The 230,686-nt window shown below is 58.4% G+C and carries 206 protein-coding genes, 1 tRNA gene and 4 pseudogenes (1 of these 211 cut by a window edge); 112 read left to right on the forward strand and 99 right to left on the reverse strand.

All coding sequences use genetic code 11. The features are described from left to right. Positions 1–278: 278 nt before the first annotated feature. A complete protein-coding gene (gene tyrS / locus ICA16_RS09430; RefSeq protein WP_210700463.1) occupies positions 279–1,478 on the reverse strand; it encodes a tyrosine--tRNA ligase in 1,200 nt (399 codons plus the stop codon). 212 nt (positions 1,479–1,690) lie between these two features. Here tyrS and ICA16_RS09435 point away from each other — a divergent pair, with 212 nt between their 5' ends. Further along, positions 1,691–3,115: a peptidoglycan DD-metalloendopeptidase family protein gene (locus tag ICA16_RS09435; protein WP_150617717.1), complete on the forward strand. Its 1,425-nt coding sequence runs from the start codon at positions 1,691–1,693 to the stop codon at positions 3,113–3,115. Positions 3,116–3,118: 3 nt separating this feature from the next. After that, entirely contained in the window at positions 3,119–4,210 is a 1,092-nt protein-coding gene (locus ICA16_RS09440) for an anhydro-N-acetylmuramic acid kinase (RefSeq protein ID WP_210700464.1), read from the forward strand. Between the two features lie 75 nt (positions 4,211–4,285). Here ICA16_RS09440 and erpA read toward each other — a convergent pair whose 3' ends face one another. Together erpA and argC are read right to left on the reverse strand one after the other, a co-directional pair. After that, positions 4,286–4,636 (reverse strand): iron-sulfur cluster insertion protein ErpA, encoded by a 351-nt coding sequence (gene erpA / locus ICA16_RS09445; RefSeq protein WP_042561358.1) that lies wholly within the window; start codon positions 4,634–4,636, stop codon positions 4,286–4,288. A 168-nt stretch (positions 4,637–4,804) separates the two neighbouring features. Beyond that, on the reverse strand, positions 4,805–5,839 hold the full coding sequence (gene argC, locus ICA16_RS09450) for an N-acetyl-gamma-glutamyl-phosphate reductase (protein ID WP_210700465.1): 1,035 nt from the start codon (positions 5,837–5,839) through the stop codon (positions 4,805–4,807). 135 nt (positions 5,840–5,974) lie between these two features. Here argC and hemJ point away from each other — a divergent pair, with 135 nt between their 5' ends. The 6 genes from hemJ to coq7 all read left to right on the forward strand — a co-directional run bounded on the left by hemJ (position 5,975) and on the right by coq7 (position 10,501). After that, positions 5,975–6,403, forward strand: a complete 429-nt coding sequence (gene hemJ / locus ICA16_RS09455; RefSeq protein WP_150601813.1) for a protoporphyrinogen oxidase HemJ — start codon at positions 5,975–5,977, stop codon at positions 6,401–6,403. 33 nt (positions 6,404–6,436) lie between these two features. Then, a complete protein-coding gene (locus ICA16_RS09460; protein WP_210700466.1) occupies positions 6,437–7,405 on the forward strand; it encodes an NAD(P)H-dependent flavin oxidoreductase in 969 nt (322 codons plus the stop codon). Between the two features lie 79 nt (positions 7,406–7,484). Next, complete coding sequence (locus ICA16_RS09465) at positions 7,485–8,435, forward strand: DUF805 domain-containing protein (protein WP_210553558.1); 951 nt, start codon at positions 7,485–7,487, stop codon at positions 8,433–8,435. 61 nt (positions 8,436–8,496) lie between these two features. Next, positions 8,497–9,285: an SDR family NAD(P)-dependent oxidoreductase gene (locus ICA16_RS09470; RefSeq protein ID WP_210553557.1), complete on the forward strand. Its 789-nt coding sequence runs from the start codon at positions 8,497–8,499 to the stop codon at positions 9,283–9,285. 80 nt (positions 9,286–9,365) lie between these two features. Further along, positions 9,366–9,704, forward strand: coding sequence for a histidine triad nucleotide-binding protein (locus ICA16_RS09475; protein ID WP_122594836.1), 339 nt, complete (start codon positions 9,366–9,368; stop codon positions 9,702–9,704). A gap of 149 nt (positions 9,705–9,853) precedes the next feature. Then, entirely contained in the window at positions 9,854–10,501 is a 648-nt protein-coding gene (gene coq7, locus ICA16_RS09480) for a 2-polyprenyl-3-methyl-6-methoxy-1,4-benzoquinone monooxygenase (RefSeq protein WP_047303750.1), read from the forward strand. A 111-nt stretch (positions 10,502–10,612) separates the two neighbouring features. On the opposite strand, the gene speD is transcribed toward coq7, so the two are convergent. Next, positions 10,613–11,407 carry an adenosylmethionine decarboxylase gene (gene speD, locus ICA16_RS09485; RefSeq protein ID WP_210700467.1) on the reverse strand — a complete coding sequence of 265 codons (795 nt, stop codon included), beginning with the start codon at positions 11,405–11,407 and terminating at the stop codon, positions 10,613–10,615. A 237-nt stretch (positions 11,408–11,644) separates the two neighbouring features. Further along, on the reverse strand, positions 11,645–12,067 hold the full coding sequence (locus ICA16_RS09490) for an OsmC family protein (RefSeq protein ID WP_003228794.1): 423 nt from the start codon (positions 12,065–12,067) through the stop codon (positions 11,645–11,647). Between the two features lie 236 nt (positions 12,068–12,303). On the opposite strand from ICA16_RS09490, the gene crp reads away from it, so the two are divergent. Beyond that, positions 12,304–12,948: a cAMP-activated global transcriptional regulator CRP gene (gene crp, locus ICA16_RS09495; protein ID WP_150601818.1), complete on the forward strand. Its 645-nt coding sequence runs from the start codon at positions 12,304–12,306 to the stop codon at positions 12,946–12,948. Positions 12,949–12,957: 9 nt separating this feature from the next. Here crp and ICA16_RS09500 read toward each other — a convergent pair whose 3' ends face one another. The 4 genes from ICA16_RS09500 to ICA16_RS09515 all read right to left on the reverse strand — a co-directional run bounded on the left by ICA16_RS09500 (position 12,958) and on the right by ICA16_RS09515 (position 16,278). Continuing rightward, complete coding sequence (locus tag ICA16_RS09500; RefSeq protein ID WP_414704737.1) at positions 12,958–13,656, reverse strand: lipoate--protein ligase family protein; 699 nt, start codon at positions 13,654–13,656, stop codon at positions 12,958–12,960. A 136-nt stretch (positions 13,657–13,792) separates the two neighbouring features. Beyond that, on the reverse strand, positions 13,793–14,629 hold the full coding sequence (gene trpC, locus ICA16_RS09505; protein ID WP_210700469.1) for an indole-3-glycerol phosphate synthase TrpC: 837 nt from the start codon (positions 14,627–14,629) through the stop codon (positions 13,793–13,795). Continuing rightward, a complete protein-coding gene (gene trpD, locus ICA16_RS09510; RefSeq protein WP_150601821.1) occupies positions 14,626–15,675 on the reverse strand; it encodes an anthranilate phosphoribosyltransferase in 1,050 nt (349 codons plus the stop codon). Before trpD ends, trpC begins: the two co-directional genes overlap by 4 nt. A 9-nt stretch (positions 15,676–15,684) precedes the next feature. Beyond that, a complete protein-coding gene (locus tag ICA16_RS09515; protein ID WP_150593733.1) occupies positions 15,685–16,278 on the reverse strand; it encodes an aminodeoxychorismate/anthranilate synthase component II in 594 nt (197 codons plus the stop codon). A 408-nt stretch (positions 16,279–16,686) separates the two neighbouring features. Here ICA16_RS09515 and estP point away from each other — a divergent pair, with 408 nt between their 5' ends. After that, positions 16,687–18,597: an esterase EstP gene (gene estP / locus ICA16_RS09520; RefSeq protein ID WP_210700470.1), complete on the forward strand. Its 1,911-nt coding sequence runs from the start codon at positions 16,687–16,689 to the stop codon at positions 18,595–18,597. 172 nt (positions 18,598–18,769) lie between these two features. Here the strand turns inward: estP and trpE are convergent, their stop codons facing one another. The 10 genes from trpE to ICA16_RS09570 all read right to left on the reverse strand — a co-directional run bounded on the left by trpE (position 18,770) and on the right by ICA16_RS09570 (position 31,435). Beyond that, positions 18,770–20,251 carry an anthranilate synthase component I gene (gene trpE / locus ICA16_RS09525; protein WP_150601823.1) on the reverse strand — a complete coding sequence of 494 codons (1,482 nt, stop codon included), beginning with the start codon at positions 20,249–20,251 and terminating at the stop codon, positions 18,770–18,772. A gap of 70 nt (positions 20,252–20,321) precedes the next feature. Continuing rightward, positions 20,322–21,140, reverse strand: coding sequence for a phosphoglycolate phosphatase (locus ICA16_RS09530; RefSeq protein ID WP_210700471.1), 819 nt, complete (start codon positions 21,138–21,140; stop codon positions 20,322–20,324). Beyond that, positions 21,137–21,811, reverse strand: coding sequence for a ribulose-phosphate 3-epimerase (rpe, locus tag ICA16_RS09535; RefSeq protein ID WP_150601825.1), 675 nt, complete (start codon positions 21,809–21,811; stop codon positions 21,137–21,139). The genes ICA16_RS09530 and rpe overlap by 4 nt, the downstream gene beginning before the upstream one ends. 114 nt (positions 21,812–21,925) lie before the next feature. Beyond that, complete coding sequence (locus ICA16_RS09540; protein WP_210700472.1) at positions 21,926–23,074, reverse strand: iron-containing alcohol dehydrogenase; 1,149 nt, start codon at positions 23,072–23,074, stop codon at positions 21,926–21,928. Between the two features lie 235 nt (positions 23,075–23,309). Next, entirely contained in the window at positions 23,310–24,134 is an 825-nt protein-coding gene (locus tag ICA16_RS09545; RefSeq protein WP_008084123.1) for an ABC transporter permease, read from the reverse strand. A 12-nt stretch (positions 24,135–24,146) separates the two neighbouring features. Further along, complete coding sequence (locus ICA16_RS09550) at positions 24,147–25,394, reverse strand: ABC transporter permease (RefSeq protein WP_210700473.1); 1,248 nt, start codon at positions 25,392–25,394, stop codon at positions 24,147–24,149. Positions 25,395–25,780: 386 nt separating this feature from the next. After that, positions 25,781–26,824 carry an ABC transporter substrate-binding protein gene (locus tag ICA16_RS09555; RefSeq protein ID WP_042561375.1) on the reverse strand — a complete coding sequence of 348 codons (1,044 nt, stop codon included), beginning with the start codon at positions 26,822–26,824 and terminating at the stop codon, positions 25,781–25,783. A gap of 47 nt (positions 26,825–26,871) precedes the next feature. Continuing rightward, positions 26,872–27,996: an ABC transporter ATP-binding protein gene (locus ICA16_RS09560; RefSeq protein WP_150601827.1), complete on the reverse strand. Its 1,125-nt coding sequence runs from the start codon at positions 27,994–27,996 to the stop codon at positions 26,872–26,874. Between the two features lie 329 nt (positions 27,997–28,325). Further along, positions 28,326–28,955 (reverse strand): response regulator, encoded by a 630-nt coding sequence (locus ICA16_RS09565; protein ID WP_003210977.1) that lies wholly within the window; start codon positions 28,953–28,955, stop codon positions 28,326–28,328. Between the two features lie 86 nt (positions 28,956–29,041). Beyond that, a complete protein-coding gene (locus tag ICA16_RS09570; protein WP_210700474.1) occupies positions 29,042–31,435 on the reverse strand; it encodes a PAS domain-containing sensor histidine kinase in 2,394 nt (797 codons plus the stop codon). A 73-nt stretch (positions 31,436–31,508) separates the two neighbouring features. Between ICA16_RS09570 and ICA16_RS09575 the strand changes: the two genes are divergently transcribed. Continuing rightward, positions 31,509–32,498: an alpha/beta hydrolase family protein gene (locus tag ICA16_RS09575; protein ID WP_210700475.1), complete on the forward strand. Its 990-nt coding sequence runs from the start codon at positions 31,509–31,511 to the stop codon at positions 32,496–32,498. 111 nt (positions 32,499–32,609) lie between these two features. Here ICA16_RS09575 and ICA16_RS09580 read toward each other — a convergent pair whose 3' ends face one another. From ICA16_RS09580 to ICA16_RS09590, 3 genes are read right to left on the reverse strand one after another with little or no spacing between them, the layout of a single operon-like run. Next, a complete protein-coding gene (locus ICA16_RS09580; RefSeq protein ID WP_210553548.1) occupies positions 32,610–33,377 on the reverse strand; it encodes a TerB family tellurite resistance protein in 768 nt (255 codons plus the stop codon). Position 33,378: 1 nt separating this feature from the next. Next, positions 33,379–34,050: an N-acetylmuramate alpha-1-phosphate uridylyltransferase MurU gene (murU, locus tag ICA16_RS09585; protein WP_150617730.1), complete on the reverse strand. Its 672-nt coding sequence runs from the start codon at positions 34,048–34,050 to the stop codon at positions 33,379–33,381. Beyond that, the gene (locus ICA16_RS09590; RefSeq protein ID WP_150617731.1) at positions 34,047–35,066 is read right to left on the reverse strand and encodes an aminoglycoside phosphotransferase family protein; all 1,020 of its coding nucleotides are present in this window, start codon (positions 35,064–35,066) and stop codon (positions 34,047–34,049) included. The genes murU and ICA16_RS09590 overlap by 4 nt, the downstream gene beginning before the upstream one ends. Positions 35,067–35,197: 131 nt before the next feature. Here ICA16_RS09590 and ICA16_RS09595 point away from each other — a divergent pair, with 131 nt between their 5' ends. From ICA16_RS09595 to ICA16_RS09645, 11 genes are all read left to right on the forward strand, one after another. Continuing rightward, the gene (locus tag ICA16_RS09595) at positions 35,198–38,014 is read left to right on the forward strand and encodes an LPS-assembly protein LptD (protein ID WP_210700476.1); all 2,817 of its coding nucleotides are present in this window, start codon (positions 35,198–35,200) and stop codon (positions 38,012–38,014) included. Continuing rightward, positions 37,989–39,311: a peptidylprolyl isomerase SurA gene (gene surA / locus ICA16_RS09600; RefSeq protein WP_210700477.1), complete on the forward strand. Its 1,323-nt coding sequence runs from the start codon at positions 37,989–37,991 to the stop codon at positions 39,309–39,311. Before ICA16_RS09595 ends, surA begins: the two co-directional genes overlap by 26 nt. After that, the gene (gene pdxA / locus ICA16_RS09605; protein WP_210700478.1) at positions 39,308–40,297 is read left to right on the forward strand and encodes a 4-hydroxythreonine-4-phosphate dehydrogenase PdxA; all 990 of its coding nucleotides are present in this window, start codon (positions 39,308–39,310) and stop codon (positions 40,295–40,297) included. Before surA ends, pdxA begins: the two co-directional genes overlap by 4 nt. After that, positions 40,294–41,112: a 16S rRNA (adenine(1518)-N(6)/adenine(1519)-N(6))-dimethyltransferase RsmA gene (gene rsmA / locus ICA16_RS09610; protein ID WP_150601836.1), complete on the forward strand. Its 819-nt coding sequence runs from the start codon at positions 40,294–40,296 to the stop codon at positions 41,110–41,112. Before pdxA ends, rsmA begins: the two co-directional genes overlap by 4 nt. 113 nt (positions 41,113–41,225) lie before the next feature. Beyond that, positions 41,226–41,606 (forward strand): Co2+/Mg2+ efflux protein ApaG, encoded by a 381-nt coding sequence (apaG, locus tag ICA16_RS09615; protein WP_042561385.1) that lies wholly within the window; start codon positions 41,226–41,228, stop codon positions 41,604–41,606. Then, complete coding sequence (locus ICA16_RS09620) at positions 41,606–42,487, forward strand: symmetrical bis(5'-nucleosyl)-tetraphosphatase (RefSeq protein WP_150617735.1); 882 nt, start codon at positions 41,606–41,608, stop codon at positions 42,485–42,487. Before apaG ends, ICA16_RS09620 begins: the two co-directional genes overlap by 1 nt. Before the next feature lie 33 nt (positions 42,488–42,520). Beyond that, complete coding sequence (gene glpE / locus ICA16_RS09625) at positions 42,521–42,850, forward strand: thiosulfate sulfurtransferase GlpE (protein ID WP_210553544.1); 330 nt, start codon at positions 42,521–42,523, stop codon at positions 42,848–42,850. A gap of 294 nt (positions 42,851–43,144) precedes the next feature. After that, complete coding sequence (locus ICA16_RS09630; protein ID WP_042561388.1) at positions 43,145–45,067, forward strand: PrkA family serine protein kinase; 1,923 nt, start codon at positions 43,145–43,147, stop codon at positions 45,065–45,067. A 121-nt stretch (positions 45,068–45,188) separates the two neighbouring features. Beyond that, positions 45,189–46,460 (forward strand): YeaH/YhbH family protein, encoded by a 1,272-nt coding sequence (locus ICA16_RS09635; protein ID WP_150601838.1) that lies wholly within the window; start codon positions 45,189–45,191, stop codon positions 46,458–46,460. Next, entirely contained in the window at positions 46,457–48,019 is a 1,563-nt protein-coding gene (locus ICA16_RS09640; protein ID WP_150601839.1) for a SpoVR family protein, read from the forward strand. Before ICA16_RS09635 ends, ICA16_RS09640 begins: the two co-directional genes overlap by 4 nt. Positions 48,020–48,082: 63 nt before the next feature. Further along, the gene (locus tag ICA16_RS09645; protein WP_210700479.1) at positions 48,083–49,306 is read left to right on the forward strand and encodes a multifunctional CCA addition/repair protein; all 1,224 of its coding nucleotides are present in this window, start codon (positions 48,083–48,085) and stop codon (positions 49,304–49,306) included. Positions 49,307–49,396: 90 nt separating this feature from the next. Here ICA16_RS09645 and folK read toward each other — a convergent pair whose 3' ends face one another. Then, positions 49,397–49,912: a 2-amino-4-hydroxy-6-hydroxymethyldihydropteridine diphosphokinase gene (folK, locus tag ICA16_RS09650; RefSeq protein ID WP_210700480.1), complete on the reverse strand. Its 516-nt coding sequence runs from the start codon at positions 49,910–49,912 to the stop codon at positions 49,397–49,399. Further along, complete coding sequence (gene folB / locus ICA16_RS09655) at positions 49,903–50,259, reverse strand: dihydroneopterin aldolase (protein ID WP_210700481.1); 357 nt, start codon at positions 50,257–50,259, stop codon at positions 49,903–49,905. The genes folK and folB overlap by 10 nt, the downstream gene beginning before the upstream one ends. 74 nt (positions 50,260–50,333) lie before the next feature. Here folB and plsY point away from each other — a divergent pair, with 74 nt between their 5' ends. After that, a complete protein-coding gene (plsY, locus tag ICA16_RS09660) occupies positions 50,334–50,903 on the forward strand; it encodes a glycerol-3-phosphate 1-O-acyltransferase PlsY (RefSeq protein ID WP_150617739.1) in 570 nt (189 codons plus the stop codon). Between the two features lie 23 nt (positions 50,904–50,926). Here plsY and tsaD read toward each other — a convergent pair whose 3' ends face one another. Next, positions 50,927–51,952: a tRNA (adenosine(37)-N6)-threonylcarbamoyltransferase complex transferase subunit TsaD gene (gene tsaD, locus ICA16_RS09665; RefSeq protein WP_210700482.1), complete on the reverse strand. Its 1,026-nt coding sequence runs from the start codon at positions 51,950–51,952 to the stop codon at positions 50,927–50,929. A 202-nt stretch (positions 51,953–52,154) separates the two neighbouring features. On the opposite strand from tsaD, the gene rpsU reads away from it, so the two are divergent. The 18 genes from rpsU to ICA16_RS09755 all read left to right on the forward strand — a co-directional run bounded on the left by rpsU (position 52,155) and on the right by ICA16_RS09755 (position 74,100). Then, complete coding sequence (gene rpsU, locus ICA16_RS09670) at positions 52,155–52,370, forward strand: 30S ribosomal protein S21 (RefSeq protein ID WP_002551877.1); 216 nt, start codon at positions 52,155–52,157, stop codon at positions 52,368–52,370. A 483-nt stretch (positions 52,371–52,853) separates the two neighbouring features. Continuing rightward, positions 52,854–54,818, forward strand: a complete 1,965-nt coding sequence (dnaG, locus tag ICA16_RS09675) for a DNA primase (RefSeq protein ID WP_210700483.1) — start codon at positions 52,854–52,856, stop codon at positions 54,816–54,818. 67 nt (positions 54,819–54,885) lie between these two features. Further along, on the forward strand, positions 54,886–56,733 hold the full coding sequence (rpoD, locus tag ICA16_RS09680; protein WP_150601844.1) for an RNA polymerase sigma factor RpoD: 1,848 nt from the start codon (positions 54,886–54,888) through the stop codon (positions 56,731–56,733). A 126-nt stretch (positions 56,734–56,859) separates the two neighbouring features. Continuing rightward, positions 56,860–60,606 carry a bifunctional diguanylate cyclase/phosphodiesterase gene (locus ICA16_RS09685; RefSeq protein ID WP_150617742.1) on the forward strand — a complete coding sequence of 1,249 codons (3,747 nt, stop codon included), beginning with the start codon at positions 56,860–56,862 and terminating at the stop codon, positions 60,604–60,606. 15 nt (positions 60,607–60,621) lie between these two features. Next, positions 60,622–60,698: transfer RNA gene (locus ICA16_RS09690), tRNA-Ile, on the forward strand. 397 nt (positions 60,699–61,095) lie between these two features. Then, a complete protein-coding gene (locus ICA16_RS09695) occupies positions 61,096–61,362 on the forward strand; it encodes a DUF3077 domain-containing protein (protein WP_210553577.1) in 267 nt (88 codons plus the stop codon). A 156-nt stretch (positions 61,363–61,518) separates the two neighbouring features. Further along, complete coding sequence (locus tag ICA16_RS09700) at positions 61,519–62,262, forward strand: HipA family kinase (protein ID WP_210553539.1); 744 nt, start codon at positions 61,519–61,521, stop codon at positions 62,260–62,262. Next, positions 62,259–63,065: a DUF3037 domain-containing protein gene (locus tag ICA16_RS09705; RefSeq protein WP_210700484.1), complete on the forward strand. Its 807-nt coding sequence runs from the start codon at positions 62,259–62,261 to the stop codon at positions 63,063–63,065. Before ICA16_RS09700 ends, ICA16_RS09705 begins: the two co-directional genes overlap by 4 nt. A 127-nt stretch (positions 63,066–63,192) precedes the next feature. Next, entirely contained in the window at positions 63,193–63,654 is a 462-nt protein-coding gene (locus ICA16_RS09710; protein ID WP_007910086.1) for an Lrp/AsnC family transcriptional regulator, read from the forward strand. A 221-nt stretch (positions 63,655–63,875) separates the two neighbouring features. Beyond that, positions 63,876–65,558 carry a flavin monoamine oxidase family protein gene (locus tag ICA16_RS09715; RefSeq protein ID WP_150617744.1) on the forward strand — a complete coding sequence of 561 codons (1,683 nt, stop codon included), beginning with the start codon at positions 63,876–63,878 and terminating at the stop codon, positions 65,556–65,558. A gap of 12 nt (positions 65,559–65,570) precedes the next feature. Further along, on the forward strand, positions 65,571–66,365 hold the full coding sequence (locus ICA16_RS09720; protein WP_210700485.1) for a carbon-nitrogen hydrolase family protein: 795 nt from the start codon (positions 65,571–65,573) through the stop codon (positions 66,363–66,365). Between the two features lie 38 nt (positions 66,366–66,403). Next, positions 66,404–68,809, forward strand: a complete 2,406-nt coding sequence (gene pqqF / locus ICA16_RS09725; protein ID WP_210700486.1) for a pyrroloquinoline quinone biosynthesis protein PqqF — start codon at positions 66,404–66,406, stop codon at positions 68,807–68,809. Between the two features lie 158 nt (positions 68,810–68,967). After that, positions 68,968–69,042, forward strand: coding sequence for a pyrroloquinoline quinone precursor peptide PqqA (gene pqqA / locus ICA16_RS09730; protein ID WP_003422658.1), 75 nt, complete (start codon positions 68,968–68,970; stop codon positions 69,040–69,042). An 81-nt stretch (positions 69,043–69,123) separates the two neighbouring features. Continuing rightward, a complete protein-coding gene (gene pqqB / locus ICA16_RS09735; protein WP_210700487.1) occupies positions 69,124–70,035 on the forward strand; it encodes a pyrroloquinoline quinone biosynthesis protein PqqB in 912 nt (303 codons plus the stop codon). A gap of 134 nt (positions 70,036–70,169) precedes the next feature. Further along, positions 70,170–70,922 (forward strand): pyrroloquinoline-quinone synthase PqqC, encoded by a 753-nt coding sequence (pqqC, locus tag ICA16_RS09740; protein ID WP_210553535.1) that lies wholly within the window; start codon positions 70,170–70,172, stop codon positions 70,920–70,922. After that, a complete protein-coding gene (pqqD, locus tag ICA16_RS09745) occupies positions 70,919–71,194 on the forward strand; it encodes a pyrroloquinoline quinone biosynthesis peptide chaperone PqqD (RefSeq protein ID WP_042561406.1) in 276 nt (91 codons plus the stop codon). Before pqqC ends, pqqD begins: the two co-directional genes overlap by 4 nt. Then, positions 71,166–72,326, forward strand: a complete 1,161-nt coding sequence (pqqE, locus tag ICA16_RS09750; protein WP_414704738.1) for a pyrroloquinoline quinone biosynthesis protein PqqE — start codon at positions 71,166–71,168, stop codon at positions 72,324–72,326. The genes pqqD and pqqE overlap by 29 nt, the downstream gene beginning before the upstream one ends. Further along, a complete protein-coding gene (locus ICA16_RS09755; protein ID WP_210700488.1) occupies positions 72,292–74,100 on the forward strand; it encodes a S9 family peptidase in 1,809 nt (602 codons plus the stop codon). The genes pqqE and ICA16_RS09755 overlap by 35 nt, the downstream gene beginning before the upstream one ends. 136 nt (positions 74,101–74,236) lie before the next feature. Here the strand turns inward: ICA16_RS09755 and ICA16_RS09760 are convergent, their stop codons facing one another. From ICA16_RS09760 to ICA16_RS09775, 4 genes are all read right to left on the reverse strand, one after another. Next, positions 74,237–74,395, reverse strand: coding sequence for a YqaE/Pmp3 family membrane protein (locus tag ICA16_RS09760; RefSeq protein ID WP_003228885.1), 159 nt, complete (start codon positions 74,393–74,395; stop codon positions 74,237–74,239). 108 nt (positions 74,396–74,503) lie between these two features. Further along, positions 74,504–74,824: a helix-turn-helix domain-containing protein gene (locus tag ICA16_RS09765; protein ID WP_150617752.1), complete on the reverse strand. Its 321-nt coding sequence runs from the start codon at positions 74,822–74,824 to the stop codon at positions 74,504–74,506. After that, positions 74,817–75,173, reverse strand: coding sequence for a type II toxin-antitoxin system RelE/ParE family toxin (locus ICA16_RS09770; RefSeq protein WP_210700489.1), 357 nt, complete (start codon positions 75,171–75,173; stop codon positions 74,817–74,819). The genes ICA16_RS09765 and ICA16_RS09770 overlap by 8 nt, the downstream gene beginning before the upstream one ends. A gap of 250 nt (positions 75,174–75,423) precedes the next feature. After that, positions 75,424–76,707 (reverse strand): aspartate aminotransferase family protein, encoded by a 1,284-nt coding sequence (locus ICA16_RS09775; protein WP_210700490.1) that lies wholly within the window; start codon positions 76,705–76,707, stop codon positions 75,424–75,426. 169 nt (positions 76,708–76,876) lie between these two features. Between ICA16_RS09775 and ICA16_RS09780 the strand changes: the two genes are divergently transcribed. Further along, complete coding sequence (locus ICA16_RS09780; RefSeq protein ID WP_210553530.1) at positions 76,877–77,806, forward strand: LysR family transcriptional regulator; 930 nt, start codon at positions 76,877–76,879, stop codon at positions 77,804–77,806. A 227-nt stretch (positions 77,807–78,033) separates the two neighbouring features. On the opposite strand, the gene ICA16_RS09785 is transcribed toward ICA16_RS09780, so the two are convergent. The 10 genes from ICA16_RS09785 to bioB form a co-directional block, all read right to left on the reverse strand. Then, positions 78,034–79,812: an acyl-CoA dehydrogenase C-terminal domain-containing protein gene (locus ICA16_RS09785; protein ID WP_210700491.1), complete on the reverse strand. Its 1,779-nt coding sequence runs from the start codon at positions 79,810–79,812 to the stop codon at positions 78,034–78,036. A gap of 213 nt (positions 79,813–80,025) precedes the next feature. Continuing rightward, positions 80,026–81,822: an acyl-CoA dehydrogenase C-terminal domain-containing protein gene (locus ICA16_RS09790; protein ID WP_210700492.1), complete on the reverse strand. Its 1,797-nt coding sequence runs from the start codon at positions 81,820–81,822 to the stop codon at positions 80,026–80,028. A gap of 91 nt (positions 81,823–81,913) precedes the next feature. Next, complete coding sequence (locus ICA16_RS09795) at positions 81,914–83,203, reverse strand: GGDEF domain-containing protein (protein WP_150601857.1); 1,290 nt, start codon at positions 83,201–83,203, stop codon at positions 81,914–81,916. Positions 83,204–83,501: 298 nt separating this feature from the next. Then, on the reverse strand, positions 83,502–85,307 hold the full coding sequence (locus ICA16_RS09800) for an acyl-CoA dehydrogenase C-terminal domain-containing protein (protein ID WP_210553527.1): 1,806 nt from the start codon (positions 85,305–85,307) through the stop codon (positions 83,502–83,504). A gap of 277 nt (positions 85,308–85,584) precedes the next feature. Beyond that, on the reverse strand, positions 85,585–85,881 hold the full coding sequence (locus ICA16_RS09805; protein ID WP_150601859.1) for a pyrroloquinoline quinone biosynthesis protein PqqE: 297 nt from the start codon (positions 85,879–85,881) through the stop codon (positions 85,585–85,587). A 108-nt stretch (positions 85,882–85,989) separates the two neighbouring features. Beyond that, positions 85,990–86,670, reverse strand: coding sequence for a dethiobiotin synthase (bioD, locus tag ICA16_RS09810; protein ID WP_150617758.1), 681 nt, complete (start codon positions 86,668–86,670; stop codon positions 85,990–85,992). Then, entirely contained in the window at positions 86,667–87,479 is an 813-nt protein-coding gene (gene bioC / locus ICA16_RS09815; protein ID WP_210700493.1) for a malonyl-ACP O-methyltransferase BioC, read from the reverse strand. Before bioC ends, bioD begins: the two co-directional genes overlap by 4 nt. Continuing rightward, entirely contained in the window at positions 87,472–88,203 is a 732-nt protein-coding gene (locus ICA16_RS09820) for an alpha/beta fold hydrolase (RefSeq protein ID WP_210700494.1), read from the reverse strand. The genes bioC and ICA16_RS09820 overlap by 8 nt, the downstream gene beginning before the upstream one ends. Further along, positions 88,196–89,374, reverse strand: a complete 1,179-nt coding sequence (gene bioF / locus ICA16_RS09825; RefSeq protein WP_210700495.1) for an 8-amino-7-oxononanoate synthase — start codon at positions 89,372–89,374, stop codon at positions 88,196–88,198. The genes ICA16_RS09820 and bioF overlap by 8 nt, the downstream gene beginning before the upstream one ends. 139 nt (positions 89,375–89,513) lie before the next feature. Further along, positions 89,514–90,569, reverse strand: coding sequence for a biotin synthase BioB (bioB, locus tag ICA16_RS09830; protein ID WP_150601864.1), 1,056 nt, complete (start codon positions 90,567–90,569; stop codon positions 89,514–89,516). Positions 90,570–90,660: 91 nt separating this feature from the next. Between bioB and ICA16_RS09835 the strand changes: the two are divergent. The 5 genes and pseudogenes from ICA16_RS09835 (at position 90,661) to rarD (ending at position 96,549) form a co-directional block, all read left to right on the forward strand. Then, positions 90,661–91,395: pseudogene (locus ICA16_RS09835) on the forward strand (phosphoribosyltransferase family protein). 219 nt (positions 91,396–91,614) lie between these two features. Then, positions 91,615–92,379, forward strand: coding sequence for a TOBE domain-containing protein (locus ICA16_RS09840; protein WP_210700496.1), 765 nt, complete (start codon positions 91,615–91,617; stop codon positions 92,377–92,379). A gap of 70 nt (positions 92,380–92,449) precedes the next feature. Beyond that, positions 92,450–94,351: a PhoX family protein gene (locus tag ICA16_RS09845; protein WP_210700497.1), complete on the forward strand. Its 1,902-nt coding sequence runs from the start codon at positions 92,450–92,452 to the stop codon at positions 94,349–94,351. A 167-nt stretch (positions 94,352–94,518) separates the two neighbouring features. Then, positions 94,519–95,493 (forward strand): serine/threonine protein kinase, encoded by a 975-nt coding sequence (locus tag ICA16_RS09850; protein ID WP_042561424.1) that lies wholly within the window; start codon positions 94,519–94,521, stop codon positions 95,491–95,493. Between the two features lie 168 nt (positions 95,494–95,661). Next, on the forward strand, positions 95,662–96,549 hold the full coding sequence (gene rarD, locus ICA16_RS09855) for an EamA family transporter RarD (RefSeq protein ID WP_210700498.1): 888 nt from the start codon (positions 95,662–95,664) through the stop codon (positions 96,547–96,549). 222 nt (positions 96,550–96,771) lie between these two features. On the opposite strand, the gene ICA16_RS09860 is transcribed toward rarD, so the two are convergent. Further along, entirely contained in the window at positions 96,772–97,290 is a 519-nt protein-coding gene (locus ICA16_RS09860) for a glycine cleavage system transcriptional repressor (RefSeq protein ID WP_042561426.1), read from the reverse strand. A gap of 622 nt (positions 97,291–97,912) precedes the next feature. On the opposite strand from ICA16_RS09860, the gene ICA16_RS09865 reads away from it, so the two are divergent. Further along, positions 97,913–100,090, forward strand: a complete 2,178-nt coding sequence (locus ICA16_RS09865) for a malate synthase G (protein ID WP_210700499.1) — start codon at positions 97,913–97,915, stop codon at positions 100,088–100,090. A gap of 199 nt (positions 100,091–100,289) precedes the next feature. Here the strand turns inward: ICA16_RS09865 and ICA16_RS09870 are convergent, their stop codons facing one another. Next, the gene (locus ICA16_RS09870; protein ID WP_150593683.1) at positions 100,290–100,736 is read right to left on the reverse strand and encodes a response regulator; all 447 of its coding nucleotides are present in this window, start codon (positions 100,734–100,736) and stop codon (positions 100,290–100,292) included. A 253-nt stretch (positions 100,737–100,989) separates the two neighbouring features. Between ICA16_RS09870 and ICA16_RS09875 the strand changes: the two genes are divergently transcribed. The 8 genes from ICA16_RS09875 to ICA16_RS09910 all read left to right on the forward strand — a co-directional run bounded on the left by ICA16_RS09875 (position 100,990) and on the right by ICA16_RS09910 (position 110,148). Next, the gene (locus ICA16_RS09875; protein ID WP_210700500.1) at positions 100,990–102,930 is read left to right on the forward strand and encodes a putative nucleotidyltransferase substrate binding domain-containing protein; all 1,941 of its coding nucleotides are present in this window, start codon (positions 100,990–100,992) and stop codon (positions 102,928–102,930) included. Further along, positions 102,927–103,634 (forward strand): 3'-5' exonuclease, encoded by a 708-nt coding sequence (locus ICA16_RS09880; RefSeq protein WP_150617768.1) that lies wholly within the window; start codon positions 102,927–102,929, stop codon positions 103,632–103,634. The genes ICA16_RS09875 and ICA16_RS09880 overlap by 4 nt, the downstream gene beginning before the upstream one ends. A 202-nt stretch (positions 103,635–103,836) precedes the next feature. Beyond that, positions 103,837–104,355, forward strand: a complete 519-nt coding sequence (locus ICA16_RS09885) for an RNA polymerase sigma factor (RefSeq protein ID WP_210700501.1) — start codon at positions 103,837–103,839, stop codon at positions 104,353–104,355. After that, positions 104,352–105,323 carry a FecR domain-containing protein gene (locus ICA16_RS09890; RefSeq protein WP_150617769.1) on the forward strand — a complete coding sequence of 324 codons (972 nt, stop codon included), beginning with the start codon at positions 104,352–104,354 and terminating at the stop codon, positions 105,321–105,323. The genes ICA16_RS09885 and ICA16_RS09890 overlap by 4 nt, the downstream gene beginning before the upstream one ends. Before the next feature lie 246 nt (positions 105,324–105,569). Then, a complete protein-coding gene (locus tag ICA16_RS09895; RefSeq protein ID WP_210553516.1) occupies positions 105,570–108,005 on the forward strand; it encodes a TonB-dependent siderophore receptor in 2,436 nt (811 codons plus the stop codon). Between the two features lie 74 nt (positions 108,006–108,079). Next, positions 108,080–109,210, forward strand: coding sequence for a PepSY-associated TM helix domain-containing protein (locus ICA16_RS09900; RefSeq protein ID WP_210700502.1), 1,131 nt, complete (start codon positions 108,080–108,082; stop codon positions 109,208–109,210). After that, positions 109,207–109,386 carry a hypothetical protein gene (locus tag ICA16_RS09905; RefSeq protein WP_150617771.1) on the forward strand — a complete coding sequence of 60 codons (180 nt, stop codon included), beginning with the start codon at positions 109,207–109,209 and terminating at the stop codon, positions 109,384–109,386. The genes ICA16_RS09900 and ICA16_RS09905 overlap by 4 nt, the downstream gene beginning before the upstream one ends. A 132-nt stretch (positions 109,387–109,518) precedes the next feature. Beyond that, positions 109,519–110,148, forward strand: a complete 630-nt coding sequence (locus ICA16_RS09910; protein ID WP_210700503.1) for a glutathione S-transferase — start codon at positions 109,519–109,521, stop codon at positions 110,146–110,148. A gap of 244 nt (positions 110,149–110,392) precedes the next feature. Here the strand turns inward: ICA16_RS09910 and creD are convergent, their stop codons facing one another. Then, positions 110,393–111,763, reverse strand: a complete 1,371-nt coding sequence (creD, locus tag ICA16_RS09915; protein WP_210700504.1) for a cell envelope integrity protein CreD — start codon at positions 111,761–111,763, stop codon at positions 110,393–110,395. A 169-nt stretch (positions 111,764–111,932) separates the two neighbouring features. On the opposite strand from creD, the gene ICA16_RS09920 reads away from it, so the two are divergent. Then, on the forward strand, positions 111,933–112,937 hold the full coding sequence (locus ICA16_RS09920) for an acyltransferase family protein (protein WP_210553513.1): 1,005 nt from the start codon (positions 111,933–111,935) through the stop codon (positions 112,935–112,937). A gap of 21 nt (positions 112,938–112,958) precedes the next feature. Here ICA16_RS09920 and creC read toward each other — a convergent pair whose 3' ends face one another. The 3 genes from creC to rloA2 all read right to left on the reverse strand — a co-directional run bounded on the left by creC (position 112,959) and on the right by rloA2 (position 115,632). Continuing rightward, the gene (gene creC, locus ICA16_RS09925; RefSeq protein WP_210700505.1) at positions 112,959–114,377 is read right to left on the reverse strand and encodes a two-component system sensor histidine kinase CreC; all 1,419 of its coding nucleotides are present in this window, start codon (positions 114,375–114,377) and stop codon (positions 112,959–112,961) included. Next, the gene (gene creB, locus ICA16_RS09930) at positions 114,377–115,057 is read right to left on the reverse strand and encodes a two-component system response regulator CreB (RefSeq protein ID WP_210700506.1); all 681 of its coding nucleotides are present in this window, start codon (positions 115,055–115,057) and stop codon (positions 114,377–114,379) included. Before creB ends, creC begins: the two co-directional genes overlap by 1 nt. A gap of 68 nt (positions 115,058–115,125) precedes the next feature. Next, positions 115,126–115,632: a retropepsin-like aspartic peptidase RloA2 gene (gene rloA2, locus ICA16_RS09935; protein WP_150593669.1), complete on the reverse strand. Its 507-nt coding sequence runs from the start codon at positions 115,630–115,632 to the stop codon at positions 115,126–115,128. A 247-nt stretch (positions 115,633–115,879) separates the two neighbouring features. Here rloA2 and ICA16_RS09940 point away from each other — a divergent pair, with 247 nt between their 5' ends. After that, complete coding sequence (locus tag ICA16_RS09940) at positions 115,880–116,767, forward strand: acyltransferase (RefSeq protein WP_210700507.1); 888 nt, start codon at positions 115,880–115,882, stop codon at positions 116,765–116,767. A 1-nt stretch (position 116,768) separates the two neighbouring features. On the opposite strand, the gene ICA16_RS09945 is transcribed toward ICA16_RS09940, so the two are convergent. The 9 genes from ICA16_RS09945 to ICA16_RS09985 form a co-directional block, all read right to left on the reverse strand. After that, positions 116,769–117,326 (reverse strand): DUF2780 domain-containing protein, encoded by a 558-nt coding sequence (locus tag ICA16_RS09945; RefSeq protein ID WP_150601882.1) that lies wholly within the window; start codon positions 117,324–117,326, stop codon positions 116,769–116,771. A 209-nt stretch (positions 117,327–117,535) separates the two neighbouring features. Then, positions 117,536–118,735 carry a formaldehyde dehydrogenase, glutathione-independent gene (gene fdhA / locus ICA16_RS09950; RefSeq protein ID WP_042561444.1) on the reverse strand — a complete coding sequence of 400 codons (1,200 nt, stop codon included), beginning with the start codon at positions 118,733–118,735 and terminating at the stop codon, positions 117,536–117,538. A 207-nt stretch (positions 118,736–118,942) separates the two neighbouring features. Further along, complete coding sequence (gene purU / locus ICA16_RS09955) at positions 118,943–119,800, reverse strand: formyltetrahydrofolate deformylase (protein ID WP_042561445.1); 858 nt, start codon at positions 119,798–119,800, stop codon at positions 118,943–118,945. A 234-nt stretch (positions 119,801–120,034) separates the two neighbouring features. Further along, positions 120,035–120,667 (reverse strand): sarcosine oxidase subunit gamma, encoded by a 633-nt coding sequence (locus ICA16_RS09960; RefSeq protein ID WP_210700508.1) that lies wholly within the window; start codon positions 120,665–120,667, stop codon positions 120,035–120,037. A 160-nt stretch (positions 120,668–120,827) separates the two neighbouring features. Further along, positions 120,828–123,845 (reverse strand): sarcosine oxidase subunit alpha, encoded by a 3,018-nt coding sequence (locus ICA16_RS09965; protein WP_210700509.1) that lies wholly within the window; start codon positions 123,843–123,845, stop codon positions 120,828–120,830. After that, a complete protein-coding gene (locus tag ICA16_RS09970) occupies positions 123,842–124,171 on the reverse strand; it encodes a sarcosine oxidase subunit delta (RefSeq protein ID WP_150601885.1) in 330 nt (109 codons plus the stop codon). The genes ICA16_RS09965 and ICA16_RS09970 overlap by 4 nt, the downstream gene beginning before the upstream one ends. Positions 124,172–124,185: 14 nt before the next feature. Then, positions 124,186–125,436: a sarcosine oxidase subunit beta gene (locus ICA16_RS09975; RefSeq protein ID WP_047303829.1), complete on the reverse strand. Its 1,251-nt coding sequence runs from the start codon at positions 125,434–125,436 to the stop codon at positions 124,186–124,188. A gap of 20 nt (positions 125,437–125,456) precedes the next feature. Next, a complete protein-coding gene (glyA, locus tag ICA16_RS09980) occupies positions 125,457–126,710 on the reverse strand; it encodes a serine hydroxymethyltransferase (protein ID WP_150601887.1) in 1,254 nt (417 codons plus the stop codon). Positions 126,711–126,969: 259 nt separating this feature from the next. Further along, positions 126,970–127,680: a TraX family protein gene (locus ICA16_RS09985; RefSeq protein ID WP_210553507.1), complete on the reverse strand. Its 711-nt coding sequence runs from the start codon at positions 127,678–127,680 to the stop codon at positions 126,970–126,972. A gap of 127 nt (positions 127,681–127,807) precedes the next feature. Between ICA16_RS09985 and ICA16_RS09990 the strand changes: the two genes are divergently transcribed. Continuing rightward, complete coding sequence (locus ICA16_RS09990; protein ID WP_210700510.1) at positions 127,808–128,848, forward strand: threonine aldolase family protein; 1,041 nt, start codon at positions 127,808–127,810, stop codon at positions 128,846–128,848. Positions 128,849–129,041: 193 nt separating this feature from the next. Then, a complete protein-coding gene (locus tag ICA16_RS09995; protein ID WP_210553506.1) occupies positions 129,042–129,866 on the forward strand; it encodes an SDR family oxidoreductase in 825 nt (274 codons plus the stop codon). A gap of 105 nt (positions 129,867–129,971) precedes the next feature. Here ICA16_RS09995 and gbcB read toward each other — a convergent pair whose 3' ends face one another. Further along, complete coding sequence (gene gbcB, locus ICA16_RS10000) at positions 129,972–131,072, reverse strand: glycine-betaine demethylase subunit GbcB (RefSeq protein ID WP_150601891.1); 1,101 nt, start codon at positions 131,070–131,072, stop codon at positions 129,972–129,974. 297 nt (positions 131,073–131,369) lie between these two features. Here gbcB and gbcA point away from each other — a divergent pair, with 297 nt between their 5' ends. Further along, positions 131,370–132,665, forward strand: a complete 1,296-nt coding sequence (gene gbcA, locus ICA16_RS10005) for a glycine-betaine demethylase subunit GbcA (RefSeq protein ID WP_150617784.1) — start codon at positions 131,370–131,372, stop codon at positions 132,663–132,665. On the opposite strand, the gene ICA16_RS10010 is transcribed toward gbcA, so the two are convergent. From ICA16_RS10010 to ICA16_RS10040, 7 genes are all read right to left on the reverse strand, one after another. Continuing rightward, positions 132,662–132,874, reverse strand: coding sequence for a hypothetical protein (locus ICA16_RS10010; protein WP_150617785.1), 213 nt, complete (start codon positions 132,872–132,874; stop codon positions 132,662–132,664). The genes gbcA and ICA16_RS10010 overlap by 4 nt on opposite strands. Before the next feature lie 677 nt (positions 132,875–133,551). Then, the gene (gene etfB / locus ICA16_RS10015) at positions 133,552–134,322 is read right to left on the reverse strand and encodes an electron transfer flavoprotein subunit beta (RefSeq protein ID WP_150601893.1); all 771 of its coding nucleotides are present in this window, start codon (positions 134,320–134,322) and stop codon (positions 133,552–133,554) included. Positions 134,323–134,331: 9 nt separating this feature from the next. Next, complete coding sequence (gene etfA, locus ICA16_RS10020; protein WP_210700511.1) at positions 134,332–135,552, reverse strand: electron transfer flavoprotein subunit alpha; 1,221 nt, start codon at positions 135,550–135,552, stop codon at positions 134,332–134,334. Then, entirely contained in the window at positions 135,552–137,501 is a 1,950-nt protein-coding gene (dgcB, locus tag ICA16_RS10025; RefSeq protein WP_150617787.1) for a dimethylglycine demethylation protein DgcB, read from the reverse strand. The genes etfA and dgcB overlap by 1 nt, the downstream gene beginning before the upstream one ends. A gap of 132 nt (positions 137,502–137,633) precedes the next feature. Further along, positions 137,634–139,694: an NADH:flavin oxidoreductase gene (gene dgcA / locus ICA16_RS10030; RefSeq protein WP_210553504.1), complete on the reverse strand. Its 2,061-nt coding sequence runs from the start codon at positions 139,692–139,694 to the stop codon at positions 137,634–137,636. Between the two features lie 15 nt (positions 139,695–139,709). Further along, complete coding sequence (locus ICA16_RS10035) at positions 139,710–140,240, reverse strand: DUF5943 domain-containing protein (protein WP_008083165.1); 531 nt, start codon at positions 140,238–140,240, stop codon at positions 139,710–139,712. 105 nt (positions 140,241–140,345) lie between these two features. After that, positions 140,346–141,323 (reverse strand): dipeptidase, encoded by a 978-nt coding sequence (locus tag ICA16_RS10040; protein ID WP_034153590.1) that lies wholly within the window; start codon positions 141,321–141,323, stop codon positions 140,346–140,348. Positions 141,324–141,556: 233 nt separating this feature from the next. On the opposite strand from ICA16_RS10040, the gene ICA16_RS10045 reads away from it, so the two are divergent. From ICA16_RS10045 to ICA16_RS10055, 3 genes are all read left to right on the forward strand, one after another. Beyond that, positions 141,557–141,958: a lysozyme inhibitor LprI family protein gene (locus ICA16_RS10045; protein ID WP_210553503.1), complete on the forward strand. Its 402-nt coding sequence runs from the start codon at positions 141,557–141,559 to the stop codon at positions 141,956–141,958. 102 nt (positions 141,959–142,060) lie between these two features. Beyond that, positions 142,061–142,384 carry a helix-turn-helix domain-containing protein gene (locus tag ICA16_RS10050; protein WP_210700512.1) on the forward strand — a complete coding sequence of 108 codons (324 nt, stop codon included), beginning with the start codon at positions 142,061–142,063 and terminating at the stop codon, positions 142,382–142,384. 28 nt (positions 142,385–142,412) lie between these two features. After that, positions 142,413–142,829: a DUF3010 family protein gene (locus ICA16_RS10055; protein WP_150593657.1), complete on the forward strand. Its 417-nt coding sequence runs from the start codon at positions 142,413–142,415 to the stop codon at positions 142,827–142,829. A 90-nt stretch (positions 142,830–142,919) separates the two neighbouring features. Here ICA16_RS10055 and ICA16_RS10060 read toward each other — a convergent pair whose 3' ends face one another. Continuing rightward, complete coding sequence (locus tag ICA16_RS10060; RefSeq protein WP_210700513.1) at positions 142,920–143,864, reverse strand: GlxA family transcriptional regulator; 945 nt, start codon at positions 143,862–143,864, stop codon at positions 142,920–142,922. Positions 143,865–144,056: 192 nt separating this feature from the next. On the opposite strand from ICA16_RS10060, the gene ICA16_RS10065 reads away from it, so the two are divergent. The 5 genes from ICA16_RS10065 (at position 144,057) to ICA16_RS10085 (ending at position 148,439) form a co-directional block, all read left to right on the forward strand. Next, the gene (locus ICA16_RS10065; protein WP_150601903.1) at positions 144,057–145,001 is read left to right on the forward strand and encodes a choline ABC transporter substrate-binding protein; all 945 of its coding nucleotides are present in this window, start codon (positions 144,057–144,059) and stop codon (positions 144,999–145,001) included. Positions 145,002–145,076: 75 nt separating this feature from the next. Beyond that, positions 145,077–145,964, forward strand: a complete 888-nt coding sequence (cdhC, locus tag ICA16_RS10070; RefSeq protein WP_210700514.1) for a 3-dehydrocarnitine:acetyl-CoA trimethylamine transferase CdhC — start codon at positions 145,077–145,079, stop codon at positions 145,962–145,964. A gap of 132 nt (positions 145,965–146,096) precedes the next feature. Then, positions 146,097–147,062 carry an L-carnitine dehydrogenase gene (locus tag ICA16_RS10075; RefSeq protein WP_115147146.1) on the forward strand — a complete coding sequence of 322 codons (966 nt, stop codon included), beginning with the start codon at positions 146,097–146,099 and terminating at the stop codon, positions 147,060–147,062. A gap of 241 nt (positions 147,063–147,303) precedes the next feature. After that, the gene (locus ICA16_RS10080; RefSeq protein WP_210700515.1) at positions 147,304–147,780 is read left to right on the forward strand and encodes a thioesterase family protein; all 477 of its coding nucleotides are present in this window, start codon (positions 147,304–147,306) and stop codon (positions 147,778–147,780) included. A 395-nt stretch (positions 147,781–148,175) separates the two neighbouring features. After that, positions 148,176–148,439, forward strand: a complete 264-nt coding sequence (locus ICA16_RS10085) for a hypothetical protein (protein ID WP_042561469.1) — start codon at positions 148,176–148,178, stop codon at positions 148,437–148,439. Between the two features lie 112 nt (positions 148,440–148,551). Here the strand turns inward: ICA16_RS10085 and gbdR are convergent, their stop codons facing one another. Both gbdR and ICA16_RS10095 read right to left on the reverse strand, forming a co-directional pair. Beyond that, entirely contained in the window at positions 148,552–149,655 is a 1,104-nt protein-coding gene (gene gbdR, locus ICA16_RS10090; RefSeq protein WP_007949927.1) for a choline metabolism transcriptional regulator GbdR, read from the reverse strand. A gap of 855 nt (positions 149,656–150,510) precedes the next feature. Then, positions 150,511–151,887, reverse strand: coding sequence for an L-serine ammonia-lyase (locus tag ICA16_RS10095; RefSeq protein WP_150601907.1), 1,377 nt, complete (start codon positions 151,885–151,887; stop codon positions 150,511–150,513). A gap of 434 nt (positions 151,888–152,321) precedes the next feature. Here ICA16_RS10095 and ICA16_RS10100 point away from each other — a divergent pair, with 434 nt between their 5' ends. The 3 genes from ICA16_RS10100 (at position 152,322) to choV (ending at position 155,356) form a co-directional block, all read left to right on the forward strand. After that, positions 152,322–153,269 carry a choline ABC transporter substrate-binding protein gene (locus ICA16_RS10100; protein ID WP_150617795.1) on the forward strand — a complete coding sequence of 316 codons (948 nt, stop codon included), beginning with the start codon at positions 152,322–152,324 and terminating at the stop codon, positions 153,267–153,269. Between the two features lie 66 nt (positions 153,270–153,335). Then, positions 153,336–154,181 (forward strand): choline ABC transporter permease subunit, encoded by an 846-nt coding sequence (choW, locus tag ICA16_RS10105; RefSeq protein ID WP_042561472.1) that lies wholly within the window; start codon positions 153,336–153,338, stop codon positions 154,179–154,181. Further along, positions 154,178–155,356 (forward strand): choline ABC transporter ATP-binding protein, encoded by a 1,179-nt coding sequence (gene choV, locus ICA16_RS10110; protein WP_042561473.1) that lies wholly within the window; start codon positions 154,178–154,180, stop codon positions 155,354–155,356. Before choW ends, choV begins: the two co-directional genes overlap by 4 nt. A gap of 183 nt (positions 155,357–155,539) precedes the next feature. Here choV and betT read toward each other — a convergent pair whose 3' ends face one another. Next, on the reverse strand, positions 155,540–157,537 hold the full coding sequence (betT, locus tag ICA16_RS10115) for a choline BCCT transporter BetT (protein WP_150617796.1): 1,998 nt from the start codon (positions 157,535–157,537) through the stop codon (positions 155,540–155,542). A gap of 429 nt (positions 157,538–157,966) precedes the next feature. Here betT and betI point away from each other — a divergent pair, with 429 nt between their 5' ends. The 9 genes from betI to yccS all read left to right on the forward strand — a co-directional run bounded on the left by betI (position 157,967) and on the right by yccS (position 172,341). Next, positions 157,967–158,560, forward strand: a complete 594-nt coding sequence (gene betI, locus ICA16_RS10120; RefSeq protein WP_042561476.1) for a transcriptional regulator BetI — start codon at positions 157,967–157,969, stop codon at positions 158,558–158,560. A gap of 108 nt (positions 158,561–158,668) precedes the next feature. Next, positions 158,669–160,141 (forward strand): betaine-aldehyde dehydrogenase, encoded by a 1,473-nt coding sequence (betB, locus tag ICA16_RS10125; protein WP_150617797.1) that lies wholly within the window; start codon positions 158,669–158,671, stop codon positions 160,139–160,141. Between the two features lie 238 nt (positions 160,142–160,379). Beyond that, the gene (gene betA / locus ICA16_RS10130) at positions 160,380–162,083 is read left to right on the forward strand and encodes a choline dehydrogenase (protein ID WP_210700516.1); all 1,704 of its coding nucleotides are present in this window, start codon (positions 160,380–160,382) and stop codon (positions 162,081–162,083) included. Between the two features lie 380 nt (positions 162,084–162,463). Further along, the gene (locus ICA16_RS10135) at positions 162,464–163,906 is read left to right on the forward strand and encodes a TldD/PmbA family protein (protein WP_210700517.1); all 1,443 of its coding nucleotides are present in this window, start codon (positions 162,464–162,466) and stop codon (positions 163,904–163,906) included. Continuing rightward, positions 163,906–165,243, forward strand: a complete 1,338-nt coding sequence (locus tag ICA16_RS10140) for a TldD/PmbA family protein (protein ID WP_210700518.1) — start codon at positions 163,906–163,908, stop codon at positions 165,241–165,243. The genes ICA16_RS10135 and ICA16_RS10140 overlap by 1 nt, the downstream gene beginning before the upstream one ends. 199 nt (positions 165,244–165,442) lie before the next feature. After that, positions 165,443–166,870 (forward strand): multidrug transporter subunit MdtD, encoded by a 1,428-nt coding sequence (mdtD, locus tag ICA16_RS10145; RefSeq protein ID WP_150617801.1) that lies wholly within the window; start codon positions 165,443–165,445, stop codon positions 166,868–166,870. A 314-nt stretch (positions 166,871–167,184) separates the two neighbouring features. After that, on the forward strand, positions 167,185–168,570 hold the full coding sequence (dbpA, locus tag ICA16_RS10150) for an ATP-dependent RNA helicase DbpA (RefSeq protein WP_210700519.1): 1,386 nt from the start codon (positions 167,185–167,187) through the stop codon (positions 168,568–168,570). 145 nt (positions 168,571–168,715) lie between these two features. Continuing rightward, positions 168,716–169,894 carry a BaiN/RdsA family NAD(P)/FAD-dependent oxidoreductase gene (locus tag ICA16_RS10155; RefSeq protein ID WP_210553496.1) on the forward strand — a complete coding sequence of 393 codons (1,179 nt, stop codon included), beginning with the start codon at positions 168,716–168,718 and terminating at the stop codon, positions 169,892–169,894. 263 nt (positions 169,895–170,157) lie between these two features. Then, on the forward strand, positions 170,158–172,341 hold the full coding sequence (gene yccS, locus ICA16_RS10160; protein WP_210700520.1) for a YccS family putative transporter: 2,184 nt from the start codon (positions 170,158–170,160) through the stop codon (positions 172,339–172,341). 148 nt (positions 172,342–172,489) lie between these two features. Here yccS and ICA16_RS10165 read toward each other — a convergent pair whose 3' ends face one another. Then, positions 172,490–173,227, reverse strand: a complete 738-nt coding sequence (locus tag ICA16_RS10165; protein ID WP_150601918.1) for a substrate-binding periplasmic protein — start codon at positions 173,225–173,227, stop codon at positions 172,490–172,492. A gap of 254 nt (positions 173,228–173,481) precedes the next feature. Between ICA16_RS10165 and ICA16_RS10170 the strand changes: the two genes are divergently transcribed. Next, positions 173,482–173,934, forward strand: a complete 453-nt coding sequence (locus ICA16_RS10170; protein ID WP_210700521.1) for a GNAT family N-acetyltransferase — start codon at positions 173,482–173,484, stop codon at positions 173,932–173,934. A gap of 123 nt (positions 173,935–174,057) precedes the next feature. Here ICA16_RS10170 and ICA16_RS10175 read toward each other — a convergent pair whose 3' ends face one another. The 3 genes from ICA16_RS10175 to ICA16_RS10185 all read right to left on the reverse strand — a co-directional run bounded on the left by ICA16_RS10175 (position 174,058) and on the right by ICA16_RS10185 (position 177,132). Next, a complete protein-coding gene (locus ICA16_RS10175; protein ID WP_027610630.1) occupies positions 174,058–174,354 on the reverse strand; it encodes a winged helix-turn-helix domain-containing protein in 297 nt (98 codons plus the stop codon). Between the two features lie 118 nt (positions 174,355–174,472). Further along, positions 174,473–174,964 carry a M48 metallopeptidase family protein gene (locus ICA16_RS10180; protein ID WP_210700522.1) on the reverse strand — a complete coding sequence of 164 codons (492 nt, stop codon included), beginning with the start codon at positions 174,962–174,964 and terminating at the stop codon, positions 174,473–174,475. A gap of 44 nt (positions 174,965–175,008) precedes the next feature. Further along, the gene (locus ICA16_RS10185) at positions 175,009–177,132 is read right to left on the reverse strand and encodes a putative bifunctional diguanylate cyclase/phosphodiesterase (RefSeq protein WP_210700523.1); all 2,124 of its coding nucleotides are present in this window, start codon (positions 177,130–177,132) and stop codon (positions 175,009–175,011) included. Between the two features lie 319 nt (positions 177,133–177,451). Between ICA16_RS10185 and ICA16_RS10190 the strand changes: the two genes are divergently transcribed. Further along, on the forward strand, positions 177,452–178,120 hold the full coding sequence (locus tag ICA16_RS10190; protein ID WP_150601922.1) for a polysaccharide lyase family 7 protein: 669 nt from the start codon (positions 177,452–177,454) through the stop codon (positions 178,118–178,120). A 447-nt stretch (positions 178,121–178,567) separates the two neighbouring features. Beyond that, positions 178,568–178,930, forward strand: a complete 363-nt coding sequence (locus ICA16_RS10195) for a DUF6124 family protein (protein ID WP_150617807.1) — start codon at positions 178,568–178,570, stop codon at positions 178,928–178,930. Positions 178,931–178,990: 60 nt separating this feature from the next. Here the strand turns inward: ICA16_RS10195 and fba are convergent, their stop codons facing one another. The 6 genes from fba to tkt all read right to left on the reverse strand — a co-directional run bounded on the left by fba (position 178,991) and on the right by tkt (position 185,337). Continuing rightward, complete coding sequence (gene fba, locus ICA16_RS10200; protein ID WP_007913760.1) at positions 178,991–180,055, reverse strand: class II fructose-bisphosphate aldolase; 1,065 nt, start codon at positions 180,053–180,055, stop codon at positions 178,991–178,993. Between the two features lie 251 nt (positions 180,056–180,306). Then, complete coding sequence (locus ICA16_RS10205) at positions 180,307–180,639, reverse strand: MliC family protein (RefSeq protein ID WP_203419808.1); 333 nt, start codon at positions 180,637–180,639, stop codon at positions 180,307–180,309. A gap of 57 nt (positions 180,640–180,696) precedes the next feature. Then, on the reverse strand, positions 180,697–180,918 hold the full coding sequence (locus ICA16_RS10210) for a hypothetical protein (protein ID WP_150601927.1): 222 nt from the start codon (positions 180,916–180,918) through the stop codon (positions 180,697–180,699). A gap of 34 nt (positions 180,919–180,952) precedes the next feature. Then, complete coding sequence (locus ICA16_RS10215) at positions 180,953–182,116, reverse strand: phosphoglycerate kinase (RefSeq protein ID WP_210700524.1); 1,164 nt, start codon at positions 182,114–182,116, stop codon at positions 180,953–180,955. A 12-nt stretch (positions 182,117–182,128) separates the two neighbouring features. After that, positions 182,129–183,181, reverse strand: coding sequence for an erythrose-4-phosphate dehydrogenase (gene epd, locus ICA16_RS10220; RefSeq protein WP_150617808.1), 1,053 nt, complete (start codon positions 183,179–183,181; stop codon positions 182,129–182,131). Between the two features lie 158 nt (positions 183,182–183,339). Continuing rightward, on the reverse strand, positions 183,340–185,337 hold the full coding sequence (gene tkt, locus ICA16_RS10225; RefSeq protein ID WP_042561494.1) for a transketolase: 1,998 nt from the start codon (positions 185,335–185,337) through the stop codon (positions 183,340–183,342). Positions 185,338–185,595: 258 nt separating this feature from the next. Here tkt and ICA16_RS10230 point away from each other — a divergent pair, with 258 nt between their 5' ends. The 4 genes from ICA16_RS10230 to ICA16_RS10245 all read left to right on the forward strand — a co-directional run bounded on the left by ICA16_RS10230 (position 185,596) and on the right by ICA16_RS10245 (position 190,203). Further along, complete coding sequence (locus ICA16_RS10230) at positions 185,596–186,591, forward strand: ArsR/SmtB family transcription factor (RefSeq protein ID WP_210700525.1); 996 nt, start codon at positions 185,596–185,598, stop codon at positions 186,589–186,591. 18 nt (positions 186,592–186,609) lie between these two features. Then, positions 186,610–187,800, forward strand: coding sequence for a methionine adenosyltransferase (gene metK / locus ICA16_RS10235; RefSeq protein WP_150601932.1), 1,191 nt, complete (start codon positions 186,610–186,612; stop codon positions 187,798–187,800). A 243-nt stretch (positions 187,801–188,043) separates the two neighbouring features. After that, entirely contained in the window at positions 188,044–189,711 is a 1,668-nt protein-coding gene (ligB, locus tag ICA16_RS10240; protein WP_210700526.1) for an NAD-dependent DNA ligase LigB, read from the forward strand. Between the two features lie 96 nt (positions 189,712–189,807). Further along, positions 189,808–190,203 carry a DUF1090 domain-containing protein gene (locus tag ICA16_RS10245; RefSeq protein ID WP_042561498.1) on the forward strand — a complete coding sequence of 132 codons (396 nt, stop codon included), beginning with the start codon at positions 189,808–189,810 and terminating at the stop codon, positions 190,201–190,203. A gap of 137 nt (positions 190,204–190,340) precedes the next feature. On the opposite strand, the gene ICA16_RS10250 is transcribed toward ICA16_RS10245, so the two are convergent. Next, entirely contained in the window at positions 190,341–190,790 is a 450-nt protein-coding gene (locus ICA16_RS10250) for a c-type cytochrome (protein ID WP_210553489.1), read from the reverse strand. A gap of 128 nt (positions 190,791–190,918) precedes the next feature. Here ICA16_RS10250 and mltA point away from each other — a divergent pair, with 128 nt between their 5' ends. Then, the gene (gene mltA / locus ICA16_RS10255) at positions 190,919–192,091 is read left to right on the forward strand and encodes a murein transglycosylase A (RefSeq protein ID WP_210700527.1); all 1,173 of its coding nucleotides are present in this window, start codon (positions 190,919–190,921) and stop codon (positions 192,089–192,091) included. Positions 192,092–192,186: 95 nt separating this feature from the next. Here the strand turns inward: mltA and ICA16_RS10260 are convergent, their stop codons facing one another. Together ICA16_RS10260 and ICA16_RS10265 are read right to left on the reverse strand one after the other, a co-directional pair. Next, positions 192,187–192,570 (reverse strand): MAPEG family protein, encoded by a 384-nt coding sequence (locus ICA16_RS10260; RefSeq protein WP_150601937.1) that lies wholly within the window; start codon positions 192,568–192,570, stop codon positions 192,187–192,189. Between the two features lie 39 nt (positions 192,571–192,609). Next, positions 192,610–193,443: an EamA family transporter gene (locus ICA16_RS10265; protein ID WP_210700528.1), complete on the reverse strand. Its 834-nt coding sequence runs from the start codon at positions 193,441–193,443 to the stop codon at positions 192,610–192,612. Positions 193,444–193,762: 319 nt separating this feature from the next. Between ICA16_RS10265 and ICA16_RS10270 the strand changes: the two genes are divergently transcribed. Further along, positions 193,763–194,932, forward strand: coding sequence for an MFS transporter (locus tag ICA16_RS10270; RefSeq protein WP_150601939.1), 1,170 nt, complete (start codon positions 193,763–193,765; stop codon positions 194,930–194,932). Between the two features lie 290 nt (positions 194,933–195,222). Beyond that, positions 195,223–195,735 (forward strand): annotated as a pseudogene (locus ICA16_RS10275) (cation:proton antiporter domain-containing protein); the annotation flags it as partial. Positions 195,736–196,302: 567 nt separating this feature from the next. Here the strand turns inward: ICA16_RS10275 and ICA16_RS10280 are convergent. The 3 genes from ICA16_RS10280 to ICA16_RS28590 all read right to left on the reverse strand — a co-directional run bounded on the left by ICA16_RS10280 (position 196,303) and on the right by ICA16_RS28590 (position 198,509). Next, positions 196,303–197,430 carry a nucleotidyltransferase-like protein gene (locus ICA16_RS10280; RefSeq protein WP_210700530.1) on the reverse strand — a complete coding sequence of 376 codons (1,128 nt, stop codon included), beginning with the start codon at positions 197,428–197,430 and terminating at the stop codon, positions 196,303–196,305. After that, on the reverse strand, positions 197,414–198,058 hold the full coding sequence (locus ICA16_RS10285) for a Cap15 family cyclic dinucleotide receptor domain-containing protein (protein ID WP_210700531.1): 645 nt from the start codon (positions 198,056–198,058) through the stop codon (positions 197,414–197,416). Before ICA16_RS10285 ends, ICA16_RS10280 begins: the two co-directional genes overlap by 17 nt. A 304-nt stretch (positions 198,059–198,362) precedes the next feature. Beyond that, entirely contained in the window at positions 198,363–198,509 is a 147-nt protein-coding gene (locus ICA16_RS28590; RefSeq protein WP_479687563.1) for a hypothetical protein, read from the reverse strand. 815 nt (positions 198,510–199,324) lie between these two features. Here ICA16_RS28590 and ICA16_RS10295 point away from each other — a divergent pair. After that, positions 199,325–200,146 (forward strand): hypothetical protein, encoded by an 822-nt coding sequence (locus ICA16_RS10295; protein WP_210700533.1) that lies wholly within the window; start codon positions 199,325–199,327, stop codon positions 200,144–200,146. Between the two features lie 81 nt (positions 200,147–200,227). Here ICA16_RS10295 and ICA16_RS10300 read toward each other — a convergent pair whose 3' ends face one another. Then, positions 200,228–201,298: a UvrD-helicase domain-containing protein gene (locus ICA16_RS10300; protein ID WP_210700534.1), complete on the reverse strand. Its 1,071-nt coding sequence runs from the start codon at positions 201,296–201,298 to the stop codon at positions 200,228–200,230. After that, the gene (locus ICA16_RS10305; RefSeq protein ID WP_228734159.1) at positions 201,291–202,898 is read right to left on the reverse strand and encodes an ATP-dependent nuclease; all 1,608 of its coding nucleotides are present in this window, start codon (positions 202,896–202,898) and stop codon (positions 201,291–201,293) included. The genes ICA16_RS10300 and ICA16_RS10305 overlap by 8 nt, the downstream gene beginning before the upstream one ends. 203 nt (positions 202,899–203,101) lie before the next feature. Here ICA16_RS10305 and ICA16_RS10310 point away from each other — a divergent pair, with 203 nt between their 5' ends. Continuing rightward, positions 203,102–204,034 (forward strand): hypothetical protein, encoded by a 933-nt coding sequence (locus tag ICA16_RS10310; protein ID WP_210700536.1) that lies wholly within the window; start codon positions 203,102–203,104, stop codon positions 204,032–204,034. 504 nt (positions 204,035–204,538) lie between these two features. Here ICA16_RS10310 and ICA16_RS10315 read toward each other — a convergent pair. Beyond that, positions 204,539–204,907, reverse strand: a complete 369-nt coding sequence (locus ICA16_RS10315) for a hypothetical protein (RefSeq protein ID WP_210700537.1) — start codon at positions 204,905–204,907, stop codon at positions 204,539–204,541. Positions 204,908–205,994: 1,087 nt separating this feature from the next. Here ICA16_RS10315 and ICA16_RS28330 point away from each other — a divergent pair. From ICA16_RS28330 to ICA16_RS10340, 5 genes and pseudogenes are all read left to right on the forward strand, one after another. Then, a pseudogene (locus ICA16_RS28330) lies at positions 205,995–206,081 on the forward strand (arsenate reductase); the annotation flags it as partial. Positions 206,082–206,366: 285 nt separating this feature from the next. Next, on the forward strand, positions 206,367–206,642 hold the full coding sequence (locus ICA16_RS10325; RefSeq protein ID WP_080725266.1) for a metal/formaldehyde-sensitive transcriptional repressor: 276 nt from the start codon (positions 206,367–206,369) through the stop codon (positions 206,640–206,642). Positions 206,643–206,661: 19 nt separating this feature from the next. Continuing rightward, positions 206,662–207,576 (forward strand): CDF family Co(II)/Ni(II) efflux transporter DmeF, encoded by a 915-nt coding sequence (dmeF, locus tag ICA16_RS10330; RefSeq protein ID WP_210700538.1) that lies wholly within the window; start codon positions 206,662–206,664, stop codon positions 207,574–207,576. A 39-nt stretch (positions 207,577–207,615) separates the two neighbouring features. Beyond that, positions 207,616–207,987 carry a hypothetical protein gene (locus ICA16_RS10335; protein WP_210700539.1) on the forward strand — a complete coding sequence of 124 codons (372 nt, stop codon included), beginning with the start codon at positions 207,616–207,618 and terminating at the stop codon, positions 207,985–207,987. A 2-nt stretch (positions 207,988–207,989) separates the two neighbouring features. Beyond that, positions 207,990–208,172: a DUF1289 domain-containing protein gene (locus ICA16_RS10340; RefSeq protein ID WP_210700540.1), complete on the forward strand. Its 183-nt coding sequence runs from the start codon at positions 207,990–207,992 to the stop codon at positions 208,170–208,172. A gap of 94 nt (positions 208,173–208,266) precedes the next feature. Here ICA16_RS10340 and ICA16_RS10345 read toward each other — a convergent pair whose 3' ends face one another. Both ICA16_RS10345 and ICA16_RS10350 read right to left on the reverse strand, forming a co-directional pair. Then, positions 208,267–208,818, reverse strand: coding sequence for an arsinothricin resistance N-acetyltransferase ArsN1 family B (locus ICA16_RS10345; protein ID WP_210700541.1), 552 nt, complete (start codon positions 208,816–208,818; stop codon positions 208,267–208,269). A gap of 117 nt (positions 208,819–208,935) precedes the next feature. Further along, positions 208,936–209,271: a hypothetical protein gene (locus ICA16_RS10350; RefSeq protein WP_210700542.1), complete on the reverse strand. Its 336-nt coding sequence runs from the start codon at positions 209,269–209,271 to the stop codon at positions 208,936–208,938. 466 nt (positions 209,272–209,737) lie between these two features. Here ICA16_RS10350 and ICA16_RS10355 point away from each other — a divergent pair, with 466 nt between their 5' ends. After that, the gene (locus ICA16_RS10355) at positions 209,738–210,199 is read left to right on the forward strand and encodes a 3'-5' exonuclease family protein (protein WP_210700543.1); all 462 of its coding nucleotides are present in this window, start codon (positions 209,738–209,740) and stop codon (positions 210,197–210,199) included. Between the two features lie 90 nt (positions 210,200–210,289). Here the strand turns inward: ICA16_RS10355 and ICA16_RS10360 are convergent, their stop codons facing one another. Beyond that, positions 210,290–210,769 carry a helix-turn-helix domain-containing protein gene (locus tag ICA16_RS10360; RefSeq protein ID WP_210700544.1) on the reverse strand — a complete coding sequence of 160 codons (480 nt, stop codon included), beginning with the start codon at positions 210,767–210,769 and terminating at the stop codon, positions 210,290–210,292. A 227-nt stretch (positions 210,770–210,996) separates the two neighbouring features. Here ICA16_RS10360 and ICA16_RS10365 point away from each other — a divergent pair, with 227 nt between their 5' ends. From ICA16_RS10365 to ICA16_RS10380, 4 genes are all read left to right on the forward strand, one after another. After that, positions 210,997–211,389, forward strand: coding sequence for a DUF6957 family protein (locus ICA16_RS10365; RefSeq protein ID WP_228734161.1), 393 nt, complete (start codon positions 210,997–210,999; stop codon positions 211,387–211,389). A 42-nt stretch (positions 211,390–211,431) separates the two neighbouring features. Continuing rightward, positions 211,432–211,878, forward strand: a complete 447-nt coding sequence (locus tag ICA16_RS10370; RefSeq protein WP_210700546.1) for a hypothetical protein — start codon at positions 211,432–211,434, stop codon at positions 211,876–211,878. 90 nt (positions 211,879–211,968) lie between these two features. Next, a complete protein-coding gene (locus ICA16_RS10375; RefSeq protein ID WP_210700547.1) occupies positions 211,969–212,352 on the forward strand; it encodes a hypothetical protein in 384 nt (127 codons plus the stop codon). Between the two features lie 55 nt (positions 212,353–212,407). Then, positions 212,408–212,686, forward strand: a complete 279-nt coding sequence (locus ICA16_RS10380; RefSeq protein WP_095023249.1) for a hypothetical protein — start codon at positions 212,408–212,410, stop codon at positions 212,684–212,686. Between the two features lie 61 nt (positions 212,687–212,747). Here the strand turns inward: ICA16_RS10380 and ICA16_RS10385 are convergent. The 6 genes and pseudogenes from ICA16_RS10385 to ICA16_RS10405 all read right to left on the reverse strand — a co-directional run. Next, a pseudogene (locus tag ICA16_RS10385) lies at positions 212,748–212,861 on the reverse strand (DUF411 domain-containing protein); the annotation flags it as partial. Between the two features lie 27 nt (positions 212,862–212,888). Continuing rightward, the gene (locus tag ICA16_RS10390; protein ID WP_210700548.1) at positions 212,889–213,161 is read right to left on the reverse strand and encodes a heavy-metal-associated domain-containing protein; all 273 of its coding nucleotides are present in this window, start codon (positions 213,159–213,161) and stop codon (positions 212,889–212,891) included. 114 nt (positions 213,162–213,275) lie between these two features. After that, positions 213,276–215,546, reverse strand: a complete 2,271-nt coding sequence (locus tag ICA16_RS10395; protein WP_228734162.1) for a heavy metal translocating P-type ATPase — start codon at positions 215,544–215,546, stop codon at positions 213,276–213,278. 90 nt (positions 215,547–215,636) lie between these two features. After that, a complete protein-coding gene (locus ICA16_RS28170) occupies positions 215,637–215,888 on the reverse strand; it encodes a DUF2933 domain-containing protein (RefSeq protein WP_228734163.1) in 252 nt (83 codons plus the stop codon). Between the two features lie 125 nt (positions 215,889–216,013). Further along, the gene (locus ICA16_RS10400; RefSeq protein WP_210700549.1) at positions 216,014–216,409 is read right to left on the reverse strand and encodes a hypothetical protein; all 396 of its coding nucleotides are present in this window, start codon (positions 216,407–216,409) and stop codon (positions 216,014–216,016) included. Positions 216,410–216,508: 99 nt separating this feature from the next. Continuing rightward, on the reverse strand, positions 216,509–216,904 hold the full coding sequence (locus ICA16_RS10405; RefSeq protein ID WP_210700550.1) for a hypothetical protein: 396 nt from the start codon (positions 216,902–216,904) through the stop codon (positions 216,509–216,511). 285 nt (positions 216,905–217,189) lie between these two features. Here ICA16_RS10405 and ICA16_RS10410 point away from each other — a divergent pair, with 285 nt between their 5' ends. From ICA16_RS10410 to copD, 5 genes are all read left to right on the forward strand, one after another. Beyond that, positions 217,190–217,399 (forward strand): co-regulatory protein PtrA N-terminal domain-containing protein, encoded by a 210-nt coding sequence (locus ICA16_RS10410; RefSeq protein ID WP_210700551.1) that lies wholly within the window; start codon positions 217,190–217,192, stop codon positions 217,397–217,399. 150 nt (positions 217,400–217,549) lie between these two features. Further along, positions 217,550–219,406, forward strand: a complete 1,857-nt coding sequence (locus ICA16_RS10415) for a copper resistance system multicopper oxidase (protein WP_210700552.1) — start codon at positions 217,550–217,552, stop codon at positions 219,404–219,406. Positions 219,407–219,416: 10 nt separating this feature from the next. Further along, the gene (locus ICA16_RS10420) at positions 219,417–220,406 is read left to right on the forward strand and encodes a copper resistance protein B (RefSeq protein WP_210700553.1); all 990 of its coding nucleotides are present in this window, start codon (positions 219,417–219,419) and stop codon (positions 220,404–220,406) included. 68 nt (positions 220,407–220,474) lie between these two features. Further along, a complete protein-coding gene (gene copC, locus ICA16_RS10425) occupies positions 220,475–220,858 on the forward strand; it encodes a copper homeostasis periplasmic binding protein CopC (RefSeq protein WP_210700554.1) in 384 nt (127 codons plus the stop codon). Positions 220,859–220,860: 2 nt separating this feature from the next. After that, positions 220,861–221,796 (forward strand): copper homeostasis membrane protein CopD, encoded by a 936-nt coding sequence (gene copD / locus ICA16_RS10430; RefSeq protein WP_210700555.1) that lies wholly within the window; start codon positions 220,861–220,863, stop codon positions 221,794–221,796. 47 nt (positions 221,797–221,843) lie between these two features. Here copD and ICA16_RS10435 read toward each other — a convergent pair whose 3' ends face one another. After that, entirely contained in the window at positions 221,844–222,290 is a 447-nt protein-coding gene (locus tag ICA16_RS10435) for a DUF411 domain-containing protein (protein ID WP_210700556.1), read from the reverse strand. A 276-nt stretch (positions 222,291–222,566) separates the two neighbouring features. Here ICA16_RS10435 and ICA16_RS10440 point away from each other — a divergent pair, with 276 nt between their 5' ends. Both ICA16_RS10440 and ICA16_RS10445 read left to right on the forward strand, forming a co-directional pair. Further along, on the forward strand, positions 222,567–223,250 hold the full coding sequence (locus ICA16_RS10440; protein ID WP_210700557.1) for a heavy metal response regulator transcription factor: 684 nt from the start codon (positions 222,567–222,569) through the stop codon (positions 223,248–223,250). Continuing rightward, entirely contained in the window at positions 223,247–224,629 is a 1,383-nt protein-coding gene (locus ICA16_RS10445; RefSeq protein ID WP_210700558.1) for a heavy metal sensor histidine kinase, read from the forward strand. Before ICA16_RS10440 ends, ICA16_RS10445 begins: the two co-directional genes overlap by 4 nt. Positions 224,630–225,106: 477 nt before the next feature. On the opposite strand, the gene ICA16_RS10450 is transcribed toward ICA16_RS10445, so the two are convergent. The 3 genes from ICA16_RS10450 to ICA16_RS10460 form a co-directional block, all read right to left on the reverse strand. After that, a complete protein-coding gene (locus ICA16_RS10450; protein ID WP_210700559.1) occupies positions 225,107–225,799 on the reverse strand; it encodes a DUF421 domain-containing protein in 693 nt (230 codons plus the stop codon). Between the two features lie 153 nt (positions 225,800–225,952). Then, complete coding sequence (locus tag ICA16_RS10455; RefSeq protein ID WP_210700560.1) at positions 225,953–226,180, reverse strand: DUF6555 family protein; 228 nt, start codon at positions 226,178–226,180, stop codon at positions 225,953–225,955. Positions 226,181–226,344: 164 nt separating this feature from the next. Next, on the reverse strand, positions 226,345–226,755 hold the full coding sequence (locus ICA16_RS10460) for a response regulator (RefSeq protein WP_210700561.1): 411 nt from the start codon (positions 226,753–226,755) through the stop codon (positions 226,345–226,347). A 595-nt stretch (positions 226,756–227,350) separates the two neighbouring features. Here ICA16_RS10460 and ICA16_RS10465 point away from each other — a divergent pair. After that, complete coding sequence (locus tag ICA16_RS10465; protein WP_210700562.1) at positions 227,351–228,862, forward strand: sensor domain-containing diguanylate cyclase; 1,512 nt, start codon at positions 227,351–227,353, stop codon at positions 228,860–228,862. 48 nt (positions 228,863–228,910) lie between these two features. On the opposite strand, the gene ICA16_RS10470 is transcribed toward ICA16_RS10465, so the two are convergent. Then, a complete protein-coding gene (locus tag ICA16_RS10470) occupies positions 228,911–229,231 on the reverse strand; it encodes a DUF1652 domain-containing protein (RefSeq protein WP_210700563.1) in 321 nt (106 codons plus the stop codon). A gap of 383 nt (positions 229,232–229,614) precedes the next feature. Between ICA16_RS10470 and ICA16_RS10475 the strand changes: the two genes are divergently transcribed. Then, positions 229,615–230,686 carry the 5' portion of a potassium transporter Kup gene (locus tag ICA16_RS10475; RefSeq protein WP_210700564.1) on the forward strand. 830 nt of this gene lie beyond the right edge of the window, so 1,072 of the gene's 1,902 nt are visible here — the first part of the coding sequence; its start codon is at positions 229,615–229,617; its stop codon lies off the right edge, out of view.

Consider the following 230,686-nt stretch of genomic DNA (forward strand, 5'->3'; position numbering starts at 1 on the left):
TGCGCTTCCGATCTCTCGTTAGCGGGAGGCGAATTCTACAGCGTTACTCGCTGTTGTCAACACCTCTTTTTCTCCGCTTTCGACCGAGAAGATCGAACCGTTAAAAGAGCCAAACATCACCGCTCTTCCAACTCCTTCCAGGCTTCGATGAACTGAAGCGCCCCGCTCTCGAAACCTACTTAACTCATTGAATCTCAAGGAGTTTTCCGTTTCGGCTGCGCCGGAAGTGGGGCGAATTATAGACGTCTGGAATCTGCCGTCAACCGCTATTTTCGATTTTATTCAGATTTCAGCGTGATACGTGCAAAAGCCTTCTTGCCAGCCTGGCAAACGTGGGTCGCACCCACTACATATATAAAGGAGCGATCAACGACCTCACCATCTATGCGTACACCGCCGGACGCCAGAAGATCACGCGCCGCCGCCGAGTTCTTCACCAGACCAGCCTTATTAAGGACGGCGGCAATCGGCATATCTTCAGCAGAAGCCAGCTCGATCTCCGGCAGATCATCCGGGAGATCGCCATCCTTCATACGATTACCCGCCGCGCGGTGAGCGTTCGCTGCAGCCTCTTCGCCATGGAAGCGCGCAACGATCTCTTCAGCCAGCTTGATTTTCACATCACGCGGATTGACGCCTGCTTCTACATCAGCACGCAACGCATTGATCTCGTCCATCGAGCGGAAGCTGAGCAATTCGAAGTAACGCCACATCAACGCATCCGGAATCGATACGAGCTTGCTGTACATGACGCCCGGCGCTTCCTGAATACCGACGTAGTTACCCAGTGACTTGGACATCTTCTTCACGCCATCGAGGCCTTCGAGCAGAGGCATCGTCAGAATGCACTGAGCTTCCTGACCATAACCACGCTGCAGCTCACGCCCCATCAGCAAGTTGAACTTCTGATCGGTACCGCCCAACTCGACGTCCGCACGCAGAGCGACCGAGTCATACCCCTGAACCAGCGGATAGAGAAACTCGTGAATAGCGATTGGCTGGTTGGTGGTGTAACGCTTGTCGAAGTCATCGCGCTCAAGCATGCGCGCGACGGTGTACTGCGAAGTCAGACGAATGAAGTCCGCCGGCCCCATCTGATCCATCCAGGTGGAGTTGAAAGCAACTTCGGTTTTCGCCGGATCGAGAATTTTGAACACCTGAGTTTTATAAGTCTCGGCGTTTTCCAGGACCTGCTCACGGGTCAACGGCGGACGAGTGGCGCTCTTGCCGCTCGGATCACCGATCATCCCGGTGAAGTCCCCTATAAGGAAGATCACCTGATGCCCCAGCTCCTGGAACTGACGCAGCTTATTAATAAGCACGGTATGACCCAAGTGCAGATCCGGAGCGGTTGGATCAAAACCAGCCTTGATACGCAGCGGTTGGCCGCGCTTGAGCTTCTCGATCAGCTCGGACTCGACCAACAGTTCTTCCGCACCACGTTTTATCAGCGCTAGCTGCTCTTCAACCGACTTCATAACAGACCCGCAAGGCTCAGATTCAAAGGGAACCAACCATACAAGATCGCGCACCAATTACAAGTTTTGCCCGGCGCACGGACACCAATCCACAGACGCGATGTCTGTAGACTTGCTTCAGAGATGATTTGGTTATATTTTATACAGTTATTTCATCTTCATCATGTCATTCATCTTTTCCAATTCATCACTTTTCAAAGTCAAAATTACCTATGACCACCGAACCGTCTAAAGCGCCGCCGCTTTACCCGAAGACCCACCTGCTCGCTGCAAGTGGAATCGCCGCCCTTCTCAGCCTGGCGCTCCTGGTATTTCCCTCCAGTGATGTAGAAGCCAAAAAGACAACCCTGAGCCTTGAACTGGAAAGTCCTGCTGAACAACTGACACAAGATCAAGACGCTGCAGACGCCGCTCAAGCCACAAATGAGCCTGTAGCCTCGCCGTTCGCCCAAATCGAAAACAGTGAAGAAAACACACCACAAACCGCTGAAGCCGCGCCCGCCCCGGCTCCGATCGCTGAAAAACCACAAGCCCCTGGCCATCGAGAAGTAGTTGTCGCAAAAGGCGATACGCTATCGACCCTGTTCGAAAAGGTCGGTTTGCCTGCAACCGCTGTGCATGACGTTCTGGCCAGCGACAAACAAGCCAAACAGTTCAGCCAGCTCAAGCGCGGCCAGAAACTCGAGTTCGAACTCAATCCTGAAGGTCAACTGACAAGCCTGCACAGCAAAGTCAACGACGTTGAAACCATCACCCTGACCAAGAATGACAAGGGCTTCACCTTCAACCGAATTACTACAAAACCTACCGTTCGCACCGCCTACGCTCACGGTGTAATCAACAGTTCGCTATCGCAATCCGCCGCTCGCGCCGGGCTTTCCCATAGCCTGACCATGGATATGGCCAGTGTCTTCGGCTACGACGTTGACTTCGCTCAGGACATTCGCCAGGGCGATGAATTCGATGTGATCTACGAACAGAAAGTGGTCAACGGTAAAGCTGTCGGCACCGGCCCCATCCTGTCAGCACGCTTCACCAACCGCGGCAAGACTTACACCGCTGTGCGTTACACCAACAAACAGGGTAATAGCAGCTACTACACTGCCGATGGCAACAGCATGCGCAAGGCGTTCATCCGCACTCCGGTGGACTTCGCCCGCATCAGTTCCAAGTTCTCCATGGGCCGCAAGCACCCAATCCTTAACAAGATCCGCGCCCACAAAGGCGTCGACTACGCAGCCCCGCGCGGCACGCCGATCAAGGCTGCCGGTGACGGCAAAGTGCTGCTGGCCGGCCGCCGCGGTGGCTACGGCAACACTGTAATCATTCAACACGGCAATACTTACCGTACGCTTTACGGCCACATGCAAGGCTTCGCCAAAGGTGTGAAGACCGGCGGCAGCGTCAAGCAGGGCCAAGTGATCGGCTATATCGGCACGACCGGCCTGTCGACCGGCCCGCACTTGCACTATGAGTTCCAGGTCAATGGCGTTCACGTCGACCCACTGGGCCAGAAGCTGCCAATGGCCGATCCAATCGCCAAAGCCGAACGCGCCCGTTTCCTGGCGCAGAGCCAGCCACTGATGGCGCGCATGAACCAAGAGAAGGCCACCATGCTGGCTTCGAGCAAGCGTTAAGCCATGCCTCTCTATATTGGTGTGATGTCCGGAACCAGTCTCGACGGGCTGGACATCGCCCTGATCGAGCAAACCTCGGCGATCAAACTGATCGCCACGCACTACATTCCCATGCCTGAATCCCTGCGCGCCGAGCTGCTTGGCTTGTGCGCAAGCGGCCCCGACGAGATCGCTCGCTCGGCGATTGCCCAGCAAAAATGGGTAAGGCTCGCGGCACAGGGCATCCATGCCCTCCTCGGCCAGCAACAACTCAAACCTGAAGCTATCCGTGCGATCGGCAGCCATGGCCAGACTATTCGCCACGAGCCAGCGCGCGGTTTCACCGTACAGATTGGTAACCCTGCCCTGCTGACAGAGCTGACGGGTATCACGGTGGTCAGTGACTTCCGCAGCCGCGATGTCGCTGCCGGCGGTCAAGGCGCGCCTCTGGTGCCAGCCTTCCATGAAGCTTTGTTCGAAGAGCGTACCGGTAATCAGGCTGTCTTGAATGTCGGCGGTTTCAGCAATCTGAGTCTGATTGAGCCGACCAAGCCTGTAGCCGGTTTCGACTGCGGGCCTGGGAATGTGCTGATGGACGCCTGGATTCAGCAGCAGCGTGGCGAAAATTACGACCGTAACGGCGATTGGGCAGCCTCCGGATCTGTTGAGCCAACCCTATTGAAAGCATTGCTCAGCGATCCGTTCTTCGTGACCAAAGGCCCGAAAAGTACTGGCCGGGAAGTGTTCAACCTGCCCTGGCTGGAACAACACCTTGCAAGCCTGCAGGCGTACCCAGCTGAAAACGTACAGGCAACGTTACTCGAACTGACTGCGCTGACCATTATTGAGTCGCTGAAAAGCGCTCAATCGGATACCCGCGAACTGCTGGTCTGCGGTGGCGGCGCACACAACGCGACACTGATGAATCGTCTTGCCGAGTTGCTGCCAAACGCGAAAGTCGCCAGCACCGCCACTCATGGCGTAGATCCTGACTGGGTAGAAGCCATGGCTTTCGCCTGGCTGGCTCATTGCTGCCTCGAAGGCATTGCCACCAACCGCCCGAGCGTCACCGGCGCCAAAGGCCTGCGTGTACTTGGTGCCATCTACCCAAACTGAGCAAAACGTCGGCAATAAAAAACGCCGCAGAACCGTAAGGCTCTGCGGCGTTTTATCGTGTGCAGCGAAGTACGATCAGATCGAAAACGACGAGCCGCAACCACACGTCGTGGAAGCATTCGGGTTCTTGATCACGAAGCGAGAACCTTCCAGACCTTCCTGGTAGTCCACCTCCGCACCGGCCAAGTACTGGAAGCTCATCGGATCAACCACCAGACTTACGCCTTCGCGCTCGACAATGGTGTCGTCCTCGGCAACATCTTCATCGAAGGTGAAACCGTATTGAAACCCTGAACAACCGCCGCCCGTAACGAATACGCGCAGCTTCAAGCGATCATTCCCCTCTTCATCGACCAGGCTCTTCACCTTGTGCGCAGCACCTTGGGTGAATTGCAAAGCCGTGGGGGTGAAGGATTCGACGCTCATGCTGACTATCTCCCGGCGTTACGCCGCCATAATGCGTGATGACGCGCATTATCCGCTTGTCCGAGAAAATCGGTCAACTATTGTTACGGTATATCAATAAAGCCGACGAGCTGTTCAGAATGCAAAAAGGCCCGTTCAACGGGCCTTTTTGCTGTGCGACTTAAAGTGTTACGGCAGCATACCGGCGTGAGACAAGCCGAAACGCTCATCCAGCCCGAACAGGATGTTCATGTTCTGTACCGCCTGCCCCGAGGCGCCTTTGACCAGATTGTCGATCACCGACAACACCACCACCAGATCGCCATCCTGTGGACGGTGAACCGCGATGCGGCAGACGTTGGCGCCACGCACGCTGCGGGTCTCCGGATGGCTGCCAGCCGGCATGACATCGACGAACGGTTCGTTGGCATAACGCTTTTCAAACAGCGCCTGCAGATCAACCGAGCGATCAACCACTGTCGCGTAAAGCGTGGAGTGAATCCCACGGATCATCGGAGTCAGGTGAGGCACGAAGGTCAGACCAACATCCTTGCCCACCGCACGACGCAAACCCTGGCGAATTTCCGGCAGATGACGGTGACCTTTCACCGCATAAGCCTTCATGCTTTCCGACGTCTCGGAGTACAACGAGCCTACAGCCGCGCCGCGACCGGCACCGCTGACACCGGATTTGCAGTCGGCAATCAAACGCGAGGTGTCGGCCAGACCTGCTTCAAGCAGCGGCAGAAAACCCAATTGCGTAGCCGTCGGATAGCACCCTGGCACTGCGATCAAACGGGCTTTCCTGATTTGCTCACGATTGACTTCCGGCAGACCGTAGACCGCCTCATCCAGCAACTCTGGTGCGCCGTGCGGCTGACCGTACCACTTGGCCCATTCCTCAGCGTCTTGCAGACGGAAGTCTGCCGACAGATCGATGACCTTCGTACCTGCCGCCAGCAGCTCACCCGCCAGAGCGTGAGCGACACCGTGCGGCGTGGCGAAGAACACCACGTCGCAAGCGCCGAGGGTTTTGATGTCCGGCACGCTGAAGGCCAAGCCGTCGTAATGACCGCGCAGGTTCGGGTACATATCAGCCACGGCCAGACCGGCCTCGGATCGGGAAGTGATGACTGCCACTTCTGCCTGCGGATGCTGTGCCAACAGACGCAGCAGTTCGACACCGGTGTAACCCGTGCCGCCGACGATACCGACCTTGACCATAAACCTGCCCTCAACGAACCCACTGGAAAGCCGTCGATAATAGGGGCCGCGCGCGCCTGCGACAACCGTCAAGGTGACGTGCGGACGCTCAAGCCTCTACTATCCAGGCTACCGTGAACCTGGGAATAACTAAAAATGCTCTATCTGTGGATCAAAGCGTTTCATATCGTCAGCCTCGTGTGCTGGTTTGCCGGGCTGTTCTACCTGCCGCGGCTGTTCGTTTATCACGCACAGAGTGAAGACACGATCAGCAAAGAACGCTTCAGCGTCATGGAGCGCAAGCTCTATCGCGGCATCATGGGCCCGGCGATGATCGCCACGCTGATCTTCGGTGGCTGGCTGATCTACCTCAACCCGAGCATTTTCAGCATGGGCGGCTGGATTCACGCCAAGCTGACCCTTGTCGTCTTGCTGATCGGCTACCACCACATGTGCGGCGCGCAGGTAAAACGTTTTGCCCGTGGCGAGAACACCCGCAGCCATGTCTTTTATCGCTGGTTCAATGAAGTGCCGGTTCTGATATTGCTGGCTATCGTAATTCTGGTGGTGGTCAAGCCGTTCTAACTTCAACCAGTACAAATCTTTGGGGTGTTCCTAATGTCGCTGCCCGTTCTGCTCGAACAACGTCTGCGCTTGCCTGTAGTGGTGGCGCCGATGTTCCTGATTTCCAACCCGGAACTGGTACTGGCCTGCTGCCGTAATGGCGTGGTCGGCAGCTTCCCGGCGCTGAACCAGCGCGAAAGCAGCGGGTTCAAAGCCTGGCTGGAGCAGATCGAGGCGGGCCTGGCGACACTGGACAATCCGGCGCCGTATGCGGTGAACCTGATCGTTCACAACAGCAACCCGCGCTTGCAGGCGGACCTGGCTATTTGCGTCGAACATAAAGTGCCGATCGTCATCACCAGCCTCGGCGCGGTGAAAGATTTAGTCGACGCGGTGCACAGTTATGGAGGCTTGGTCTTCCATGATGTAACCACTCGCCGCCATGCCGAGAAAGCCGCCGAGGCTGGCGTCGATGGTTTGATTGCCGTCGCAGCCGGCGCCGGGGGCCATGCAGGTACGTGGAGTCCATTTGCGCTGATCGCCGAGATCCGTCAGTTCTTCGACAAAACGCTATTGCTTGCAGGATGTTTGAACCATGGCCATGAGATTCTGGCCGCTCAATTGCTCGGTGCGGATTTGGCCTACTTCGGTACGCGATTTATCGGCACCACCGAAAGTCATGCGCCTGACGCCTACAAGGAGATGCTGCTGACAGCCAAAGCAGCCGACATCATTCATACTCCAGCGGTGTCGGGGGTGCCGGCCAGCTTCATGCGCCAAAGCCTCGAGGCTGCGGGTTTCGACCTGGCGGCGCTGCAAGGCAAAGGCGAAGTCAATTTCGGTGACAAGCTCAAGCCGATCAGCGATGAAGCCAAAGCCTGGAAGACTGTCTGGTCTGCCGGTCAGGGTGTCGGGCAGATTGATGATCTGCCCAGCGTGGATCAGTTGATCACCCGCCTCGACACTGAATACCGGCAGGCTCAGGAACGTGCCGCGCAGTTGCCGCAACGCTGGCCGCGCTAAGAAAAAATCAGGCCAGTCGCTAGCGGACTGGCTTTACACTGACGACCTTTCAATCTATCGCGACAAGGATGCCTCGGCCATGAGCGACCCCCGTTACAAGATCGTTTTCGATGGAGCTCTACAGCCCGGTGTCGATATCACCACCGCCAAGCTTAATCTCGCAGATCTATTCAAAAGCGAAGTGGCCAGCATTGAGCGGCTGTTCAACGGCAGCACCGTGGCACTCAAGCGCGATCTGTCTCACAGCGAAGCGCAGACCTATCTGCAAGCATTGAACAAAACCGGGATCGACGCCCGGATCGAAGCCGAAACAGCCATCGAGCTGAACCTCTCGGACGTACGCGAACAATCCGCTGCCGTGGCAGAGCCCATTTCGCCTTATGCGCCACCGCGGGCCAGCGTCGGTGAAACCTTCGCAGGGTTTGCACCGCTCAAACCGCTTGGTGTGGAAGGCCGGATCGGTCGTTTGCGCTTCTTGGCCTGGACGATGGTCGTGACATTGGTAAGCCTGCCGATCATCAGCATTTTCGCGCTGATTGCCGTGGGACTGGTCAGCACAGAATCCACCAGCGGACTGATCATCGGCGGCATCGTCGCGCTCTTTCTGGGTTTGGCGCTTATCGTCATCAGCATTTTCTTCACCGTGCAACGCCTGCACGATATCGGTTGGTCCGGCTGGCTGTGGTTGCTGACCCTGGTCCCATTCGTGGGCAGCATCTTTCCTTTTGTACTCATGGTCGTGCCGGGCAATACCGGTGCCAACCGATACGGGCCACCACCTCCGCCCAACAACACAGCAGTCAAGGTTTTGAGTGCACTGTGGATCGTCTTTATCGGGTTGTTTTTCTTGGGCGGGATACTCGGCGGGATTTCGGCCATCCAGCAGGAATACGAAACCAGCCTCGAAAGCAGCTACGACAGCGGCTCGATGACCACCGATGAAGTTGAAGTAGAGGTCGAACCGGCAGCGAATTCCAGCGACGAAGCAGCCGAAGCGGCGCAGGCCCCTGTAGACTCTGCGGAAGAATGAACAGCGCTCCCCGCCGTGACACCCGCGTCGCTGGCGCGGAGCTGTTGCGATGGAGAACTGCATGACCCGTTACGCTCTGATCACTGGCGCCTCCAGCGGCATCGGCCTGGCCATGGCCGAAGCGCTGGCCCGGCGCGGCCGCAGCCTGATTCTGGTGGCACGACAGCGTGATCAGCTGGAAAGTATTGCAATCGAACTGACCCAGCGCTTCGGCGTCGAGGTCCTGTTCCGTGCCTGCGATCTGGGCGAACCGCTGCGCCTGTCCGGCTTCTTGCTGGAGCTGGAAGAAGGTGACCGGCAAATCGACCTGTTGGTGAACTGCGCCGGCATCGGTACTTGCGGCCCTTTCCTGGCTCAGGACTGGATGACCGAGCAGGACCTGATCGAAGTAAACATCCTCGCCCTCACCCGCCTGTGCCATGCGATTGGCAACAGCATGGCGCTGCAGGGTGGCGGACAGATTCTCAACGTTGCCTCCGTGGCGGCGTTCAATCCTGGCCCGTGGATGAGCACCTATTACGCCAGCAAGGCTTATGTGCTGCACTTCTCCGAAGCATTGCGAGTTGAGCTCAAGCAAAGCGCGGTGAAAGTTTCGGTGCTCTGCCCAGGCCCGACCCGCACGGCTTTTTTCAGCACTGCGCAGTTGAACAGTGACAAACTCAAAGACAGCAAAATGCTGATGAGCCCCGAAGAAGTCGCGCTCTATACCGTTCGCGCGCTGGAGAAAAATCGCGCGATCATCATTCCGGGTCGGCGCAACCGCTGGGTCGCGTTTTTACCGCGACTGGGTTCGCGCTGGCTGAACCGCACCATCGTCGGCATGGTCAACAAGGCCTACTGCCCGCGCTGATCTGTCCTACGGCAAAACACTGGGCGGGTTCAGTCCCCATGAGTACACTCAGACCAGCCCAAACAACGGAGAAAACAGCAGTGGATACTCTGTTCACCAAGATCATCAACCGGGAAATCCCGGCCAACATCATCTACGAGGACGACCAGGTTCTGGCCTTCCACGATATCGCCCCTCAGGCACCGGTGCATTTTCTGGTGATCCCAAAAAAACCGGTGCGCACCCTCAATGACCTGACCGAAGACGACAAGGCACTGGCCGGGCATATCCTGTTTACCGCGCAACGTCTGGCACTGGAACTGGGCTGTGAAGAGGGTTTCCGGGTCGTCATGAACTGCAATGAAAAGGGTGGGCAGACCGTCTACCACATTCATATGCACGTACTCGGACAACGCCAGATGAACTGGCCGCCGGGCTGATCCAGCGCGACCTGTGTAGGAGCTGCCGAAGGCTCGGGCCGCTCCTACATGAAGCGTCATCAAGCATGAACAGCCACAAATGACCCAGCGCAAACCTTCTCCGGCCGATTCGGTTAAACTGGCCGCCGAGATTCTTCCCGGAGGTCAGCATGACTACCCAACGTCACTACTCGCCGATTGACCGTCTTCTGCTGCAAGCCGATGCCGCGATGCGTACCTTGCTGCCCTTCAGCGGCCAGCCGTACCGTCCATCACCGGCGATTCTGCAGCCGGAAACCCAGATGAGCGACGAAGACACCCGCCACGTCGCCGGGCTGATGCGCATCAACCACACCGGCGAAGTCTGTGCCCAGGCGCTGTATCAGGGACAGGCGCTGACCGCCAAGCTGCCACAAGTGCGCAAGGCCATGGAGCACGCAGCCGAAGAAGAGATTGACCATCTGGTCTGGTGCGAACAGCGTATTCACCAGTTGGGCAGTCATACCAGCGTGCTCAATCCGCTGTTCTATGGCATGTCGTTCGGGATTGGCGCTGTGGCCGGTCTGATCAGCGACAAGGTCAGCCTCGGGTTTGTTGCGGCGACCGAGCATCAGGTATGCAAGCACTTGAACGAGCACCTGGAGCAACTGCCAGTCGAGGACGAAAAGTCCCGGGCGATCCTTGAACAGATGCGCATTGATGAAGAGCATCATGCCGAGAGTGCGCTGGACGCGGGTGGTTTCCGGTTTCCGGCGCCGGTGAAGTTCGGGATGAGTCTGTTGGCCAAGGTGATGACCAAGAGTACTTATCGGATCTAAAGTTTGCATCGTCAGACAGGGACTTATCGCTGGCAAGCCAGCTCCCACAGGGTCCTGTAGCGAAACAAAAAAAAGGCGACCGAAAGGTCGCCTTTTTTGTGCCTGAAACTCTTACGTCGGCATGTTGCGCGCGTAGAAGATTTCCAGCATCTCGTGTTTCACACGATCAGTCACCTGGGCACGTTGCTCAGACGACAGATTGCTGGTGGCGTCGCCGAACAGGTAGTTGTCCAGTTCGAAGTTCTTCAGCAGCATTTTGGTGTGGAACAGGTTTTCCTGGTACACGTTCACGTCGGTCATCTGATACGCGTCGCGAGTGTCTTGGGAAAGGTAGTTCTGGATCGAATTGATCTCGTGGTCGATGAAGTGCTTGTTGCCCTCAACGTCACGGGTGAAGCCGCGCACACGGTAATCCACGGTCACGATGTCCGAATCGAACTGGTGAATGAGGAAATTGAGCGCTTTAAGCGGTGAAATGACACCACAGGTCGACACATCGATGTCTACACGGAAAGTCGCAATACCGGCGTCCGGATGGATTTCCGGATAGGTATGCACCGTGATGTGACTCTTGTCGAGGTGGGCCAGGATAATTTCGGGCAACGGACCTGGCGATTCTTCGATCTGGCTTTCAGTCGGGGTCACCGGCTCTTCCGAGATCAGAATTGTGACACTGGCACCCTGAGGCTCATAGTTCTGACTCGCAATGTTCAGAATGTTGGCACCAATGATTTCTACAACTTCCGTGAGGATCTGCGTCAGACGTTCGGCGTTGTACTCTTGATTGATGTACTCGACGTACGCCTGCTGGTCTTGCGGGGTTTCCGCGTAGCAGATGTCATAGATGTTGAAGCTCAAGGTCTTTGTCAGGTTATTGAACCCGTGGAGCTTGAGTTTGCTTTTCACCGTTAAAAACTCTCTATGTATGCGGCACAGCCGCGTGATCAAGCATGCCCGTCAAATGCGAACAACGCACCTGCGTAGGACCGTTAACACCTCTTCGCTATGGCGATTTTGGTTATCTGTTCAGGCGGATGACCTGTCGGCTGACCGGTCACTGCCCTGAAAAAAGTGGCGCATTATGCAGACGTCAGTGGGGGATCGCCAGAGTCTGCACTGCCTTTATGATAGTTGAATGTCGCTTCAACCGAGTTCGACGATTTCGTAATCGTGGGTGATCGCCACGCCAGCCGCGCCAAGCATGATCGAAGCCGAGCAATACTTCTCGGCAGACAGTTCGATGGCGCGTTTGACCTGGGCTTCTTTTAGCCCACGGCCCTTGACCACAAAGTGCATGTGGATCTTGGTGAACACCTTCGGGTCTTCGGTCGCACGCTCGGCTTCGAGGAAGGCTTCACAGCTTTCAACGGCCTGGCGGGACTTCTTCAGAATGCTGACCACGTCGAAGTTGCTGCAACCGCCGACACCCAGCAGGAGCATTTCCATCGGGCGGACACCCAGATTACGACCACCGGCGTCCGGCGGACCGTCCATGACCACGACATGACCGCTACCGGATTCGCCGAGGAACATGGCTTCGCCAGCCCATTGGATGCGTGCCTTCATCGCCCAGACTCCACTGTAAAAAAAGGGTCGCCAGCTTAGCACAGGGGATTGCCCTGACAGCGAGCAGCATTCCTAGGACGAATGCTCCAACTGTGTAGGTAATTTCTCGAATTTGCGACGAAGTGTCTGGTAAGCTGGCGCCAATTCGCTGGCGCCCATGCCAGCTGTGTAGCGACCGCCTTCAGCGCCTCATAAAAAAATCAAACATCACCGTGCAGTCTTTTCGGGATACAACCATGGTTGCTATTACCCCCACACCCAAAATCAAGAACCTCGACAAGCTGCTGATGCATTGTCAGCGTCGTCGTCATGCAGCCAAGAGCAACATCATCTGCGCCGGCGACCGTTCGGATACGTTGTACTTCATCATCAAGGGTTCGGTGACGATCCTGATCGAAGACGACGACGGTCGCGAGATGATCATCGCTTACCTCAACGCCGGGGACTTCTTCGGTGAATTGGGCCTGTTCGAACAGGCTGGCCAGGAACAGCAACGCAGCGCCTGGGTGCGGGCCAAGGTCGAATGCGAAGTTGCGGAAATCAGTTACGTGAAATTCCGTGAATTGTCGCAGCAGGATCCAGACATTCTTTACGTGCTCAGCGGACAAATCGCACAACGCTTGCGCAACACCACGCGCAAGGTCGGCGATCTGGCGTTCTTCGACGTGACCGGTCGTGTCGCCCGTTGCCTGCTGGAACTGTGCAAACAGCCGGACGCGATGACCCATCCCGACGGCATGCAGATCAAGGTGACGCGTCAGGAAATCGGGCGAATTGTCGGCTGCTCGCGAGAGATGGTCGGTCGCGTGCTCAAGGATCTTGAGGAACGCAACCTGGTCGACGTGAAAGGCAAGACCATGGTGGTCTTCGGTACGCGGTAAGCTCGAAACTCAGGCGCTGTACATCTGCGCCAGCATCAATCGAAACAGCTCATCAAGACGCGCCAATGCCTGTGGCGCGTTGAATTTTTCATGCAGGGCAATGTGGCTTTGCGCGCGTACCCGATGCTCGAGGCCACAAGCTTCGTTGAAGCGATTGACCGCCGCCACCATCGATTCGCGCTCGTCATCCATCAACATCGCACCGTGCACCAGACCCACCGGACGCTGCCCCCCCTGACTCTGACGCCAGCGTTGGGCGGTGCCGACCATTTTGCGGCCGTCGAGATTGACGTTGAAGCGACCGTCGCAGAACGCCCCGTCAATTTCACCCAGTGACGACGTACCGCCCAACTCATCCAGCAACTGACAAATCGGATCGCAAAGACGCCGGTAGCCCGTTTCGATGCGATTCAGATCGCCTTCGCTGCGCGGTGGTGCGTAGACCAGCGCGATGTTGATGGTCGAGGCTGATTGCGGAACAGGTTCACCGCCCGTTTCGCGAAGGAGCACTGGCCAGCCGGCGGCGGCGGAAACTTCGCAGGCGTGATCGAAACCGGGTAGACGATTGAGGCGGCGAGGCATGACCAGGGCGCGGTCATTGGGCTGCCAGAATAGAAGGCCGAACTCTGAGTCGCCGGCACAGACTGAGGCGAGCAAGTCTTGTTCGGCCTGGAGGCCCGCTTCGATGGGGAGGGAGGTTGGAGTCATCAAGTTATCCGCCAGACAGTTCAATCTGTAGAGTTTCTAATGACGCCATCGCGAGCAGGCTCACTCCTACAGGGGAACGCATTCCAAGTGTAGGAGTGAGCCTGCTCGCGATGCCGTCAACTCGGTCTAACGGTAGTCAGACGAGGGTCGAACCGCTGATTGCGACACCGCGCTCTGGGAAGAACAGACGCTGCAATTCAGTGCCCGGGCTTTCCGCACGCATAAATGCCTCGCCCACCAGGAACGCATACACGTCGCTGATTTCCATCAACTCGACATCGGCACGATTGAGGATGCCGCTCTCGGTGATCACCAGACGATCGCGCGGAATACGCGGCAACAGATCGAGGGTGGTTTCCAGGCTGACGTCGAAGGTATGCAGGTTGCGGTTGTTGACGCCGACCAGTGGCGTGTCGAGTGTTTTCAACGCGCGCTCCAGTTCATCACCGTCGTGCACTTCCACCAGCACATCGAGACCGACGCCTTTGGCCACCGCAGCCAGTTCGGCCATTTTCACATCGTCCAGCGCGGAGACGATCAGCAGCACACAGTCGGCGCCCAGCGCACGGGCTTCGACGATCTGGTACGGATCGATCATGAAGTCCTTGCGGATCACCGGCAACTTGCACGCGGCGCGCGCCTGTTGCAGATAAGCGTCGGCGCCTTGGAAGTAATCGATGTCGGTCAGCACAGAAAGACAGGTCGCCCCGCCCTTCTCGTAGCTTTTGGCGATGTCGGCCGGAACGAAGTTCTCACGGATCACGCCTTTGCTCGGCGAAGCCTTCTTGATTTCGGCAATGACCGCTGGTTGTTTCTTCTTGGCCTGCGCCAGCAATGCCTGGGCAAAACCGCGTGGTGCATCGGCCGCCTTGGCCAGACTTTCCAGCTCGCTCAGGCTCACGCGGGCGCTACGCTCGGCGACTTCCTGAACTTTGCGGGCCAGAATGTTTTCCAGAACCGTCGGTACACTCATCCTTCATTCTCCACTCTGAATACCGCGGTAAAGGCACCCAGCTCCTCGAGTTTCTCCCGAGCGAGGCCGGTATGCAGGGCGTCGTGCGCAAGCTCCACGCCCTGTTTCAAACTGCTGGCGACGTCGGCGGCGTAGAGCGCTGCACCGGCGTTGAGCACAATCATTTCAGCGGCTTTCTGGCCGTTTTCGGTTTTGCGCTTGCCCAGTGCATCGCGGATCAGCGCCAGCGACGCTTCCGGGCCGTCGACCGACAAGCCGTGCAGGCTCTGGCTCTTCATGCCCAGATCTTCCGGCTCGACCCAGTATTCGGTGATTTCGTTGTTTTTCAGCTCGGCGACATAAGTCGGCGCGGCGAGACTGAACTCGTCCAGACCGTCCTTTGAATGCACCACCAGCACATGTTTACTGCCCAGACGCTGCAAGACTTCGGCCAGAGGCCGGCACAAGGCCTGAGTGAACACGCCCACCACCTGATGTTTCACACCGGCCGGATTCGTAAGCGGGCCGAGCATGTTGAACAGCGTACGCAGGCCGAGATCGCGGCGCGGGCCGGCGGCGTACTTCATGGCTTTGTGATGGGTCTGGGCAAACATGAAACCGATGCCGACGTTGTCGATGCAACGGGCGACTTGAACCGGCGTCAGGTTGAGATAGATGCCGGCCGCTTCAAGCAAATCGGCGCTGCCGCTCTTGCCCGATACCGCGCGATTACCGTGCTTGGCTACGGTGCAACCGGCAGCGGCAACCACAAAGGAAGAAGCAGTGGATACGTTGAAAATGTTGGCGCCGTCACCACCGGTGCCAACCACGTCGACCACGCCGTCGAGTGTTTTCAGTTCGACTTGATCGGCCAGCTCACGCATGACCGACACGGCGCCAACGATTTCGTCGATGCTCTCGCTCTTCATGCGCATGGCCATCATGAACGCGCCGATCTGTGCGTCGCTGCATTGGCCGGTCATGATTTCGCGCATCACATCGCGCATTTCATCGGTGCTGAGGTCGAGGTGCTCGACGATACGGCTCAGGGCTGTCTTGATATTCATGGGAAGTCCTTAGCGCGTGCCGCCGGTTTGTTTGAGGAAGTTGGCAAACAGTTCATGGCCCTGTTCAGTCAGGATCGACTCGGGGTGAAACTGTACGCCCTCAATGTTCAGGGTCTTGTGACGCAGGCCCATGATTTCGTCGACTGAACCGTCATCGTGTTGCGTCCACGCGGTCAGTTCCAGGCAATCGGGCAAAGTATCGTGCTTGACGATCAGGGAGTGGTAGCGGGTGACTGTCAGCGGATGATTCAGACCGGCGAAAACGCCCTTGTCCTCGTGGAATACCGGACTAGTCTTACCGTGCATTACCTGACGGGCGCGCACCACGTCACCGCCGTAGGCCTGGCCGATGGACTGGTGGCCGAGGCAGACGCCAAGAATCGGCAGTTTGCCAGCGAAGTGCTTGATAGCCTCGATGGAAATACCGGCTTCGGTCGGCGTGCAAGGCCCGGGAGACACCACGATGCGCTCAGGGTTGAGCGCTTCGATTTCGGCGATGGTCAATTCGTCGTTGCGCACGACTTTGACTTCGGCACCCAGCTCGCCGAGGTATTGCACAACGTTGTAAGTAAAGGAGTCGTAGTTGTCGATCATCAGCAACATGGCGTTTCGAACCTCTTTGAATTCTGACTTGAAGACAGCCTTCAGATGACTTGCCCGCAGGGCGCTGCACGATGTCGGACGCACAAGAGGCGTCGGCAAAGCGGCAATTCAAACGAGCAAGGAAGGCAAAGCGATACAGATCCGGCCGGGCCGGCAGAAAAGATTCAGGCGCGCCAACGCCAACGGGCGTGTGCCTTGATGACTTGATCCAGAAGTTTGCTGGTGATCAACACGGGGAAGGTCTCGTTCATACGTTCGGGCACAGTAACTTAGCTGGGCGGAGCGTGCAATATGGCCGGGCCTTTGGTGGATAAATCCAGTTGAGGATTCGCGACCGATGGCAGAAGGCCGGAAGTTTTTGGTACTGTCGTTTTGTTCACCTACAACAATAAATAAACGGACTTGCTCATGATCAAACAGACGTTGTTTGTACCGCTGGCCAGCTGCTTGCTCGCACTGGCCTGTGCGCAGGCGAATGCCGCGCCCAATCCTTATTCGAATTTCATTGTTTTCGGCGACAGCCTCAATGACGCCGGCACCTTTAGCGACAGCGGCGGCCCGGACGGCGCCACCCAGCGGTACACCAACCGTACCGGCCCGGTGTATCTGGATGGCAGCGGCGAATTGCGCTCGCTCAATGCGACGCAGATCCTCGGCGGCAAACTGGGGTTCTCGCCGGATCAGACGGCATCTTCATCATCGGCAGTACGCGCCGGCGAAGGCCTGGCCGATGGTAACAACTGGGCGGTAGGCGGTTATCGTACCGACCAGATTCTCGATTCAATCACCACGCAATCCGCCACCGGCGAACGCACCCGCGCCGGTTACCTGCCGTCGAACGGTTTTCGCGCCGATCCGAATGCGTTGTATTACCTCTCGGGGGGCGGCAATGACTTCCTTCAGGGGCGCGTGACCAGTCTGCCACAGGCCAGCGCTGCGGCTGATCGCCTGGCGAGCAGCGCGCAAACCCTGCAACAAGCCGGCGCCCGTTACATCATGGTATGGCTGCTGCCGGACATCGGCTTCACCCCGGCCTTCAATGGCACTCCACTGCAAGCGTTAACGTCCCAGCTCAGCGATCAGTTCAACACCGAACTGGTCAGCCAGTTGCAGCGCGTCAACGCTAACGTGATTCCACTGAACATTCCGGTGCTGCTCAAAGAGTCGTTTGCCAACCCGGGCCAGTTCGGTCTGGCCACCGACCAGAACCTCAGCGCCACCTGCTTCAGCGGTAACGGCTGCACCGAGAATGCCCGGTACGGGATCAACAGTGCGACGCCAGACCCGACCAAGCTGATCTACAACGATGCAGTTCACCCCACCGAAGCCGGCCAGCGCCTGATCGCCGATTACGCTTACTCGCTGCTGGCTGCACCGTGGGAAGCGACCCTGTTGCCAGAGATGGCGCAAGGCACCCTGCGCTCGCATCAGGATGAACTGCGTAACCAGTGGCTGGCGGACTGGCAAAACTGGCAAGGCGTTGGCCAATGGCGCGCGATTGTCGCCGGCGGCGGCCAACATCAGGACTTCGACAGCCAGGACAGCGGTGCCAGCGCCGACGGCAATGGCTACAACTTGAACATCGGTGGCAGCTACCGCCTCAACGACGCCTGGCGCGTTGGCCTGGCGGCCGGTTTCTACAACCAGAAACTCGAAGCAGGCGAGCATGATTCCGACTACAAGCTGAACACCTACATGGGCACCGCTTTCGCCCAGTACCAGCAGAACCGCTGGTGGGGTGACGCGGCCGTGACCGCCGGGCACCTGGATTACGACAGCCTCAAGCGTAAATTCCAGTTGGGTACGAACGAGCGCGGCGAGAAAGGCGACACCGACGGTTATGTTTTGGCCTTCAGCGGACGCGTGGGTTACGACATCGCGCCAGAGGCGAGCAGCCCATGGCACCTGTCACCCTTCGTGAGTGCTGATTTCGCCAAGGTCGAAGTCGATGGCTATTCGGAGGACGGCGCTGACTCCACCGCGCTGACATTCGATGACCAGTCGCGCATCTCCCGGCGTCTCGGTCTGGGGATTCAAGGCAAATACCAGATCACTTCGCAAACCCAGGTGTTCGGCGAATTGGCTCACGAACGTGAGTACAACGATGACGCTCAGGATGTGACGATGAATCTCAACAGCCTGCCGGGCAACCAGTACACCCTGGAAGGCTACACCCCGCAGACCAACCTCAATCGCTTGAACCTGGGCGTGAGCCACAACCTCACCAAAGACCTGGCGCTACGTGCCAGCTACAACGTCCGCAAGGATGATGACTTTACCCAGCAAGGGATCAACGTCGGGGTGGTGCTGGATTTCTAAATCGCAGGCACAAAAAAGCGGCGCCCTCACAGGCGCCGCTTTTTTACTGGGCTACATACGACCAACTGTAGGAGTGAGCCTGCTCGCGATGGCGGATTAACATTCAACAGATTTTGTTGACTGACCCACCGCTATCGCGAGCAGGCTCACTCCTACAGGGTTTTGTGTTGGCTCAGGCGTCCGGGGTTTGTTCAGCCAGGGCCACCGCGCGGAACATCGCGCGGCGCTTGTTCAGGGTTTCTTCCCATTCCAGCGCCGGCACCGAATCGGCGACGATGCCGCCACCGGCCTGCACGTGCAGCTCGCCGTTCTTGATTACGGCGGTGCGAATCGCAATCGCGGTGTCCATGTTGCCGTTCCAGGCGAAGTAACCGACCGCGCCGCCATACACGCCACGCTTGACCGGCTCCAGCTCGTCGATGATTTCCATCGCACGAATCTTCGGCGCACCGGACAAGGTGCCCGCCGGCAGAATCGCTCGCAGTGCGTCCATCGCCGTCAACCCGGCCTTCAACTGACCGGTAACGTTGGACACGATGTGCATCACGTTGGAATAACGCTCGATGACCATTTTTTCGGTGAGTTTCACCGAACCGATTTCCGAGACGCGCCCGGTATCGTTACGACCCAGATCGATCAGCATCAAGTGCTCGGCGATCTCTTTGTCATCCGACAGCAAGTCTTCTTCCAGCGCCAGATCAGCCTCTTCAGTAGCCCCGCGTGGGCGAGTACCGGCAATCGGGCGCACGGTGATCAGGTTGTCTTCGACCCGCACCAGCACTTCCGGCGAACTGCCGACGACATGGAAGTCGCCGAAGTTGAAGAAGTACATGTACGGCGTCGGGTTGAAGCAACGCAGTGCGCGATACAGGTCGATCGGCGCAGCCTTGAAGTCGATCGACATGCGCTGCGACGGCACGACCTGCATGCAGTCACCGGCAAGGATGTATTCCTTGATGGTGTCGACGGCTTTTTCGTAATCGTTCTGGGTGAAACTGGAGCGGAACACCGGGTCGGCCGACTGCTGCTTGCTGAAGTCCAGACCACGACGCGGCGTGATCGGCTGGCGCAGTTGCTCAAGCAATTGCTGCAAACGCGCCTGACCTTGTTCGTAGGCATCCGCCTGCGCTGGGTCAGCCAGCACGATCGCGTGCATCTTGCCGGCAAGGTTGTCGAACACGACGACCGCATCGGAGACCATCAGCAGAATATCCGGCACGCCCAGTGGATCCGGGTTCGGGCATTTGCCCAGACGTTTCTCGACATAACGCACGCAGTCGTAACCGAAATAACCCACCAGACCACCGTTGAAACGCGGCAGACCAGCGATGGTCGGCACGTTGTAACGGGCCTTGAAGGTTTCGACGAAGGCCAGTGGGTCTTCAACGTCGTGGCTTTCAGTCTCGACGCCATCGACGGTGATGCTGACGTGATGGTCATGCACCCGCAGCACGGTGCGGCACGGCAGGCCGATGATCGAGTAACGGCCCCATTTCTCGCCACCCTGCACCGATTCGAGCAGGTAGGAGTTGGGCTGGTCGGCCAGTTTCAGGTAGATCGACAGCGGTGTGTCGAAGTCGGCCAGGGTTTCGCAGGCCAACGGGATGCGGTTGTAGCCGTCAGCGGCCAAGCGCAGGAATTCTTCGCGGATCATAGGGTGCCTCGTGGTGTGAGGTTTTATCAGTCAGGTGTGCAAACGCGCCGGCAGGCCGGCCAGGAACAAGTCAGGCGCGCCAACGCCAACGGGCCAGGGCCTTGATGACTTTCATCCAGAGTTTGCGGGTGACCACCACGATGGCGTTTCCAGAAGGGGGTTGAACAGCGTCGGGCAACGTTATCCCACCGGCCAGATCCAGGCAACCGGGAATTAGCTTGCGCAGATCGTCGATCACCAGCGCCGGGGATTCCTCGGCAATCGGTCGGCCGTGGTTGTAGCCGTAGCTCAGCGCCACACACTTGACCCCCGCCGCTTTCGCCGCCAGTACATCATTGCGCGAGTCGCCCACGAACAGCGACTGCGAGGCCGGGATGTTGGCCATTTTCATGACGAAGAACAGTGCCGCCGGATCAGGCTTCTGCTGCGGCAGGGTATCGCCGCCGATGATCCACTTGAAGTAGCGGCCGATTTTCATCTGATCCAGCAACGGCGCGACGAAACGCTCCGGCTTGTTGGTGATCAAGGCCATGGCCACGCCCTGCTTTTGCAGCCATTTGAGGGTGTCGCGTACGCCCGGATAAACCACGGTCAGTTCATGGCTGGCGCCGTAGGCTTGCATGAAAACTTCCAGCGCGTGCTCGGCCTCGACGTCATCCACCGCCGAATGGTCGATGCCGCCGGCCAGCGCCCGACGCACCAATACCGGCGCGCCGTTGCCTACCCATTCGCGAACCGACTCGATGCCAGCAGGCTGGCGGCCGAGACTGAGCAGCATAGTGTCCACCGCTGCCGCCAGGTCGGGAACCGAGTCGATCAACGTGCCATCCAGATCGAACATCACCAACCGTGGCAGTTTGCCCGGGAACAGCTGCTCAAAACCGCTCATGGGCGAGTCAGCGCCAGTTCGGAGCGCATCTTGTCGATGACTTCCTGATAATTCGGCGCGTTGAAGATCGCCGAGCCAGCGACAAAGGTGTCGGCGCCAGCAGCAGCGATGTCACGGATGTTGTTGACGTTGACGCCGCCGTCGATTTCCAGACGGATATCACGGCCCGACGCATCGATGATCGCCCGCGCTTCGCGCAGTTTGTCGAGGGTGCCGGGAATGAACTTCTGCCCGCCGAAACCCGGGTTGACGCTCATCAGCAAGACCATATCGACTTTGTCGATCACGTACTTGAGCACGTCCAGCGGGGTCGCCGGGTTGAACACCAGACCGGATTTGCAGCCGCCTTCGCGGATCAGTTGCAGCGAGCGATCGACGTGCAGCGTGGCTTCCGGGTGGAAAGTGATGTAAGTCGCGCCGGCCTCGATGAAGTCGCCAACGATGCGATCCACCGGGCTGACCATCAAGTGCGCGTCGATTGGCGCGGTAACGCCGTACTTGCGCAGTGCCGCGCAGACCATCGGGCCGATAGTCAGGTTGGGCACGTAGTGGTTGTCCATGACATCGAAGTGGACGAAGTCGGCGCCAGCGGCCAGGACGTTGTCTACTTCTTCGCCGAGGCGGGCGAAGTCGGCAGAGAGAATCGACGGAGCAATTACGAAGGGCTGCATGACGCACCTTTTCTGAGCTAAATCACGATGGCGCGCATTGTATACCTCAAGTTTCCGCGCGCGCACCGTGACTGCGATGATTGGGTTGTGCCATGACCGCTAGTCGCCGACGGATCAGTACGCCGCGCGGTAGATCTTCTCGATATCCACGGCGCTGAGCTTGCGCGGGTTGTTGCGCATCAGGCGCTCGATGCCTGCGGCTTCCACGGCCATGGCCGGGATCGCGTCTTCCGGCACACCGAAACTGCGCAGCCCCGCGGGAATTTCCACCGCCGCGCACAAATCGGTCATGGCCTGCACGGCTTTGTCCGCTGCTTCAGTGGCGCTCAGATGCGCCGTTTTCACCCCCATGGCTTCAGCAATATCCTGCATCCGCTCGACGCAGGCCATTTTGTTCCAGGTCATGACATACGGCAGCAACAAGGCATTACTGACGCCGTGGGCAATGTTGAAACGCCCGCCCAGCGGATACGCCAGCGCATGCACCGCACCGACCCCGGCATTGCCGAACGCCATGCCGGCCATCAGGCTGGCGGTGGCCATGTCTTCGCGCGCTTGCAGATTGGCGCCGTTGGCGTAGGCCTTGGGCAAGGCGTTGGCGATCAGCTTGATTGCGCCAATGGCGAGGGAGTCGGTAATCGGCGAGGCATTCACCGACAGATAGGATTCGATGGCGTGCACCAGCGCATCGACGCCACTGGCAGCAGTGACACTGCGCGGGCAGGTGAGGGTCATTTGCGGACTGACGAGCGCGACGTCCGGTAATAGATAGTCGCTAACGATGCCCTTCTTCAGCTGCGCGACCTTGTCCGAAAGAATGGCGACGTTGGTCACTTCAGAGCCGGTGCCGGCGGTGGTGGGGATGGCGATCAGGGGCGGGCCTTTACGCGGCACCTGGTCGATGCCGAACAGATCTTCCAGCGCTCCGTGGTAACCGGCATACGCCGCCACACTTTTGGCGATGTCGATGGCACTGCCGCCGCCGAGGCCGATCAAGCCGTCGTGCCCACCTTCGCGGTACACGCGCATGCAATCTTCGACGATGGCGATTTCCGGGTCCGGCAGTACCCGGTCGAAAATCTCGTACTCGCGCCCGCCCAATTGGCACAGCGCCAGCTCGACAGTGCCGGACTTGACCAGCGCGGCGTCGGTGACGATCAGCGGATTGTCGATATCGAGGCGAGTGAGCTCGGCCGCCAGTTGCTCGATGGCTCCGGCGCCGGTGATCAGTTTGTGAGCGATTTTGAACTGGGAAAGACTCATCGTGCGCAGCCTCTTATAGATGTGGGAGCTGGGCACAAGATTAGCTGGGGATTTGGGGTTGTCTGCTATTCACCTCATGAATAACCGCCAGAACACCGACCGGATGCGGAGACGATCACTCACGTGTAGGAGCTGCCGAAGGCTGCGATCTTTTGATCTTGAACTTAAAAAACAAGATCAAAAGATCGCAGCCTTCGGCAGCTCCTACAGAGGCGATTTCAATTCGGGACGTTCGTCAGACCTGAGCAGTACGCAATTTCTCGCTACGCCCACGCAGCCATTCCAATGTCAGTAACAGGATCACAGAGAACGCAATCAACAACGTCGCCGCAGCCGCAATCGTCGGGCTCAGGTTTTCGCGAATCCCGCTGAACATCTGCCGAGGCAAGGTCGCCTGTTCGGGCCCGGCGAGAAAAAGCGTCACCACCACCTCATCAAACGAAGTCGCAAAAGCAAACAGCGCCCCGGAAATCACCCCCGGCGCAATCAGCGGCAGGGTCACGCGACGGAAAGCAGTCAACGGCGATGCCCCAAGGCTCGCGGCGGCGCGCACCAGGTTATGGTTAAACCCCTGCAACGTCGCCGAAACAGTAATGATCACAAACGGCACACCCAACACCGCATGCACCACGATCAGAGAAAAGAAGCTGTTGCCCAGGCCCAGCGGCGCGAAGAACAGATAACTCGCCACGCCGATGATCACCACCGGCACGACCATCGGCGAAATCACCAGCGCCATCACCAGCGCCTTGCCGGGGAAGTCGCCACGGGTCAGGCCGATGGCCGCCAGCGTACCGAAGATCATCGCCAGCACGGTCGCGGCCGGGGCGACGATGATGCTGTTCTTCAGGGCGCGCATCCACTCGGCCGAAGCGAAGAAGTCGTGATACCACTGCAGCGAGAAGCCCTGCAGCGGGTACACCAGAAAACTGCCCGAGTTGAACGAGAGCGGAATAATCACCAGCACCGGCAGAATCAGAAACAGCAGAATCAAGCCGCAGAGAATCCGCAAGCTGTAGAACCACACCCGTTCGATGGGCGACATGTAAGGACTCAGCATTTCAAACTCCCCTTAGCTCAGGCGCAGGCGACTGGCGCCCACCAGCCAGCTGTAGATCAGATAAAGCACCACGGTCGCCAGCAGCAACAAGCCGCCCAGCGCAGTGGCCATGCCCCAGTTGATGCTGGTGTTGGTGTAGAAGGCGACGAAGTAGCTGACCATTTGATCGTTCGGGCTGCCGAGCAGCGCCGGGGTGATGTAGTAGCCGATGGCGAGGATGAACACCAACAGGCAGCCGGCACCGACGCCTGCATAGGTCTGCGGGAAGTACACCCGCCAGAAACTCGCGAACGGGTGGCAGCCGAGGGAAATCGCGGCGCGCATGTAGGTGGGCGAGATGCCTTTCATCACGCTGTAGATCGGCAGGATCATGAACGGCAGCAGGATGTGCACCATCGAGATGTACACGCCGGTGCGGTTGAACACCAGTTCCAGCGGCTTATCGATGATGCCCATCGCCATAAGCCCGCTGTTGATGAGGCCGCCCGATTGCAGCAACACAATCCACGCCGCCACTCGCACCAGAATCGAAGTCCAGAATGGCAGCAGCACCAGAATCATCAGCAGGTTGCTCTGACGCGACGGCAGGTTCGCCAGCAAGTACGCCAACGGATACGCCAGCACCAGGCAAATCACGGTAATGACCAGGCCCATCCAGAAGGTACGGGCGAAGATGTCGAGGTAGATCGCCTGGTCCGGGGTGGCCGGGGCGATTTCGCCGAGGTCGTCGATACGGTGATCGACCGACGCCAGCAAGTAATACGGGGTGATGCTACTGGTATTGCGCTTGACCGCTTGCCAGTAGGCCGGATCGCCCCAGCGTTCATCGAGGGCCTCCAGCGCTTCTTTATAAGAGGCCGGTTCGCTGGCGAATGGCAACGCCCGGGCCGTTTTGGTCAGCAGGCTGCGATAGCCGGCCAACTCCATGTTCAAGCGCTTGGACAAATCGCCCAGCGTCTGGTTTTTGCGCGCCTCGGCGAGGTCGTCGCTCGCCGCTTTGTAGACGGGTTCAGCGGGCAGGCCACGGCCGTCCCAACTGGCGATGGCCACCACGGTGCGCGGCAGGCCGCCGACCACTTCAGGGTTGCCGACGCTTTTGTAGAGCAGCGCCACGATCGGCACCAGAAACACCAGCAGCAGGAAAATCACCAGCGGCGCAATCAGCGCCTGCGCTTTCCAGCGATTAACCCGCTCGGCGCGCTTGAGCTTCTGCTTCAAGGTGGGGCTGGCGCCCTCGTTCAGGGGAACGGCGATGGCCATGACGTACTCCGCAAATCTCTGGATGGGCGGCATCACGCAATGTGATGCCGCATTACATCAACAATCAAAAATCACACCACCCCTGTAGGAGCTGTCGAGTGCAACGAGGCTGCGATCTATTGATCTTCAAAGGCAAAATCAAAAGATCGCAGCCTTCGGCAGCTCCTACAGGTCATGCGCGCATCTCTGTAGGAGCTGTCGAGTGCAACGAAGCTGCGATCTGTTGATCTTGAAAGGCCAAATCAAAAGATCGCAGCCTTCGGCAGCTCCTACAGGTCATGCGTGCATCCCTGTAGGAGCTGTCGAGTGCAACGAGGCTGCGATCTGTTGATCTTGAAAGCCAAATCAAAAGATCGCAGCCTTCGGCAGCTCCTACAGACGAAGGATTACTTCGCCGCCCAGGAGTTGAAACGCTGCTCGAGCTGCTCGCCGTTGTCAGCCCAGAAGCTGACGTCGATCTGCACCTGGTTGGCGATGTTTTCCGGCGTGGTCGGCATGTCTTTCAGGACGTCCTTGGCCAGCAGCGGTACGGCTTGAGTGTTGGCCGGGCCGTAGGCGATGTTTTCCGAGTAGGTCTTCTGCTGCTGCGGCTGTACGGAGAAGGCGATGAATTTCTTCGCAGCTTCGGCACGCTTGGCGTCCAGACCTTTCGGGATAGCCCATGCGTCGAAGTCGTAGATGCCGCCGTTCCACACCACTTTCAGATTGGATTCTTTCTGCACCGCAGCAATCCGACCGTTGTAGGCCGAGCTCATGACAACGTCACCGGAAGCCAGATACTGCGGCGGCTGCGCACCGGCCTCCCACCACTGGATGCTTGGTTTCAGCTCATCGAGTTTCTTGAACGCACGATCCTGTCCGCCCTTGCTGGCCAGTTCTTTGTAGACGTCTTTCGGCGCCACACCATCGGCCATCAAAGCGAACTCAAGGGTGTACTTGGCACCTTTACGCAGGCCACGCTTGCCCGGGAATTTCTTGGTGTCCCAGAAATCGACCCAACTGGTTGGCGCGGTTTTCAGCTTGTCGGCGTTGTACGCGAGCACGGTCGACCAGACGAAGAAACCTACGCCGCACGGCTGGATTGCGCCTTTGACGTAATCTTCGGTCTTGCCGAACAGCGCAGGATCCAGTGGCTCGAACATGTCTTCGTCACAGCCACGGGACAGTTCCGGCGACTCAACCTCCACCAGATCCCACGACACGCTCTTGGTGTCGACCATGGCTTTGACCTTGGCCATTTCACCGTTGTACTCGCCAGCAACGATCTTGCCGTTGCCCGCTGCTTCCCACGGTGCATAGAAGGCTTTGACTTGCGCAGCCTTGTTCGCCCCGCCAAACGACACCACGGTCAAATCCGGGCCAGCGGCCATTGCGCTTGCCGCACCCATCAGGCCCAGGGTAAGGGCGGTGAACTTCAGGGATCTCAACATTTATTGTTCTCTCCACGTGCAGGGTTGGTGTTGGAACTACGGGGCGCTCAGTGCGCCTCTTGAAGAGGGTCAAGCGCGCGAACGTGCTCGACCTGCCAGCCAAGCGGAACCACGTCGCCGACGCTGAGCCCTGGATCGAGCTCGGCAATCGGTTGTTTCACGAAGAAGTCGGTCTTGCCGCAGACTTCCAGGCGCACCCGGACGTGGTCGCCCAGATAGATGAATTCCGCCACCCTCCCTGAGAAGCGGTTAACGCATTGATCACTCGAACCGTTGAGGCTGACGCGCTCCGGACGGATCGACAGGGTCACCGGTTCGCCGGTCTGGCCGACGTTGACCGCCAGCGCCTCGACCTTCTCGCCACGGCCCAACTCGACCACGCAGCGTTCGCCGTTCTGGCTGAGCAACCGGCCGTTTAGCCGGTTGTTCTCGCCGATGAAGTTGGCAACGAAGGTGTTTTTCGGTTCTTCGTAGAGGCTGCGCGGCGGCGCAATCTGCTGGATTTCGCCCTGATGGAACACGGCGACGCGATCGGACATGGTCAGTGCTTCGCCCTGATCGTGGGTCACGTAGACCACGGTCACGCCGAGGCGCTGGTGCAGGTGTTTGATTTCCATCTGCATGTGTTCACGCAGTTGTTTGTCGAGGGCGCCGAGGGGTTCGTCCATCAACACCAGTTGCGGTTCGAACACCAACGCGCGGGCCAGCGCCACACGTTGCTGCTGGCCGCCGGACAACTGCGCCGGATAACGCTGGGCGAAGGCATCGAGCTGGACCATGCTCAGGACTTTTTTCACCTTGTCGCTGACGTCGCTTTTGTTCAGGCCACGCACGCTCAACGGGAACGCGAGGTTTTCGGCCACGGTCATGTGCGGGAACAGCGCGTAGTTCTGGAACACCATGCCGATGTCGCGCTTGTGCGGCGGTACGTTGTTGATCGAGCGACCGGCCAGCAGAATCTCACCGGCAGTCGGCGTTTCGAAACCGGCGAGCATCATCAGGCTGGTGGTCTTGCCGGAACCGGACGGCCCGAGCAGGGTGAGGAATTCGCCTTTGCGAATGTCCAGGTTGAGGTCTTTGACGATCAGGTTCTCGCCGTCGTAGCTCTTCTGCACTCCACGAAAGCTGACCAGCACATCACTGGCCCCTGCGCTTGTATCGACCTGGCTCATACCCACACCTTTGTTGTTGATGACTGCTTGTGTATCAAGCCTAGTGGCTGGCGGCAGTCACGCAAATCGGGGCGCAGGAGAGAATGGCCTCAGCCGGATGGAAGGTTGGGGGTAGGGATTGCCCTACAAGGATGGCGCGGATTGGCAAGCGAGATACGAGCGACAAGCTGCGAGCCGCAAGAACGGGCAAAAGCGCCTGTCGCTAACAGATATGCCCACACCCCCCTCTGTAGGAGCTGCCGAAGGCTGCGATCTTTTGATCTTGTTTTTTAAGATCTAGATCAAAAGATCGCAGCCTTCGGCAGCTCCTACAGGGGATCGCGTTCAGGTCAGAGGAGTTTGTGTTCCATCGCGTACTTCACCAACTCGGCCAGCGAAGTGATGTTGAGCTTCTGCATCAGCCGCGCCTTGTGCGTGCTGATGGTTTTGCTACTCAGGGCCAGTTGCTGGGCGATGTCATTGACGTTGGCGCCTTGGGCCAGACGCTCGAACACCGAGAACTCGCGTTCGGACAACAGCGAATGCAACGGCCGCGAATCAGTCAGACCGACTTCGAAGACCATGCGGTCGGCCAGATCCGGATCGATATAGCGCCCGCCCGCCGCGACTTTACGAATGGCGGTGAGCAGCAGCGCCGGATCACTGTCCTTGGTCGCGTAACCCGCGGCGCCGACCTTTAACGCACGCGCGGCCATTTGCGCTTCGTCGTGCATCGACAGCACCAGAATCGCTGGCGGATTATTCAGCGCGCGGATTCGCGGGATTGCTTCCAGCCCGTTGACCCCAGGCATGGAGATGTCGAGCAAGACCACTTCGCACGGCACATGGCGCAGGGTCTCGAGCAATTGTTCGCCATTGCTCGCCTCCCCCACCACCAGCAGATCCTTGGCCAGGCCGATCAATTGCTTGATGCCCTCGCGGACGATGGTGTGGTCTTCGGCTACCAGTACACGGATCACTTGCATGCTCCTCGATTGTTGTTTTCAACGGCAAAAGATCGCATTGATCGCATCCCCCTGTAGGAGCTGCCGCAGGCTGCGATCTTTTAGCGATCCACCGGCACCCACACATTCAGACTGGTGCCCTCCCCCGGCTCACTTTCAAGCGCCAACCGCCCGCCCATGATCAGCACCCGCTCGCGCATGCCCACCAGACCAAACGAAGTAGGCCGACCCGCAGCCGCGACAAATCCTACGCCATCATCGCTGACCGTCAGACACAACTCGTCGCCTTCGAGCACCAGCGTCAGTTCCACAGTATGCGCCTGGGCATGACGCATCACATTGGTCAGCGCCTCTTGCAGAATCCGGAACAGACCAATTGCTTTGGCATCACTGAGCGCCGGCAGATTGTCCGGCACCTGCACCAGACACGGAATCTGCGTCCGCGCTTCGAACCGTCGCGCCTGCCACTCGATTGCCGAGGCAATCCCGGCATCGAGAATCGGCGGGCGCAACGCCGTCGCCACATCGCGCACCAGCTGAAACAACTGGGCGATCAGGCGTTTCATGCTGTTCAGCCGCTCGTGCAAACCGGGGTCGAGTTGCGCGTAGGCCAATTCGCACATCGACGTCTCCAGTTTCAGCACCGTGAGCATTTGCCCCAACTCGTCGTGAACCTCCCGGGCGATCCGCGCCTTCTCTTCCTCGCGCACGCTTTCAAGGTGCGCCGACAGTTCGCGCAGTTGCTCGCGCGATGACGCCAGTTCCAGCTCGATGCGCTTGCTCTCGGTGATGTCCCAGACAATGCCGTCCCAGACATAAGCGCCATCTTCAAGCTGTCGGGTGATCGCCTTGATTTCGGCCCAACGCTGCACCCCTTGGCGCGTGAGGATTCGCCCCTGCCACGACCAGTCGCTATCGGTGTCCAGCGCCTGATCCTGGGTCTGGTGATAACTGGCCCTGTCGTCCGGATGCACCAGACTGCGCAGGCCCATGTCGCGGTGAGCGATGGCCGCCGGGGAATAACCGACCAGACTTTCGCTGCCCTCGGATATATAGGCAAAATCGATTTGCCCGGTGACCGGCGCCCGCTCCAGTCGAAACACCAGGCCCGGCACGTTGGCGGCGATGCCTTGCAGTCGCGCCTCGCTTTCCTGCAACGCGGCCAATGCACGACGGCGTTCGGTGACGTCGGTGAGGTAAACCACGAGATATTCGCTGTCACGAAAGCGCAAGAAACTCAGCGACACGTCCGCTGGCAAAACACTGCCATCCGCGCGCACGCAACTGGTTTCGAAACTCAACGGCCCTTCTTCACTGGCCCGCGCGCGTTTCCACAGGTTGAGCCAACGGTCCATATGCAGGCCCGGTTCGAAGTCGATCAACGGCCGCTCGATCAGCCCACCCGACGGGTAACCGAGCATGTTTTCTGCCGCCCGATTGGCGTAGCGCACGTGGCTGTCCCAATTGACCCAAAGGATGCCGACGGTGCTTTGATCGATGGAAAACTGCGTCAGCCGCAAGGCTTCTTCGCTGGCTGCGCGCAGGGCAATGTCTTCGCGTGCGGCGAGCAGACGCTGTTCGAGGCTGTGCTGCTGACGCCGCTGCCAAAACACAATCGCCATGCAACTGAGCAGCATGACGGCGAACAACAGGCTGAGGTTCTGCCAAAACCCCGGCGACTCCGACAGCCGCGGGTATTTCGGTTGCAGCCATTGGTTGTGCAGGCGCTCCAGATCCTTGGCCGGGATCGCACGCAACGCGCTCTGGACGATACCGGCAAGCTGCGGCCAATCGCGGCGCGAAGCCACGCGCAGCAGTTGCGGCAGGCCGATGTCGCCAACCACCACCAGTTCGGAGAACTCGGGTTCCACTGACAGCCGACCGAGCTGCGCTTCATCGACCACCGCGTAAGACGCCTGCTGACTCAACAACAGCTGCAACGCCTGACGCTCCAGCGGCACACCTTGCAGGTTCAGATGCGGATAGTTGCCGCGCAAATAGTCGGCGGTGGTACTCGGCATACGCACGGCGACGCGGGTCTGGCTGTCGAGTTTTTCCAGATCCACCACGCCGCTGGCCTTCTGATCGCTGACCACCAGTTGCGGCACGCGCATGTACGGATCGGAAAACTGCCAAAGGCGCAGCGCACTGGGCGTCTGTGTCAGCCCCGGAGCGATATCGATTTCGCCATCGCGCACCGCCGCTTCCAATTGCGCCAGATCCTGAAAATTACGCCAGCTCAGCTCAACATTGAGTGCCTGGGCGAGCAACTTCATCAACTCGACGTTGGCCCCGGACAACCGCTGCAAGCGTCGGTCGTATTGCGCGTACGGTGCCTGCAACACCAGGCCGACGCGCAATTCGTTGTGCTGCGCGAGCCATTGCTGCTCACTCGCCGACAATTGCGCAACGTGCGCCGGTGGCGCAGGCGCCGCCCAGCCCATCAAGGGAAACCACAAACAGCCGATAACCCACAGGCAGCAAAATCGCTTCATTGAAGTCTCTTGAACTGACAAATTCTGACCAACCCATTAGGCTGCCGGGATACTTTCTGGCCTGGAATAACCGATGCCCTCTGTTTACCGCCTGGCAATGCCAGCATTGTGCCTGTCGCTGATCCTGCCTTGTGCGTTTTCCGTCAACGCCGCCGATCCGGCCCCGGCTGCCGCAGCGGAAAAACCCGCTGAAGAAAAACCGGCCGAACGTCAGCCACTGCTTGAGCGTAGTCAGGAAGAAGCCGCGGCACTTGAACGTAAAGTGCCGGCGCAAGAACAGCAACAGTTGCAGGCCGCCAGCGAAACCTTCCTGGCCCTGTGGAAACCGGCCAACACCGCCGATCCCAAAGGCGCGGTGATTATCGTCCCGGGCGCGGGTGAGACTGCTGACTGGCCTCAGGCAATCGGCCCTTTGCGGCAGAAGTTGCCGAACGCCGAGTGGAGCAGCCTGAGCATTACCCTGCCCGATCTGCAAAGCGATGCGATCGCGCCGCGCGTAGTCGAAGCCGCAGCGGCGCCGAAAGCGCCGGAAACTGGCAGTAAGGATGCCACCACGGCGCAACCGATCGAACAGGCCGCAGGCGGTGAGGCGGAAGTCGCCGATCAGGTGGTTGCCGAAACGACTGAAGAACAGTCCAAAGCCGATGCCGAACGAATCTTCGCGCGGATCGACGCAGCCATTGCCTACGCCGAACAGCAGAGCGCACGACGCATTGTTGTGCTCGGCCACGGCACCGGCGCCTATTGGGCAGCGCGTTACCTGAGCGAGCGGCAGACCGCGCAGGTGGAGAAATTCGTCATGGTCGACGCGCAGGCACCGGCCAAGGCCAAACCGCCACTGGCGGAACTGACGCCATCGCTGAAGCTGCCGACGGCGGATATTTTCTACATGGATAAACCGCTGGATCGCCACGCGGCGCTGGAGCGTATGCAAGCGAGCAAGCGTTTGAAGACGCCGGCGTTCAGCCAGGTGGCGCTTAGGGCCCTGCCGGATAACAAGGCTGAGCAGGAACAGTTGTTCCGTCGGGTGCGTGGCTGGTTGAATCCGCAGAATCCGGACTGACCAAAGCAAAAGCAAAAGCAAAAGATCGCAGCCTTCGGCAGCTCCTACAGGGTGTACATCAATCCCATGTAGGAGCTGCCGAAGGCTGCGATCTTTTGATCTTAAAAATGCCTAGCGAAAATCTCTGCGTTCACGAATCAACGTATACGCACTGTGCAGTTCCCGAGTTCTCTCGGTCGCCTCACGCACCTGCGCAGGTGTCGCGCCGCTGCCAGCAATCTTGTCCGGGTGATGACGACTGAGCAGTCGTCGATAAGCCCGCTTGATCTGCGCCGGCTCGCTGCTCGCCGACACGCCGAGCAAACGCATCGCTTCCTGATAGGTCACCGCAGCACTGACGATAGGCCGCTTGCCCGGTTCGTAATCACTGGCCAGCGCTTGCACCTGCTGAGGCGTCCAGCCGAGCCACTTGCCCCACTGCGCCAACAACTCGCGCTCACTGACACCGGCCCGGCCGTCAGCCCAGACCATGCGCCAACAGGCACGCAACACACCTTCGGTAGCATGCGGTTGCGCACTCAGACGCCGCAGATAACCGCGCAGATTATCGCCACCCGACTTACCGCGATTGAACGCAGCGATCGCCCGACGCATGGCCGGTTCGCTCATTTCCAGCGCGCGCATCTCGTTACGCGCCTGCTGGATATGCCCGTCCTTGACTTGCCCGTCGCTCTTGGCCAGACGTCCGAGCAACACAAACAACAATTCGTCGTTGCGCAGCATCGGCCGACCGCCGAGCTTCTCCCTTAAATGCCCCCAGCTCTGCAAGTGCAAACGCCGATCCAGCGCCTGCCCCAACAACGCCCCAAGCATGGCCCCCGGAATGCTGGCGATTGCAAAACCCGCCCCGGCTCCAATCAGAGTCCCTGGCCACAACATATCAGCGACTCGCTTCTATCAAGGCTTCAGCTTCGGCCAGACGCTCATGCGTACCGACATCCACCCAATGACCTTTCAGACGCTCGCCCGTCACTTCACCGTCCGCCATGGCCTTGCGCAGTAGCGGCGCCAATTTGAAAGCCCCGTCCGCGCAGCCATCGAACAACTGCGGATGCAGCACGGCGATGCCGCTGTAGGTCAGCGTCGCCGCGTTCGGCTGGCCGTCGATGACCTGCCCCTCCAGCAACGAAAAATCGCCGGTCGGGTGATGCGCCGGGTTATCCGCCAGCACCAGATGCGCCAGACCGTTGATCGGCTGATGCAGCACGCTGAAGTCGTAATCGGTCCAGATATCACCGTTGACCACCAGGAACGCATCGTCGCCAAGCAGCGGCAGCGCGCGGAAAATCCCGCCACCGGTTTCCAGCGGCTCACCTTCCGGCGAGTATTGGATGCTCAAGCCAAACTGCGAACCGTCGCCCAGATAATCCTCGATTTGCTGACCGAGCCAGGCGTGATTGATCACGATGTCGTTGAAGCCTGCCGCCGCGAGGGCGCGCAGGTGGTATTCGATCAGCGGAACGCCGCCGGCACGCACCAGCGGTTTCGGAGTAGTCAGGGTTAGCGGGCGCATGCGCTCGCCTTTGCCTGCTGCCAGAATCATGGCCTTCATGCCTTCGCTCCGCCACGCAGGCTGGTGAACAGCGCTTGCAGTTCTGCCAGTTCGGGACGGCGCGCGATCACTGCTTCTATATAAGAGAAGAAACGCGGCACATCGGCGAGGTAGCGTGGCTTGCCATCACGATGGCAAATCCGCGCGAAGATGCCGATGACCTTCAGGTGACGCTGTACGCCCATCAGGTCGCTGGCGCGCAGGAAATCTTCGAAGTCCGGCTGCACCGGTATGTTCAGCGCCGAGGCCTGCTGCCAGTAGCTTTCCAGCCAGCCGCGTACGCGCTCTTCAGGCCAGCTGAGGAAGGCATCCTTGAACAGACAGGTCACGTCGTAGGTCACCGGGCCATAGACCGCGTCCTGAAAATCCAGTACGCCGGGGTTCGGCTCGCTGAGCATCAGGTTGCGCGGCATGTAGTCGCGGTGCACCAGCACTTTGGGCTGCGCCAGCGCACTGTCGATCAGCAGGTCGCTGATGTGCTGCCACTGTTGCTGTTGAGTCGAATCAAATTCGACGCCCAGCTCACGCTTCACGTACCACTCGGGGAACAGTTCCAGCTCGCGGCGCAGCAATGCAACGTCGTAACTCGGCAGCGGAGCGACCATCGGCAATTGCTGAAAAGCCAGCAGCGCTTGCAGGGCATCGCTGAACAATGCGTCGGCATTTTCGCTGTCGATCACGTCCAGAAAGGTCTTGTTGCCCAGGTCATTGAGCAAAAGAAACCCACGTTCGAGGTCTTCGGCATAAATTTTTGGCACATTTATTCCGGATTTCGCCAGCAAAAAGGCGATATCCACGAACGGTTTGCAGTTTTCCTGGGGGGGCGGCGCGTCCATCACGACGAAGCTGCGACCCGCGCCTTCCCAACGGAAGTAACGGCGGAAACTCGCGTCGCTACTGGCCGCGGTCAACGTGGCCGGGGGCACGGCGCCCCAGCCCTGATCTGCAAACAGAATTGCCAACTGCTCATCGAGCCAAACTTTCAGGTGTTGCAAGCGTACATCTTGGTCAGGCATTGCAAGGGTCTCCGACGGCGCTAGCCGTCAAGCGGGTCATGCTTTATTATCCAGCATCTTTTTCAGACCATCGAGAGGCGTGCGGCCCACCACCGCGGGCAGATGGCACGCAGGAAGCCCGGACTAATAAGATGGCATTGAAATCCCCCGCGTTTCGTAAAAAATTTCCATTGTTGGTAACCGGCAGTCTGCTGGCTATGCAACCTCTGGCCAGTCAATTCGTTGTTGCCGCCGAGCAGTATGACTGCTCCGTATCGGCTTCGGGTGGTTGGGACTGTGCGCCCAAGACGTCGGCGGCTGCATTGCCACCACGTCCAGTGCATGACGGCAGTGCCGTCAGCGCCACCGGCGACGCCCCGAGCGATAAAGGTTCGGTTGCCGACACTGGCGCCAAGCCAACGCTGGTCACCGAAGCCAAAGGCCGCGGTTTGAAATCCCGTAGCGAAGACTTCAGTCACCTCGACTGGGTTCCGCGCGAGAAGCTTACCGCCGCCCAACTGGCCGAAACCGGCCCGTACTGCTCGGGTGCCTACATCGAACCCACTCGTCCTGGCATGAATGACAAGACGAGCAAAAGCGATGCTCCGACCTTTATCGGCGCAAAAGCTTCGCGCTATAACACCGATGATCAAGTCGGCACGCTGGCCGGTGATGTTGTCCTGCGTCAGGGCAGCATGCAGGTCGAGTCCGATGAGGCCAGCCTGTATCAGGCTGAGAGCCGCGCCGAGCTCAATGGCGATGTGCGTATCCGTGACAACGGCGCACTGATTGTCGGCGACCATGCCGACGTGCAGCTCGACACCGGTGAAGCCAAGGTCGACAACGCCGAATACGTGATGCACAAATCGCGCATTCGCGGTAGCGCGCTGTACGCCAAGCGCGCCGAGAACGCGATCATCCGCTTGAAGGACGGCACGTACACCACGTGCGAACCGAACAGCAACGCCTGGCAGCTCAAGGGCAACAACATCACCTTGAACCCGGCCACCGGCTTCGGTACCGCGACCAACGTGACGCTGCGCGTAAAAGACATTCCGATCCTGTACACGCCTTACATCTACTTCCCGATCGATGACCGTCGCCAGTCGGGCTTCCTGCCGCCGACCATTGGCACCGGCACCGATACCGGCTTCACGCTGGTCACCCCGTACTACTTCAACCTGGCGCCGAACTACGATGCCACGTTGTACCCGCGTTACATGAGCAAGCGTGGCATGTTGGTGGAAGGCGAGTTCCGCTACCTGACCCAATCGAGTGAAGGTCAGTTCGGTGCGGCATACCTCAACGACGACAACACCGATCGCAGCAAGCAGACCGATTACGAAAAAACCCGCTACATGTACAACTGGCAGCACAAGGGCGGTCTCGACTCCCGCGTGCTCACCCAGGTTGACTACACCAAGATCAGCGATCCGTATTACTTCCAGGATCTGGAAACCGATCAGATTGGCGTGAAGTCCAGCGACTTCGTGAATCAGCAGGGCTCGGTCACCTATCGTGGCGACAGCTACACCGCGCGGTTGAATGCTCAGCAGTACCAACTGGCCACTGTTTCGAACATTACACCGTATGGTCGTTTGCCGCAGATCACCTTCACTGGTCAGCTGCCGTATCATCCGGAGGGTTTGAATTTCGATTACGAGACCGAGATTGTGCGGTTTGATCGTGATTTGAAGACTGGCACATTCACCCAGGAAGACGGCGTCACGACAGAACGTCGCCTTGACAACAACATTCAAGGTCTCGATCGCGCCAACGGCGACCGTCTGAATCTGAAGCCAGGTGTCAGCCTGCCGATGAACTGGACCTATGGCTTCCTGAAGCCATCGCTCAAGTACCAGTACACCCAGTATCAGCTTGATCTGGACGGTACCGGCAAGTCGCAGATCGTTGCTCAGCAAAATGCAGCAGCGGCAGCAGGTACCGACTATGTTGGCGGTAAGTTCGACAGCAACCAGAACCGTGGTGTGCCAATCGCCAGCGTCGACGGCGGCCTGTACTTCGACCGCAACACCTCGTTCTTTGGCAAGAACTACCGCCAGACCCTGGAACCGCGCCTGTTCTACCTCTATGTACCTGAGGTCGACCAGGAAGACATTCCAGTATTCGACACCAGCGAAAACACCTTCAGCTACGCGTCGCTGTTCCGTGACAACCGCTTCTCCGGCTCCGACCGTGTCGGTGACGAGAACAAGCTGTCGCTGGGCGTGACCAGCCGCTGGATTGAAGACGACGGATTCGAGCGTCAACGCGTCAGCGTTGGCCAGGCGTTGTACTTCAAGGACCGCAAGGTTCAACTGCCGGGCGTCGCGTTCAACGATCGCGACGACGCGAAATCCGACGTCTCGCCATATGCGCTGGAATACGAATACCGCTGGAACCGCGATTGGCGCACCACGGCCGACTACAACTGGGATCCGGACAGCCGCAGCCCGCGTTCGGGCAGCGCGATGTTCCACTACCAGCCTGAAGATAACCCGAACAAGGTCATCAACGTCGGCTATCGCTATCGCAATGACCAGGTTCGCTACGACCAGAACACCGGTAAATGGACCGTGGGTGGTGGCGACTACGGCACCCCTGGCACACCTGGCTACGTGAAGGACTACTACAAAATCCAGCAGCATGACTTCTCGGTCATCTGGCCGATCGTTCCACAGTGGAACGCAATCAGCCGCTGGCAGTACGACTACAACCGTAACCGTACCCTGGAAGCCTTCGGTGGTTTCGAGTACGACAACTGCTGCTGGAAATTGCGCCTGATCAACCGTTACTGGGTTTCCTACGACGAATTCAGTCAGGAAGCTCCGCAAAACGAAAAAGGCGACCATGGCGTCTTCCTCCAAATTGTTCTGAAGGGACTCGGCGGCCTCACTGGCGCCAAAGTAGAGAGCTTCCTCGACAAAGGCATCCAAGGTTATCGTGAACGTGAAGACCAAGCTTTCTGATTGTCTGCGCCCGCTGATGCTGGGCGCGCTGTTCCTGGGTACTGCGGCCAACGCCGCAGTACAGTCCATCGACAAAGTGGTAGCGATCGTCGACAACGACGTGGTCATGCAGAGCCAACTGGACCAACGCGTCCACGAAGTTCAGCAGACCATCGCCAAGCGTGGCGGCGGCTCGCCGCCACCGGGCGTTCTGGATCAGCAGGTGCTCGAGCGCCTGATCGTTGAAAACCTGCAATTGCAGATTGGCGAACGTTCCGGCATTCGCATCACCGATGAAGAACTGAACCAGGCGGTTGGCACCATCGCCCAGCGCAACAACATGTCCGTGGACCAGTTCCGCTCGGCTCTGGCTCGCGACGGCCTGTCTTATGACGACGCCCGCGACCAGATCCGCCGTGAGATGGTCATCAGCCGCGTCCGTCAGCGCCGTGTAGCCGAACGCATTCAGGTGTCCGAGCAGGAAGTGAAAAACTTCCTCGCCTCCGACCTGGGCAAGATGCAACTGTCCGAAGAACTGCACCTGGCCAACATCCTGATTCCGACCCCGGAAAGCGCCAACTCTGAAGCTATTCAGAACGCCGCGCGCCAGGCCATGGAGGTTTACCAGCAGCTCAAGCAAGGCGCTGACTTCGGTCAGATGGCCGTGGCCAAGTCTGCCAGTGACAACGCACTGGAAGGCGGCGACATGGGCTGGCGTAAAGCCGCGCAATTGCCACCTCCGTTCGATCGCGAACTGAGCAGCATGGCCGTCGGCGACATCACTCAGCCTGCACGCACTCCGGGTGGTTTCATCATCCTGAAGCTGCTGGCCAAGCGTGGTGGCGAAGCCCAAACCCGTGATGAGGTGCATGTGCGCCACATCCTGGTCAAGCCGAGCCCGATTCGCGACGAAGCGAAAACCAAGGCCTTGGTCGAGTCGCTTTACTCTCGTATCGAAGCTGGCGAAGACTTCGCCACACTGGCCAAGAGCTATTCCGAAGACCCGGGTTCTGCCCTCAACGGCGGCGACCTGAGCTGGATCGACCCGAACGCACTGGTTCCGGAATTCCGTCAAGTGATGGCCAATACCCCACAAGGTCAGCTGTCCAAGCCGTTCCAGACCCAATACGGCTGGCACGTTCTGGAAGTCCTTGGCCGTCGTGCCACTGACAGCACCGAACAGGCCCGCGAGCAGCAAGCAATGACCGTACTGCGTAACCGCAAATACGACGAAGAGCTGCAAACCTGGCTGCGTCAGATCCGTGACGAAGCGTACGTAGAGATCAAACTCCCTGGTGCAGACCAGGCAGCGCAGTGAAACCCAAGCGTTTCGCGCTGACACCCGGCGAACCAGCCGGCATCGGTCCCGACCTGTGCCTGCTGCTCGCCTCGCAAGTCCAGCCACACCCCCTGATTGCCATCACCAGCCGCGACCTGCTCCTTGAGCGGGCCGCGCAGCTGGGGCTGGCCGTCAATCTACTGGAAGTCGGGCCGAATCACTGGCCCGACACCCCGGCACCGGCTAACAGTCTCTATGTCTGGGATACACCGCTCAGCGCCCCTGTGGTCGCCGGGCAACTGGACAAGGCCAATGCCGCTTTCGTCCTCGAGACCCTGACCCGCGCCGGCAACGGCTGCCTCAACGGCGACTTCGCCGGGATGATCACGGCGCCCGTCCACAAGGGCGTGATCAACGAGTCGGGGATCGCGTTTTCCGGACACACCGAATTTCTGGCTGACCTGACCCATACCTCCCAGGTCGTGATGATGCTTGCCACGCGCGGTTTGCGCGTGGCACTGGTCACCACTCACCTGCCCTTGCGCGAGATTGCCGACGCAATAACGCCGGAGCGACTGGAGCGGGTCACACGGATTCTGCACGCCGACCTGCAAGAAAAATTCGGCATTGCCCAGCCTCGCATTCTGGTCTGCGGCCTCAACCCGCACGCCGGTGAAGGCGGACATCTGGGCCATGAAGAAATCGACATCATCGAACCTACATTAGAGCGCCTGCGCGGCGAGGGCATGGACCTTCGTGGCCCGCTGCCAGCCGATACTCTGTTTACCCCCAAATATCTGGAGCACTGCGATGCAGTGCTGGCGATGTACCACGACCAGGGCCTGCCCGTGCTGAAGTACAAAGGCTTCGGCGCTGCGGTCAACGTGACCCTGGGCCTGCCGATCATCCGTACTTCGGTTGACCACGGCACCGCCCTCGATCTGGCCGGCAGCGGCAAGATCGACACCGGCAGCCTGCAAGTCGCCCTGGAAACCGCCTACCAGATGGCCGAGACCCGTTTATGACCGAGCAATACCAACACAAGGCGCGCAAACGCTTTGGCCAGAACTTCCTGCACGATGCCGGCGTCATCGACCGCATCCTGCGCTCCATCAGCGCCAAGCCCACAGATCGCCTGCTGGAGATTGGCCCGGGCCAGGGTGCATTGACCGCCGGTCTGCTGAATTCCGGTGGGCAACTGGACGTGGTGGAACTGGACAAGGATCTGATCCCGATCCTCAACCAGCAGTTTGCCGGCAAAAGCAATTTCAACCTGCATCAGGGCGACGCGCTGAAGTTCGACTTCAACACGCTCAACGCCGCACCGAACAGCCTGCGTGTGGTCGGCAACCTGCCGTACAACATCTCCACGCCGCTGATTTTCCACCTGTTGAACAACGCCGGCATCATTCGCGACATGCACTTCATGCTGCAGAAGGAAGTGGTCGAGCGCCTGGCCGCAGGCCCTGGTGGTGGTGACTGGGGTCGTCTGTCGATCATGGTTCAGTACCATTGCCGCGTCGAACACCTGTTCAACGTCGGCCCGGGCGCGTTCAACCCGCCGCCGAAGGTCGATTCGGCCATCGTTCGCCTGGTGCCGCACGCGGTACTGCCGCACCCGGCCAAGGATCATCGTTTGCTGGAACGCGTCGTGCGCGAAGCCTTCAACCAGCGCCGCAAGACTCTGCGTAACACGCTCAAGCAATTGATGAGCAACGCCGAGATCGAAGCCGCCGGCGTCGATGGCAGCCTGCGCCCGGAACAACTCGACCTGGCGGCCTTCGTGCGCCTGGCCGACAAGCTCAGCGAGCAAGTCCCTGAAGCTCCCGCCGCCGACTGACCGGCGATGAACGCTATCGGGCAGCACGCCACTCTGGTTTACTGCCCGATACTTGCCTAGACTGAATCCCCATCAGCTACGCCCCGCGTTCCGCTTCGTTTAAGGCCTCTTGCATGTCCGATTCCCGTTACCAGGTCGATGTCAGCGTCGTTACCCACTATCTGGCAGACCAATCGCAACCCGAGCACGACCGCTTCGCCTTCGCCTACACCATCACCGTGCAAAACAACGGCGAGATCCCTGCTCGATTGATTTCGCGGCACTGGGTGATCACCGACGGTGACGGCCATAAAGAAGAAGTTCGCGGCGCAGGCGTGGTCGGCCAGCAACCGTTGATCGACGTCGGCAAAAGCCATACCTACAGCAGTGGCACAGTGATGACGACCAGGGTCGGCACCATGCAGGGTACCTACGAAATGGTCGCCGACGACGGTAAACATTTCGATGCCGTCATCAAACCCTTCCGCCTCGCCGTGCCCGGAGCCTTGCACTGATGGCAACGTACGCGGTCGGTGACCTGCAAGGCTGCCTCGAACCGCTCAAATGTCTGCTCAGGCAAGTAGCGTTCGATCCCACGCTTGATCGGCTCTGGCTGGTCGGCGATCTGGTCAACCGCGGCCCGCAGTCGCTGGAAACCCTGCGTTTTCTATATGGCATGCGCGAATCGCTGGTCTGTGTCCTCGGCAACCATGACCTGCACCTGCTCGCCGCGGCAAAAAACATCGAACGCCTGAAGAAATCCGACACCCTGCGCGAAATTCTCGACGCCCCCGACTGTGACGAACTGCTTGATTGGGTTCGCCAGCAAAAACTCATGCACTACGACGAGACGCGTGACGTTGCCATGGTCCATGCCGGCATCCCGCCGCAATGGTCTGTGCGCCGCGCCCTGAAGTGTGCCAATGAAGTCGAAACGGCCCTGCGTGACGACAACCTGTTGCCCGCGTTCCTCGACGGCATGTACGGCAACGAGCCGGCAAAATGGGACAACGACCTCAAAGGCGTCACCCGCCTGCGCGTGATCACCAACTATTTCACCCGCATGCGATTCTGCACTGTCGAGGGCAAACTCGATCTCAAGAGCAAGGAAGGTCTCGATACCGCCCCGCCCGGTTACAAACCTTGGTTCCAGCATAAAGAGCGCAAGACCAAGGGATTGCGGATCATCTTTGGACACTGGGCGGCACTGGAGGGCAATATCCATGAGCCAGGCATCTCGGCTCTGGACACGGGCTGCGTCTGGGGCGGCAGCCTCACCCTGATGAACGTCGACAGCGGCGAACGCCTTTCCTGCAAATGCGATGAACATGGCGGCGCGCTGTCCCCGCTCACACCACTTATCCCCGAAACTTCGCCAGTCAGCGCCCCGCGTTAGACTGCGCAATCAGCCGAGCAACAGGAACCCGCCATGAGCGAATTCAAACGCATCTCCCCGGAACAGGCCCAGGCCCTGCGCGAGCAAGGCGCGGTGATGGTCGATGTCCGTGATCCTGCTACCTTCGCCGCACTGCATATCAGCGGCTCGAAGCATCTGGACAACGTTTCCATCTCCGATTTCATCCGTGCCGCCGACCTTGATGCACCTACGGTAGTGGTCTGCTACCACGGCAACTCCAGCCAGAGCGCCGCCGCGTACCTGATCAGTCAGGGCTTCTCCGACGTCTATAGCATGGACGGCGGCTTCGAGCTCTGGCGCACGACCTACCCTTCGGAAACCTCGCAAGGCACCGCCGAATAATTTTTTTGTAGCGCGCAGGCCCCGGCTCCCGCGGGCCCGCGCGTGGCAGACGAACGGTCTGCCACAACTAATTACGTATCTCGCCTTTACCTCCCGAATTCCCAACTATCCTTAAGCCCAGGCCATCCAAAACAGGGGAGAGCCGGTACACCGGCGCACGGGTCATCGGGAGTGACTTTCAAGGTTGTCGACCGCGAAAGTGTTCTGGGGGGTAAACAAGTGGCCACCACGGCTGCTTGCCAGCATCGACTGAGTGATCCGGCGTCGGCTCCACGTATCGAGCGAGGTGACGTCATGAGTATCTTTAGCCACTTCCAACAACGCTTCGAGTCCACACGCCAGGAAGAACTCTCGCTGCAAGAGTACCTGGAGCTGTGCAAGCAAGACCGTAGCGCCTACGTTTCCGCCGCCGAGCGTCTATTGCTGGCCATCGGCGAACCGGAACTGCTCGACACCTCGACCAATTCGAGGCTGTCACGCATCTTCTCCAACAAGGTGATCCGTCGTTATCCGGCCTTTGAAGACTTCCACGGGATGGAAGAATGCATCGACCAGATCGTGTCGTATTTCCGTCACGCCGCCCAAGGCCTGGAAGAGAAGAAACAGATCCTCTATCTGCTTGGCCCTGTCGGTGGCGGTAAGTCATCCCTGGCCGAGAAGCTGAAACAGCTGATCGAGAAAGTGCCCTTCTACGCGATCAAGGGTTCGCCGGTATTCGAATCTCCGCTGGGCCTGTTCAACGCCACCGAAGATGGCGCGATCCTCGAGGAAGATTTCGGCATTCCCAAACGCTACCTCAACACCATCATGTCGCCATGGGCGACCAAACGCCTGGCCGAATTCGGCGGCGACATCAGTCAGTTCCGCGTGGTCAAACTGTATCCGTCGATCCTCAACCAGATTGCCGTGGCCAAGACCGAACCGGGCGACGAGAACAACCAGGATATTTCGGCGCTGGTCGGTAAGGTCGACATCCGCAAACTCGAGGAATACCCACAGAACGACGCCGACGCCTACAGCTACTCCGGTGCGCTGTGCCGGGCCAACCAGGGCCTGATGGAATTCGTCGAAATGTTCAAGGCACCGATCAAGGTGCTGCACCCACTGCTGACTGCCACTCAGGAAGGCAACTACAACAGTACCGAAGGTTTGGGCGCGATTCCGTTCACCGGGATTTTGCTGGCCCACTCCAACGAATCGGAGTGGCACACCTTCCGCAACAACAAGAACAACGAAGCCTTCATCGACCGGATTTACATCGTGAAGGTGCCGTACTGCCTGCGCGTCAGCGATGAAGTAAAAATTTACGACAAACTGCTGTTCAACAGCTCCTTGGCCAAAGCGCATTGCGCACCCGACACCTTGAAGATGCTGGCGCAATTCACCGTGCTGTCACGCCTCAAGGAGCCGGAAAACTCCAACATCTATTCGAAGATGCGCGTGTACGACGGCGAAAACCTCAAGGACACCGATCCGAAGGCCAAGTCGATTCAGGAATACCGTGACACGGCAGGCGTCGACGAGGGCATGAACGGTCTGTCGACTCGATTCGCGTTCAAGATCCTGTCCAAGGTCTTCAACTTCGATCCGCATGAAATTGCCGCCAACCCGGTGCATCTGCTTTACGTGCTGGAACAGCAGATCGAACAGGAACAGTTCCAGGCGGAAACGCGCGAGCGTTATCTGCGCTTCTTGAAGGAGTATCTGGCACCGCGCTACATCGAATTCATCGGCAAGGAGATCCAGACCGCTTACCTGGAGTCCTACAGCGAGTACGGCCAAAACATCTTCGACCGCTACGTGCTGTATGCAGACTTCTGGATTCAGGATCAGGAATACCGCGATCCTGAAACCGGCGAAATTCTCAACCGTGTCGCTCTCAACGAGGAACTGGAGAAAATCGAAAAACCGGCCGGCATCAGCAATCCGAAGGATTTCCGCAACGAGATCGTCAACTTCGTGTTGCGCGCCCGGGCCAACAACAACGGCAAAAACCCGACCTGGCTCAGCTACGAAAAACTGCGGGTGGTCATCGAGAAGAAAATGTTCTCGAACACCGAAGACCTGCTGCCAGTCATCAGCTTCAACGCCAAGGCCAGCAAAGAGGACCAGCAGAAACACAACGACTTCGTTACACGAATGGTCGAACGCGGCTACACCGACAAACAGGTACGGCTACTTTCCGAATGGTACCTACGGGTCCGGAAGTCGCAGTGAAGCAGTTGCAAGCTTCTAGCTCCAGGCTGCAAGAGAACAGCGGTTGAGTCCCGATTCCGGGTACTGACGCCGCATCGCTTGCAGCTTGAAGCTCACGACTTGAAGCTCCCCGGAGGGGCCTATGAGCTATGTGATCGACCGACGTCTCAATGGCAAGAACAAGAGCACGGTGAACCGCCAGCGTTTCCTGCGGCGTTACCGTGACCACATCAAAAAGGCTGTCGAAGAGGCGGTCAGCCGTCGCTCCATTACCGATATGGAACACGGCGAACAGATCAGCATTCCCGGTCGCGACATCGACGAGCCGGTGCTTCACCACGGTCGCGGCGGCAAGCAGACTGTGGTTCATCCCGGCAACAAGGAATTCACCGCCGGCGAACACATCGCCCGACCTCCGGGAGGGGGTGGCGGACGCGGTCCGGGCAAGGCGGGTAATTCCGGCGAGGGCATGGACGAGTTCGTCTTCCAGATTACCCAGGAAGAATTCCTCGAATTCATGTTTGAAGACCTCGAACTGCCGAACCTGGTCAAACGTAACCTGACCGGTACCGACACCTTCAAGACCGTGCGTGCAGGGATCAGTAACGAAGGCAACCCCTCACGCATCAACATCATTCGCACTCTGCGTTCCGCTCACGCGCGGCGCATTGCCCTGTCCGGCAGCAGCCGGGCAAAACTGCGCGAAGCCAAAGCAGAACTTGAGCGATTGAGACGCGAAGAGCCCGACAACTTCGGCGATATTCAGACACTCGAAGCAGAAATTGAAAAACTCAGCGCGCGCATCCATCGCGTGCCATTCCTTGATACTTTTGACCTCAAATACAACCTGCTGATCAAGCAACCCAATCCAAGCTCCAAGGCTGTGATGTTTTGCCTGATGGACGTTTCCGGGTCCATGACCCAGGCAACCAAGGACATCGCCAAGCGCTTTTTCATCCTTTTGTACCTGTTCCTGAAGCGCAACTACGACAAGATCGACGTCGTGTTCATCCGCCATCACACCAGCGCCCGGGAAGTGGACGAAGAGGAGTTTTTCTATTCACGGGAAACCGGCGGCACTATCGTCTCCAGCGCCTTGAAGCTGATGCAGGAGATCATGGCCGAGCGTTATCCGAGCAACGAATGGAACATCTACGCCGCGCAAGCTTCCGACGGTGACAACTGGAACGACGACTCGCCTATCTGCCGCGACATACTGATCAACCAGATCATGCCTTTTGTGCAGTACTACACTTACGTGGAGATCACCCCACGCGAACACCAGGCCCTCTGGTACGAGTACGAACGCATCGCCGAAGCCTTTTCCGACACGTTTGCCCAGCAGCAACTGGTCTCGGCCGGGGATATCTATCCGGTCTTCCGTGAACTCTTCCAGCGCAGGTTAGTGACATGACCGCCAAAGAGCAGAAACGCCAACCCATCTCCACCGGCTCCGAATGGACGTTCGAGCTGATCCAGACCTACGACCGCGAAATCGCCCGTATCGCGGCCGGCTATGCGCTGGATACCTACCCCAACCAGATTGAAGTAATTACCGCAGAGCAGATGATGGACGCGTATGCCTCGGTCGGGATGCCGTTGGGCTACCACCACTGGTCCTACGGCAAACACTTCCTCAGCACCGAAAAATCCTACAGTCGCGGGCAGATGGGGCTGGCGTACGAGATCGTGATCAACTCGGATCCGTGCATCGCCTACCTGATGGAAGAGAACACAATCTGCATGCAGGCCCTCGTGGTGGCCCACGCCTGCTACGGGCACAACAGCTTCTTCAAAGGCAATTACCTGTTCCGCACCTGGACCGACGCCAGTTCAATCATCGATTACCTGGTGTTCGCCAAGCAGTACATCATGCAATGCGAGGAGCGCCATGGCATTGATGCCGTGGAAGACCTGCTCGATTCCTGCCATGCGCTGATGAACTACGGGGTCGATCGCTACAAACGCCCGTATCCGATTTCCGCCGAAGAGGAACGCCGTCGGCAGAAGGATCGTGAAGAACATATGCAAAAACAGATCAACGATCTGTGGCGCACCATTCCCAAAGGCGCGGACAAATACAGCGACAAGGACAACGCACGCTTCCCGGCCGAGCCGCAGGAAAACATCCTCTACTTCATCGAGAAGCACGCGCCGTTACTGGAGCCCTGGCAGCGGGAAATCGTGCGGATCGTGCGCAAGATCGCTCAGTATTTCTATCCACAACGCCAGACTCAGGTAATGAACGAAGGTTGGGCGACGTTCTGGCACTACACGCTGATGAACGACCTGTATGACGAAGGGCTGGTCACCGACGGTTTCATGATGGAATTCCTGACGTCGCACACCAGCGTGGTGTTCCAGCCAGGTTTCGACAGCCCTTACTACAGCGGCATCAACCCCTACGCACTCGGCTTTGCCATGTATCGCGACATCCGGCGCATGTGCGAAGAGCCCACCGAAGAGGATCGCCACTGGTTCCCCGACATCGCCGGGACGGATTGGCTGTCGTCCATCAAATTCGCCATGAGCAGCTTCAAGGACGAAAGCTTCATCCTGCAATACCTGTCACCGAAAGTGATCCGCGATCTGAAACTGTTCAGCATCCTTGATGATGACCAGAAGGATGACCTGTTAGTACCCGCCATCCATGACGAAACGGGCTATCGGACCATCCGCGAAACCCTCGCAGCGCAGTACAACCTCGGCAATCGTGAACCGAACGTGCAGATATACAGCATTGATCGCCGCGGCGACCGCTCGCTAACCCTGCGCCATCAGCAACACGACCGCAAACCGCTGGGCGACTCCACCGACGAGGTGCTCAAACACCTGCATCGCTTGTGGGGTTTCGACATTCATCTGGAAACCCTGCAAGGCGACCAGATCATGAAAACCCATCACGTTCCGCCACGCAGTGAACACAGCGAAGGGGATTACGGTCGACTCGACCTCGCCGTCATTCACCTTTGATTCGGTTCTTGCCTCCGAAAGTCCGACGCAAGGGTTATCCTGTCGGGCTAACGGAGGTTTTTTATGCAGATTTTCAAGGTTGGCGGTGCGGTACGTGATCGCTTGCTGGGCAAACCGGTCACCGATATCGACTGGGTAGTGGTGGGCGCCACCACCGAAGAAATGCTCGCTCAGGGCTATCGCCCGGTCGGCGCGGATTTCCCGGTGTTTCTTCATCCGAAAAGCGGCGAGGAATATGCCCTCGCCCGTACCGAGCGCAAAAGCGGTCGCGGTTATGGCGGCTTCACCTTTCACGCCAGCCCTGAAGTCACGCTTGAGGAAGACCTGATCCGCCGCGATCTGACCATCAACGCCATGGCCGAAGACGATCAGCAAAATCTGACCGATCCCTACCACGGCCAGCGCGATCTCGAAGCTCGTATCCTGCGCCACGTTTCGCCGGCATTCGCCGAAGATCCGCTACGTGTACTGCGTGTTGCCCGCTTCGCCGCTCGCTATGCGGATTTGGGTTTTACCGTTGCGCCCGAGACACTGGAGCTGATGCGTCAGCTCAGTGAGTCCGGCGAACTCGAGGCACTGACAGCCGAACGCAGCTGGAAGGAAATCTCCCGGGCACTGATGGAAGATCAGCCGCAGGTATTCATTCAGGTGCTGCGCGATTGCGGCGCACTGAAAGTGCTGATGCCGGAAGTCGATGCGCTGTTCGGCGTGCCGCAGCCAGAAATACACCATCCGGAAATCGACAGCGGCATCCACACGCTCAGCGTGCTGGAGCAATCGGCGCGGCACAAACAACCGCTCACCGTGCGCTGGGCCTGCCTGCTGCACGACCTCGGCAAAGGCCTCACGCCAGAAGAGGAATGGCCGCGACATATCGCCCACGAACACAAGGGTTTGAAGCTGATCAAAGCGGTCAACCAACGCTTCAAGGCGCCGAAGGACTGTCAGGAATTGGCGCTGCTGGTCGGCCAGTACCACACCCACGGCCACCGAGCCTTGGAGTTGAAGGCTTCAACGTTGCTGGAGCTGCTGCAAAGTTTTGATGTCTATCGCCGGCCGCAGCGGTTTGAAGAGTTTATCGCTGCGTGCGAGATGGATGCTCGAGGCCGTAAGGGACTGGAGGACAGGAGTTATCCACAGGCTGATTATTTGCGTGGCGCGGCAAACGTTGCGCGCGGGGTGGCGGTGCAGCCATTGCTGGAGAAAGGATTCAAAGGGCCGGAGTTGGGAGAGGCGCTTAAGCGCGAGCGGCTCAAGGCTTTGAAAATTTACAAAGACAATCGCTGAAGCAAGATCAAAAGATCGCAGCCTCCGGCAGCTCCTACAGGGAAATGCGAATTCCCCTGTAGGAGCTGCCGGAGGCTGCGATCTTTTGATTTATAGATTTGGCGGTGTGAGCTGCTCGCCCCGCCATCCGAACGCCACCGGCGCCAACACTTGATCAATCTGCGACTCGGCCCACAGTGTCGCGAAGCTTTTTCCCACACCCGGATGCACCCGATCTGGCGCAATCAGCGACAGCGGCCACAACACGAAGGCGTTTTTCAGTATCTCGGCGCGGGGCAGGACCAATCCGTCGAAATTGCCCACCAGATTGCCGTACAACAACACGTCGATATCCAGCGGTAACCCCTTACGGTCCGGCGCATACCGGCCGTTATCCGCCTCGATGAATTTCAAACGGCGATCGAGCTCCATCAACGGCAGGTCGGTAAACGCCGACACCACAAAATTGAAGAACGGACCGCTCTTGATTCCCACCGGCTGGCTCTCGAATACCGCCGAACAGCGGATATCCACCAAAAACGTGGCCAGCGCATCCAGACCGGCGCGCAAATGGGCTTCGCGCTCGACATTGCTACCGAGCCCGAGATAGACCTGAGTCAGCGACATCCGCGCTCGATCTCCACGCCCACGCCGCCCTTGGCGGCCGGCACGGCGCCGGGCTTGGTCAGCTTCAGGCGTACCCAGGTGATCTTGAATTCGTCCATCAGCACCGCGACCAGGCGTTCGGCAAAGGTCTCGACCAGTTGGAACTGCGCCTGTTCGGAAAACGCCTGGATACGCGTGGAAACGCTGGCATAGTCGAGCGCCAGGGTCAGATCATCACCGGCCGCGGCCGGGCGATTGTCCCAGGCGAAGCTCAGATCAAGACGCAGACACTGTCGGATGCCGCGCTCCCAGTCGTAGGCACCGATCACGGTGTCGACTTCCAGGCCCTCGATAAACACTCTGTCCACGCACTTTTCTCCGCTGCACGACAAGGGCGCAATGCGCCGTTAGAATCAGGGCGTCCTCGCCCGGAATAGTAAGCATGTTTTGGTTACTGGCGACTCTCGCCTACCTGCTCGGCTCTCTGTCCTTCGCCATTTTGCTCAGCCGCCTGACCGGAAACCCGGACCCGCGAATGAGTGGCTCGGGTAATGCCGGCGCCACCAACATGCTGCGCCTGGCCGGTCGCAAACTCGCGATCCTGACCCTGCTGGGTGATCTGTGCAAAGGCCTGCTGCCGGTGCTGCTCGCTGCGGCTATCGGCCTTTCGCTGCAGGATCAGGCCTGGATTGGCGTGTGCGCCGTGATCGGTCACCTGTTCCCGCTGTATTTCCGCTTTCGCGGCGGCAAAGGTGTCGCCACCGCTGCCGGCATGCTCTTGGCTCTGTATCCGCCTGCTGCGCTGCTGGCGGTGTGTGCCTGGCTGCTGACGTTCTATCTGACCCGCACCAGCTCTCTGGCAGCGCTGATCGCCACACCGTTGACCCTGCCGCTACTGGCTTGGCAAGAACCTGAGGCACTGCTGCCGATGAGCACATTGACGCTGCTGATCGTCTGGCGCCACCGCGGCAATCTACGCGACCTGTTTGCCGGGCGCGAACGGCATTTCTGAATACCGTCCACGAGCACTGCTCATCAGAGCGCCGACAATTGCTCCATCGGCCAGCGCGCTTGCACACTGATCGCCAGACTTTCCTGCTGTCCGGCCTGCAATCGCTGGCAACCGGCGAACGCGATCATCGCGCCATTGTCGGTGCAAAATTCAGGACGGGCGTAAAACACATCGCCCTGCATGTCGCCGAGCATTTTCTCCAGCGACACACGCAGCGCCTTGTTGGCACTGACGCCGCCAGCAATCACCAGACGCTTCATGCCTGCCTGCTTCAGGGCGCGCTTGCACTTGATGGTCAAAGTCTCCACCACGGCCTGCTGGAACGCCAGCGCGATGTCGCAACGGGCTTGCTCGTTGTCGTCCCCGGCGCTGATGCGTTGCTGCCATGTGTTGAGCGCCGAGGTCTTCAGACCGCTGAAGCTGAATTCCAGCCCCGGGCGATCACACATCGGACGCGGGAAAGTGAAACGTCCTGCGACGCCCTTCTCCGCCAGCTTGGCGATTTCCGGCCCGCCGGGATAATTGAGGCCCATCATCTTCGCGGTCTTGTCGAAAGCTTCACCAGCCGCGTCGTCAAGGGTCTCGCCGAGCAGCGTGTATTGGCCGATGCCATCAACCTGAACCAGCTGCGTATGACCGCCGGAGACCAACAAAGCGACGAACGGGAATTGTGGCGGTGTTGGCTCCAGCATCGGCGCCAGCAAATGACCTTCCATGTGATGCACGCCGAGCGCCGGAATGCCCCAGGCAAAAGCCAATGCCTGGGCGCAGGAAGCACCCACCAGCAGCGCCCCAACCAGGCCAGGACCCGCGGTGTAGGCGATCGCGTCGATCTCGGTCGGCACGCAGTCAGCCTCGGCCAACACCTGACGAATCAAGGGCAGCATGCGTTTGACGTGGTCACGCGAGGCCAGCTCCGGCACCACACCGCCATAGGCGCGATGCAGGTCAATCTGACTGAACAGTGCATCGGCCAGCAGACCCCGCTCACTGTCATATAATGCGACGCCGGTTTCGTCGCAGGAGGTTTCTAATCCCAGTACTAGCATGGGTTTGCGCCTTGTTTAGGCTGAATTCGAAGGCGCGCATAATAGTCCCCGCGTGATGCCCCGACCAGCGGTTTTCGATCAGAGGCTTTGCATTCCGAGCGATGAGGGGTTAACATCCGCAACCCTTAAAAACCGACGACCTCAGCCGCGAATTTTTTGCGACGAGAACGTTGATCCCGGTAATGAAAGAAGGTAGCTCTGGATGCCAGCCGTCAAAGTTAAAGAGAACGAACCCTTCGACGTAGCTCTGCGTCGTTTCAAGCGCTCCTGCGAAAAAGCCGGTGTACTGGCTGAAGTTCGTAGCCGCGAATTTTACGAGAAGCCAACTTCTGAGCGTAAGCGTAAAGCAGCAGCCGCTGTTAAGCGTCACGCCAAGAAAGTTCAGCGCGAACAGCGCCGCGCCGTTCGTCTGTACTAATACACAGACGTTCGTAGCAAGCTTCTGCCAAGCCCGGCCCTCAGCCGGGCTATTGGCATTTGCGGATATCGCTTGATGCTTCATCGTCGACGCCGCACACGCGACCGAGACAAATCTGCTTCACACGTCAGACCTGGCTCTTTTGCCAGCGGTGCACGTCTTTTCTGACGAGCCTTTCAAGGCTACTGACGAGCACACCCACTGATTCCTCTTACGACGATCAGCCCAAGGCACCTGCATGCGTGCCCGCTTTATTGAGCTATCCGAGGTCTTTAACCGACCGTCAGCGGACTCAGCGCAACACTTTCAAATAGTCGAAGGCTGATTGGTACTAACGTCAGTGGATTTTCGGCAGATACACTTCCCGACAGCGATAACGCAGACGACACCGGTCGAGCCGCACATTTTGCGCGCTTCAAACAACGACCCGCGTCCGGCCGCCCTTCGCATCGGACTTATTACAGCGCAGACAACGAGCACGCCATGGCCGGGCTGATTCCCCAGAGCTTCATTGACGACCTGCTGAACCGCACCGACATCGTCGACGTGGTCAGCTCGCGCGTGCAATTGAAGAAGGCTGGCAAGAACTACACCGCCTGCTGCCCGTTTCACAAAGAAAAAACCCCGTCTTTCAGCGTCAGCCCCGAAAAGCAGTTCTATTACTGCTTCGGTTGCGGTGCCGGCGGCAACGCGCTCGGCTTCCTCATGGATCACGACAACCTGGATTTCCCCCAGGCTATCGAGGATCTGGCGAAAGCAGCCGGCATGGAGATTCCGCGCGAAGAAGGCGGCCGCCCGCACAAGCCGCGCCAGCCGACCGATTCGCCGCTGTATCCGCTGCTCACCGCTGCTGCTGACTTTTATCGGCAGGCGCTCAAGAGCCACCCAGCGCGCAAAGCTGCCGTGGATTACCTCAAGGGCCGCGGCCTGACAGGTGAGATTGCCCGAGACTTCGGTCTCGGCTTTGCTCCGCCGGGCTGGGACAATCTGTTCAAACACTTGAGCAGCGACACACTTCAGCAAAAAGCCATGATCGACGCCGGCCTGCTGATCGAGAACGCCGAAACCGGCAAACGCTATGACCGCTTCCGCGATCGCGTGATGTTCCCGATCCGCGACAGCCGCGGGCGAATCATCGCTTTCGGCGGGCGCGTGCTGGGCGACGACAAGCCGAAATACCTGAACTCACCGGAAACCCCGGTTTTCCATAAAGGCCAGGAACTCTACGGCCTCTATGAAGCGCGCAAGAACAACCGCAACCTTGACGAAATAATCGTCGTCGAAGGTTATATGGACGTCATCGCCCTCGCCCAACAAGGCCTGCGCAATGCCGTCGCAACGCTGGGCACCGCGACCAGCGAAGAACACCTCAAACGCCTGTTCCGCGTCGTGCCCAACGTCTTGTTCTGTTTCGACGGCGACCAGGCCGGCCGTAACGCCGCGTGGCGCGCACTGGAAGCAACGCTTTCTAGCCTGCAGGACGGACGCCGTGCGCGATTCCTGTTTCTACCCGAAGGCGAAGACCCGGATACGCTGATTCGCGCCGAGGGCACTGATGCCTTCAAGGCCCGAATCAATCAGCATGCGCAGCCGCTGGCAGATTATTTCTTCCAGCAACTTACCGAAGAGTCCGACCCGCGCTCGCTCGAAGGCAAGGCCCACATGGCCACCCTCGCGGCACCGTTGATCGACAAAGTGCCAGGTGCAAATCTGCGCATTCTGATGCGTCAGCGCCTGACCGAAATCACCGGCTTAAGCAGCGAAACCGTCAGTCAGCTCGCGCAAAACGCACCGCAGGAAGCGCCGCCCGCCTACGATCCGGGTTTCGATTACGACGCAATGCCCGACTACAGCGACTACCATCAGCCGCAGGCGCAGGACATGTACGCGCCGCAGCAGGAGTGGACGCCGAAGAAACCCGGCGCTGGCGGCAAGAAATGGGACAAAAAACCCTGGGACAAAAACGGCAAGCGTGGTGGCGATCGCGATCAGCAACGCCCACGGACGCCAATCGGCGTCGAGTCGCCGACCCTGACTGCCCTGCGCACACTGCTTCACCACCCGCAATTGGCCGAGCGCGTTGAAGATGCCGGGCACATTGCGGACGAAAATCAGACCAACGCCCAGCTGCTGGTGGCGTTGCTCGAAGCCGTACAGAAGAATCCCAAGCTAAACTCATTTCAGTTGATCGCGCGATGGCACGGCACTGAACAGGGTCGATTGCTCAAGGCGCTGGCAGAAAAGGAATGGCTGATTGACGGAGATAACCTTGAACAACAGTTTTTCGACACCATTACTAGCTTGTCAGCCCGCCAACGCGAGCGAAATCTGGAACAGTTACTCAGGAAAGCGCGTCAAAGCGAACTGAGTATCGAAGAGAAAAATCAACTGCGCGACCTTTTAAGTCGCAATGTTTCCGCATCAAGCCCGACCTCAACTGGCGCGTGAGGTCATAGCTCAGGTATAATCCTCGGCTTGTTTTTTGCCCGCCAAGACCTTCAGTGGATAGGGTGTTATGTCCGGAAAAGCGCAACAGCAGTCTCGTATTATTGAGTTGATCAAACTGGGTCGTGAGCAGAAGTATCTGACTTACGCCGAGGTCAACGACCACCTGCCCGAGGATATTTCAGATCCTGAGCAGGTGGAAGACATCATCCGCATGATTAACGACATGGGGATCCCCGTACACGAGAGTGCTCCGGATGCGGACGCCCTTATGTTGGCCGACGCCGATACCGACGAGGCGGCTGCGGAAGAAGCAGCCGCCGCGTTGGCAGCGGTGGAGACCGATATCGGTCGCACGACTGACCCTGTGCGCATGTATATGCGTGAAATGGGTACCGTTGAGCTTCTGACTCGTGAAGGCGAAATCGAAATCGCCAAGCGTATCGAAGAGGGCATCCGTGAAGTGATGGGCGCAATCGCGCACTTCCCTGGCACGGTTGACCACATTCTCTCCGAGTACACCCGCGTCACCACCGAAGGTGGTCGCCTGTCTGACGTCCTGAGCGGTTATATCGACCCGGACGACGGCATTGCGCCGCCTGCGGCAGAAGTGCCGCCGCCGGTCGATCCGAAAGCCGTCAAGGCTGACGACGAAACCGACGACGATGAAGCCGACTCTTCCGATGACGAAGAAGAAGCCGAAAGCGGTCCAGATCCGGTCATCGCTGCCCAGCGTTTTGGCGCTGTGTCCGATCAGATGGAAATCACCCGCAAGGCGCTGAAGAAGCACGGTCGCAGCAACAAGGCAGCGATTGCCGAACTGCTGCTACTGGCCGAGCTGTTCATGCCGATCAAACTGGTGCCGAAGCAATTCGAAGCCCTGGTCGAGCGTGTTCGCGGTGCCCTGGATCGTCTGCGTCAGCAAGAGCGCGCGATCATGCAACTGTGTGTACGTGATGCACGTATGCCACGCGCCGATTTCCTGCGTCAGTTCCCGAGCAACGAAGTCGACGAAAGCTGGTCCGACGCCCTGGCCAAAGGCAAGAGCAAGTACGCCGAAGCCATCGGCCGTGTTCAGCCGGACATCATCCGTTGCCAGCAGAAACTGATTGCGCTGGAAACCGAAACCGGTTTGACCATTGCTGAAATCAAGGACATCAACCGTCGCATGTCGATCGGTGAGGCCAAGGCCCGCCGCGCGAAGAAAGAGATGGTTGAAGCGAACTTGCGTCTGGTGATCTCGATCGCCAAGAAGTACACCAACCGCGGCCTGCAATTCCTCGATCTGATCCAGGAAGGCAACATCGGTCTGATGAAAGCGGTGGACAAGTTCGAATACCGTCGTGGTTACAAGTTCTCGACTTATGCCACCTGGTGGATCCGTCAGGCGATCACTCGCTCGATCGCCGACCAGGCCCGCACCATCCGTATTCCGGTGCACATGATCGAGACGATCAACAAGCTCAACCGCATTTCCCGGCAGATGTTGCAGGAAATGGGTCGCGAACCGACCCCGGAAGAGCTGGGCGAACGCATGGAAATGCCTGAGGACAAGATCCGCAAGGTATTGAAGATCGCTAAAGAGCCGATCTCCATGGAAACCCCGATCGGTGATGACGAAGACTCCCATCTGGGTGACTTCATCGAAGACTCGACCATGCAGTCGCCAATCGATGTTGCCACTGTTGAGAGCCTGAAAGAAGCGACCCGCGAAGTGCTGTCCGGCCTCACTGCACGTGAAGCCAAAGTACTGCGCATGCGTTTCGGTATCGACATGAACACCGACCATACGCTCGAAGAAGTGGGCAAACAGTTTGACGTGACCCGTGAGCGGATCCGTCAGATCGAAGCCAAGGCGCTGCGCAAGCTGCGCCACCCGACGAGAAGCGAGCATCTGCGCTCCTTCCTCGACGAGTGATACCAGAACCCCCGGCCCAGGCCGGGGGTTTTGTTTATGTGGCAGATTAAATTCCCCGCACCACCCCTCCCCCGCATACCCCGTCTACACTCGAAATATTCACCCCCGAGCCATAACGAGAGCGTTATGCCCAGACTGGCGTCCGTGCTAACTCTGCTGTCACTGATGATCTGGACCGCAACGGCTGACGCGCTGACTCTGACCGATGAAGAACGTAGCTGGCTGACGGCTCACCCGGACTTGCGCCTGGGTGTCGACGCGTCGTGGCCGCCCTTTGAGTTTCGTGACGATCAGGCCCGCTATCAGGGCCTTGCAGCTGATTACATAGACGTCATACGCCAGCGTCTGGCGATCAAACTCACGCCAGTAGAGCCGGTGAGCTGGACGGTGGTGCTTGAGCAGGTCAAGCAGGGCAAAATCGATCTGCTGCCGGGGATCATGTCGACACCGGAGCGTCAGGAATATCTGTCGTTTACACGTCCTTACCTCGACTTCCCGATCGTCATCCTCGCCCACGTTGGCGGTTCACAACCGCGCAAGCTTGACGATCTGTATGGCCTGAAGATCGCCGTGGTGGAAAACTATGCGCCCCATGAACTCCTGCGCACCCACCATCCCGACCTTAATCTGGTCGCCATGCCCAATGTCAGCTCGGCCTTGCAAGCGCTCGCGACCGATGAAGTAGACGCCGTAGTGGGTGATCTCGCGTCCAGTGTCTGGAGCCTGCGTCAGCTGAAACTCGACGGCCTGTATGTCAGTGGCGAAACGCCGTACCGCTATCAACTGGCGATGGGCGTACCCCGTGACAACAAGATGCTGGTGGGCATTCTGGACAAAGTCCTGGCGGACATGTCCCCGGCTGAAATCAGCGCTATTCAAGAGCACTGGGTTGGAAACGTCCTTGATCATCGGACATTCTGGTCGGATCTACTGATGTACGGCCTGCCTGGCCTGCTGATCCTGATCATCGTGCTGGCGGTGGTGATCCGCATCAACCGCCGTCTGAGCTCGGAGATCGCCCGACGCATCGACCTCGAACAGGAATTGCGCAGCAGCGAGTATCACTATCGCGGCTTGGTAGAGAGCTTGTCGGCCATCGCCTGGGAAGCGCGCATGAGCGACTTCACCTACAGCTATGTGTCACCCCACGCCGAAGACTTGCTCGGTTATCCGCTGTCGCATTGGCTGATTCCGGGGTTCTGGCGCAACATCATTCACCCGGCCGACCTGACCCGCGCCCAGAGCTTCTGCGATCACGAAGTGCTGGCTGGACGCGATCACAGCCTCGATTACCGGGTGATCACCGCGGACGGTCGTTGCCTGTGGGTACGCGACATCGTCAGCCTTATCGAACACGGCCATGAACCGGTGATGCGCGGGCTGATGATCGACATCAGCGAGACCAAACGTACCGAGGAGGCGCTGCGCCTGTCCGAGCAGAAATTCGCTTCGGTGTTCCAGCAATGTCCGGACATTTTGGTGATCGCGCGGTTGTCTGACGGTTGCTTGCTGGAAGTAAACGAGGCCTTCGAAGAGCAGATTGGACTGAAAGCCGAAGAAGTCATCGGCCAGACCGCCACCAATCTGAACATATGGGGTATTCCCGGCGTCGGGCCGGGGCTGTTGCAGCGGTTACAGGCCGGCAGCATCCGCAACCTGGAAATGCCCTTTCGTCGTAACAATGGCCAGGTGTTTACCGGGCTGATTTCCGCCGAACCCTTTGATCTCGACACCACACCCGCACTGGTCGTGGTGGTGCGCGACATCACTCAGCTCAAGGAAACCCAACAGCAACTGCAAACGTCGGAAGAAAAGTTTGCCAAGGCATTTCATGCATCACCGGACGGTTTGCTTTTGTCGCGTCAAAGCGACGGCCTGCTGCTGGAAGTCAACGAAGGCTTCAGCCGGATCACCGGGTTCAACAGCGCCATGTCGGTGGATCGCTCGACGCTGGATCTGGGGATCTGGGTCAACCTCAACGAACGTAAACAGATGCTCGATCTGCTGCACCGCGATGGCTTCGTCCGTGATTTCAGTTGCCATATTCGCCGCAGCGATGGGCAGATTCGGCTCTGCGAAGTATCGGCCCGACCGCTGCCGATCGGCGAAGAAGACTGCATGTTGACCATCGCCCGCGACATCACCGAACGCCACCTGATGCAGGAGAAACTGCAACAGGCTGCGACTGTTTTCGAAAGCACCGCAGAAGGCGTGTTGATCACCGACACTCAGCAGCACATCAGCGCGGTCAACCGGGCCTTCACCGAAATCACCGGTTACAGCGAAAGCGAAGCGCTCGGCCATACACCGCGCCTGCTCGCCTCGGGCTTGCACGACAGCGCGTTTTACGCAGCGATGTGGCACCAGCTGACCGATGAAGGTCACTGGCAGGGCGAGATTTCCAACCGACGCAAGAATGGCGAGTTGTATCCGAGCTGGCTGACGATCAGCGCGGTGCGCAACCGCGACAAGTTCATCACCCACTTTGTTGCGGTGTTTGCCGACATCTCCAGCCTCAAGCACGCCCAGGCCAAACTCGATTACCAGGCCCACCACGACCCACTCACCGGCCTGCCGAACCGCACATTGTTCGAAAGCCGTTTGCTCACGGCACTCAACAACCAGCAGGAAAATGACGGTTTGGGTGCGGTGCTGTTCCTCGATCTCGACCGCTTCAAACACATCAATGACAGCCTCGGTCATCCGGTTGGCGACCTGCTGCTCAAGGGCATCGCCGTACGCCTGAAAGAACAGTTACGCGACATCGATACCGTCGCTCGCCTCGGCGGCGATGAATTCATTATTCTGCTGCCCGGCCTGCAACAGGCCAGCGACGCCGACCATATCGCGCTAAAACTGCTCAATTGCTTCGGCGCACCGTTCCAGGCCGGCGAACACGAGTTTTTCATCAGCGCCAGCATCGGCACCAGCCTTTACCCCCGCGACGGTTGCGACGTAGCCACACTGGTGAAAAACGCCGATGCGGCGATGTACCGCTCCAAGGCCAAGGGCCGCAACCGCGTCGAGAGTTACACCCGCGACCTCACGGCGCAGGCCATCGAGCGCGTGGCACTGGAGCACGAACTGCGCAGAGCTATCGAGCGTAAGGAGTTGCATCTCTACTACCAACCGAAAATCAGCCTCGACGACCACAGCCTCGTCGGCGCCGAAGCGCTGATCCGCTGGCGGCATCCAACCTTTGGCGAGGTGCCGCCGGAGCACTTCATTCCATTGGCCGAAGAGAACGGGATGATCCTGCAGATTGGCGACTGGGTGCTGGAGACCGCGTGCCGGCAAATGTCCGAGTGGAACCAGATCTACGACAGCCTTGGGCCGCTGTCGGTCAACCTCGCCGGGGCGCAGCTGCGTCAGCCGAATCTGCTTGGGCGCATCGAGCAACTGCTCAAGGACAACCATCTCAGGCCGGATTTACTGCAACTGGAAATTACCGAAAATTTCATCATGAGTCAGGCTGAGGAAGCGCTGGCAGTGCTGCATCAACTCAAACACCTGGGCGTACAACTGGCGATCGACGACTTCGGCACCGGTTATTCTTCCCTTAGCTACCTCAAGCGTCTGCCGCTGGACATCCTTAAAATCGACCAGTCATTCGTCCGCGGACTGCCCGACGACCCGCACGATGCGGCGATTGTCCGCGCCATTATCGCCTTGGGCCGAAGCATGCAATTCACCGTCATCGCCGAAGGCGTGGAAACCCAGGCGCAACAACAATTCCTCGCCGCCGAAGGCTGCGAACAGATCCAGGGCTACATCGTCAGCCTGCCGCTGCCACCGGAAGAATTCGCCGCAACATTTCTGCGTATTACCGTATCGGATTTTTCGGATAGCACAGCGGAGAAACCGTCGCTATAATCCGCGGCCTACTGAGGGCCTATAGCTCAGTTGGTTAGAGCAGAGGACTCATAATCCTTTGGTCCACGGTTCAAGTCCGTGTGGGCCCACCAAATTGAAAGCCGCGCAAATGCGCGGCTTTTTCTTGGGTGATGGTTTGGTCTTTTCGAGTGCAATGTTCGGAAGACTTCCCGAGGGCTGTAGGCAAGTTCCGAAGCTGTGTTTTCTGGCGACTTGGCGCCTGTTGGGCATTTCTTCGACGAGATACTCTCCGGACATCGCTGCTGATCAGCGGTCGGGATTGGAAACCCGTCGAATTAAAACGCAACAGCCCTATTTTATGGCTGCTGTGCGTGGGACGTTTTCGGACGTGCCGGTTCCTTGGTTCCCGGTTTTCCAACCTGCGCACAGCCGCCACCTATTCGCTTGGAAACGTGTAGAACGGTTCCTCGGACCAAGGAGTATCACCATGCCTGACACAAAACTGCCCCACCCTTCAGACCTAAAACCATCGGCCTCACCCCCTTCATCTACTGCTCCAACCAACCCCTCTTCCATGTAAGCGCTGGCGTCCCGATTGGCGACGCCTTATCCCAGGCCTCCGACCTGCTGTTTCTGGTCAAAGCCTTCGCTGAAGACGCCGCCTACGACAAAAAAAACGACCGTCATGCCTGGGGCGCTCATTTCCTCGCGGCGATGAGCAAAGCGGTGATTGATGATGTGGTAAAGGTCATCAACCATCAAAGCTTTACGGCACGGAATCGAACGCAGGTTTAGAGCCACTTTCCTCGATACTCGCCCCGCTCAATAGGGGCGCCGATGCCACTACAACCTGATATTCAATGATATGTAGCCTGGAAATGATTACGAGGCATGGTGCATCGAGAAGCAGACCAGTATTGTCTGCGAAGCAGATTTATGAGGGAGCCATGAATGGCCGTCAGTAACTACATAGAAGCGGTGGAAATCATTCGTCGACTGGAAGGAGGAATTACACGCCCATTCCTGTGTCGTGCAAACAATGACAAGCACTATGTGGTCAAAGGCTTGGAACTACCGCCCGCCGAACGCATTGCCGAACTGCTCTGCGCCCGTTTGGCTGCTCAGTTCGGCCTACCAATCCCCGAGCACGGCTGTATCTATGTCGATCCAGCCTTGTTGCGTTATAACCCGGAAGCTCGCAGTGATCTCGGACCAGGGGACAGCTATGCCCTTGCCTACGTCGCCGATGCTGCTGACCTGCTGTATTCACAAGCACTACAGGTTCCGAGCGGCCTTCAAAAAGCCGTCTTCGTTTTTGATTACTGGGTCGGTAACAGTGATCGCCAGTTGGGGCCATTTGGTGGCCGTCCAAATCTGCTGATGTGCAGTACCAACAATCAGCTACAGCTGATCGATCACAACCAAGCATTCCAATGGCCACTGGATGCTCCAAGGTTTGCTGAAAGCCATGTGTTCGGCCCCGAAAATCGGGAATGGCGTTTGGATCTGGTCGACAAAGTTGAATACTCTCAGCGGATGCATGACACTGCGGGACGATTTCGTGGCCTATGCTCAGACATTCCCGAAGAGTGGTGTGAGTCCATCGGAGCACTCGGACTGGAAACGCTGCTTGAGGAAATTGAACGCAGCCTGATGCTTTGCCAATCGGACGAATTCTGGAGCGTCCTGAAATGAAATACACCTGTCTTTACAGCATCGTGCGCTTCGCGCCCTTTGCGGAAACCGAAGAGTTTGCCAATGTGGGCATCGTTCTCTCGGCACCTGCTATTGGCCGCATGGAGTACAAACTCGCTCGTAAAAATCTGAAACGGGTCAATCATTTCTTTGAGTGCAGCAACCTATTTGCAAAGGCTATGGAGATAGCCCAAAACGAACTGGACAGCATTCGCCTCATGACAGCAGGCGCTCAAGAATCGCAGATCGTTAACCACTTTCGATTCATGACGGAGCCGAAGGAGTCGATGATTCGCTTCAGCCCCATGCGATCAATACTCGTGGAAAACCTCGATGCGACCTTAGCTACGCTGTTCAACCGCTACATAGATCGCCAAGGCATAGGCCGCGAGCGGCGCGAAGAGATCATGGTTCGAGAGATTCGAGAATTGTTTTCGCACGCGTCTATTCGTAGTTTTCGCGATGACACCCTGACTGGCGATCTGACCAAACTTCATCTTCCCTTGGTACATCGCAACAAGGTCGTGGCGGCTATTAAACCCTTGGCTTTTGACCAGTCAGAGCCCAGCGCAATACTCGATCACTGCGATCAGTGGCTGATGAAATTCGTGAGAGCGGAGCAGGAAGGCATAATTCAGTTGCAAAACGTGCTTATCCCCGTGAGCACTCCTGCGGAGAGTGAATCCCCACGCCACCGCAAAGCGGTACAAGTTGCCAAGGAAAGCATTGAGGCACGTGGTCTACAGCTGGTTGATTTCCAGGCAATACAGAAAATTGCCGACTTCGCACAGCGCTACGCTTAATAGTTGCTATTTGCTCAATAAAGCCGCGCATTTGCGCGGCTTTTCCGTTTTTATGCGATGTCTATATCTAACCCGTTGAGCCTGTAACATGCGCAGGCCAACCAACCCGCGCCCCATGGAGCCCCTCTTGCCAGACATCCGCCCGCCCGTGCTCGATGAAATCGACCGCCAGTTGATCGCGGCCCTGCAAATCAACGCCCGCGAAAGCGTGGCCATGCTCGCCAGGCAGTTGGGCATTGCACGCACCACCGTAACCTCACGATTGGCGCGCCTGGAAAAAGCCAAGGTGATCACCGGTTACGGGGTACGCCTGGGACAGCGTGTGGTCGATGGCGGGTTGCAAGCCTATGTCGGGATCAAGGTTCAGCCGCGCTCTGGCAAAGAGGTGTTGCGCCGCTTGAGTGCAATGGCGCAGGTGCAGCAGCTGTGTGCGGTGAGTGGCGAATTTGATTATGTGGCGTGGTTGCGCACGGATTCGCCGGAGCAGCTGGATCAGTTGCTGGATCAGATTGGCAGTGTGGATGGGGTTGAGAAGACCACGACATCGATTATTTTGAGTAGCAAGATTGATCGGGGGCAGCCGGTTTAGGCTTCGGTCATGACTTTCTGATTGCCTGATCCGGCCTCATCGCCAGCAGGCTGGTTCCCACAGGGAACAGAGTGAAGCTATAGCTCGTCATTTTGATCGGTAAATAGGCAAAACGACGACACTTTGCGTCTTATTAACGTGTTCTACGCTCCCTAGAATGGCTGGCATCTTTTCCTATACTCAGATGCGCATTGCGCGTCGGGTCGCCAGCAAGGTCAGCCATGAACAAGAACAATCGCCATCCTGCAGACGGTAAAAAGCCAATCACCATTTTCGGCCCGGATTTTCCTTTCGCCTTTGACGACTGGATCGAACACCCGGCTGGCCTCGGCTGCATCCCGGAGCAAAACCTTGGCGCAGAAGTGGCGATTGTCGGCGCCGGCATTGCAGGTCTGGTGGCCGCTTACGAGTTGATGAAGCTGGGCCTGAAACCGGTGGTTTACGAGGCGTCGAAGCTGGGCGGACGCCTGCGTTCGCAGGCGTTCAACGGCACTGACGGTATCGTCGCCGAGCTCGGCGGCATGCGTTTCCCGGTATCTTCCACCGCGTTCTACCACTACGTCGACAAGCTCGGCCTGGAAACCAAACCGTTCCCGAACCCGCTGACGCCGGCCTCCGGCAGCACCGTGATCGACCTGGAAGGCAAAACCCATTACGCACAAAGCCTGAAGGATCTTCCTGCGCTGTTCCAGGAAGTAGCTGACGCCTGGGCGGACGCGCTGGAAGCCGGTTCGCAGTTCGCCGATATCCAGCAAGCCATCCGCGACCGTGATGTGCCGCGCCTAAAAGAACTGTGGAACACCCTGGTGCCGCTGTGGGACGACCGCACCTTCTACGACTTCGTTGCCACCTCCGAGGCCTTCGCCAAACTGTCGTTCCATCACCGCGAAGTGTTCGGCCAGGTCGGTTTCGGCACGGGTGGCTGGGACTCGGACTTCCCTAACTCGATGCTGGAAATCTTCCGCGTGGTGATGACCAATTGCGACGATCACCAGCACCTGGTGGTCGGCGGCGTGGAACAAGTGCCGCAAGGCATCTGGCGTCATGTGCCGGAACGTTGCGTTCACTGGCCAGAAGGCACCAGCCTGAAATCCCTGCACCGTGGCGCCCCGCGCTCCGGCGTGAAAAAAATCGCCCATGCAGCCGATGGTCGTTTCGCTGTCACCGACAACAACGGCGACACCCGCGAATACGCCGCCGTTCTGACCACTTGCCAGAGCTGGCTGCTGACCACCCAGATCGAATGCGACGAAACGCTGTTCTCGCAAAAGATGTGGATGGCGCTCGACCGCACTCGCTACATGCAGTCGTCGAAGACTTTCGTGATGGTCGACCGGCCGTTCTGGAAGGACAAAGACCCTGAAACCGGTCGCGACCTGATGAGCATGACCCTCACCGATCGCCTGACACGTGGCACCTATCTGTTCGACAACGGTGATGACAAGCCAGGCGTGATTTGCCTGTCGTACTCGTGGATGAGCGACGCGTTGAAAATGCTCCCGCACCCGGTGGAAAAACGTGTAGAGCTGGCGCTGAATGCGTTGAAGAAGATCTACCCGAAAGTCGACATCGCCGCGCGCATTATTGGCGATCCGATCACCGTGTCGTGGGAGGCCGATCCGCACTTTCTTGGCGCGTTCAAGGGCGCCCTGCCCGGCCACTATCGCTACAACCAGCGCATGTACGCGCACTTTATGCAGGACGACATGCCAGCCGAGCAACGCGGGATTTTCATCGCCGGTGACGATGTGTCGTGGACGCCGGCGTGGGTTGAAGGCGCGGTGCAGACTTCGCTCAACGCGGTGTGGGGGATCATTAAACATTTCGGTGGAGCTACACATAAAGAGAACCCAGGACCGGGTGATGTGTTCAAAGACATCGGCCCTATCGCCCTGCCCGAGTAAGAGGAATCCCTGATGCGTGTAGCCCTTTACCAATGTCCACCGTTGCCACTCGACCCCGCCGCCAACCTGCAGCGTCTGCATCAACTGGCGATGGAGGCCAAAGGCGCCGATCTGTTGGTGCTGCCGGAAATGTTCATGACCGGCTACAACATTGGCGCCGAGGCGGTCAGCACATTGGCCGAGGTCTACAACGGTGAATGGGCGCAACAGATCGGCCGGATCGCCAAAGCCGCTGGCCTGGCGATCGTCTACGGTTATCCCGAGCGCACTGCCGACGCTCAGATCTACAACGCCGTGCAGTTGATCGATTCCCACGGCGAGCGCCTGTGCAATTACCGCAAGAGCCATCTGTTCGGGGATCTTGACCGGTCGATGTTCAGCGCCGGTGGAGACGAGGTTCCGGTGGTGGAGCTCAACGGCTGGAAACTCGGTTTCCTGATCTGCTACGACCTCGAATTCCCGGAAAACGCGCGACGACTAGCCCTCGCCGGCGCCGAGCTGATTCTGGTACCGACGGCGAACATGATCCCGTTCGATTTCGTTGCCGATGTCACCGTCCGCTCCCGCGCCTTCGAAAACCAATGCTACGTGGCCTACGCCAACTACTGCGGTCATGAGGGCGACATCCACTATTGCGGACAAAGCAGCATCGCCGCGCCGGACGGCAGTCGTATTGCTCAGGCCGGCCTAGACGAAGCGTTGATCGTCGGCGAGCTGGATCGGCAGTTAATGGTCGACTCCCGCACGGCCAATCACTATCTCAGTGACCGTCGGCCTGAACTTTACGGCGCGCTCAACAAGCGCTAATCCGCTAGCATTGGCACTTCACTGTTCTGGAAGTGCCCATGCCTGCGCTGACTCGCCCCCGCCCCCATACTGAAACCCTGGCCAACGGCTTGCGCGTGACCCTGCGTCATGTGCCTGGCCTGAAGCGCAGCGCAGCCGCATTGCGGGTGGCCGCTGGCAGTCATGACGTGCCGCTGGCGTGGCCGGGGCTGGCGCATTTTCTTGAGCATTTGCTGTTTCTCGGCACCGAGCGTTTTCCTGCGAGCGAAGGGCTGATGGCCTACGTGCAGCGTCACGGTGGGCAGGTGAATGCCAGCACTCGCGAGCGCACTACCGATTTTTTCTTTGAGTTGCCGACATCGTCATTCGCTGCGGGGCTTGAGCGTCTGTCAGACATGCTCGCTCAGCCGCGTATGAATCCGGACGATCAGTTGCGGGAACGGGAAGTGCTGCAGGCGGAATTTGTAGCCTGGTCACAAGATCCGACGGCGCAGCAGCAGTTTGCGTTGTACGAAAGTTTACCGGCTGATCATCCATTGCGCGGCTTTCATGCTGGCAATCGCGACACTCTCCAGGTCGAACAGCCGGAGTTTCAAAAGGCCCTGACGGACTTTCATCAGCGCTTTTATCGCACCGGGCAAATGACCTTGAGTCTGGTTGGGCCGCAAAGCCTCGAACAGCTACGCGAGTTGGCGGAAACGTTCGCGGCGGCTTTGCCGGTTGGGGATAACGTTGCGCAAGCCGCGCCCCCGCCGTTAAGGGTGAAAAGTTATCAACAGGTCGGCGAACGCCAGTGCAATCTGCTGTTTGCATTCGACGCCTTGCCTGACTCATCCGCTGAAGCGTTGGCGTTTCTTTGCCAATCGTTGAACAGCGCCAAGCCCGGTGGATTGCTCTCGTACTTGCAGCAGCAGGGCTTGGCTGACAGTTTGAAAGCGGCGCCGCAGTATCAGTTTGCTGACCAAGCCTTGCTGCACCTAGCGTTCAACGCATCCTCCGAATCGCTGAACCGTATTGGCGAACAGGTGCGGGACTGGCTGAGCTTCTTCGCGCATCAGGACTGGACGCCGCTATTTGAGGAATACGCAGCCATGCTTGCGCGTCAGCAGCAGGTCAGCGGCGCATTGCAACTGGCGCGGCTCGGCAGCGAACAATTGGGAAGCGGCCTGAGCGCAACCGGCGTTGCTGCCCTCAAACATATCCTTGGCGAGATCGGCACTGTGGATAACTTCAACGCCCATTGGCGTTTGCCGACTGCCAATCCGTTTTTGCGCGCCAACGAACCGCTGGCCAACGCCGGACTGATCCGCGGACAAACCAGCGCTCACCGAGGTTTGCGCACGTTCGCGCAGGATCGTTCGCGCGGCCGTCGCGAGCGCTCGCCGATGCAGTTCAGCCAGGCATTGCCGGACAACGGAGATGAAGGCGCGATTTATCTGCGCTGGCAGATGGAAGCGGCAGCCACCGCGGGCCTGCAAGCGCAACTGCAACGCAGCCTTCGGGAAACAGAGGACGACGCACGTCAGGCCGGGGTTGAATTGTCGTTCAGCACAACCGGCAATCAATGGCTGCTGAAATTGACCGGCCTGCAAGAACCAATGCCGATCGTCCTCGAGCATGCGCTGAAATGTCTGACGCAAGTTGACGCCGATTCCGCGCGAGGTGAGCCGGAAACACCGCTGATAGCGATCCGCCAATTGCTCAAGGCCTTGCCTGAACACTGTCTCCCCTCTGTAGAAACTTCTGGCAATGCCCAGCACCTGTGGACAACTTCCCGCTGGGACGGCCTGGCGTTGGGCCTCGGTGCGCAAACCCAATCAGCCATGGGTCTGGCCCTGAGCCGCATTCCCGGGACACCTGACACTCAAATACCGGCTCCGTCGGCGATCAATGGCCAACACCTGTGGCGCCACCTCGACACCGCGTCCAGCGAACACGCGTTGTTGCTGTTCTGTCCAACTGCCAGTCGCAATGTCGCTGATGAAGCCGCTTGGCGCCTGCTCGCGCAGTTGTGTCAGACGCCGTTCTACCAACGCCTGCGGGTCGAGTTGCAGTTGGGTTACGCGGTGTTCAGCACTCTGCGGCAGATGCATGGCCAGGCCGGGTTGCTGTTCGGCGTGCAATCGCCGACGTCCGCGCCGGTAGAATTGCTCCGCCATATTCAGCAGTTTATTGAAGAGCTTCCTTCGCTCATCGATGCGATGGACCTCGTCCAGCAACGGCAGAACCTCGCTGATCAATTCAGCGACGAAAATCTATCGACCAAAGATGTGGCCGAACTGCTGTGGCAGGCCAGACTTGCTGGCCACTCGTCGGATTATCTGCCGCAACTGGTCAGCGCGATCAATTCGCAGGAACGTCCGGCATTACTCGCAGCCGCGCAACGACTGAACCTCGCCGAGGGTGGCTGGCTCTGCCTCGCCAGCGATTCGCCGCTCGGCGCTCCATGGCAAGCGGCAAAGTGATCATTACCGAGGCTGCAACGAGCTTTCTCGAATATTCACGGGCAATCACGTTGAAATTTTGAGTAACATAGCCGCCTAACTATTTGGAACATCCCTGCGCTGCCGTGGACTATACCTATGGACAGCGCTATCCCATCCACCACCTGAGGAGTAACCCTATGTCCTGGACAAAACCTGCTTACACCGACCTGCGTATCGGCTTCGAAGTCACCATGTACTTCGCCAGCCGCTGAGTTCTGCCTTGTCAGAATTGCAGTGCAACGCCTCGGTTCGCCGGGGCGTTTTATTTTCAGCGTTGAAATGATGGAGCGTTCATGTTCGTCCAGATTCTGGGTTCGGCCGCCGGTGGCGGATTTCCGCAGTGGAATTGCAATTGCGTCAACTGCGCAGGTTTTCGCGACGGCAGCCTGAATGCCAAGGCCCGCACCCAATCGTCCATCGCGATTTCCGATGACGGCGTGAACTGGGTGCTGTGCAACGCCTCGCCGGACATCCGCGCGCAGCTGCAAAACTTTGCCCCGATGCAACCGGGCCGTGCCCTGCGTGACACCGGCATTAGCGCGATCATCCTGATGGACAGCCAGATCGACCACACTACCGGTCTGCTCAGCCTGCGCGAAGGCTGCCCGCATCAGGTCTGGTGCACGGACATGGTTCACGAAGACCTCAGCACCGGTTTCCCGCTGTTCAAGATGCTCACCCACTGGAACGGTGGGTTGAACTGGAACCGCATCGAGCTCGACCAGAGCTTCACCGTTGCCGCGTGCCCGAACCTGCGCTTCACCCCACTGCCATTGCGCAGCGCCGCGCCGCCCTACTCGCCGCACCGCTTCGACCCGCACCCAGGCGACAACATCGGCTTGATCGTCGAAGACGTGAACACTGGCGGCAAACTTTTTTACGCGCCGGGCCTGGGCAAGGTCGACGCGTCGCTGCTGGAAATCATGGCCGGCAGCGATTGCCTGCTGGTGGATGGCACGATGTGGGATGACGATGAAATGCAGCGCCGAGGCGTTGGTACCCGCACCGGTCGCGAGATGGGCCACTTGGCGCAGAACGGACCCGGCGGCATGCTCGAAGTGCTGGAGCAATTACCCGAACAGCGCAAAGTGCTTATCCACATCAACAACACCAACCCGATTCTCGATGAAGATTCGCCGGAGCGCGCGGAACTGGCGCGGCGTGATGTTGAAGTGGCGTTCGATGGCATGAGTATTGTGCTGTAGCTGATGGCCCCATCGCTGGCAAGCCAGCTCCCACAAGGTTCTGTGGCGTACGCAAAATCTGTGGGAGCTGGCTTGCCAGCGATGGCGTCCTGACAGACACCACAGAATCCAATGGTTGTTCCCGGAGAACAGACATGACTGACACGCCAATGTCCCCTACAGAATTCGAAGCAGCCCTGCGCGCCAAGGGCGCGTATTACCACATCTACCATCCGTACCATGTGGCGATGTACGAAGGCCGCGCCACCCGCGAGCAGATTCAGGGCTGGGTCGCCAACCGCTTTTACTATCAGGTGAACATCCCCCTGAAAGATGCGGCGATCCTCGCCAATTGCCCGGATCGCGAAATCCGCCGCGAGTGGATTCAGCGCCTGCTCGATCACGACGGTGCCCCCGGTGAAGATGGCGGTATCGAAGCGTGGCTGCGGCTCGGCCAGGCTGTCGGCCTCGACCCGGATCAACTGCGCTCGCAGGAACTGGTGTTGCCCGGCGTGCGCTTCGCCGTCGATGCCTACGTCAACTTCGCCCGCCGCGCCAATTGGCAGGAAGCCGCCAGCAGCTCATTGACCGAACTGTTCGCGCCGCAGATTCACCAATCGCGTCTGGACAGTTGGCCGCAGCATTACCCGTGGATCGACCCGACCGGCTACGAGTACTTCCGCACCCGCCTCGGCCAGGCACGACGCGATGTCGAGCACGGCTTGGCGATCACGCTGGAACACTACAAGACGCGCGAAGGCCAGGAGCGCATGCTGGAAATTCTCCAGTTCAAACTGGACATCCTTTGGAGCATGCTCGATGCCATGAGCATGGCCTACGAACTGAACCGCCCGCCGTATCACAGCGTGACCGAGCAACGCGTCTGGCATAAAGGAATCACCTTATGAGTTTCGACCGCAGCAAGACCCCGACCTGGCGTCCCGGCTACCGGTTTCAGTACGAACCGGCGCAGAAAGGCCACGTGCTGCTGTACCCCGAAGGCATGATCAAACTCAACGAGACGGCCGCGCTGATCGGTGGTTTGATTGACGGTGAACGGGATGTCGCGGCGATCATCGCCAAACTCGACGAGCAATTCCCCGGCGTGCCCGAGCTCGGTGATGACATCGAGCAATTCATGGAGGTTGCCCGTGCGCAACACTGGATCACCCTTGGTTGATCTGCCAGCAAAACCTGAAATCGGCCTGCCGCTGTGGCTGCTCGCCGAGCTGACGTATCGCTGCCCGCTGCAATGCCCGTACTGCTCCAATCCACTGGATTTCGCCGAGCAGGGTAAAGAGCTGAGTACCGAACAGTGGATCAAGGTATTTCGCGAAGCACGGGAGATGGGCGCGGCGCAGTTGGGCTTTTCTGGTGGTGAGCCGCTGGTGCGCCAGGACCTCGCCGAGCTGATAGCTGAAGCGCGCAAATTGGGGTTCTACACCAACCTGATCACCTCTGGCATCGGCTTGACCGAGCAGAAAATCAGCGACTTCAAGAAGGCCGGCCTTGATCACATCCAGATCAGTTTCCAGGCCAGCGACGAGCAAGTGAACAACCTGCTCGCCGGCTCGAAAAAAGCCTTCGCGCAGAAGCTGGAAATGGCCCGTGCCGTGAAGGCCCACGGCTATCCGATGGTGCTGAACTTCGTCACTCATCGGCACAACATCGACAAGATCGACCGCATCATCGAGCTGTGTATTGCGCTGGAAGCCGACTTCGTCGAGCTCGCCACTTGCCAGTTCTACGGTTGGGCGCAGCTTAATCGTGTCGGTCTGTTGCCGACCAAAGAGCAACTGGTCCGCGCCGAACGCATCACCAACGAATACCGCGCCAAACTGAAAGCCGAAGGGCATCCGTGCAAGCTGATTTTCGTGACCCCGGACTACTATGAAGAACGCCCGAAAGCCTGCATGAACGGCTGGGGCAGTATTTTTCTGACAGTCACACCGGACGGCACCGCCCTGCCTTGTCATGGCGCCCGCCAGATGCCGGTAAAATTTCCCAATGTGCGCGACCACAGCATGCAGCACATCTGGTACGACTCGTTCGGCTTCAACCGCTTTCGCGGTTACGACTGGATGCCCGAGCCGTGCCGCTCCTGCGACGAAAAGGAAAAGGATTTCGGCGGCTGCCGCTGCCAGGCATTCATGCTTACCGGTGATGCGAGCAACGCCGACCCGGTGTGCAGCAAATCCGAACATCACGGCGTGATCCTTGCGGCCCGCGAAGAAGCCGAGCACGCCACCCAAACCATCGAACAACTGGCCTTCCGCAATGAACGAAACTCGCGCCTCATCGCTAAAGGCTGAGCCTTTCAGCGCCGCCCAAGCCGTCGCTGCCGGAATGGATTTTGCCGAACTGCAACTCGGTGCCAACGGTTTGTTCTGGAACGAATATCGCCCGGAAGATGCCGCGTGCCGAATCTGGCACTGGCGCGACGGCGTGGCGAAATGTCTGACGCCCACAGGTTTCAGCGTGCGCAGTCGGGTGTACGAATATGGCGGCGGAGCGTTTTGTCTAACGCCTGACGGTGTGGTTTTCGTTAATGAGGCGGATCAGCAGCTTTACCGGCAGACACTGGATGGCTTGCCCGAGGCGCTGACATCAGGCGAGTGCCGCTATGGCGATGTGAATTTTGCCGACGGCCAGATTCTGGCAGTCGAGGAAAATGGTGATCAACATCGACTGGTCGCAATCGCTCTGGCCGATGGCACGCGCAGCTTGGTGGCCGAGGGTGCGGATTTTTATGCCGCGCCGACCATCAGTCCAAATGGGCAGCGAATGGCATGGATTGAATGGAGCCGTCCGCATCAACCGTGGACGTCAACCCGTTTGATGGTGGCCGAGCGTTCCGGGCAAAGCATTTCAGCGCCCCGCTGCGTAGCGGGTGACGCCATTGAAGAGTCGATTCAACAGCCGCGTTTCGACGCAAAAGGACAGCTTTACTGTCTGACCGACCGCGCGGGCTTTTGGCAGCCTTATGTCGAATCAATGGATGGATTCCAGCCATTGCCCAGCGCGCAAGCGGATCACGCGCCTGCGCCGTGGCAAATGGGCGGCTGCACCTGGCTGCCACTGGCTGATGGTTATCTGGCCAGTTGGAGTGAAGGTGGTTTCGGTCGCCTCGCCTTGAACGACGAAGACTTCACCGGCGATTACAGCCGCTTCCGGCATCTGGCACTGGATGAGCGATTCATCTATTGCATCGCAGCCTCGCCGATCAGCCCTTCGGCGGTGATCGCCATTGACCGCGCATCCCATCAAGTAAAAGTGCTGGCCGGCGGCGTTGCGCCGCTGTCCGCCGAACGCATCAGCCGCCCGCAAACCCTGCGCTACCCAAGCGGTTCGGGCGAGGCGCACGGGTTCTTTTATCCGGCGATGAGTGGTGAAACGAAGCCGCCGCTGGTGGTGTTCATCCATGGCGGCCCGACCTCGGCCTGCTACCCGATGCTCGATCCGCGCATCCAATACTGGACGCAACGCGGCTTCGCCGTCGCCGACCTCAACTATCGCGGCAGCAGCGGCTATGGCCGGGAATATCGGCAGGCGTTGCATTTGAGTTGGGGTGACGTCGATGTCGAGGACGCCTGCGCCGTGGTCGACTATCTCGCCAGACAAGGCCTGATCGACGGTGATCGCGCGTTCATCCGTGGCGGCAGCGCTGGCGGCTACACGACGCTGTGCGCTCTCGCTTTCCATCAAGTGTTCCGCGCCGGCGCCAGCCTCTACGGGGTCAGCGATCCGATCGCCCTTGCCCGTGCGACGCACAAGTTCGAAGGCGATTACCTGGACTGGCTGATTGGCGATCCCGAACAGGACGCTGAACGCTACGCTGCCCGCACACCCTTGTTGCACGCAAGCAATATCCGCGTGCCGGTGATTTTCTTTCAGGGTGAACTGGACGCCGTCGTCGTCCCGCAACAAACCCGCGACATGGTCACGGCGCTGGAGCAGAACGGCATTCCGGTCGAGGCGCACTACTACGCCGACGAACGCCACGGCTTTCGTCGAGCAGTGAATCAGGCGCATGCGTTGGAGCGGGAGTGGACGTTTTATCGGCGGGTGATGGGATTGGTGGACTGAAAGCTGCGCCCACCCGTCTGAATAGCGGTGCCCCAATCGCGAGCAGGCTCACTCCTACAAAGAATTTATGAACCGCATAAATCCCTTTGTAGGAGTGAGCCTGCTCGCGATAGCTATCTACCTGGCGCCGCAGAACTCAGCGCTTGGCGATGATATACACCGCGTGCACGATCCCTGGAATGTAACCGCACAACGTCAGCAGAATGTTCAGCCAGAATGCCCCGCCAAATCCGACCTGCAGAAACACACCCAGTGGCGGCAACAGAATGGCGATGATGATACGAATGAAATCCATGGGTCAGCTCCTGATTGGGGGTTGGCTCGCTTGAGCCATACACGCTAATGACCCGTGCCGCTTGTCAGGGTTCATTGCCAATTGCAGCATTAATAGCTCACTGCCAGCTCAGGCAAGAATCTGCAGCCCGTGTTTTTGCACAATGCTAAGTAACTTCAACGCCATTCCGCTTGGGTGCTTGTCGCCAGACTCCCACTGTTTGACTGTCGAGGCACTGGTATTCAAATAGCGCGCAAACACTGGTTGGCTGACATTATTACGCTCTCGCAACGCTTTGATCTGATCCGCCTGAATCGCATCAGGAACCGTTGCCAGACATGAATCATCGAACTCTCGCATCGTCGCCTTACTGATTGCACCCACGGAAAGCAGGGCACTGGCCGACTCATGTATGGATTCAAAAACTTCACTCTTGAATTTTTTACTCATGAAATATCTCCACAAACTCCTTCATAGCCAGTAATCCCTGGATTTGGACTTCGGTAAGCTGCGCGTAGACCTTCGCCAACTTGCGTAGATCCTTCAACTCCGCAGTGCTGATATTGCTTCGATCCTGCTTGGCAAACAGCACTTGATAGATCCAATAGCGCCCACCTTTTGCCAAAACAAGCGAACGGTGACGGTTGGAATTGAGGCGTTTTTTCCTTACGCCACCGCCAAGATCGTCTGCTTGACCATCGAGCATCTGGACAAATGCTTCCTTGAGCTCCCCATCAGATATCCATGCTCTGCCGGCCTGTATCGCGAAACCCTTGGTCTTGAACAACCTGAAAGACATCGGTATCCCTTCCAAATATATACCACCTAGTGGTATAGATCACAAAGCCCGACCTCTACGACATCGGTTCACTGGCACCCGCATTCCCTGCAGGCCCCTTTCTAAAAAAGCATTGGCTCAACTATCTCTCAAGCGCTAAATCGATTTGGCAAAATCCGGCCACAAAAAAACGCCCCACGCCAAAAGAATCAGGCGTGGGGCGTGCGTTATACCGCGAGACGGTTCATGAAATCGGGTGGGAAAGATCGGGTCAGACGGCAATCCCTTTGCGGCATTGCAGTTGTGCGGTGCGCACTCGGGAGAAGGCCCGGGCCAGGCGCAGGAGCATTTCGTCGATGTTGGCATTGCTGACGGTGAGTGCCGGGGTGAAGCGCAGGCAGTTGGCTTGTGGGGCGTTGAGTATCAGCCCTTCATGCAGCGCTGCTTTGACTACCGCGTTCGCCGAATCGTCCGACAGGGTCAAACCCCAGAACAACCCTTGCCCGCGCAGATCACCGTGATCATAACGATGCGCCAGCCGTGCGAGGCCTTCACGAAGATGCTGACCGTTGTCCCGGACCTGCTGAAGGAAAGCGCGATCCTGAACACTGTCGAGCACCACCAGCCCTGCCGCGGTCATGAGTGCGTTGCCATGATGCGTGCCGCCCAGTTCGCCCTCGTCGAAACAGCAAGCTTTGCCGCGCGCCAGCAGCGCCGCCAATGGCACGCCACCGCCCAAGCCTTTGCCGAGCACGACGATATCGGCGCGCACGCCGTAGGACTGTTCGGCAAGCAAGGTGCCGCAACGGCCGATGCCGGTTTGCACTTCGTCGAGGATCAGCAGAATCCCCAGTTCGCGGCACAGGCGTTCGACACCTTTGAGGTAGCGATCGGTCGCCGGGACAACCCCGGCATCGCTCTGGATCGGCTCAAGCATGATCGCCACGGTCTGCGCGTCGACGGCGTCATGCAGCGCCGACAGATCGTTGAACGGCACCAGATCGAACCCCGGCAGCAGCGGTGCAAAGCGATTGTGCAGGTTGCAACTGTCCGACGCCGAGATCGTCGCCAGACTACGACCATGACAACCCTGCCTCGCCACAATGATCCGTGAGGCGCCGCCACGATGCAGCTGTCCCCACTTGCGCGCCAGTTTGATCGCCGCTTCGCAGGCTTCGCTGCCGCTGTTGAGCAGGTACGCCTGATCGCTGGAGGTGCTGGCACAGAGCCGTTCGGCGAGGCTGAGCATGCCGCGGTTGTGCAAACTGAAACCGGGATTAATCAGCGCTTGGGCCTGACTGGCGATGGCTTTGACCAAAGCCGAAGGACTGTGGCCAAGACTATTGGCGCCGCCGGCCTGGGAGAAATCGAGGTAAGCGCGATCGTTGCTGTCCCACAGCCACGACCCCTGACCCCGAACGAAAACCTGCTGCGGCCGTTCAACGCTCGGCATCAGGCGATCGCTATTCAGGCTGTCATCCGCATCGGAATGCTTGGCATCGAAGGCAAGGTCATCGAGGCTAGGCGCAGGGCGCCGCAAATTAAACAGATTCATTGGAAAAAACCTCGTTCGAGGTTTTTTGAACTGCCTATGCAAACACTGTCGCAGCAAAAGCTATTCATCGCGCGCTCTGGCCCTGTAAGCCTTGTGATTGCGGTTAGACTAGGCGCACTGACGGCCTCGGGCCATTTCGATTTATCAGCATTTTCGATAAGCATTACTTATGGATTTCAAACAACTGCGTTATTTCGTCGCGGTCTACGAGGAAGGTCATGTCGGACGGGCTGCCGAACGCCTGTCGATCTCCCAACCCGCGCTGTCACAGCAGATCCGCCATCTCGAGCAAAATCTCGACGTGACCCTGTTCGAACGCAGCAGCAAACGCCTGCTGCCGACCCTCGCTGCCCACACGCTGTACAACCACGCGCTGCCATTGCTCGACGGGCTGCAACGCGCGCGCGAAGCGCTCGGCAACTTCAAGGGCCAAGCTTTGCGCACCTTGGCGATTGGCGTCTTGCAAACCGTACACACCAGTCTGGTGCCGCAAATGCTTGAGCGAGTGCGCAAGGCGCAACCGCATCTGGTGGTGCAGATTTATGAATTGACCGGGCTGGAGATTGAACGGCGTTTGCTTAACGGCTCACTGGACATCGGCATCAGCTATCTGCCGCCACGTCAGCCAGGGCTGCATGGCGTGATGCTGTACGAAGATGAACTGACACTGGTCATCCCGGCGGACCATCCGTTGCGTGAATTCAAGAAGGTTTCGATTCGCCAGGCGGCCGAATTGCCGATGCTGTTACTGGGCGAGGAGTTTCAGATCCGCCAGATCTGGCAGGCGCAATTGACCAGCCTTGGCCGTCGCCCGCAAGTGCAGGCCGAGCTGAACAATATGCTGGGGATTCTCGACAGTCTGCCGCACACCAAACTGGCAACGGTGCTGCCCGGTCACTCGCAAAAAGAGTACGACGACGAGGATCTGCTGTGGAAACCGCTGAGCGAGCCACGGGTGCCGTTGAAAGTCGGGCTGGTGTGTCGCGACGTGCAACGTCAGCAAGCTTCGCTGGCGCTACTGCGGACATTGCTGGAAGAGGTCATGGGGCGCGATGAGAAAGCGTTAAAGAGCCCGCCACCACTGGACTCCCTGACCTGAAAACTTTTCTTCAGGCAAAAGAAAACCCCGCCGAAGCGGGGCTTTGCAGACTGTTTCCCTGACATCCATTTCACTCCGCCACCCTGGCAGAATCCTACGTGTCCGTGTTGTTGCTTTGCGCTTCCTGCGCGACGTCCATGAAATGTAGATTAGCCGTGGATCCAATCTACGCATATGGGAGAACAGCAGCACGTCATGTAAGCGATTGCTTACATGACCGTATCAGATCAGAACTGAGCTGCATCCAGCAGGTACAGCGACTCACTACCGGCCTTCACCGACGCGCTCAACGAGTGAATGCGCGGCAGCAGGCGGGCGAAGTAGAAGCGCGCGGTGCCAAGTTTGCTGGCATAAAAATCGTCCTGCGCCTCTTTGCCCAACGCGGCTTTGGCCATCAGTGCCCACATGTAGGCGTAGGCCACGTAACCAAACGCCTGCAAGTATTCGACCGACGCAGCGCCAATTTCGTGCGGATTGTTTTTCGCCCGATCCAGCACCCACGACGTCAGCTCGTCGAGCGTTGCGACGGCGTCGTTCAACGGCTTGGTAAATTCGCCGAGATCCGCACTGGCAGTCGCGGTGAAGTGGCGGATTTCATCAGCGAACAGTTGATAAAACGCTCCACCGCTGCCGACGATCTTGCGACCCACCAGATCCAGCGCCTGAATGCCGTTGGTGCCTTCGTAGATCTGGGTAATGCGCACGTCACGTACCAGTTGTTCCTGGCCCCACTCGCGGATGTACCCGTGGCCGCCGAAAATCTGCTGGCCGTGCACGGTGGTTTCCAGACCCAGATCGGTGAGGAACGCCTTGGCAACCGGCGTCAGCAACGCCACCAGGTCTTCCGCACGCTTACGCGTCGCCGCGTCTTCGCTGAACTTGGCGGTGTCGAGTTGCATCGCCACGTATGTGGAGAATGCGCGACCACCTTCGTTCGAGGCTTTCATGGTCAGCAGCATGCGACGCACGTCCGGGTGGACGATGATCGGGTCAGCGACTTTGTCTTTGTTTTGCGCGCCCGTCGGCGAGCGGCTTTGCAGGCGGTCGCGAGCGTATTCGACGGCGTTCTGGTAGGAGCGCTCGCCAGTCGCAAGGCCCTGGATGCCGACGCCCAGACGCTCGTAGTTCATCATGGTGAACATCGCCGCCAGGCCTTTGTTCGGCTCACCGACCAGGTAACCGACGGCTTCGTCGAAGTTCATCACGCAAGTCGCGGACGCCTGGATGCCCATCTTGTGTTCGATCGAACCACAGTTGGCCGGGTTGCGCGCGCCCAGGCTGCCATCGGCATTGACCATGAACTTCGGCACGAGGAACAGCGAGATGCCTTTCGGGCCCGCCGGTGCGTCCGGCAGTTTGGCCAGCACCAGGTGGATGATGTTTTCGGTGAGATCGTGTTCACCACCGGTGATGAAAATCTTGGTGCCGCTGACCTTGTAGGAACCGTCGGCCTGAGGTTCGGCTTTGGTGCGGATGATGCCCAGGTCGGTACCGGCGTGCGGCTCGGTCAGGCACATGGAACCTGCCCAAACGCCCGCGTACATGTTCGGCAGGTAAGCGGCTTTCAGCTCTTCGCTGGCGTGGGCGTTGATCGACAGGCACGCGCCGGCAGTCAGCATCGGGTACAGACCGAAGGACAGGCTCGCGGAGTTGACCATTTCTTCAACCTGCGCCGACACGGCTTTGGGCATGCCCATGCCGCCGTATTGCGGATCGCCACCAACGCCAACCCAACCGCCCTCAGCGTAAGTCTGATAAGCCTGTGGAAAACCGGCCGGCGTGGTGACGGCACCGTCCGCCCAGTGGCAACCTTCTTCATCAGCGGCACGGCTAAGCGGCGCGATGCTTTTGCTGGTGACCTTGCCGGCCTCTTCGAGAATCGCTTCAACGGTCTCGGCGTCGACGGTCTCGGCCAGCGCCGGCAATTGCGCCCAAAGTTTGGCGACCTCGAACACTTCATTGAGGACGAAGCGCATATCGCGCAGCGGCGCTTTGTAGTCAGCCATGGCAAACCTCGCAAGATCTAAACAGGTGATTCGTGGGAATGTGTTTTCGTTGAGCCGGAGTGTACCTCAACAACTTTTGCGACACATAGGGTCAGCCGGTGACTGATTTGTTATTTTTAGTCACCAGAAAAAGTTCGCAGCCTTCACCAACTCCTACAGGTATAAAGCGATCCCGTGTAGGAGCTGCCGAAGGCTGCGATCTTTTGATCGACCTTAAAGCGCAAACATTTCGGCCGGCAGCTTCATCAAACAATCACTCCCCGCCTCAATCGCCGCACGATGCGCCGCCGTGCGTGGCAGCAACCGTTTGAAGTAAAACTCGCAAGTGGCCAATTTACCCCGAAGATAATCCGCCTCCCCCTCGCCCGCATCCAGTTGCGCTTGCGCCACCAGCGCCATGCGCAGCCACAGATAGCCGAGGATGATGTAACCGCTGTACATCAGATAGTCCACCGACGCGGCACCGACCTCGTCCGGGTTCTTCATCGCCGCCATACCAACCTTCATGGTCAGGTCGCCCCACTGCTGGTTGAGCTCATTGAGCTGCGTGACAAAGCCCCCCAGCTGCGGATGGCCCTCGTTCGTCGCGCAGAACTTGTGGACGATTTTGGTAAAGCCGCGCAGCAACTTGCCTTGGCTGCCGAGTACCTTGCGCCCAAGCAGATCGAGTGCCTGAATGCCGTTGGTGCCTTCGTAGATCGGCGCAATGCGGCAATCGCGCACCAACTGCTCCATACCCCACTCGCGAATGAAACCGTGACCACCAAAAATCTGCATACCGAGATTGGTCACCTCCAGCCCGGAGTCGGTCATGAATGCTTTGCAGATCGGCGTGAGGAACGCCAGCAAGTCTTCCGCTTCCTGACGCGCCTCGGCATCGCTGCTCAGGTGCGCGACATCGAGCAGTTGCGCGGTGAAATAAGTCAGCGCACGGTTGCCTTCGTTGAAGGCTTTCATGGTCAGCAACATGCGCCGCACGTCCGGGTGGACGATGATCGGGTCGGCCGGTTTGTCCGGGGCTTTGGCGCCGGTCAGCGAACGCATCTGCAGGCGGTCGTTGGCGTATTTGATGGCGCCCTGGAAACTCGCTTCGCCCAGGCACAAGCCCTGCATCCCGGTGCCGAGCCGCGCGTGGTTCATCATGGTGAACATGCAGTTCAGGCCCTTGTTCGGCTCACCGATCAGGAAGCCTTTGGCGCTATCGAAGTTCAGCACGCAAGTGGCCGAAGCCTTGATGCCCATCTTGTGCTCGATCGAGCCGCAGGAAACGCCATTGCGCTCCCCCGCCTCGCCCGACGCATCCGGGAGGAATTTTGGCACGATGAACAACGAGATGCCTTTTGTTCCCGCGGGCGCATCCGGCAACTTGGCCAATACCAGATGGATGATGTTTTCGCTCATGTCGTGCTCACCGGCAGAGATGAAAATCTTGCTGCCAGTGACCGTATAACTGCCGTCGGCCTGAGGCACGGCGCGGGTTTTGATGATACCCAGATCGGTGCCGCAGTGGGCCTCAGTCAGGCACATGGTGCCGGTCCACTGGCCAGCGGTGAGTTTGCTCAGGTAAGTGTCTTTCTGATCGGCCGTGCCGTGAGCATGGATCGCCGACATCGCGCCGTGAGTCAGGCCCGGGTACATGCCCCAGGACGTGTTGCTGGAGCCGACCATTTCGCTGATCACCAGCCCCAGGGAACTCGGCAAGCCCTGACCGCCGTAAACCGGATCTGCCGCAAGACCATGCCAGCCGCCCTCGACGTATTGTGCGAAGGCTTGCTTGAAGCCTGTAGGCGTTGTCACCACACCGTTGTCGAAATGGCAGCCCTCTTCGTCACCGCTGCGATTGAGCGGTGCCAGAACGTTCTCGCAGAACTTCGCGCCTTCTTCGAGGATCGCGTTGATCATGTCCGGGCTGGCGTCGTGGGCGCCAAGGGCTGCGTAGTTGGTGTGGAAGTCGAAGACGTGATCAATCAGAAAACGCATGTCGCGCAGCGGGGCTTTGTACTCGGGCATGGTGGCTTCTCCGTCAGCAGGTTTCCTTGAAACTACTGCCGGCCACCACGCCCCACAATCACTGTCCAGACGCTGAATGCGCCGTCATCACTCAACCCGCAGCAGTGTCCATGCGCACCGCGCCACGACGGTTCTGGCCGAAAGCGACCACGCAGTTGCGCCCCGCGCCCTTGGCACTGTAGAGCGCCTCGTCCGCAGATTTGAGCACTTGCTCCGGGTTGCGCTGCTCCAACCGCTCAGCGACACCGATACTCACCGTCACCGACACGCTGGAAGCGCCGGAACCGGCGCGACGCTGGCGACCTTGCTGATCGTCGTTCGGGCGGTTTTCCTGATTACGCAACTGGATGCTATAGGACGCAATCGACTCGCGAATGACTTCAAGGTGTGGCATGCACTCCTCAAGGGTTTTGCCTGCGAACACCAGGGCAAATTCCTCACCGCCATAGCGATATGCCCTACCGCCTCCGCTGATTTTGGACAGTTTGCTGGCGACCAGTCGCAGCACCTGGTCACCGACATCGTGACCATGGGTGTCGTTGAATTTCTTGAAGTGGTCAACGTCGCTCATTGCCAGCACATAGTTGCGCCCCAAGCGCTGCATGCGTTCATTGAGCGCACGGCGGCCCGGCAAACCGGTGAGTTCGTCGCGGAAGGCCATTTGATAAGCCTCGTGTGCCACGGCGGCAGCAATCATCAACATCACCTGGCTGCACATGATGTTCAGGGTAAACGGCAGGATGAAGGTTTTCGGCAGCATCCAGAACACCCCGAGCAAACCGACCAGTTGCGCCGCATGCAGTGGACGCGGGTTGCGCCAGTATTGCCAGGCCAGCAGCAGGAATGCCGAGATGAACACCGGATACGACAACTGGATCAGGCTCATCCACGCGCCGTGCAGCGCCGGCCAGCGAATTTCCGAGAGCCACATCAGCAACGCCTGTGGGTAACTTTGCTCAAGCCCCAGTGCCACACTGCCGAAGGCCAGCAACACGGCGAACCGCGCGACCATGTCCTGAAACAGGTGCGTGCGCTCTTGCCACGCAGCGAACAGACCGAACAACAGGGGCAGCAACAGGCAGACGAGATGGAAGACCACGGCGGCGTCTTCACGCACTTTGCCGTTGTCGCGGTAATAGTCGGTCTGGGTGTCGAGCAAGAAGTAGGCGATGTACACCGTGAGCATCAGAAACAGTTCGCGCTGCCGTCGGTATACCGCGCAGTAAGCGCCCCCCAGCAGCAGGACCAGAGTCGGCAATACGTTGAACAGGGAAGTGAAGAACACGTTGAGGTCTTTGACATACGCAGCCGACAACCCCGCGAGCAACAACAGCAGAGAAGGTAGGAAATGGCTGAAACGTACAGCGGAAGAACGTGGCAAGGGTAAAGCTCCGACCCGTCATGGCAAAGAGATGGCATTGTGCCTGCAATGTGGCCAGTTAAGCACACAGAATGTGATCCAGATCACATGCAGTCTCTTTAACGGCCGCAAACCCTGATTTCTGAGCCTTCGAACAAGGTTTTTTGCCCCCTTGGAGATGAAATTTCCTTCATGGCCATCATGCTTGATGGCCATGAACGAGATTTCTTCCTGCGATACCCAAGGCCCGAGGAAATTCGCGCATAAAAAAACCGCTGCCCCGAAGGAGCAGCGGTTTTTCAACAGACCGCGTTAAGGCTTAGTAGCCCAGTGCGAAGTCTTCTTCTTTCATGTCCATCAGGTTGCTTGCACCCGACAGCATGGTGGCCACGTGAGTACGGGTACGCGGCAGGATGCGCTGGAAGTAGAAGCGCGCGGTTTGCAGCTTGGCGGTGTAGAACGCCGCATCGCCAGTACCTTCTGCCAGCTTCTCGGCTGCCAGACGTGCCATGTCGGCCCAGAAGTAGGCCAGGCAGGCATAACCGGAGTACATCAGGTAGTCCACGGAGGCCGCGCCGACTTCTTCGCGATCTTTCATGGCAGCCATACCGACCTTCATGGTCAGCTCGCCCCATTCCTTGTTCAGTGCAGCCAGCGGCGTGACGAACTCTTGAACCGCTTCGTTGCCTTCGTTGGTCTGGCAGAACTTGTGGACGATCTTGGTGAAGCTTTTCAGCGCTTCGCCTTGCGTCATCAGCACTTTGCGGCCCAGCAGGTCGAGTGCCTGGATACCGGTGGTGCCTTCGTACAGCATCGAAATGCGGCTGTCGCGAACGTTCTGCTCCATGCCCCACTCGGCGATGAAGCCGTGGCCGCCGTAGATTTGCACGCCGTGGTTGGCGGATTCGAAACCGACTTCGGTCATGAAGGCTTTGGCGATTGGCGTCATGAAGGCCAGCAGTGCGTCGGCTTTCTTCTTCTCTTCTTCGTCCACGCCGTACTTGACGATGTCGACCTGTTTGGCGGTGAAGTACACCATCGCGCGGTTGCCTTCGGCGAATGCCTTCATGGTCAACAGCATGCGGCGTACGTCAGGGTGCACGATGATCGGGTCTGCGGCTTTTTCCGGCGCTTTCGGGCCAGTCAGGGAGCGCATCTGCAGACGATCGCGGGCGTATTTCAGGCCGCCCTGGAAACCGATTTCGGCGTGAGCCAGACCTTGCAGCGCGGTACCCAGACGTGCGGTGTTCATAAAGGTGAACATGCAGTTCAGGCCTTTGTTCGCCGGGCCGATCAGGAAACCGGTGGCGCCGTCGAAGTTCATCACGCAAGTGGCGTTGCCGTGAATGCCCATCTTGTGTTCAAGCGAACCGCAAGTCACAGCGTTGCGTGCACCGACGGTGCCATCAGCATTGGGCATGAACTTTGGAACGATGAACAGGGAGATGCCTTTGGTGCCGGCAGGCGCATCCGGCAGGCGGGCCAACACGATGTGGACGATGTTGTCGGCCATGTCGTGTTCACCGGCCGAGATGAAGATCTTGGTGCCGGAAACTTTGTAGGAACCGTCAGCCTGAGGTTCGGCCTTGGTGCGCAGCATGCCCAGGTCGGTGCCACAGTGCGGCTCGGTCAGGCACATGGTGCCGGTCCATTCGCCCGAAACCAGTTTGGTCAGGTAGGCGTCTTGCTGTTCAGGGGTGCCGTGCTCGGAGATGGTGTTCATCGCGCCGTGCGACAGGCCTGGGTACATGCCCCACGACCAGTTGGCTTCGCCAACCATTTCGCTGACAGCCAGACCCAGCGACTCAGGCAGACCCTGACCACCGTGCTCGACATCGTGCGCCAGGCTTGGCCAGCCGCCTTCGACGAATTGCTTGTAAGCCTCTTTGAAGCCAGTCGGGGTTTTCACGCCGGACTCGCTCCAGGTGCAACCTTCGATGTCGCCCACGCGGTTCAGCGGCGCCAGTACCTGCTCACAAAACTTGGCGCCTTCTTCGAGAATGGCGTCAACCATGTCCGGAGTTGCGTCTGCGCAAGCCGGAAGGCTCTGATAGTGCGCTTCGTAGCCGAGCAGTTCGTCACGAACGAAGCGAATATCACGCAAGGGGGCCTTGTAGTCAGGCATAGCGATAAACCTCTGCTGATGTAACCGGGAATGAACGACCGTGTTGATTTGTTGTGACGGTCAAACAGTTGTTTGAAACATACGTTTACGCCGAAATCTTGTCAAGCGTCGATCTTTTGCCGTTCGTCATCGCATCCTCCAAACGCCGGACACAGCAAACCGCCATGGATTCAATCGAGTCATGGACGATAAGAAGAAGATTAGTTGAGGGAGAAGGACTTACAACGAAAAACGCCGCGACAAGGCGCGGCGTTCAGCATGCTGGAAGCAATGGAAATCAGGCGAATGTATCGATGATCGTACCGAGCACTTCGTCGGATGCCTTGACGACTTTCACACCCAGCTCAGCCTGGATCTTGCCCTGGGACATCTCGACGATGTTGCTCGCCACATCTGACTGCTGCGCACGATCCAGTCCACGCAGACGATCAACCTGCACTTCGGAAGACTGGCTGGTGACCGAACGTTCAATGGTGTTATTGGCGATCTGGCTGGCCGCCTGATCGACGCGATTCTGCCCGGTCTGAATCGAGCTCAAACCCGCATAAAAAGCTGTGTTACCGGAGATTTCCATAACTGGTCTCATCCTTGGGAAGGATCAATAGTCGCCATTGAACCAGAGGCGCCAGAAAAACACCCGTCAAAAACACTAATGGCACAGTGCCTGCCCATAGGCAAAACCTTAGTCGAGCAGATCCAATTGCAAATGCTCAGCCACCGCTTCGGCGCTCAGCGCCTTGAGCTTGGGCACTCGCCCAAGACACGGTGCGGGAATCCGCTCGGCGAGCGTCGCCAGATTTTCCTCCAGCCGCGAAGTCTTCGGATCAATGATATTCGCCACCCACCCCGCCAGTTGCAGGCCATCTCGGGCAATCGCCTCGGCTGTCAGCAACGCATGGCTGATGCAACCCAGCCGCACACCCACCACCAGAATCACCGGCAGCTTCAATGCCATCGCCAGGTCCGAGAGATTGTCCTGATCCGCCAAAGGCACCCGCCATCCACCCGCGCCCTCTATCAGAGTGAAATCGGCATTCATCGCCAGAATCTCGCGCATCGGCGTCAGCAGCGATTGCACAGTCAGCGCGACACCGGCCTCGCGAGCCGCCAGATGCGGAGCAATAGCCGGCTCGAACGCTACCGGATTGACCTGTTGATAACTCAGCGGCAACGAACATTCGGCGAGTAAGGCCAAGGCATCCGAGTTACGCAAACCCTTGGGCGTGACTTCGCACCCGGAGGCAACCGGCTTACCCGCCGCCGTGCTCAACCCCGCTGAACGCGCCGCATGCAGCAGTCCGGCGGCTACCGTTGTCTTGCCAACGTCGGTGTCAGTTCCGGTGATGAAATAGGCTGCGCTCATACGGGTTTCTCCAACACGGCGTAGACCACTTGATAAGTCGCCGGCAACCCCGACGCCTGACGGAACTGCTCGTAAGCCTCGACCAGACCAAGAATCCGCGCCCGTCCGGTCAATCCACCCGGCCGGCCGGGATTCAGATTGTGCGCCCCCAAAGCCTTCAGCTCATGGGTCAAACTGCGCACATCCGGGTAATGCAGCACATGCGCCTGATTCTCCAGACTCAGCGTGCGCAGGCCACTTGCCGCACACAACTGCTGATATCGAGCGAACTCGCGGAAACGATTCACATGCACCAGGCCATCGACCTGACGCCAGCTATCACGCAACTCAACCAACGTCCCTACACAAAGACTAGCAAACGCGAAAATCCCGCCGGGTTTCAGCACTCGCAAGGCTTCACTCAAAACCACATCAAAATTCCCACACCACTGCACCGCAAGGCTGGAGAAGATCAGATCGCAGGTCGAATCGCGCAACGGCAGACGTTCCGCATCTCCGGCGATGAAATGCTCGGCACCGCCCAACGGACGCGCGTGATCAAGCATGCCCTCGGCAATGTCCAGCGCAAGTCCCTGACCATGGGCAAAACGCCCGGCCAGTGCACGACTGAAATACCCGGTGCCGCAACCCAGATCCAGCCAGCGCGACGGCATGAAATCCGCGGGCAAACGCTGCAGCAACTGTGTACCGACATCACGTTGCAACTCGGCGACACTGTCATAGCTGGCCGCCGCGCGTGAGAAAGAGGCCGCGACCTGACGCTTGTCAGGCAAGCCGCCGGGCAGCGCCACATGGGACAAATCAGTCATCACCGCACTCATGTAAAAAAGCCTGGATCGCACCCGCCACTCCATGGGGGTCCTCCAGAAGAAACGCATGACTGGCCTGTTCGATCAGACCAATTTCAATATCTGGCAACAGAGCGAACAATTCGCCCGCCGCCTCTGCCGGCACCAATCCGTCCTGCCCAGCGAACAGATGCAACTGCGGGCCACGAAACGCCTGCAACGCTTCGCGCGTATCCAGTTGCGCGAGCAATTCCAGCCCGGCCATAAGTGCCGCCGCCGACGTATTCGGTGCGCCGCCGAGCATCAGCCGCGATAGGCCGCGCGGGTCTTGCGCGCCCTGTGCGCACAGCAGCGAGAAACGTTTGAGGGTCAAACGTGGATCAGCAGCGCAACCGGCAAGAAACGCATCGAAGGTCTCGCCGGGCATCGCGCTCGGCCATTGTTCATGCGCAACAAAGGAAGGATTGCTCGCCAGTGTCAGCAAGCCGCAGCACCTTTCGCCCCGGCGCGCGGCCAGTTCGGACGCGAGCATTCCGCCGAGCGACCAGCCGCCGAGCCACACGTCTTGAGGAATGCGCTCATCGAGGTCATCGAGCCAGTCTTGCAGGTCGCAGGAATCGAGCTCCGGCAACGGCTCGACCTCGACATGCAGGTGTTCGTCGAGCCCTTGCAACGCCGCAGCCAAAGGCTCCATCGGCGAAACACCGAGGCCCCAGCCGGGCAGCAGAATCAGGCGATCACGCATGGCTTGGCTCCGACGACAGTTGGGCAAAGCAATCGGCCAGTCCTTCTAACAATAGCTGCACCTGCGCCTCGCTGTGGGCGGCGGTCAGGGTCACGCGCAATCGGGCGCTGCCGGCTGGCACGGTCGGCGGACGGATCGCGGTGACCATCAAGCCGCGTTCGCGCAACATCTGCGACAGGCGCACCGCGCGGCCGGCATCGCCGATCATGATTGGCTGGATCGGGGTAAAGCTGTCCATCAACTCCAGGCCGATCTGTTCGGCACCGCGACGGAACTGGCGGATCAATGTCTGCAGATGTTCTCGACGCCAGTGTTCGCTACGCAGCAGTTCGAGACTTTTCAACGTCGCACAGGCCAGCGCCGGTGGCTGGCTGGTGGTGTAGATGTACGGACGCGCGAACTGGATCAGGCTTTCGATCAACTCTTCGCTGCCAGCGACGAACGCGCCTGCCGTGCCGAAGGCTTTGCCGAGCGTGCCGACCAGCACCGGGACATCGTCCTGACTCAAGCCGAAATGCTCGATGATACCGCCGCCATTAGCACCCAACGGGCCGAAGCCATGGGCATCGTCGACCATCAGCCACGCACCTTTGGCCTTGGCCTCACGGGCCAGCGCCGGCAGATCGGCAAGGTCGCCGTCCATGCTGAACACACCATCGGTGACCACCAACGTATTGCCGGTGGCTTTCTCAAGCCGCTTGGCCAGACTCACCGCGTCGTTATGCAGATAACGATTGAAACGCGCGCCGGACAACAGTCCCGCATCCAGCAACGAGGCGTGATTGAGCCGGTCTTCCAGCACCGTATCGCCCTGCCCGACCAGCGCCGTGACTGCACCGAGATTGGCCATGTAACCGGTGGTAAACAGCAGCGCGCGCGGGCGACCGGTGAGATCAGCCAGCGCTTCTTCCAATACGTGATGTGGGCTGCTGTGGCCGATCACCAGATGCGACGCCCCGCCGCCCACGCCCCAGAGTTTGGCACCGGCGCGCCACGCTTCGATCACTTGCGGGTGATTGGCCAGGCCCAGATAGTCGTTGTTACAGAACGCCAGCAATGGCTGACCGTCGACCACCACTTCGGGCCCTTGCGGGCTTTCGAGCAGCGGTCGCTGGCGGTAGAGATTTTCCGCACGTCGGGCAGCAAGGCGTGCGGCGAGATCGAAAGACATGCAGGCCTCACAATTGGAAAATATCCTCCTGTAGGAGCTGCCGAAGGCTGCGATCTTTTGATGTTGTTTTTCAAAAGACAAGATCAAAAAATCGCAGCCTGCGGCAGCTCCTACAGGGGTTTGCATCGCATCAAAAAATTCACACTGCGGCGTTGTAAAACTGCTCGGTGCTCTTCTGCTCGACCAACGCCTGTTCGATTGCTGCCTGATGCACTTCGTCGGAGTGCTCTTCGCGGGCTTCCGGTGCAATGCCCAGACGCGCAAACAGTTGCATGTCCTTGTCCGCTTGCGGGTTGGCAGTGGTCAGCAACTTGTCGCCGTAGAAAATCGAGTTGGCGCCTGCAAAGAACGCGAGGGCCTGCATCTGCTCGTTCATCGCTTCGCGGCCGGCCGACAGCCGCACGTGGGATTGCGGCATCAGGATGCGCGCCACGGCGAGCATGCGGATAAAGTCGAACGGATCGATGTCCTCGGCGTTTTCCAGGGGCGTGCCGGCGACTTTCACCAGCATGTTGATCGGTACCGACTCCGGATGCTCCGGCAGGTTGGCCAACTGGATCAGCAGATTGGCGCGGTCATCCAGCGACTCGCCCATGCCCAGAATGCCGCCGGAACAGATCTTCATCCCCGACTCACGCACGTAGGCCAGCGTTTGCAGGCGCTCGCTGTACGTGCGGGTGGTGATGATGCTGCCGTAGAACTCAGGCGAGGTGTCGAGGTTGTGGTTGTAGTAATCGAGGCCGGCGTTGGCCAGCGCTTCGGTCTGTTCCTGATCGAGGCGACCGAGGGTCATGCAGGTTTCCAGGCCCATGGCCTTGACGCCTTCGACCATTTTCAACACGTAAGGCATGTCCTTGGCCGACGGATGCTTCCACGCCGCGCCCATGCAGAAACGGGTCGAGCCGATGGCTTTGGCGCGAGCAGCCTCTTCGAGGACTTTCTGCACTTCCATCAGCTTTTCTTTTTCCAGGCCGGTGTTGTAGTGACCGGACTGCGGACAATATTTGCAATCTTCCGGGCAGGCGCCGGTCTTGATCGACAGCAGCGTGGAAACCTGAACGCGGTTGGCGTTGAAATGCGCGCGGTGCACCGTCTGCGCCTGAAACAGCAAGTCGTTGAATGGCTGTACGAAGAGGGCTCTGACTTCGGCCAATGACCAGTCGTGACGCAGGGTGGCAGTGGTGCTCGCGCTCATGGGTATTTCCTTGGTTATGCTTGGCTGGCGACTGCGGGAACGGAATACCCACAGGCGCTACACGGATGTTCGGCATATTTAAGGAAGTGTCATGCGCTGTCAACCACGATACGAAGGGCAGGTTTACATCTGTTTAAAAAACGTACAGACCTGCTTATTGTGCGATGAGCCCGCAGAAGCAGAAATGCCAATATGCGTCGCCTGCGAAGCCGACATGCCGTGGCTGGGCGAGCACTGCCAGACCTGCGCATTGCCGCTGCCCACGGCCGGTCTGACCTGCGGCGAGTGCCTGCTAGAGCCTCCAGCCTACGAACAGGTCGTCGTGCCCTGGCGCTACGACTTCCCGGTGGACAGTTTGATCACGCGCTTTAAACACAACGCGAAATGGCCGTTTGGTCACCTGCTCGCCGACGTTCTCAGCCAATACCTGCTATATCGCTTCGAGGAGGACTTGCCGCGTCCCGATGCGTTATTGCCGGTGCCATTGGCCAGTAAACGTCTGCGTCAACGTGGATTCAACCAAGCGGCGATGTTGGCCCGCTGGTTGAGTCGGTAGCTGGATTTACCCTGCGAGGAAAACGTCTTGCGCAGGATTCAGGACACCAGCGCCCAGCAGGATCTAGATGCCAAGGCGCGCAAGCGCAACCTGCGTAATGCCTTTGCCCTGACGTCCGATGCGAACGTAAAAGGTCGGCATCTGGCGTTGGTTGATGATGTGTTGACCACCGGCGCCACGGCCCAGGCCCTTGCACGATTGTTAATGAATGCGGGAGCGGCAAGGGTCGACGTGTATTGCCTGGCGCGCACGCCAAAACCCGGCTCTTGAGGTCAGCGCAATCCCCTGTAGGAGCTGCGGTACGCTGCGATCTTTTGATCCTGATCTTTAAAATCACAAGATCGCAGCGTGCCGCAGCGCCTACATCGATATTGCGCAGTGACGAATAGCTGGGCGCCCCCCACGGACAGGTTCTGCGCACGGCTTGACTCTCGCAGCGCAAGCGGCCAACTTCACCTTCCACCGCCACAGCCAAAAAGCCCCCCATTCATGTCCATGCCCTCCCTGCTCTCCCAGCACATTGTCCGTCGTCCGCAGCGCATTGCCTTGCTGCAACACATCGCCGAACAGGGCTCGATCACCCGCGCCGCAAAAAGCGCAGGGCTGAGTTACAAAGCGGCGTGGGATGCCATCGATGAACTGAACAACCTGTCGCAAAAGCCGCTGGTCGAACGTGCGGTCGGCGGCAAGGGCGGCGGCGGTGCCAAACTGTCCAGCGAAGGTCAACGGGTGCTGCGCCTCTATCAAAAGCTGCAAGCCTTGCAAGCGCAGGTGCTGGAAGCCGCCGAAGACGCCAGCGACCTCGACCTGCTCGGTCGCTTGATGCTACGCACCAGCGCTCGCAACCAATTGCACGGCCAAGTCGTGGCGATCAACGCTCAGGGGCGCAATGACCTGATTCGTCTGGAGCTGGCCGAAGGCTTGTGCCTCGACGCGCAAATCACCCACGACAGCACCGTGCATCTGGAGCTGCAAACCGGCTCGCAAGTGGTGGCCCTGATCAAGGCCGGCTGGCTCGAATTGCTGGCCAGCGATCAACCGGCAACGCCAGGGCACAATCATCTGAAGGGCACCATCGAAGCGATTCTCGACGCCGACGACGGCCCCAGCGAAGTGCGGATTTCCCTGCCCAACGGCCACACCCTCTGCGCACTGGCCGAACCGCAGGACATGCGCAACCGTGGGCTGGCAGTGGGGCAACCGGTGCACGTGCAGTTTTCGCCGTCGAATGTGCTGCTCGGCACATCACTTTAATCGCGGCCTGCAACAAAAGCGTCATCGACGCTCATTAAGGTGACTGCCAAAACCAAGCAGGAAGCCTGATGTGAGCCTATTAGAAGAAAACCAATCGACTGATCTGGAAAAAATGGTCGGACTCAGCCGTCGCGGTTTCATCGGCGCCGGTGCACTGTGTGGCGCAGCGATGTTCCTTGGCGGTAGCCTCCTGAGCCGCAGCGCGCTGGCCACTGGCGTCAGTGCTGGCAACAGCCGTTTGCTCGGCTTCGAAAGCATTCCGGCGGCGACCACTGATGTAATCAGTCTGCCTAAAGGCTACAAATCTTCAGTGCTGATCAGCTGGGGCCAGCCCCTGCAAAAGAATGGCCCGGCGTTCGACCCGAGTGGCAATGGCACCGCGGCCGCACAGGAAGTGCAGTTCGGCGACAACAACGACGGCATGAGCCTGTTCGCCTTCCCGGACGACAGAAACCGCGCGTTGATGGCGATCAACAACGAATACACCAACTACCGTTACCTCTACCCGCACGGCGGCATGCCGCAATCGGCCGAAGACGTGCGCAAGGCGCTGGCCTGCGAAGGCGTTTCGGTGATCGAGGTGCAGCGCAAGAACGGCCAGTGGCAATTCGTTCAGGGCTCGCGTTACAACCGCCGCATCCATGGCAACTCGCCGCTGCGCATCGGCGGCCCGGCGGCCGGTCACGACCTGATGAAAACCGCCGCCGACAAACACGGCAAAAAAGTCCTCGGCACCTTCCAGAACTGCGCCAACGGTAAAACACCGTGGGGCACGTACCTGACTTGCGAAGAGAACTTCACGGACGTCTTCGGCAGCAGCAACGCCCAGCAACAGTTCGATGCGGCACAAAAGCGCTACGGCGTCTCGGCCGCCAGCCGCGAGATCAACTGGCACCCGCACGACCCGCGCTTCGACATGGCGAAGAACCCCAACGAACTCAACCGTCACGGCTGGGTAGTCGAGATCGACCCGTTCGATCCGCAATCGACCCCGGTCAAACGCACCGCACTGGGCCGCTTCAAACATGAAAACGCCGCACTGGCCGAGACCAACGACGGTCGCGCCGTGGTGTACATGGGCGACGACGAGCGTGGCGAGTTCATCTACAAATTCGTCAGCCGCGACCGTATCAACCATCGCAACGCTAAAGCCAACCGCGACATCCTCGATCACGGCACCCTGTACGTCGCCAAATTCGATAACGGCGACAACAACCCGGATCACCCGAAAGGCCAGGGCCAATGGATCGAGCTGACCCACGGCAAAAACGGCATCGATGCCGGCAGCGGTTTTGCCGATCAGGCTGAAGTGCTGATCCACGCGCGCCTCGCCGCCAGTGTGGTCGGCGCCACGCGCATGGACCGCCCGGAATGGATCGTGGTCAGCCCGAAGGACGGCCAGGTTTATTGCACCCTGACCAACAACGCCAAACGCGGCGAGGACGGGCAACCGGTGGGCGGGCCGAACCCGCGCGAGAAGAACGTCTACGGGCAGATTCTGCGCTGGCGCACCGACCGCGACGATCATGCGTCGAAAACCTTCTCGTGGGATCTGTTCGTGGTTGCCGGCAACCCGGGCGTGCACGCCGGGACGCCGAAGGCCGGCTCGAAAAACATCACCCCGCAGAACATGTTCAATAGCCCCGATGGCTTGGGTTTCGACAAGGCCGGTCGCTTGTGGATTCTCACTGATGGCGATTCGAGCAATGCCGGGGACTTCGCCGGAATGGGTAACAACCAGATGCTTTGCGCTGACCCCAAGACCGGGGAGATTCGCCGGTTCATGGTCGGGCCGATTGGTTGTGAAGTCACCGGGATCAGCTTCTCGCCGGATCAAAAAACCCTGTTTGTCGGGATCCAGCATCCGGGGGAGAACGGCGGCTCGACCTTCCCTGAGCATCTGCCGAACGGCAAGCCACGGTCTTCGGTGATGGCGATTACCCGTGAGGATGGTGGGGTGGTCGGCGCCTGACAGGCCCTCATCGCGAGCAGGCTCACTCCTACAGGGTTTTGCACATGACTTTGTAGGAGTGAGCCTGCTCGCGATAGCGTCAGTCCAGACACCAACCCCCTCACTGCCTGCCATCTGCGCTACCATGCTGGGCCGGACGCGGCAGCCTGCTGCGCGCAGGAGTCAGCATGGCCCATCCGTTTGAAACCCTCACACCCGACCTCGTACTTGATGCCGTAGAAAGCATCGGGTTTCTGAGCGATGCGCGCATTCTGGCGCTCAATAGCTACGAAAACCGCGTCTATCAGGTCGGCATCGAAGACTCCGAACCGCTGATCGCCAAGTTCTACCGACCGCAACGCTGGACCAACGAAGCCATCCTCGAAGAACACAAGTTCACCTTCGAACTGGCCGACGTCGAGATCCCGGTGGTCGCGCCGATGATCCACAACGGCGAAACCCTGCACGAGCATGCCGGCTTCCGCTTCACCCTGTTCCCGCGTCGCGGCGGCCGGGCGCCGGAGCCAGGCAATCTTGATCAGTTGTATCGACTCGGTCAGTTGCTTGGGCGCATTCACGCGGTCGGCGCGACCAAGCCGTTCGAACACCGCGAAGCCCTCGCCGTGCAGAACTTCGGCCATGCCTCGTTGACCACGCTGCTCGAAGGCAACTTCATCCCCAAAAGCCTGCTGCCGGCTTACGAATCGGTAGCGCGCGATCTGCTCAAGCGTGTGGAAGACGTCTACGCCAATACGCCGCATCAGAACATCCGCATGCACGGCGACTGCCACCCCGGCAACATGATGTGCCGCGACGAGATGTTCCACATCGTCGACCTCGACGACTGCCGCATGGGCCCGGCGGTGCAGGACATCTGGATGATGCTTGCGGGCGATCGGCAAGAATGCCTGGGGCAATTGTCGGAATTGATGGACGGCTACAACGAGTTCCACGATTTCGACCCGCGCGAGTTGGCGCTGATCGAACCGCTGCGCGCGTTGCGCCTCATGCATTACAGCGCCTGGCTGGCGCGGCGTTGGGACGACCCGGCGTTTCCGCACAGCTTTCCGTGGTTCGGGACTGAGCGTTATTGGGGCGATCAGGTTTTGGCGTTGCGTGAGCAGTTGTCGGCGCTCAATGAAGAACCGCTGAAACTCTTCTGATTCGAGAAGCAAAGATCAAAAGATCGCAGCCTTCGGCAGCTCCTACAGGGGAACGCATTCCAATGTAGGAGCTGCCGAAGGCTGCGATCTTTTCGTTTTCTGACACGACACATCTATACAACCTCCTTACAATCCCTCCTTTGTTAGCTGCCTAAGCAAGGATTCTGCATGCAAGCTGCCAACCCGCGCCGCGGGTACATCCTGGGCCTGAGTGCCTACATCATCTGGGGCCTGTTCCCGATCTATTTCAAAGCCATCGCTGAAGTACCAGCGGTCGAGATCATCATCCATCGGGTGTTGTGGTCGGCGCTGTTCGGCGCGCTGTTGCTGATGGTCTGGAAGCACCCAGGCTGGTTGCGCGAATTGCTCGACAACCCGAAACGCCTGGCGATTCTGGCGCTGAGCGGCACGTTGATCGCGGCCAACTGGCTGACCTATGTGTGGTCGGTCAACAACGGGCGCATGCTCGAAGCGAGCCTCGGTTACTACATCAATCCGCTGATCAACGTGCTGCTGGGGATGCTGATTCTTGGCGAACGGCTGCGGCGCCTGCAATGGATCGCCGTGGGGCTGGCGGCGATTGGTGTGGCGCAGCAGGTGTGGCAAGTCGGCAGTCTGCCGTGGGTGTCGCTGGTGCTGGCGCTGACGTTCGGGTTCTACGGTTTGATCCGCAAACAGGCACCGGTCAAGGCATTGCCGGGGCTGGTGGTGGAAACCTGGATGCTGGTACCGATTGCCATCGCCTGGTTGCTGTTCAATCAAACCGCGACCAGTGCTCAACCCGAGTTCTGGACGACTTCGCAAGCGTGGTGGCTGGTCGCAGCAGGCCCAGTGACATTGGTGCCGCTGGTGTGTTTCAACGCAGCAACCCGGCATTTGCCCTACACCACGATCGGCTTCCTGCAATACATCGCGCCAACACTGGTGTTGTTGCAAGCAGTGCTGCTATTCGGTGAACACATGTCGTCGAGCACGTTGATCGCTTTTGCGTTTATTTGGGCCGGTCTCGCTATTTACAGCGTCGACGCGTGGATAAGTTTGCGCCGCCGCAGCTGATCAAAAAACGCACAAACACCTGCAGGCCACGTTTTTCGTGGCCTGCAGCGTTCCTTCCCAAGGTTATCCACAGCGTGATCCCCGCCGTTTGTGCGCAAGTCGTTGAATGCTGGCGGTTTTTTGATCAACTCCGGCAAGGCCACGCAGGACGTGGCCTTCAGGGCAGTCTCTACAGGTTATCCACAGGCAGGTGCACGTTTAAACTGGATAACCCGATTTGCGTTAAACCTCTGTGCGTAACACCAGATCCACCATCAAATCGTCCGCCAGGGTTTCCAGGCGCGATTGCAAGACATCCAGCGACAACGTCAACGGCACCGCCAGAATCGCTTCGGCGTGAAACAGCGGCTCGCTGCTCATCGGTGCCGGACGCACTTCGGTCACCAACCGTTCAAGATTGACGCCCTGCTCGCTCAGCAGGCGAGTGATATCGCGCACAATCCCCGGGCGGTCATTGCCCACCAGTTCCATCGCAATCGGTTTCCAGGTGCAGGACTGCTCGATCCCGCTTTCGGCGATCAATACGCGAATGCCATGAGTCGACAGTGCTTGTAGGGAATCGACTAATTCGTCGTAAGCCTCTGCCGGCACACCCACCCGCAGAATTCCGGCGAACTGCCCGGCCATTCGCGACATACGACTCTCCAGCCAGTTACCGCCATGTTCGGCGATGCATTGGGCGATGCGCTCGACCTGCCCGGGTTTGTCCGGGGCGAAAACAGTGAGTACGAGATGGTCCATGGCGCAGCCCTCTTGTCATGACTTTTGTTATGGAAGGGCAAGTATAGGCAAGCCGCGGAATTGAGCAGCAATGCTCCAAGTGAGCGCATACCTGTGGCGAGGGGATTTATCCCCGATGGGTGGCGAAGCCGCCCCCCGCTTTCTGGCAGATACACCGTGCAGGCAGGTTTCACGACAGCTGCGCAGCCGCGGGGATGAATCCCCTCACCACAAAAGCGGGTACACCCAGACTGCCCCTTAGCAGCCCCACAGCATTTATGTGTACAACTTTCGATATTTAACTGGAACAATCCAATGGTTTTTTGAGAACATCCTGTTCCGCGCCGTGACCGCAATGCGTCATGGGGTCGCAGAACGACGTAATTAGTCTGATTTTCACAAGCGCAACTCATCATGTAGTATGCCGCAGCGCGCACTACATAACGCTGGATCGATGTCTGCCCAAGGCATGTTCGCAATCCTGAAAGCCCCGTCAGCAAGGCCCCAAGCCGTTGATTGGTCCCAGCCCAGCCGCCAGCAATGGCATGTACTGGTCGGCAGGTTTGTGGTTTAAATGGCCAGAGGCTTCATTGGTAAATTGAAGAGCTGAAAAGCGAAATAGCTGAGCAGAGTGAGGCAAGCAATGACTGAACACGTTCAAGTCGGTGGCCTGCAGGTCGCCAAAGTCCTGTTCGACTTCGTGAACAACGAAGCCATTCCCGGTACCGGCCTCACCGCCGACAAATTCTGGGAAGGTGCCGACAAGGTCATTCACGACCTGGCACCGAAGAACAAAGCCCTACTCGCCAAACGCGATGACTTCCAGGCGCGTATTGATGCCTGGCATCAGCAACGTGCCGGTCAAGCGCACGACGCCCTGGCCTATAAAGCCTTCCTGCAAGAAATCGGTTATCTGCTGCCAGAAGCGGCTGATTTCCAGGCAACGACGCAAAACGTCGATGACGAAATCGCCCGTACCGCTGGCCCGCAACTTGTTGTGCCGGTGATGAATGCGCGCTTTGCCCTCAACGCCTCGAACGCTCGCTGGGGTTCGCTGTACGACGCCCTCTACGGCACCGACGCGATCAGCGAAGACGGTGGCGCCGAAAAAGGCAAAGGCTACAACAAGGTGCGTGGCGACAAAGTCATCGCCTTCGCCCGTGCTTTCCTCGACGAAGCCGCGCCACTGGCTGCCGGCTCCCATGTCGATTCGACCGGCTACAAAATCGCTGAAGGCAAACTGGTGGTCACCCTCAAGGGAGGCAGCAACAGCGGTCTGCGTAACGATGCACAGCTGATCGGCTTCCAGGGCGACGCCAACGCGCCAATCGCGATCCTGCTGAAAAACAACGGTCTGCATTTCGAAATCCAGATCGATGCCAGCACCCCCGTCGGCCAGACCGACGCGGCCGGCGTCAAAGACGTGCTGATGGAAGCCGCGCTGACCACCATCATGGACTGCGAAGACTCCGTGGCGGCCGTCGATGCCGACGACAAAGTAGTCATCTACCGCAACTGGCTCGGCCTGATGAAGGGCGATCTGTCGGAAGAAGTCGCCAAGGGCGGCCAGACCTTCACTCGCACCATGAACCCGGACCGCAGCTACACCACGGTCGATGGCGGCGAAGTGACCCTGCATGGCCGCTCGCTGTTGTTCGTGCGCAACGTCGGCCACCTGATGACCATCGACGCGATCCTCGACAAAGACGGCAACGAAGTGCCGGAAGGCATCCTCGACGGTCTGGTGACTTGCCTGGCGGCGATGCACAACCTCAACGGCAACACCTCGCGCAAGAACACCCGCACCGGTTCCGTCTATATCGTTAAACCGAAGATGCACGGCCCGGAAGAAGCGGCGTTCACCAACGAGCTGTTCGGTCGTATCGAAGACGTGCTGGGCCTCAAACGCAACACCCTGAAAGTCGGGATCATGGACGAGGAGCGCCGTACCACGGTCAACCTCAAGGCCTGCATCCAGGCGGCCAGCGAGCGTGTGGTGTTCATCAACACCGGTTTCCTCGACCGCACCGGCGACGAAATCCACACCTCCATGGAAGCCGGCCCGATGGTGCGCAAGGCCGACATGAAGGCCGAGAAATGGATCGGCGCCTACGAGAACTGGAACGTCGATATCGGTCTGAGCACTGGCCTGCAAGGTCGTGCGCAAATCGGTAAAGGCATGTGGGCGATGCCCGACCTGATGGCGGCGATGCTCGAACAGAAAATCGCTCACCCACTGGCCGGTGCCAACACCGCCTGGGTGCCATCGCCGACCGCCGCTGCGCTGCACGCGCTGCACTACCACAAGGTCGACGTGTTCGCCCGTCAGGCCGAATTGGCCAAACGTGCTCGCGCTTCGGTGGACGACATCCTCACCATTCCGCTGGCGGTCAATCCGAACTGGACACCAGAGCAGATCAAGAACGAACTGGACAACAACTCCCAGGGCATTCTCGGCTACGTGGTGCGCTGGATCGACCAAGGCGTGGGTTGCTCGAAAGTGCCGGACATCAATGACGTCGGCCTGATGGAAGACCGTGCGACGCTGCGTATCTCCAGCCAGCACATCGCCAACTGGCTGCGCCACGGTATCGTCACCGAAGCGCAAGTGATGGAAAGCCTCAAGCGCATGGCGCCGGTGGTCGATCGTCAAAACGCCAACGACTCGCTGTACCGTCCGCTGGCACCCAACTTCGACAGCAACATCGCCTTCCAGGCAGCGGTCGAACTGGTGATCGAAGGCACCAAGCAGCCGAACGGTTACACCGAGCCGGTTCTGCACCGTCGTCGTCGTGAGTTCAAGGCTGCCAACGGCCTGTAATTCTGCGTAGACGCTGGATATGAAAAAGCCCTGATCTTTGGATCAGGGCTTTTTTTTGTGAAAGCAGAATCAAAAGATCGTCCGATCGCGGCCCGAGCCTTCGGCAGCTCCTACAGGTGATCCCATGCAGGAGCTGCCGAAGGCTGCGATCTTTTGATCTTGATCTTCACACGCTCCGCGTTGGAATGTTCGGGTGGCGCTAAGGCTCAATCCCCAATTCATGTTTGACCAACCCCAGCAACTTGGCGGTATCAATCGGTTTGAGCAGAAAGTCCACCACACTCAAGTGCATCGCCGCGATCGCGTCTTTCACATCGGCATCGCCCGACACAATGATGATCGGCATCGCCGCCCGCACCGATTCGCGCACCTGTCGAACCAGATCAAGCCCACCGACGTTGCCCATGCGCAGATCAGTGATGACGAGCCCGATCGAAGGTTTCTCATCGAGCATCTTCAGTGCGGTTTCGCCACTGGCGGCGGTCATGCAGCGAATGCCGTCCAACGCCAGTATCTCCGCGAGCAGCTCGCGGGCGTCCTTGTCGTCATCGACGATCAGTACACGCTGCGGCGGCAGGTCGGGTTCGAGCATTACAGCGCTGAGCGCTTCACGCTCGGCGTCGCTCAAAATATCGTGGTCGGACATGGCGTTCTCTACATTTCCCAATCAATCACCTCGCTCAGTCGTCAGACATCGCCAGGCAGAGCTTCAATGTGCACTTCGTCGGATTTATTTCCAATAGCCGGGCGGACGAATTTCCGACTGAATGTGTAGGTCACTTCCCAAATATGCCCAACGGCATCGCCAACCTAGACTTACGTCCAATGGGCACCCCGGTCGCAGGGGTCGACCATGGCTGCAACGATCCGACAACAACAATTCGAAAAAGACTGCGGTAATGGTTATGAGTAAAGCGGACGCCTTCACCCAGGCAGGGAAAACCGCGGTGTTGCAGAACATTCAGGGCACTCTGCAATTCCTCCAGCGCTTCCCGCCCTTCAATCAGATGGAACACGCCCACCTCGCCTACCTGGTGGAGCAGTGCCAGCTGCGGTTTTACGGTGAGGGCGAGAGCATCATCAAGCCTGCCGACGGCCCGGTGGAATACTTCCATATCGTCAAACAGGGCCGCGTGGTCGGCGAACGTCCGCACACGGCCAAGGGCGGCACTGAAACTACATTCGAAATCACCACCGGCGAATGCTTTCCCCTGGCCGCGTTGCTGGGTGAGCGGGCAACACGCACCGAGCATCTGGCCGGTGAAGATACTTTCTGCCTGCAACTGAACAAACAGGCGTTCATCAAACTGTTCGCCCTCTCCAGCGCTTTCCGCGACTTCGCCTTGCGCGGGGTCAGCAGCCTGCTCGATCAAGTCAATCAGCAAGTCCAGCAGAAAGCCGTGGAAAATCTCGGCACCCAATATTCGCTGAACACCCGTCTCGGCGAGTTGGCGATGCGCCATCCGGTGACGTGCAGCCCCGACACGCCACTGCGTGAAGCGGTGAAGCTGATGCACGAGCAACAGGTTGGCAGCATCGTCGCGGTGGATGAGCACAAGGCGCCGCTGGGCATTTTCACCCTGCGCGATCTGCGCCACGTGGTGGCCGAAGGTGTCGGCGATTTCAGCGAAGCCATCGAGCGCCACATGACCCGCGCGCCGTTCTATCTGTCGCCGGATCACAGCGCCTTCGATGCGGCCATTGCCATGACCGAACGGCACATTGCCCACGTCTGCCTGGTCAAGGATCAGCGCCTGTGCGGCGTGGTGTCCGAGCGCGATCTGTTTTCCCTGCAACGGGTCGACCTGGTGCATCTGGCCCGGACCATCCGCAGCGCCCAGCGCGTCGAACAACTGGTGACCCTGCGCGGCGAGATCGGTCAATTGGTCGAGCGCATGCTGGCTCACGGTGCGTCCTCGACGCAGATCACGCACATCATCACCCTGCTCAACGATCACACCGTGTGCCGGGTGATCGAACTGACCCTCGCCGAAAAAGGTGACCCGGGGGTGCCGTTCAGTTGGTTGTGTTTCGGCAGCGAGGGCCGGCGCGAGCAAACGCTGCACACCGATCAGGACAACGGCATTCTCTTTGACGCGCGAGATGCGGCGCATGCAGCGGAGATTCGCGGCAAGCTGCTGCCGATTGCCCAGCAGATCAACCAGAGTCTGGCGCTGTGCGGCTTCACGCTGTGCAAGGGCAACATCATGGCCGGCAACCCCGAGCTGTGCCTGTCCCGCGCAGAATGGGCGCGGCGTTTTGCGTCGTTTATCCGCGAGGCGACGCCGGAGAACCTGCTGGGGTCGAGCATCTATTTCGATCTGCGCGTGGTGTGGGGCGATGAACAGGGCTGCGCACAATTGCGCCGGGGGATTCTCGATCAGGTCGGCGACAACCGTTTGTTCCAGCGCATGATGGCCGACAACGCCCTGCGCAATCGCCCGCCAGTGGGGCGCTTCCGTGAGTTTGTGCTGGCGCGCAAGAACGGCGAGAAAGCCACCCTCGATCTGAAAGTCCAGGGCCTGACGCCGTTCGTGGATGGTGCGCGATTGCTCGCGCTGGCCAACGGCATCGATGCCAACAATACGTTGGAACGCTTCCGTCAGTTGGTGGAGAAGCAAGTCATCGAGCGACTCGACGGCGCGGCATATGAAGAGGCTTATCACTTCATTCAGCAAACGCGCATGCAGCAGCATCAGATCCAGAGCCGCGAGAACCTGCCGTATTCCAACCGGGTCGATCCCGACAGCCTCAATCATCTGGACCGGCGCATCCTGCGTGAATCTCTGCGTCAAGCCCAACGTCTGCAAAGCAGCCTGACGTTGCGGTATCAGCTATGAGTCTGTTTTCGTGGCTGCGTCCGGCCAGCCCGGTGCTGCCGGCTGATCTGCAACAGCGTCTGGCGAGGCTGCCGGCGATCAATCAGCTGGGCGATTGCAGCCTGCGCGAACAGCGCTGGGTGGTGCTCGACCTGGAAACCAGCGGGCTGAACCTGAACAAGGATCGGCTGTTGTCGATTGGCGCTGTGGTGATCGAGGACGGCGCGATCGACTTTAGCCAGCAGTTCGAGCGCACGCTGCAATGCCCCCAGGTGAAGCTCGGCGCCAGTGTGTTGATCCATGGCCTGGGGCCGAACGCGATCGCCGCCGGCAGCGACCCGGCCGAGACGCTGGTGGAATTCATGGAGTTTGTCGGTGACAGTCCGGTGTTGGCGTTTCATGCCCCGTTCGATCAGCACATGCTCGGACGGGCGCTGAAAGAACATCTGGGGCACAAATTGCAGCATGTGTTTCTGGATGTCGCCGACATTGCGCCGTTGGTGTGCCCACAGGCGAACATTCGCGAAGCCGGGCTGGATGAGTGGATCGACTGGTTCAAGCTTGAGGTGTTCGAGCGGCATAACGCGAGTGCCGATGCGCTGGCGACGGCGGAGTTGGCGTTGATACTGTTCAGCCGGGCGCGGGGGCAGCAGATTCATAGTCCGCTGAATTTGCAGCAGCGCTTGAGCCAGTGGAAGCGCAGGCAACAGGCGCCCTCTTTCTGACTTTAAACAACACACTCCCCCGTAGGAGCTGCCGAAGGCTGCGATCTTTTGATCTTATAAACAGCAAAATCAAAAGATCGCAGCCTTCGGCACCTCCTACACAGGGCAGCACCCGACCAGTGGCCAATTGCTAACCATTCCCACCTCTGCCAGAATCGCGAACAATTCGCGTTAGTTAATATTTCCCAATCGGTGATGTCCGGTGTCGTCAGTCCCAAGCCCTCACAGTGAGCTCGTCGGTGCGATGTATCGCGACCATCGCGGTTGGCTGCTGGCGTGGCTGCGGCGCAATGTGGCCTGTCCGCAGCGTGCCGAAGACCTGAGCCAGGACACTTTCGTGCGCCTGCTCGGCCGCGATGAGCTACTGACACCGCGCGAGCCCCGGGCCTTTCTGGTGGCGATCGCCAAAGGGCTGCTGTTCGATTACTTCCGCCGCGCCGCGCTGGAACAGGCTTACCTCACCGAACTGATGCTGATCCCCGAAGGCGAACAACCGTCGGTGGAAGAACAGCAACTGATCCTCGAAGACCTCAAGGCCATCGACCGCCTGCTTGGCAAACTGTCGACCAAGGCCCGCGCCGCTTTCCTTTATAACCGCCTCGATGGCCTCGGCCATGCCGAGATCGCCCAGAAGCTCGGCGTGTCGGTGCCGCGCGTGCGCCAGTATCTCGCTCAAGGCATTCGTCAGTGCTACATCGCGCTGTACGGTGAGCCATCATGAGTCCGGCCAGTTCCAGACCCGTACCGGCGCATGTGCTGGACGCGGCGATAGCCTGGCAACTGACCCTTGATTCCAGCAGTCCGCTAGAGCGCGAAGAATTTGCCAAGTGGCATGCAGCCCATGAAGAACATGCTCGCGCATGGCGCCAGTTGGGCATGCTCGATCAGCGTTTCAGTGTCGCCAAAGGGCCGGCCCGCAGTGCGCTGCTGCAATCGCGCGAAAGCATTCGCCGCCGCGTGCGCAAATTAGGCAGTGGTCTGGCCAGCGTTGTTGCGGTGGTGGGCCTGGCCCTGTTTGCCGGTGAACGCTATCTGCCGCTCGATTACTGGCTCGCCGACCAGCGTACCGCCACCGGCGAACAGCGCACTGTGCGGTTGGCCGACGGCACGTTACTCAACCTCAATACCCACAGCGCCGTGGACGTGCGTTTCGATGAGAAGCAGCGCCTGATTGTTTTGCAGGAAGGCGAAATCCTCATCGAAACCGCTCACGGCGACACGCGCCCCTTTATTGTCGAGACTCGCGAAGGCAGCATGCGCGCGCTCGGCACGCGGTTCCTGGTCAAGCGCGAGGAACAAGGCACGCGCCTGAGCGTGCTGCAATCGGCGGTGGCGGCACATACGCAATCGAACCCTGCAGAACAGATCCTGCGCGAGGGCCAGCAAGTGCTGCTGCGCAGTGACGGGCTTGGCTCGATTGTCGCCCTCAACCCCGGCGCCGATGCCTGGACACGCGGGATGCTGGTGGTCGACAACGCGCGACTGGGCGATCTGGTGCATGAACTGGGTCGCTACCGCCGCGGGCATTTGGGCGTGGCACCGGAAGTGGCCGATTTGCGCATTACCGGCAGCTTCCCGTTGCATGACACCGATAAAGCCTTGAGCGCGCTGCTGCCGACCCTGCCGGTGCAGATCGAGCAGCACACGCCGTATTGGGTCACCGTGGCGAAGGCTGAGCCAAAGCCCTGAGAAATCTGCTGTCTGGAAGATTTCTATCGCGAGCAGGCTCACTCCTACAGTTTGCAATGCATTCCCCTGTAGGAGTGAGCCTGCTCGCGATATGGCAGCCCGCCGCCCCGACAAAACAAGGGTTGCCACAAGCATCAGCAGCCCCACTTGAAGTTAATCGAAATTATTTTCATCCAGCCCTATCACTTTTTGATTTTCATCCGGCACACAGGCAATTGAGAAATATTTTCATTCAGGAGCCGCCGTATGTCCCGTTCGCTAGACACCTTGTTGCGCCCCAGTTTGCTGGCGGTTGCCATTGCCCTCAGCTCCCCGCTGGTCAGCAGCCAACTGATCGCCGCTGAACAAGCGTCCAGCGTTCGCGCCTACAACCTGCCGCCCGCGCCGCTGTCGACCACCCTGAACCAGATCGCCAGCCAGGGCGGCCTCGCGCTGTCGCTGAACCCGGCGCTGGCGGCGGGCAAGACTTCGGCGCCCGTGAGCGGCAATTACGACGCCGCCGGCGCTTTGCGTGCGGCCCTGCGGGGTACCGGTCTGCAACTGGAACAAAGCAGCACCGGCACTTACACCTTGGTGGCTGTGCCGGAAGGCGTGATGGCGCTGCCGGAAACATCGGTCATCGGTGTAGAGAATCTGGAAACGGCCTGGAGCCCGGTCGAGGGCTACACCGCTACCCGCACCGCCGCCGGCAGCAAAACCGACACCGCACTGGTCGAAGCGCCACGTTCGATCTCGGTCGCGACCCGTCAGCAAATGGAAGACCGTGGCGTGCACAGCCTCGATGACGCCGTGCGCTACATGCCGGGCATCACCGCCAGCAGCTATGGCAGCGACACCCGGGCCGACTGGCTGCGCGTGCGCGGCTTCGAACCTACCCAGTTCCTCGATGGCCTGCCGCTGCCAAAAGGCGTCTACGCCAACCCGAAACAGGAAACCTGGAACCTCGACCGCCTCGCCCTGCTGCGCGGCCCGGCCTCGTCCGTCTACGGCCAGACCCCGCCGGGCGGCTTGCTGGACATGGTCAGCCGTCGCCCAAGCGATGTCGCCAGCAGTGAAATCCAGTTGCAGTACGGCAGCGACAACCATCGCCAGATCAACTTCGCCAGCACCGGCAAGATCGATGAAGCTGGCCAGTTCCTCTACGGCATCAGCGGCGTAGTACGTGACAGCGGCACGCAGGTCGACCACGTCGACAACAAGCGCTACAACATTGCGCCGAGCCTGACCTGGAACATCGACGACGACACCAAGCTCACCCTGCTGAGCCAGTTCACCCGCGACGATACCGGCATCACCAGCCAGTTCCTGCCGATTCAGGGCACCAAGATCAAATCGCCATTCGGTGATATTTCCCATCACAAGAATCTCGGTGATCCGGACTGGGAATACTACGACCGCACCTACTACGCGTTGGGTTACGCGTTCGAACATCGCCTGAACGATGTCTGGCAGTTCAAGCAGAACCTGCGTTACACCAAGTCGGATCTGTCGTTCCAGGCACTGACGGTTGGCTCGTATCCATTCACTGAAGTCGATGACCAGGGCAACGTCGGTCGCTCGTCCACGAGCGTCGATGAAGACATCAGCCAGTTCGCGGTGGACAACAACTTCCAGGCTGACTTCGCTACCGGTGACATCCGCCACACCCTGCTGCTGGGTCTGGATCATCAGCGCAGCAACACCAACTACACCTCGATTTTCGGCTTTTCGGATACCACTCCGGGTACCAACGTAATAAACCCGATCTACGGCCAGCCGATCGTGCGTCCGGCGCGCTCCACGGCGTTCTACGACTACAACCAGAAGACCTACCAGACCGGCCTGTACGTGCAGGACCAAATGGCCCTCGACCAGTGGCGCCTGACCCTCGGCGGCCGTGAAGACTGGGTGCACACCAGCACTCAGTTCATCAACAGAGGCGATGCCACCAACACCCAGCGCGACAAGGCGTTCAGCGGCAACGCGGCGCTCAGCTATGTGTTCGACTCGGGCTTCGTGCCGTACCTGTCGTACGCCGAATCCTTCCAGCCGACCACCGGCGCCGACGCCACCTCCACCGGTTCGCTCAAACCCACCGAAGGCAAGCAGTGGGAACTGGGCATCAAGTACCAGCCGCCGGGCAGCAAGACCCTGCTGAGCGCTGCCGTATATGACCTCACCCAAAAGAACGTCTCGGTCAGCACCTTCGTCGACGGCGTTTCGATCACCAGCCAGACCGGCGAAGTGAAAGTCAAAGGCCTGGAGCTGGAAGCGGTCTCCGACGTCACCGAGAACCTGAAAGTCATCGCCGCCTACACCTTGGCCAAGTCTGAAGTGCAGAATGGCGCCGACAAGGGCAATCGCCTGCAATTGATGCCGAATCAACAAGCCTCGTTGTGGACCGACTACACCTGGCACACCGGCGTGCTTGACGGTTTCGGCATGGGCGCCGGCGTGCGTTATACCGGCAACACCTACGGTGACAAGGCCAACACCTGGCTGGGCAAGGCGGACGCCTACACCGTGTTCGACGCGAGCGTGCATTACGACCTCGGCCGTCTGGACAACAGCCTCAAAGGTGCGTCGCTGGCACTCAACGCGACCAACCTGTTCGACAAGGAATACATTTCCACCTGTGACAGCTTCTACTGCTACTACGGCGACACGCGCAGTGTCGTCGCCAGCGCCACTTACAAGTGGTAAGCGACTGAGCTGAAACAGGCCCTGTAACCTGGCCGTCCCTCGCGGACGGCTTTGGTGTTTTTGAAGGTCATGAAATGAAAAGTAAAACAATTCGCCGCTGGTCGTTCATCCACACCTGGACCAGCCTGATCTGCACCGTGTTTTTGCTGATGCTGGCTCTGACCGGTTTGCCGCTGATTTTCAGCCACGAAATCGACCATCTGCTGGGTAACGCCCCCGAGTTGCGCGAGATGCCGGCCGACACGCCGCAGCTCAACCTGCAACAACTGGTCGACGCCGCGCAGAAACATCGTCCGGGCGAGGTCATGCAGTACTTCGGCTACGACGACGAAGAGCCCAATGCCGCATTCGCGATCATGGCGAAAACCGCCGACACCGAACCGAACTCCTCGCACACCTTCATGCTCGACGCGCGCACCGGCGAAGCGCTGGAAACTCCTTCGGCCAACGGCGGTTTGATGCTGTTCATCCTGCGCCTGCACGTCGACATGTTCGCCGGGCTGCCGGGCAAACTGCTGCTGGCGTTCATGGGTTTGCTGTTTGTCGTCGCGATTGTTTCGGGGACGGTGTTGTACCTGCCGTTCATGCGCCGGTTGAAATTCGGCACCGTGCGCCAGGAAAAATCCACGCGCCTGCGCTGGCTCGATCTGCATAACCTGATCGGCGTCGTCACCCTCACGTGGGCGCTGGTCGTGGGCGTGACCGGCGTGATCAGCGCCTGCGCCGACCTGCTCATCGCCGCTTGGCGCAACGATGCGCTGACCACGCTGATCGCACCCTATCGCGATGCACCGCCGCTGACGCACCTGGCCCCCGCCACCCGATTGCTCGACATTGCCGGCGAAGTCGCCCCCGGCATGAAGCCGGATTTCATTGCCTTCCCCGGCACGCGTTTTTCCAGCGAGCACCATTACTCGGTGTTCATGAAGGGCGGCACGCATTTGACCTCGCACCTGCTGACGCCGGTGCTGATCGACGCCACGACGTTGAAAGTCACCGCCGTGGCCGAACGCCCGTGGTACATGGACGCCATGGGCATGTCGCAGCCGCTGCACTTTGGCGACTACGGCGGCATGCCGATGAAAATCCTCTGGGCGACGCTCGATGTGCTGACGATCATCGTGCTCGGCAGTGGCGTGTATCTGTGGGTGGTTCGGCGCAGGGCGGCCAAGCCTGTGCTGGAAACGACGGAGGCGTCTGCATGAAGCCGCGTCAGTCGAATTTCTGGAAGGTGTTCAGCACACCGCTGGTGATTGCGTTGCTCAGTGCGGCGGGGTTGTTTGCGGCGTTGTTGGGGGATGGTATCTGGGATGCGTTGAGCTGGATCGGACTCGGCGTGCCGGCCTTCCTGGCAATACGCGGCTTCCTGCCGAAAAGATGACCGTGTAGGAGCTGCGGCACGCTGCGATCTTTTGATTTTGATCTTGAATGCAGGATCAGGATCAAAAGATCGCAGCGTTCCGCAGCTCCTACAGCTAACCTTCTGATCTTCGACGACCACCGAGGTTTGCCAATGTCCGCCCCCAGCATGACCCTGTTCCACAACACGCTCTCCCCGTTCGTACGCAAAGTGATGGTGTTGCTGCACGAGACCGGTCAGCAGGAGCGCGTTGCATTGCAAGACTGCGTCCTCAGCCCGGTCAGCCCGAGTGCCGAGCTTAATGCCGACAACCCCTTGGGCAAGATTCCGGCCCTGCGCCTGGCCGACGGCAACGTCATCCATGACAGCCGCGTCATCCTCGAATACCTCGATCACCAGCACGTCGGCAACCCGCTGATCCCCCGCGAAGGCTCGGCCCGCTGGCGGCGCCTGACCTTGGCCTCGATGGCCGACGGGATCATGGATGCATCAGTAATGGTGCGATATGAACTGGTGCTGCGCGCGCCGGAAAAACACTGGGACGAGTGGCTCGACGCGCAACGCGACAAGATCCGTCGCGCGCTGGCCCTGCTGGAAAAAGACGCGATTGCCGAGCTGACCAGCCATTTCGATGTTGCTGCGATCAGCGTCGCCTGTGCCTTGGGTTACCTCGATTTGCGCTTCCCGGACCTGGGCTGGCGCGAGGCAAACCCGCAACTGGCCAACTGGTTCTTTGAAGTCAGTCAGCGACCGTCCATGATCGCGACCATGCCCAAGCCTTAAGTCTGCTGCACCTGTCCCGGCCTCATCGCTGGCAAGCCAGCTCCCACAGTGGATCTGGGTGTGGCAGAGAAATCTGTATCAGCACAGAACCTGTGGGATCCGGGCGTGACAGAGAAATCTGCTTCAGCACGGAACCTGTGGGAGCTGGCTTGCCAGCGATGGCACCACCTAGGTTGCGGCGGTAGTGACGCAAAAATCAGCGTCACCAGCACCTCAGCCTCCCGCTGATCCTCTCGCAGTCCACTCATTGCACCGCTCCAATATCAAACTCCAGTGGCCTGGCCGGCTTCTGTGCGATCCCGTACCAATCCAGTTTGCGCGTCAGCACCATGAACACACCCAGCAAGCCAAACAGCAGCAACGAGCCCATCAGCAGCGCGTAATCCTCGGCGCTCAGCAAGCCATAGAGCAAGCCATACAACGCCGCCAATCCCGCCGAAAAACTCAAGCCATGACGCACGCTGTGCAGCACATGGCAAACATAGAACCCGATCAACAACACACAACCGCTGGCCGATAGCAGATACGCCGGACCAAAACCGATGTGTTCCGACAGCGACAGCAACAACAGATAAAAGAACGCCAGCGCGACCCCCACCAACGCGTACTGCACCGGGTGCACCGCCAGGCTCTTGAGCACTTCGAACAGGAAGAAACCAGCGAACGTCAGCACGATGAACAGCAACGCATACTTGATCGCACGGTCGCTCTTCAGGTACTGATCTACCGGATCGATGAAACTCACGCCAAAGCGGCGGCCATTGAAGGCCTCGCAATCATTGCTGCTCACACAGCGGCTCATGGCGTCCTGCAAGTTGGTGGAGAAGAATGTGGTCTGCCAATCCGCGCTGAAACCGGCATCATTGATTTCGCGTTTGGCCGGCAGGAAGTTGCCGATAAAACTTGGATGCGGCCAGTTGGCGGTGAGGCTCACGCTGCTGCTCTTGCCCACCGGCAGCACTTGCAGCGAGCCGGTGCCTTGCAGACGCAGGTCGAAGCCGAACGCCAGTTCCGTGGTTTTGCTGGTGTCGAGCAGCGGCAGCGTCACCCGTACGCCTTCGCCGAGCCAGCCGACTTGCGTGCCGGGAACGAAGTCCAGGCGCTGGCCGTCGAGTTCCAGTTTCAAGGCGTTTTCGATGCCGCGAATGTCGCTGATGCCGACCGCGAGAAACGGTACATCGAACTGATAGTCGACGAAGTCTTCCTTGATGCCCAATTGCGCCGGCAGGGAGAAATGCCCGTTGATGCGGTTATCGGCGTGAAACAGCCGCGCCTCGTAAATGCCCCGGGCGCGCAGTTCGGTTTGCACCTGACCATCGAGTTCGAAGCGTTCTGGCAAGAAGTACAAACGCCCGCGCTCTTCGCCCGGCTCGTCATAACGCTGATTGGTTTTGTCGTTGATCTTCCAGTTGTGCACCACTTTACGATACGGCACCACCATCACCGGCCCGCTCAATTGCTGGCTGTAACTGGAGCTGCGAGCGATGTCTTCAAGCACGCCGTCACGCAGTTGCTGGCGATCATCGATGACGCCGTCGATCATCAGCAACGGCACCAGCAACAGCAGAATCAACAGGCCAATGGCCCCGAGTTTTATGGTCAGACTTCGGTTCATGAGGACGCTCCCTGGTTGGAATGGGAGCGAGTCTGGGAGTGCTTCATGGTTTTGTTATGGAGGTTGTGTGGGATTTGCATGTAAATACGTGTAGAAACCTTTTTCCGGTAGGCGTGGCTTATTGCAACCCGGCTAACCTGGAACACTTTACGGATAAAGGGCTATCACGTTGCACAACAACTCATTCGATTTGATCAGGCACATCGCCGCGCTGATGGTGCTGGTCAGTCACCACTTTGTGCTATCGGGTCGGGAAGAGCCTGGCATTGCCGGTTACAACTCGCTGGGCGGCATCGCCGTCACCGTGTTTTTTGCGATATCCGGCCTGTTGATTACCCAGAGCTACATCAATGCGCGCAGCTTCGGCGATTACCTGAGCAAACGCGTCGCGCGCATCTTTCCTGCGTTGATCTTATGCGCGTTCGTCATGACTTATATCGGTGGCAGTCTGTTCGCCGAAGGTTATGTCAGCGGTTCGAGTGCCTTGATCGACTTCCTGCGTATTTCGGTTTTTGGCAGGGCCGACATCAGAGAAATCACCGACGGCTTTATTTTCGCCGACTCCTTTAATGGGAGTTTGTGGACACTGAAAATCGAGTTCGGTTTTTATCTGCTGCTGGCGGTCGCGCTTGGACTCTATCGACGATCTCTGCTGCCGTGGATCCTGCTGGTGATGTTTGTTATGGCCACCTACGTCTTGGGCAATTACGTGACGGGCGCGCTGGCGCAGAAATTGGCGGTGTACAGCACGGCCGGCATCGCGTTCTTTGCCGGGGCCGTGATGGCTTTCTATAAACAACACTTGAGCGACGCGCGCATTCTGGCGCTCACCTTGGTCGCTGGCATTGGCTTGATATTGGTCAGCATCGGTACGGCGTTGGCCGGTGTGCTGGCGACGCTAGGCTTTTCTATCGCCACCGTGAGTATCGGCCTGCTGTACGTCGACCAAAGTATCCGCGGGCGCTTCGATATTTCCTACGGCATTTATCTTTACGCATTCCCGGTACAGCAACTGGTGATCAACAAGACCTCGCTTGGTTTTGGTTCGTCGATGCTGGTGTCCACGCTGATCGTGATTGCGCTGGCAATCGTGTCCTGGCGTCTGGTCGAGCAACCGGCGCTGCAATTTATCCATCGCAAGAATCGTCAGCGCGCGGCACAGACACCAGCATGACCTGAGCACTGCGCACTGCCTCTAAGGCAGGCGCACTGTCACTTGCACACCGCCCGGCACATTGCAGATCGCGAGTTGGCCACCGTGCAACTTGACCACTTCTTCAACGAAATTGAGCCCAAGCCCGGTGCTCTTGCGCCCACTGTCCGGGCGCGGCAGTGAGTAGAAGCGTTCGGTCAAACGCGGTAATGCGTAATCAGGAATCGGTGAGGTTTCATTGAACAAGCGGACTTCGATCTGTTCCCCCAACCGTTCGGCACTAAAGCGCAGCAAGCCCTGACGCGGGGTGAAATCCAGCGCATTCTCCAGCAGATTGCCCAACGCCTGACGCAGCAGAAATGGCTCGCCGATCACCATCAAATCCGCCGCAACCGCTTGTTCAATGCGCAACTGTTTGCCTTCAATTCGCGCAGCCTGGGCGTGCAACAACTCATCGACCAACACTGTCAGCGGCACGGCCACGCGTTCCTCCAGACCCTGTCGCTGTTCCACTTGCGCCAGATTCAACAAGCGCTCGATCAACTGCTGCATTCGTGCACTTTCGCTGTCGATGTTGCCGACAAAACGCAGGCGCTGCACCGGTGCCATCTCACCCTGCAACAACTCCGCCGCGCCACGAATCGCTGCCAGCGGACTTTTCAGTTCATGGGTAAGTGTGTGCACGTAACGCTCGACGTAGGCCTTGCCCTCCAGTTGCGTGCGCATCTGCTCCACCGCTGTCGCAAGCTGCTCCAGCTCGCCGCCGCGATAGTGCGGCACTTCCACCCGCCGCCCTTCACTGACGGCCTGGGCGTAACCGGTCAAACGATGCAGTGCGCGACTCAGCCACCACGACAGCAACGCGCCAAACAACAGACCGAGGCCGATCAACCCGGCACCATAAAACAGCAAGCGCCGCTCGGTGCGATCAACATAGGGTTGCAATGAGCTGTTGGGCTTGGCCACCGTCACCACACCGATGATCTGCCCGTTGTCACGAATGGGCGCGCCGACGTGCATCACCGAAGAACTCGGGTCATCGGCATCGCTGCGGCTGGACCGGGCGCCGTATTCACCACGCAGGGTCAGGTAGACGTCGTTCCAGCGCGAATAGTCCTGCCCCACCGCCACGCCACTGGAGTCCAGCACGACGATGCCATTGGCGTCGGTGACGTAGATGCGGTGGTTGACCTGATTCTTCGGCAAGCCCCAGATCGTCGCTTGCGGCTGGCGTTCGCCGTAAGCACGGAGCAGTTGCGGCCAGCGATTCTCACTGAGGGTGCCGGCCTTGAAGTCGTCTCGCAGGATCTCCGCCATCAGGTTGGCGGTATCAACCAGCGTTTCTTCGGTGGACTGACGCACCCCGGGGCGGATTTCTTCCATCACGGTGTTGAGCACGAAATAACCGGTCAGGCCGACAAACAGCACATACACCAGAAAAACTCGCAGGCCCAACGACATCAGCTATGCCCCGGGCTGTAGCTGTAGCCGAGGCCACGATGGGTCTGGATTGGCTCGGCTTCAGCGCGGACCAGGCGCAGTTTGGCGCGCACGCTTTTGATATGGCTGTCGATGCTGCGCTCGTACCCGGCATCGGCGGCCACTCCCAGCGCATCGAGTAATTGTTCGCGACTGAACACTCGCTCCGGTTGTTCGAGCAGGCATTGCAGCAGGCGGAATTCATGGCGGGTCAGGCTCAATGCCTGGCCGCGATAACTGATCTGGACGCGCTCGGGATCAATGCGAAACAGTGTCGAAGTGGCCTCAATGACAGGACGCGGCGCCATACGCTTGAGGATTGCCCTCACCCGCGCCGCGACCTCCCGTGGGCTGAACGGCTTGACCACGTAGTCGTCAGCGCCGATTTCCAGTCCCACCACACGATCAATCTCGGCATCGCGAGCACTGAGGAACAGCACCGGCACCTCACTGAAGCGCCGCAACTGCCTGCAGGTTTCGAAACCGCTGATGTCCGGCAGGCCGATGTCGAGGATGATCAGGTCGGCCGGTGTCTGCCGTTGATGCGCAAGCGCCGCCTCGCCAAGGCTCACCCACGTGGTGGTGAACCCCTCGCCCTGCAAGGCAAAAATCAGCGTGTCGGCAATCGCCGCTTCGTCTTCGACAATCAGGATATGAGGCATGGCATCCGAGCCCGTGGGTTATGTGCGCGAACGGTGCCCCAAGCCTGACGTTACGTCAATGAGACCACTTAGCAGTCCGGCTTGTCGGCGGTGTAACGACGGGCCGGGTTTACAGCCGCGTCAAACTCACGCAGGGCTTTGGCCCCGATCAGCAGCGGATAGTTGAAGTGGCTGCGGTCGGTCAGGTTGACCTCGACGGTACGTTTGACGTTACCCAGGCACAGCTCAAGATCCACCACCGGGCGCTTGGCCGCTTCAGTGGTTTCGCGCTCCTCGTCGTCCTCGTCGGAACGGCTTTTGATCTTGCTGATGCGCGCGACCTTGTGTTCGTAGACTTTGTTGCTGGCGTCTTTGGTGGCGAGGCGGAAACGTACCCAGTCGTCGCCATCGCGGGTGAAGGTCTCGATGTCCTTGGCCGACAGCGAGGCAGTCAGCGCGCCAGTGTCCATTTTGGCCTTGAGCACTTCACCACCGATTTCCGGCAGCGCAATGTATTCATAGCGCCCATAGAGGGTCGGCTCAGCGGCCATGACCGGCAGGGCGACAAGGGCAAACAATGCAAGGAGGGATTTCACGTAGGGGGCTTCCTTGGGGGAGTTAGGCAATGGGATTTTAGACCGTTGTCTTTGAATTCGTTCGGCAAACCCAAGATCAAAGGATCGCAGCCTTCGGCAGCTCCTATAGTGATCAGGGTAGGAGCTGCCGAAGGCTGCGATCCTTTGATCTTAGTGGTGCAAAGGTGAAACATTCGTCAGCGCAGATTTGGCCTGTCGCCCGAAGCTGCTTATCATGGCGGGCACATCCGTCTTCAAAGAGTTGCTTATGCGCCGCCTGCTCACCGGCTGTTTCGTCACCCTGCTGCTGTTGCTCAACACCCTGATCCTGATCGGACCACTGCTGGTGTTTGCGCTGATCAAACTGATTGCGCCCGGCCGCTGGCGCGATCATGCGTCGGCGGCGGTGATGTGGATCGCCGAGACCTGGGCGGAAATCGACAAGCTGATTTTCCGCCTGTGCATCCCGACTCAGTGGGACATTCGCGGTGGAGAAAACCTGCGCCGGGACACCTCGTATCTGGTGGTGAGCAACCATCAGTCGTGGGTCGACATTCCGGCACTGATCCAGACCCTCAACCGACGCACGCCGTTCTTCAAGTTCTTCCTTAAAAAGGAGCTGATCTGGGTGCCGTTCCTGGGTCTGGCCTGGTGGGCACTGGATTACCCGTTCATGAAGCGCTACACCAAGGCTTTTCTGGCGAAAAACCCGGAGCTGGCGGGCAAGGATCTGGAAATCACCAAAGCCGCCTGTGAGTTGTTCAAGCGCCAGCCGGTGACGGTGGTGAATTATCTGGAAGGCACGCGCTACACGGCGGCCAAAAGCAGCCAGCAGCAATCACCGTTCAACCAATTGCTCAAGCCCAAGGCCGGCGGCGTGGCGTTCGTGCTGGCGGCGATGGGTGAACAACTGGACGCGATTCTCGACGTCACCGTGGTTTATCCACAGCAGAAAATTCCGGGATTCTGGGACTTGATCAGCGGCGGCGTGCCGCGAGTGATCGTCGACATCCAGACCCGCGAACTCGACCCCGCGCTGTGGCAGGGCGATTACGCCAACGATCCGGTGTTTCGCGAGAAGGTCCAGAACTGGGTCAACCAACTCTGGACGCTCAAGGACCAACGCATCACCGAGTTACGCGGCGAGCGGTGCTGATTCAGCTACCGGTGCCGGTGCCCCAGATGCTGCCCAGGCTGCTCAACAGCGAACCGCCGACGCCCTGCTGACCGAGATATTGCAGGATCACCGGGGCAAACTGGCCGATCATGCCGCTGTCCATGCCCAACGCGCTGAACGCATTGTTCAGGTCATTGGTGTCCTTGACGTTGCCCAGCGCGTTTTCCAGACCGGCGGATTTGCCCGAAGAACCGAGCAAACCGCTCAGTGCCGCCAGATTGCCGCTGCCACCCGAGAGCTTGTCGATGCCCGGCACTTCCTTGGCCAGCTGCGAGTAGTCAGTGCTGCTCAGCTGGTTTTTCGCCAGCCCCAGCATCGCACTGGTGCCGCCGACGGCTTGCTGCGGCGTGACGTCCAGCGCACTCAGGGCACTTAGCAATCCGGCGGTTTCCGAGGTTGGCGCGGCAGCGGCAGCCTTGTCACCGCCCTGCATGCCCGAAACCGCCCCGGCAACGTCGTTCAAGCTGAAACCGGCAAACACCGGGCCGGCGGCCAAGGTCAGGAGCGATGCCAAGGCAAAACCGCGTGCAATTTTCATTTCAGACATCCTCTTGTGACGTAAAGACCGTTCATTCAACGATCAAACTGCCGGTTTGACCGGGTATGCGCCGCCATGTTCCGGAACCGCAAGCGTCACTGTCGCAGAGCCTGTGTGGAGAAACTGTGAAATCCCGTGAGCGAAGGTTGCGTGGCGCTGTGATGGATAAAAAAACGGCGACCAATGGTCGCCGTTTTTTTCTCGCTCGCTTACGCCGCACTGAACAACTTATGCGGATCAATCACAAACTTCTTCGGCACACCGGCATCGAACTCGCCATACCCTTCCGGCGCCTGGTCGAGGCTGATGACCTGCACGCCAACCACTTCGGCAATGTTGATGCGATCCCACATGATCGCCTGCATCAGTTGGCGGTTGTACTTCATCACTGGCGTTTGCCCGGTGTGGAAGCTGTGGGATTTGGCCCAGCCCAGGCCGAAACGAATGCTCAGGCTGCCCATTTTCGCAGCAGCGTCCACGGCACCCGGATCTTCGGTGACGTACAGGCCCGGGATACCGATCTTGCCAGCCACGCGCACTACGCCCATCAACGAGTTGAGTACGGTGGCCGGGGCTTCGGATTTGACGCCGTCGTGACCGTGTCCACGTGCTTCGAAGCCAACGCAGTCCACCGCGCAATCCACTTCCGGCTCGCCCAGCAGCGCGGCGATCTGTTCGTGCAGGGGGGTATCTTTCGACAGGTCGACGATCTCAAAACCCTGCGCTTTGGCGTGGGCCAGGCGGATGGTGTTGACGTCGCCAACGATCACCACCGCTGCGCCGAGCAGGCGTGCCGATGCGGCGGCGGCCAGACCGACCGGGCCGGCACCTGCGATGTAAACCGTGCTGCCCGGGCCTACGCCAGCAGTGACCGCACCGTGATAACCGGTCGGCAGGATGTCGGAGAGGCAAGTCAGGTCGCGGATTTTCTCCATGGCCTTGTCGCGATCCGGCAGTTTCAGCAGGTTGAAGTCGGCGTACGGCACCAGCACATACTCAGCCTGGCCACCGGTCCAGTCGCCCATATCGACGTAACCGTAAGCACCGCCGGCACGGGCCGGGTTGACGGTCAGGCAGACGCCGGTGTGTTGCTCTTTGCAGGAACGGCAGCGCCCGCAAGCCACGTTGAACGGTACGGAAACCAGATCACCGATTTTCAGGTTTTCGACATCGGAGCCTTTTTCGATCACCTCGCCGGTGATCTCGTGGCCCAGCACCAGACCGGTCTGCGCCGTGGTGCGGCCGCGCACCATGTGCTGGTCAGAGCCGCAGATGTTGGTGGAAACCACTTTGAGAATGACCCCGTGCTCGATCTTGCGACCGCGCGGGTCCTGCATTTTCGGATAGTCGATTTTCTGTACTTCGACCTTGCCAGCGCCGAGATACACCACACCACGATTGCCAGACATGCTTTCACCTCGCTGTTGTTTTTATGGAACCGCGTTGCCCAGACAGGCAGCGCGTTGAGTGCTCGGGTTATTGCTTGTTGGTTTTGCGTTGTCTGTTATGGCCTCATCGCTGGCAAGCCAGCTCCCACAGGATTCGGGTTGGATTGAAATTTTGTAACCGACACAAATCCCTGTAGGAGCTGCCGAAGGCTGCGATCTTTTAGCTATCTAAAGAACGACTGTTCGATTGGCGTTAAGAAACACCCTGCGCTCTATGTGATACCCCACCGCCCGCGCCAACGTCAGGCCTTCGATATCCCGCCCCTTGGCAATCAAATCCTCGGGGTAATGGCTGTGATCCACGGCCTCGACACCCTGGGCAATGATCGGCCCCTCATCGAGATCGTTATTGATGTAATGCGCCGTCGCGCCAACCAGCTTCACGCCCTTGTTATAGGCCTGGTGATACGGTTTGGCGCCCTTGAAACCCGGCAACAACGAGTGATGAATATTGATCGCCTTGCCATCGAGCTTGCGGCACAGCTCTGGCGACAGCACCTGCATGTAGCGAGCGAGGATGACCAGTTCGGCGCCGGACTCTTCGATCACCTGCCAGACCTGTCGCTCTTGCGACGGTTTGTCGTTGGGATCGAGGGGGAAATGGTAGTAGGGAATCTGGTGCCAATCGGCCAACGGCTTGAGGTCCGGGTGATTGGACACTACCGCCGCGACATCCATCGACAATTGACCGATGCGCTGGCGGTAGAGCAAGTCGTTGAGGCAGTGATCAGCCTTGGAAACCATGATCACCACTTTCGGCCGGTAGTTCGGCGCGGTCAGTTCGAAGATCATGCCAAACGCCTGACCCCGTTCTGCGAGACCAGCGCGAAAGGCTTGTTCGTCGAAGCCGTCGGGCTGGCGAAATTCCACACGAATGAAGAAGCGGCCGGAGAGCCGGTCATCGAACGAGTGGTGCTCGGTGACGTAGCAACCCTGCTCGAACAGAAAACGCGTGACCGCGTCCACAGTGCCGAGGACGCTGGGGCAGTCGGCGGTCAGAATCCATGTGTCTGGGGCGCGGCTCATGGTGCGGTGACTCCTGTTTCGACAACGGTGAGCAGATTGAACTCTGAACTGGGTTGACCTGTGCTGAACTGCTTTTGTGGTGAGGGGATTTATCCCCGTTGGGTGGCGAAGCCGCCCCAAAACCAGTCACCGCGGTTTATCAGGTAGATCGAATTCACAGGTATTGCGACTGCTTCGCAGCCGAACGGGGATAAATCCTTTCGCCACAGAAGCAGGCACGATAGCCATGCAGTGTCAGGCCTGGACGCTGAGGCCGTACTCAGCCGAAGCATCCTGCAACCACAACCACCAGTAATCCGAGAAACTGCGACGAATCAGCAGCTCCCAAGTGTCTTCAGCGGTATGGCGAATCATCAGCTGCGACTTGGCGAACACCGTGCCCACAGCCTTACCCACCGGGAAGCTGTTCGGGTGCACGTCGTAGCTGGTGGACTTCATCAACACCTGACGCACGTTCGGCCCGCTCAGTTCGAGCAGTTGCTGACCGCCGCTGACGTTGACGATCGCGATGTGCAGATCGCCCAGCGCTTCACGTAGTTTCTGTTCGGCGGCGAATTCTTCACCGCTTGGCACGATCAGCAGCCATTCATCCGGGCCCATCCATTGCAGGCTGGTTTCGCCTTTGACGATCACGCTGAGTGCGCCGGGCAATTCGATGCCCAGGGCTTTGTGTACACCGGCCGCGAAAGCGGCATCGTGGCCATCGCCACGGATGGTCAGATGGCCGAGGAGTTTGCGCTCACGCACGATCACGCCGGCGTTCTTGCGGCCCTTGCCGACCAGGCTGGCGAGGTCGGCATGGTGCAGCGACGACTCGGCCTTGGCCCCTGAGGCTGGGCGTTGTTGGTAAATATTGGCTGTGGTCATAAAGCACCTTTCCTGAATTCTGACTTGAGCCCTGTGCCAGCAGATATACCGCTATCGCGAGCAGGCTCACTCCTACAAGGGGTACGCGTTCACCTGTAGGAGTGAGCCTGCTCGCGATGAAGTCATCACGGTGCAACTGCACTCCACAGGATCCGAACCATCAAATATTCTGCCGATCACCTTTCGGATCGAAGAACACCGAAGAAACGATTTCCGCCTCGATCACGCTGCCGTCCGCCAACGGTGCAAACACCCGCTCGCCCAGACGCTTCAAACCGCCCTTCACCACACCCATCGCAAACGAATAGCCCAGCGAGTTGTGCGCATAGCTGGAAGTCACGTGGCCGACCATGGTCATCGGGATCGTCTGTTTAGTGTTGAACACCAACTGCGCGCCTTCCGGCAGCCATTTGGTCGGATCGATTGGCTTCAGGCCCACCAACTGTTTGCGCTGATCACGCACGCAGTCTTCACGGTTCATGCCGCGCTGGCCGATCCACGAGAACGGTTTGGTGCGACCGACACACCAGCCCATGTTCAAGTCGTCCGGGGTCATCGAGCCGTCAGTGTCCTGGCCGACGATGATGAAGCCCTTCTCGGCGCGCAGGACGTGCATGGTTTCGGTGCCATACGGCGTCAGGTTGTACTGCTTGCCCGCCTCGACGATTTTCTCCAGCACGCCCATCGCATAGTCGGCCTGCACGTTGACTTCGTACGACAGCTCACCGGTAAACGAGATGCGGAACACCCGCGCCGGCACGCCGCCGACCTCGCCTTCTTTCCAGGTCATGAACGGGAACGCTTCGTTGCTCAAATCGATATCGGTGACAGCGCTGAGCAGCTTGCGGCTGTTCGGCCCGGACAGGGTCATGGTCGCCCAGTGGTCGGTCACGGAGGTGAAGTACACCTTCATGTCCGGCCATTCGGTCTGGTGGTACAGCTCCAGCCATTGCAGCACGCGCGCGGCGCCACCAGTGGTGGTGGTCATGACGAAATGGTTGTCGGCCAAGCAAGCCGTCACACCATCGTCGAAGACCATGCCGTCTTCTTTGCACATCAAACCGTAACGGGCCTTGCCCACATCGAGTTTGGTCCAGGCGTTGGTGTACACGCGGTTGAGGAACTCGCGGGCATCCGGGCCTTGGATGTCGATCTTGCCCAGCGTCGAAGCATCAAGCAGGCCGACGCTGTCGCGCACGGCTTTGCATTCACGCTTCACAGCCGCGTGCAGGTCTTCACCGTTTTTCGGGAAGTACCACGGACGCTTCCACTGGCCGACGTCTTCGAACTCGGCGCCGTTTTTCAGGTGCCATTGATGCAGTGCGGTGTAACGCACCGGTTCGAAGATGTGTCCGCAGTGGCGGCCGGCGATCGCGCCGAAAGTCACCGGCGTGTAGTTCGGACGGAACATCGTGGTGCCCATCTGCGGGATGGTCACGTTCAGCGAACGGGCGGCGATGGCCAGACCGTTGACGTTGCCCAGCTTGCCCTGATCGGTGCCGAAACCCAGCGCGGTGTAGCGTTTGACGTGTTCAACCGACTCGAAACCCTCGCGGGTCGCCAGTTCGATGGCGGCGGCGGTCACGTCGTTTTGCAGGTCGACGAATTGCTTCGGTGCCCGTGCGGTGTTCTTTTCATGCGGCACCTGGAACAGCGCCAGCGTCGGTTCTTCGTGACGGCTCAAGGCTTTTGGCAACACGCCTTCTACCGTCTGGAAACCGGCTTCGGCAGCGGCGCGCACGCCACCTTCAAAACCATCGGCCAGCGAATCGCCGAGACCATAAACACCGTTGATGCCACCGACGCACACGCGTTTCTGCGGTGCTTCGCCCGGTACGAAACCGAGGATGTCTTCACGCCAGGTCGGCTTGCCGCCCAAGTGCGAGGCCAGGTGAACCACCGGGCTATAGCCGCCGGAGCTGGCTACCACGTCGCAGCCCAGCCATTCGCCCGGACTGGTCACGGCATGCGCTTTGACATCAATCGCGGCGACGCGGGCAGCAGTAACGCGCTTGCTGCCTCGGGTCTCGATCACGGCGCTACCGGTGAGGATGCGGATGCCTTTGGCGCGAGCCTCTTCAACCAATGCGCCACGCGGATTGCTGCGGGCATCGGCGATGGCCACCACTTGCAGGCTGGCGTCGAGCCAGTCCAGCGCCACGCGGTAGGCGTGATCGTTGTTGGTCGAAAGCACAAGCTTCTTGCCCGGCGCCACACCGTAGCGGCGCACGTAAGTCGATACCGCACCGGCGAGCATGTTGCCCGGCACATCGTTGTTGCCGTAGACCAACGGACGCTCGCACGCGCCAGTGGCCAGCACCACACGCTTGGCGCGAACGCGGTGGATGCGCTGACGCACCTGACCGATTGGCGCACGGTCGCCGAGATGATCAGTGAGGCGTTCGTGAATGGTCAGGAAGTTGTGGTCGTGGTAACCGTTGACCGTAGCGCGCGGCAGGATCAGCACGTCCGGGGTGTTTTTCAGTTCGGTGATGACGCTGGCAACCCACTCCATCGCAGGCTTGCCGTCGAGGCTTTCGCGCGAATCGAGCAGGCTGCCGCCGAACTCTTCCTGCTCGTCGGCCAGAATGACGCGAGCACCGCTGCGCGCAGCGGCCAGTGCTGCAGCGAGACCGGCCGGGCCACCGCCAACAATCAGCACGTCGCAGTGCTGGTTCATGTAGTCGTAGGTGTCCGGATCATTCTCGGTCGGCGAGCGGCCAAGACCTGCAGCCTTACGAATGTACTTCTCGTAAGTCATCCAGAACGATTGCGGGTACATGAAGGTTTTGTAGTAGAAACCCGGCGGCATCAGCTTGCCGCCGACCTTGCCGAGAATGCCCATCATGTCGTTGTTGACGCTCGGCCAGCCGTTAGTGCTGGTCGCGACCAGACCTTGATACAACGCCTGTTGCGTGGCGCGCACGTTGGGGATCTGCGTGGCTTCGGTAGCACCGATCTGCAGCACCGCGTTCGGCTCTTCGGCCCCGGCGGCGAAGATCCCGCGAGGACGCGAATACTTGAAGCTGCGGCCAATGATGTCGACGCCGTTGGCGATCAGCGCGGCGGCCAGCGAGTCACCCTCGAAGCCTTTGTAGCTCTGACCGTTGAAGGTGAAGCTCAGCACTTTGTTGCGGTCGATCCGTCCACCGTTGGACAGGCGATTGGTCTGGCTCATACCTTCTCTCCCAGCGCCGTCGTGGCTGTTTTCGCGCCATCAGCCTTGTCGGTGAATTGCGGCTTGGTGCCGATCTTGTAGGTTTCGAGAATCTCGTAAGTCACGGTGTCGCGGGTGACGTTGAAATACTGGCGGCAACCGGCGACGTGATCCCACAGCTCGTGGTGCAGACCGCGCGGGTTATCGCGAAAGAACATGTAGTCGCCCCACTCCGCGTCGGTGCAGCTTGCAGGGTCCAGTGGACGCGGGATGTGCGCCTGGCCGGATGCGTGGAATTCCTCTTCAGAGCGCAGCTCGCCGCAGTGAGGACAGAAGATATGCAACATGGGGATTTCTCCTGTTAGTGGGCAACCGCAGCAGCGCCGTGTTCATCGATCAACGCACCGTTGTGGAAACGGTCGATGGAGAAAGGTGCGGCCAACGGATGCATTTCACCCTTGGCCAGACTCGCAGCAAACACGTTGCCCGAGCCAGGTGTCGCCTTGAAGCCACCGGTACCCCAACCGCAGTTGAAGAACATGTTCGGCACCGGGGTTTTCGAAATGATCGGGCAGGCATCCGGCGTGGTGTCGACGATGCCGCCCCACTGACGGTTCATGCGTACACGGGACAACACCGGGAACATCTCGACGATGGCCTGAATGGTGTGCTCGATCACCGGGTACGAACCGCGCTGGCCGTAGCCGTTGTAGCCGTCGATACCGGCACCGATCACCAGGTCGCCCTTGTCTGACTGGCTGATGTAACCGTGCACGGCGTTGGACATGATCACACTGTCGATAATCGGTTTGATCGGCTCGGACACCAGCGCTTGCAGCGGGTGGGATTCGATTGGCAGACGGAAACCGGCGAGTTTGGCCATGTGCCCGGAGTTACCAGCGGTCACCACACCGACGCGCTTGGCGCCGATGAAACCCTTGTTGGTTTCAACACCGATGCACACGCCGTTTTCCTTACGGAAACCGATCACTTCAGTCTGCTGGATCAAGTCCACGCCGAGGGCGTCGGCAGCCCGGGCAAAGCCCCAGGCCACCGCATCGTGACGGGCGACGCCGCCGCGACGCTGGACGGTCGCACCCAACACTGGGTAGCGGGTGTTTTTCGAGCAATCGAGGTACGGAATCTCGTTGGCGACTTGCTCAGTGTTGAGCAACTCGCCGTCGACGCCGTTGAGGCGGTTGGCGCTGACCCGACGCTCGGAATCGCGAATGTCCTGCAAGGTGTGGCACAGGTTGTAAACACCGCGCTGGGAGAACATCACGTTGTAGTTCAAGTCCTGCGACAGGCCTTCCCACAATTTCATCGCATGTTCGTACAGGTGCGCTGACTCGTCCCACAAGTAGTTGGAACGCACGATGGTGGTGTTGCGCGCGGTGTTACCGCCGCCCAGCCAGCCCTTCTCGACCACGGCGACGTTGGTGATGCCGTGCTCTTTCGCCAGATAGTAAGCAGTCGCCAGACCGTGCCCGCCGCCGCCGACGATGACCACGTCGTAGACCTTTTTCGGGGTCGGCGTGCGCCACATTTTCTGCCAGTTTTCGTGGTGGCTGAGCGAGTGTTTGAAGAGGCCGAAGCCCGAATAGCGTTGCATAGTCATGTACTCCAGAACGCTCAGCGATAAACCGGGAAGTCAGCGCACAGGGCCGAAACCTGCTGGGCAACATTGGCCTCTACATCGGCATCGCCGAGGTTGTCGAGGATGTCGCAGATCCAGCCGGCCAGCGTCACACACTGGGTCACCTTGAAACCGCGCGTGGTTACCGCCGGGGTGCCGATGCGCAGGCCGGACGTCACGAACGGCGACTGCGGATCGTTCGGCACCGCGTTCTTGTTGACGGTGATGTGCGCACGGCCAAGGGCGGCGTCGGCATCTTTGCCGGTCAGGCCCTGACGGATCAGGCTGACCAGGAACAGATGGTTATCGGTGCCGCCGGACACTACATCGTAGCCACGTTTGATAAACACGCTCGCCATCGCCTGGGCGTTGTCGATCACTTGTTGCTGATACGCCTTGAAGCCAGGCTCCAGCGCTTCCTTGAAGCACACGGCTTTACCAGCGATGACGTGCATCAGCGGGCCACCCTGAGCGCCGGGGAACACCGCAGAGTTGAGTTTCTTTTCAATTTCTTCGTTGGACTTGGCCAGGATCAAACCACCACGCGGGCCGCGCAGGGTTTTGTGCGTGGTGGTGGTGACGACGTCGGCGTACGGCAGCGGATTCGGGTACAGACCGGCCGCGACCAGACCGGCCACGTGAGCCATGTCGACGAACAGCAGCGCACCGACCTTGTCGGCGATCTGGCGGAAGCGCGGGAAATCCAGCGTTTTCGAGTAAGCCGAGAAGCCGGCGACGATCATTTTCGGCTGGCACTCGACGGCCAGACGCTCGACCTCGTCGTAATCGATCAGCCCGGTATCGGTGTTGATCCCGTACTGCACGGCGTTATAGAGCTTGCCCGAGGACGACACTTTGGCGCCGTGGGTCAGGTGACCACCGTGGGCCAGGCTCATGCCCAGAATGGTGTCGCCCGGCTGGATCAACGCCAGGTACACGGCGCTGTTGGCCGAGGAACCGGAGTGCGGCTGGACGTTGGCGTAATCGGCGCCGAACAGTTGCTTGGCGCGCTCGATGGCCAGCGCTTCGACTTTATCCACATGCTCGCAGCCGCCGTAGTAGCGCTTGCCCGGATAGCCTTCGGCGTATTTGTTGGTGAGGCCGCTGCCCTGGGCTTGCATCACGCGTTTGCTGGTGTAGTTCTCCGACGCGATCAGCTCGATGTGATCTTCCTGACGTTGCTCCTCGGCATTCATCGCCGCCAGCAGTGCATCGTCGTAACCCTGGATCTGGTCTTGCTTGCTGAACATCGCGTCTCTCCCAGCGGCGGCGGTGCGCCATTCGTCTCGGTCAGGCACCTGCGTGCCCTTTGATGCGATGGTATGACCGGCGCAGACAGCTCAAATGCCTACGGACGCCACGCAAAGGTGCGTTTACGACATGGCAGGAAATGGCTTGGAGAATGCAGTCCCCTGTAGGAGCTGCCGCAGGCGGCGATCTTTTGATCTTGCTTTGGATTCTGAAAAGCCAAAGTCAAAAGATCGCAGCCTGCGGCAGCTCCTACAGGGGTTATGCGATGACCTGGCGCAGGGCGAGCAGTACGAGGAAATGCGCGGGATACAGGGCGTAGGCCCAGCGCCGCATCGGTGGCGGCTGTATCGTTTGGGCATGTCGCAAAAGCAACATCCCAAGCAATGGCGCAATCAGGCAAACGATGAGGCCGAAGATCGCCAGTTCACTGCCGAACCGCACAGATTCGAACAACACCCGCCACTGATTCGCCGCGAGGCACACCAGCCCCGGCAACAGACTGAAATACCATTGCCGGCGAATCACCCACAACGTCGCCAGCGGCAGCAAGACACCAAAGAAACCGAACATCAGCCGTTCCGAGAACAGCGCCGAAAGCAGCAACGCGCCAGCGCCGAGCACTCGCGATGCCAAGGTCCGATCCTGCCAGCCTCGCGCCACCAGCAATCCCAACGCCAAAGTCGGCATGACGTTCAACGTGTCGGGATCAGGAATGTACAACCGATACGGAATCTCGCTGACCAGGCTGAACAACAGCAACCAGCCCAGATACCGCCACTCGGTCTTGCGCGCCCCCGCACGATCAAGATTCGCCGCCATCGCCAGACAAAACCATGGAAACGCCAAACGCCCAGGCACATACAGCCAATCGACGGAGAACCCGACATATCGCAGGTGATCGAGCAACATGCTCAACAGCGCCAGCCACTTGAGCAGATCCAGCGCGCCGTCGCGTTTTCTCAGGTGCATAATCGGCCCGTGTCCTTGTAGAGTTTTGACAACGACATCCCGTGTGCTCCCCGGAAGATCTTCGGTAAAGTGCGCACCATCATTGACCAACGAAGCGCCACAAGCGTTTCGATCACGGAAGCCGGCCATGACCGACAAGAGCCAACAATTCGCCAGCGACAACTATTCCGGTATCTGCCCTGAAGCCTGGGCTGCCATGGAACAGGCCAACCACGGCCACCAACGCGCGTACGGCGACGATGAATGGACCGCTCGCGCGGCCGACCATTTCCGCAAACTGTTCGACACCGATTGCGAAGTATTCTTCGCCTTCAACGGCACCGCCGCCAACTCGCTGGCCCTGTCGTCGCTGTGCCAGAGTTACCACAGCGTGATCTGCTCGGAAACCGCCCACGTCGAAACCGACGAATGTGGCGCCCCGGAGTTTTTCTCCAACGGCTCGAAACTGCTGATCGCCGGCACTGAAAACGGCAAGATCACCCCGGCCTCGATCCGCGAAGTCGCGCTCAAGCGTCAGGACATTCACTACCCTAAACCGCGTGTCGTGACCCTGACCCAGGCCACTGAAGTCGGCAGCGTCTACACCCCGGAAGAAATCCGCGCCATCAGCGCCACCTGCAAAGAACTGGGCCTGAACCTGCACATGGACGGCGCGCGTTTCTCCAACGCCTGCGCGTTCCTCGGCTGCTCGCCAGCGGATCTGACCTGGAAGGCCGGTATTGATGTGTTGTGTTTTGGTGGCACCAAAAACGGCATGGCCGTCGGTGAAGCGATTCTGTTCTTCAACCACAAACTGGCCGAAGACTTCGACTACCGCTGCAAACAGGCCGGGCAACTGGCGTCGAAGATGCGCTTTTTGTCGGCACCGTGGGTGGGCATCCTCGAAAACGACGCCTGGCTGAAATACGCCCGCCACGCCAACCACTGCGCGCAATTGCTCGCAGAACTGGTCAGCGACATCCCGGGTGTCGAGCTGATGTTCCCGGTGCAGGCCAACGGCGTGTTCCTGCAACTGTCCGAGCCGGCCATCGCCGCGCTGACGGAACGCGGCTGGCGCTTCTACACCTTCATCGGCAAGGGCGGCGCACGCTTCATGTGCTCGTGGGATACCGAAGAAGAACGCGTACGCGAACTGGCCCGCGATATCCGTGAAGTCATGAGCGCCTGACCCGACACAACCCCCTCTCCCTGTAGGAGCTGCCGCAGGCTGCGATCTTTTGATCTTGATCTTAAAAACAAAATCAAAAGATCGCAGCCTGCGGCAGCTCCTACACGGCCCCATCGTCGATTACCTTTTTGCTGCTTGGTCTACATTGTCTGTCGAGCCCTCCGCTCACATAACAATAAGCAGGAGCATCGGCATGTCGTTACAAGGCAAAACCCTGTTCATCACCGGCGCCAGCCGTGGCATTGGCCGCGAGATTGCGCTGCGGGCCGCGCGGGACGGGGCCAATATCGTGATTGCGGCGAAAAGCGCCGAACCCCACGCCAAGCTGCCCGGCACCATCCACAGCGTCGCCGCGGAGGTCGAAGCGGCGGGCGGCAAAGCTTTGGCCCTGCAACTGGATGTGCGCGATGAAGACGCGGTGCGCCACGCGTTGGCTCAGGCCAACGAACATTTCGGCGGCATCGATGCGCTGGTGAACAACGCCGGGGCGATCAAGTTGACCGGCGTGCAACACATCGAACTCAAGCGTTTCGACTTAATGCACCAGATCAACACCCGCGCAGTGCTCCTGTGCAGCCAGGCCGCCCTGCCCTATCTGAAGAAATCCGCCGGGCACATTCTCAACCTGTCGCCGCCGCTGAACCTGGCGACCAAGTGGTTCGCCCAATACAGCCCGTACACCGTGACCAAATACGGCATGAGCATGCTGACGCTTGGCATGAGCGAGGAATTCGCCGGGTACGGGATCAGTGTCAACTCACTGTGGCCGCAAACGATGATTGCCACGGCAGCGATTGAGTTTCAGTTGGGCAACAGAGAGTCGTTCAAGCATGCGCGCACGCCGGAGATCATGGCGGATGCGGCTTATGTGATTTTGAGTAGCAGCCAGCGGCAGATCACTGGGCGGTTACTGATTGATGAGGAGATTTTGCGGGAAAGGGGTGCGAGCGAATTCGAGCACTACCGCTTCGAGCCGGGCAGTGACGACAAGCTGATGACCGACCTGTTCGTCGACTGAACACTCCCCTTGTAGGAGCTGCCGAAGGCTGCGATCTTTTGATCTTGATCTTTAAAAACAAGATCAAAAGATCGCAGCCTTCGGCAGCTCCTACAGGGGCCGTGGTTAAAACTCGATACGGACGTCGCCCTTCGGCACGCTGCAGCACGACAAGATAAACCCTTCCGCCTCGTCGTCTTCGGTGATCCCGCCGTTGTGCTCCATCTCCACCTCACCCCCCAGCTTCATCACCTTGCACGTCCCGCAAATCCCCATGCCGCAGGCTTTCGGAATCATCAGCCCAAGCTTGGCCGCCGCCGCATGCACGGTCTCACCCGGTGCCACACGAATGCTCTTGCCGGAGGCGGTGAATTCCACCTGATGCAGATCCGCCGCATCGACTTCCGGCGCGTCCGCGGCTTGCTCGGCCTGTTCGACAGCATCGGCGCGAGCCTCGGGGGGCGTGGCACCGAAGGATTCTTCGTGGTAGCGCGACATGTCGTAACCGGCGGCTTCCAGCAGCCGCTTGACTGCGTTCATGTACGGCGTCGGCCCGCAGCAGAACACTTCGCGCTCAAGAAAGTCGGGCACCATCAGTTCGAGCATCTTGTGATTGAGGTAACCGCGATACCCGGCCCACGGCTCACCCAAGCCGTGCTTCTCGCAGATCAGGTGCAGGCTGAAGTTGTCGATCCGCGAGGCCATGTGTTCCAGCTCACGGTGGTAAATGATGTCTTTGGGCGAGCGCGCGCTGTGGATAAAGGTCATGTCGACGTTGGCATTGGTGTCGTAGAACCAGCGCGCCATCGACATGCACGGCGTGATACCGACGCCGCCGCTCAGGTACAGGACTTTCGGGCTCGGATAGTCCATGGCATTGAACAGCCCGACCGGCCCGTGCACCGCCAACTCCTGGCCCTCGTGCAGCGTGTCGTGCAGCCAGTTGGAAACCTTGCCGCCCGGCACCCGTTTGATCGTCACCGAAAAGCTGTACGGCACCGACGGCGAACTGGAAATGGTGTAAGAGCGCATGATCGGCTGGCCTTCGATTTCCAGCTCCAGGGTGACGAACTGCCCGGGCTTGAAGAAGAACAGGATCGGCTGATCGGCCATGAAGCAGAAGGTGCGCACGTCCCAGGTTTCCTGGATGACTTTGACGCAACGGACGATGTGTCGGCCATTGGCCCAGGTCTGGGTGGTGACCGGATTCAGGAAGCTGTTGGACATGCTGTTCTCCACGGCCGACTGTCGGCCTCATGTCGGCGATTCTGCGTATAGCGCGAACCGTCCGTTTACCTATCCGCGACATCGGCATACTTATCGCGACCAGCCCCCAACCACAGGGGGTTGCGCGTCGGGAACAGATTGCACCATGTCGCCCATGGATAAGGTTCCGCCCAGCGCCGGCCCCACACTCGCCCCAACACCAAGACAGATTCTTTACACCTTGCGTAGCAACCGTTAGCAGCACACCTGATCAGCCACTTTTCGCCGGCCACGCAGATGGCCATGAGGATCACATCGATGGACGTCACCGCAAAAATCAGCCTGGGCGATCCGCTGGAACCCGCACGCAAGGCCACCGCCCAAATGTTGCAGGAGCGCGAGCGCACCTTCTCGCTACCGCAACCGTTCTACAGCGACGAGCGGCTGTTCGATATCGACATGCAGGAGATCTTCCAGAAAGAGTGGTTGATTGCCGGCATGACCTGCGAGATCCCGGCCAAGGGCAACTACCTGACGCTGCAGATCGGCAAGAACCCGATCATCGTGATTCGTGGGGCCGAGGGAGTGGTGCATGCGTTCCACAACGTCTGCCGCCACCGTGGCTCGCGCCTGTGCACCAGTGAAAAGGGCAAGGTCGCCAAACTGGTTTGCCATTACCACCAGTGGACCTACGAGCTGGACGGTCGCCTGCTGTTCGCCGGCACCGAAATGGGCGCCGACTTCGACATGAAGCAGTACGGCCTCAAACCGGTGAACGTGAAGACCGCTGGCGGCTACATCTTTATCAGCCTGGCGGAGAATCCACCGGCCATTGATGACTTCCTGTCGACGCTGAACCACTACATGGAACCGTACGACATGGAGAACACCAAGGTGGCGATACAGACCACCTTGTTCGAAAAAGCCAACTGGAAACTGGTGCTGGAAAACAATCGTGAGTGCTACCACTGCAACGCCTCGCACCCGGAACTGCTGAAAACCCTGCTGGAATGGGACGACGTCACCGACCCACGCGCCGATCAGGCGTTCAAGGATCACGTCGCTGCCTCCGCTGCCGCATGGGAAGCCGAAAAGATCCCTTATGCCCACGCCAGTTTCGGCCTGCGCAACCGCATCGTGCGCATGCCGCTGCTCAAGGGCACCGTGTCGATGACCCTCGACGGCAAACAGGGCTGCGCCAAACTGATGGGCCGCATCAAAAACCCGGATCTGGGTTCGATGCGCATCCTGCACCTGCCGCACTCGTGGAACCACTGCATGGGCGATCACATCATCGTCTTCACTGTGTGGCCGATCAGCGCGCAGGAAACCATGGTTACCACCAAGTGGATCGTGCACAAGGATGCGGTCGAAGGCGTCGATTACGACGTTGAGCGCATGCGCCAGGTGTGGGATGCGACCAATGATCAGGACCGGCGTCTGGCCGAAGAGAACCAGCGTGGGATCAACTCCACGGCTTACCAGCCAGGGCCTTACTCCAAAACCTATGAATTTGGCGTGGTGAACTTTGTTGACTGGTACAGCGAAAGACTGCTGAGCAATCTCGGCGCAGAACCTGCGCCTTACCTCAAAGGCGTCCCTGTCCAGGGTTAAAGCGAGATCAAAAGATCGCTGCCTTCGGCAGCTCCTACAGGTTTTGTGGCGCTCACAAATTCGGTGAACACCAACAACCCTGTGGGAGCTGGCTTGCCAGCGATGGCGTCCTGACATTCACCTTTGACCTCCAGTGGATGAATTTTGATCAACCACGCCACACACCATACCCACCAAGCCCCCCAGCCTTCCGCAAACAACTTATCCACATACCCACCCACAGCAAATGGGGACAACTGTGGATGACTCGAAAAATATTCCAATGATTTGCCAAGAAAAACCGTGACTTATGCAGAAGTACAGTTTGGGATAGGTATTGGGTGTTTTTTGATCACATCTCTGTATGCGGCGGTTTGTATGGCTTACAGAGGATGGCGAACACCTTATCCACAGAAGCGCCAACAGTAATCGGGGGTAACTTTGCCGGATCTGTGGAAAAGCCCTGAAGACTGTACAGAATCAGGGCTTTCGAGGGATTTACCCGAGTTAAATGACGATTAGGTTGTTTTTTGATCAGAACCCCACAGACCATGTTTTACAAGGCTTGTAGCGGATAGCGAACATCTTATCCACAGAAGCGCCAACAGAGATTGGGGGCAACTTGTGCAGTTATCCAAGGAGAAAAGCCCGGAAAAACCGTGACTTAGGCTGGTTGTTTTTTGATCTGAGGCCTGAAGGGCTTGATTGGCGTGGGGTGCGGGGATGGACGAACACGTTATCCACAGATCCGCCAACAGGGATTGTGGGTAAACAGCGCAATATCTCGATACGCTTGGTTTATATGTAGGAGCTGCGGCACGCTGCGATCTTTTGATCTGGCTTATGAAAGATCAAAAGATCGCAGCCTCGTTTCACTCGACAGCTCCTACAGGGGCTTTGCAGGGTGTCAGCGGACAACGCCTTCTTCGATCAGCAGTTTGAGGATGGCTTCGGCGCCGGCTTGCGCCGTGACGCCTTTGAGTACTTGCCCCCCACCGCCACTGGCCTTGGCCGTAGCCGCCTTCATCCGATCAGCGCCACTCTTGGCCTTGATCACTTTCAGACGCTTCGGCCGAGGCTTGGCCGGTTGCAATGTGGCAACAGACAAAAGCTCATCGTCGATGACTTCGACGTCATCCGCCTCCAACAGCCCACGCCGCGCCGGCCCATACGCACTCTGCCTCGGCTTCGGCGCCGCGTTATCCACAGTTGCCAGAAACGGCAGCTTGACCTTCAACCGCCGCCGCTGGCCACGCGGTAGTGCTTGCAGCACCAGCGCCGAGCCATCGTTGATCGACTCGACCTGGGCCAATCCGACTACCAGCGGCCAACCCAACCCTTCGGCCAGCAGGAACGGCAACATGCCCGAGCCCTCGCCGGTTTCTGCCTGGCTCCCCGTCAGCACCACTTGAGCACCGGCCTCACGCAGATAAGCCGTCAGCGCCGGCAACGCATCCGCGCCCGCCGGTTGCTCCAACACATGCATCTGCTCCAGGCCCATGCCCAGATAGGCGCGCAACGCCGGTTCGGCAACATCCCCGGCGTGCAGCACTTGCAGGTTATCCCCAGCCAGTTGCAGCCCCAGTTCTACCGCTCGCGCATCCTGTTCGGCGCGGCGTGGGCGACCGGAGGTTGGGTGGGCGCCGATTGAAACCAGACTGATGATTTTTGTGTTCATCGCGTTTCCTTAAGCCGCATCGCGCTTGGCGTCGTTGCGGTAGGCCGCTACCGCCGCGATCAAGGCTTGAAGAATTTCTGCGCTCTCGCCAATCACTGACAAGTCCGCACGCTTGATCATGTCGCAACCCGGATCGAGGTTGATCGCCACCACTTTGTCGCAGGCGCCAATGCCTTGCAGATGCTGGATCGCCCCGGAAATCCCCACCGCTACATACACCCGCGCAGTGACCCAGGTACCGGACGCGCCAACCTGACGATCGCGCGCCATGTAGCCGTCGTCCACCGCCACCCGCGACGCGCCTTCGGTGGCGCCCAGAGCGGCGGCGGTTTGGTGAAAAAGCGCCCAGTCCTTGACCCCGTTTCCGCCAGAGAAGATGAACTCGGCCTCGGCCATGGGAATCGCCGCCGGGTCCACCGCTACCGCGCCCAGATCCTCGATTCGCGACAAGCTGCGCGCGACGCTTGTGGATAACTCCAAGGGCAGCGCTTCGTGGCGAGTTTCGCTGACCGGTTCTGCGCATTCGGCCGAGGCCAGAATCAATCGTGCGACCGGACGCGCCAGGTCCTGCAGCCCCGCACCGGCGCGGCCGATGCATTGCTCATCCTTAACCTGCCAGACCCGTGTGGCCGGGCGTTCTCCCAACGCTGCAGCAAAGCGACGGCCGAGTTCACCGCCACCGCTGCGACTGTCCGGCAGCAGCCAGTGACGCGGACTGAACTGGTTATCCACAGCCCGCAGGCCCTGCACCCGTTGTTCCGGTGCATAACCGTTGAACTCTTCGCCATCGAGTACCAGCAATCGGTCAACGCCCGCCGTGGCAAATGCGCTTTCCTTGTGCTCGCCGAACACCACCGCCAACACTGCCCCATCCTTGCCGGCCAACTCATGGGCAAGACCGAGCAAGTCGCGGTCGTGGCTGCTCAAGCGGCCACCGACCATGTCCGGCACCACGCTGATATAAAACGCCGGCGCCGGCACCTGATGCAGCGGCAACTGCACTTCCACAGCCGCAGAACGTTTAGTCGCCCCGCCCTGTTGCGCGCCGCTGCGGTCGATACGCTTGATGCCGTTGGGGCCGATAAAACCGATGCCGTGCAGGTTTTTACGGATGACGCCGTTGGGTCCCATCCAGCTGTGTTGCGCCGGTTGCATGGCGGCGTGCAGCGGATGCAGACGGTTGCGGGCGATCCATTCGGCGCGCGGATCGCGGCGGATAATGTCGCTCATCAGTGGGCCTCCGCAGGTTCACGTTTGGCCGGTGTGGTCGGCTTGCTTGGCGCGGCGTCTTCGAGCAGCGCGTCGGCGACCAGTTCGGCAATGTCCTTGATCAGCGGCCGCGGTTCGACCACGCCTTCGAGCATCGCCGTGCACTGTGGACAACCCACGGCCACCAGTTCAGCACCGGTTTCGCGGATGTCGTCCATGCGCATGTCGGGGATACGCTGTTTGCCCGGGATGTCGGTGATCGGCGCGCCGCCACCGCCGCCGCAGCAACGCGAGCGAAAGCCCGAACGCTGCATCTCTTTGACTTCAATACCGAGCGCACGCAGCACTTCACGCGGCGCTTCGTACTCGCCGTTGTAACGGCCGAGATAGCATGGATCGTGATAGGTCACGCTGTTGCCTTTGTGCTGCCCGAGGTTGAGCGCGCCGGCCTCAATGATTTCCGCCATGTAGGTGCTGTGGTGCTGCACCAGGTAGTTGCCGTCGAACGCGCCGTACTCGTTTTTCAGCACATGAAAACTGTGCGGATCACAGGTGACGATGCGGTTGAAGCTGTATTTGGCCAAGGTCTGGATATTGCGTTTGGCGAGCTGCTGAAACGTCGCTTCGTCGCCAAGACGCCGGGCCACGTCGCCGCTGTCACGTTCCTCAAGACCGAGTACGGCGAAGTCGACTTTCGCTGCCTTCAGCACTTTGACGAAGGCGCGCAAGGTGCGCTGGTTGCGCATGTCGAAGGCGCCGTCGCCGACCCAGAACAGCACGTCGGTGGATTTCTTTTCGCTCATCAGATTGAGGTTGAGGTCGGCCGCCCAGTTCATCCGCCCGCCCGGTGCGAAACCGCCGGGGTTGTCGGTGGCGATGAGGTTTTCCAGCACTTCAGCGCCCTTGTTCGGCGTTGCGCCTTTTTCCAGGGTGAGGTGGCGGCGCATGTCGACGATGGCATCGACGTGCTCGATCATCATCGGGCACTCCTCGACGCAGGCGCGGCAGGTGGTGCATGACCACAGGGTCTCGGCATCGACCAGACCATTGACGATAGGTTGATGCGGATTGCCTGAATGCTCGCCGACTGGTTTGCCTGGATAAGGGCTGCCAGCGAATTTGGCATCGGTGCCGCCAGCGAGGCCGACGACCATGTCCTGAATCAGTTTTTTCGGGTTCAGCGGCTGGCCGGCAGCGAACGCCGGGCACGCGGCTTCACACTTGCCGCATTGCACGCAGGCATCGAAGCCGAGCAGTTGATTCCAGGTGAAATCCTTGGGTTTTTCCACGCCCAGCGGTGCGGTCGGGTCGTTGAGATCCAAAGGCTTCAGCCCGGTGGAGCGACCGCCGCCAAAACGTTCGGCGCGACGGTGCCAGGCCAGATGCAGGGCGCCAGCGAAGGCGTGCTTCATCGGCCCGCCCCAGGTCATGCCAAAGAGCAATTCCGACACGCCCCACAGCACGCCGATCCCGAGAATGACTGCCAGCAGCCAGCCGCCGAAGTCCTGCGGCAGAATCCCGGCCACCGGCAAGGTCACCAAAAAGAATGACGCCGAGAATGCCAGCAGGCTTTTCGGCAGGCGCATCCACGGGCCTTTCGACAGGCGTGCCGGCGGGTTGCGCCGGCGCAGATAAACGAAGATCGCGCCGACGAACATCACCGCCGACATCAGCAGCAAGGCGTAACCGAGGATGCGGTTATGCAGGCCAAAGCCGTGTACCAGAATCGCCAGCACAATCGACGCCACCGCGCCGCCGGCCGTGGCCACGTGGGTATTGGCGATGTATTTGTCCCGCGCCACCACATGGTGCAAATCGACCATGTAGCGCTTGGGCATGGCGAGCAGGCCGCCGATCAGATCGACCTTCGAGGCCCGGCCCCGACGCCACATCGCCACCCGCCGCAACGCGCCAAGGACAGCGAGGCCCAGGGCTGCGAACAACAGGATTGGAAGAAGGGTGTTCAACATAGGTGTTGCTCCCACCAGTACAGCCAGAAAACACGGTCGATGTAGGAGCTGCCGAAGGCTGCGATCTTTTGATCTGGGTCTTCAATAGCAAGATCAAAAGATCGCAGCCTTCGGCAGCTCCTACAGGGGGATTTAGAAATCCTTGCAGAGGCGCAGGGCGTCGTAGATCGCGGCGTGTGTGTTGCGCTGCGCCACGCAGTCGCCGATGCGGAACAGCAAGTAGCCGTCACCCGTGTTGCTCAGCGATGGCTGCGGCTTGATCGCAAACAACGCATCGATATCGATCTGGCCCTTGTTGCGCGATCCTTCCTTGAGCCCGTAATACAGCTCTTCGTCCGGACGCACGCCGTTTTCCACGACCACCTGATCGACCACCCGCTCCTCTTTGGCACCGGTGTATTCGTTCTCCAACACCGCGATCAGTTTGTCGCCTTCGCGGTAGACCTTCTCCAGCATCATGTCGCCGGTCATGATCACTTCTTTCGGATACATGCTGCGGTAGTAGGTCGGGAACGACGTACCGCCAACAGCCACGCCGGGTTTGATGTCGTCGGTGACGATCTCGACCTGGCTGCCCTTGTCGGCGAGGAAGTCGGCAACCGACATCCCGGTGAACTCGCAAATGGTGTCGTAGACCAGCACGTTCTTGCCCGGCGCAACCTTGCCGTCGAGCACGTCCCAACTGCTGACCACCAGCCCTTCGGCCGCGCCCCAGTGTTCGTTCTGCTCAAGGAACGGATGTCCGCCAACCGCCAGCACCACCACGTCCGGACGCAAATCCATGATCGTGGCGACATCAGCCGCAGTGCCCAGACGCAGGTCGACTTTCAGCCGCGCCAGTTCCAACTGGAACCAGCGGGTAATGCCGGCGATCTGGTCGCGCTGCGGTGCCTTCGATGCAGTAGTGATCTGCCCGCCGATGAATTCTTTTTTCTCGAACAGCGTCACGTCATGGCCGCGTTCAGCGGACACACGCGCCGCTTCCATCCCGGCCGGGCCGGCACCGACGACCACGACTTTGCGCTTGATGCCGGTGGATTTTTCGATGATGTGCGGCACGCCCATGTATTCACGGGACGTTGCGGCGTTCTGGATGCACAGCACGTCCAGACCCTGGTATTGACGGTCGATGCAATAGTTGGCGCCGACACATTGTTTGATCTGGTCGATCTGGCCCATCTTGATCTTGGCGATCAGGTGCGGGTCGGCGATGTGCGCGCGGGTCATGCCGACCATATCGACATAACCGCCCTCGAGAATCCGCGTGGCCTGGTTCGGGTCCTTGATGTTCTGCGCATGCAGCACCGGCGCTTTAACCACCTCTTTGATCCCGGCCGCCAAATGCAGAAACGGCTCCGGTGGATAACTCATGTTGGGGATAACGTTGGCCAGGGTGTTGTGGGTGTCGCAACCCGAACCGACCACGCCGATGAAGTCGAGCATGCCGGTGTCGTCGTAGTACTTGGCGATCTGTTTCATGTCCTCGTGGGACAAACCGTCCGGGTGGAATTCGTCGCCGCACAAGCGGATGCCGACGCAGAAATCGTCGCCGACTTCCTTGCGCACAGCCTTGAGCACTTCAAGGCCGAAACGCATGCGGTTCTCGAAACTGCCGCCCCATTCGTCGGTGCGCTTGTTGACGCGCGGGCTCCAGAACTGGTCGATCATGTGCTGATGCACGGCGGACAGTTCGACGCCGTCCAGACCACCGGCCTTGGCGCGGCCAGCAGCGGTTGCGTAGTTGCCGATCACCCGCCAGATTTCTTCCGGTTCGATGGTTTTGCAGGTCGCGCGATGCACCGGTTCGCGGATGCCCGACGGCGACAGCAGGGTTGGCCAATGCTCGCCGTCCCAGCGTGAGCGACGGCCCATGTGGGTAATCTGGATCATGATCTTGGCGCCATGCTTGTGCATGGCGTCGGCCAGGTTCTGGAAGTGCGGGATGATCCGGTCGTCCGCCAGGTTCACCGATTTCCACCAGCCTTGCGGGCTGTCGATGGCCACACTGGACGAACCGCCGCAAATCGCCAGGCCGATGCCGCCCTTGGCTTTCTCTTCGTAATACTTGACGTAGCGGTCGGTGGTCATGCCGCCGTCAGTCGCGTAGACCTCGGCGTGCGCGGTGCTGAGCACACGGTTGCGGATGGTCAGTTTGCCGATCTGGATCGGCTGGAACATTGCTTCGAAAGCCATGACGGGTTCCTCGACTTACAACGGCTTGACGGTGAACAAGCCGTCGTCGTGGCCTTCTTCGGAGCCACCGTAGACTTGCTCGGCAACCGTGCGAATCTTGCTGCCGCGAGCTTCAAGAATCTGATCCATCGCGCCGGCAAACCAGCCAGTGAACATGTAGTCGACCTTGCGCCCGACCTTGCCGTAGACGTAGACAAACGCCGAGTGTTCGAGCTTGACGCTGGCGGTGCCTTTGTCGAGATCGATGTCCTGAATCTTGAACAGGCCCCAGCCGCGCTGCGACAGACGTTTCATGTAGTGCTCGAACACCGCGACGCCTTCCAGGCCGTGGCATTCAGCTTCTTTTTCACACCAGTGCCAGGCGGATTTGTAGCCGGCCTTGTAGAGGATCTCGGCGTAGGCTTCGGCGCCCAGCACTTCCTCGATGCCCATGTGGTTATTCACAAAGAAGTGGCGTGGCACGTACAACATCGGCAGGGCGTCAGAGGTCCAGACACCGGTTTCGCTGTCGACTTCGATTGGCAATTGCGGGGCGATCTTGGCCATGGAAACTTAACTCCGGAAAAATTTGGATTCAGTGTTGGCCGCAGCCCTCACCCCAGCCCTCTCCCGCAGGAGAAGGGGCAGTTCGGCGGCGGTCTTTGGAAAGCGTTACTCGCCCCAGACGTCTTTGAGGACGTTGACCCAGTTCTCGCCCATGATCTTGCGTACCACGCGTTCGGGATGGCCGCGCTTGAGCAGTGTTTCAGTCAGGTTCGGGAACTCGCCGACGGTGCGGATGCCCAGCGGGTTGATGATCTTGCCGAAGCTGGTCAGACGGCGGGCGTAGCCCTTGTCGTGGGTCAGGTATTCGAAGAAGTCCTGGCCGTGACCCTGGGTGAAGTCGGTGCCGATGCCGATGGCGTCTTCGCCGACGATGTTCATCACGTATTCGATGGCTTCGGCGTAGTCGTCGATGGTCGAATCGATGCCCTTGGCGAGGAACGGCGCGAACATGGTCACGCCGACAAAACCGCCGTGATCGGCAATGAATTTGAGTTCTTCATCGGACTTGTTGCGCGGATGCTCCTTGAGCCCCGACGGCAGGCAGTGGGAATAGCAGACCGGTTTTTTCGATTCGAGGATGACTTCTTCGGAAGTCTTGGAACCAACGTGGGACAGGTCGCACATGACGCCGACGCGGTTCATCTCGGCGACGATCTCGCGACCGAAACCCGACAGCCCGCCATCACGCTCGTAGCAACCGGTGCCGACCAGATTCTGGGTGTTGTAGCACATCTGCACGATGCCGACGCCGAGCTGCTTGAACACCTCGACATAGCCGATCTGGTCTTCAAACGCGTGAGCATTCTGGAAGCCGAAGAGGATGCCGGTCTTGCCCTGCTCCTTGGCGCGACGGATATCGGCGGTGGTGCGCACCGGCATTACCAGGTCGCTGTTCTCGCGGATCAGCTTCTGACTGGCGGCGATGTTATTGACGGTCGCCTGAAAGCCTTCCCACACCGACACAGTGCAGTTGGCCGCCGTCAGACCGCCCTTGCGCATGTCTTCAAACAGCTCGCGGTTCCATTTGGCAATGATCAGACCGTCGATAACGATGCTGTCGGCGTGTAATTCGGCTGGGCTCATCAGGCGTCCCCTTATTGGCGATTCATGCGCCGAATCGTCTGCCGGCGCTTTGGGGCCAGCATATGCCTCGGTGCCGGGGCGACCGGGTGCAAAAACGACAGGGGAATTGCCGAAAGCGTCAATCCGCGACAAAGGGTCGTCAGGCGGCCCGACCAGCCACCTGTTCAAGCCCGCAAGCTTGAGCCAGAATCCCCGCATCTTGGATACACCACTGGATGAGAGCGGCGACCTCAATGAAATCGATCTTCCTGGCCCTGGCACTGATTGCGACCGGCGTACACGCCGCCGAAGAGTCCGACAACAACCCGTGCGACGCAGTCGAAAACGACGTGCAGACCCTGGAATGCTCGACCTACAGCCGCACCGCGGCCGAAGACCTGCTCAAGGACAACTACGCCAGCCTCACCGAACGCATGCAAACGGCATACGGCAAGAACCCAACGCAGCTGGCTGACATCACCGCCAAACTCAAAACTGCCCAGCAGCAATGGCTGAAGACGCGGGATGCCGATTGCGCGGTAGAAGCCTTCCCGGCGACGGATGGCAGTAAGGCGTTCAAAATTGCACAGAACGATTGCGTGGCGCGGATGAGTGATGAACGGTCGGAATTTTTGGAGTCGATTGGGCAGGAGTGATCCTGACTCCTCGCAACATGCCGTCAAACGTTGCTGATTGGTTTCGCGAGAAATATAAGCAAGGATCCTAAAATCTTATAAAAGACTTATATTTCTCCGACCATGACAATGTCCAAAGACATCCAAATCATCAATGATGCCGAGGGCAACCCGGCCTTCGTGGTCATTCCTTACGCTCAATACGTCGCACAGAAAATGCAACCCGATCTGATCCCGCACGAGGTGGTCAGTCGATTGGTCGACGGGGCGACACCAATCCGCGCCTGGCGCGAACATCTCAATCTGACACAGGAAGACGTGGCCAAGCGCCTGGGTATTTCCCAACCGGCGTTCGCTCAACAAGAAACGGTAGCGAAGCCACGCAAGGCAACCCGCGAGAAAATTGCAGCAGCGTTCGGCATCACGGCCAGTCAGCTTGAGCTGTAGGCAGCCCTCTTCATTCAAAGGAATTCCCATGAACATCTGCGGCATCGAAATCAAAGGCAGCGAAGCGATCATCGCCGTGGCCGCTCTCGACGGTTCGACCCTGAGCCACATCCCTCTCGCCACCAAGAAAATCGCCCTCGACGATGACGACGAAGCGGCCAACGTCAAACGTTTCGCCGCGCAGGTCGCGTCGTTTGTGCGCGAAAATTCGATTGACCGGATTGCGATCAAGAAGCGCAGCAAGAAGGGTGAGTTTGCCGGTGGGCCGACGACGTTCAAGATCGAGGGTGTGTTTCAGTTGCTCGATGGGTGTGAGGTGACGCTGCTGTCGCCGCAGACGATTAATGCGCAGGCGAAGAAGCATAATTTTGAGCTGCCAGGGACGCTGAACAAGTATCAGCATGAGGCTTACAAGGCCGCTTGCTCAGCGCTGGTGAAGAAGTAAGCAAACAGCAAGATCAAAAGATCGCAGCCTTCGGCAGCTCCTACAGGGGATCTCATGTAGGAGCTGCCGAAGGCTGCGATCTTTTGATTTTCAGGCTTGTACAGTACGCCGGTCTTCTCGCGGACAGCGTGCGAACTTCGCCCGGTAGCTACGGGTGAAGTAGGACGGTGATTCAAACCCGCAGGCGATGCTGACTTCGAGCACGCTCATATCCGTCTGGCGCAACAACTGCCGAGCCTTCTCCAGCCTTAAGCGCAGATAGAAATTGCTCGGCGTATCGTTCAGGTGCAACCGAAACAAACGCTCAAGCTGCCGCCGAGTGACTTTGATCGATTCCGCCAGTTGCAGCGTGCTCAGCGGCGGTTCGCTGTGCTGTTCCATCTCGCCAATAACCTGCACCAGTTTCTTGTTGTTGATGCCATAACGCGTGGCGACCTCCATGCGCTGGTGGTCTTTGCGCGGGCGGATGCGGCCTAACACAAATTGCTCGCTGACCTGGATCGCCAGTTGCGGGCCGTGGGCCTGGGCGATCAGATCGAGCATTAAATCGATGGAAGCGGTGCCACCGGCCGAGGTGATGCGCCGCCGGTCAATCTCGAACAGTTCCTGCGTCACGCTGAGCTGTGGATAAGATTCCTTGAACGCGTCGATCGCCTCCCAATGCAGGGTCAGGCGATGGCCCTCGAGCAGGCCCGCCTCGGCGAGGACGAAGCTGCCGGTGTCGATGGCGCCGAGGGTGACGCCTTCGTTATCCAGTCGGCGCAGCCAATGCTCGAGCGTCGGCGTGGCGAATTTCAGCGGTTCGAATCCGGCGACCACCAACAGCGTTGCGCCCTTCTTCAGCGGCTCCAGCGCCGCATCGGCGTTGACCGACATGCCATTGCTCGCCAGCACTGCCCCGCCATCGGCGCTGAGCACGTGCCAGCGGTACAGCTCGCCGCGAAAACGGTTGGCCACCCGCAGCGGTTCGATCGCGGAGATAAAGCCGATCGCGGAAAACCCCGGCATCAGCAAAAAGTAGAAATCCTGGGACATGGGCGCACTCGGTTGGCGGGTAGCGTGAGATGTTGATACGCCGTTTGTCATCGTCGTTCAAGAGTGCAGGTCGCTACAGTGCAAGTGCCAGTCGCCGTAGTGCGCTTTCACGGGCGCATTGCTGCGTAACTTTGCATCACCGACGCATCAGACGCCGGAACCCACAATAAACGACCTGCCGAGGAACCCGACATGAAACGACTGATCAGCAGCTGTGTTCTTGCACTCAGCGGTACCGCTTTCTTGAGCGCCAGCGTCATGGCGGCCGAACCCGCGTCTTGCCAGAACGTACGCATGGGCGTGGTCAACTGGACCGACGTGATCGCTACCAGCGCCATGACCCAGGTCCTGCTCGACGGCCTCGGCTACAACACCAAACAAACCAGCGCGTCCCAGCAAATCATCTTCGCCGGGATCCGCGATCAGCGTCTGGACCTGTTCCTCGGCTACTGGAACCCGCTGATGACCCAGACCATCACCCCGTTCGTCGACGCCAATCAGGTCAAAGTCCTCGAAGCGCCAAGCCTGAAGGACGCCCGCGCCACCCTCGCCGTACCGACTTACCTGGCTGACAAGGGCCTGAAAACTTTCGCCGACATCGCCAAATTCGAGAAAGAACTGGGCGGCAAGATTTACGGCATCGAGCCGGGTTCGGGCGCCAACACGCAGATCAAGGCAATGATCGCCAAGAATCAGTTCGGCCTGGGCAAATTCCAACTGGTCGAATCAAGCGAGGCCGGCATGCTCGCGGCGGTTGATCGCGCCGTGCGCCGCAAAGAGGCTGTGGTGTTCTTCGGCTGGGCGCCGCACCCGATGAACGTCAACGTGCAGATGACTTACCTCACTGGCAGCGAAGACGCCCTCGGCCCGAACGAAGGTATGGCCACCGTATGGACGGTAACGTCGCCCAAATACGCCGAACAGTGTCCGAACATCGGTCGGCTGCTGACCAACCTGACGTACACCGCCGAAGACGAGAGCCGGATGATGCAACCGCTGCTCGATCACAAGGACGCCTTCGAATCCGCCAGGCAATGGCTCAAGGATCACCCGCAAGACAAACAGCGCTGGCTCGAAGGTGTGACCACTTTCGACGGCAAACCGGCGGCTGAAAACCTGAAACTGACCAGCAAGTAAATCACCCCTGAATCACCGCTTCGCAGCCCGACAAGGGCTGCGGACAGACCCATCACGCCTGAAGGAAACCGCCTCATGAACCACGACGTCATCATCACCTGCGCACTCACCGGTGCTGGCGACACGACCGCCCGCAGCCCGCACGTGCCGGTCACCCCGAAACAGATCGCCGCTGCAGCGGTGGAAGCCGCCAAGGCTGGCGCGACGGTCGTGCATTGCCATGTGCGCGATCCGCAGACCGGCAAGTTCAGCCGCGACGTGGCGCTGTACCGCGAAGTGATGGAGCGGATCCGCGAGGCCGACGTCGACATCATCGTCAACCTCACGGCCGGCATGGGTGGCGACCTGGAAATCGGCGCTGGCGAGAATCCGATGGAGTTCGGCCCGAACACCGATCTGGTCGGCCCGCTGACCCGCCTCGCTCATGTCGAAGAACTGCTGCCGGAAATCTGCACCCTCGATTGCGGCACGCTGAACTTCGGCGACGGCGACACCATTTACGTCTCCACCCCGGCGCAACTGCGCGCAGGCGCCAAACGCATCACCGAGCTGGGCGTGAAGGCCGAACTGGAAATTTTCGACACCGGCCACCTGTGGTTCGCCAAGCAAATGATCAAGGAAGGTCTGCTCGACAACCCGTTGTTCCAGCTGTGCCTGGGCATCCCGTGGGGCGCGCCGGCCGACACTACCACCATGAAAGCCATGGTCGACAACCTGCCGGCAGACGCAGTGTGGGCCGGGTTCGGCATTGGCCGGATGCAGATGCCGATGGCGGCGCAAGCGGTGCTGCTCGGTGGCAACGTGCGGGTCGGCCTGGAAGACAATCTGTGGCTGGACAAGGGTGTGCTCGCGACCAACGGTCAATTGGTCGAACGCGCCACCGAAATCCTCAGCCGCCTCGGCGCCCGCGTGCTGACCCCGGCTGAAGGCCGCCAGAAGATGGGCCTGACCCAGCGCCGCTAAACCTACACACAATCTCTCCTGTAGGAGCTGCCGAAGGCTGCGATCTTTTGATCTTGTTTCTAACAATCAAAGTCAAAAGATCGCAGCCTTCGGCAGCTCCTACAGGGATCGCCTTCTTTCAGGAAAAACCCTATGAGCTTTATCACCGAAATCAAAACCTTCGCCGCTCTGGGCAGCGGTGTCATCGGCAGCGGCTGGGTCGCGCGTGCCCTCGCCCATGGCCTCGACGTGGTCGCCTGGGACCCGGCACCCGGCGCTGAAGCGGCATTGCGCAAACGCGTCGCCAACGCCTGGGGTGCACTGGAAAAAAACGGTCTGGCACCGGGCGCATCACAGGATCGCCTGCGTTTTGTCGCGACCATCGAAGAATGCGTGCGCGATGCCGATTTCATTCAGGAAAGCGCTCCGGAACGTCTGGAACTGAAACTGGAATTGCACAGCAAAATCAGCGCATCCGCCAAGCCGAACGCGTTAATCGGTTCCAGCACTTCAGGCCTGCTGCCGAGCGAGTTTTACGAGAGCTCGACCCACCCGGAACGCTGCGTGGTCGGCCATCCGTTCAATCCGGTCTACCTGCTGCCGTTGGTGGAAGTCGTCGGCGGCAAGAACACCGCGCCTGAGGCCGTGCAAGCGGCGATGAAAGTCTACGAATCCCTCGGCATGCGTCCGCTGCACGTGCGCAAGGAAGTGCCTGGATTCATCGCCGACCGTTTGCTTGAAGCGCTGTGGCGCGAGGCGCTGCACCTGGTCAACGATGGCGTGGCGACTACAGGTGAGATCGACGATGCGATCCGCTTTGGCGCGGGTCTGCGCTGGTCGTTCATGGGCACGTTCCTGACTTACACGCTGGCCGGTGGTGATGCCGGGATGCGCCACTTCATGTCGCAATTCGGCCCGGCCTTGCAGTTGCCGTGGACCTATCTGCCGGCGCCGGAGCTGACCGACAAGTTGATTGATGACGTGGTCGATGGCACCAGCGAGCAGCTTGGCGAACGTAGCATTTCGGCACTGGAGCGCTATCGTGATGATTGCTTGTTGGCGGTGCTTGAGGCGGTCAGGACTACCAAGGAAAAGCATGGGATGAGTTTCAGCGAGTGATGCGTTTGGCATGACAATGCAGCCCTCACCCTAGCCCTCTCCCAGAGGTAGAGGGGACTGACCGAGGTGCTCTTGCGAGTTACACCGACCTGAATTACCGAGCCGAACTCAGGACTTGAAAAGCTTGAAGATCTGCTCCCTTTCCCCCTGGCCCCCTTGGGGGCGGTCCGACGTTTCGGGAGGGCTGGGGTGAGGGGATTGCTTTTGATCTTCACCACCAACCTTCTGCCGGAACCCAATCATGCCCACCCTCACCACCTACCAAACCCGCATCATCCCCGACTGGGTCGACTACAACGGCCACCTGCGCGATGCCTTCTACCTGCTGATTTTCAGCTACGCCACCGATGCCCTGATGGATCGCCTCGGCATGGACAGCAACAACCGCGAAGCCAGCGGCCACTCGCTGTTTACCCTCGAACTGCACCTCAACTACCTGCACGAAGTGAAGCTCGATACCGACGTCGAAGTGCACACGCAAATCATCGGCCACGACAGCAAACGCCTGCACCTCTATCACAGCCTGCACAAAGTCGGCGATCCCCAGGAACTGGCCGGCAACGAGCAAATGTTGCTCCATGTTGATCTTGCCGGCCCACGCTCGGCACCGTTCACCCCCGACACGCTGAATCACCTGCAAGCCATGGTCGCCGCGCAAACCGATCTGCCCGCCCCCGCTTACATCGGCCGCGTCATCGCTCTGCCGCCTGCCAGATAGACCGGGTTATCGTTCATCGCGGGCAAGCCCGCTCCCACAGGGTTAGGCGTCGGTCACATTTTTGTGATCGACACCAAACCCTGTGGGAGCGGGCTTGCCCGCGATGGCGTCCGCAAAACCAACTCAGACTTCCTGATTCACAGCCAAAAAAAAGCCCCGATACCAGCCGTGACAGGATCGGGGCAGAGGCTACTGTTGAGGAGCTGCGATGCGAGGGTGACCAAACCTTCGTGTTGCAAGCTGAGTCCAGTGTGCCTACTCCCCTGCACTCCGAGTTAGCCGAAAACGACCTGTTCATAGCCGTCGCGGCCACTGCGACAAATCGCTCTTGCCGTCACTTCACCCGCCTACCAGAATCGAACCACGACCTCCGTTGCCGAAGAAGGATTCGCCTCATGATGTATGCCGACTTGATTGATCAGGAAGACCTGTTGGGCCAGCTCAAGGCATTGGGATTTCAGGTGCCGAGTGGCTCCACGGCCGAGCAGGCTTGTGAGTGCGCGGTGCGTGGCCTGGATAATGTCAGGGCATCCGAGCTGCGCAAGATGGTCAAGGACATGTACACCAGTGGCGCAAGCATTCAACCGGCGGTGCGTCAGGCCATCGACAAACAGTTGCTGCCAGCGTTGGCGGACTATCAGCAAAGCCATAGCGCCTGACGAACCGCCATCGCTGGCAAGCCAGCTCCCACAGTGATCCGGGTGAACACAACATTTGTGTCCAACACAGATCCTGTGGGAGCTGGCTTGCCAGCGATGAAAGCGCCTCGGTCTACAGCCTTACACTGGCAAACGTCGACTCATTGCGCGCCTGGCTCAGCGCCGACATCGGCCCCGAAAGCGGCGACATCACAATCGCCTGCGGCAGCGGCAGCATCGCCACTTGCTGGGTGGTGTTGGAGCCTACGCGCTCGTCACGCGGCGGAATGCCGAAGTATTCGCGGTAGCACTTGGAGAAGTGCGGCGTCGACACGAAACCACACACCGATGCCACTTCGATGATCGACATCGGCGTCTGCTTGAGCAACTGCCGGGCGCGAATCAGGCGCAGCTTGAGGTAGTAGCGCGAAGGCGAACAGTGCAGGTATTTCTGAAACAGGCGCTCCAGCTGCCGGCGCGACACGGCGACGTACACCGCCAGTTCATCGAGGTCGATTGGCTCTTCCAGATTGGCTTCCATCAGCGCGACGATTTCCTGCAATTTCGGCTGGTTGGTGCCGAGCATGTGCTTGAGCGGCACACGCTGGTGATCCTGCTCGTTGCGGATACGCTCGTAGACGAACATTTCCGAGATCGCGGCGGACAGTTCACGGCCGTGATCGCGGCTGATCAGGTGCAGCATCATGTCCAGCGGCGCGGTGCCGCCGGAGCTGGTGAAACGGTTGCGGTCGAGGGTGAACAAGCGGGTGCTCATCGCCACGCGCGGGAAAGCTTCCTGCATCGCCGCCAGACACTCCCAATGCACGCTGCAATCGAAACCGTCGAGCAGACCGGCGCAGGCCAGGGCCCAACTGCCGGTGCACACGGCACCGAGGCGCTTGGACTGACGCGCCTGGCTTTGCAGCCACGAAACGTGTTCACGGGTAACGGTGCGCTGGATGCCGATGCCACCGCAAACAATCACAGTGTCCAGCGGCGGCGCTTTGTGCATGGAGGCGTCGGGGGTGATTTGCAGACCGTCACTGGCCCACACCTGGCCGCCATCGACGGTGAGGGTGCTCCAGCGATACAGCTCGCGACCGGACAATTGGTTGGCCATGCGCAGAGGTTCTACTGCGGAGGCCAGAGAAATCAGCGTGAAATTGTCCAGCAGCAGAAAGCCGATGGATTGAGGCGCACGGTTCTGGGGTTGGGCCCCGGAGTTGAACGACGTCATCGCGGTATCTCCTCACACAAAGCGGGTGATGGCCTCAGGCGGAGGCTCTTGTTATTGCCGGCGCTCTCGCAAGGGAGGCGGGCTTTGTTATGACAGAGCAATTGCCATGCCTAAAATTGAATGGCCGTTCAATAACTCCTGAAAACGACGTCGCGACGTGTCTATTCGAGACGTCCGACAAAAGGTATTTCGAAGTGCCATCAACGCCAGTGAAAGCTCTGCCCCGTTGCGTGTGAGCATATCGGTAGCACTTGTGGGAACTGGCCTGCGCGCGGTTGCTGCGCAGTGTCACCGCACGCACGGGTGACGGGCGGTAGCAGGCGCTGGTACGCGTCACGGGGCAGGAATGCTCTTATCTGATTACGACGCGCTAAAAGGTGGCGCGCCGGGTTGGAAGTGTTCCGTTAGCGAGCAGTTTTGACTGGTCTGACTCTCCACCCTTTTCCAAATCAAACATAAATCCTGTGGCGAGGGGATTTATCCCCGATCGGCTGCGCAGCAGTCGTAAACCCATCCACCGCGGTGTGTCAGGCAAAACTCGATTGCAGGACTTGGGGCCGCTTCGCAGCCCATCCGGGATAAATCCTGTGGCGAGGGGATTTATCCCCGATCGGCTGCGCAGCAGTCGTAAACCCATTCACCGCGGTGTGTCAGGCAAAACTCGATTGCAGGACTTGGGGCCGCTTCGCAGCCCATCGGGGATAAATCCTGTGGCGAGGGGATTTATCCCCGATCGGCTGCGCAGCAGTCGTAAACCCATTCACCGCGGTGTGTCAGGCAAAACTCGATTGCAGGGCTTGGGGCCGCTTCGCAGCCCATCGGGGATAAATCCCCTCGCCACAGGGCAACTCGGTGTCAGCACTCAACCGCGCTCACCGCCAACCCACCGCGCGACGTCTCTTTATATTTGTCATGCATATCGGCGCCGGTATCGCGCATGGTGCGGATCACCCGGTCCAGCGAGATAAAGTGCTGCCCGTCACCACGCAGCGCCATCTGCGCGGCGTTGATTGCTTTCACCGCCGCAATTGCATTGCGCTCGATGCACGGCACTTGCACCAGACCACCCACCGGATCGCACGTTAGCCCAAGGTTGTGTTCCAGGCCTATCTCCGCCGCATTGCACAGTTGCTCGGGTGTCGCGCCAAGAATCTCCGCCAGCCCCGCCGCCGCCATCGCGCACGCCGAACCGACTTCGCCCTGACAGCCGACTTCAGCACCGGAGATCGAAGCATTCTTCTTGCACAGAATCCCCACTGCCGCCGCGCTGAGTAAGTAGTCAACGACATTGGCGTCAGTCACCGCCTCGCTGAACTTCATAAAGTAGTGCAATACCGCCGGTATGATCCCCGCCGCGCCATTGGTCGGCGCCGTGACCATGCGCCCGCCCGCAGCGTTCTCTTCATTCACGGCGAGGGCGAACAGGTTGACCCACTCCATCGCGCTCAGTGTCGAGCCAATCACATTGGGCTTGCCCAGCTCCTGCAAGCTGCGATGCAATTTCGCCGCACGCCGACGCACATTCAAACCGCCGGGCAAGATGCCCTCGTGCTTCAAGCCCTGCTCGACGCAATCTTGCATCGCCCGCCACAGCTTCATCAGCCCGGCACGGATTTCTTCCTCACTGCGCCAGACTTTTTCGTTGGCCAGCATCAGTTCGGCGACACGCAGGTTGTGCTTCTTGCACAGCTCCAGCAGCTCGACGGCGCTGGAAAAGTCATAAGGCAATTCGGTGCGATCCAGATCAACCACACCGCTGGACGCCTGCGCCTCATCCACGACAAATCCGCCACCGACCGAATAGTAGGTGTCGCGATGCAACTCGCCGTGATCGCCTTCGGCAACCAGGGTCATGGCGTTGGGATGGAACGGCAGGTTTTCCTCGATCAGGCGCATGTCGCGGGCCCAGACAAACGGCACCGACAAGCGACCATCCAGAAGGAGTGTGTGGGTTTCACGCAGGGCCTGGATGCGCGGGCCGATCTGCGACGGATCGATTGCGTCCGGCCACTCGCCCATCAGGCCCATGATCACCGCGTTGTCGCTGCCGTGTCCGATACCCGTGGCCGACAGCGAACCGAAAAGCTGAACCTCAATGCGCCGCACCTGTTCCAACTGATGCCTGTCGCGCAGCGATTCGACAAACAATGCCGCCGCGCGCATTGGCCCGACGGTGTGGGAACTGGAAGGGCCGATGCCGATTTTGAACAGGTCGAAAACGCTGATAGCCATTGCTGCAGAGCTCCTGAGAATGCTGATCCGGGGCGTGAAGCGCCCGCTGGCGGAGCTGCTACGCTCAAGCTGCGATCCGCCGGAATGCCCGCATCATCAGGCTTTTGATAGCTCGTACGGCGTCTGGCACCGACGCACTCATGCTCACTAACGCCGCGCCGGTTTTCCCGCTCATTTGCGCCGTTTTTATGCAGTTCAGATGGCCAGACAGGGCAGAAAAAAGCTGTAAACGACGTCACTGACACTGGATGCGACCATCCCTGTACTGGATACGACCCCCCCTGTAGGCGTCAGATTTTCACTGGTACATGATCGTTATGACTCGATTGCAAGGCGACGTGGTAGAGCTGTCTCCAGAACGCCATCCAACCGCAACCCATAAGTGCGGTGGTCCAGTCGGAACACTGCCAAAAAAAACACCAAGGAGTCCATCCATGAAAGGTTCCCCGTCGTTGTTGTTGGCCGCCATGCTGAGTCTGCCGTTACTGGCGCAAGCTGCAGAACCGGCACAGTGCAGTACCGTGAATTTCTCCGATGTTGGCTGGACCGACATCACCGCCACCACCGCTACCACCTCCGTCGTCCTCAACGCCCTCGGCTACAAGACCAAGACCACCATGATCTCCGTGCCCGTGACCTACAAGTCGCTGGCCGACGGCAAGAACATGGACGTGTTCCTCGGCAACTGGATGCCGACCATGGAAAACGACATCAAGGCCTACCGCGACGCCGGCACCGTGGAAACCGTGCGCACCAACCTCACTGGCGCCAAGTACACCCTCGCCGTGCCGCAAGCCTTGTATGACAAAGGTCTGCATGACTTCGCCGACATCGCCAAATTCAAGAAAGAACTCGACGGCAAGATTTACGGCATCGAGCCTGGCAACGACGGCAACCGTCTGATCCAGAGCATGATCGACAAGGACGCCTTCGGCCTGAAAACCGCCGGCTTCAAAGTCGTCGAATCGTCTGAAGCGGGCATGCTCTCGCAGGTCGACCGGGCATCGCGCCGTGGCACCGAGGTGGTGTTCCTCGGCTGGGCGCCGCACCCGATGAACAAGCGCTTCAAGATTCAATACCTGACCGGCGGCGACGAGTTCTTCGGCCCCGATTTCGGTGCGGCCACCGTAGCGACCAACACCCGCAAGGGTTACGCCACGGAATGCAGCAACGTCGGTCAGTTGCTGAAGAATCTGGAATTCACCGTCGACATGGAAAGCGAACTGATGGGCAACATCCTCGACGACAAGATGAAGCCTGACGCGGCCGCCAAGGCCTGGCTGAAAAAGAATCCACAGGTGCTCGATACCTGGCTCGCTGGCGTGACCACCATTGACGGTAAGCCTGGCCTGGAGGCCGTGAAAGCCAAGCTGAATCAGTAATCGCTTATGCCGGGCGGTTCAGGCCGCCCGGGCTGTTTATTTCCTTGCATGCGGACGTTCACTACCATGCTGATTGATCAGAAAATACCTTTAGGCCAGTACATCGCGGCATTCGTTGAATGGTTGACGCAACACGGCGCCAACACCTTCGACGCAATCGCCGTGACGCTGGAAACGATGATCCACGGCGTGACGTTTGCGCTGACCTGGTTCAACCCGCTGGTCTTGATCGGCCTCATCGCCCTGATTGCGCATCTGATCCAGCGCAAATGGGGACTTACCGCTTTTGTCGTCGCTTCGTTTCTGCTGATCCTCAATCTGGGGTACTGGCAGGAAACCATGGAAACCCTCGCCCAGGTGTTGTTCGCCACCTTTGTCTGCGTGCTGATCGGTGTGCCGCTGGGCATCATTGCTGCGCACAAGCCGATGTTCTATACGGTGATGCGTCCGGTACTCGATCTGATGCAGACCGTACCGACCTTCGTTTACCTCATTCCTACCCTGACCCTCTTCGGGCTGGGTGTGGTGCCGGGCCTGATCTCCACGGTGGTGTTCGCCATCGCGGCGCCGATCCGCCTGACCTACCTGGGCATCCGCGATGTCCCGCAAGAACTCATGGACGCCGGCAAGGCCTTCGGCTGCTCGCGTCGCCAATTGCTCTCACGGATCGAACTGCCTCACGCCATGCCGAGCATCGCTGCCGGCATCACCCAGTGCATCATGCTGTCGTTGTCGATGGTGGTGATCGCGGCACTGGTGGGCGCCGACGGACTCGGCAAACCGGTGGTCAACGCACTGAACACTGCTGATATCGCCCTGGGCTTCGAAGCAGGCCTGGCGATCGTACTGCTGGCGATCATGCTCGACCGTATCTGCAAACAACCCGACGCCAAAGTAGGGGGTGACGCATGAGCATTATTCGCTTCGAAGACGTCGACGTAATCTTCTCCAAGGATCCGCGCGAGGCGCTCAAGCTGCTGGATCAGGGCATGACCCGCAACGAGATCCTGAAAAAGACCGGGCAAATCGTTGGTGTGGAAAAAGCCACGCTGGACATCAACAAAGGCGAAATCTGCGTGCTGATGGGCCTCTCGGGTTCCGGCAAGTCGAGCCTGCTGCGCTGCATCAACGGCCTCAACACCGTGAGCCGCGGCAAGCTGTTCGTCGAGCATGAAAACCGCCAGATCGACATCGCCTCCTGCACGCCCGCCGAACTGAAAATGATGCGCACCAAACGCATCGCCATGGTGTTTCAGAAGTTCGCTTTGATGCCTTGGCTGACGGTGCGCGAGAACATCAGTTTCGGTCTGGAAATGCAGGGTCGCCCGGAGAAAGAACGCAAGAAACTGGTCGATGAAAAACTCGAACTGGTGGGCCTGACCCAATGGCGCAACAAGAAGCCTGACGAACTCTCCGGCGGTATGCAGCAACGTGTGGGCCTGGCCCGGGCGCTGGCCATGGACGCTGACATTCTATTGATGGACGAACCGTTCTCGGCACTCGACCCTTTGATCCGACAGGGTTTGCAAGATGAACTGCTGGAGCTGCAACGCAAGCTCAACAAGACCATCGTGTTTGTGAGTCACGACCTTGATGAGGCGCTCAAACTGGGTAGCCGCATCGCGATCATGAAGGACGGCCGGATCATCCAGTACAGCGTGCCGGAAGAGATTGTGCTGAACCCGGCGGACGACTATGTGCGCACCTTCGTCGCGCACACCAATCCGCTCAACGTGCTGTGCGGTCGCAGCCTGATGCGCACGCTGGACAAGTGCAAACGCATCAACGGCTCGGTCTGCCTCGATCCGGGCGGCGATTCGTGGCTGGACCTGGCCGAAGGCAACACCATCAAAGGCGCGCGACAGAACGGCGCGGCCCTCGACTTGCAGAATTGGGCACCGGGGCAAGCCGTCGAAGGGCTGGAGCGCCGGCCGACGCTGGTGGACTCGAATATCGGCATGCGTGATGCGTTGCAGATTCGTTACCAGACCGGCAACAAACTGGTGCTGCACGATAACAATCATGTGGTGGGGATCTTGGGCGACAGCGAGCTGTATCACGCGTTGCTGGGCAAGAACCTGGGGTAAGCCCCGCAGACACAAAAACGCCGCGAGAGGATCGCGGCGTTTTTGTTTGAGTGAAGATCAAAAGATCGCAGCCTTCGGCAGCTCCTACAGGGGAATGCGCTCAATGTAGGAGCTGCCGAAGGCTGCGATCTTTTAAAGGATGCAACGCGGTGCTTCAGACAGAAACACCGCCTCCTTCATTACTTAGCTGTACACCCGGCCAAGGAGCTGCCGATGGCTTTCAAACTGATCGAGCACATCCCGCGTGATCTGATCCTGCGTGAAGCCCATCAGGTCGTAATCCTGGCTGCCGTTGTGCAGGTACACCTCAGCGCGGTAGTAGCGCTGGCGCGCCTCTTCAGAGTCCACAGATTCAGTCGGCGTCGCGAGGTAACCCTCCAGGCTCACTTCATAAACGAAAGGGTTACCCTCTTCCATCTCGATGCGCACGCCCATGCAACGCTTGGATTTACCCAGCAGCGTCTGTACTTCCAGACCCTGAGCACGCATTTGCGCGGCCGCGTCTTCCAGCGCCGGGCTGACTTGCTTGTCCATGAACCGCTGAACCACCGATTGGCTCGGCTGCAGATCCAGTTGCGTCAGACGCTCACTGAAACCACGACGACCACGCTCGGCCAGTTGCGCTTGCTCCTGTTCGATCTGCACGTCCTGGCGCATCGCCTTGTGCAGGCCGAACATGAAGAACACCAGCACCACCGAGAACGGCAGACCGGCCAGCACGACCATGGTTTGCATGGCTTCAAAGTTACCGGCAAACAGCAGACCGATGGTCACCAGCGTGATAATGGCCGACCAGAAAATCCGCAGCCAGTGCGGCGCATCTTCGTCGACGTTGCCGCCCTTGCACGAAAGATTGGCCATCATCACCGCACCGGAATCGGCCGGGGTCAGGAACAGTACGAAACCCACGAAGATCGACACACCGATGACAATCTTCGACGCCGGGTAATGCTCGAGCAGCTGATAGATCGCCATCGACGGCTGTTCCAGCGCCGTCTTGCCGAGTTCCACCGCCCCATGATTCATCACCAGATCCAGTGCCGAGTTACCGAAGATCGACAACCAGGCCAGCGTGAAGCCCAGCGGAATCAGCAGCACACCGGCGACCAGTTCACGCACGGTCCGACCACGGGAAATCCGCGCGATGAACATGCCGACGAATGGCGCCCAGGAAATCCACCACGCCCAGTAGAACAGCGTCCACAGGCCCATCCAGCGTTCGGTTTTCTCGGCGCTGCCCTCATACACGTAAAGGTCGAAGGTTTTCAGCACGATGCCGTTGAGGTAGTCGCCGACGTTCTGCACGAAGCCGTTGAGCAAGTGCAAGGTCGGGCCGAACAGCAGCACGAAAATCAGCAGACCGCTGAACAGCACGATGTTCAGGTTGGACAGACGACGGATGCCGTTCTCCACACCCGACACAGCCGCGATGGTCGCCACGGTGCTCATCACAATGATCACGATCAGCAGGTTGGTGTTGCTGTGTTCCATGCCGAACAGGTTTTCAAGGCCCGACGACACTTGCAGCGAACCAATCCCCAGGTTGGTCACCAGACCCAAAAGGGTCACGAACATGCCGAAGCCGTCTACCGCATGACCGGCCGCACCTTTGACCCAACGCTCACCGACCAGCGGATACAGCGCCGAACGCAGTGCCAGCGGCTGGTTATGACGATAAGCAAAGTACGCCACGGCCAGACCGACCAGTGCATAGATCGCCCAGCCGTGCAGGCCCCAATGCAGGAAAGTCAGCTGTACAGCCTGACGCGCCGCCATGTTGGAGCCGGCAGTGCCTTCCGGCGGATTGAAATAGTGATCCAGCGGCTCGGAGGCGCCGAAGTACAACAGCGAAATACCGATACCCGACGAGAACAGCATTCCCGCCCAGGCGCCGTAACTGAAATCCGGGGTGTCGTCCTTGCTGCCCAGTTTGAGTTTGCCGTAGGAAGAAAACGCCAGGCCCACCACAAACACCAGGTAAGCGGCGATCACCACCATGTAGTACCAGCCGAAGCTGCGCGACAACCAGGCCTGAGCCACACTCAACATCCTGCCGGCCTCTTGCGGGGCGATGATCAGAATGGCGGTCAACAACAGAATCAGCGCGGTAGAGGTGTAAAACACCCAACCGTTGACCGTCACCTTCTCGGGCGGGGTCTTTATTAGCGAGGCAGAACTCATGGCACAAATGCTCCAGGCAGTGCGAGAGAAGAACACAAGGCAACACGGAACCCGACCAATCGGTTAGTTGGCAGCCGACCGGCGGGTGATATAAAGACACCCCGAAAAAAGCCCGAACCTGCCGAAATGGCGCTGCGAATCGCTTTCGTGGCCGAAGGTGTCCGGACGTTCATCCGAAACCTGGCCCCGAGCGTCTTGCCCTTTCAACACGTCCTTCGAATCGCGAACCGCGCCATGCCCCATACAGGTTTCAAGCATTTTCGGATGTCGGTTTTATCGCCACATACACGTAGGAAAAAGCTGTAGGCAGCGACGATTTGTCGCAGATCTTATTCTTTGTTGATTGAACGTTCAATCAAAACAAAATAGACTGGCCCTCAATCCGATAAGCGTTATTCGCCCGTCGGAAGGCCTAAGGAGATGTGCAAGATGCCCAAGGTCGGTATGCAACCCATCCGCCGCCAACAACTGATCGAAGCCACTTTGCAGGCGGTCGATCAGGTCGGAATGGGGGACGCCAGCATTGCGCTGATCGCCCGTTTGGCCGGTGTCTCGAATGGCATCATCAGTCACTATTTTCAGGACAAGAATGGCCTGATTGCCGCCACGATGCGGTATCTGATGACCGCCCTCAGCGAGAGTGTCACCGCACGTCGTCAGGCGTTGGCAGATGACAGCCCACGGGCGCATCTGCAGGTGATCATCGAAGGCAACTTCGACGCCAGCCAGGTCAATGGCCCGGCAATGAAAACCTGGTTGGCCTTTTGGGCCACCAGCATGCACCAGCCGTCTTTGCACAGGTTGCAGCGGATCAACGATCACCGCTTGTATTCCAACCTGTGCTGCCAGTTCCGCCGTGTGTTGCCGCTCGAAGATGCGCGCAGCGCCGCCCGCGGTCTGGCAGCCCTCATTGACGGGTTGTGGTTGCGCGGCGCGCTGTCGGGAGACGCTTTCGACACAGCGCAGGCGCAACAGATCGCTTACGAATACATGGATTTCCAATTGGCCAAGCAGGTGAGCTAGAGCACTCGAAAAAAGCTCGGCCCCTGAACTGTCACCGATCAGCGATGCCACAGCTACATGGCTCACCCGGTGACCAACGCCAACCACTTATGCACTTGCGAGGACACTATGGCCCGTTTCGAACTGCAAAAACTCTACATCGATGGCGCTTACTCCGACGCCTCCAGCGACGCCACCTTCGAAGCCATCAACCCGGCGAACGGTGAAGTCCTCGCACAAGTACAACGTGCGACCAAAGAAGACGTCGAGCGCGCTGTCGTCAGCGCCGAAAAAGGCCAGAAAATCTGGGCCGCGATGACCGCCATGGAGCGTTCGCGCATCCTGCGTCGTGCCGTCGACATCCTGCGCGAGCGCAACGATGAACTGGCTGCCCTGGAAACCCTGGACACCGGTAAAGCCTTCTCCGAAACCAAGTACGTCGACATCGTCACCGGCGCCGACGTGCTGGAATACTACGCAGGCCTGGTACCCGCCATCGAAGGCGAGCAGATCCCGCTGCGTGACACCGCATTCGTTTACACCCGTCGCGAGCCGCTGGGCGTTGTTGCCGGTATCGGCGCGTGGAACTACCCGATCCAGATCGCCCTGTGGAAATCCGCTCCAGCGCTGGCCGCCGGTAACGCGATGATCTTCAAGCCAAGCGAAGTCACCTCGCTGACTACCCTGAAACTGGCTGAAATCTACACCGCAGCCGGCGTTCCGGATGGCGTGTTCAACGTACTGACCGGCAGTGGCCGTGAAGTCGGCACCTGGCTGACCGAGCACCCGCGCATCGAGAAAATCTCGTTCACCGGCGGCACCGACACCGGCAAGAAAGTCATGGCCAGCGCTTCGGCATCGTCCCTCAAAGACGTGACCATGGAACTGGGCGGCAAATCCCCGCTGATCATCTTCGACGACGCCGACCTCGATCGCGCCGCCGACACCGCGATGATGGCCAACTTCTACAGCTCCGGTCAGGTCTGCACCAACGGCACTCGCGTGTTCGTGCCGAGCCACCTGAAAGCCGCTTTCGAAGCCAAGATCGTTGAGCGCGTAGCGCGCATCCGCATCGGCAACCCGGAAGACGAAAACACCAACTTCGGTCCACTGGTGAGCTTCGCGCACATGGAAAGCGTGCTGGGCTACATCGCCAAGGGTAAAGAACAAGGTGCCCGCGTGCTGTGTGGCGGCGAGCGTCTGACCGACGGCGAATTCGCCAAAGGCGCGTTCGTGGCACCAACCGTGTTCACCGACTGCACTGACGACATGACCATCGTTCGTGAAGAAATCTTTGGCCCGGTCATGGCGATTCTGTCGTACGAGACCGAAGAAGAAGTGATCCGCCGCGCCAACGACACCGACTTCGGCCTGGCCGCCGGTATCGTCACCAAAGACCTGAACCGTGCGCACCGCGTGATTCATCAGCTCGAAGCCGGTATCTGCTGGATCAACGCCTGGGGCGAGTCCGACGCAAAAATGCCGGTCGGCGGTTACAAGCAGTCGGGTGTTGGCCGTGAAAACGGGATCAGCTCGCTGAACAACTTCACCCGCATCAAATCGGTACAGGTCGAGCTGGGCGATTACGTCTCGGTGTTCTGATCTGACTCAGAGTCTGGATGGGGCCTTTGTGGCGAGGAGATTCATCCCCGCTGGGCTGCGAAGCAGCCCCCCTCCAGACACTGCAGTTCTCCAGATAGATCTCAATCGCTGATTTCAGGACTGCTGCGCAGCCCATCGGGGATAAATCCCCTCACCACAGGGGATTTTCTCCTCATCACAGGCTTTTTGCAGGGTCCCGGCGATCTCGACCTGACCAACTTCAAAGAGGGTGCATTCAATGTCCCAAGAATTCGATTACATCATCATCGGTGCCGGCTCGGCCGGTAACACCCTGGCGACCCGTCTGACTGAAGACGAAGGCGTCACCGTTCTGCTGCTCGAAGCAGGCGGCCCGGATTATCGTCTCGATTTCCGCACGCAAATGCCGGCCGCACTGGCGTTCCCGCTGCAAGGTCGTCGCTACAACTGGGCTTACGAAACCGATCCAGAGCCACACATGGACGGTCGCCGGATGGAATGCGGTCGCGGCAAAGGCCTCGGCGGCTCTTCGCTGATCAACGGCATGTGCTACATCCGCGGCAACGCGATGGACTACGACAACTGGGCCAAGCTGCCGGGCCTTGAAGATTGGGACTACCTGAACTGCCTGCCGTACTTCCGCAAAGCGGAAACCCGTGACATCGGCCCGAACGATTACCACGGTGGCGAAGGCCCGGTCAGCGTGACCACGCCTAAGGCTGGCAACAACCCGCTGTTCCACGCCATGGTTGAAGCCGGCGTGCAGGCCGGTTATCCGCGTACCGAAGACTTGAACGGTTATCAGCAGGAAGGCTTCGGCCCGATGGATCGCACTGTAACGCCGAACGGCCGCCGTGCTTCCACCGCCCGTGGTTACCTCGATATCGCTAAAAAGCGTTCGACCCTGACCATCGTCACCCACGCCCTGACCGACAAGATTCTGTTTGAAGGCAAGCGTGCCACTGGCGTGCGTTATCTGGTGGGCGACGCTGAAGAGCGCGTTGAAGCCAAAGCCCGCAAGGAAGTCCTGCTGTGCTCCGGCGCCATCGCCTCGCCACAGGTGCTGCAGCGTTCCGGCGTAGGCCCGGCAAAACTGCTGGAAAGCCTCGACATCCCGGTCGTTCACGACCTGCCGGGCGTCGGTGAAAACCTGCAGGATCACCTTGAGCTGTACCTGCAATACGCTTGCACCCAACCGGTTTCCCTGTACCCGTCGCTGCTCTGGTACAACCAGCCGGCCATCGGTGCCGAGTGGCTGTTCAACGGCACCGGCATCGGCGCCAGCAACCAGTTCGAGGCCGGCGGTTTCATCCGTTCGCGTCCGGAATTCGAATGGCCGAACATCCAGTACCACTTCCTGCCGGTAGCGATTAACTACAACGGCAGCAACGGTGTGAAAGAGCACGGTTTCCAGGCGCACATGGGTTCCATGCGTTCGCCGAGCCGTGGCCGCATCCAGGTGAAGTCCAAGGATCCGCGTCAGCACCCGAGCATTCTGTTCAACTACATGGCCACCGAGCAGGACTGGCAGGAATTCCGTGACGGCATCCGCCTGACCCGTGAAATCATGCAACAGCCGGCGCTGGACCAATACCGTGGCCGTGAAATCAGCCCGGGTATCGATGTGCAAACCGATGAGCAGCTGGACAAGTTCATCCGCGAACACGCCGAGACCGCGTTCCACCCGTCCTGCTCGTGCAAGATGGGCACCGACGAGATGGCTGTGGTCGATGGCGAAGGCCGCGTGCATGGCATGCAGGGTCTGCGAGTGGTCGATGCGTCGATCATGCCGATCATCACCACCGGCAACCTGAACGCGCCGACGATCATGATCGCCGAGAAAATCGCCGACAAGATCCGTGGCCGCCAGCCGCTGCCGCGCAGCACCGCCGACTACTACGTAGCGGGCGATGCGCCGGTGAAGGGCAAGGCGATGCGTGATATCACGCCTGCTGCTCAGTAATACTTGATACCGCGTCACGGCTAATCGCTGGCAAGCCAGCTCCCACAGGGTTTTGCGTCGTTCACAAATATTGTGCTCACCAGTAAACCTGTGGGAGCCTGACTTGATACCGCGTCACGGCTAATCGCTGGCAGGCCAGCTCCCACAGGGTTTTGCGTCGTTCACAGATAATGTGGTCACCGAGAAACCTGTGGGAGCCTGGCTTGCCAGCGATGAGGCCCTACAATTCAACACCCCCTCCCCCTGATTCACAGTAAAACCCCCTACACCCCCTCTTCACTTGATCCTACCCCCACGCAGGCCTACTCTAGGTCTCGCGCAATCGTTTCACCCCTCCCCGCCGTCGCTTTACCGCTTCCCCCTAACAAGGAGGTTCCCGAATGTTCGATTTCCACCCCCAGCTCAAGCAGCGCTTCGCTGCCTTGCGCACGGGCGCTGAGTTCTTTTCCCTGCGGTATGTACGCGAGTCCGGCCAATACCTGTCGGTGCGCAAGAACGTTGCCGAGCCGCCGAGCCTGAGCCGCGACGAAGGTGCGATGCTCACGGTGCGGGTCAACGGCGTCGAAGCCTACGCTGCGACCAATGACCTCTCGCAACAAGGCCTGCAAGCCGCCCTTGAGCGCGCCGAACAGCAGGCCCGGCGGCTTAAGCCCCACGCCTTGCTCGACCTGCGCGATCAACCGGTCTCCAGCGACCGCGCGGATTACTTTTCGCCCAATCTCGAACAACCCTTCCCGTCCCTGAGCGAATGCTTTGAGCTGCTCGGCGCGGAATCCGCCTCGGTGCCAAAGGATGAGCGCCTGGTGAATTGGGAAGTCAGCATTGGCATCACCCACGTCGAACAGATCTATCTGAGCAGCGCCGGCGCCGAATTGCGCCAGGCCCAGCGCTTTGTCTACCCGAGCCTCGACGTCACCGCCTACGACGGCAACGACAGCCAGACTCGCAGCCTCGGCCGCGAGAACTTCGGCCAACAAGGTGGCGCAGACGTGATCAGCCGTTGCGGCCTGATCGGTGCCGGCCCGCAAGTCGCTGATCAGGCGCTGCAACTGCTGCTCGCACCGAACACCCCGCAAGGCCCGCGCGACCTGCTGCTGATGCCTGACCAGATGATGCTGCAGATCCACGAATCCATCGGTCACCCGCTGGAACTCGACCGCATCCTCGGCGACGAACGTAATTACGCCGGTACCAGTTTCGTCAAGGCGTCTGACTTCGGCAGCCTGCAATACGGCTCGAAACTGCTCAACGTGACGTTCGATCCGGGCATTCCCGAAGAACTCGCCAGCTACGGCCATGACGACGACGGCAGCAAAGCCAGCAAACAATTCCTGATTCGTGATGGTCTGCTGCTGCGTCCACTCGGCGGTGCGCTGTCGCAGTTCCGTGCCGGGATGGACGGCGTCGCCAACAGCCGCGCCTGCGGCTGGAACCGTCCACCGATCGATCGCATGGCCAACCTCAACATCGAGCCGGGCGATCAGCCGCTGAACAAACTCATCGAAGGCATCGAAAACGGCATCCTGATGAGCACCAACCGCTCATGGTCGATTGACGATGCGCGCAACAAATTCCAGTTCGGCTGCGAATGGGGACAGTTGATCGAAAACGGCGAACTCAAAGGCGTGGTCAAGAATCCCAACTATCGGGCGATTTCCGCGCACTTCTGGAAAAGCCTGCGCGCCGTCGGCGATGCCAACACCGTCAAGGTGCTCGGCACGCCGAACTGCGGCAAGGGCGAACCGAACCAGGTGATCCGCGTCGGCCACGCTTCGCCGGCCTGCGTATTCAGCAACATTGATGTATTTGGGGGAGACGCCTGATGAGCATTTCGAAGAGTCAGTCCGACGCCTTCAAGGACATGGTCGATTGGCTGCGCGACAGCGTCCGTGAGCCGGAACAGTTCACCCTCAGCTACGCCGCTGAATCTTCGGCGTTCGTGCGCTTCAATCACGCCAAGGTGCGCCAGGCCGGGCAGGTGCAACAAGCCAATATCGTCCTGAAACTGATCAACGATGGTCGCCACGCCGACCTGCAAGTCACCCTTTCCGGCGATCAGGAAGGCGACCTGCAGCGGCTAGCCGAAGGCCTGCAGCAACTGCGTGAAACCCTGCCGCTGCTGCCGCAGGATCCGTATCTGCTGCTCAACCACAATGGCTGGCAGAGCAGTAAAGTGCAGGATCATCCGCTGCCGGATACCGAGCAAGTGGTCGACGAAATCTGCGCCGCCGCTGAAGGTCTGGATCTGGTCGGTTTCTATGCCGCAGGCCCGATCAGCCGTGGTTTCGCCAGTTCCTCAGGCGCGTTTGGCTGGCATCAGGCCAACAGTTTCAACTTTGACTTCAGCCTGTTCCATGAGAACGGCGAAGCGGTGAAGGCCAGCTACGCCGGGCACGACTGGAGCAGCGAAGGCTTCACCAAGCGCTTCCAGCAGGCTCGCGAACAACTGGAGTTTCTCGGTCGCCCGCTGCGCACGTTGCCGCCGGGACAGTACCGCGCCTATCTCGCGCCAGCCGCGCTGGAAGAAATCATGGGCATGCTGAGCTGGGGTGGTTTCTCCGCGCAGTCGATTGCCAGCAAGAGCAGCCCGCTGCAGAAGTTGTATGTCGGCGATCAGGCGTTCAGTCCGCTGGTGTCGCTGGATGAGAAAGTCAGCGATTCGCTGAGCCCGGCGTTTTCCGGCGAGGGTTATCCGCGCAGTGATTTGCGCCTGATCATCGAGGGCAAGGCTGGAGATCAGTTGGTCGGTTCGCGCAGCGCGGCCGAGTATGGTCTGACGGCCAACGGTGCCAGCGGTGGTGAATCACCGAGTGCGCTGAACATGGCCGCCGGGGACTTGCCACAAGCGGAGATTCTCAAGCAGTTGGGCACCGGGCTGTACATCAGCAATCTGTGGTACCTGAACTTCTCGGATCAACCGGCGGCACGCATGACCGGCATGACGCGCTTCGCGACGTTCTGGGTCGAAAACGGCGAGATTCAGGCGCCGGTCAGCACCATGCGATTCGACGACAGCGCCTACAGCCTGCTGGGTTCGCAGCTGGAAGCGTTGACGACCGAGCGAGAGTTGCTGCTGTCGGCGAGCACGTATAGCCAGCGCAATACTTCGTCGGCGTTGCTGCCGGGAGCGTTGGTGAGCCGGTTGACTCTGACGTTGTAAACACGCTACTCCCCAATACACAGGGGCTTGAGTACGGGCCTCTGTGGCGAGGGGATTTATCCCCGATGGGTCGCGCAGCGGCCCCAAAAAATGGGACTGCTGCGCAGTCCATCGGGGATAAATCCCCTCACCACAGGGACCGTTACCACAGGGTTCCATGTAGTACATGAATTTGGATTAACCACCCACCAGAGGTTCCATGCCAGACCGCCCGCCTCTCGACGCCATCACCGCCCGCTGGTTGCCGTGGGTCGTCGCCATTGCGTTTTTCATGCAGTCCCTCGACGGGACCATCCTCAACACCGCCCTGCCGGCCATGGCCCGGGATCTGGCTGAAGACCCCTTGCGCATGCAGGGCGTGGTCATCGCCTACATGCTCACCGTGGCCCTGCTGATCCCCGCTTCCGGCTGGATAGCGGACCGTTTCGGCACCAGGAAAATCTTCTTCGGCGCGATCCTGCTGTTCAGCATAGGCTCACTGCTCTGCGCCTTGTCGAGCACCCTGAGCATGCTGATCGGCGCTCGGGTGATTCAGGGACTGGGCGGTGCATTGATGTTGCCGGTCGGGCGACTGGTGGTGTTGCGCGCTTATCCGCGATCCGAGCTGGTGCGGATCATGGGGTTCATCACCATTCCCGGATTACTCGGCCCGCTGCTCGGCCCGACCATGGGCGGCTGGATGGTCGAATACCTGACGTGGCACTGGATCTTCCTGATCAATCTTCCGGTGGGTGTCATCGGCTGCTACGCGGTATGGAAATTCATCCCCGATCTGCGCGGCAGCGAACGCACGCGCTTCGACAGCCTCGGTTTCCTGTTGTTTGGCGCGGCGATGATTCTGATCACCATCGCCATGGAAGGCCTCGGCGAATTGCATTTGCCGCACTTGCGAGTGATGTTGCTGCTGTTCGCTGGCTTCGCCTGTCTGGCCGCGTACTGGCTGCGCGCGGGGCACATCGAGAATCCGTTGTTCTCACCGTCGCTGTTCAAGACCCGCACATTTGCCGTCGGCATTCTCGGCAACCTGTTCGCCCGTCTCGGCAGCGGCGCGTTGCCGTTTCTGGTGCCGTTGCTGCTGCAAGTGGCGCTGGGTTATTCACCGTCGCAAGCGGGGATGAGCATGTTGCCATTGGCCGCTGCGGCGATGATCGCCAAGTGGGTCGCACGACCGCTGATCGAGCGCCTAGGCTATCGCATCGTGCTTACCGGCAACACGCTGCTGCTGGGGATCATGCTGGCCAGCATGGGCCTGGTCAGCGAGCAGACGCCGTACTGGCTGCTGCTGTGTCTGCTGGCGATTCTCGGCGCGATAAACTCGCTGCAGTTCACCGCGATGAACACCGTGACCCTGATCGACCTCGACGACGCCAGCGCCAGCAGCGGTAACAGTTTGCTGTCGGTGGTCGCGCAGTTGTCGCTGAGTCTGGGGGTTGCCTGCGCCGGTGCCTTGTTGGGCGGGTTTACCGCCGAGGTCGGCAACGACGGTGTCGAGACGGTGCTGGGCGCGTTCCAGTTGACCTTCGTGACGGTCGGGATCATGGCGATGCTGGCTGCGACGATCTTCTCGCAGCTGTCAAAAGAAGACGGCCGGCGCGCAAAACGGCCGCAAGAACACATCGAACATTAATTTGTAATGGGGCTTTTGTGGCGAGGGGATTTATCCCCGATGGGTTGCGCAGCAGCCCCAAAAAGGTTGAATGCGATCGGTCTGATGTACCGGGGGGGGGGTAGATATAAAGGGGGGGGCGCTGCGCGCCCCAACGGGGATAAATCCCCTCGCCACAGATAAATCCCCTCGCCACAACAGCTCCTTTGCCTCAAGTTTCTCACTAGTCAGCAAGGCTCGGGATTGTCGGCTCAATCGCTGTTCGTCCAGAACTTTCGAGGAAAGTGGCACGGGGCTGCTACACTGCGCGACATTTTGTTTTGCAGGCCCGTCCCGTGACCACCATCGCCACCGCTTTTAACACTCTGCCGCTGTCCGCTGCCATGCTGGCTAACCTCGAATCACTCGGTTATGCGCAGATGACGCCGATCCAGGCGCAGAGCTTGCCGGTGATCCTCAAAGGGATGGACCTGATCGCCCAGGCCAAGACCGGCAGCGGCAAAACCGCTGCGTTCGGCATCGGCCTGCTCAACCCGATCAACCCGCGCTACTTCGGTTGCCAGGCACTGGTGATCTGCCCGACGCGCGAGCTGGCCGACCAGGTTGCCAAGGAAATCCGTCGCCTGGCCCGCGCCGAAGACAACATCAAAGTCCTGACCCTGTGCGGCGGCGTGTCGTTCGGCCCGCAGATCGCTTCGCTGGAACACGGCGCGCACATCATCGTCGGCACCCCGGGGCGCATCCAGCAGCACCTGCGCAAGGCTTCGCTGGTACTCGATGGCCTGAACACGCTGATCCTCGACGAAGCCGACCGCATGCTCGACATGGGTTTCTACGACGCCATCGAAGACATCATCGTCAAGACCCCTGAGCGTCGTCAGACCTTGCTGTTCTCGGCAACCTACCCGGTCGGCATCAAGCAGCTCGCGTCGAAGTTCATGCGCGATCCGCAAACGGTGAAAGCCGAGGCGTTCCACGATGACACGCAGATCGAGCAGCGTTTCTACGAGATCTCCCCGGAAGATCGCATGAGCGTCGTGACCAAAGTCCTGCACCACTTCCGCCCGGCATCCTGCGTGGCGTTCTGCTTCACCAAGCAGCAAGTGCAGGAAACCGTTGATCACCTGACTGCCAAAGGCATCTCCGCCGTCGGCCTGCACGGCGATCTGGAACAGCGTGACCGCGATCAGGTGCTGGCGATGTTCGCCAACCGCAGTACGTCGGTACTGGTCGCCACCGACGTTGCCGCCCGTGGTCTGGACATCGATGCGCTGGACATGGTGATCAACGTCGAACTGGCGCGCGATTCGGAAATCCACATTCACCGCGTTGGCCGTACCGGTCGTGCGGGCGAGAAAGGCATTGCCATCAGCCTGGTTGCACCGGGCGAAGCGCACCGCGCACAAGCCATCGAGCAACTGCAAAAGTCGCCGCTGAACTGGGATCAGGTCGACAACCTCAAGTCCCAGGGCCTTGCCCCGTTGCAGCCGCCGATGACCACCCTGTGCATCGGTGCCGGCCGTAAAGACAAAGTGCGTCCGGGCGACATTCTTGGCGCATTGACTGGCGAGGCCGGCATCCCGGGCGCGCAGGTCGGCAAAATCGCGATCTTCGACTTCCAGGCGTTTGTGGCTGTTGAGCGCACCGTGGCCATGCAAGCCTTGCAGCGCCTGAACGACGGCAAGATCAAGGGCCGTTCGCTGCGCGTGCGTATCCTGTAAGAACAACGTAATTCCCTGTAGAAGCTGCCGAAGGCTGCGATCTTTTGATCTTGATCTCAAAAACAAGATCAAAAGATCGCAGCCTCGTTTCACTCGACAGCTCCTACACGGTTGGTTTTGTGGTGACATTTCAGAGGACACCGTTTTGCGCTCTACCGAAGTCGTGATCATTGGCGCTGGCGCCGCGGGTTTGATGTGTGCACTGACCGCCGCCGGGCGCGGCCGTCAGGTATTGCTGCTCGACCATGCGAACAAGGCCGGCAAGAAAATCCTGATGTCGGGCGGTGGCCGCTGCAATTTCACCAACATGTACACCGAACCGAGCAATTTCCTCTCGCAGAACGCGCACTTCTGCAAATCCGCACTGGCGCGCTACACCCAGTGGGATTTCATCGGCATGGTCGGCAAGCACGCCGTGCCGTATCACGAGAAGAAGCTCGGTCAGCTGTTCTGCGATAACAAATCCAGCGACATCCTCGAAATGCTCCTCACCGAGTGCGATCAGGTCGGCGTCGAGCTGCACCTCGACACCTCGATCCAGACTATCGAGAAAGTCGAAAGCGGTTACCTGCTCGACACCACCCTCGGCCAGATCCAGTGCCAGTCGCTGGTGATCGCCACTGGCGGTCTGTCGATCCCGACGTTGGGCGCCACCGGTTTCGGCTACCAAGTCGCCAAACAGTTCGGTCACGACCTGCTGCCGACCCGCGCCGGGCTGGTGCCGTTCACCATCACCGATCAGCTCAAGGAACTGTGCACAGAGCTGTCCGGTACGTCGGTAGATTGTCTGGTCAGCTGCAACGATCAGAGTTTTCGCGAGAACATCCTGTTCACCCACCGCGGCCTCAGCGGCCCGGCGATTTTGCAGATTTCCTCGTTCTGGGAATCCGGCGACACGGTGGAGATCAACCTGCTGCCGGATCACGACGCCGCCAGCTGGCTGCAACAGCAGGTGGCCGAGCGTCCGAACAGCGAACTGAAAACCCTGCTCGGTGAGATCTTCACCAAGAAGATGGCCAATCTGCTGGCGGATAACTGGTTCGTGTCCAAACCGATGAAGCAGTACACCCATGCAGAGTTGGCTGAGATCGCCGACAAGCTGGGCAGCTGGAAAGTGGTGCCGGCCGGCACCGAAGGTTATCGCACGGCAGAGGTCACGCTGGGTGGCGTCGACACCCGCGAAGTGTCGTCCAAAACCATGGAATCGCTGAAAAGCCCGGGCCTGTATTTTGTCGGCGAAGTGCTCGACGTGACCGGGCATCTGGGCGGTTTCAACTTCCAGTGGGCCTGGGCCTCGGGTTACGCGGCTGCGCAGTACGTTTGATCCACGTCTTTCAAATGTGAAATGCAATCCCTGTGGGAGCTGGCTTGCCAGCGAAGAGGCCGGCACATCCAACATCGATGTTGAACGCCAGGACGCCATCGCTGGCAAGCCAGCTCCCACAGGTTTTTGTGCCAACCCCCAAATTGAGTTCGGCATAAAAGCAGTAAGGAACACTTTTTGCTGTCAGATGTGATCGGCGCCATTGCGTCGGCGTCATTACTGGCTCAATTTAGCGGCATCGCCTCGGAAGGCCTTCGCACTTCATGTCCTCGACTTCGTTTCGTCAGTCTTTGCGGCGCCTGTGGGCGCTGGATAAATTCAGTTATAGCGTGCGGGTGTTCATCGCCCTGACCGGCAGCATGGCGCTGTGTTGGTATCAGGATGAAATGGGCCTGCTGATCCCGTTGTTCCTGGGGATTATCGCCAGCGCCCTGGCCGAGACCGACGACAGTTGGCAGGGTCGCCTCAACGCACTCGCCGTGACGCTGGTATGTTTCAGCATCGCCGCATTGTCGGTCGAATTGCTCTTCCCCTACCCCGTCATCTTTGCGATTGCGCTGGCGTTGGCCAGTTTCGGCCTGACCATGCTCGGTGCGCTGGGCGAGCGTTATGGGGCGATTGCCTCGGCAACCCTGATCCTTTCCGTGTACACGATGATCGGCGTCGACCAGCGCGGCGGCGCAGTGCTCGATTTCTGGCATGAACCGATGCTGCTGGTGGCTGGCGCCGCGTGGTACGGCTTGCTCTCTGTGCTGTGGCAGGCGCTGTTTTCCAACCAGCCGGTGCAACAGAGTCTGGCGCGGTTGTTCCGTGAGTTGGGTTTTTACCTGAAGCTGAAATCTTCGCTGTTCGAGCCGATCCGGCAGATGGACGTCGAGGCCCGACGCCTGGAACTGGCCCAGCAGAATGGTCGCGTGGTGGCGGCACTGAACAGCGCCAAGGAAATCATCCTGCACCGGGTCGGCAACGGTCGCCCCGGCTCGAAAGTCAGCCGTTACCTGAAGCTGTACTTCCTCGCGCAAGACATCCACGAACGCGCCAGCTCTTCGCACTATCCATACAACGCGTTGGCCGATGCGTTTTTCCACAGCGATGTGCTGTTCCGCTGCCAGCGCCTGCTGCGCCAGCAGGGTAAAGCCTGCCGGGCGCTGGCCGAATCGATCCAGATGCGTCAGCCGTTCATCTACGACGCCAGTTTTGCCGAAGCCCTGAGCGACCTCGACGCCTCCCTCGAACACTTGCGCATCCAGAGCAACCCGGCATGGCGCGGCCTGCTGCGCTCACTGCGCGCACTGGCGGCCAACCTTGGCACCCTCGACCGTTTGCTCAGCGATGCGAGCAACCCCGATGCCTTGGCCGACGCCACCGACAGCAGCCTGCTCGACCGTTCGCCGCGCAACTTCAAGGACGTGTGGATTCGCCTGCGCACACAACTGACACCGACTTCGTTGCTGTTCCGCCATGCCCTGCGTCTGCCGCTGGCCTTGAGCATCGGCTACGGCATGGTGCATTTGATCCACCCGTCGCAAGGCTACTGGATCATCCTCACCACGCTGTTCGTCTGCCAGCCAAACTACGGCGCGACGCGACGTAAACTCGGCCAGCGGATTCTCGGTACCGCCATCGGCCTGACCGTGGCGTGGGCGTTGTTCGATCTGTTCCCTAGTCCGCTGGTGCAGTCGTGCTTCGCCATCGCCGCCGGGGTCGTGTTCTTTACCAACCGCACCACCCGCTACACCCTGGCGACCGCTGCGATCACCATCATGGTGCTGTTCTGCTTCAATCAGGTCGGTGACGGTTACGGGCTGTTTCTGCCACGGCTGTTCGATACCTTGCTCGGCAGCCTGATCGCCGGTCTGACGGTGTTCCTGTTCCTGCCGGACTGGCAAGGCCGACGCCTGAACAAAGTGCTGGCCAACACCCTGACCTGCAACAGCATCTACCTGCGCCAGATCATGCAGCAATACGCCGCCGGCAAGAGTGACGACCTCGCCTATCGCCTGGCCCGACGCAACGCGCACAACGCTGATGCAGCGCTGTCGACGACGCTGGCGAACATGCTCATGGAGCCTGGGCATTTTCGTAAGGAAGCGGACGTCGGTTTCCGTTTTCTGGTGCTGTCGCACACCTTGCTGAGTTATCTGTCAGGGCTCGGCGCGCATCGCGAAACCCAGTTGCCCGCGGATGTGCGTGAGCAGTTGATCGAAGGCGCCGGGGTGAAACTGGCGGCGAGCATCGATGAAATCGCCCAAGGCCTGGCGAGCAAACAACCGGTTGCGATTCAAAGTGACGAAGAAGAAGCGCTGGCCAATGAGCTGGAGCAGATGCCGGATGAAATCGATGAAGGGCAGCGACTGGTGCAAACGCAACTGGCGCTGATCTGCCGACAGTTGGGACCATTGCGGACGTTGGCGGCGCATTTGATCAAGGATACCTCTGAAGTTTGAGTTGCCTTGGCGGGCCCCATCGCTGGCAAGCCAGCTCCCACAGTGGGTCGGGTTGATTCACAAAATTGTGCTTCACCAAAGAACCCTGTGGGAGCTGGCTTGCCAGCGATGAGGCCCTCAGCAACAACACAACTCCGGGATCAGAAACCTACATCCCATGCTGCCTCAGCAACTTGTCATAACTCCCATCCGCCTTCATCGCCGCAATCGCCTTATCAAACCCAGCGACAATCTGCGCATGCTGCGGATTCTTCAGGCTCACCAATATGTGCAGGCTGTTCTCGCTCAACGGCTTGGGCAAAAACTCCACCGCACTGCGTACCTTCGATGATTCCCGCGCCAGGTAATAGCGCGCGACATACTCATCTTCCAGCGTCAGTTTGACCCGATCCGCCGCCAGCATGCGCACGCCCATGGCGAAGTTATGCACAGGGACTTTCTGCATCGCCGTGTCGGCATCAAATGGCGGCGAGTAGGCGTAACCGCGCACCACCGCTATGGGATAAGTGTGCAGTTGCTGCAGATTGCTGTATTCGAGTGGCGTGTCTTTGCGCTTGAGAAAGCGGATGCGATTGACTAGATACTCACCGGAAAACTGCCCCAGCTTCATCCGGTCTTCGTTATACCAGGCATTGACCAGTACGTCGTAACGCCCCTCGCCAACCCCCAGCAGCGCCCGTGCCCAAGGCACTTGCTGATAGCCGCTGGCAAAACCGGCCCGGGCCAGCGCGGTGGTGACGATGTCGGTGGCCAGGCCGCCGTTGACCAGTGTGTCATCGGTGAAGGGCGGCCAGATATCAAACACCAGCCGCAGCTTCTGCGCCGCTGCGGTCTGAGCCAGCAAGAGCAATCCGATCAAAGCAAAAGCTCGATGCAAACGCGGCATGCTTGAAAATCCTCAGCGGGCCGGAGCCCTGCATGTTTTCAGTCAAAACCCCAAGGCCCCTTACCGGCAAAACCCAGGCACTGACATTAGCTCAATGGAACCACTGCACAGTGCTCACCCGCAGATTACACAAAGACGCCCGCGCTGCGCGAAAGGAATGATGGCATTTTGACCTTTGTCACAGACTCTTACGCCATACAGACATCTGCGACCGGTGCGCTTAGTATCGGACGACGTATTCAAGGAATCGAAAAATGACAATCGAGTGGGTCTGCAAACATCACAGCGATCTGGGCAAAGAGCAGCTTTACGCACTGTTGAAGCTGCGGTCGGAAGTGTTCGTGGTCGAACAGAAATGCGCCTACCCCGACCTCGACGGTCAGGATCTGGACGGCGACACCTATCACTTGATGGGTTGGGAGGATGATCAGTTGATGGCTTATCTGCGCCTGCTCGACCCCGAATCCCAGGGTGGCGACGTGGTGATCGGTCGCGTGATCACCGCGCCGCAGGCCCGAGGCCAAGGGGTGGGGCACGAGATGATGGAGCAGGCGCTGAAGCAGGCCGAGAAACACTGGCCGCAGGTGCCGATCTATCTGTCGGCGCAGGCGCATTTGCAGGGGTATTACGGCAAGTACGGTTTCGTGGTGGCGGGTGAGGAATATCTGGAGGACGACATTCCGCATATCGGGATGCGTCGTTCCTGAAGGCCCCATCGCTGGCAAGCCAGCTCCCACAAGAAATTGCGTCGTTCACAACGTGTGTGAACACCAGAAAAACCTGTGGGAGCTGGCTTGCCAGCGATGGCGTCAGCCCAATCCACTCAGGATTCAGGGATACTCAAGCACAGCCTTGATCTGCCGCAAATTACGCTCGATCCATCCCCGATCAATCGCCCCCCACTCACGAATCCGATAACGCCCGGCATGGTTGCGGGCGCCCTCCTCCTGCTCGAACTCGCAAATGATATCCAGATCCGCCAGCGCGGCTATCGTGTCCTGTGCCGTGCGCCGGGGCATGCCGGTCACTTCGGTCAGCGCCGGCACGCTTGGGGCCAGACCGCTGTCGATCAGGTACGCCACATACAAGCGTCGATAGAAACTGCTTTTGGTCTTGCTGACGTCCATGCATGCACTCCGCATTTATTGAAGATCAAAAGATCGCAGCCTTCGGCAACTCCTACAGGGGGGGAACGCATTCCAGTGTAGGAGCTGCCGAAGGCTGCGATCTTTTGATCTTTATTCTTCACTGCATGTCCCGCCAAGTCAGATACACGCGCAGATCAAACTCGACCTGGTGATACCCCGGCAGCATGTGTTCGCACAATTTATAAAACGCCTTGTTGTGATCAGACTCTTTGAAGTGCGCCAGTTCATGCACGACGATCATTTTCAGAAAGTCCGGCGCAGCGTCCTTGAACAGCGAGGCGATACGAATCTCTTTTTTGGCCTTGAGTTTGCCGCCCTGAACGCGCGAAACCGTGGTGTGCAACCCGAGAGCGCGGTGGGTCAGGTCGAGGCGGTTGTCGAACAGCACCTTGTCGATGGCCGGCGCGTTGCGCAGGTATTCCTGCTTCAGGTCCAGCGCGTAGCTGTACAGCGCCTTGTCGCTCTGCACATCGTGGCGCCCCGCATAACGCTGGTCCAGGTATTCACCCAGACGCCCGTCGGCGATCAATTGGCGCACCTGATCCTGGAGTTGCGCGGGATAGGCCTGGAGGTACTTCAACACAGTCATGGACGGGCGACACGGTTCGAAAAAGGTGCGCCAGTGTAGCGAATTCAGCCGGGCAACGCGCTCCAGTCGAAAGGCTCGGCAAAGCTTGCGACATCTTCGGCAATCATCGGTCGCGCCACGAGGAAGCCTTGTACGTACTCGCAGCCGTGGGCTTGCAGCCATTGATATTGCTCAATGGTCTCGACACCTTCGGCGATCACCAGCAAACCGTATTGCTTGCACAGATTGATCACTGTGCTCACCAGGTACGCATCCTTTTTGGAGTCCGGCAATCGAGCGATCAGATGGCGGTCGAGCTTGAGTGTGTCCAGCTCCAGATCGCGCAGATGCGCCAGCGAACACGGCCCCGAGCCGAAATCGTCCAACGCCACCCGCACCCCGAGATTGCGCAGCAAGCGCAACTGCTTGCGTGTCTCGTCGGGGTTTTGCATCAACGCTTCTTCGGTGACCTCGACTTCCAGTTGCCTTGGCTGCAAGGCATGTCGCTCCATCACCTGACGCAACTCGGTGACCAGATTAGGCAGGCTGAACTGGGTGTTGCTCAAACTCACGCCGAGCACCAGGTCTTCGGCAAACAAGGTTTCCCAGGCTTTGCGCTGCCCAGCGCCACGGTGATAAATCCAACTGCCGAGGCGACTGATCAGCCGCGCCTCCTCCAGCAACGGCAAGAACAACCCCGGCGGCACATCACCCACGCTCGGGTGCTGCCAACGCAGCAGCGCCTCGAAACCACGGATCTGGCCGCTATCGATCGCCACCTGCGGTTGATAGACCAGATTGAAATCGCGGTTTTCAATGGCGGTGCGCACACTTTCTTCAAGCATCAACCGCGAGCGCGCACGGCCATTCATTTCATGATCATAGAAGCGATATTGCTGACGCCCGGCGCGTTTGGCTTCGTACATGGCGATGTCCGAGGCGCGCAGCAATCCGTCGAGGTTCGATCCGCAGTCCGGATAAGTGGCGATACCGATACTGGCGCCGAGGGCAATATCCATACCCTCGATTTGCTGACAGATCGAGACCCGTTCGATCAGCTTCTCGGCAATCTTCGCCGCCTGCTCGGGAAACTCCAGATCCAGCAGTGCTGTAAATTCATCACCGCCCATGCGCGCAAGAATATCGAACGGCCGCAAACACGCCTTCAATTGTTCAGAGACCCAGCGCAACACACGGTCGCCCGCGTCATGACCGAGGGAATCGTTGACGCGTTTAAAGCCATCGAGATCCAGATAAAGCAGCACCCAACTGCCGTCGCTGCGTTCGCCGCGCAGCAGCAGGTTTTCGACGGTTTGATAAAAGCCACGACGATTGAGCAACCCGGTCAACGGATCAGTGACCGCTTGAAATTCAAGCTGCTGGTGCAGATGGCGCACCACCGACATGTCGAGCACCGTCACCACCATCGCCTGTTGCTCGGCAGGTAACGGCGCGCAGGACAGCGCCACCGGCACTTGCTGTCCGGGCGCGGTACGCAGCAAAGCGTCGCGCAGACGCAAGGTTTCGCCGCGCTGGTAACTGGTTTTGAATTCGGAATCGGCCCACAACGGGATGTGCGGTTTCTGCAGGTAATCAAGAAACTCCTGACCCTCCAGCTCTGTCACTGGCGCATTGAGCAGCCGTGAAATCGCCGGATTGGCAAAGCGGATCAAGCCGTCCTCGCCCAGCACCAGAATGCCTTCGGCAGCGTTATCCAGCACCGAGGCGTTAAATGCCCGCGCCACCTCCAGATCGCGAGTCAGTTGCTGCAAGGCGCGGCGATTGCGCTGATGCTCCAGCAGCGCTTGCACCTTGGGCTTGAGGATCTGCGGGTCGAAGGGTTTGAACAGATAATCCACCGCACCGCTGGCATAGCCCTTGATCACGGCATCCTGGGATTGCTCGTTGGCGGTGAGGAAGATGATGGGTGTGAGGCGCGTGCGCTGACTGCCGCGCATCAGCCGCGCGACTTCAAAACCGTCCATGCCCGGCATCTGCACATCCAGCAGGACCAGATCGACGTCGTGTTCGAGCAGAATATTGAGCGCCTCGAAACCGGAGGCGGCGGTCATGACGTGCCAATCCTGACGCTGCAGCAACGCGCGCATGCTGATCAGGTTTTCAGGGTAGTCATCTACGATCAACAGGACAGAGCTGCCTTCACTTGGCGGGGGTTGCGCGCATTCCATGCTGCTTCTCTTGTCGGGACATCAGGTCGGTTCCGGTAAAACCGCACACATACTGAGCCTTCACTCTAGTCTTGGATCCACAAAAGCAGTAGCTGTCATCAAGCCATCATTTAACGAATGACTGGTTTAGCCGACTAACGGTCACGCTTGAAGTCCCCTGAAACCGGGAAAGGTGGCATTTCGACAGGATGTTGACGTCAACCGTCCGCCGGACGGCCGTTAACAAATTCTCCCTCTACGCTTATAAAGGCCGCCCCAAAACGCGCGGGCTAGAGCTTCTGGCACGTACGTGCAGTAAAACTTGAGTGGAAGAACCGACATGATCGATCTCGCAACCTGGAACCTCAGCGTTCCCGTTGGCAGCCCGCCATATACCGTCGAAACCTCCAAACTGGTGAAAGGCTTCAAGGATCAATACTTCCATTCCGACACCGGCACCCTGTTCTTCTGGTCACCGGTAACCGGGTCAAAAACCGAAAACGCCATCTACCCGCGTACTGAACTGCGGGAGACCTACAGCAACGGCACCCTACGAAATTGGTATTACCCGGACGCCGACAACCTGCTTCGCGCGACCGTCACGGTCAACAAAGTGCCAAGCTCCGGCAAAATCGTCATCGGCCAGATTCATGCTTATGAAAGCCAGAAGCCGATGCTCAAACTCGAGTACCAATACAAGACTAAAACCGAAACCGGCAATCTGGTGATAAAGGTGCGCATGCGCCCCGATGACGACGAAAGCCGCGTCATCACCCTCGCCACCGGAATCAAAATGGATCGCGAATTCAACTACCTCATCCACCTCAGCCCCGGCGGCGCGCTGGGCGTGAGTGCAGCGGGTTATCAATGGGATTCACAGATCAGCGCGACATGGCGCAACAAGCCGCTGTATTTCAAGGCCGGGGTGTATGTGCAGGACAACACCGGATACACCAGCGAAGGCGGCCAGGTAACCTTCTCCAAACTCGACATCGATCACGATAAATAAACCGCGTTCTCCTGTAGGAGCTGCCGAAGGCTGCGATCTTTTGATCTTGTTTTTGATTCTAAAAAGACAGAATCAAAAGATCGCAGCCTTCGGCAGCTCCTACATTTAAACGGTGTTGTTTAGATCTGTCGGCGGTTACTTCCCGAAGCCTACAACAGCTTGCGTCGTTGCCTACGGGTACGCCAGAATCCGCCGGCTTGTGCGCCTGGAGGGCCATCGGTAACTTGATTCGCGTCACTGATTTCCAGTGATCGGGTTTAGTAGCCCGTGGTTACGCGATGCGCATTGGCACCATTCAGTCGGGAATATCCCGCGCTTGATGGTAGCTGTTCGCAGGGCGCCTTCGGGTGCGCCGGTCGCGTCTCCCCGGTCTACTAACCTGCGTTCAGCTGCCACCCCTTCGTTTAGTAGCGATCCGGTGTCGGCTCCATTTACCGGAGACGAAACATGACTAAATCAACGCCACACCCGCCGGTCACCGACCCGGCCTCCCCGTACGAATCCCTCGACTCAAAAAAACTCAGCGACGCCGCCGAACGCGCCCTCGACCATTACCTCAATCCCGCCGCCAACATAATGGCCAGCACCAACGAACCCGAGCCCATGTACCTCGCCAACCCGAAGTACAACACCGAGTCCCTGCTGGCAAACGCCAGCGAAACCCTGGGTTCAGCGAGCGAAATGCTCAACAACTTCGCCGCGATGCTCGATACCTCGCACCGCAAGACCGCGTTGGGCATTGCGCAGGTCGTCATGCTCGGTGAACTGGCGGTGAATCAAGCGCTGGATCATGTTGAGTTGAAGGAATAGTCACCCACAAAAAACCCGCCTCTCGGCGGGTTTCTTGATTCAATGGTTTAACGCTCAGGCTTAGTTAACCTTGGCGTTCAACTCACCCTTCAGATAACGCTGGTACATCGCTTCCAGCGAGATCGGTTTGATCTTCGAAGCGTTACCGGCAGTGCCGAACGCTTCATAGCGAGCGATACATACGTCGCGCATTGCGGTCACGGTCGCGCCGAAGAATTTACGTGGGTCGAATTCGCTCGGGTTGGTGGCCATCAGGCGACGCATTGCACCGGTGGATGCCAGGCGCAGGTCGGTGTCGATGTTGACCTTGCGCACGCCGTATTTGATGCCTTCGACGATTTCTTCAACCGGTACGCCGTAGGTTTCTTTGATGTCGCCGCCGTACTGGTTGATGATCGCCAGCCACTCTTGTGGCACCGACGAGGAACCGTGCATCACCAGGTGGGTGTTAGGGATGCGTTTGTGGATTTCCTTGATGCGGTCGATGGCCAGCACGTCGCCGGTAGGTGGCTTGGTGAACTTGTAGGCGCCGTGGCTGGTGCCGATGGCGATGGCCAATGCGTCGACCTGGGTGCGTTTGACGAAGTCAGCGGCTTCTTCCGGGTCGGTCAGCATTTGGCTGTGATCCAGAACGCCTTCAGCGCCGATGCCGTCTTCTTCACCCGCCATACCGGTTTCCAGGGAACCCAGGCAGCCCAGCTCGCCTTCAACCGAAACGCCGCAGGCGTGAGCCATGGCTACGGTCTGCTGAGTGACGCGGACGTTGTAGTCGTAGTCGGTCGGGGTCTTGCCGTCTTCGCCGAGGGAGCCGTCCATCATTACCGAGCTGAAGCCCAGCTGGATCGAGCGCTGGCAGACGTCAGGGCTGGTGCCGTGGTCCTGGTGCATGCACACCGGGATGTGCGGGAATTCTTCGATCGCGGCCAGGATCAGGTGACGCAGGAATGGCGCGCCAGCGTATTTACGGGCGCCGGCCGAAGCCTGGACGATCACCGGGGAGTCAGTCTTGTCAGCGGCTTCCATGATGGCGCGCATCTGCTCAAGGTTGTTGACGTTGAAGGCTGGAACGCCGTAGCCGAACTCGGCTGCGTGGTCCAACATCTGGCGCATGCTGATAAGTGCCATTGTGTGTGTCTCTCCCGGTTTGGGTCGTTAATCGTGCCAGCCTGCCGGAGCGGCGGCGGCTATTCAAGTGATTGCAGATCGGGGGTTGAGGCCCGGCCTGGTGATTCGATAAAGCAAAATCCTGAGAACTACACAGAACCCCTGTAGGAGTGAGCCTGCTCGCGATAGCGGCCTGACAGTCGCTGCAGTGCTGACTGCAGAATTGCTATCGCGAGCAGGCGAAGGCCTACAATGGGCCTGCGGTGTTGCAATTACTCGGCTTTGCAGCCGCGGCCGATCAAGTCATTGGTAGCGACCCAGTACACCAGGCCTTCCTCACCCTTGACGTGAAACGCCAGCATGCCATCGCTGTACAGCGCGCCCGAGGCACCCGGCTCTTCTTTCAGGCGATAGACCTGATCACCGCCGCCCAGTCGAACGTCGACTTCCTTCTGGCCGGCATCGGCGTAACGCCACAGCACTTTGGCCTGGCTGTCGCAGGTCCACGTAGTCCAGTTATCCGCCGGGGCGGACGACTGAAACAGGTTCAACTGCGCGCAACCGCCCAACAATGCCAACGCCGCAATGGCGATCAAGCCTTTCATCCGTGTTCCTCGACTGACGACACACCCCGCCAGCCCTGAGTTAAAGAGTCAGACCCGTCAAGGACAACCATGTTCCTTGACCGGGGTTTGCGTCTCGTATTTGTCCAGACCGTCCGGCCCGGAACGCTTGTTCAGCACCGGGTTGGTCTCGGCCTGCCAGTCAGCCTGATAACAGCCTTTCTGCACCGCGTCTGGCGCAGGCGTAGGCTCGGCCTTCGGGTTGCTCCCGCAGGCCGCCAGCGTACCGGTCAGCAACAACAATGCTAACGACTTGACCATGTGAACACTCCTTTGCCTGGCCAAACGGGCGGCCTCAGGCCTTGGCCCGGCTTTCCAGGACTTCAACGGCTGGCAGCACTTTGCCTTCGACGAATTCGAGGAACGCGCCACCACCGGTGGAAATGTAGGAGATCTTTTCAGCCACGCCATATTTATCGATGGCCGCCAGGGTGTCACCACCGCCGGCAATCGAGAACGCAGCGCTGTCGGCAATGGCCTGAGCCAGCACTTTGGTGCCGTTGCCGAACTGGTCGAATTCGAACACACCGACCGGGCCGTTCCACAGAATGGTTTTCGACGACTTCAGCAGTTCGGCGAAGTTGGCCGCGGTCTGAGGGCCGATATCCAGAATCATGTCATCGGCAGCAACGTCAGCAATCAGCTTGACGGTGGCTTCGGCGGACTCGGCGAATTCCTTGGCAACCACAACGTCGACCGGCAGCGGCACGCTGACCTTGGCAGCGATGGCGCGCGCGGTGTCGAGCAGATCCGGTTCGTACAGCGATTTGCCTACCGGATGACCGGCAGCGGCAAGGAAGGTGTTAGCGATGCCGCCACCGACGATCAGTTGATCGCAGATCTGGCTCAGGCTGTTCAGCACGTCGAGTTTAGTCGAGACCTTGGAGCCGGCAACGATGGCGGCCATTGGTTGCGCAGGCGCGCCGAGCGCTTTGCCCAGTGCATCCAGCTCAGCGGCCAGCAGCGGGCCAGCGGCGGCGACTTTGGCAAATTTGGCCACGCCGTGGGTCGAACCCTCGGCGCGGTGAGCGGTGCCGAACGCATCCATCACGAACACATCGCACAGGGCGGCGTATTGCTGGGCCAGTTCGTCAGCGTTCTTTTTCTCGCCCTTGTTGAAGCGCACGTTTTCGAACAGCACGATGTCGCCGGCCTTGACGTCAACGCCGCCCAGGTAATCGGCCACCAGCGGCACTTCACGACCCAGAGCCTTGCTCAGGTAGTCAGCGACTGGCTTGAGACTGTTCTCGGCGGAGAACTCGCCTTCGGTCGGACGGCCAAGGTGCGAGCACACCATAACGGCGGCACCTTTTTCCAGGGCCAGCTTGATGGTCGGCAGCGAAGCCAGGATTCGCGCATCGCTGGTGACAACACCGTCCTTGACTGGGACGTTGAGGTCTTCGCGGATCAATACGCGCTTACCTTGCAGATCGAGGTCGGACATCTTCAACACGGTCATGGGTCGCACTTCCTACGGTTTTTTTGAAGTTGCTGTTTGCAGATAGTGTTCTGCAACGTCCAGCATTCGGTTGGCAAAACCCCACTCGTTGTCGAACCAGGCCAGGATGTTTACCAGCCGGGGGCCGGAAACGCGGGTCTGACTGGCATCGACGATGGCCGAATGTGGGTCGTGGTTGAAATCACAACTGGCGTGAGGCAATTCGGTGTAGGCCAAAAGACCCTTGAGCGGGCCGCTGGTGGCGGCTTCACGCAGGATCCGATTGACCTCATTGGCGTCGGTCGCCGTGGCGGTCTGCATCGTGATGTCGAGGCACGACACGTTGACCGTCGGCACGCGTACGGCTTTGGCCTGAATTCGGCCGGCAAGTTCCGGCAGCAGGCGCTCGATACCGCGCGCCAGACCAGTGGACACCGGGATCACCGACTGGAACGCCGAACGGGTACGGCGCAGGTCTTCGTGGTGATAGGCGTCGATCACTGGCTGATCGTTCATCGCCGAGTGAATCGTGGTGATCGACACGTACTCGAGGCCGATCGCCTTGTCGAGCAGACGCAACAGCGGCACGCCGCAGTTGGTGGTACAGGAGGCGTTGGACACCAGCAGTTCGTCGCCGGTCAGGCAGTCCTGATTGACGCCGTAAACGATGGTGGCGTCGACATCCGCCTCGCTGGCCATCGGCTGCGAGAACAGCACGCGCGGCGCGCCGGCGTTGAGAAACCGCTGGCCGTCTTCACGGGTGTTGTAGGCGCCGGAACATTCAAGCACCAGATCAACGCCCAGCGACGCCCAATCGATGCCTTCGGGGGTGGCACTGCGCAGAACCTTCACGCAGTCGCCATTAATATGCAGACAGTCGCCCTCGACCCGCACTTCGCCGGGGAACCGGCCGTGGGTAGAGTCGAAGCGTGTCAGGTATTCGATGCTGGCCATGTCAGCCAGATCGTTGATCGCGACAATTTCAAACCCGGCTTTCTCGCCTCGCTCAAACAACGCACGCAAGACGCAACGACCAATCCGGCCGTAGCCGTTGAGTGCAACTTTGTAAGGACGCGGTTGAGGCATGGGGTTCTCAATAGTGTTCGCTGACAACATAACCCCATGTAGGAGCTGCCGGAGGCTGCGATCTTTTGATCCTGTTTTTAGATCAAGATCAAAAGATCGCAGCCTCCGGCAGCTCCTACAGGGGAACGCGGTGGCCGGGGCCACCGCATTCGTACTGCTTAGTCTTCCAGCAGCTCTTCAGCCTGACCCAGGATGTTTTCCAGGGTGAAACCGAATTCCTCGAACAGTGCTGGCGCAGGCGCCGATTCACCGTAAGTGGTCATGCCGATCACGCGACCTTCCAGACCCACGTACTTGAACCAGAAGTCGGCGTGAGCCGCTTCGATCGCGATACGCGCGCTGACCTGCAACGGCAGGACGGCTTGCTTGTAGCCAGCATCCTGAGCATCGAACACGCTGGTGCAAGGCATCGAAACCACGCGCACCTTGCGGCCCTGCTCGGTCAGTTTGTCGAAGGCTTGAACAGCCAGGCCGACTTCCGAACCGGTTGCAATCAGGATCAGCTCAGGCTCGCCTGCGCAGTCCTTCAGCACGTAGCCACCGCGGCTGATGTCGGCAATCTGGCCAGCATCACGGGTTTGGTGCTGCAGGTTCTGACGCGAGAAGATCAGCGCCGATGGACCGTCCTTGCGCTCCAGAGCGTTTTTCCAGGCCACCGCCGATTCAACGGCATCGGCTGGACGCCAGGTGTCGAGGTTCGGTGTAGTGCGCAGGCTGGTCAGTTGCTCGATCGGCTGGTGCGTCGGGCCGTCTTCGCCCAGACCGATGGAGTCGTGGGTGTAGACGTGGATCACTTGCTTCTTCATCAGCGCCGACATGCGCACAGCGTTGCGAGCGTATTCCATGAACATCAGGAAGGTCGCGCCGTAAGGCACCAGGCCGCCGTGCAGGGTGACGCCGTTCATGATCGCGGTCATGCCGAATTCGCGCACGCCGTAATACATGTAGTTGCCGCTGGCATCTTCAGCGCTGACACCTTTGCAACCTTTCCACAGGGTCAGGTTGGAACCGGCCAGGTCAGCCGAACCACCGAGCAGTTCCGGCAGCAGCGGGCCGAACGCGTTCAGGGTGTTCTGGCTGGCTTTACGGCTGGCGATGGTTTCGCCTTTGGCAGCGACTTCAGCGATGTAGGCCGAGGCTTTTTCGGAGAAGTCGGCTGGCAGTTCACCGCTCAGACGACGGATCAGTTCGTTGGCTTCGGTCGGGAACGCGGCGGAGTAGGCAGCGAAACGCTGATCCCACTCGGCTTCTACAGCGCGGCCGGATTCTTTGGCATCCCACTCGGCATAGATGTCGGCCGGGATTTCGAACGGGCCGTGGTTCCAGTTCAGCGCCTGACGGGTCAGAGCAATTTCCGCGTCACCCAGTGGGGCGCCGTGGCAATCTTCTTTGCCTTGCTTGTTCGGCGAACCGAAACCGATGGTGGTCTTGCAGCAGATCAGCGTCGGCTGCGCGCTCTTGCGAGCGGTTTCGATGGCGGTCTTGATCTCTTCCGGGTCGTGACCGTCAACGTTGCGGATCACCTGCCAGTTGTAGGCTTCGAAACGCTTCGGCGTGTCATCGGTGAACCAGCCTTCGACTTCGCCGTCGATGGAGATGCCGTTGTCATCGTAGAAGGCGATCAGCTTGCCCAGACCCAAAGTACCGGCCAGGGAAGCGACTTCGTGGGAAATGCCTTCCATCATGCAGCCATCACCCAGGAACACATAGGTGTGGTGGTCAACGATGTTGTGGCTCGGACGGTTGAACTGCGCCGCCAGGACTTTTTCTGCCAGGGCGAAGCCCACAGCGTTGGCCAGACCCTGACCCAACGGGCCCGTGGTGGTCTCGACGCCTGGGGTGTAACCGAATTCCGGGTGACCCGGGGTGCGGCTGTGCAGTTGACGGAACTGTTTGAGGTCTTCGATCGACAGGTCGTAACCGGTCAGGTGCAGCAGCGAATAGATCAACATCGAGCCATGGCCGTTGGACAGCACGAAGCGGTCACGGTCGGCGAACGATGGATTGCTCGGGTTGTGCTTGAGGTAGTCGCGCCAAAGCACTTCGGCGATATCTGCCATACCCATAGGTGCACCGGGATGGCCGCTGTTGGCTTTTTGCACGGCATCCATGCTGAGGGCACGAATGGCGTTGGCACGCTCACGACGGCTAGGCATCGCTGATCTCCTGGGTGTGAATAGATTGAAACGGAAAAAAGGAGGGCATTTTCCCTCACCGGAGCGCCTCGGGGCAATGACAGATAGTCATCCGGCAACGTTTTTCCAATGGATAGCGGCGGATTGAGCAGGTGAAACCTTTCCGCTGTTCGTTTGTAGAGTTAACCATTCCGTGAGAAGTGCCATCTATCGAGCAATATCAAAACTTTTTGATATTGGCCTTGCGGTGATTTACCCCCGTCTCTAGACTGCTGCCCCATGAACTTACGCGTGCCTTCCATTCGACATGACGATTGCGACGAGCTGGCGGCCCTGTGCAAGGCCGGCGGCGATCCGCTGCGCCTGAATGTATTGCGCGCGCTGGCCAACGACTCGTTCGGTGTGCTGGAACTGGCACAGATTTTCGGCATCGGTCAGTCCGGCATGAGTCATCACCTTAAAGTGTTGGCGCAAGCCGATCTGGTGGCGACCCGCCGCGAAGGCAACGCGATTTTCTATCGCCGCGCCCTGCCCCACACCGAATTGCTGGGTGGCAAGTTGCACGCCGCATTGTTAGAAGAAGTCGACAACCTGATGCTGCCTGACGACGTTCAAGCGCGAATCACTCAGGTTCACGGGCAACGGGCAGCCGCCAGCCAGGACTTTTTCGCCCGGGTAGCTGAGAAATTTCGCGCCCAGCAAGACTTGATCGCAGGCCTGCCGCAATACCGTGAAAGCGTGCTGGCGCTGCTCGACAAACTGAATTTCGATGGTGCTGCCACGGCCATTGAAGTCGGCCCCGGCGATGGTGCTTTCCTGCCGGAACTGGCGCGTCGTTTCAGCACCGTAACCGCGCTGGACAACAGCCCGGCGATGCTCGAACTGGCGCGTCAGGTATGCGTTCGTGAACAACTGGCTAACGTCAGCCTGCAATTGGCCGATGCATTGAACGGCACCAGCCTTCAGGCCGATTGCGTTGTGTTGAATATGGTGTTGCACCATTTCGCCGCGCCGGCCGAAGCGCTCAAGCACATGGCCGACTTGCTGCAACCGGGCGGTAGCCTGCTCGTGACAGAGTTATGTAGCCACAACCAGAGTTGGGCCAGGGAGGCCTGCGGTGATCTGTGGTTGGGGTTTGAACAGGACGATTTGGCCCGTTGGGCCACCGCTGCGGGACTCGTTCCCGGGGAAAGCCTGTATGTAGGCTTACGTAATGGTTTCCAGATCCAGGTCCGCCACTTTCAGCGACCGGCTGGCGACACTCACCATCGGTAAATTCAGGAAAAAATCGAGATGAGCGAATACTCCCTCTTCACCTCCGAGTCCGTGTCCGAAGGGCACCCGGACAAAATCGCCGACCAGATTTCCGATGCGGTGCTGGACGCCATTATTGCTGAAGACAAGTTCGCCCGTGTGGCGTGCGAGACTCTGGTAAAGACCGGCGTTGCAATCATCGCCGGTGAAGTGACCACGTCGGCCTGGGTCGATCTGGAAGAAATCGTGCGTAGCGTCATTCTGGACATCGGCTACAACAGCTCCGATGTCGGCTTCGACGGCGCCACTTGCGGTGTGATGAACATCATCGGCAAGCAGTCCCCAGACATCAACCAGGGTGTTGACCGTGCCAAGCCTGAAGATCAGGGTGCCGGCGACCAGGGCCTGATGTTCGGCTACGCCAGCAACGAAACCGACGTTTTGATGCCAGCCCCGATCACCTTCTCGCACCAACTCGTACAGCGCCAGGCCGAAGCCCGTAAATCGGGTCTGCTGCCTTGGCTGCGCCCGGACGCCAAGTCGCAAGTGACCTGCCGTTACGAAGGCGGCAAGGTTGTCGGTATCGACGCTGTAGTTCTGTCGACCCAGCACAACCCTGACGTGTCGTACAAAGACCTGCGCGAAGGCGTGATGGAGCTGATCGTCAAGCACGTGCTGCCTGCCGAATTGCTGACCAAAGACACCCAGTTCCACATCAACCCGACCGGCCAGTTCATCATCGGCGGCCCGGTTGGCGACTGCGGCCTGACCGGTCGCAAGATCATCGTCGACAGCTACGGCGGCATGGCCCGTCACGGCGGCGGCGCGTTCTCCGGCAAGGATCCATCGAAGGTTGACCGTTCGGCTGCTTACGCTGGCCGTTATGTTGCCAAGAACATCGTCGCTGCCGGCCTGGCCGAGCGTTGCGAGATTCAGGTTTCCTACGCGATCGGTGTGGCCCAGCCTACCTCGATCTCGCTGAACACCTTCGGCACCGGCAAGATCAGCGACGACAAAATCGTCAAACTGGTGCGTGACGTGTTCGACCTGCGTCCATACGCGATCACCACCATGCTCGACCTGCTGCACCCGATGTACCAGGAAACTGCAGCCTACGGCCACTTCGGTCGCACGCCAGAAACCAAGACTGTTGGCGAAGACACCTTCACCACCTTCACTTGGGAAAAAACCGACCGCGCCGACGCTCTGCGCTCTGCTGCCGGCCTGTAATTCCCTGGCTGCATGAAAAGCCCCGCACGGTTCGCGCCGTGCGGGGCTTTTTTATGGTTTCAAGATCAAAAGATCGCAGCCTTCGGCAGCTCCTACAGGTGAAATACATACCTCGTGTAGGAGCTGCCGAAGGCTGCGATCTTTTGATCTTCAGCGCTGCGCAACACCCCGCAAAACACCCGACCGACCTCGCTGAAAATCCTGACTAGTCTTCAAGAACCCCCATGAGCAAGGACGCTCACGATGCGTTTGTTTTTGTTTGTTTTGCTGAACCTCATATACCTGACTGGCTACGCGTCTCAATGTCCGAACTGGGCCCTCGCCCAGGCCCATAACGAAATCACCACCCTGCAAAAACAGATCGACCAATGGGACGACGCCTACCATCGCGAAGGCCGTTCATTGATAGCTGACGAACTCTACGATCAATCGCGCCTGCGGCTAAACGAATGGCGACAGTGTTTCAAATTGTCGGCAGCGCCCGGGCCTCTGCGCACAGCTTCGGGCGCCATTGCGCACCCCATTGCCCACACTGGCCTGGACAAGCTTCATAAATCCGAGGCCGTGGAGGCATGGCTGAGAGACCGCAAGGACGTTTGGGTACAACCCAAAGTCGATGGCGTTGCCGTGACACTCATCTATCGCGCAGGCGTTTTGCAGCAAGCGATCAGTCGCGGCGACGGCGTCATCGGGCATGACTGGACAGCATCGGCGCGCAACATCGACGCCATCCCTCAACGCCTGAAGCAACCGCAGGATGTGTTGGTGCAAGGCGAACTCTATTGGCGCTTGAACAAGCATGTTCAAGCACGCGCCGGCAGCGTCAACGCACGCGCTATCGTTGCAGGCTTGATGGGCAGAAAATCCCTGAGTACGGAACAAGGTGCCGGCATCGGATTATTCATCTGGGACTGGCCACAAGGGCCTGCGGATTTGCCTGAGCAGCTATCGACACTGGCGGCGCTGGGCTTCGCCACGACGGTGCCCTACAGCTATCCCGTCCAGCAATTTGCAGAGGCGCAAAAGTGGCGCGAGCACTGGTATCGCTCACCCCTGCCATTTGCCACTGATGGCATCGTTCTGCGCCAGAGTCAGCGCCCTCCCGCCGAACGCTGGCAGGCCCGCGCACCTTACTGGGCTATTGCCTGGAAATATCCGTTTGCCCAGGCATTGGCCGAAGTACGCAAGGTGAATTTCAAAGTCGGTCGCACGGGTCGCATCACGCCGGTACTCGAACTGATACCCGTCATGCTCGATGACCGGGAGATCAAACGGGTCAGCGCCAGTTCACTCAAGCGCTGGCAGGCGCTGGATATCCGCCCCGGCGATCAGGTGGCAATCAGTCTGGCTGGCCTGACGATTCCGCGTCTCGACAGCGCTGTATTGCGCACCAGTGAGCGCGCAGCAATCAATGTCCCGAACGCCAAGGATTTTCATGCCTTGAGTTGCTGGCAGCCCACACCCGGCTGCGAAAGCCAGTTTCTCTCGCGCATGACCTGGCTCAGCGGCAAACAAGGACTGGCCATGCAGAATGTCGGGCGCGGTACTTGGGAGAAACTTCTCGAAACAGGCCGCCTGAAGCACCTGCTGGATTGGTTGACCCTCGACGAGCCAGAGCTTGCTAACATTGCCGGCTTCGGCGAACGCAGCAGCGCGCGCCTGATGCACAGCTTTCGCAGCGCCCGCCAACGGCCGTTCGCACAATGGCTCAAGGCCCTGGGTATGCCGCCAACGGGCGGGGCAAAACTCGCCGATTCGTGGCAGGCACTGGCACAACGTGATACCGAACAATGGCAGGAAGAAGCCGGCATCGGCCCCGGTCGCGCAGCGCAATTGAGCGCATTCTTCCGTGACCCGCAGGTGCTAGCCTTGAGTGAAATTTTACGCGCCGCCGGAATCGACGGTTTCTGAACATGCAATCCCGGCTCACCGGGAACCCAACGGTCGCCGAGGCGCTCCAACAGCGCAGCGCCTCCCGACCCGATTGCCTTTGCACATGGAGCTTTTATGAAATTTTTCGCACCACTCGCCCTGCTCACCCTTTGCGGCGTCATGGCCGCTCCCGTGATGGCTGCCGAAGACGCTCCCGGCCTGACCGGCTGCGCGGCCAAGAAGCAGGGCATCGTGAACCAGATCGAGCAGGCCAAAGCCCGCGGCAACGCCGATCAGCAGGCAGGTCTGGAAACCGCTCTGCGTGAAGTCACTGAACATTGCACTGACGCCGGCCTGAAAAAGGAGCGCGAGAACAAGGTCCTCGAGGCCAAGCATGAAGTCAGCCAGCGCCAGGCCGACCTCGACAAGGCCATGAAGAAAGGCGATCCGGAGAAGATCGACAAGCGCAAGAACAAGCTCGCCGAATCGCGTAAAGAGCTGCAGGACGCGCTGGACCAGATCGACAAGTAAATTGTAGTGCGTCAGAGGCCGCCATCGCGGGCAAGCCCGCTCCCACAGGAATCTCCAGTGAACCTGGACTTTATGTACAGCAGAGAAATTTGTGGGAGCGGGCTTGCCCGCGATGACGTCAGATCAGCCAACAGATATCAATGATCGCGAAACTCTTTATGGCAAGCGCTGCAGGCATCTTCAACTTTCTGCACTGCAGGCCCCAGGTTGCTGGCCTTATACGGCTGGACCTTGCTGGCGATGACCAATTCACCGGTGGCCGCTTCAAGGTTGCGGGCCATTTCCTGGAAACGCGCCTGTTTTTGCCAGACATCGTCTTTGGCGCTGGTGTGGTCTTCTTCACGCACTTGCGGGAAATGTTTCCACGGTTCGTGGGACAACGTATCGAGCTTCACCGCACCTTCGGCAAACTTCGGCCCGTCGAACGGAATGCGTCCACGCAACATGCCGCCCAGGTCTTCGCCGGTCTTGAGCATCTGTTTGAAGATCGTCTTGCGTTGGCCCAGCGGAGAATTCGGATCGACACCGCCACAGGCGGACAGGGTCAGACAGGCCAGCAATACAACAGCAATTCTTTTAAGAGTCATGGTGGCTTCAGGTCACGAAAATCGGCGGCCAGTATCCCCGCGTCACCGACAAACACCAATAGCCCTATTAAAAATACGGGTTGCCGGAGCGCATGGAGCACTCCGGCAACCGGCACAGGAATCACTCCATGAACAGCCGTTTCAAGGCCTGGCGTCATCCGCTTATCGCAACCCTCCCACTACTGGCGATTCTCGCCGGTTGTACCGGTGGCGACAGCGACAAGCCGAAAACCCATGCGCTGGCCACTTACTCCAGCGCGACGTGGGAAGCACTGCCTGCAGTGTCAGATAGCGATCTGGTCGCCGGTTTCGGCTCGTGGCGCAGCGCCTGCACCCGCCTCAAAAATGATGCGGTCTGGGGCACGACCTGCGCCGCTGCGGCGAACGTGCCGCAGAGCGCCAGCGAGATTCGTGCTTTCCTCAAACACAACCTCGATGTTTACGGCCTGCGTGCTGAAAACGACAACCCCAACGGTTTGATTACCGGCTACTACGAACCGGTGTACCCCGGCAGCCTGACGCCGACCGAAACGGCGAACGTTCCAGTGTATGGCGTGCCCGAGGACATGATCATCGTCTCGCTCGACAGCATTTACCCCGAACTCAAAGGCAAACGCCTTCGCGGTCGACTTGAAGGTCGGGTGCTCAAGCCCTACGACGACGCGGCGACGATCGAAAGCAAAGGCGTGAACGCGCCAGTGGTTGCCTACCTCACCGATCCGATGAACCTGCAATTTTTGCAAATCCAGGGGTCCGGGCGGATTCAGACCCAGGACGGCAAGCAGCTACGCATTGCCTACGCCGACCAGAACGGCCACCCGTATCGACCGATAGGCCGTTGGCTGGTCGAGCAAGGCGAACTGAAGAAAGAAGACGTAACGATGGGCGCGATCAGCAACTGGGCCAAGGCCAATCCGTCGCGCATCCCGGAACTGCTGGGCAGCAACCCGAGCTATGTGTTTTTCACGCGCAACCCGGACAGCAACGAAGGCCCGCGCGGTTCGCTGAACGTGCCACTGACGGCCGGCTACAGCGCGGCGGTGGATCGCAAGGTGATTCCTTTGGGTAGCCTGTTGTGGTTGTCGACTACGCGCCCGGATGGCACGGCGCTGGTTCGCCCGGTGGCGGCGCAGGACACCGGCGGTGCGATTGCCGGTGAGGTTCGCGCAGATCTGTTCTGGGGCACCGGCGAGGCCGCCGGGCAATTGGCCGGCGACATGAAACAACAAGGGCAGATCTGGATGCTCTGGCCCAAAGGTGCCCCGCTACCGCAAGTGCCGCAGGTGGCCGACAAACCCTAAAAGCAAAAGATCGCAGCCTGCGACAACGTCTACAGGGTAGGTCTGTGACCTCTGTAGGAGCTGCCGCAGGCTGCGATCTTTTGACCTTGCTCTACCTAAACCGACACAAAGAAGAACGAAGCAATCAATCCCATCCCCACAAACCACACCAGCGACCGCAGAATCGCCCAATCCGCCAGATAGCAGATGATGTACAACAGGCGACTGGTGATAAACAGCACCGCCAGCACATTCACGGTGACCAACTGCGCCGTCCCCACCAGATGCGCAACGATCACCGCCACGGCGAACGCTGGCATCACTTCAAAGCTGTTCAGTTGCGCCGCATGCGCCCGCCGGGCCACACCATTAACGCTGTCGAGAAAGTCTCGCGGGTCATGATTGTCACTGAGCCGGAAACCGCCCGAGATCTTGGCGACAATCGTGCACACGTACGGCAAAAAGATTGCGATCAACACACACCAAAGAGCCACCGTCATAACGCCATCCTTTTTTCGAGTTATAGAGTTCGCGAGCCGTCAGAACTTCATCACCAGTATGCCGATCAGCACCAGCCCACATGCTAAGAGCCGCGACCTGCCGAAAGGTTCTTTGAGGTAACGCATACCGAACAGCACCACCAGAATCACGCTGATCTCGCGCAACGCCGCTGCTTCGGCAATCGAGCCCAACTGCATCGCCCACAGCACCAGAGCGTAGCTGAACAACACGCAGAACCCGACCGTCAGCCCCAGCCTCCACTGCTCACGCCAGAACTGCAAGAACGCCGGACGTCTGGCGACCCACGCCAGCATCGGAAACGGCCAGGCGCTGAGCAACGTGACCCAGACCAGGTAATCCAGCGGATGCGACCAGCGCCGCAGCGCCTGACCGTCGATGTAGGTGTAGCAGCCGATGCACAGCCCGATCAGCGCGACCACCGGCAACATCGACCACGGTAAATGTTTGCCGCCGCCGCCCTGCCACAGCAGACACGCCATGCCGAACGGAATCAGCATGATCCCGAAGATTTGCTGTGTGGTGAGCACTTCACCGGCAAAGATCAGGGTCAGTGCCAGCACCACCAGTGGCGACAAACCGCGCATCAACGGATAGACCAGCCCGAGATCGCCGACGCGATAGGCCTGAATCAATAAGTAGCGATAGAGCAGTTCGAACGCTGCCGAAGCGAGAATCCACGGCCAGATGTCCATGGGCGGCACGTTCACGAAGGGCAACGCGATGGCAACAACCAGCAGCGCCACGGTGTCCATGCACGCCACCACCAGCAGCCGTTCGGCACTGAACTTGATCAGGGTATTCCACGCCGCATGCAGCAGCGCCGCTACCAACACCAAAGCTGTCGCCAACACGTTTCACTCCTTATTATTTTTCACTGCCCCCCTGTAGGAGCTGCCGAAGGCTGCGATCTTTTGACTTTGGTTTTTAGAAACAAGATCAAAAGATCGCAGCCTTCGGCCCCCCCTACAGGCGGGAGTCGAACACTCGAATAGTCAGATTATTGATTCTCGATGTGTCAGCAGCTGTTTATACTGCAAGCGACCACGCCGCACTCAGTTGCGCACAGACTAATTCCAATAATTTCTGCCTGCCCCCGCTCTCTTTCGAGACCGGTCGTTGGCCTGCGTATGCCTGATCACAGCGTCAAGACTACCGACAGAGACCTTGCGCATGCCACTCGCCTTGTTTGCACTCGCTGTTGCCGCGTTCGGCATCGGCACCACTGAATTCGTCATCATGGGCCTGCTGCCCGACGTCGCCCGCGATCTCGCGGTGAGCATTCCTCACGCCGGCCTGCTGATTACCGGTTATGCCCTGGGCGTGGTGTTCGGTGCGCCGATCCTCGCCATCGGCACCGCTAACATGCCGCGCAAAGCCACGCTGCTGGGCATGACGCTGATGTTCATCCTCGGCAACGTGCTCTGCGCACTGGCGCCGAATTACGCCACGCTGATGGCCGCTCGCGTGGTCACCGCGCTGTGCCACGGTGCATTCTTTGGCATCGGCTCGGTGGTCGCTGCCGGTTTGGTGGCGCCGAACAAACGCGCGCAGGCGATTGCAATGATGTTCACCGGTCTGACCCTGGCCAATGTGCTCGGTGTGCCGCTGGGTACTGCGCTGGGGCAATACGCCGGTTGGCGCTCGACCTTCTGGGCGGTGTCGGTGATCGGTGTTGTCGCCGCACTCGCGCAATGGTTGTGGTTACCCAAACACATCCCGATGGACAAGGCCAACCTCGCCAGCGAGTTCAAAGTGCTGGGCAAGCTCAATGTGCTGTTGGCGCTGGGCATGAGTGTGCTGGCGTCGACCAGCCTGTTCAGTGTGTTCACTTACATCGCGCCGATCCTGCAGGACATCACCGGCGTCAGCCCGCACGGCGTGACTGTGATGCTGCTGTTGTTCGGCGTCGGCCTGACCGCTGGCAGCATGCTCGGCGGGCGCCTGGCCGACAGTCGTTTGCTGCCGTCGCTGGTGGGTGTGGCAATGGCGGTGGTGCTGGTTCTCGCGGCATTCACCCAGACCAGTCACTCGGTGATTCCGGCAGCGATCACGCTTGTGTTGTGGGGGATTTTTGCTTTCGCGCTGTGCCCGATCCTGCAACTGCTGATTATTGATCAGGCCCATGAAGCGCCGAACCTCGGCTCGACCCTGAACCAAAGCGCCTTCAACCTCGGCAACGCGGCCGGTGCGTGGATTGGCGGGTTAGTGGTGGCGAGCGGTGCCGATCTTGCGCAGTTGCCGTGGACCGGGGCGCTGGTGGGTGTGCTGACGGTGCTGACGGCGCTTTGGTTTATCTATCTGCAACGTCGCGGGGCTGCTGTGGTCAATGTGTCTGGCTGATTGTGTTGTGCCAGGAAAAGCCCTCACCCTAACCCTCTCCCAGAGGGAGAGGGGACTGACCGCGCCGTTCCGGAGAATTACGCCGACCTGAAATTGCGAGTCGAGCTCAGTTTTGAAAAGCCTGAAGATCGGCTCCCTTTTCCCCTCTCCCTTTGGGGGAGGGCTGTGATGAGCGGGCTCCTGATCTCAGCTCAGATTTCCACTGTGCCCTCAGCCGCCCTCCGCCCATCAAACCCCCGCACCAAAAAATCAGTGCGCTTTCTTCCCACCCCTCATCCAAAGGACCCCGGATGCTTGAACTTGTCGCCGCTTTCATCTGCCTCACCACCCTCCTCACCTTCGTCAACTTCCGCTTCATCGGTCTGCCGCCGACCATCGGCGTGATGGTCACCGCGTTGCTGTTTTCCCTGCTGCTGCAAGGCTTGAGCGTGCTCGGCTATCCCGGCCTGGAAGAACGCGTACAGCAACTGATCGGCCAGATCGATTTCGGCGATCTGCTGATGAACTGGATGCTCTCGTTCCTGCTGTTCGCTGGTGCCTTGCACGTAAACCTGAATGATTTGCGCAGCTATCGCTGGCCCATCGGCTTGCTGGCGACCTTTGGTGTTTTGATTGCCACAGCGGTGATCGGCAGCCTCGCCTATTACATCTTTGCCCTGTTCGGCTGGCACGTGAGCTTCCTTTACTGCCTGTTGTTCGGCGCGCTGATTTCCCCGACCGACCCGATTGCGGTGCTCGGCGTGTTGCGTACCGCCAACGCCTCGAAACCGCTGAAAACCACTATCGTCGGCGAGGCACTCTTCCCCCCATATGGCCGTATGGACAGACACCTGAACGTCCCGTTTTCATTGGCCCGCATCTAAATAGGCACTGTCCATACGATATTTGGTTTCTATGGACACCCGTCGTTGTCTCAAGGTTGCGTGAATGCTTCCTCAATTCCGCTCAACGCTTCTACCCCCTAAGACTGGCCAGGCGGGCGAGCTTTTCTCGCGCCTGCAAGGAAACGGGATCTCTCTGTTCTGATTAGAACGTCCGGATTGTTAACCCAGCTTCCGCGCTTCCCTCCGGACTCGAGGCCAAGGAACGACTGTCGTTCAAATCAGTCCTGCATTTTCCATTCAGAAGTAAGAAGCACTTTCTCAGGGCGCAAGCCTCGACTTCAGTCAATAATTAGATTAAACCTCCCGAACGACTAAAAGATTTAGGCGTCTTCGGCATCGCATGAGCTCTGAACGACGAAAGTGGGACATATAGTATTCCAGCGTGTGCTAGCACATCCCGTATAAAAGCCTAACACCGCCAAAAACGGTGCTAAAAACTCCTCAAGCAGGTTTAAATCGTTTTCTAAGACAAACCACTAAATGCCTTTAGAAAATTACCGCGTTGGTCACCGCTACTCTACTGGCGTCTAAGAGTGGTTTCTCTGACAAGCTTAGAAGATAGCTTTGCTCTTTAGCAACCTCTTGAAGGAGACCGTCCATTGCTACGGATAGATGCAGCAAGCCATTGAACTTGTCCTCGGTATTAAAGATAAAACGGGAGCCATCAGGTACTACTAATCTCCTCGCTTCTTCCTTGTTGTTCCACAAATAATCCAGATATCTTTGGGTCTCGGCCAATATCGCTAATTCGTAGTAGGCACCAGCGGAGAGGCTATGCATGTTGGCATGGTACATTATTGAGGCAATATCAAAGCTTGAGATCGTTACAGGTTTTCCATCTGCCTCGAGCTCTGCCTTTATGTTTTTACATAACCTTATTGATTTGCGGAGTCCACCACCTGTGGTTTCACATCGTTCTCGTACCTTTTTGATGTGCAGGAAAGGCCAGTTTTCAATCGTGGTACTTTTATGCGAATCTAGGATAGTGACAGCGCGGTCATGTTTCTGACCAGAGGCTTGGTAAGTGATAGTGTCATGCCAGTGGGAAGGCACGACGTCTACTGGACGTGCTAATGACCCTCCTTGCAATTTGATGGCCTTAGAGCCAGAAGTGTCAATCGTCGCAGCGGGAAACGCATCACGAAGAGCTTTACTAATTTCGCCCCTGCGAGCGGTTAACACCCCAACTGAAGTGCGTGAGGTCGGTGAGCGGTACTGACCCGATGTACTCATGTACCCACGCGCATCATAGGTATGAAAGTCAGCTTCTATTGCTAAAAGATCAACATCACTGACCCCTCGAATATGGACATTCAGTGGTACTGATCCCTGTAGCTCGAATTCGAGACTGCCGCTTGTCCTCTTCGACAACTGGTTGCTAACCCGTTCTGCGGTTTCGATGCTGATGCGGGTGTAGGTAGGATCTACCTCCTGCATCGCTCCTAAAGCAAAAGTTGTATTCGGCTTGTCTTTAACCCTATGTTCCCACGCCTCTTTTGTAAGGCTTCGGTTTACGATGAAATCCTTCGCATCCATTGCGATTACAGAGGATCTATCTAGCCCTGAGCGTCTAGAGCGTAGACGGTTAATTCGATCATTAATTGACGTGCTCATTCTTTCTCCTCAGCTCTATTCGCCCATAGGTGGGCCGACCATAACCGTTAAAATAGTCACCCTGTGCGCTATCTAATAACCTGGTAAATAATAGATTTGCACTGCCAACGTGTCCTCGAAGCTCAGGCTCGCCGGGATTAGGATCATTTTGATAGTTATAAAGAAGGCGGTATCCGTCAGCCTCATCGTGAACCAAAGCCGCAGTGATACTGTTTGAGCCCGACTGGTGAGTCTTCAAACGCACTCTGATCTTGTCCCAGGTTTGGCAGATATATACATCTGCTTCCCAGCTGCGAATCGGATTTCCTCCGATGTCCAGTGTCGTTCCAGTGCAGTGCCACTCTCCCGACAGGTCAGGGACTTTTAGATATTTGACTGCCCAACGCCATTTCCAAACCGTCTTATTGAATAAAGCGTATAGCAAGGCAAAGACGATACCTGCTCCAATTAGCGACAGGGCTGTCGGTGGAAGATTTACAGGCACATTATACTTTTTAGCCAAATCTTCAGCTGATAGCAGCAAAAAAACCGCAATGCCAGAAATCGCGCTTGCTAGTAGTGTCAGATACCGGCCAATCAAAGCTCGATTGACCCCGCCCAATAGGCTGTATTCATGATCGTGAATCATCAAAAGCGACCTTCAATCGACTTAATGCCGGGAGTCCAATCAACTTTAAAGAGGGGCAGCAGCAAAGCTGCCCGCGCCCGATGAGACTTTAAAAACTACTGGGTATGACATACCGAGGAGCACGTCCGGCATCCGTTCGATTGCCGGTAGGTGTTGCGAGCCTGGCGAACAGCGGTCACACAGGTTGTGTGATAGCCAAGATCAAGGCGGTTATGGAGTGCCGGCAAATAGATGCACGTACTGGTATGCACCTCGTGGTCACCGTTGGTCTGTGCGTTGCGGTTGACGAAATACTGAGCCATTTTTACTCACCCCGCTCTTTGTTCGATTGGGCGAGTACCGAGGCCGCTAGGGTCTTGGTGGTGGCGTTGTACTTGTTGCTATCGAGGACATGACTGGCTTTAGTCTCCATATCGGCACCGGTTTGCTTGCCGGTCGAAGCTTGAGACATGGCCGACCCTGCCAATTCCTTCTGGATGGCCGAGGAGCTATCACTACGCAGGATTTTGGAGGCCAAGCTGGCCACGGGAGACGATGTTAGTTTAGGATTTTTCGGCACGATTAGGTGCTCCTGTATCTAGAAAAAATCGAGTAGGCAGGAGCAACCCTTGAGCGGAAAGCCGAGCTGAATGGTTGACATCCAAAGTCGGTTTTTCTCTAATGCGCGTCCCACCAGTGTCCGCATTGGCTCAGGGATTGGCGGGTATGTGTGCTCGGCGTCCAAACTTTGCACGCATACCCGCTGTGTTCACTGAAACCTAAGCCTCTCGCCAAAAAACACAACATGTAGTGCTGTTGTAGAGATGACCTACAAGATAATGGGGTCAAAATGACATTGCAAGATAACAAGCCTGTGGATAACTTGTGCGCAAATCAGTGGTTGGATCCATTTCGCCCCTGTATGTATGCCCAGCCCTTCTAAATCGCGGGATACGACGTTTCTCCCTTGAAACATTTTGAAATACACTCCTTTCGCATGTCCCTGTTCCCTATAGAACAGCCACCCTCAGCTTTTAAAAGTGACAATCCAGTGGCGTCATTTCTTCCTTAGTTCTGGCTTGGTTTTATCCGTCAGCGGGGTATTGCGGGGCTATTTCCTGCGACCTATGATCACGCTAGGCGGTGATGGTCGCCTGGCGCCTGTTTCGCGAAGCAATAGCCCATCTGTGACACCCTTCAGTTTTACATCGGCATGTCCCTAACCAGACGCTGCCCGGTGAACAGGCAATCGGACACCTAAGCGTCGTAGATTTAGGAACCTTTGCCATGTCTGATTTTTCCCGGCTAAACATCTTCAAATCCCAAGCTAAACAGCTTGCTCGTGATCAGGGCATGAAGCTTTCTGTCGCTCAAGAAACCCTGGCGCAGAAAGCAGGCTTCGCTGATTACCATGAGCTCTCTGTAATCGCCCAACGGAACCCCAAGGATCCGCGTCTGATGGTGGCTTTGTTTGGGATCAAAGACTTTCCCCAAGCGATCAATGAGGATGATGTCTACGCCGACCTGGATCTGGAACTGGAGGATCAGCTCTCCGGCGCGATTGCGGATACCAATGCAAGTGGATTCACTATTGGTGCTCTTGAAGTTGAAACCGCTGACTACAGCGACGCAACCGGGAAGCTTACTTTAGAAGTTTCCCTGACCTACCAGGGGCAGCAAGATCAGGAGAGGATGTATCACGGTGCAGCTTTCTATCTCAAAGCCACGGTCGAATTGCTACGCCGTGATGGTATATGGCTACTTGCTGACGAAGGCGTGGTCATCTCCAGCAGTGAGTCTGATGCTGATCGCGACCGTAGATCTGAATGGGAGCACTGGGCCCAAGTCGAAGAAGCTGAACGCGGCAACCGCAAAACCATGGCCCAGGCCCTGGCGAATGAGCTGGAAATTTCTCTCGACGACGCAGAGCTTCTGGCCGATTCGGAGGTCACGGCCAACGAATCGGATGAGGGCCTCGTATACAATTACTGGATCAATTTTGAACCCGCAGCCGAGGATGAGTTAAGAGCAGACCTGATCGCGCGATTCGGCTCTTTAGAGTACGAGTTGCACGCGAATTTCTTCGACGACATTCTGCCGGACGTCTGACACTGACATGGTGGTGGCCAGCCTACACGCTGGCCATTCAAAGCGGACTCTGATACCGCCAGCTAAGGCTCTCCACCGAAATTATGGTTGCCAATAAGGCAGCGTCGAGTCACCGGGCTGGTCAACGATAATTGCCACACTTTGCTTGGCCCTCGTTACTGCGACGTAGAAAGATGCCGCAGAGGTTGCTTCCAAATGAATTCCTTTTTTTAGGAAGCTTTCTATATTCACCGTAGGCACGATGAGGACACGCTCATAGGTCGCACCTTTCGACACCTTAAAATTTAGGAAATCCAGTGAGTATTCCTTACCGGAGCTGATGGAGTGCCTCAGAGATTGGGGTTGAAACATTGCAACGTAATCGTCGACATGTTTCCTGCTGACGAGGAAAACACCATCATGTCCCGTGCAGACAGTGTTCTCAGAGGTGGTTTCCGGAAATCCCCACGAGGCATCAAATATTGAGTCTGAGAAAGTTGCGATTTCGGCTCTGCATCTGTGCGTGACCGACGAGTAGTTGATGCACAATAAACCTTTGGTTTCGCGATCTCGGAACCATTCAATTGCGGCGGCGTAGGCATATTTTTTATTCTTTTGACCGCGAGGGTTGGTGGACAAAACAGACTGCCGGACGTCACCCACCATTCGAACGTCGATTTTGGACAAAAGTAGCTGGTGAACTATTTCCCAGTCGTAGCCACTTAGATCCTGCACCTCATCAAAGAGAATCTCGTCATAGAGACACTCGAGTCGGTGCATGAGCAAACCACCACTGGACTGAATTACTTCGAAAGCAAGCCTTCCCAACTCGGAGGCATAGACCTCGTTTTTTCGATTCATATATCTGGCCTTGCCGACCGCTTTGAAGTAGGGCCTTCCTTCAAAGTCGAATCCACCAATCCTTTCGCTAGGTAAAATGAATGGTAGGAACGGCTTGGCGAAATGACGAAGTAGGAATGTGTACCATCCCATCACCTCTAAGTTTTGCAAGTCGCCGGCTTGGGAGGCGAGTCGGTGGCGGAGCTCCAGCTGGTTGGTTTGCGTGAAGGTGACGACTAACACTCGACGGTCAATTGGCAGAGATTTGCAGTGTTCCACCAACCCCTGAGTTTTCCTTCCTCCGGCAACGGCTAAGGTCAGATGGTTAGCCATGGATAAACTTCGCTGCGGCTTCCATATACGCTGGAGGGATCAGTGCATCAGTGGACTCAGCGATTCTCAAAGCCCCCTCGGTCTTCTCTCGTATCATCCAAGTCTCAAGGTCGGCTGCAACAGTAATACCCAGAATCGTTCGCAACCCTTTTTCACCATTATGATGAATCAGCTGAGGCTCGAGCGTCTTACCGTCACTAACGTCACCGATAAATAACTCTCGCCGAGTGCCATCGAGCCATTTCTCCACTGGCTCTCTCAGCTTAACTGGCTCTACTCCGTCGTTGTCGCGCATCACAGCGACCTGTTTGTTGATAGCGGCACCAAGCTCCAAACATCGAGCCAGTGCGAGTCCTCGCATGCTGATGACGTCAATGCCAGACGCCATTGGTGTAAGCCGATATTTATCCTTAAAAATTCGCTCGAAAATGATCTCGTCGGACGGCCCCTCGACCAACACAACTTTCTTGGCTAGAACCATCCTTAGCGTGTCGTAACCTGGTAATCGCTGAAAGTATCTAACGGTGTCAGGCGTCAGTTCAGTTATTTTGGAGGCCGTGTTGCGGTTCAAAAGAAGCAGCGAATTAAGCCCAAGCCTGTTCAGCACATAGGTACTGTGAGTTGAGATGAAAAGCTGTTGCTGGTCTGTTGCCAATGCCTCAATGCGAGACAACAGCGTAGCTAGGCTTGTATGAGAGAGGTGATTTTCCGGTTCCTCAATCATTACTATGCTTGCCTTCGCTGAGTGGCGTTTCATCGCAAGCGATATTTTGATTGCTGCTTGCTGACCCTGCCCCGCCATCGAAAATGGGACATCATCTACATGGGGGGTCACGGAGCCTTCCCATGACGATCTGGAGCTTTGATCCATGGCCAGCGCCATAGGCTCATTCTCAAGAGAGGCTTCAAGCAATGCTAGGCGCGTGTTGACGTCTGAAAGAGCGCTTTCGGTCATGGATGCTTTGACCTCACGGTAGCTCAGCGAAATAGACGCCTTCTCGCTTGGTTCCAAATGATCACTGAGGATCTGGCGAAGATGGTAGTCAACTCCGTTGGTGGATCTCACCGTGCGGGAGTCAATGACAGCGACCGAGAGGGCTCGGGGACGTTTGGTAAGCTCCTGGTCGGCGAAGCTCCGCCACTCATAGGTGTAATATTCGACGGGCAGCAGCGCAGTCGGCGACTTGAGCCACTCGTCGAGCATGTCTCGATACTCTTCGTTTGGGAAGATTCTCAGGGAGACTCCGGGACAGGCGTTAGTCGGAACATCGGTGTTGATTGCCCCGCAGAGCCCTTGCAGATCGTCTCGCTTATCCAAATAGAGCTCGATCAAAATTTCAGGAAGGGCGACTTTCTTTCCTGCCTTCCTCAGAGCCACGAATTCTTCGACCATGTCGGTGTTGAACCAGTAAGGGTTCAACTCTTCTAGCACGCCTCGTCCGCCGATCCGCCCGTTGAGTGCTAGGGCGATAGCTTCTATCAGGGTTGATTTTCCCGCGTCATTACCACCGACGAGGATGTTGAGTCGAGCGTTAGGTCTTAGAGTGAAGTCTCGATAGATGCGGTAACCACGAATCTTGATCTGGGTTATCAAGGCCATCATCCTTTAGGCAGTGGTGTCGACGACGCTCTGAAGCAAGAGGGAAAGATCGAGCAAGCTCCGAGTAGACACCATGGATGCACCGGACTCAAGTGCCCGACAGTATGGGCAGAAAAAGAACCGAAGCCCTTAATCCTCAGGACTGCGGTTGCAGCGAAAACGAGTTTGCGTAGACTAGATTTATCTATAGGAAAGGAGTTCGTATGGGCATCAAGATGGGCAGTGCTCTGGATCGTACAGGCAGTGAATGGCAGGCCGATACGTATCAAAAAGGTATGGGGGCAGAGCCGCTCAAATGCCGGTTTTGCAGTATCGGCGTGACCCACAATCCGTCTTACACACGAGAGCTACACGACAAGTCGGTGTTTGTCTCTGCGTACTTCAGGCTTCTGCCTGGTGGCGAGCATGCAGCCAACTGCAAATACGGAGTGCAGGAGGAAATCTCGGAAATTGCCAAAGAGTCGCAAGGCCTTCTCGAGAGTGTCAAAGGTAATCAGTACCGTATGCGCCTGGTAATGATCAAAGAGGCCCTGGAGGGTGGTGCAGCACCTACAAACCAAAATGGCCACGGCTCCAACGCCAGATCCAGCAAAACCTATGTATCTACTCCTGGCAAACTGCCTGCGTATATCAACTCTGCCAAGCGAGCCCTCAAACTACGAGCACTGTGCGCGAGTGATAGCGACGTTGAGCAGCACTTAGAGCTCGTATTTGAAGGCAATACGGTTGTCAATTGGCGCCAGTTCTATTTCGAAACGGAACGGCACATGGAGGCGTTCCATGCCGTATCCCAAAACACCACCCAGCATCCCATTGCCATCCATGGGTACGTCAAAAGTGTTCGGCGCTGTGTGGGCGACGATAAAAACAAGAATGTCTTGAATCTCAGGATGAACAAGTACCGTGCGGACTCCGAAAAGCCCGACAACGGCGTAGGCCTCGAGGTCAGTATTTGGTCTCGTCAGACAGCATGGTTCAAAGGGATAGAGCATGACGATGAGATCGTTGTGCTGGGAATGTGGAAGGCTTCAACCACGCCTCCTACGACCGCGCCAAATGAAGGACGCTACAAGACTTTTACCAAGAATCGACTCAGCTTAAGCCTTGTCTTGATGGCACAGATAACCAAGGTCTGAGCGCTCCATTGCCCGCCAAGCGAAGAGTTTTAGCATCGCTCATTCGACGGCAAGCAATTTCGAACACAACCTCTTCTCTCGCCGTGCTCGTGGTCTACGCTCAGCAACGGCGCTGTGGATTTTCGAGATGCCTGCGACACAAGTAATGTTCATGGTTGAGCCATCTTTCACCGTGTAGGTAAACAAGGATGACAGCATGACCGATAGACGACCTTTGAATCCAAACGTAACAGTTCCGAAGCCGGGAGGTGGCGTCCAACCTCGCTCTCGGAATCAAGATGGCCAAGTCCGCGATAAGCGTGATGACGCTGGAAAGCCTAGGAAGAAATAGGCAACCGCGATGAATCGCAGGTTACTCGCGACAGGGAGTGACCTGTCTCAACGTGCTGTGTGATCAACTCATACATGAATCCATCGGCACATGAGGCTTCTCCTGGTTTATCGATGACTTCCTCTCCATTCAACTGATCGAGATCACTAGGTGGCCTATTGCAGGTAGCAGTCTCAGTTCGTCGCGGTGGTCGTACCAGGCGCAGGGCCCTCGCTGAATGTGTAGTTGATGACCACATCATTTCGGATCAAGACGTCGATAGTTTTCTGAGTGCCCGTAGTCGTCACCTTCATGGTGACCACGTAGCTTTGAGCATGCGCAGAGCCATTGGTGTAGGTGTAGATCCACTTCTCGTCAGTCTCGCTGACAGCACTCTTGGCGTAGGGCTCACCAAGCAGAGACTTCAACTCGGTAGTCGTCGTTTTGCCTTTGGTGATGCTCGCTACACTGGCCGACGGAAAGTCTCGCCCTGCGGTGTAGTGGGACGTAGCGCAACCGCCAAGTGCGACACAGATCCCCATTACTGCGATGAGCTTTTTCATATCCATCCTTGATCGTAGAAAGCTCCAAATCTAGCTGGCATTGGGGCCAAAAGCCACTATCTCTGCGGATCGACTTTCAACAGCATCGTTCAGAAACCGGCCACTCTAGCCGCCGGTTGTCTGGACGTTCGCACTAATGATGCAGCGCAATGTCACAATGATGTCATGTGGGAGGCAGCGAAGCCTCCCCACCCCTCCCATAATATGCGTGACACCATGCCTGCGACCGACGATTTCCGATTCAACGCCCATCACCTCCTGCTAGATCTGGATGCAGCGACAAACCACCTGATGATGCTTGTAGTGTCACACGAGCTGACAGGCAGCCGTTGGGATGACGCTGTGTCTCGTCATAAGCAAGCGTATACAGCGTGGGCCTCAATCCTCACGGGAATTCAAATCGATCCAATGCCTGCCCTTGATGGTCGACCGGTGGAAGGGAGCAGCTCTGCAGCTGAGTAGTGTCCAAGACTCGAAGATCTTCAGAAGCTTCTATCCGTGCCTCCATGCCGAGTCGAAATAGCTTTTGATAGCAAGAATCGTCATGAGTCCTCCGTGGCAGGTGGAGAGGACTAGCGCTCGGCTACAGTTCAACGACTGGCAGGGGGTGAGGTATGAACTGTTCAGTTTGTGGGGCATCTGCTCGAGTGATTGAAACCAGCTTTCATGGTGCGATTTTTGGTTGCGTTGAGTGCGGTAGCTACCTTTGGGCTTGCCCCTTCGGGGTACGGCTGGCGTGAACCGAACCCTGGCTGCACCAGGTTTTGGCCCTGCGGGCTTTCATCCTCAAGCCTCTGGCCCATCGTGGGCCGGCGCGCTCCGCTTGCACGTTTGACCACAACGTACATCTTTATCTCACCGATTATCTTCTCGCCGCCCCAGATAACGCCTTGCACATGTAGCAAGCCGAGCCAGGACAAAGCCCCATGAACTGCTCCGTCTGAGAAATCAGAGGTGGCGCTGAGCCTCGTTGATTTACTGCATAGCCCTGCTGCTCAAAAAAGCCTGACGCAGTTGTTGTCAGCAAATGAAATCGAGCAATTTCCTGCTCGGCGGCTATCGCTTCAATGACCCGAAGCACCGTGACACCGACCTGCTACCACAAGAGCAGCGTGGAAGTTTTGTCAAAGAGGATGGCCAAGTCGTGATTGATGAGCATGGTCGCAGGATTTGATCCCACCCGAAGTACGTGGGCCTGGAGTGCCATTCGCACTCCACTTAGCCACCGTTTGAATTCGAACTGACCAGCAATTGCATCTCGTTTGACCTGCTCGCCTTGTCACGATGATAGCAACGAGCGGCCAATAGCAGATCCTGGTCATCCTGTTCCGCCCTTCCTCCAATTTGAAGCCTCAGTTTCAGCAAAGAGCCGTTTATGAGCTTTCCGTTAAACGGTGCTTGCATAGGTATAGGGGGTATACCTATGATGCGTGTACGCACAGTTAAAGGGGGTTCTCTCATGGGCCATATAGCTTCCAACAAAGACGATCTTCTCAAGCGCGTGAAACGCATCGCGGGGCAAATCCAAGCCGTTGAGCGTGCACTGGAGTCGGATGCCGATTGCGCGAAAACATTGCATCTCGTAGCTGCCACACGTGGAGCTATCAACGGATTGATGGACGAAATTATTGAGGATCACGCCAGAGAGCATGTAGCGAGCCCAACGCTTAGCGATGAAGAGCGCAACAAGGGTGTCGAAGAGCTTCTTGAAGCCATTCGCCGCTATTCCAAGTGACGAATCTAGGTACATGCTCATGAGCAGCAGCCAAAACATCGAAATTAATCACGTACATGACCATGTGTTCCTTGGGTCAGCACACGAAGAAAATGCGAAACGTACCCTTTGGGTTGTGGCGCTAACGGTGGTGATGATGGTTGGCGAAATCGTCGCCGGCTATATCACTGGCTCGATGGCCTTACTTGCCGACGGCTTTCACATGGCAACCCATGCAGGCGCTTTGGGCATCGCTGCAGCTGCCTACGGTTACGCAAAACGCCACGCTTCCAGCAGTCGTTATAGCTTCGGTACGGGCAAGGTTGGAGACCTGGGTGGATTTGCATCGGCGCTCATTCTCGGCATGGTGTCCTTGGTAATCGCCGTAGAGTCGGTCATGCGCCTTTTGCAGCCGACGGAGGTTCAATTCGGAACCGCTACTCTCATTGCGATTGTGGGTTTGATCGTAAACATTGTGAGCGCGCTTCTGCTTGGCCACGGTCACAGTCATGGGCACGATCATGATCATCATGGGCATGGCGATAACAACCTGAAATCAGCTTATGTCCATGTGATAGCGGACGCTCTGACCTCCGTCCTGGCAATTGCAGCACTGCTCGCTGGCCGGTATCTCGGATGGGTGTGGCTGGATCCGGTAATGGGCATTGTGGGTGCCATCGTTATTGCGCGTTGGGCATGGAGTTTGATGGGCGTCACCTCTGCTGTACTGCTGGATCAAACTGATGAGCACGTTGCAGATGAGATCCGCGAGCTGGTTGAGAAACCGGGTGATGCAACCATTACAGACCTGCATGTCTGGCGGGTCGGGCCAGAGGCACATGCGGCTATTGTCAGCGTCCTCGGCGAATCCACTGTGAACGCTGAAAGCATTCGTGAACGACTCAAGCCTGTCCACGAAGTCAGTCACCTGACGGTCGAGTTTCGATTGGTTTGATTCACCGACTCCTTAACCTCGGCTTCATAGGAACTCCCAATGTCACTAGGGAAACGTGAGCTTGCGCGTATCGAGCGTCGATTAATTACCACCCTCACTGAAGCGTGCGAAACAGCAAAAGGGGAGATCGAAGGATTTACGTGGCTCACCCATACCGCCGACCTGAATGCGCTGAGTAAAACCCTCAAGGTAGTCTGGGTATTCGAAACACTGGCTGACAAGGAGCTCGCCCAGGCTGAATCGAAAGCGCGCATTTTCGAGTTGACCTCCATCGCATTGAACGAGGCCGGCATCGATCTGAACCTTTCAGACCGCAATGTCTGCTTTGACTCTGAGGAGGAGTGCCAGCGCACGCATGGTGGCAACTGGAAAAATCGTATTGCTCACTCAGGCGCGACCAAAGGGGACTGACAATGGCTAAAGAAATCGAAAATCCCTGTATCTCGATTTGCCAGCTGAGTGGTGATCTCTGTGTGAGTTGCGGGCGCAGCAAGGAAGACATTAGAAAGTGGAAACGCATGAAGCGGCCTGAAAAAATGGCCGCTGTGCAAAGGGCGAATGTGCGATTGAAAGCACTGAAGAAAGCCCACGGATAGTCACTTGCACTCGTTCCCGCCCGAGCTGTGGTTAATCAGCTGCAAGGCCACCTCACTGCCGAAGTCTGATAGTCACAACGCACAGCGAGTGAACCTACTGCGATGCAACCCCAAGCTTGGGGAAGAGAATGGGTTCCAACGGAGGGGTTGCCTGACACAGCACAAGCCTCCAGTAACCGACGTCGTGCCATTTTCCAAGCTTGAAGCCCACTTCTGGATACGTCCCAATATGTACGAATCCTAGCGACTCGTGCAGACCGACACTTCCTTCATTGGGCTGCGCAATTCCGGCGTAAGCTGCGCGAAACCTCTGCTTTTCAAGAATCGGAAGCAAGGTTTCATAGAGTTCACGGCCAACGCCCTGACGGCGAGCCGATTCGGTTATGTACACCGTCACATCAACAGCCCATCGGTAGGCCGGACGAGCACGATGCTGGCTTGCGTAGGCATAGCCCTTGATCTCACCGCCGTCTTGGGCCACCAGGTAGGGATAGGTCAAAAACGTTGTCGCTATTCGCTGAGCGATTTCCTCAGCGCTTGGCGGAATCTCTTCGAACGAGATGGCCGTTGTCGAAACGATGGGGGCGTAAATGCGCTGGATGGCTATAGCATCTGCTACCGTCGCCGTACGGATTTTCAAAGCCATGCAAGTCGTCCCTGATTCGAAAGCTGAACATTACCCTTTTTAGATCAGCCTTGGACATGGTCGAAATATGAAGATGTTATGAGCGCTACCATTCGCCTGAGTAGTTCCACTAGGCCTTTACATCGATCTGACTGATACTACTTCAACATATTTGTACTTCTTCCTTGCAGCCCTCACGGCCTCCTGCTCCGCAAGCAACGAGCTCAACGTATCAGCCTCGTGAATCAACTCGGTCATTTTCCCCTCAAACTCGTTCCCAACTCGGAGCGTGACCCGCAGCCTGGGCGTAAACGCTTTCGCCACTTTTTTCTTGGCTAGTGGAGCCTCTGCGGGCTTCGTGAAAACGATCTCTGGCAAAGGTTCCTGCACTAGCAGAGTAGAAACTTGCTCCTCTGGCTTAGGCGTACCAAAAAGGGCACGACGCATTTCTTCTTCGGTTAATTCAGAGTTCATAGAGCATCTCAAAGGGGTGGCACTTCACTGGTAAAATTCTACTAGGATTGCTGCTGACCGGCGTCCATCGGGAAACTGCTTGGACGTTAAATCCCCAGTTCGATTTCAATACATGAGCCTCGCAGGGCACGCGAAAGCTGCGCCTTTGGTAGCAATGTGATGAGCCCATCAACCAAGCTGCTGGCGTGACGAGCATATAAGGTGACTGTGCCTGCAGCCCCAATTCGACCCGGTACGAAGGCACCGACTCGTTCCTGGGCAATTTTCAGTATATTCAAGACTTCTTGGCTAACCTTGTCGTGGGATAGATGCTCAACGACTGGTCTGGACGGGCACCCTGCGCGGCTCCACATTTCTATGACCGCTTGGAGGAGTCCGTCTGAGCCGAGATGCTCGAGGGCCATCCCCCATAACTCACCCTCCTGCGCCATATCCAGGCGAGCCCTAGTCATAACGGAGTTCCAACATGAGGCTCTTTCTTGATTGCGAGTTTACCCGGCTCTCAGCGACAGCGAAGCTGATATCACTCGCACTGGTAGCTGAGGATGGACGCGAATTCTACGTGGAATTGGTCGACACATGGCGAGAGGAAGATTGCAGCGACTTCGTCGTAGAGATCGTTATTCCGCAGCTATGGGGCGGTGGCAATGCACAACCTACTATCGGGGCAAGAACTGCACTGCTCGATTTCCTAGCCTCGTTCGACGAAGTTCTGGAGATTGTCACAGACGCTCCACAGTACGACTGGGAGCTTTTCTGCGAACTCGCATATGACGATGGTAAATGGCCAAGGAACGTCCGGAATTACCCCACTGACGCCACCACTCTGGATGCCACAAGTGACGGGGTTCCGCTTCCGCATCACGCTCTTCTTGACGCCCGTATCATCGCTAGCATGTTCACCGAAAGCGATCTGAAGAGAGGGTGATGAAGTCCTAAGAGGCCAAGGTGAGCTAAAGCTGTCTTCCACATCAAACCTTCTTGGGACATCTTCAGCCTGGTGCTGGTCATTCAAAACTCACGCCTGTTCGGACTTGCTGGTCAAATACCTACGAATAGTAGTTTTAGACAGACCCAAAGCTTCCGATATCTCGGTCACTGAGACTCCCTCACTGTTGAGGCGATTTGCCTCTGCCGCTTTCTGCGCTGCCCCGGATCGCGCTGGTCGACCAGGAGGAAGCTTCCCTGCCCTTACCAACGACTCCATTTCAATATCTACGCTGTCCTTCTTAATCCTATTTAGTTGCTTATTCAGACGCTTCAGCCCGTCCCTAAGCGGCTCGTTGGACTGTAGAGACGTCGCCATGAGAATCAATGAGGCCGGTTCAACCTCTAGCAGCGCTGCAAGACGAATGAGCACATCAATCGTGACGTTCACCTCCCCACGCTCGATCCGGCCCCAATAGGAACGGTCAATAGTGATCAGGTTTTCTTGCGTAAGACCTTTTTTTCTACGCAGTGCTCGTACCACTACAGCTAGGGCTTCTGCGGCCTCCATGACATTTCCCCAAGCAAATCGAGGATAAGGCCATATTGCAGAGCACCATAACACGGGCTATGATCCGCATTACGGTGCTAGCAGTGTTTTTGAGGCCTGCTTTTCGATGCATATACATCCGTAAGCGGAGCTGCGCAGCTTGCTTGCGGGAGCCATCTGCTCGAGTGCGAGCGACAACAAGCGGGACTGAATTGTCAATTTCCCGGTTATTAATGAAAGGAAACCCTATGGCTAGCGTCGAAGAACCCGACCTCATGAATGGGCCACGGACACCACTTGAGGGCCTGTCGAGCAGCTCCGAAGCTCGAGCCTTAGCAGTCGAGCGCTTTCCTAAAAAGTCTTACTGCCTAGTTCGAGACTGGACAATATTTCGAATTGAAGTCACCCCCGACGAACTCGCCAAACTGCATGCATTGGGCCAGCTCCCGATGATCATTTTTGCCCACAACGTGGCCGAGGATAGCCAAGGTCGATTTGATAGGGGGGATTGGGTTCGTTCAAGCATGTGCACCGGTTTCCATGACGGTGTTGTGTTCGAAACCAGAAACACAGCTTACGTCTTGATTGGCCCTGGTCATGAACAACCTGCCAGCCTGAAGGAAGTATTTTCCTTCTTCTAACATGCGCTTCGTAACGGAGCCCTTTGAGGCTCAGGAAATACAATGTTTAGAACACACGACGCCGACATGCGTGGCATGCCGGGCATGTTTGGTGAAGGCCAGTACCAATGGCATCAGGTATCCAAGGTGCTTCGCACTCACTGGTATCACGTCACCGTCCAAGCTCAGTACGAGGGCCGAACCACCGAGGTCGCTTTGATGATCGACAGCGAGCCTCGATTGCAGCAAGTGCTGATTGCACAAGACGCCGATACGATTATCACCGACGTTCAGGTGGTCACTCCGGCGCACATGAATGGGACGGCAGGTTGGCGCATGGAAACGCTGACCAAGGTGACACTTGGCGAAGACGAAAACGAGTGCGTTGTGTGCCTGCTGGAGGTCGAGACAGGCTCCGAATATCACAGCTCACACCAGCCTGGCTTCAGTTGCGATGCACTGAGCAACCTTCGTCCGATCTATCACGCAAACATGATTCGATCAGCCTGAAATTTACCAGGATTCTTGCACGCTACCAGTGCGGATGGTTCCGTGTGGAATTCCTGGTTAGGCCGTATATACCGCCAACGGAGTGCAACAATGCTGAACATGATTGGCTTGGATTTTTATGGTAAGCGCCACACAGAATTCGACCTAATACGAATCAAAAAAGCCCAGGCGCAAGGCTTCGATAGACCGATCACAGCGTATCTTTGCAGCGCCTCCATCAAAGCCCGAACGGGCATAGGCGTAGTGTTTGGTCACAACCGTAAAGACCAGTATGGGCGGTTCGGCGACAGCCATTTGATCCGCACTTCTGATGTGATCAAGGTCGAGCGTGAAGGCAGGTTTTGGGTGATGACGACGGAGAATAGTCGTTACGTCTTGGCGACGTTCCAGAGGGGTAATGGACGTGCAAGCCTGCGTGAGTTTCTGCGGCTTTCACGGGGGATGCACCACTTCACCCCGCGAGGGTTACAGTAATGGTCGTGGTCTTCTTCCACTGGCGAACCCTCCTGAATGGCTTCGAGGTGGTGTCATGATCGTCAAGGCAGGCGAAGTCATCTGCATTGCCTCGGGCATTTTTGAGAATTACGACCGCGCTGGGCCCTTTGTTGCAACGCAGGACTTCGACCTCGATTCATTAATAGCAGAGGCAGTGAAGCCGCTCACAGAGAAATGGGAAGTGTCGAGTTTGTTTGGCGATATACCCAGGGTGCTTTTCGAAAACGGGCTTATCACCAAGCTTCCTTGTCGCAAAATTTACCTAGGAGCGATGGGCGAAGTCGACATTCGGGAAGAGCAGGATGACCTTTGATGACGACGCTTCAAGCATTTTACTAAAGCGTCATGATGGTAGCGATAGAGCTGAGATGGTTTGCCTTGCAGTAGCCGCAGTTAGGATCGCGGTAAACGTCGATGACTTCAGCGGCTTGTGCCGCTCCCGTCATGGGTAGTGTCGTGAACGCGGCAATTCGCAGACTGGCATTCATGCGAGTTCTCCAGTTTATTACTAATTCTTACCGGCAGCAGCAACCGCCGCCGTTCCCGCCACAGCCCGAGTTTTTCTTACTCGCTACGCTTTCCACTGTCGCCAGCTGTGCTGGATAGCCCGCGTTCTCCAGGGCTGTAAGCAGCGCATGGCTGTGCGAATCGCCGCTGACCTTCACCCGTCCGGCTTGTAAATCCACCGATACGTCACTCACGCCTTCAACTGGGCGCAGCGCTTCGGTGACATGTCTGACACATGAACCACAGCTCATGCCTTGGACTTGCAGTTCAACAGTTTTCATTGGTGACTCCTCACAACAAAGTTGATCATGGAAAGACTGACGCATGAGGCTTTTTTGCGGCGTTGGCTTATCCTCAACCTTGCCGCCATGGCAAGGTCAAGCGGTCGTTGTCACTCAATCAATGGAAGCCTGGCGCAGACGCAAGGCGTTGAATACTACCGACGCCGAGCTCACGCTCATGGCCAGTGCGGCAATGAGCGGTGACAGAAGGTGACCGGTAAGTGGATAGAACAAGCCGGCAGCCAGTGGGATGCCCATGGCGTTATAAAGGAAGGCGAAGGTCAGGTTCTGGTGCATATTTCTCACCGTCGCGACTGACAGGCTGCGCGCCCGTAGGATACCGAGCAGATCCCCCTTCACCAGAGTGACCTGAGCGCTGTTCATCGCCACGTCAGTGCCAGTGCCCATGGCGATACCTACATCAGCGCGAGCCAGTGCGGGGGCATCATTAATGCCGTCGCCGGCCATCGCCACCCGGTGTCCGGCTAGTTGCAAAGATGCCACCAGACGTTCTTTATCTTGCGGCTTGACCTCGCCGTGAACCTCCTCGATGCCCAACTGGCGAGCTACCGAGCGAGCAGTTGTAAGGCCGTCGCCAGTGGCCATGATGATCTTGACGCCATCCGCCTGCAGACGCTCGACGGCCAGCTTCGTGGTGGGTTTGATGGGGTCGGCAACAGCCAGTAAACCCGCCAAGGCGCCGTCCACTGCCAGGTACATGATGCTCGTACCGTCGCCGCGTAGCTTCTCGGCATGTTCTTGCAAGCTGTCTGTGGAAACGCCGGATTCCTGCATCAACGCGGTATTGCCTATCATCAGTCGGCGACCCTCGACCTGACCGCTTACACCAATACCTGAGGCTGACTCGAAGGTTTCAGGTGTCACCAGTTTTAGCCCTGCGGCACGAGCCTCCTCGACGATGGCGTGGGCCAATGGATGCTCACTGCCCTGATCGAGACTTGCGGCCAGGCGCAACACTTCATCCTGAGTAAATCCGGGTACGGCCTCGACGCTATGGAACGCTGGTCGACCTTCCGTGAGGGTGCCAGTTTTGTCGACTATCAAGATGTCTATCTTGCGCAGGTTTTCGATAGCGGCGGCATCGCGAAACAATACGCCGCTGCCAGCAGCCTTGCCGGTGGCAACCATGACTGACATCGGTGTCGCTAGGCCAAGGGCACAGGGACAGGCGATGATCATGACCGCGACAGCGTTGATCAGTCCGAACACCCAACTTGGCTCGGGCCCCCACAGCCCCCAGCCGAGTAGAGTCAGCGCGGCGATAGCAATCACAACGATCACGAAGTAACTGGCAATCACGTCTGCCAGCCGTTGCATCGGCGCTTTTGAGCGTTGTGCCTGCACAACCATCTGCACAATCTGTGCGAGCAGGGTCGCCGACCCTATCTTCTGCGCCTGCATCACCAGACTGCCGTGGATGTTGAGAGTGGCGCCGATCAGCGCGTCGCCGGCCCTCTTTATGATCGGTATCGGTTCGCCGGTGAGCATCGACTCATCTACAGCGCTTTCGCCTTGCAATACCTGGCCGTCGACAGGTACTTTTTCTCCCGGACGCACACGTAATGTGTCGCCGCTGTGTACGTGTGTCAGAGGGATGTCTTCTTCCGTGCCATCGGCATTGATCCGTCGGGCAGTTTTTGGGGCCAGTCCAAGCAGCGACTTGATGGCAGCCGAGGTTTGCGAGCGAGCCTTGAGTTCAAGCATCTGGCCGAGAAGGGTCAGTGAGATGATCACAGCCGCTGCTTCGAAGTACACACCGATGCGGCCCTCCATCATGAAGTTGCTGGGGAATACATCGGGGGTCAGGGTGGCCACGACGCTGTAAAGGAAGGCCGCCGCCGTGCCGAGGCCGATTAGCGTCCACATGTTCGGACTTCGCTGAATCACCGAACGCACACCACGCACATAAAACGGCCAGCCAGCCCACAGCACGACGGGTGTAGCCAATCCCAGCTCGACCCAATTTTGCGTGGTGCCATGGAACAGCTCCAGGGCATGGCCACCCATAGCCAGCACGGTGACGATCACTGTCAGCGGCAATGTCCACCAGAAGCGCCGGGTGAAGTCCTTGAGTTCTAAGTTCTCTTCTTCCTCCAATTCGGGAATCACCGGCTCTAAGGTCATGCCGCACTTAGGGCAGACGCCGGGGCCGATCTGGCGAATTTCCGGATGCATGGGACATGTGTATTCAGCGGCACCCGTTAACGGTTCTGTTGTTGTCTGAGGGACTGGTTCGATTTTCAGTTGAGATATTCGATAACGCTCGGGCGCTGTCCTGAAGGTCGTTTGGCATTTCAGACTGCAGAACCGGTAGTGTTGCCCCTCATATTCCGTGCTGAACTGGCTGTCGTTACTGACGGTCATGCCACATACCGGGTCATGGGAGCCGGTGGGTTGAGATTCAGAGTTTTGTATTGGGCCGTGCTCTTGACGAACCTCAGGGGTGTGCATGAGCTAACTCCTGTTCGCATCCTTGGTTGAGACTGAGGTTTCGCCGTGATGACTGTGACCACCGTGGTGGTGCCCGAAAAAATGCATCAACGGGCACAACAGCAAAATCATATAAGGAAGTAAACCCAGCATATGGCCGTAGTGTTCTCTTGCCAGATAGAACAGCACGATCACCAGCAGCATACCCACCGCTATGCCGGGTTTGCTCCTCCAAAATGTTGGAGAGGTGTTAGCGGAATGTGGCGAATTCATCATGGTTCTGTACTCCTGAGGGAGTGCGGTTTAGTGATACGTCGTAAAGGTGCAACGGGCGGCAGTTTTACCCTTGGCATATTGGCTAAAGTAAAACCGTCGCTGCATTGCCTACAGGCTTGTGCGCGTCACTTGCTCATCGGCATGTTCATCATGCTCGTTTGCTGATCCATCATTTTCATCATCATGTTCATCATTCCCATTTCCATGCCGTCTTTGTTGCCGTCCATGCCCTTGCCATGACAGTTCTTATGCATCATGGCCATGCTGTCCTTCATCGTCTTCATGCTCTCCTGCATGGCGGCGTGTCGCTCGGCAGGGGTCTTGGCGGCGGCTGCCTTGTCGTGTGCAGCCTGCATTTTTTGCATTTGCTCGGTCATGACGTTGTTTTGCATCGGCGTAGCTGCTTCGCTTGTCTTGGCGGGCGCGGTCTGCCCCTCCGGGTGATGCTCATCGACTGCCGAGGCGATAAGTGGGCTGCTCACGAGCAGGGTGGCGAGGATCAATTTCATTGTGGGATGCATGGCAATCTCCAAAGGGTCAGGACAACTCAGGTAATACCAAGCCGCGCCAGGTTGGCGCAGTCAGACAGTGCGCCGAAGATCGGCGCGCGGAAGGTCGGATTAATCGTTAAAACGGACGAAAATCAGGCGGGCAGGAGGTCTGGCCGGTACAGGGCGCCGTAATGCAAGAAAGGCAAAAGCGGACGGATTGGCGGGATACAAAATCAGCAACGCTGGGATAAGGAGCAGAAGCGTCCAACTGAACAGGTCAAATATTTGAAGATGGAGCGAAGGACTTACAGCTATTGCCGTATCGGCGCAGTGCTGAAGGCAACCGAGGGCATGGGCGTCGTGGCTATCTTGATCTTGCGTGGTGATCAGCGAGACATGAGTTGTAGCCGGATTGTGGCTGGGCTGTGCCAGACATCCCTGGGTCGCTGCCAGACCAAACGCTAACACCCACAGCACGATGGCGAGGCGTATGAACGTTGGTTGACGATGGCGAAACCAGAGCATGGAGAATCTCCGGTACTGATTAGCGGATTTTGATTTTTCAACATACGCCACATTGAAGTGCCACGGTTGATCTACATCAATTTATGCAGCCGGCTGTCGGTTCTGTGGTGCGGGCAAATTTTATGACGCCCGTCGATCAGTCAGATGTTGAGTTTCTCCGTGTGCTGTCAAAAGTGTAATCACCAGCTAAGCGTGCTGACAGGTGCGTCCCCTCATCATCCTCATCGAGCTGACGCTCAAACTCTCTGGTTTCATCGAGAGTCAATTCCTTGAAGGAGACGCACTATGAAAGCAACCAACGTTGTGATTCTTACACTCAGTTTGGCTATATCGTCCCTGGCCTTTGCCGAAGGTGGCGGCGACCGTGCGCTTGAGCGCATGGAGCGAGCTCGCGAGACGGCAATGGCCACCACCAAACCCGTCTCACAAGCGCAAGTGCAAGAGGATATTGCACAGGAAAAGCCCACGGCTGAAGAGCAGAAGCATCAATGCTGAGCCGCCCAGCTTACGGAAATGTAATCACCCCGTTTGCTGGCTTATGGCATCTTCCGATGTATCAAGCGCACTAGCTATCCAAAGCGTGAACCCTCGGGAACACGCCAGCGTGCGTGCACCTGACATCCGACTGACGGGACATGAATCGGTATGCATTCCAAAACTTCTCGGCGCACCTTTGTGAAAGGTCTCACCGCAGGCGGGATTCTCGGTGGCTTAGGCCTCTGGCATACCCCTATTTGGGCGGCCCGTAGCTTGGGCGAGACTAATGTCCTGTCAGGTACAGAGTTCGACCTCTTTATTGGAGAGACACCGGTAAATATCACTGGGAATGCCCGGACAGCCATGACAATCAATGGTGGGATTCCGGGGCCTCAGCTGCGCTGGCGTGAGGGCGATACCGTGACCTTGCGGGTCAAGAACCGCCTCAAGGATATGACATCAATCCACTGGCACGGGATTATCCTCCCCGCGAATATGGACGGCGTGCCGGGCCTTAGCTTCCATGGGATCGAGCCTAACGGCACGTATGTCTATCAATTCAAGGTCAAGCAGAACGGAACGTACTGGTATCACAGTCATTCCGGCTTCCAAGAGCAGGTAGGTGTGTACGGCCCGCTGGTAATCGAAGCAAAAGAGCCCGAGCCTTTTGAGTACGACCGTGACCACGTGGTGATGCTCACCGACTGGACGGATGAAGATCCTGTCTCGCTGATGAAAACTCTGAAGAAGCAGGCTGATTACTACAACACCCACAAGCGGACAGTCGGTGACTTTATCCAGGACGTAGCGGACAAAGGTTGGTCAGCTACCGTCGCTGATCGCCAGATGTGGGCCGAGATGAAGATGAATCCCACTGACATTGCAGACGTCAGTGGCGCGACCTACACCTACCTGATGAACGGCCTCGCTCCCGATTCCAACTGGACGGGCACTTTCAAACGTGGCGAAAAGATTAGATTGAGATTCATCAATGGGTCGGCCATGTCCTACTTTGATGTCCGTATTCCGGGCTTGAAGATGACCGTCGTAGCCGCCGATGGCCTGTATGTGAAGCCTGTGACCGTGGAAGAGTTCAGGATCGCCACAGCTGAGACATTCGATGTGATCGTTGAACCGACTCAGGACGCTTACACGCTGTTCGCGCAGTCGATGGATCGGTCGGGGTACGCCAGAGGCACCTTGGCCGTCCGGCCCGGTATGGCTGCCCCAGTACCTGAACTTGACCATCGTCCTCTCGTCACCATGGCCGACATGGGTATGGCCGGTATGGATCATGGCGCGATGGGTGGTATGGGCGACATGGCTGGAATGGATCACAGCAAGATGGCCGGTGCGCAAGACAGCTCAATGCAGGGTATGTCGGGGATGGATGGCGGCGACATGAAAGGTATGAATCATGGCGCTACGCAAGACATGCCTGGCATGGACAACATGGCCGGAATGGATCACAGCAAAATGTCCATGGGTAGCATGGGAGAAATGCAGCAGCACCCGGCCTCAGAGTTCAACAATCCTCTCGTCGACATGCAGGCCATGTCAACGTCGCCAAAGCTTGATGATCCTGGCATGGGCCTTCGGGAGAATGGCCGAAAGGTACTGACGTACTCTGACCTAAAGAGCACATTTGAAGATCCGGATGGCCGTGAGCCAAGTCGAACCATCGAATTGCATTTGACCGGTCATATGGAGAAGTTTTCCTGGTCTTTCAACGGCGTGAAGTTTTCGGACGCCGAGCCATTAAAGCTGAAATATGGCGAGCGAGTCCGCATCGTTCTCGTCAACGACACGATGATGACCCATCCCATCCACTTGCACGGCATGTGGAGCGACCTTGAAGACGAAAACGGGCAATTCCTTGTCCGCAAACACACCATCGATATGCCGCCAGGTTCAAAGCGCAGCTACCGAGTGACAGCCGATGCGCTGGGACGCTGGGCCTACCACTGCCATCTCCTGTACCACATGGAAATGGGTATGTTCCGCGAAGTGCGTGTAGAGGAATAAGGAGCCGACTATGAGCAAATTCTTTTGCGGGACTCGCATGCATTCAGCTGTATTCACGATTGCTCTCACCGCTGGTTTTATCTTGCCTGTAGCCGCTGAACCGGGCCACGGCACGGAAGACGGGCAGATGCAGACAATGGATCACGGACAGATGCCGGGCATGGATCACAGCAAAATGCAGGGCATGGATCACAGCCAGATGCCGGGTATGGATCATAGCCAGATGCAGGGCATGGATCACAGCCAAATGGAGGGTATGCAGCCCGCCAAGCAGCAGGCCCAGACCCAAAGCCGGACTCCGATACCGGCCCTAACTGATGCTGATAGAGCCGCAGTCTATAACGCTCCTGGTGGTCACGAAGTCCATGACACTGCCCTCAACTCATTTTTTATATTTGAGAAGCTGGAATGGCAGGACGCTGATGATGGAAGCGCGCTTAACTGGGAGGCCCAAGGTTGGATAGGAGGAGACGTTGATCGCCTATGGTTGCGCTCCGAAGGCGAGCGCACCAACGGGAAGACTGAAGAAGCTGAGGTTCAAGCTCTTTGGGGCCACTCCATTAGCCCTTGGTGGGATCTGGTCGGCGGCGTTCGCCAAGACTTCAAGCCGGGCGACCCTCAAACGTGGGCGGCTTTCGGCATCCAAGGTATGGCGCTCTATAATTTCGAGGCCCAGGCTACTGCTTATCTGGGTGAAGGTGGCCAGACCGCTGCTCGGCTGGAAGGGGACTACGACATTCTCCTGACCAATAAGCTGATTTTACAACCGACGGCAGAATTAAATTTCTATGGCAAAAACGATCCCAAACGTGGAGTTGGCTCAGGGCTGTCTGAGAGTGAGATTGGTCTGCGGCTCCGCTACGAAATCCGCCCAGAGTTCGCACCTTACATCGGTGTGACTTGGAATCGGGCTTATGGAAAGACCGCTGACTACGCCCGCGATGAAGGCGAAGACAGTAACGAAGCACGCCTGGTGCTCGGTGTCCGGGTGTGGTTCTAAATCAAACTTAGCGGCAACAATAATTATCTAACCTCATTACAACAGCTACGCGCTGTGAGGAGCCTTGCATGTCAGTATTTAAATCCTGTGTTGTGGCCGTCGCTCTTTCTTCCAGCCTTCTGCTCAGCGCAGTTGCCCAGGCTCACCCCAAACTGCTGTCTTCGACTCCAGCTGAAGGCGAGAGCGGCTCGGCTCCTGCGAAGATCGAACTGCATTTTTCCGAAAACCTGGTGACCCAGTTCTCCGGGGCCAAGTTGGTCATGACGGAAATGCCTGGTATGTCTCACTCCCCTATGCCCATGAAAGCTAGCGTCGCAGGAAGCAGCGATCCAAAAACAATGATCCTAACCCCAGCTGCCCCCCTCACCGCTGGCACCTACAAAGTCGAATGGCGAGCGGTCTCCTCCGATACCCATCCGATTACCGGCAGCGTAACGTTCAAAGTGAAATAAGTATGAGCGACTCATTAAATGTGGTGCTGCGATTCGCGCTCTACTTAGACCTGATGCTCCTGTTCGGCCTAGCAGTCTTCGGGCTTTACAGCTTTCGGGGAAAAGAGCGCGTCTCAGGCGCGGTGTTGCATTTTGGGTCGCTACTACCTGGCATCGCTGCTGTTGGTGTGTTTTTGTCGATAGCCACCTTCATCGTCATGGCAAAAAATATGAGCGGCGCATCCGACTGGGCGGAGCTGCAACCTCATCTGGAAATGATGTTGTACGAGACTGAGATTGGCTATAGCTGGATGACGCGCGTGATCTCGCTGGCAGCGGTGATTTTTGTCGCAAGTCAGAGCACGCGATGGCCAACAGGGAGCCTCTGGGTTGCGACCTTGGCAGGCGGCATCGCTTTGTCTACGCTCGCGTGGACAGGTCATGGGGCGATGGACGAAGGTACTCAGCGATTCTGGCACTTTGCAGCTGATATTCTGCATCTCCTCGCCGCTGGCGGCTGGATCGGAGCTCTCGCGGCCTTTAGTCTCATGTTGAGGATTAAAGGGGCTTATTCGGAGCAACTCGTTAGAGTGCTGTCACGAGCGCTTAAAGGATTCGAAACAGCGGGCGGTTTTATTGTTGGCACAATCATAGTTACTGGCGTCGCTAATTATCTCTTCATTGTCGGGCCGACAGTGATCGAACTCGTAACTAGCACCTATGGCATTCTTCTGATGATTAAAGTCCTGCTTTTCGCCGGCATGATTGGACTTGCTACCCTCAATCGTTTCTACCTGAGTCCCTCACTAGAGCGCGCTCTAGAAGCAGGGGATTACTGGTTGGCAGCAACTGCTTTGAAGAAAAGTGTCTTGATCGAAGCGACCTGTGCTGTCGTCATCGTTTGCTTGGTGGCTTGGCTAGGAACATTGAGCCCCTCAATCGAGATGGCTCAAGGGTGATCCAGGAGATCCGAGCGACCCCGAGGGTACTCAGATCTTGACATCGACTATCGGCTGATCGGGTAGTCAGCGACCACCTCTTGCGCACCTGCCTTGGTGAGCCCCAGGACTTGATAAGGTTGATGAGTCTGGCCGTAGTCCATACCAGGAGAACCTGCCGGCATGCCTGGCACTGCAATTCCTGCGAGGTCTGAACGCTCCTTCAGCTTCTTGATTTCATCCGCTGGGACATGACCCTCCACGAATTTGCCGTCGATTACAGCCGTATGGCATGAAGCGAGTCCCTGTGGCACGCCCAAGTTCTGCTTGATAGCGCTCATGTTGGTTTCCACGTGGTCGACCACCTTGAATCCATTCGATTCGAGGTGCTTGACCCACTCCTTGCAGCATCCGCAGTTCGCGTCACGATGCACATCGATTGTGAGCGGATCAGCTGCCTGCGCGACACCACAAATCATCAAGGCCACGGCGAGCGATAGCTTTCGTTTGAACATTCGATGTACCCCGTAGCGTTTTAGTATGCGGTTGCTCTGCAAGCCCTAGTCTTGGCCAGCAGTCGTGCTTCCGCAGTGGATGGAGGTAGGTTAAGCGCAAAAAGCTCAGATCGCTGATTACATTTTTGTAAGCCGCCTGCCAGCCGCTGTCATCGGACGCCGGCCTATCATGAATGGAAGGTATGTGTTGGCTGTTGAGGCAATTACATTTACGTAACCTTGCGCACAGTTGTCAGATTGGTAGCACACTAGAACACCGCAAACCGGAGCCTGGGCATGAAACTCTTGGTCGCAGAAGACGAACCCAAAATCGGAATGTACCTACAGCAGGGCCTCGTGGAGGCAGGTTTCAGTGTCGACCGGGTTGTGACGGGGACAGAGGCGCTACATCAAGCGCTGAGCGAGACCTACGATCTCCTGATTCTGGACGTGATGATGCCGGGCGTTGATGGCTGGGAAGTCATCCGGGGTGTACGTGCATCCGGGAGCTCAGTCCCTGTGCTTTTTCTAACGGCCAGGGATGGAGTCGATGATCGGGTCAAAGGTTTGGAGTTGGGCGCGGACGACTATCTAGTTAAACCCTTCGCATTTTCCGAGTTACTAGCTCGCGTCAGAAGCTTGCTTCGACGTGGATCCGCCGTGCCCAACCAGACATCTATCAAGATCGGGGATTTGGAGGTCGACCTATTAAAGCGCCGTGCCTCACGCTCAGGTCGACGTATTGACCTTACCGCAAAGGAATTTTCACTCTTAGAACTCCTCATGCGCCGCAGGGGAGAAGTCTTGCCAAAATCACTGATTGCATCGCAGGTTTGGGATATGAACTTCGACAGTGATACCAACGTGATCGAAGTAGCGATTCGCCGGCTCCGGGCCAAAATCGATGATGATTTCGACACCAAGCTGATTCAGACGACGAGGGGAATGGGCTACATGCTAGACGCTCCTGACACAGAATGAAGCGAGCATCTCTTACCCTTCGTCTGAGCATGATGTTCGTCTGTGCAGTCGTTGCCGTGCTGGTTGTAGCTGGCTTTACCTTCGATGCGTTCAGTCGTCACCACTTTAAAGGCCTCGACCGTCAACTCATGATGGAAAAGCTCGAATCCATTCGGCAAATCATGGATGGCGAAGCTGGCTCCGTAGACTCTTCAGAGGTGGTGTTGCAACTGCAAGCCCTGCTAGGTGCCCATCAGGAGCTTTCAGCATCGATTGTCACCAAAGGTGGAAGGACGATCTTCGCTACCCCCAACGGCGCTGCGCAACCTCCTGCTGCCGTTCATGAGGCAGTGGAGGACATGTCGGAGTGGACTGCTGGCGGCCATATGTACAGAGGCATGAGGGCACAAGTTCATTTAGTGAATGAAACTGAGCCACTAACCGCATGGTTGAGTATGGATATCACCAGTCACATGCACTTCGTTGAAACTTTGCGTTGGTGGCTGGTCATTGGGCTGGCTATCAGCGCTCTGGTCAGCGCAGCGTTAGGGTGGCTGGTGGCGCGCAGCGGGTTAAAGCCGGTCGCACAGGTGACGCAAGTCGCGGCCTCAATGTCAGCAGGTTCGCTGAAAGAACGCATCCCGATGGACTCGGTGCCTCGTGAGCTTGAAAGCCTTGTCTCTTCTTTCAACGCCATGCTTGCTCGCCTTGAAGAGTCTTTTGTTCGGCTATCCAACTTTTCAGCCGATATTGCGCACGAGCTACGAACCCCTATTAGCAATCTGCGTACACACACCGAAGTCATCCTTTCAAAGAAACGTGCACCGGACACTTATGAAGAGAATCTCTATTCCAACCTGGAGGATCTGAACCGACTCTCCAGCATTATTGACGGCATGCTTTTCTTAGCAAAATCGGACAACGGTCTGGTTCTACCTGCCAAAGAGAAAGTCGAGTTGCGTTCGGTGGTCGAAAAACTTTTCGAGTATTACCAGTTGCTGGCAGAAGACACTGAAGTAAAGCTACAAGTCTCCGGACACGGCGCGGTCTATGGTGACGGTACGATGTTGGATAGGATGATCTCGAATTTACTTTCTAATGCGCTCAGGTATACCCCTCCTGACTGCACTGTCTCCGTAAAAATCGAGTCGTTGGGTCGCATGATCAGCGTGTCAGTGACGAATCCCGGAGAGGAGATAGCAGCAGAGCATCTGCCCCGCCTGTTTGACCGCTTTTACAGAGCTGATCCCGCACGTAGAGATGGTGCTACAAACAATGCTGGGCTAGGTTTGGCAATCGTCAAATCATTGGTTGACGCCCATGACGGCACCGTCGGATGCGTCTCCAGAGACGGCCATACGACCTTTGTGATCCGCTTACCTGCGTGGCCTGCTGACTAAGAATAAAAGAAAGCTCGGGCGCCCCTTCTTGGTGGAACTAGGCCGCATTGCGGCCTTGTTTATTTATGGCGTCACTCATGTGCATGACCCTGCTCGGCGCTCTCGGAGGTTGCGTTTTTCTCACCACCACCGCATCCCGTCACCTGTGGATTCTCTTACCGCTCTTGCTTCGAGCCAGCGAAATGCATCATGGAGTACGCCAGCTCTCTTGCATGATTGTAAGTAATTGCTGTCTTGCTAACAGCAATCGATGACCATCGATCTGACTGGATGGTTACCTGCATGACCCAGACATCGACCATAGCAAGCCGAACGCAGCCTGGACTGCCAGCACTGCCGGTTAGCCATGAAGAGCTCCTTCGCATGAGTGTGTTTGGCGTTCAGCGCGTTCGTGCTGCCGTTATGCTGCGCGCAAGGTGAAGGGGGGTCACCTATGCAAAGTCTGAGTGCTGAGAGATGTTAATGGTCTCAATACCATCATCTACATCTTGGACTGCTTAAGGCTGTTGACCAGATGTCATGATTACACCGAGAACAACCTGCCCGTTGGGCCTCCGCAATGTGCTCAGAGAAACCGCAATTTACGCAACAGTACAGAGCCGTTGCAGGCGCAGTCTCAAACTCGGCACGATGCTCTAATGGAAGGACGGACAGCCCAGGGCGCAGATCTTTCTGTTCGAAAAAATAAAGGCTGACGTCGCCGTCGGTCTCAACGAGCCCAAGCCTTACTTGTCCGAGATGCTCAACCCCTTGCTGTCGTAACTCCATCAACAATTCGTTAGATGAGATGTTCAACGTTTCTAAAGACTTGAGCTCGTAGAGACCGTCACGAATGACCGTTACCGGAAGCCCATCCATCCAGGCTTCGAATTTTTTGCTTTTCGTCATCACCAAGACGGTAAGCCGGTATAGAAGCAGGAGCGTGAGAAATACTACGGCGACGGGTAGCAGCGGAACGTCATGGTAGAAGGACACGTCTCCTGCTGCGGAGCCTAATGTCAAAATCACGACCAGCTCAAAAAGTGATAGCTGTCTGATCCCTCGTCGACCGCTGGATTTCAAAAAAAGAAACACTGCTAGGAACGCGAAAGTGGCCCTGAAACCCACCTCCAGTAAAAACGTTAAGGGAAATTCGTCTATGAGCATCCGCTGGATATCGAAAGGCGACATCGTGACCTCGGTTTTATTTTCAGAGTAAACGACGGATCGAATCAGCCTTTGGTTTCAAAAGCTGATGTCGAAGTATTCAGCGGGTAATCGGACTTTGCGGGCGGTTACGACATGAAGCGGATTTATCAAAAGCCCGCGCCATACCACGCACTGCTACGTTGAGCTGTCTCGCCAGGTGACATCGGTAATGCCGTATTTTTCGGCTTGAGGTTTGGACACCATTTTCAGTGGCGGACGACCAAGTCTGGGAATGGGAGCTACGCCCGCATCACAACTAGCCCAATGCCATGCATCGGCGTTTTGCATCGCTTTGCTACGGATGATGAAGGACTTCGGCACACCATGAAGCTTGTAGTTGATGACGAATAGATTGTTTTCCATGACTTACTCCGTCTGCTCTTAGCTAACGGAGTCATCGGGAGCGGAAAAATTCAAAAAATTCAGACACTTCACCGCCGTATTGATTTCACTGTTATTGAAGATGCATGCCTCATTCGCTAAGCACCAGCCATGTTCTGCCTGGCCTAACGATTTCGAAGCCAGGCTCAGCGTTTGCTTATCGGTTTACCGGGCTGCAAAAGCTCCGCAACTGCCGCCACCAATTCATCCAGTGACCAAGGTTTGTGCAGGTAAATGGTGTGAGCTGGCACTGCGGTGCCCTCGATCAGATAACCCGAGGTAAGGATTGCAGCGATGTGAGGCCACCTGCCTTTAACCATTTCTATGAACTCGATGCCTTGGACTTGTCCGGGGACGCCATGATCGGCGATCACTAAGGCACATTCACCATGTGCTTCGAGCAGGTAGGTCAACGCATCATCCGCCGTCGCGAATGGGACAGTCTTTGCGCCAATCTCATCCATGATATCGGTCATGAGCGACTGCAGGGTTGGGTCGTCCTCAATGACGATGACCTCACCGCGAATCGGCAGCAATCCTTCCCAATTTACGTTCAAACAATCCTCCTCCAACCAGAGAAACCGGCCAAACAAACGGAACGGTTGCATGATTGTAAGGGAGAATATCGCATCTGCCGTGAACGCGCTTGGAGCACGCGGGACACTCGACTCTGGACAATCTTGATGAGGCACGCGCGGCCCTTAGAATTCGGGAGAGGGTTCCTCAAGGGCGGGAGGATGGCATAGGTAATTTCGTCGGCGGGACGTCCGCAGCGGAGGGCATGGCTGAATGGGCGATCCCCCGCCAGTTGGACGAGGTAATGTGCTACCGGCGCCAGATCATGACAATGTTTGGGTGGCAGTGATTGGCATACAACGCCAAACAAGCATCGCCGCAACCATTGCGCGTTGGTGGCTCAGCTAAACTGGCTGCAAATAACATCTTCACCAGTCAAAGGAGTTGAGTTCGTCGATCTTCGCAACCATCAGACAATGGACTGTTTGACGCATTTTACGAGCTGAAGGAGGCATCGTGGTTTGTTCGCCGCGTTCCGGGGTGCTCAGAAGCTGGGGGCGAACGCTTTGATCTTTCTTTAGATGTACGGTATGAAGATTGCTCTGTTAATCCCACCGCCAATTTGACGACGCATACATGACGCTCTCCTTACCGATCTACTCAAGGCTGACACCTAAAGCGTTGTCCCTTTCGCTAATAGGTTTCATTCTTCTAGTCTGCTTATCGTTGATCCTTGCTACTGCTTGGCAGATGGTGCAGTCGTCCGGTGAGCGAGTAGACGCGGCCAAAATAACTGTTTCGAACATCGTACTTGCCGCTGAACAGCAGGCCCGTGACACGATGCTGCAGGCCGACAATACCTTGCGAGATCTTGCTGAGCGTGTAGCGCACGATGGAAGTGGCCCTGATCAACGGGAGCGGTTGGCGAAGCTGATGAGCCGCCAGGTGAATGATATTGAAGGCGTTCAGGGGCTTTTCATCTTCGATGCACAAGGCAATTGGGTTGCCAATTCGTTTTCCGAAGGCTTGCAAACCAAAAACAACAGCGACAGAGCGTACTTCCTTTATCACCGTGAGCATGATGACCAGTCCATCCACATTGGTTCGATAGTGGAAAGTCGAACGACAGGGGATATGGTGATCCCTATCAGTCGGCGTATCGAAACAGCCGATGGAGCCTTTGCAGGGGTTGCGTTAGCCACGGTTCCGGTTTCATATTTCCAAAGCTTTTTCAAACGTATGGACGTTGATGACGAGGGAGTAATCTTCTTAGCACTCGATAACGGCGAGCTACTTGCCCGACGCCCCACAGTCGCAGCATTGATGACGACCAATCTTTCAAAAGGTGAGATTTTTAGCCGCTACTTACCCCAGAGCGATAGCGGTACTGCAGTTATCAAATCCATTGTAGATGGCATTGAGCGGATCTACGGTTATCGTCGCCTGGCTGGGCTGCCTATCGTCGCAGCAGCCGGAGTGTCGTACGAGCATGTATTTGCTCCTTGGTGGTCATATGTTTACCAATCGATTGCATTGGTAGGTTCCATCATATTGGCATTGGCTTTTTTAGGTAGCTTGCTATATCGACAGATCCAACAGCTGCTAATTGCAGAGCGTGAGCTAAAAGTAATCCGAAAAGAGCTAGAGGTGATAGCCCATACAGATGGTCTCACTTCTCTAGCCAACAGGAGGAGTTTTGATCTTGCTTTAGATAAAGAATGGAAACGTGCCACGAGAAATAAGACAAGCATATCCCTAATCCTTTTAGATATAGATTTATTCAAACAATATAATGACCATTACGGCCATCTGAGCGGCGATGATTGCCTTGTGCACGTAGCAAACCTTATTTCGGCCAACGTCAACAGACCAGGCGATATCGCTGCTCGGTACGGTGGAGAAGAGTTTGTAGTTCTGCTTCCGGACACTGAGCTTGCAGGCGGGGTCATGGTCGCAGAAAATATTAGGCATTCCTTGTTGAACGCAAACATTCAGCATTCAGCGAGCCCCTTCGGCATAGTTACTATAAGCTCAGGTGTGGTCTCGACTTCAAAAACAGGAGAGGAGAATCAAAAAGATTTTCTGATGAAAGCTGACCGCTTGCTATACGGCTCTAAGTCTCAAGGACGGAATAGAGTAGGAAGTTGAATTGCCTAACCATCCCGAGCATCACTCAGCATTTATTCTGAAAGATCTCTAAGTTCGCTGACGAGGAGTGGAAGCCAGGGACTGATGGATCAAGGTCGCGCGAGTCAGCTGAGGCTGGACTCTTGAAGACTGAGCAAAGGATGCATTGCGAGAAACCATTTCGTTACGCAGCTCGCGTATTAAGTTCGCCAAGGCACGGCTTGACGTGAGGTTTGTACGTGAGATTCCGGTTACCAGAAGATCTACACGGCCTGACGCAGAGTCAAACACTTTGACCATGAGCGACCCGTCTGGATTAACGGTACACGTGCATGAAAGTGGTAAAAATCCGCATTCGATTATGTGGCGCAGTTCAAGCGGAGAAATCATAAGCGTCTTCCTTGATGCTCTGTCTGTAGCTATGGGCTATCTGAGAGTTATCGCGAGAATATTACACCGATAGTCATCTAGCCAGCCTAGGGGTAGGCGCCCCCCTTTCGCCTTCCATCACGCGAGCGCTCGACATTCGTCTTCCAAAGATAATTTCAGGTTCTTCCGCTGGAAGAGCAAAGATAGCTTGGCAATGAGGGGGTTGTTGGAAATATCTGACGCGAGTTTTTTACGGTTTCTTTACGATAGATTTTGTTGCTCACCACGATACTGGCCGCGATTTTTTTAGATCGTCCATGCGCCTAGCTTGCAGTTGGCCCTGGAAAAACGTATTGCCCAAGGATGGCATGCAGTTACCCCCCGCTAATTGAGAGGGCGCCACCTTGAGTGAGACCGCGACCGTTACACACGTAGACTCCCGATCCAAGGCATCAGGGGTGGGCTTGCTCGTCGCTGCTGTAGGTGTGGTTTACGGAGACATTGGCACGAGCCCCCTCTACACGTTGAAAGAGGTTTTTTCCGGGCATTACGGTGTTCAGGTGAATCACGACGGCGTGCTTGGCATTCTGTCGTTGATCTTTTGGTCACTGATCTGGGTAGTCTCGATCAAATACATATTGTTCATTTTGCGTGCCGACAACCAGGGCGAAGGCGGCATCATGGCTTTGACTGCGTTAGCTCGTCGCGCAGCAGCACCTTACCCACACATGAGCAAGATACTGGTTCTACTCGGTCTGTTCGGCGCTGCACTTTTTTACGGGGACAGCATGATCACCCCGGCTATTTCGGTGCTCTCTGCAGTCGAAGGGTTACAGTTAGCATTTGACGGAATCGAGCACTGGGTGGTGCCCATATCAGTAATCGTGCTCCTCGCCCTGTTCTTGATTCAGAAACATGGCACGGCCCGAATCGGCATCCTGTTTGGCCCTGTCATGGTGTTGTGGTTTGTGGTGTTGGGTGCCCTCGGCATCCACGGCATTTTGCAGCGGCCCGAAGTGCTGCAAGCGCTAAACCCTGTTTGGGCAGTGCAGTTCTTTGTTGCTCATCCAGGCATGGGTGTAGCGATTTTGGGCGCCGTCGTGTTGGCATTGACCGGTGCTGAAGCACTGTATGCCGACATGGGCCATTTTGGCCGCAAGCCGATTTCTCGGGCATGGTTCATGTTGGTTTTGCCGGGGCTGGCACTTAATTACTTTGGCCAAGGCGCCTTGATCCTGGAAAACCCCGAGGCTGTGCGCAATCCGTTCTACTTGCTTGCGCCGAGCTGGGCACTGCTGCCGATGGTCGCGCTTTCCACACTGGCGACCATCATCGCTTCTCAAGCCGTGATCTCCGGTGCTTTCTCCCTGACACGCCAGGCCATCCAGCTCGGGTACGTCCCTCGGATGTTCATCCAGCACACCTCCAGCCAAGAGCAGGGGCAGATCTACATCGGCACGGTCAACTGGGCGTTGA

Source organism: Pseudomonas anatoliensis, assembly GCF_017976235.1.
GTDB classification, from domain to species: Bacteria; Pseudomonadota; Gammaproteobacteria; order Pseudomonadales; family Pseudomonadaceae; genus Aquipseudomonas; species Aquipseudomonas anatoliensis.

What these genes read in the sequence shown, in the direction of transcription:
- tyrS (WP_210700463.1), bottom strand. Translation starts at nt 1,478, where the DNA reads ATGAAGTCGGTTGAAGAGCAGCTAGCGCTGATAAAACGTGGTGCGGAA.
- ICA16_RS09435 (WP_150617717.1), top strand. Translation starts at nt 1,691, where the DNA reads ATGACCACCGAACCGTCTAAAGCGCCGCCGCTTTACCCGAAGACCCAC.
- ICA16_RS09440 (WP_210700464.1), top strand. Translation starts at nt 3,119, where the DNA reads ATGCCTCTCTATATTGGTGTGATGTCCGGAACCAGTCTCGACGGGCTG.
- erpA (WP_042561358.1), bottom strand. Translation starts at nt 4,636, where the DNA reads ATGAGCGTCGAATCCTTCACCCCCACGGCTTTGCAATTCACCCAAGGT.
- argC (WP_210700465.1), bottom strand. Translation starts at nt 5,839, where the DNA reads ATGGTCAAGGTCGGTATCGTCGGCGGCACGGGTTACACCGGTGTCGAA.
- hemJ (WP_150601813.1), top strand. Translation starts at nt 5,975, where the DNA reads ATGCTCTATCTGTGGATCAAAGCGTTTCATATCGTCAGCCTCGTGTGC.
- ICA16_RS09460 (WP_210700466.1), top strand. Translation starts at nt 6,437, where the DNA reads ATGTCGCTGCCCGTTCTGCTCGAACAACGTCTGCGCTTGCCTGTAGTG.
- ICA16_RS09465 (WP_210553558.1), top strand. Translation starts at nt 7,485, where the DNA reads ATGAGCGACCCCCGTTACAAGATCGTTTTCGATGGAGCTCTACAGCCC.
- ICA16_RS09470 (WP_210553557.1), top strand. Translation starts at nt 8,497, where the DNA reads ATGACCCGTTACGCTCTGATCACTGGCGCCTCCAGCGGCATCGGCCTG.
- coq7 (WP_047303750.1), top strand. Translation starts at nt 9,854, where the DNA reads ATGACTACCCAACGTCACTACTCGCCGATTGACCGTCTTCTGCTGCAA.
- ICA16_RS09490 (WP_003228794.1), bottom strand. Translation starts at nt 12,067, where the DNA reads ATGAAGGCACGCATCCAATGGGCTGGCGAAGCCATGTTCCTCGGCGAA.
- crp (WP_150601818.1), top strand. Translation starts at nt 12,304, where the DNA reads ATGGTTGCTATTACCCCCACACCCAAAATCAAGAACCTCGACAAGCTG.
- ICA16_RS09500 (WP_414704737.1), bottom strand. Translation starts at nt 13,656, where the DNA reads ATGACTCCAACCTCCCTCCCCATCGAAGCGGGCCTCCAGGCCGAACAA.
- trpC (WP_210700469.1), bottom strand. Translation starts at nt 14,629, where the DNA reads ATGAGTGTACCGACGGTTCTGGAAAACATTCTGGCCCGCAAAGTTCAG.
- trpD (WP_150601821.1), bottom strand. Translation starts at nt 15,675, where the DNA reads ATGAATATCAAGACAGCCCTGAGCCGTATCGTCGAGCACCTCGACCTC.
- ICA16_RS09515 (WP_150593733.1), bottom strand. Translation starts at nt 16,278, where the DNA reads ATGTTGCTGATGATCGACAACTACGACTCCTTTACTTACAACGTTGTG.
- estP (WP_210700470.1), top strand. Translation starts at nt 16,687, where the DNA reads ATGATCAAACAGACGTTGTTTGTACCGCTGGCCAGCTGCTTGCTCGCA.
- trpE (WP_150601823.1), bottom strand. Translation starts at nt 20,251, where the DNA reads ATGATCCGCGAAGAATTCCTGCGCTTGGCCGCTGACGGCTACAACCGC.
- ICA16_RS09530 (WP_210700471.1), bottom strand. Translation starts at nt 21,140, where the DNA reads ATGAGCGGTTTTGAGCAGCTGTTCCCGGGCAAACTGCCACGGTTGGTG.
- rpe (WP_150601825.1), bottom strand. Translation starts at nt 21,811, where the DNA reads ATGCAGCCCTTCGTAATTGCTCCGTCGATTCTCTCTGCCGACTTCGCC.
- ICA16_RS09540 (WP_210700472.1), bottom strand. Translation starts at nt 23,074, where the DNA reads ATGAGTCTTTCCCAGTTCAAAATCGCTCACAAACTGATCACCGGCGCC.
- ICA16_RS09545 (WP_008084123.1), bottom strand. Translation starts at nt 24,134, where the DNA reads ATGCTGAGTCCTTACATGTCGCCCATCGAACGGGTGTGGTTCTACAGC.
- ICA16_RS09550 (WP_210700473.1), bottom strand. Translation starts at nt 25,394, where the DNA reads ATGGCCATCGCCGTTCCCCTGAACGAGGGCGCCAGCCCCACCTTGAAG.
- ICA16_RS09555 (WP_042561375.1), bottom strand. Translation starts at nt 26,824, where the DNA reads ATGTTGAGATCCCTGAAGTTCACCGCCCTTACCCTGGGCCTGATGGGT.
- ICA16_RS09560 (WP_150601827.1), bottom strand. Translation starts at nt 27,996, where the DNA reads ATGAGCCAGGTCGATACAAGCGCAGGGGCCAGTGATGTGCTGGTCAGC.
- ICA16_RS09570 (WP_210700474.1), bottom strand. Translation starts at nt 31,435, where the DNA reads ATGAAGCGATTTTGCTGCCTGTGGGTTATCGGCTGTTTGTGGTTTCCC.
- ICA16_RS09575 (WP_210700475.1), top strand. Translation starts at nt 31,509, where the DNA reads ATGCCCTCTGTTTACCGCCTGGCAATGCCAGCATTGTGCCTGTCGCTG.
- ICA16_RS09580 (WP_210553548.1), bottom strand. Translation starts at nt 33,377, where the DNA reads ATGTTGTGGCCAGGGACTCTGATTGGAGCCGGGGCGGGTTTTGCAATC.
- murU (WP_150617730.1), bottom strand. Translation starts at nt 34,050, where the DNA reads ATGAAGGCCATGATTCTGGCAGCAGGCAAAGGCGAGCGCATGCGCCCG.
- ICA16_RS09590 (WP_150617731.1), bottom strand. Translation starts at nt 35,066, where the DNA reads ATGCCTGACCAAGATGTACGCTTGCAACACCTGAAAGTTTGGCTCGAT.
- ICA16_RS09595 (WP_210700476.1), top strand. Translation starts at nt 35,198, where the DNA reads ATGGCATTGAAATCCCCCGCGTTTCGTAAAAAATTTCCATTGTTGGTA.
- rsmA (WP_150601836.1), top strand. Translation starts at nt 40,294, where the DNA reads ATGACCGAGCAATACCAACACAAGGCGCGCAAACGCTTTGGCCAGAAC.
- apaG (WP_042561385.1), top strand. Translation starts at nt 41,226, where the DNA reads ATGTCCGATTCCCGTTACCAGGTCGATGTCAGCGTCGTTACCCACTAT.
- ICA16_RS09620 (WP_150617735.1), top strand. Translation starts at nt 41,606, where the DNA reads ATGGCAACGTACGCGGTCGGTGACCTGCAAGGCTGCCTCGAACCGCTC.
- glpE (WP_210553544.1), top strand. Translation starts at nt 42,521, where the DNA reads ATGAGCGAATTCAAACGCATCTCCCCGGAACAGGCCCAGGCCCTGCGC.
- ICA16_RS09630 (WP_042561388.1), top strand. Translation starts at nt 43,145, where the DNA reads ATGAGTATCTTTAGCCACTTCCAACAACGCTTCGAGTCCACACGCCAG.
- ICA16_RS09635 (WP_150601838.1), top strand. Translation starts at nt 45,189, where the DNA reads ATGAGCTATGTGATCGACCGACGTCTCAATGGCAAGAACAAGAGCACG.
- ICA16_RS09640 (WP_150601839.1), top strand. Translation starts at nt 46,457, where the DNA reads ATGACCGCCAAAGAGCAGAAACGCCAACCCATCTCCACCGGCTCCGAA.
- ICA16_RS09645 (WP_210700479.1), top strand. Translation starts at nt 48,083, where the DNA reads ATGCAGATTTTCAAGGTTGGCGGTGCGGTACGTGATCGCTTGCTGGGC.
- folK (WP_210700480.1), bottom strand. Translation starts at nt 49,912, where the DNA reads ATGTCGCTGACTCAGGTCTATCTCGGGCTCGGTAGCAATGTCGAGCGC.
- plsY (WP_150617739.1), top strand. Translation starts at nt 50,334, where the DNA reads ATGTTTTGGTTACTGGCGACTCTCGCCTACCTGCTCGGCTCTCTGTCC.
- tsaD (WP_210700482.1), bottom strand. Translation starts at nt 51,952, where the DNA reads ATGCTAGTACTGGGATTAGAAACCTCCTGCGACGAAACCGGCGTCGCA.
- rpsU (WP_002551877.1), top strand. Translation starts at nt 52,155, where the DNA reads ATGCCAGCCGTCAAAGTTAAAGAGAACGAACCCTTCGACGTAGCTCTG.
- dnaG (WP_210700483.1), top strand. Translation starts at nt 52,854, where the DNA reads ATGGCCGGGCTGATTCCCCAGAGCTTCATTGACGACCTGCTGAACCGC.
- rpoD (WP_150601844.1), top strand. Translation starts at nt 54,886, where the DNA reads ATGTCCGGAAAAGCGCAACAGCAGTCTCGTATTATTGAGTTGATCAAA.
- ICA16_RS09685 (WP_150617742.1), top strand. Translation starts at nt 56,860, where the DNA reads ATGCCCAGACTGGCGTCCGTGCTAACTCTGCTGTCACTGATGATCTGG.
- ICA16_RS09700 (WP_210553539.1), top strand. Translation starts at nt 61,519, where the DNA reads ATGGCCGTCAGTAACTACATAGAAGCGGTGGAAATCATTCGTCGACTG.
- ICA16_RS09705 (WP_210700484.1), top strand. Translation starts at nt 62,259, where the DNA reads ATGAAATACACCTGTCTTTACAGCATCGTGCGCTTCGCGCCCTTTGCG.
- ICA16_RS09715 (WP_150617744.1), top strand. Translation starts at nt 63,876, where the DNA reads ATGAACAAGAACAATCGCCATCCTGCAGACGGTAAAAAGCCAATCACC.
- ICA16_RS09720 (WP_210700485.1), top strand. Translation starts at nt 65,571, where the DNA reads ATGCGTGTAGCCCTTTACCAATGTCCACCGTTGCCACTCGACCCCGCC.
- pqqF (WP_210700486.1), top strand. Translation starts at nt 66,404, where the DNA reads ATGCCTGCGCTGACTCGCCCCCGCCCCCATACTGAAACCCTGGCCAAC.
- pqqB (WP_210700487.1), top strand. Translation starts at nt 69,124, where the DNA reads ATGTTCGTCCAGATTCTGGGTTCGGCCGCCGGTGGCGGATTTCCGCAG.
- pqqC (WP_210553535.1), top strand. Translation starts at nt 70,170, where the DNA reads ATGACTGACACGCCAATGTCCCCTACAGAATTCGAAGCAGCCCTGCGC.
- pqqD (WP_042561406.1), top strand. Translation starts at nt 70,919, where the DNA reads ATGAGTTTCGACCGCAGCAAGACCCCGACCTGGCGTCCCGGCTACCGG.
- ICA16_RS09755 (WP_210700488.1), top strand. Translation starts at nt 72,292, where the DNA reads ATGAACGAAACTCGCGCCTCATCGCTAAAGGCTGAGCCTTTCAGCGCC.
- ICA16_RS09760 (WP_003228885.1), bottom strand. Translation starts at nt 74,395, where the DNA reads ATGGATTTCATTCGTATCATCATCGCCATTCTGTTGCCGCCACTGGGT.
- ICA16_RS09765 (WP_150617752.1), bottom strand. Translation starts at nt 74,824, where the DNA reads ATGAGTAAAAAATTCAAGAGTGAAGTTTTTGAATCCATACATGAGTCG.
- ICA16_RS09770 (WP_210700489.1), bottom strand. Translation starts at nt 75,173, where the DNA reads ATGTCTTTCAGGTTGTTCAAGACCAAGGGTTTCGCGATACAGGCCGGC.
- ICA16_RS09775 (WP_210700490.1), bottom strand. Translation starts at nt 76,707, where the DNA reads ATGAATCTGTTTAATTTGCGGCGCCCTGCGCCTAGCCTCGATGACCTT.
- ICA16_RS09780 (WP_210553530.1), top strand. Translation starts at nt 76,877, where the DNA reads ATGGATTTCAAACAACTGCGTTATTTCGTCGCGGTCTACGAGGAAGGT.
- ICA16_RS09785 (WP_210700491.1), bottom strand. Translation starts at nt 79,812, where the DNA reads ATGGCTGACTACAAAGCGCCGCTGCGCGATATGCGCTTCGTCCTCAAT.
- ICA16_RS09790 (WP_210700492.1), bottom strand. Translation starts at nt 81,822, where the DNA reads ATGCCCGAGTACAAAGCCCCGCTGCGCGACATGCGTTTTCTGATTGAT.
- ICA16_RS09800 (WP_210553527.1), bottom strand. Translation starts at nt 85,307, where the DNA reads ATGCCTGACTACAAGGCCCCCTTGCGTGATATTCGCTTCGTTCGTGAC.
- ICA16_RS09805 (WP_150601859.1), bottom strand. Translation starts at nt 85,881, where the DNA reads ATGGAAATCTCCGGTAACACAGCTTTTTATGCGGGTTTGAGCTCGATT.
- bioD (WP_150617758.1), bottom strand. Translation starts at nt 86,670, where the DNA reads ATGAGCGCAGCCTATTTCATCACCGGAACTGACACCGACGTTGGCAAG.
- bioC (WP_210700493.1), bottom strand. Translation starts at nt 87,479, where the DNA reads ATGACTGATTTGTCCCATGTGGCGCTGCCCGGCGGCTTGCCTGACAAG.
- ICA16_RS09820 (WP_210700494.1), bottom strand. Translation starts at nt 88,203, where the DNA reads ATGCGTGATCGCCTGATTCTGCTGCCCGGCTGGGGCCTCGGTGTTTCG.
- bioF (WP_210700495.1), bottom strand. Translation starts at nt 89,374, where the DNA reads ATGTCTTTCGATCTCGCCGCACGCCTTGCTGCCCGACGTGCGGAAAAT.
- bioB (WP_150601864.1), bottom strand. Translation starts at nt 90,569, where the DNA reads ATGAGCGCGAGCACCACTGCCACCCTGCGTCACGACTGGTCATTGGCC.
- ICA16_RS09840 (WP_210700496.1), top strand. Translation starts at nt 91,615, where the DNA reads ATGTCCATGCCCTCCCTGCTCTCCCAGCACATTGTCCGTCGTCCGCAG.
- ICA16_RS09850 (WP_042561424.1), top strand. Translation starts at nt 94,519, where the DNA reads ATGGCCCATCCGTTTGAAACCCTCACACCCGACCTCGTACTTGATGCC.
- rarD (WP_210700498.1), top strand. Translation starts at nt 95,662, where the DNA reads ATGCAAGCTGCCAACCCGCGCCGCGGGTACATCCTGGGCCTGAGTGCC.
- ICA16_RS09860 (WP_042561426.1), bottom strand. Translation starts at nt 97,290, where the DNA reads ATGGACCATCTCGTACTCACTGTTTTCGCCCCGGACAAACCCGGGCAG.
- ICA16_RS09865 (WP_210700499.1), top strand. Translation starts at nt 97,913, where the DNA reads ATGACTGAACACGTTCAAGTCGGTGGCCTGCAGGTCGCCAAAGTCCTG.
- ICA16_RS09870 (WP_150593683.1), bottom strand. Translation starts at nt 100,736, where the DNA reads ATGTCCGACCACGATATTTTGAGCGACGCCGAGCGTGAAGCGCTCAGC.
- ICA16_RS09875 (WP_210700500.1), top strand. Translation starts at nt 100,990, where the DNA reads ATGGTTATGAGTAAAGCGGACGCCTTCACCCAGGCAGGGAAAACCGCG.
- ICA16_RS09880 (WP_150617768.1), top strand. Translation starts at nt 102,927, where the DNA reads ATGAGTCTGTTTTCGTGGCTGCGTCCGGCCAGCCCGGTGCTGCCGGCT.
- ICA16_RS09890 (WP_150617769.1), top strand. Translation starts at nt 104,352, where the DNA reads ATGAGTCCGGCCAGTTCCAGACCCGTACCGGCGCATGTGCTGGACGCG.
- ICA16_RS09895 (WP_210553516.1), top strand. Translation starts at nt 105,570, where the DNA reads ATGTCCCGTTCGCTAGACACCTTGTTGCGCCCCAGTTTGCTGGCGGTT.
- ICA16_RS09900 (WP_210700502.1), top strand. Translation starts at nt 108,080, where the DNA reads ATGAAAAGTAAAACAATTCGCCGCTGGTCGTTCATCCACACCTGGACC.
- ICA16_RS09905 (WP_150617771.1), top strand. Translation starts at nt 109,207, where the DNA reads ATGAAGCCGCGTCAGTCGAATTTCTGGAAGGTGTTCAGCACACCGCTG.
- ICA16_RS09910 (WP_210700503.1), top strand. Translation starts at nt 109,519, where the DNA reads ATGTCCGCCCCCAGCATGACCCTGTTCCACAACACGCTCTCCCCGTTC.
- creD (WP_210700504.1), bottom strand. Translation starts at nt 111,763, where the DNA reads ATGAACCGAAGTCTGACCATAAAACTCGGGGCCATTGGCCTGTTGATT.
- creC (WP_210700505.1), bottom strand. Translation starts at nt 114,377, where the DNA reads ATGTCGTTGGGCCTGCGAGTTTTTCTGGTGTATGTGCTGTTTGTCGGC.
- creB (WP_210700506.1), bottom strand. Translation starts at nt 115,057, where the DNA reads ATGCCTCATATCCTGATTGTCGAAGACGAAGCGGCGATTGCCGACACG.
- ICA16_RS09940 (WP_210700507.1), top strand. Translation starts at nt 115,880, where the DNA reads ATGCGCCGCCTGCTCACCGGCTGTTTCGTCACCCTGCTGCTGTTGCTC.
- ICA16_RS09945 (WP_150601882.1), bottom strand. Translation starts at nt 117,326, where the DNA reads ATGAAAATTGCACGCGGTTTTGCCTTGGCATCGCTCCTGACCTTGGCC.
- fdhA (WP_042561444.1), bottom strand. Translation starts at nt 118,735, where the DNA reads ATGTCTGGCAATCGTGGTGTGGTGTATCTCGGCGCTGGCAAGGTCGAA.
- purU (WP_042561445.1), bottom strand. Translation starts at nt 119,800, where the DNA reads ATGAGCCGCGCCCCAGACACATGGATTCTGACCGCCGACTGCCCCAGC.
- ICA16_RS09960 (WP_210700508.1), bottom strand. Translation starts at nt 120,667, where the DNA reads ATGACCACAGCCAATATTTACCAACAACGCCCAGCCTCAGGGGCCAAG.
- ICA16_RS09965 (WP_210700509.1), bottom strand. Translation starts at nt 123,845, where the DNA reads ATGAGCCAGACCAATCGCCTGTCCAACGGTGGACGGATCGACCGCAAC.
- ICA16_RS09970 (WP_150601885.1), bottom strand. Translation starts at nt 124,171, where the DNA reads ATGTTGCATATCTTCTGTCCTCACTGCGGCGAGCTGCGCTCTGAAGAG.
- ICA16_RS09975 (WP_047303829.1), bottom strand. Translation starts at nt 125,436, where the DNA reads ATGCAACGCTATTCGGGCTTCGGCCTCTTCAAACACTCGCTCAGCCAC.
- glyA (WP_150601887.1), bottom strand. Translation starts at nt 126,710, where the DNA reads ATGTTCAGCAAGCAAGACCAGATCCAGGGTTACGACGATGCACTGCTG.
- ICA16_RS09985 (WP_210553507.1), bottom strand. Translation starts at nt 127,680, where the DNA reads ATGCACCTGAGAAAACGCGACGGCGCGCTGGATCTGCTCAAGTGGCTG.
- ICA16_RS09990 (WP_210700510.1), top strand. Translation starts at nt 127,808, where the DNA reads ATGACCGACAAGAGCCAACAATTCGCCAGCGACAACTATTCCGGTATC.
- ICA16_RS09995 (WP_210553506.1), top strand. Translation starts at nt 129,042, where the DNA reads ATGTCGTTACAAGGCAAAACCCTGTTCATCACCGGCGCCAGCCGTGGC.
- gbcB (WP_150601891.1), bottom strand. Translation starts at nt 131,072, where the DNA reads ATGTCCAACAGCTTCCTGAATCCGGTCACCACCCAGACCTGGGCCAAT.
- gbcA (WP_150617784.1), top strand. Translation starts at nt 131,370, where the DNA reads ATGGACGTCACCGCAAAAATCAGCCTGGGCGATCCGCTGGAACCCGCA.
- etfB (WP_150601893.1), bottom strand. Translation starts at nt 134,322, where the DNA reads ATGAACACAAAAATCATCAGTCTGGTTTCAATCGGCGCCCACCCAACC.
- etfA (WP_210700511.1), bottom strand. Translation starts at nt 135,552, where the DNA reads ATGAGCGACATTATCCGCCGCGATCCGCGCGCCGAATGGATCGCCCGC.
- dgcB (WP_150617787.1), bottom strand. Translation starts at nt 137,501, where the DNA reads ATGTTGAACACCCTTCTTCCAATCCTGTTGTTCGCAGCCCTGGGCCTC.
- dgcA (WP_210553504.1), bottom strand. Translation starts at nt 139,694, where the DNA reads ATGGCTTTCGAAGCAATGTTCCAGCCGATCCAGATCGGCAAACTGACC.
- ICA16_RS10035 (WP_008083165.1), bottom strand. Translation starts at nt 140,240, where the DNA reads ATGGCCAAGATCGCCCCGCAATTGCCAATCGAAGTCGACAGCGAAACC.
- ICA16_RS10040 (WP_034153590.1), bottom strand. Translation starts at nt 141,323, where the DNA reads ATGAGCCCAGCCGAATTACACGCCGACAGCATCGTTATCGACGGTCTG.
- ICA16_RS10045 (WP_210553503.1), top strand. Translation starts at nt 141,557, where the DNA reads ATGAAATCGATCTTCCTGGCCCTGGCACTGATTGCGACCGGCGTACAC.
- ICA16_RS10050 (WP_210700512.1), top strand. Translation starts at nt 142,061, where the DNA reads ATGACAATGTCCAAAGACATCCAAATCATCAATGATGCCGAGGGCAAC.
- ICA16_RS10055 (WP_150593657.1), top strand. Translation starts at nt 142,413, where the DNA reads ATGAACATCTGCGGCATCGAAATCAAAGGCAGCGAAGCGATCATCGCC.
- ICA16_RS10060 (WP_210700513.1), bottom strand. Translation starts at nt 143,864, where the DNA reads ATGTCCCAGGATTTCTACTTTTTGCTGATGCCGGGGTTTTCCGCGATC.
- ICA16_RS10065 (WP_150601903.1), top strand. Translation starts at nt 144,057, where the DNA reads ATGAAACGACTGATCAGCAGCTGTGTTCTTGCACTCAGCGGTACCGCT.
- cdhC (WP_210700514.1), top strand. Translation starts at nt 145,077, where the DNA reads ATGAACCACGACGTCATCATCACCTGCGCACTCACCGGTGCTGGCGAC.
- ICA16_RS10075 (WP_115147146.1), top strand. Translation starts at nt 146,097, where the DNA reads ATGAGCTTTATCACCGAAATCAAAACCTTCGCCGCTCTGGGCAGCGGT.
- ICA16_RS10080 (WP_210700515.1), top strand. Translation starts at nt 147,304, where the DNA reads ATGCCCACCCTCACCACCTACCAAACCCGCATCATCCCCGACTGGGTC.
- ICA16_RS10085 (WP_042561469.1), top strand. Translation starts at nt 148,176, where the DNA reads ATGATGTATGCCGACTTGATTGATCAGGAAGACCTGTTGGGCCAGCTC.
- gbdR (WP_007949927.1), bottom strand. Translation starts at nt 149,655, where the DNA reads ATGACGTCGTTCAACTCCGGGGCCCAACCCCAGAACCGTGCGCCTCAA.
- ICA16_RS10095 (WP_150601907.1), bottom strand. Translation starts at nt 151,887, where the DNA reads ATGGCTATCAGCGTTTTCGACCTGTTCAAAATCGGCATCGGCCCTTCC.
- ICA16_RS10100 (WP_150617795.1), top strand. Translation starts at nt 152,322, where the DNA reads ATGAAAGGTTCCCCGTCGTTGTTGTTGGCCGCCATGCTGAGTCTGCCG.
- choW (WP_042561472.1), top strand. Translation starts at nt 153,336, where the DNA reads ATGCTGATTGATCAGAAAATACCTTTAGGCCAGTACATCGCGGCATTC.
- choV (WP_042561473.1), top strand. Translation starts at nt 154,178, where the DNA reads ATGAGCATTATTCGCTTCGAAGACGTCGACGTAATCTTCTCCAAGGAT.
- betT (WP_150617796.1), bottom strand. Translation starts at nt 157,537, where the DNA reads ATGAGTTCTGCCTCGCTAATAAAGACCCCGCCCGAGAAGGTGACGGTC.
- betI (WP_042561476.1), top strand. Translation starts at nt 157,967, where the DNA reads ATGCCCAAGGTCGGTATGCAACCCATCCGCCGCCAACAACTGATCGAA.
- betB (WP_150617797.1), top strand. Translation starts at nt 158,669, where the DNA reads ATGGCCCGTTTCGAACTGCAAAAACTCTACATCGATGGCGCTTACTCC.
- betA (WP_210700516.1), top strand. Translation starts at nt 160,380, where the DNA reads ATGTCCCAAGAATTCGATTACATCATCATCGGTGCCGGCTCGGCCGGT.
- ICA16_RS10135 (WP_210700517.1), top strand. Translation starts at nt 162,464, where the DNA reads ATGTTCGATTTCCACCCCCAGCTCAAGCAGCGCTTCGCTGCCTTGCGC.
- ICA16_RS10140 (WP_210700518.1), top strand. Translation starts at nt 163,906, where the DNA reads ATGAGCATTTCGAAGAGTCAGTCCGACGCCTTCAAGGACATGGTCGAT.
- mdtD (WP_150617801.1), top strand. Translation starts at nt 165,443, where the DNA reads ATGCCAGACCGCCCGCCTCTCGACGCCATCACCGCCCGCTGGTTGCCG.
- yccS (WP_210700520.1), top strand. Translation starts at nt 170,158, where the DNA reads ATGTCCTCGACTTCGTTTCGTCAGTCTTTGCGGCGCCTGTGGGCGCTG.
- ICA16_RS10165 (WP_150601918.1), bottom strand. Translation starts at nt 173,227, where the DNA reads ATGCCGCGTTTGCATCGAGCTTTTGCTTTGATCGGATTGCTCTTGCTG.
- ICA16_RS10170 (WP_210700521.1), top strand. Translation starts at nt 173,482, where the DNA reads ATGACAATCGAGTGGGTCTGCAAACATCACAGCGATCTGGGCAAAGAG.
- ICA16_RS10175 (WP_027610630.1), bottom strand. Translation starts at nt 174,354, where the DNA reads ATGGACGTCAGCAAGACCAAAAGCAGTTTCTATCGACGCTTGTATGTG.
- ICA16_RS10180 (WP_210700522.1), bottom strand. Translation starts at nt 174,964, where the DNA reads ATGACTGTGTTGAAGTACCTCCAGGCCTATCCCGCGCAACTCCAGGAT.
- ICA16_RS10185 (WP_210700523.1), bottom strand. Translation starts at nt 177,132, where the DNA reads ATGGAATGCGCGCAACCCCCGCCAAGTGAAGGCAGCTCTGTCCTGTTG.
- ICA16_RS10190 (WP_150601922.1), top strand. Translation starts at nt 177,452, where the DNA reads ATGATCGATCTCGCAACCTGGAACCTCAGCGTTCCCGTTGGCAGCCCG.
- ICA16_RS10195 (WP_150617807.1), top strand. Translation starts at nt 178,568, where the DNA reads ATGACTAAATCAACGCCACACCCGCCGGTCACCGACCCGGCCTCCCCG.
- fba (WP_007913760.1), bottom strand. Translation starts at nt 180,055, where the DNA reads ATGGCACTTATCAGCATGCGCCAGATGTTGGACCACGCAGCCGAGTTC.
- ICA16_RS10205 (WP_203419808.1), bottom strand. Translation starts at nt 180,639, where the DNA reads ATGAAAGGCTTGATCGCCATTGCGGCGTTGGCATTGTTGGGCGGTTGC.
- ICA16_RS10210 (WP_150601927.1), bottom strand. Translation starts at nt 180,918, where the DNA reads ATGGTCAAGTCGTTAGCATTGTTGTTGCTGACCGGTACGCTGGCGGCC.
- ICA16_RS10215 (WP_210700524.1), bottom strand. Translation starts at nt 182,116, where the DNA reads ATGACCGTGTTGAAGATGTCCGACCTCGATCTGCAAGGTAAGCGCGTA.
- epd (WP_150617808.1), bottom strand. Translation starts at nt 183,181, where the DNA reads ATGCCTCAACCGCGTCCTTACAAAGTTGCACTCAACGGCTACGGCCGG.
- tkt (WP_042561494.1), bottom strand. Translation starts at nt 185,337, where the DNA reads ATGCCTAGCCGTCGTGAGCGTGCCAACGCCATTCGTGCCCTCAGCATG.
- ICA16_RS10230 (WP_210700525.1), top strand. Translation starts at nt 185,596, where the DNA reads ATGAACTTACGCGTGCCTTCCATTCGACATGACGATTGCGACGAGCTG.
- metK (WP_150601932.1), top strand. Translation starts at nt 186,610, where the DNA reads ATGAGCGAATACTCCCTCTTCACCTCCGAGTCCGTGTCCGAAGGGCAC.
- ligB (WP_210700526.1), top strand. Translation starts at nt 188,044, where the DNA reads ATGCGTTTGTTTTTGTTTGTTTTGCTGAACCTCATATACCTGACTGGC.
- ICA16_RS10245 (WP_042561498.1), top strand. Translation starts at nt 189,808, where the DNA reads ATGAAATTTTTCGCACCACTCGCCCTGCTCACCCTTTGCGGCGTCATG.
- ICA16_RS10250 (WP_210553489.1), bottom strand. Translation starts at nt 190,790, where the DNA reads ATGACTCTTAAAAGAATTGCTGTTGTATTGCTGGCCTGTCTGACCCTG.
- mltA (WP_210700527.1), top strand. Translation starts at nt 190,919, where the DNA reads ATGAACAGCCGTTTCAAGGCCTGGCGTCATCCGCTTATCGCAACCCTC.
- ICA16_RS10260 (WP_150601937.1), bottom strand. Translation starts at nt 192,570, where the DNA reads ATGACGGTGGCTCTTTGGTGTGTGTTGATCGCAATCTTTTTGCCGTAC.
- ICA16_RS10270 (WP_150601939.1), top strand. Translation starts at nt 193,763, where the DNA reads ATGCCACTCGCCTTGTTTGCACTCGCTGTTGCCGCGTTCGGCATCGGC.
- ICA16_RS10280 (WP_210700530.1), bottom strand. Translation starts at nt 197,430, where the DNA reads ATGAGCACGTCAATTAATGATCGAATTAACCGTCTACGCTCTAGACGC.
- ICA16_RS10285 (WP_210700531.1), bottom strand. Translation starts at nt 198,058, where the DNA reads ATGATTCACGATCATGAATACAGCCTATTGGGCGGGGTCAATCGAGCT.
- ICA16_RS28590 (WP_479687563.1), bottom strand. Translation starts at nt 198,509, where the DNA reads ATGTCTCAAGCTTCGACCGGCAAGCAAACCGGTGCCGATATGGAGACT.
- ICA16_RS10295 (WP_210700533.1), top strand. Translation starts at nt 199,325, where the DNA reads ATGTCTGATTTTTCCCGGCTAAACATCTTCAAATCCCAAGCTAAACAG.
- ICA16_RS10300 (WP_210700534.1), bottom strand. Translation starts at nt 201,298, where the DNA reads ATGGCTAACCATCTGACCTTAGCCGTTGCCGGAGGAAGGAAAACTCAG.
- ICA16_RS10305 (WP_228734159.1), bottom strand. Translation starts at nt 202,898, where the DNA reads ATGGCCTTGATAACCCAGATCAAGATTCGTGGTTACCGCATCTATCGA.
- ICA16_RS10310 (WP_210700536.1), top strand. Translation starts at nt 203,102, where the DNA reads ATGGGCATCAAGATGGGCAGTGCTCTGGATCGTACAGGCAGTGAATGG.
- ICA16_RS10315 (WP_210700537.1), bottom strand. Translation starts at nt 204,907, where the DNA reads ATGAAAAAGCTCATCGCAGTAATGGGGATCTGTGTCGCACTTGGCGGT.
- ICA16_RS10325 (WP_080725266.1), top strand. Translation starts at nt 206,367, where the DNA reads ATGGGCCATATAGCTTCCAACAAAGACGATCTTCTCAAGCGCGTGAAA.
- dmeF (WP_210700538.1), top strand. Translation starts at nt 206,662, where the DNA reads ATGAGCAGCAGCCAAAACATCGAAATTAATCACGTACATGACCATGTG.
- ICA16_RS10335 (WP_210700539.1), top strand. Translation starts at nt 207,616, where the DNA reads ATGTCACTAGGGAAACGTGAGCTTGCGCGTATCGAGCGTCGATTAATT.
- ICA16_RS10340 (WP_210700540.1), top strand. Translation starts at nt 207,990, where the DNA reads ATGGCTAAAGAAATCGAAAATCCCTGTATCTCGATTTGCCAGCTGAGT.
- ICA16_RS10345 (WP_210700541.1), bottom strand. Translation starts at nt 208,818, where the DNA reads ATGGCTTTGAAAATCCGTACGGCGACGGTAGCAGATGCTATAGCCATC.
- ICA16_RS10350 (WP_210700542.1), bottom strand. Translation starts at nt 209,271, where the DNA reads ATGAACTCTGAATTAACCGAAGAAGAAATGCGTCGTGCCCTTTTTGGT.
- ICA16_RS10355 (WP_210700543.1), top strand. Translation starts at nt 209,738, where the DNA reads ATGAGGCTCTTTCTTGATTGCGAGTTTACCCGGCTCTCAGCGACAGCG.
- ICA16_RS10360 (WP_210700544.1), bottom strand. Translation starts at nt 210,769, where the DNA reads ATGGAGGCCGCAGAAGCCCTAGCTGTAGTGGTACGAGCACTGCGTAGA.
- ICA16_RS10365 (WP_228734161.1), top strand. Translation starts at nt 210,997, where the DNA reads ATGGCTAGCGTCGAAGAACCCGACCTCATGAATGGGCCACGGACACCA.
- ICA16_RS10370 (WP_210700546.1), top strand. Translation starts at nt 211,432, where the DNA reads ATGTTTAGAACACACGACGCCGACATGCGTGGCATGCCGGGCATGTTT.
- ICA16_RS10375 (WP_210700547.1), top strand. Translation starts at nt 211,969, where the DNA reads ATGCTGAACATGATTGGCTTGGATTTTTATGGTAAGCGCCACACAGAA.
- ICA16_RS10380 (WP_095023249.1), top strand. Translation starts at nt 212,408, where the DNA reads ATGATCGTCAAGGCAGGCGAAGTCATCTGCATTGCCTCGGGCATTTTT.
- ICA16_RS10390 (WP_210700548.1), bottom strand. Translation starts at nt 213,161, where the DNA reads ATGAAAACTGTTGAACTGCAAGTCCAAGGCATGAGCTGTGGTTCATGT.
- ICA16_RS10395 (WP_228734162.1), bottom strand. Translation starts at nt 215,546, where the DNA reads ATGACCGTCAGTAACGACAGCCAGTTCAGCACGGAATATGAGGGGCAA.
- ICA16_RS28170 (WP_228734163.1), bottom strand. Translation starts at nt 215,888, where the DNA reads ATGATGAATTCGCCACATTCCGCTAACACCTCTCCAACATTTTGGAGG.
- ICA16_RS10400 (WP_210700549.1), bottom strand. Translation starts at nt 216,409, where the DNA reads ATGCATCCCACAATGAAATTGATCCTCGCCACCCTGCTCGTGAGCAGC.
- ICA16_RS10405 (WP_210700550.1), bottom strand. Translation starts at nt 216,904, where the DNA reads ATGCTCTGGTTTCGCCATCGTCAACCAACGTTCATACGCCTCGCCATC.
- ICA16_RS10410 (WP_210700551.1), top strand. Translation starts at nt 217,190, where the DNA reads ATGAAAGCAACCAACGTTGTGATTCTTACACTCAGTTTGGCTATATCG.
- ICA16_RS10415 (WP_210700552.1), top strand. Translation starts at nt 217,550, where the DNA reads ATGCATTCCAAAACTTCTCGGCGCACCTTTGTGAAAGGTCTCACCGCA.
- ICA16_RS10420 (WP_210700553.1), top strand. Translation starts at nt 219,417, where the DNA reads ATGAGCAAATTCTTTTGCGGGACTCGCATGCATTCAGCTGTATTCACG.
- copC (WP_210700554.1), top strand. Translation starts at nt 220,475, where the DNA reads ATGTCAGTATTTAAATCCTGTGTTGTGGCCGTCGCTCTTTCTTCCAGC.
- copD (WP_210700555.1), top strand. Translation starts at nt 220,861, where the DNA reads ATGAGCGACTCATTAAATGTGGTGCTGCGATTCGCGCTCTACTTAGAC.
- ICA16_RS10435 (WP_210700556.1), bottom strand. Translation starts at nt 222,290, where the DNA reads ATGTTCAAACGAAAGCTATCGCTCGCCGTGGCCTTGATGATTTGTGGT.
- ICA16_RS10440 (WP_210700557.1), top strand. Translation starts at nt 222,567, where the DNA reads ATGAAACTCTTGGTCGCAGAAGACGAACCCAAAATCGGAATGTACCTA.
- ICA16_RS10445 (WP_210700558.1), top strand. Translation starts at nt 223,247, where the DNA reads ATGAAGCGAGCATCTCTTACCCTTCGTCTGAGCATGATGTTCGTCTGT.
- ICA16_RS10450 (WP_210700559.1), bottom strand. Translation starts at nt 225,799, where the DNA reads ATGTCGCCTTTCGATATCCAGCGGATGCTCATAGACGAATTTCCCTTA.
- ICA16_RS10455 (WP_210700560.1), bottom strand. Translation starts at nt 226,180, where the DNA reads ATGGAAAACAATCTATTCGTCATCAACTACAAGCTTCATGGTGTGCCG.
- ICA16_RS10465 (WP_210700562.1), top strand. Translation starts at nt 227,351, where the DNA reads ATGACGCTCTCCTTACCGATCTACTCAAGGCTGACACCTAAAGCGTTG.
- ICA16_RS10470 (WP_210700563.1), bottom strand. Translation starts at nt 229,231, where the DNA reads ATGATTTCTCCGCTTGAACTGCGCCACATAATCGAATGCGGATTTTTA.